This window comes from Paenibacillus sp. J31R98 (genome assembly GCF_056269245.1).
In genome coordinates this window covers 57,672-288,357 of the sequence record NZ_JBWDNO010000003.1, presented here as the reverse complement: position 1 = coordinate 288,357, position 230,686 = coordinate 57,672, and the positions used below count along the sequence as shown (strand labels likewise).

Annotated in this window: 198 protein-coding genes, 1 tRNA gene, 4 pseudogenes and 3 riboswitches (2 of these 206 only partly in view); of the genes and pseudogenes, 155 read left to right on the top strand and 48 right to left on the bottom strand. The window is 51.7% G+C overall.

Going from position 1 to position 230,686, the window contains the following annotated elements; all coding sequences use genetic code 11:
* Positions 1 to 352, top strand: the 3' portion of a protein-coding gene (locus AC0YNX_RS14975; RefSeq protein WP_475816482.1) for a guanylate kinase. Its footprint begins 236 nt before the window's first position; only the last 352 of its 588 coding nucleotides appear in the window; the start codon falls outside the window, past its left edge; the stop codon is at positions 350 to 352.
* 84 nt (positions 353 to 436) lie between these two features.
* Here AC0YNX_RS14975 and AC0YNX_RS14970 read toward each other — a convergent pair whose 3' ends face one another.
* A complete protein-coding gene (locus AC0YNX_RS14970) occupies positions 437 to 1,294 on the bottom strand; it encodes a helix-turn-helix domain-containing protein (RefSeq protein ID WP_475816481.1) in 858 nt (285 codons plus the stop codon).
* Between the two features lie 80 nt (positions 1,295 to 1,374).
* Between AC0YNX_RS14970 and AC0YNX_RS14965 the strand changes: the two genes are divergently transcribed.
* The 5 genes from AC0YNX_RS14965 to AC0YNX_RS14945 all read left to right on the top strand — a co-directional run bounded on the left by AC0YNX_RS14965 (position 1,375) and on the right by AC0YNX_RS14945 (position 7,145).
* Positions 1,375 to 2,448 (top strand): Gfo/Idh/MocA family protein, encoded by a 1,074-nt coding sequence (locus AC0YNX_RS14965; RefSeq protein WP_475816480.1) that lies wholly within the window; start codon positions 1,375 to 1,377, stop codon positions 2,446 to 2,448.
* A gap of 14 nt (positions 2,449 to 2,462) precedes the next feature.
* Positions 2,463 to 3,344, top strand: a complete 882-nt coding sequence (locus tag AC0YNX_RS14960) for a sugar phosphate isomerase/epimerase family protein (protein WP_475816479.1) — start codon at positions 2,463 to 2,465, stop codon at positions 3,342 to 3,344.
* A gap of 18 nt (positions 3,345 to 3,362) precedes the next feature.
* Positions 3,363 to 4,205, top strand: coding sequence for a sugar phosphate isomerase/epimerase family protein (locus AC0YNX_RS14955; RefSeq protein WP_475816478.1), 843 nt, complete (start codon positions 3,363 to 3,365; stop codon positions 4,203 to 4,205).
* Positions 4,206 to 4,346: 141 nt separating this feature from the next.
* Complete coding sequence (locus AC0YNX_RS14950; protein WP_475816477.1) at positions 4,347 to 6,176, top strand: copper amine oxidase N-terminal domain-containing protein; 1,830 nt, start codon at positions 4,347 to 4,349, stop codon at positions 6,174 to 6,176.
* A 480-nt stretch (positions 6,177 to 6,656) separates the two neighbouring features.
* Positions 6,657 to 7,145 (top strand): glutathione peroxidase, encoded by a 489-nt coding sequence (locus AC0YNX_RS14945; RefSeq protein WP_475816476.1) that lies wholly within the window; start codon positions 6,657 to 6,659, stop codon positions 7,143 to 7,145.
* A 26-nt stretch (positions 7,146 to 7,171) separates the two neighbouring features.
* On the opposite strand, the gene fdhD is transcribed toward AC0YNX_RS14945, so the two are convergent.
* From fdhD to AC0YNX_RS14925, 4 genes are all read right to left on the bottom strand, one after another.
* Positions 7,172 to 7,978, bottom strand: a complete 807-nt coding sequence (fdhD, locus tag AC0YNX_RS14940; protein ID WP_475816763.1) for a formate dehydrogenase accessory sulfurtransferase FdhD — start codon at positions 7,976 to 7,978, stop codon at positions 7,172 to 7,174.
* Between the two features lie 16 nt (positions 7,979 to 7,994).
* Positions 7,995 to 10,358: an FdhF/YdeP family oxidoreductase gene (locus tag AC0YNX_RS14935; protein WP_475816475.1), complete on the bottom strand. Its 2,364-nt coding sequence runs from the start codon at positions 10,356 to 10,358 to the stop codon at positions 7,995 to 7,997.
* 195 nt (positions 10,359 to 10,553) lie between these two features.
* The gene (locus tag AC0YNX_RS14930) at positions 10,554 to 10,919 is read right to left on the bottom strand and encodes a Na-translocating system protein MpsC family protein (protein ID WP_475816762.1); all 366 of its coding nucleotides are present in this window, start codon (positions 10,917 to 10,919) and stop codon (positions 10,554 to 10,556) included.
* A gap of 123 nt (positions 10,920 to 11,042) precedes the next feature.
* A complete protein-coding gene (locus AC0YNX_RS14925) occupies positions 11,043 to 11,507 on the bottom strand; it encodes a hypothetical protein (RefSeq protein ID WP_475816474.1) in 465 nt (154 codons plus the stop codon).
* 129 nt (positions 11,508 to 11,636) lie between these two features.
* Here AC0YNX_RS14925 and AC0YNX_RS14920 point away from each other — a divergent pair, with 129 nt between their 5' ends.
* On the top strand, positions 11,637 to 12,176 hold the full coding sequence (locus AC0YNX_RS14920) for a PadR family transcriptional regulator (RefSeq protein WP_475816473.1): 540 nt from the start codon (positions 11,637 to 11,639) through the stop codon (positions 12,174 to 12,176).
* A 101-nt stretch (positions 12,177 to 12,277) separates the two neighbouring features.
* Here the strand turns inward: AC0YNX_RS14920 and AC0YNX_RS14915 are convergent, their stop codons facing one another.
* Positions 12,278 to 13,366 (bottom strand): M24 family metallopeptidase, encoded by a 1,089-nt coding sequence (locus AC0YNX_RS14915; RefSeq protein WP_475816472.1) that lies wholly within the window; start codon positions 13,364 to 13,366, stop codon positions 12,278 to 12,280.
* Positions 13,367 to 13,583: 217 nt separating this feature from the next.
* Here AC0YNX_RS14915 and AC0YNX_RS14910 point away from each other — a divergent pair, with 217 nt between their 5' ends.
* The 12 genes from AC0YNX_RS14910 (at position 13,584) to AC0YNX_RS14855 (ending at position 25,292) form a co-directional block, all read left to right on the top strand.
* Entirely contained in the window at positions 13,584 to 14,039 is a 456-nt protein-coding gene (locus tag AC0YNX_RS14910; protein ID WP_475816471.1) for a DUF2269 family protein, read from the top strand.
* Positions 14,040 to 14,111: 72 nt separating this feature from the next.
* Entirely contained in the window at positions 14,112 to 15,083 is a 972-nt protein-coding gene (locus AC0YNX_RS14905) for a DMT family transporter (protein WP_475816470.1), read from the top strand.
* Positions 15,084 to 15,555: 472 nt separating this feature from the next.
* Complete coding sequence (locus tag AC0YNX_RS14900) at positions 15,556 to 16,449, top strand: ABC transporter ATP-binding protein (RefSeq protein ID WP_475816469.1); 894 nt, start codon at positions 15,556 to 15,558, stop codon at positions 16,447 to 16,449.
* Positions 16,450 to 16,494: 45 nt separating this feature from the next.
* Entirely contained in the window at positions 16,495 to 17,247 is a 753-nt protein-coding gene (locus AC0YNX_RS14895) for an ABC transporter permease (RefSeq protein ID WP_475816468.1), read from the top strand.
* A 4-nt stretch (positions 17,248 to 17,251) separates the two neighbouring features.
* Positions 17,252 to 18,421: a sensor histidine kinase gene (locus AC0YNX_RS14890; protein ID WP_475816467.1), complete on the top strand. Its 1,170-nt coding sequence runs from the start codon at positions 17,252 to 17,254 to the stop codon at positions 18,419 to 18,421.
* Positions 18,418 to 19,020: a response regulator transcription factor gene (locus AC0YNX_RS14885; RefSeq protein ID WP_475816466.1), complete on the top strand. Its 603-nt coding sequence runs from the start codon at positions 18,418 to 18,420 to the stop codon at positions 19,018 to 19,020. The genes AC0YNX_RS14890 and AC0YNX_RS14885 overlap by 4 nt, the downstream gene beginning before the upstream one ends.
* 202 nt (positions 19,021 to 19,222) lie before the next feature.
* Positions 19,223 to 20,659, top strand: a complete 1,437-nt coding sequence (locus tag AC0YNX_RS14880) for an S-layer homology domain-containing protein (RefSeq protein ID WP_475816465.1) — start codon at positions 19,223 to 19,225, stop codon at positions 20,657 to 20,659.
* A gap of 39 nt (positions 20,660 to 20,698) precedes the next feature.
* Positions 20,699 to 21,652 (top strand): magnesium/cobalt transporter CorA, encoded by a 954-nt coding sequence (gene corA / locus AC0YNX_RS14875; RefSeq protein ID WP_475816464.1) that lies wholly within the window; start codon positions 20,699 to 20,701, stop codon positions 21,650 to 21,652.
* A 73-nt stretch (positions 21,653 to 21,725) separates the two neighbouring features.
* Positions 21,726 to 22,013 (top strand): small, acid-soluble spore protein, alpha/beta type, encoded by a 288-nt coding sequence (locus AC0YNX_RS14870; RefSeq protein WP_475816463.1) that lies wholly within the window; start codon positions 21,726 to 21,728, stop codon positions 22,011 to 22,013.
* 143 nt (positions 22,014 to 22,156) lie between these two features.
* Complete coding sequence (locus AC0YNX_RS14865; protein ID WP_475816462.1) at positions 22,157 to 22,840, top strand: response regulator transcription factor; 684 nt, start codon at positions 22,157 to 22,159, stop codon at positions 22,838 to 22,840.
* Positions 22,837 to 24,363 (top strand): sensor histidine kinase, encoded by a 1,527-nt coding sequence (locus AC0YNX_RS14860; RefSeq protein ID WP_475816461.1) that lies wholly within the window; start codon positions 22,837 to 22,839, stop codon positions 24,361 to 24,363. The genes AC0YNX_RS14865 and AC0YNX_RS14860 overlap by 4 nt, the downstream gene beginning before the upstream one ends.
* Positions 24,364 to 24,464: 101 nt before the next feature.
* On the top strand, positions 24,465 to 25,292 hold the full coding sequence (locus tag AC0YNX_RS14855; RefSeq protein WP_475816460.1) for a hypothetical protein: 828 nt from the start codon (positions 24,465 to 24,467) through the stop codon (positions 25,290 to 25,292).
* A 30-nt stretch (positions 25,293 to 25,322) separates the two neighbouring features.
* On the opposite strand, the gene AC0YNX_RS14850 is transcribed toward AC0YNX_RS14855, so the two are convergent.
* The 4 genes from AC0YNX_RS14850 to AC0YNX_RS14835 form a co-directional block, all read right to left on the bottom strand.
* The gene (locus tag AC0YNX_RS14850) at positions 25,323 to 25,952 is read right to left on the bottom strand and encodes a cyclodeaminase/cyclohydrolase family protein (RefSeq protein ID WP_475816459.1); all 630 of its coding nucleotides are present in this window, start codon (positions 25,950 to 25,952) and stop codon (positions 25,323 to 25,325) included.
* A 4-nt stretch (positions 25,953 to 25,956) separates the two neighbouring features.
* Positions 25,957 to 26,823 carry a bifunctional 5,10-methylenetetrahydrofolate dehydrogenase/5,10-methenyltetrahydrofolate cyclohydrolase gene (locus AC0YNX_RS14845; RefSeq protein WP_475816761.1) on the bottom strand — a complete coding sequence of 289 codons (867 nt, stop codon included), beginning with the start codon at positions 26,821 to 26,823 and terminating at the stop codon, positions 25,957 to 25,959.
* A gap of 94 nt (positions 26,824 to 26,917) precedes the next feature.
* A riboswitch (ZMP/ZTP riboswitch) is annotated at positions 26,918 to 27,005 on the bottom strand.
* A 26-nt stretch (positions 27,006 to 27,031) separates the two neighbouring features.
* Positions 27,032 to 28,192 carry a copper amine oxidase N-terminal domain-containing protein gene (locus AC0YNX_RS14840; RefSeq protein WP_475816458.1) on the bottom strand — a complete coding sequence of 387 codons (1,161 nt, stop codon included), beginning with the start codon at positions 28,190 to 28,192 and terminating at the stop codon, positions 27,032 to 27,034.
* A 70-nt stretch (positions 28,193 to 28,262) separates the two neighbouring features.
* Complete coding sequence (locus tag AC0YNX_RS14835; RefSeq protein WP_475816457.1) at positions 28,263 to 28,655, bottom strand: VOC family protein; 393 nt, start codon at positions 28,653 to 28,655, stop codon at positions 28,263 to 28,265.
* Positions 28,656 to 28,852: 197 nt separating this feature from the next.
* Between AC0YNX_RS14835 and AC0YNX_RS14830 the strand changes: the two genes are divergently transcribed.
* Positions 28,853 to 30,733 (top strand): glycerol-3-phosphate dehydrogenase/oxidase, encoded by a 1,881-nt coding sequence (locus tag AC0YNX_RS14830; RefSeq protein ID WP_475816456.1) that lies wholly within the window; start codon positions 28,853 to 28,855, stop codon positions 30,731 to 30,733.
* Between the two features lie 22 nt (positions 30,734 to 30,755).
* Positions 30,756 to 32,243 (top strand): glycerol kinase GlpK, encoded by a 1,488-nt coding sequence (gene glpK / locus AC0YNX_RS14825; RefSeq protein ID WP_475816455.1) that lies wholly within the window; start codon positions 30,756 to 30,758, stop codon positions 32,241 to 32,243.
* A 744-nt stretch (positions 32,244 to 32,987) separates the two neighbouring features.
* Here glpK and arfA read toward each other — a convergent pair.
* Entirely contained in the window at positions 32,988 to 34,496 is a 1,509-nt protein-coding gene (gene arfA / locus AC0YNX_RS14820; protein WP_475816454.1) for an arabinosylfuranosidase ArfA, read from the bottom strand.
* 207 nt (positions 34,497 to 34,703) lie between these two features.
* On the opposite strand from arfA, the gene AC0YNX_RS14815 reads away from it, so the two are divergent.
* Complete coding sequence (locus tag AC0YNX_RS14815; protein WP_475816453.1) at positions 34,704 to 35,627, top strand: ArsR/SmtB family transcription factor; 924 nt, start codon at positions 34,704 to 34,706, stop codon at positions 35,625 to 35,627.
* A gap of 20 nt (positions 35,628 to 35,647) precedes the next feature.
* Positions 35,648 to 36,631 (top strand): THUMP domain-containing class I SAM-dependent methyltransferase, encoded by a 984-nt coding sequence (locus AC0YNX_RS14810; protein WP_475816452.1) that lies wholly within the window; start codon positions 35,648 to 35,650, stop codon positions 36,629 to 36,631.
* 190 nt (positions 36,632 to 36,821) lie between these two features.
* Here AC0YNX_RS14810 and AC0YNX_RS14805 read toward each other — a convergent pair whose 3' ends face one another.
* The gene (locus tag AC0YNX_RS14805; RefSeq protein ID WP_475816760.1) at positions 36,822 to 37,814 is read right to left on the bottom strand and encodes an aldo/keto reductase; all 993 of its coding nucleotides are present in this window, start codon (positions 37,812 to 37,814) and stop codon (positions 36,822 to 36,824) included.
* A gap of 105 nt (positions 37,815 to 37,919) precedes the next feature.
* The gene (locus AC0YNX_RS14800; protein ID WP_475816451.1) at positions 37,920 to 38,786 is read right to left on the bottom strand and encodes an aldose epimerase family protein; all 867 of its coding nucleotides are present in this window, start codon (positions 38,784 to 38,786) and stop codon (positions 37,920 to 37,922) included.
* Positions 38,787 to 38,989: 203 nt separating this feature from the next.
* Between AC0YNX_RS14800 and AC0YNX_RS14795 the strand changes: the two genes are divergently transcribed.
* From AC0YNX_RS14795 to AC0YNX_RS14775, 5 genes are all read left to right on the top strand, one after another.
* A complete protein-coding gene (locus tag AC0YNX_RS14795; protein WP_474652658.1) occupies positions 38,990 to 39,310 on the top strand; it encodes a PadR family transcriptional regulator in 321 nt (106 codons plus the stop codon).
* Positions 39,307 to 39,864: an HAAS signaling domain-containing protein gene (locus AC0YNX_RS14790; protein WP_475816450.1), complete on the top strand. Its 558-nt coding sequence runs from the start codon at positions 39,307 to 39,309 to the stop codon at positions 39,862 to 39,864. The genes AC0YNX_RS14795 and AC0YNX_RS14790 overlap by 4 nt, the downstream gene beginning before the upstream one ends.
* Entirely contained in the window at positions 39,861 to 40,808 is a 948-nt protein-coding gene (locus AC0YNX_RS14785) for a DUF4097 family beta strand repeat-containing protein (protein WP_475816449.1), read from the top strand. Before AC0YNX_RS14790 ends, AC0YNX_RS14785 begins: the two co-directional genes overlap by 4 nt.
* 173 nt (positions 40,809 to 40,981) lie before the next feature.
* Positions 40,982 to 41,872, top strand: a complete 891-nt coding sequence (locus tag AC0YNX_RS14780; RefSeq protein WP_475816448.1) for a multicopper oxidase family protein — start codon at positions 40,982 to 40,984, stop codon at positions 41,870 to 41,872.
* Between the two features lie 31 nt (positions 41,873 to 41,903).
* Positions 41,904 to 43,352: an HD-GYP domain-containing protein gene (locus AC0YNX_RS14775; protein WP_475816447.1), complete on the top strand. Its 1,449-nt coding sequence runs from the start codon at positions 41,904 to 41,906 to the stop codon at positions 43,350 to 43,352.
* 206 nt (positions 43,353 to 43,558) lie between these two features.
* On the opposite strand, the gene AC0YNX_RS14770 is transcribed toward AC0YNX_RS14775, so the two are convergent.
* Positions 43,559 to 44,443 (bottom strand): helix-turn-helix domain-containing protein, encoded by an 885-nt coding sequence (locus AC0YNX_RS14770; protein ID WP_475816446.1) that lies wholly within the window; start codon positions 44,441 to 44,443, stop codon positions 43,559 to 43,561.
* 607 nt (positions 44,444 to 45,050) lie between these two features.
* Here AC0YNX_RS14770 and AC0YNX_RS14765 point away from each other — a divergent pair.
* The 3 genes from AC0YNX_RS14765 (at position 45,051) to AC0YNX_RS14755 (ending at position 51,291) form a co-directional block, all read left to right on the top strand.
* The gene (locus tag AC0YNX_RS14765) at positions 45,051 to 48,938 is read left to right on the top strand and encodes a response regulator (RefSeq protein WP_475816445.1); all 3,888 of its coding nucleotides are present in this window, start codon (positions 45,051 to 45,053) and stop codon (positions 48,936 to 48,938) included.
* Positions 48,939 to 49,039: 101 nt separating this feature from the next.
* On the top strand, positions 49,040 to 49,759 hold the full coding sequence (locus tag AC0YNX_RS14760) for a response regulator transcription factor (RefSeq protein ID WP_475816444.1): 720 nt from the start codon (positions 49,040 to 49,042) through the stop codon (positions 49,757 to 49,759).
* A 176-nt stretch (positions 49,760 to 49,935) separates the two neighbouring features.
* Positions 49,936 to 51,291 (top strand): putative bifunctional diguanylate cyclase/phosphodiesterase, encoded by a 1,356-nt coding sequence (locus AC0YNX_RS14755; RefSeq protein WP_475816443.1) that lies wholly within the window; start codon positions 49,936 to 49,938, stop codon positions 51,289 to 51,291.
* A 116-nt stretch (positions 51,292 to 51,407) separates the two neighbouring features.
* Here the strand turns inward: AC0YNX_RS14755 and AC0YNX_RS14750 are convergent, their stop codons facing one another.
* Entirely contained in the window at positions 51,408 to 51,626 is a 219-nt protein-coding gene (locus tag AC0YNX_RS14750; protein WP_475816442.1) for a hypothetical protein, read from the bottom strand.
* A gap of 247 nt (positions 51,627 to 51,873) precedes the next feature.
* On the opposite strand from AC0YNX_RS14750, the gene AC0YNX_RS14745 reads away from it, so the two are divergent.
* The 4 genes from AC0YNX_RS14745 (at position 51,874) to AC0YNX_RS14730 (ending at position 55,676) form a co-directional block, all read left to right on the top strand.
* Positions 51,874 to 53,442 (top strand): sensor histidine kinase, encoded by a 1,569-nt coding sequence (locus AC0YNX_RS14745; RefSeq protein ID WP_475816441.1) that lies wholly within the window; start codon positions 51,874 to 51,876, stop codon positions 53,440 to 53,442.
* Positions 53,443 to 53,555: 113 nt separating this feature from the next.
* Positions 53,556 to 53,630 (top strand) — tRNA-Thr (locus AC0YNX_RS14740).
* Between the two features lie 684 nt (positions 53,631 to 54,314).
* Positions 54,315 to 55,103 (top strand): leucine-rich repeat domain-containing protein, encoded by a 789-nt coding sequence (locus AC0YNX_RS14735; RefSeq protein ID WP_475816440.1) that lies wholly within the window; start codon positions 54,315 to 54,317, stop codon positions 55,101 to 55,103.
* A gap of 183 nt (positions 55,104 to 55,286) precedes the next feature.
* Positions 55,287 to 55,676 (top strand): hypothetical protein, encoded by a 390-nt coding sequence (locus AC0YNX_RS14730; RefSeq protein WP_475816439.1) that lies wholly within the window; start codon positions 55,287 to 55,289, stop codon positions 55,674 to 55,676.
* 171 nt (positions 55,677 to 55,847) lie between these two features.
* On the opposite strand, the gene AC0YNX_RS14725 is transcribed toward AC0YNX_RS14730, so the two are convergent.
* Genes AC0YNX_RS14725 through AC0YNX_RS14710 form a run of 4 tightly spaced genes read right to left on the bottom strand, consistent with a single transcriptional unit; the run spans position 55,848 to position 58,558 of the window.
* On the bottom strand, positions 55,848 to 56,384 hold the full coding sequence (locus tag AC0YNX_RS14725; RefSeq protein WP_475816438.1) for a hypothetical protein: 537 nt from the start codon (positions 56,382 to 56,384) through the stop codon (positions 55,848 to 55,850).
* Positions 56,385 to 56,403: 19 nt separating this feature from the next.
* A complete protein-coding gene (locus AC0YNX_RS14720; protein WP_475816437.1) occupies positions 56,404 to 57,036 on the bottom strand; it encodes an NUDIX hydrolase in 633 nt (210 codons plus the stop codon).
* 3 nt (positions 57,037 to 57,039) lie between these two features.
* A complete protein-coding gene (gene mscL / locus AC0YNX_RS14715) occupies positions 57,040 to 57,537 on the bottom strand; it encodes a large conductance mechanosensitive channel protein MscL (RefSeq protein ID WP_475816436.1) in 498 nt (165 codons plus the stop codon).
* A gap of 55 nt (positions 57,538 to 57,592) precedes the next feature.
* Positions 57,593 to 58,558, bottom strand: a complete 966-nt coding sequence (locus tag AC0YNX_RS14710; protein ID WP_475816435.1) for a diacylglycerol/lipid kinase family protein — start codon at positions 58,556 to 58,558, stop codon at positions 57,593 to 57,595.
* Positions 58,559 to 58,668: 110 nt separating this feature from the next.
* Between AC0YNX_RS14710 and AC0YNX_RS14705 the strand changes: the two genes are divergently transcribed.
* Both AC0YNX_RS14705 and AC0YNX_RS14700 read left to right on the top strand, forming a co-directional pair.
* Entirely contained in the window at positions 58,669 to 59,814 is a 1,146-nt protein-coding gene (locus tag AC0YNX_RS14705) for a DNA alkylation repair protein (protein ID WP_475816434.1), read from the top strand.
* Positions 59,811 to 60,851, top strand: a complete 1,041-nt coding sequence (locus AC0YNX_RS14700; protein ID WP_475816433.1) for an FUSC family protein — start codon at positions 59,811 to 59,813, stop codon at positions 60,849 to 60,851. The genes AC0YNX_RS14705 and AC0YNX_RS14700 overlap by 4 nt, the downstream gene beginning before the upstream one ends.
* Before the next feature lie 121 nt (positions 60,852 to 60,972).
* Here AC0YNX_RS14700 and AC0YNX_RS14695 read toward each other — a convergent pair whose 3' ends face one another.
* From AC0YNX_RS14695 to ilvA, 6 genes are all read right to left on the bottom strand, one after another.
* Positions 60,973 to 61,260, bottom strand: coding sequence for a transposase (locus tag AC0YNX_RS14695; protein WP_475816432.1), 288 nt, complete (start codon positions 61,258 to 61,260; stop codon positions 60,973 to 60,975).
* Between the two features lie 48 nt (positions 61,261 to 61,308).
* On the bottom strand, positions 61,309 to 61,452 hold the full coding sequence (locus tag AC0YNX_RS14690) for a hypothetical protein (protein WP_475816431.1): 144 nt from the start codon (positions 61,450 to 61,452) through the stop codon (positions 61,309 to 61,311).
* Positions 61,453 to 61,544: 92 nt separating this feature from the next.
* Entirely contained in the window at positions 61,545 to 61,859 is a 315-nt protein-coding gene (locus tag AC0YNX_RS14685) for a zinc ribbon domain-containing protein (protein WP_475816430.1), read from the bottom strand.
* 19 nt (positions 61,860 to 61,878) lie between these two features.
* A complete protein-coding gene (locus AC0YNX_RS14680; RefSeq protein WP_475816429.1) occupies positions 61,879 to 62,484 on the bottom strand; it encodes a TVP38/TMEM64 family protein in 606 nt (201 codons plus the stop codon).
* A gap of 40 nt (positions 62,485 to 62,524) precedes the next feature.
* Positions 62,525 to 63,697, bottom strand: coding sequence for an MFS transporter (locus AC0YNX_RS14675; protein WP_475816428.1), 1,173 nt, complete (start codon positions 63,695 to 63,697; stop codon positions 62,525 to 62,527).
* Positions 63,698 to 63,976: 279 nt separating this feature from the next.
* On the bottom strand, positions 63,977 to 65,251 hold the full coding sequence (gene ilvA / locus AC0YNX_RS14670; RefSeq protein WP_475816427.1) for a threonine ammonia-lyase IlvA: 1,275 nt from the start codon (positions 65,249 to 65,251) through the stop codon (positions 63,977 to 63,979).
* 424 nt (positions 65,252 to 65,675) lie between these two features.
* Here ilvA and AC0YNX_RS14665 point away from each other — a divergent pair, with 424 nt between their 5' ends.
* The 5 genes from AC0YNX_RS14665 to AC0YNX_RS14645 all read left to right on the top strand — a co-directional run bounded on the left by AC0YNX_RS14665 (position 65,676) and on the right by AC0YNX_RS14645 (position 68,525).
* A complete protein-coding gene (locus AC0YNX_RS14665) occupies positions 65,676 to 66,320 on the top strand; it encodes a DUF2238 domain-containing protein (protein ID WP_475816426.1) in 645 nt (214 codons plus the stop codon).
* A 30-nt stretch (positions 66,321 to 66,350) separates the two neighbouring features.
* Positions 66,351 to 66,926, top strand: coding sequence for a histidine phosphatase family protein (locus AC0YNX_RS14660; protein WP_475816425.1), 576 nt, complete (start codon positions 66,351 to 66,353; stop codon positions 66,924 to 66,926).
* A complete protein-coding gene (locus tag AC0YNX_RS14655; protein ID WP_475816424.1) occupies positions 66,917 to 67,336 on the top strand; it encodes a GNAT family N-acetyltransferase in 420 nt (139 codons plus the stop codon). Before AC0YNX_RS14660 ends, AC0YNX_RS14655 begins: the two co-directional genes overlap by 10 nt.
* 60 nt (positions 67,337 to 67,396) lie before the next feature.
* Complete coding sequence (locus AC0YNX_RS14650; protein WP_475816423.1) at positions 67,397 to 68,182, top strand: GNAT family N-acetyltransferase; 786 nt, start codon at positions 67,397 to 67,399, stop codon at positions 68,180 to 68,182.
* Positions 68,183 to 68,273: 91 nt separating this feature from the next.
* On the top strand, positions 68,274 to 68,525 hold the full coding sequence (locus tag AC0YNX_RS14645; RefSeq protein WP_475816422.1) for a hypothetical protein: 252 nt from the start codon (positions 68,274 to 68,276) through the stop codon (positions 68,523 to 68,525).
* A gap of 237 nt (positions 68,526 to 68,762) precedes the next feature.
* Here AC0YNX_RS14645 and AC0YNX_RS14640 read toward each other — a convergent pair whose 3' ends face one another.
* Both AC0YNX_RS14640 and AC0YNX_RS14635 read right to left on the bottom strand, forming a co-directional pair.
* Positions 68,763 to 69,785 carry an electron transfer flavoprotein subunit alpha/FixB family protein gene (locus AC0YNX_RS14640; protein WP_475816421.1) on the bottom strand — a complete coding sequence of 341 codons (1,023 nt, stop codon included), beginning with the start codon at positions 69,783 to 69,785 and terminating at the stop codon, positions 68,763 to 68,765.
* A gap of 18 nt (positions 69,786 to 69,803) precedes the next feature.
* Positions 69,804 to 70,634 (bottom strand): electron transfer flavoprotein subunit beta/FixA family protein, encoded by an 831-nt coding sequence (locus AC0YNX_RS14635; protein WP_475816759.1) that lies wholly within the window; start codon positions 70,632 to 70,634, stop codon positions 69,804 to 69,806.
* 310 nt (positions 70,635 to 70,944) lie between these two features.
* Here AC0YNX_RS14635 and AC0YNX_RS14630 point away from each other — a divergent pair, with 310 nt between their 5' ends.
* The 9 genes from AC0YNX_RS14630 to map all read left to right on the top strand — a co-directional run bounded on the left by AC0YNX_RS14630 (position 70,945) and on the right by map (position 83,664).
* Complete coding sequence (locus AC0YNX_RS14630) at positions 70,945 to 73,242, top strand: (Fe-S)-binding protein (RefSeq protein ID WP_475816758.1); 2,298 nt, start codon at positions 70,945 to 70,947, stop codon at positions 73,240 to 73,242.
* A 92-nt stretch (positions 73,243 to 73,334) separates the two neighbouring features.
* Positions 73,335 to 75,758 (top strand): 3-hydroxyacyl-CoA dehydrogenase/enoyl-CoA hydratase family protein, encoded by a 2,424-nt coding sequence (locus AC0YNX_RS14625; protein WP_475816420.1) that lies wholly within the window; start codon positions 73,335 to 73,337, stop codon positions 75,756 to 75,758.
* A gap of 149 nt (positions 75,759 to 75,907) precedes the next feature.
* Complete coding sequence (locus tag AC0YNX_RS14620; RefSeq protein WP_475816419.1) at positions 75,908 to 77,116, top strand: acetyl-CoA C-acyltransferase; 1,209 nt, start codon at positions 75,908 to 75,910, stop codon at positions 77,114 to 77,116.
* Positions 77,117 to 78,097: 981 nt separating this feature from the next.
* Entirely contained in the window at positions 78,098 to 79,891 is a 1,794-nt protein-coding gene (locus AC0YNX_RS14615) for an acyl-CoA dehydrogenase family protein (protein ID WP_475816418.1), read from the top strand.
* Positions 79,892 to 79,908: 17 nt separating this feature from the next.
* A complete protein-coding gene (locus tag AC0YNX_RS14610) occupies positions 79,909 to 81,639 on the top strand; it encodes a long-chain-fatty-acid--CoA ligase (protein ID WP_475816417.1) in 1,731 nt (576 codons plus the stop codon).
* The gene (locus AC0YNX_RS14605) at positions 81,602 to 82,039 is read left to right on the top strand and encodes a PaaI family thioesterase (RefSeq protein ID WP_475816416.1); all 438 of its coding nucleotides are present in this window, start codon (positions 81,602 to 81,604) and stop codon (positions 82,037 to 82,039) included. The genes AC0YNX_RS14610 and AC0YNX_RS14605 overlap by 38 nt, the downstream gene beginning before the upstream one ends.
* A 112-nt stretch (positions 82,040 to 82,151) precedes the next feature.
* Positions 82,152 to 82,376 (top strand): hypothetical protein, encoded by a 225-nt coding sequence (locus AC0YNX_RS14600; RefSeq protein ID WP_475816415.1) that lies wholly within the window; start codon positions 82,152 to 82,154, stop codon positions 82,374 to 82,376.
* Between the two features lie 264 nt (positions 82,377 to 82,640).
* Positions 82,641 to 82,829: a hypothetical protein gene (locus AC0YNX_RS14595; protein ID WP_475816414.1), complete on the top strand. Its 189-nt coding sequence runs from the start codon at positions 82,641 to 82,643 to the stop codon at positions 82,827 to 82,829.
* Between the two features lie 91 nt (positions 82,830 to 82,920).
* Complete coding sequence (gene map, locus AC0YNX_RS14590) at positions 82,921 to 83,664, top strand: type I methionyl aminopeptidase (RefSeq protein ID WP_475816413.1); 744 nt, start codon at positions 82,921 to 82,923, stop codon at positions 83,662 to 83,664.
* Here map and AC0YNX_RS14585 read toward each other — a convergent pair.
* The gene (locus AC0YNX_RS14585; protein WP_475816412.1) at positions 83,648 to 84,652 is read right to left on the bottom strand and encodes an AraC family transcriptional regulator; all 1,005 of its coding nucleotides are present in this window, start codon (positions 84,650 to 84,652) and stop codon (positions 83,648 to 83,650) included. The two genes, map and AC0YNX_RS14585, sit on opposite strands and share 17 nt — an antisense overlap.
* Before the next feature lie 125 nt (positions 84,653 to 84,777).
* Here AC0YNX_RS14585 and AC0YNX_RS14580 point away from each other — a divergent pair, with 125 nt between their 5' ends.
* Entirely contained in the window at positions 84,778 to 85,425 is a 648-nt protein-coding gene (locus tag AC0YNX_RS14580; RefSeq protein WP_475816411.1) for an SOS response-associated peptidase family protein, read from the top strand.
* Positions 85,426 to 85,487: 62 nt separating this feature from the next.
* Here AC0YNX_RS14580 and AC0YNX_RS14575 read toward each other — a convergent pair whose 3' ends face one another.
* Positions 85,488 to 86,219, bottom strand: a complete 732-nt coding sequence (locus AC0YNX_RS14575) for an AraC family transcriptional regulator (protein ID WP_475816410.1) — start codon at positions 86,217 to 86,219, stop codon at positions 85,488 to 85,490.
* Positions 86,220 to 86,402: 183 nt separating this feature from the next.
* On the opposite strand from AC0YNX_RS14575, the pseudogene pyk reads away from it, so the two are divergent.
* Both pyk and AC0YNX_RS14565 read left to right on the top strand, forming a co-directional pair.
* Positions 86,403 to 87,428 (top strand): annotated as a pseudogene (gene pyk / locus AC0YNX_RS14570) (pyruvate kinase); the annotation flags it as partial.
* 128 nt (positions 87,429 to 87,556) lie between these two features.
* Positions 87,557 to 89,524: an ABC-F family ATP-binding cassette domain-containing protein gene (locus AC0YNX_RS14565; protein WP_475816409.1), complete on the top strand. Its 1,968-nt coding sequence runs from the start codon at positions 87,557 to 87,559 to the stop codon at positions 89,522 to 89,524.
* 590 nt (positions 89,525 to 90,114) lie between these two features.
* Here AC0YNX_RS14565 and AC0YNX_RS14560 read toward each other — a convergent pair.
* Together AC0YNX_RS14560 and trxB are read right to left on the bottom strand one after the other, a co-directional pair.
* On the bottom strand, positions 90,115 to 90,555 hold the full coding sequence (locus tag AC0YNX_RS14560; protein WP_475816408.1) for a Dps family protein: 441 nt from the start codon (positions 90,553 to 90,555) through the stop codon (positions 90,115 to 90,117).
* A gap of 43 nt (positions 90,556 to 90,598) precedes the next feature.
* Entirely contained in the window at positions 90,599 to 91,552 is a 954-nt protein-coding gene (gene trxB / locus AC0YNX_RS14555) for a thioredoxin-disulfide reductase (protein WP_475816407.1), read from the bottom strand.
* A gap of 249 nt (positions 91,553 to 91,801) precedes the next feature.
* Here trxB and AC0YNX_RS14550 point away from each other — a divergent pair, with 249 nt between their 5' ends.
* Together AC0YNX_RS14550 and AC0YNX_RS14545 are read left to right on the top strand one after the other, a co-directional pair.
* Positions 91,802 to 92,710 (top strand): hypothetical protein, encoded by a 909-nt coding sequence (locus tag AC0YNX_RS14550; protein WP_475816406.1) that lies wholly within the window; start codon positions 91,802 to 91,804, stop codon positions 92,708 to 92,710.
* A 183-nt stretch (positions 92,711 to 92,893) separates the two neighbouring features.
* The gene (locus tag AC0YNX_RS14545) at positions 92,894 to 94,645 is read left to right on the top strand and encodes a diguanylate cyclase (protein ID WP_475816405.1); all 1,752 of its coding nucleotides are present in this window, start codon (positions 92,894 to 92,896) and stop codon (positions 94,643 to 94,645) included.
* A 59-nt stretch (positions 94,646 to 94,704) separates the two neighbouring features.
* Here the strand turns inward: AC0YNX_RS14545 and AC0YNX_RS14540 are convergent, their stop codons facing one another.
* Together AC0YNX_RS14540 and AC0YNX_RS14535 are read right to left on the bottom strand one after the other, a co-directional pair.
* Positions 94,705 to 95,685: a hypothetical protein gene (locus AC0YNX_RS14540; protein ID WP_475816404.1), complete on the bottom strand. Its 981-nt coding sequence runs from the start codon at positions 95,683 to 95,685 to the stop codon at positions 94,705 to 94,707.
* 133 nt (positions 95,686 to 95,818) lie between these two features.
* Positions 95,819 to 98,041 (bottom strand): methyl-accepting chemotaxis protein, encoded by a 2,223-nt coding sequence (locus AC0YNX_RS14535; protein ID WP_475816403.1) that lies wholly within the window; start codon positions 98,039 to 98,041, stop codon positions 95,819 to 95,821.
* Between the two features lie 170 nt (positions 98,042 to 98,211).
* On the opposite strand from AC0YNX_RS14535, the gene AC0YNX_RS14530 reads away from it, so the two are divergent.
* Positions 98,212 to 99,021 carry an alpha/beta fold hydrolase gene (locus AC0YNX_RS14530; RefSeq protein ID WP_475816402.1) on the top strand — a complete coding sequence of 270 codons (810 nt, stop codon included), beginning with the start codon at positions 98,212 to 98,214 and terminating at the stop codon, positions 99,019 to 99,021.
* A gap of 70 nt (positions 99,022 to 99,091) precedes the next feature.
* Here the strand turns inward: AC0YNX_RS14530 and AC0YNX_RS14525 are convergent, their stop codons facing one another.
* Positions 99,092 to 99,703, bottom strand: coding sequence for a superoxide dismutase (locus tag AC0YNX_RS14525; protein ID WP_475816401.1), 612 nt, complete (start codon positions 99,701 to 99,703; stop codon positions 99,092 to 99,094).
* A 213-nt stretch (positions 99,704 to 99,916) separates the two neighbouring features.
* On the opposite strand from AC0YNX_RS14525, the gene AC0YNX_RS14520 reads away from it, so the two are divergent.
* Positions 99,917 to 100,441, top strand: a complete 525-nt coding sequence (locus tag AC0YNX_RS14520) for a hypothetical protein (protein ID WP_475816400.1) — start codon at positions 99,917 to 99,919, stop codon at positions 100,439 to 100,441.
* 50 nt (positions 100,442 to 100,491) lie between these two features.
* On the opposite strand, the gene AC0YNX_RS14515 is transcribed toward AC0YNX_RS14520, so the two are convergent.
* Both AC0YNX_RS14515 and AC0YNX_RS14510 read right to left on the bottom strand, forming a co-directional pair.
* On the bottom strand, positions 100,492 to 102,012 hold the full coding sequence (locus tag AC0YNX_RS14515; RefSeq protein WP_475816399.1) for an S-layer homology domain-containing protein: 1,521 nt from the start codon (positions 102,010 to 102,012) through the stop codon (positions 100,492 to 100,494).
* A gap of 161 nt (positions 102,013 to 102,173) precedes the next feature.
* The gene (locus AC0YNX_RS14510) at positions 102,174 to 104,606 is read right to left on the bottom strand and encodes an O-antigen ligase family protein (RefSeq protein WP_475816398.1); all 2,433 of its coding nucleotides are present in this window, start codon (positions 104,604 to 104,606) and stop codon (positions 102,174 to 102,176) included.
* A gap of 408 nt (positions 104,607 to 105,014) precedes the next feature.
* Between AC0YNX_RS14510 and AC0YNX_RS14505 the strand changes: the two genes are divergently transcribed.
* The 30 genes and pseudogenes from AC0YNX_RS14505 (at position 105,015) to folE (ending at position 138,380) form a co-directional block, all read left to right on the top strand.
* Positions 105,015 to 105,791, top strand: coding sequence for an ABC transporter permease (locus AC0YNX_RS14505; RefSeq protein ID WP_475816397.1), 777 nt, complete (start codon positions 105,015 to 105,017; stop codon positions 105,789 to 105,791).
* A gap of 19 nt (positions 105,792 to 105,810) precedes the next feature.
* A complete protein-coding gene (locus AC0YNX_RS14500) occupies positions 105,811 to 106,548 on the top strand; it encodes an ABC transporter ATP-binding protein (protein WP_475816396.1) in 738 nt (245 codons plus the stop codon).
* Between the two features lie 68 nt (positions 106,549 to 106,616).
* Positions 106,617 to 108,692, top strand: a complete 2,076-nt coding sequence (locus AC0YNX_RS14495) for a hypothetical protein (RefSeq protein ID WP_475816395.1) — start codon at positions 106,617 to 106,619, stop codon at positions 108,690 to 108,692.
* A gap of 46 nt (positions 108,693 to 108,738) precedes the next feature.
* Positions 108,739 to 111,867 (top strand): glycosyltransferase, encoded by a 3,129-nt coding sequence (locus tag AC0YNX_RS14490; RefSeq protein ID WP_475816394.1) that lies wholly within the window; start codon positions 108,739 to 108,741, stop codon positions 111,865 to 111,867.
* Between the two features lie 144 nt (positions 111,868 to 112,011).
* A complete protein-coding gene (locus AC0YNX_RS14485; protein WP_475816393.1) occupies positions 112,012 to 114,267 on the top strand; it encodes an acyltransferase in 2,256 nt (751 codons plus the stop codon).
* Positions 114,268 to 114,316: 49 nt separating this feature from the next.
* Positions 114,317 to 115,051, top strand: a complete 735-nt coding sequence (locus AC0YNX_RS14480) for a 3-deoxy-manno-octulosonate cytidylyltransferase (protein ID WP_475816392.1) — start codon at positions 114,317 to 114,319, stop codon at positions 115,049 to 115,051.
* A gap of 17 nt (positions 115,052 to 115,068) precedes the next feature.
* Positions 115,069 to 116,655, top strand: a complete 1,587-nt coding sequence (locus tag AC0YNX_RS14475) for an aldolase catalytic domain-containing protein (RefSeq protein WP_475816391.1) — start codon at positions 115,069 to 115,071, stop codon at positions 116,653 to 116,655.
* Positions 116,652 to 117,362, top strand: a complete 711-nt coding sequence (locus AC0YNX_RS14470; RefSeq protein ID WP_475816390.1) for an inositol monophosphatase family protein — start codon at positions 116,652 to 116,654, stop codon at positions 117,360 to 117,362. The genes AC0YNX_RS14475 and AC0YNX_RS14470 overlap by 4 nt, the downstream gene beginning before the upstream one ends.
* Positions 117,363 to 117,445: 83 nt before the next feature.
* Positions 117,446 to 118,189: a sugar phosphate nucleotidyltransferase gene (locus AC0YNX_RS14465; protein ID WP_475816389.1), complete on the top strand. Its 744-nt coding sequence runs from the start codon at positions 117,446 to 117,448 to the stop codon at positions 118,187 to 118,189.
* A 19-nt stretch (positions 118,190 to 118,208) separates the two neighbouring features.
* On the top strand, positions 118,209 to 118,775 hold the full coding sequence (rfbC, locus tag AC0YNX_RS14460) for a dTDP-4-dehydrorhamnose 3,5-epimerase (protein ID WP_475816388.1): 567 nt from the start codon (positions 118,209 to 118,211) through the stop codon (positions 118,773 to 118,775).
* Entirely contained in the window at positions 118,772 to 119,761 is a 990-nt protein-coding gene (rfbB, locus tag AC0YNX_RS14455; protein ID WP_475816387.1) for a dTDP-glucose 4,6-dehydratase, read from the top strand. Before rfbC ends, rfbB begins: the two co-directional genes overlap by 4 nt.
* A gap of 8 nt (positions 119,762 to 119,769) precedes the next feature.
* Positions 119,770 to 120,618 (top strand): dTDP-4-dehydrorhamnose reductase, encoded by an 849-nt coding sequence (gene rfbD / locus AC0YNX_RS14450; RefSeq protein WP_475816757.1) that lies wholly within the window; start codon positions 119,770 to 119,772, stop codon positions 120,616 to 120,618.
* Positions 120,615 to 121,574, top strand: coding sequence for a glycosyltransferase family 2 protein (locus AC0YNX_RS14445; protein ID WP_475816386.1), 960 nt, complete (start codon positions 120,615 to 120,617; stop codon positions 121,572 to 121,574). The genes rfbD and AC0YNX_RS14445 overlap by 4 nt, the downstream gene beginning before the upstream one ends.
* A gap of 88 nt (positions 121,575 to 121,662) precedes the next feature.
* Complete coding sequence (locus AC0YNX_RS14440; protein WP_475816385.1) at positions 121,663 to 123,069, top strand: undecaprenyl-phosphate glucose phosphotransferase; 1,407 nt, start codon at positions 121,663 to 121,665, stop codon at positions 123,067 to 123,069.
* A 22-nt stretch (positions 123,070 to 123,091) separates the two neighbouring features.
* Positions 123,092 to 124,009, top strand: a complete 918-nt coding sequence (locus AC0YNX_RS14435; RefSeq protein ID WP_475816384.1) for a glycosyltransferase family 2 protein — start codon at positions 123,092 to 123,094, stop codon at positions 124,007 to 124,009.
* A 15-nt stretch (positions 124,010 to 124,024) separates the two neighbouring features.
* On the top strand, positions 124,025 to 124,549 hold the full coding sequence (locus AC0YNX_RS14430) for a hypothetical protein (protein WP_475816383.1): 525 nt from the start codon (positions 124,025 to 124,027) through the stop codon (positions 124,547 to 124,549).
* Positions 124,550 to 124,763: 214 nt separating this feature from the next.
* Complete coding sequence (locus AC0YNX_RS14425; protein ID WP_475816382.1) at positions 124,764 to 125,186, top strand: GNAT family N-acetyltransferase; 423 nt, start codon at positions 124,764 to 124,766, stop codon at positions 125,184 to 125,186.
* Positions 125,187 to 125,298: 112 nt separating this feature from the next.
* On the top strand, positions 125,299 to 125,850 hold the full coding sequence (locus tag AC0YNX_RS14420) for a DUF402 domain-containing protein (RefSeq protein ID WP_475816381.1): 552 nt from the start codon (positions 125,299 to 125,301) through the stop codon (positions 125,848 to 125,850).
* Between the two features lie 7 nt (positions 125,851 to 125,857).
* Positions 125,858 to 126,550 (top strand): signal peptidase I, encoded by a 693-nt coding sequence (gene lepB / locus AC0YNX_RS14415; RefSeq protein WP_475816380.1) that lies wholly within the window; start codon positions 125,858 to 125,860, stop codon positions 126,548 to 126,550.
* Positions 126,551 to 126,577: 27 nt separating this feature from the next.
* Positions 126,578 to 127,717 (top strand): tRNA epoxyqueuosine(34) reductase QueG, encoded by a 1,140-nt coding sequence (gene queG / locus AC0YNX_RS14410; protein ID WP_475816756.1) that lies wholly within the window; start codon positions 126,578 to 126,580, stop codon positions 127,715 to 127,717.
* 25 nt (positions 127,718 to 127,742) lie between these two features.
* On the top strand, positions 127,743 to 128,786 hold the full coding sequence (locus AC0YNX_RS14405) for an HD-GYP domain-containing protein (protein WP_475816379.1): 1,044 nt from the start codon (positions 127,743 to 127,745) through the stop codon (positions 128,784 to 128,786).
* A gap of 45 nt (positions 128,787 to 128,831) precedes the next feature.
* Positions 128,832 to 129,137, top strand: a complete 306-nt coding sequence (locus tag AC0YNX_RS14400; protein WP_475816755.1) for a hypothetical protein — start codon at positions 128,832 to 128,834, stop codon at positions 129,135 to 129,137.
* A gap of 989 nt (positions 129,138 to 130,126) precedes the next feature.
* Positions 130,127 to 132,166, top strand: coding sequence for a chemotaxis protein CheW (locus tag AC0YNX_RS14395; RefSeq protein WP_475816378.1), 2,040 nt, complete (start codon positions 130,127 to 130,129; stop codon positions 132,164 to 132,166).
* 45 nt (positions 132,167 to 132,211) lie between these two features.
* Entirely contained in the window at positions 132,212 to 132,709 is a 498-nt protein-coding gene (locus AC0YNX_RS14390; RefSeq protein ID WP_475816377.1) for a chemotaxis protein CheW, read from the top strand.
* 30 nt (positions 132,710 to 132,739) lie between these two features.
* A pseudogene (locus AC0YNX_RS14385) lies at positions 132,740 to 133,033 on the top strand (hypothetical protein); the annotation flags it as partial.
* 6 nt (positions 133,034 to 133,039) lie between these two features.
* Complete coding sequence (locus AC0YNX_RS14380; RefSeq protein ID WP_475816754.1) at positions 133,040 to 135,349, top strand: methyl-accepting chemotaxis protein; 2,310 nt, start codon at positions 133,040 to 133,042, stop codon at positions 135,347 to 135,349.
* A gap of 22 nt (positions 135,350 to 135,371) precedes the next feature.
* Entirely contained in the window at positions 135,372 to 136,199 is an 828-nt protein-coding gene (locus AC0YNX_RS14375) for a CheR family methyltransferase (protein WP_475816376.1), read from the top strand.
* Positions 136,199 to 137,350: a protein-glutamate methylesterase/protein-glutamine glutaminase gene (locus AC0YNX_RS14370; RefSeq protein WP_475816753.1), complete on the top strand. Its 1,152-nt coding sequence runs from the start codon at positions 136,199 to 136,201 to the stop codon at positions 137,348 to 137,350. Before AC0YNX_RS14375 ends, AC0YNX_RS14370 begins: the two co-directional genes overlap by 1 nt.
* A gap of 162 nt (positions 137,351 to 137,512) precedes the next feature.
* On the top strand, positions 137,513 to 137,743 hold the full coding sequence (locus AC0YNX_RS14365; protein ID WP_126014091.1) for a YneF family protein: 231 nt from the start codon (positions 137,513 to 137,515) through the stop codon (positions 137,741 to 137,743).
* 43 nt (positions 137,744 to 137,786) lie between these two features.
* Entirely contained in the window at positions 137,787 to 138,380 is a 594-nt protein-coding gene (folE, locus tag AC0YNX_RS14360; RefSeq protein ID WP_475816752.1) for a GTP cyclohydrolase I FolE, read from the top strand.
* 715 nt (positions 138,381 to 139,095) lie between these two features.
* Here folE and AC0YNX_RS14355 read toward each other — a convergent pair.
* A complete protein-coding gene (locus AC0YNX_RS14355) occupies positions 139,096 to 140,145 on the bottom strand; it encodes an alpha/beta hydrolase (RefSeq protein WP_475816375.1) in 1,050 nt (349 codons plus the stop codon).
* Positions 140,146 to 140,402: 257 nt separating this feature from the next.
* Here AC0YNX_RS14355 and AC0YNX_RS14350 point away from each other — a divergent pair, with 257 nt between their 5' ends.
* Positions 140,403 to 141,149, top strand: a complete 747-nt coding sequence (locus tag AC0YNX_RS14350) for an IclR family transcriptional regulator (protein ID WP_475816374.1) — start codon at positions 140,403 to 140,405, stop codon at positions 141,147 to 141,149.
* Positions 141,150 to 141,206: 57 nt separating this feature from the next.
* Here AC0YNX_RS14350 and AC0YNX_RS14345 read toward each other — a convergent pair whose 3' ends face one another.
* On the bottom strand, positions 141,207 to 142,454 hold the full coding sequence (locus tag AC0YNX_RS14345) for a beta propeller repeat protein (protein WP_475816373.1): 1,248 nt from the start codon (positions 142,452 to 142,454) through the stop codon (positions 141,207 to 141,209).
* Positions 142,455 to 142,629: 175 nt separating this feature from the next.
* Here AC0YNX_RS14345 and AC0YNX_RS14340 point away from each other — a divergent pair, with 175 nt between their 5' ends.
* The 3 genes from AC0YNX_RS14340 to AC0YNX_RS14330 all read left to right on the top strand — a co-directional run bounded on the left by AC0YNX_RS14340 (position 142,630) and on the right by AC0YNX_RS14330 (position 145,488).
* The gene (locus AC0YNX_RS14340) at positions 142,630 to 143,007 is read left to right on the top strand and encodes a hypothetical protein (RefSeq protein ID WP_475816372.1); all 378 of its coding nucleotides are present in this window, start codon (positions 142,630 to 142,632) and stop codon (positions 143,005 to 143,007) included.
* A gap of 163 nt (positions 143,008 to 143,170) precedes the next feature.
* Positions 143,171 to 144,397: a glycosyltransferase family 2 protein gene (locus AC0YNX_RS14335; RefSeq protein ID WP_475816371.1), complete on the top strand. Its 1,227-nt coding sequence runs from the start codon at positions 143,171 to 143,173 to the stop codon at positions 144,395 to 144,397.
* The gene (locus tag AC0YNX_RS14330) at positions 144,394 to 145,488 is read left to right on the top strand and encodes a glycosyltransferase family 4 protein (protein WP_475816370.1); all 1,095 of its coding nucleotides are present in this window, start codon (positions 144,394 to 144,396) and stop codon (positions 145,486 to 145,488) included. The genes AC0YNX_RS14335 and AC0YNX_RS14330 overlap by 4 nt, the downstream gene beginning before the upstream one ends.
* Before the next feature lie 75 nt (positions 145,489 to 145,563).
* On the opposite strand, the gene acnA is transcribed toward AC0YNX_RS14330, so the two are convergent.
* Positions 145,564 to 148,284: an aconitate hydratase AcnA gene (gene acnA, locus AC0YNX_RS14325; protein WP_475816369.1), complete on the bottom strand. Its 2,721-nt coding sequence runs from the start codon at positions 148,282 to 148,284 to the stop codon at positions 145,564 to 145,566.
* A gap of 391 nt (positions 148,285 to 148,675) precedes the next feature.
* Here acnA and AC0YNX_RS14320 point away from each other — a divergent pair, with 391 nt between their 5' ends.
* From AC0YNX_RS14320 to sinI, 6 genes are all read left to right on the top strand, one after another.
* On the top strand, positions 148,676 to 149,854 hold the full coding sequence (locus AC0YNX_RS14320; protein ID WP_475816368.1) for an amidase domain-containing protein: 1,179 nt from the start codon (positions 148,676 to 148,678) through the stop codon (positions 149,852 to 149,854).
* Positions 149,855 to 149,925: 71 nt separating this feature from the next.
* Positions 149,926 to 151,128, top strand: coding sequence for a D-alanine--D-alanine ligase family protein (locus AC0YNX_RS14315; RefSeq protein ID WP_475816367.1), 1,203 nt, complete (start codon positions 149,926 to 149,928; stop codon positions 151,126 to 151,128).
* 79 nt (positions 151,129 to 151,207) lie between these two features.
* Positions 151,208 to 151,525: a hypothetical protein gene (locus AC0YNX_RS14310; RefSeq protein ID WP_475816366.1), complete on the top strand. Its 318-nt coding sequence runs from the start codon at positions 151,208 to 151,210 to the stop codon at positions 151,523 to 151,525.
* A complete protein-coding gene (uvsE, locus tag AC0YNX_RS14305) occupies positions 151,522 to 152,529 on the top strand; it encodes a UV DNA damage repair endonuclease UvsE (RefSeq protein WP_475816365.1) in 1,008 nt (335 codons plus the stop codon). The genes AC0YNX_RS14310 and uvsE overlap by 4 nt, the downstream gene beginning before the upstream one ends.
* A 115-nt stretch (positions 152,530 to 152,644) precedes the next feature.
* A complete protein-coding gene (gene fabI, locus AC0YNX_RS14300; protein WP_475816364.1) occupies positions 152,645 to 153,412 on the top strand; it encodes an enoyl-ACP reductase FabI in 768 nt (255 codons plus the stop codon).
* Positions 153,413 to 153,715: 303 nt separating this feature from the next.
* A complete protein-coding gene (gene sinI / locus AC0YNX_RS14295) occupies positions 153,716 to 153,853 on the top strand; it encodes a DNA-binding anti-repressor SinI (RefSeq protein WP_475816363.1) in 138 nt (45 codons plus the stop codon).
* 19 nt (positions 153,854 to 153,872) lie between these two features.
* Here sinI and AC0YNX_RS14290 read toward each other — a convergent pair whose 3' ends face one another.
* Positions 153,873 to 154,220 (bottom strand): helix-turn-helix domain-containing protein, encoded by a 348-nt coding sequence (locus tag AC0YNX_RS14290; protein WP_475816362.1) that lies wholly within the window; start codon positions 154,218 to 154,220, stop codon positions 153,873 to 153,875.
* Positions 154,221 to 154,786: 566 nt separating this feature from the next.
* Here AC0YNX_RS14290 and AC0YNX_RS14285 point away from each other — a divergent pair.
* From AC0YNX_RS14285 to AC0YNX_RS14270, 4 genes are all read left to right on the top strand, one after another.
* Positions 154,787 to 155,650 (top strand): hypothetical protein, encoded by an 864-nt coding sequence (locus AC0YNX_RS14285; protein ID WP_475816360.1) that lies wholly within the window; start codon positions 154,787 to 154,789, stop codon positions 155,648 to 155,650.
* A 216-nt stretch (positions 155,651 to 155,866) separates the two neighbouring features.
* A complete protein-coding gene (locus AC0YNX_RS14280) occupies positions 155,867 to 156,709 on the top strand; it encodes an inositol monophosphatase family protein (RefSeq protein WP_475816359.1) in 843 nt (280 codons plus the stop codon).
* A 76-nt stretch (positions 156,710 to 156,785) separates the two neighbouring features.
* Positions 156,786 to 157,229, top strand: a complete 444-nt coding sequence (locus AC0YNX_RS14275) for a GntR family transcriptional regulator (protein WP_475816358.1) — start codon at positions 156,786 to 156,788, stop codon at positions 157,227 to 157,229.
* Positions 157,226 to 157,933 carry a DUF5808 domain-containing protein gene (locus AC0YNX_RS14270; protein ID WP_475816357.1) on the top strand — a complete coding sequence of 236 codons (708 nt, stop codon included), beginning with the start codon at positions 157,226 to 157,228 and terminating at the stop codon, positions 157,931 to 157,933. Before AC0YNX_RS14275 ends, AC0YNX_RS14270 begins: the two co-directional genes overlap by 4 nt.
* Positions 157,934 to 158,659: 726 nt before the next feature.
* On the opposite strand, the gene AC0YNX_RS14265 is transcribed toward AC0YNX_RS14270, so the two are convergent.
* On the bottom strand, positions 158,660 to 159,976 hold the full coding sequence (locus tag AC0YNX_RS14265) for a glutamate-1-semialdehyde 2,1-aminomutase (protein ID WP_475816356.1): 1,317 nt from the start codon (positions 159,974 to 159,976) through the stop codon (positions 158,660 to 158,662).
* Between the two features lie 101 nt (positions 159,977 to 160,077).
* Positions 160,078 to 161,187, bottom strand: a complete 1,110-nt coding sequence (locus AC0YNX_RS14260) for an LCP family protein (protein ID WP_475816355.1) — start codon at positions 161,185 to 161,187, stop codon at positions 160,078 to 160,080.
* A gap of 306 nt (positions 161,188 to 161,493) precedes the next feature.
* On the opposite strand from AC0YNX_RS14260, the gene AC0YNX_RS14255 reads away from it, so the two are divergent.
* From AC0YNX_RS14255 to AC0YNX_RS14220, 8 genes are all read left to right on the top strand, one after another.
* Positions 161,494 to 162,618, top strand: a complete 1,125-nt coding sequence (locus tag AC0YNX_RS14255; RefSeq protein WP_475816354.1) for an ABC transporter ATP-binding protein — start codon at positions 161,494 to 161,496, stop codon at positions 162,616 to 162,618.
* Positions 162,615 to 163,409, top strand: a complete 795-nt coding sequence (locus AC0YNX_RS14250) for an ABC transporter permease (protein WP_475816353.1) — start codon at positions 162,615 to 162,617, stop codon at positions 163,407 to 163,409. Before AC0YNX_RS14255 ends, AC0YNX_RS14250 begins: the two co-directional genes overlap by 4 nt.
* 5 nt (positions 163,410 to 163,414) lie before the next feature.
* Positions 163,415 to 164,206, top strand: a complete 792-nt coding sequence (locus tag AC0YNX_RS14245) for an ABC transporter permease (RefSeq protein WP_475816352.1) — start codon at positions 163,415 to 163,417, stop codon at positions 164,204 to 164,206.
* Between the two features lie 33 nt (positions 164,207 to 164,239).
* Positions 164,240 to 164,722, top strand: coding sequence for a thioredoxin-dependent thiol peroxidase (bcp, locus tag AC0YNX_RS14240; protein WP_475816351.1), 483 nt, complete (start codon positions 164,240 to 164,242; stop codon positions 164,720 to 164,722).
* Positions 164,723 to 164,762: 40 nt separating this feature from the next.
* The gene (locus tag AC0YNX_RS14235; protein ID WP_475816350.1) at positions 164,763 to 165,431 is read left to right on the top strand and encodes an aspartate/glutamate racemase family protein; all 669 of its coding nucleotides are present in this window, start codon (positions 164,763 to 164,765) and stop codon (positions 165,429 to 165,431) included.
* A gap of 136 nt (positions 165,432 to 165,567) precedes the next feature.
* Positions 165,568 to 166,587, top strand: coding sequence for an AAA family ATPase (locus tag AC0YNX_RS14230; RefSeq protein ID WP_475816349.1), 1,020 nt, complete (start codon positions 165,568 to 165,570; stop codon positions 166,585 to 166,587).
* The gene (locus AC0YNX_RS14225; RefSeq protein ID WP_475816348.1) at positions 166,584 to 168,074 is read left to right on the top strand and encodes a DUF58 domain-containing protein; all 1,491 of its coding nucleotides are present in this window, start codon (positions 166,584 to 166,586) and stop codon (positions 168,072 to 168,074) included. The genes AC0YNX_RS14230 and AC0YNX_RS14225 overlap by 4 nt, the downstream gene beginning before the upstream one ends.
* Positions 168,052 to 170,745 carry a transglutaminase-like domain-containing protein gene (locus AC0YNX_RS14220; protein WP_475816346.1) on the top strand — a complete coding sequence of 898 codons (2,694 nt, stop codon included), beginning with the start codon at positions 168,052 to 168,054 and terminating at the stop codon, positions 170,743 to 170,745. The genes AC0YNX_RS14225 and AC0YNX_RS14220 overlap by 23 nt, the downstream gene beginning before the upstream one ends.
* Before the next feature lie 90 nt (positions 170,746 to 170,835).
* On the opposite strand, the gene AC0YNX_RS14215 is transcribed toward AC0YNX_RS14220, so the two are convergent.
* The gene (locus tag AC0YNX_RS14215) at positions 170,836 to 172,236 is read right to left on the bottom strand and encodes a bactofilin family protein (protein ID WP_475816345.1); all 1,401 of its coding nucleotides are present in this window, start codon (positions 172,234 to 172,236) and stop codon (positions 170,836 to 170,838) included.
* Entirely contained in the window at positions 172,208 to 173,218 is a 1,011-nt protein-coding gene (locus AC0YNX_RS14210; RefSeq protein ID WP_475816344.1) for a peptidoglycan DD-metalloendopeptidase family protein, read from the bottom strand. Before AC0YNX_RS14210 ends, AC0YNX_RS14215 begins: the two co-directional genes overlap by 29 nt.
* A gap of 155 nt (positions 173,219 to 173,373) precedes the next feature.
* Here AC0YNX_RS14210 and AC0YNX_RS14205 point away from each other — a divergent pair, with 155 nt between their 5' ends.
* The 4 genes from AC0YNX_RS14205 to AC0YNX_RS14190 all read left to right on the top strand — a co-directional run bounded on the left by AC0YNX_RS14205 (position 173,374) and on the right by AC0YNX_RS14190 (position 179,482).
* A complete protein-coding gene (locus AC0YNX_RS14205; RefSeq protein ID WP_475816343.1) occupies positions 173,374 to 174,540 on the top strand; it encodes a ParM/StbA family protein in 1,167 nt (388 codons plus the stop codon).
* Positions 174,541 to 174,943: 403 nt separating this feature from the next.
* Positions 174,944 to 176,482 (top strand): glutamine-hydrolyzing GMP synthase, encoded by a 1,539-nt coding sequence (gene guaA / locus AC0YNX_RS14200; RefSeq protein ID WP_475816342.1) that lies wholly within the window; start codon positions 174,944 to 174,946, stop codon positions 176,480 to 176,482.
* 155 nt (positions 176,483 to 176,637) lie between these two features.
* Positions 176,638 to 177,699, top strand: a complete 1,062-nt coding sequence (locus AC0YNX_RS14195; protein WP_475816341.1) for a peptidylprolyl isomerase — start codon at positions 176,638 to 176,640, stop codon at positions 177,697 to 177,699.
* A gap of 137 nt (positions 177,700 to 177,836) precedes the next feature.
* A riboswitch (purine riboswitch) is annotated at positions 177,837 to 177,937 on the top strand.
* A gap of 150 nt (positions 177,938 to 178,087) precedes the next feature.
* On the top strand, positions 178,088 to 179,482 hold the full coding sequence (locus tag AC0YNX_RS14190) for an NCS2 family permease (protein WP_475816340.1): 1,395 nt from the start codon (positions 178,088 to 178,090) through the stop codon (positions 179,480 to 179,482).
* A 97-nt stretch (positions 179,483 to 179,579) separates the two neighbouring features.
* Here the strand turns inward: AC0YNX_RS14190 and AC0YNX_RS14185 are convergent, their stop codons facing one another.
* From AC0YNX_RS14185 to AC0YNX_RS14175, 3 genes are read right to left on the bottom strand one after another with little or no spacing between them, the layout of a single operon-like run.
* Entirely contained in the window at positions 179,580 to 180,233 is a 654-nt protein-coding gene (locus AC0YNX_RS14185; protein ID WP_475816751.1) for a TetR/AcrR family transcriptional regulator, read from the bottom strand.
* Positions 180,234 to 180,262: 29 nt separating this feature from the next.
* The gene (locus AC0YNX_RS14180; protein ID WP_475816339.1) at positions 180,263 to 181,060 is read right to left on the bottom strand and encodes an ABC transporter permease subunit; all 798 of its coding nucleotides are present in this window, start codon (positions 181,058 to 181,060) and stop codon (positions 180,263 to 180,265) included.
* 13 nt (positions 181,061 to 181,073) lie between these two features.
* Positions 181,074 to 181,961: an ABC transporter ATP-binding protein gene (locus AC0YNX_RS14175; protein ID WP_475816338.1), complete on the bottom strand. Its 888-nt coding sequence runs from the start codon at positions 181,959 to 181,961 to the stop codon at positions 181,074 to 181,076.
* A 255-nt stretch (positions 181,962 to 182,216) separates the two neighbouring features.
* A riboswitch (purine riboswitch) is annotated at positions 182,217 to 182,318 on the top strand.
* Between the two features lie 225 nt (positions 182,319 to 182,543).
* On the opposite strand from AC0YNX_RS14175, the gene purE reads away from it, so the two are divergent.
* The 21 genes and pseudogenes from purE (at position 182,544) to AC0YNX_RS14070 (ending at position 205,215) form a co-directional block, all read left to right on the top strand.
* A complete protein-coding gene (purE, locus tag AC0YNX_RS14170) occupies positions 182,544 to 183,029 on the top strand; it encodes a 5-(carboxyamino)imidazole ribonucleotide mutase (RefSeq protein ID WP_475816337.1) in 486 nt (161 codons plus the stop codon).
* Entirely contained in the window at positions 183,026 to 184,195 is a 1,170-nt protein-coding gene (purK, locus tag AC0YNX_RS14165) for a 5-(carboxyamino)imidazole ribonucleotide synthase (RefSeq protein ID WP_475816336.1), read from the top strand. Before purE ends, purK begins: the two co-directional genes overlap by 4 nt.
* Positions 184,196 to 184,200: 5 nt before the next feature.
* A complete protein-coding gene (purB, locus tag AC0YNX_RS14160; RefSeq protein ID WP_475816335.1) occupies positions 184,201 to 185,496 on the top strand; it encodes an adenylosuccinate lyase in 1,296 nt (431 codons plus the stop codon).
* A 202-nt stretch (positions 185,497 to 185,698) separates the two neighbouring features.
* Positions 185,699 to 186,589 (top strand): phosphoribosylaminoimidazolesuccinocarboxamide synthase, encoded by an 891-nt coding sequence (locus AC0YNX_RS14155; protein ID WP_475816334.1) that lies wholly within the window; start codon positions 185,699 to 185,701, stop codon positions 186,587 to 186,589.
* A gap of 324 nt (positions 186,590 to 186,913) precedes the next feature.
* Positions 186,914 to 187,156 (top strand): phosphoribosylformylglycinamidine synthase subunit PurS, encoded by a 243-nt coding sequence (gene purS, locus AC0YNX_RS14150; protein WP_090582867.1) that lies wholly within the window; start codon positions 186,914 to 186,916, stop codon positions 187,154 to 187,156.
* Positions 187,157 to 187,159: 3 nt separating this feature from the next.
* Complete coding sequence (gene purQ, locus AC0YNX_RS14145) at positions 187,160 to 187,855, top strand: phosphoribosylformylglycinamidine synthase subunit PurQ (RefSeq protein WP_475816333.1); 696 nt, start codon at positions 187,160 to 187,162, stop codon at positions 187,853 to 187,855.
* Positions 187,833 to 190,076 (top strand): phosphoribosylformylglycinamidine synthase subunit PurL, encoded by a 2,244-nt coding sequence (gene purL, locus AC0YNX_RS14140; RefSeq protein WP_475816332.1) that lies wholly within the window; start codon positions 187,833 to 187,835, stop codon positions 190,074 to 190,076. The genes purQ and purL overlap by 23 nt, the downstream gene beginning before the upstream one ends.
* Positions 190,061 to 191,539 carry an amidophosphoribosyltransferase gene (purF, locus tag AC0YNX_RS14135; RefSeq protein WP_475816331.1) on the top strand — a complete coding sequence of 493 codons (1,479 nt, stop codon included), beginning with the start codon at positions 190,061 to 190,063 and terminating at the stop codon, positions 191,537 to 191,539. The genes purL and purF overlap by 16 nt, the downstream gene beginning before the upstream one ends.
* A 308-nt stretch (positions 191,540 to 191,847) precedes the next feature.
* Entirely contained in the window at positions 191,848 to 192,891 is a 1,044-nt protein-coding gene (gene purM, locus AC0YNX_RS14130) for a phosphoribosylformylglycinamidine cyclo-ligase (RefSeq protein ID WP_475816330.1), read from the top strand.
* Complete coding sequence (gene purN, locus AC0YNX_RS14125) at positions 192,891 to 193,520, top strand: phosphoribosylglycinamide formyltransferase (RefSeq protein WP_475816329.1); 630 nt, start codon at positions 192,891 to 192,893, stop codon at positions 193,518 to 193,520. Before purM ends, purN begins: the two co-directional genes overlap by 1 nt.
* A 128-nt stretch (positions 193,521 to 193,648) precedes the next feature.
* Positions 193,649 to 194,830, top strand: coding sequence for a phosphoribosylaminoimidazolecarboxamide formyltransferase (locus AC0YNX_RS14120; protein ID WP_475816328.1), 1,182 nt, complete (start codon positions 193,649 to 193,651; stop codon positions 194,828 to 194,830).
* Positions 194,831 to 194,845: 15 nt separating this feature from the next.
* Positions 194,846 to 195,604 (top strand): IMP cyclohydrolase, encoded by a 759-nt coding sequence (locus tag AC0YNX_RS14115; RefSeq protein ID WP_475816327.1) that lies wholly within the window; start codon positions 194,846 to 194,848, stop codon positions 195,602 to 195,604.
* A gap of 3 nt (positions 195,605 to 195,607) precedes the next feature.
* Positions 195,608 to 196,873, top strand: a complete 1,266-nt coding sequence (gene purD, locus AC0YNX_RS14110) for a phosphoribosylamine--glycine ligase (RefSeq protein ID WP_475816326.1) — start codon at positions 195,608 to 195,610, stop codon at positions 196,871 to 196,873.
* Between the two features lie 233 nt (positions 196,874 to 197,106).
* Positions 197,107 to 198,015: a polysaccharide deacetylase family protein gene (locus tag AC0YNX_RS14105; RefSeq protein ID WP_475816325.1), complete on the top strand. Its 909-nt coding sequence runs from the start codon at positions 197,107 to 197,109 to the stop codon at positions 198,013 to 198,015.
* 29 nt (positions 198,016 to 198,044) lie between these two features.
* Positions 198,045 to 199,421 (top strand): FG-GAP repeat domain-containing protein, encoded by a 1,377-nt coding sequence (locus AC0YNX_RS14100; RefSeq protein ID WP_475816324.1) that lies wholly within the window; start codon positions 198,045 to 198,047, stop codon positions 199,419 to 199,421.
* 36 nt (positions 199,422 to 199,457) lie between these two features.
* Positions 199,458 to 199,835, top strand: a pseudogene (locus AC0YNX_RS14095) (response regulator transcription factor); the annotation flags it as partial.
* On the top strand, positions 199,818 to 200,372 hold the full coding sequence (locus AC0YNX_RS14090) for a winged helix-turn-helix domain-containing protein (protein WP_475816750.1): 555 nt from the start codon (positions 199,818 to 199,820) through the stop codon (positions 200,370 to 200,372). The pseudogene AC0YNX_RS14095 and the gene AC0YNX_RS14090, both read left to right, overlap by 18 nt.
* Positions 200,369 to 201,799 (top strand): sensor histidine kinase, encoded by a 1,431-nt coding sequence (locus AC0YNX_RS14085; protein WP_475816323.1) that lies wholly within the window; start codon positions 200,369 to 200,371, stop codon positions 201,797 to 201,799. Before AC0YNX_RS14090 ends, AC0YNX_RS14085 begins: the two co-directional genes overlap by 4 nt.
* 404 nt (positions 201,800 to 202,203) lie before the next feature.
* Entirely contained in the window at positions 202,204 to 203,295 is a 1,092-nt protein-coding gene (locus AC0YNX_RS14080) for a DUF3048 domain-containing protein (protein WP_475816322.1), read from the top strand.
* A 285-nt stretch (positions 203,296 to 203,580) separates the two neighbouring features.
* Entirely contained in the window at positions 203,581 to 204,195 is a 615-nt protein-coding gene (locus AC0YNX_RS14075; RefSeq protein WP_475816321.1) for a DUF47 domain-containing protein, read from the top strand.
* Between the two features lie 18 nt (positions 204,196 to 204,213).
* Positions 204,214 to 205,215 (top strand): inorganic phosphate transporter, encoded by a 1,002-nt coding sequence (locus AC0YNX_RS14070; RefSeq protein ID WP_475816320.1) that lies wholly within the window; start codon positions 204,214 to 204,216, stop codon positions 205,213 to 205,215.
* A 115-nt stretch (positions 205,216 to 205,330) separates the two neighbouring features.
* Here AC0YNX_RS14070 and AC0YNX_RS14065 read toward each other — a convergent pair whose 3' ends face one another.
* Positions 205,331 to 205,975 (bottom strand): hypothetical protein, encoded by a 645-nt coding sequence (locus AC0YNX_RS14065; RefSeq protein ID WP_475816319.1) that lies wholly within the window; start codon positions 205,973 to 205,975, stop codon positions 205,331 to 205,333.
* A gap of 293 nt (positions 205,976 to 206,268) precedes the next feature.
* Here AC0YNX_RS14065 and AC0YNX_RS14060 point away from each other — a divergent pair, with 293 nt between their 5' ends.
* From AC0YNX_RS14060 to AC0YNX_RS13965, 20 genes and pseudogenes are all read left to right on the top strand, one after another.
* Positions 206,269 to 206,559, top strand: a complete 291-nt coding sequence (locus AC0YNX_RS14060) for a YerC/YecD family TrpR-related protein (RefSeq protein ID WP_116188336.1) — start codon at positions 206,269 to 206,271, stop codon at positions 206,557 to 206,559.
* A 114-nt stretch (positions 206,560 to 206,673) separates the two neighbouring features.
* Positions 206,674 to 207,555, top strand: a complete 882-nt coding sequence (locus AC0YNX_RS14055; protein WP_475816318.1) for a sirohydrochlorin chelatase — start codon at positions 206,674 to 206,676, stop codon at positions 207,553 to 207,555.
* Positions 207,556 to 207,664: 109 nt separating this feature from the next.
* Positions 207,665 to 208,579, top strand: a complete 915-nt coding sequence (locus AC0YNX_RS14050) for a diacylglycerol kinase (protein ID WP_475816317.1) — start codon at positions 207,665 to 207,667, stop codon at positions 208,577 to 208,579.
* Between the two features lie 79 nt (positions 208,580 to 208,658).
* The gene (rlmD, locus tag AC0YNX_RS14045) at positions 208,659 to 210,116 is read left to right on the top strand and encodes a 23S rRNA (uracil(1939)-C(5))-methyltransferase RlmD (RefSeq protein WP_475816749.1); all 1,458 of its coding nucleotides are present in this window, start codon (positions 208,659 to 208,661) and stop codon (positions 210,114 to 210,116) included.
* Between the two features lie 140 nt (positions 210,117 to 210,256).
* Complete coding sequence (locus AC0YNX_RS14040) at positions 210,257 to 212,989, top strand: MrcB family domain-containing protein (RefSeq protein WP_475816316.1); 2,733 nt, start codon at positions 210,257 to 210,259, stop codon at positions 212,987 to 212,989.
* A 76-nt stretch (positions 212,990 to 213,065) separates the two neighbouring features.
* On the top strand, positions 213,066 to 215,375 hold the full coding sequence (locus tag AC0YNX_RS14035; protein ID WP_475816315.1) for a DUF2357 domain-containing protein: 2,310 nt from the start codon (positions 213,066 to 213,068) through the stop codon (positions 215,373 to 215,375).
* 7 nt (positions 215,376 to 215,382) lie between these two features.
* Positions 215,383 to 215,529, top strand: coding sequence for a hypothetical protein (locus AC0YNX_RS14030; protein ID WP_475816314.1), 147 nt, complete (start codon positions 215,383 to 215,385; stop codon positions 215,527 to 215,529).
* An 87-nt stretch (positions 215,530 to 215,616) separates the two neighbouring features.
* Positions 215,617 to 216,153 (top strand): DUF6933 domain-containing protein, encoded by a 537-nt coding sequence (locus tag AC0YNX_RS14025; protein ID WP_475816313.1) that lies wholly within the window; start codon positions 215,617 to 215,619, stop codon positions 216,151 to 216,153.
* Positions 216,154 to 216,498: 345 nt separating this feature from the next.
* Positions 216,499 to 219,102, top strand: a complete 2,604-nt coding sequence (locus AC0YNX_RS14020) for a hypothetical protein (protein ID WP_475816312.1) — start codon at positions 216,499 to 216,501, stop codon at positions 219,100 to 219,102.
* Positions 219,102 to 220,202: a UDP-galactopyranose mutase gene (glf, locus tag AC0YNX_RS14015; protein ID WP_475816311.1), complete on the top strand. Its 1,101-nt coding sequence runs from the start codon at positions 219,102 to 219,104 to the stop codon at positions 220,200 to 220,202. Before AC0YNX_RS14020 ends, glf begins: the two co-directional genes overlap by 1 nt.
* Before the next feature lie 38 nt (positions 220,203 to 220,240).
* Complete coding sequence (locus AC0YNX_RS14010; protein WP_475816310.1) at positions 220,241 to 221,551, top strand: metallophosphoesterase family protein; 1,311 nt, start codon at positions 220,241 to 220,243, stop codon at positions 221,549 to 221,551.
* The gene (locus AC0YNX_RS14005; RefSeq protein ID WP_475816309.1) at positions 221,551 to 222,279 is read left to right on the top strand and encodes a glycerophosphodiester phosphodiesterase; all 729 of its coding nucleotides are present in this window, start codon (positions 221,551 to 221,553) and stop codon (positions 222,277 to 222,279) included. Before AC0YNX_RS14010 ends, AC0YNX_RS14005 begins: the two co-directional genes overlap by 1 nt.
* Positions 222,269 to 223,117, top strand: a complete 849-nt coding sequence (locus AC0YNX_RS14000) for a LicD family protein (protein ID WP_475816308.1) — start codon at positions 222,269 to 222,271, stop codon at positions 223,115 to 223,117. Before AC0YNX_RS14005 ends, AC0YNX_RS14000 begins: the two co-directional genes overlap by 11 nt.
* A 27-nt stretch (positions 223,118 to 223,144) precedes the next feature.
* Positions 223,145 to 224,710 (top strand): hypothetical protein, encoded by a 1,566-nt coding sequence (locus AC0YNX_RS13995; protein ID WP_475816307.1) that lies wholly within the window; start codon positions 223,145 to 223,147, stop codon positions 224,708 to 224,710.
* Positions 224,694 to 225,860 (top strand): LicD family protein, encoded by a 1,167-nt coding sequence (locus tag AC0YNX_RS13990; RefSeq protein ID WP_475816306.1) that lies wholly within the window; start codon positions 224,694 to 224,696, stop codon positions 225,858 to 225,860. Before AC0YNX_RS13995 ends, AC0YNX_RS13990 begins: the two co-directional genes overlap by 17 nt.
* Positions 225,847 to 227,220, top strand: coding sequence for a glycosyltransferase family A protein (locus AC0YNX_RS13985; RefSeq protein WP_475816305.1), 1,374 nt, complete (start codon positions 225,847 to 225,849; stop codon positions 227,218 to 227,220). The genes AC0YNX_RS13990 and AC0YNX_RS13985 overlap by 14 nt, the downstream gene beginning before the upstream one ends.
* Positions 227,221 to 227,267: 47 nt before the next feature.
* Positions 227,268 to 228,053, top strand: a complete 786-nt coding sequence (locus AC0YNX_RS13980) for an adenylyltransferase/cytidyltransferase family protein (protein WP_475816304.1) — start codon at positions 227,268 to 227,270, stop codon at positions 228,051 to 228,053.
* Positions 228,050 to 228,421: pseudogene (locus AC0YNX_RS13975) on the top strand (adenylyltransferase/cytidyltransferase family protein); the annotation flags it as partial. The gene AC0YNX_RS13980 and the pseudogene AC0YNX_RS13975, both read left to right, overlap by 4 nt.
* A complete protein-coding gene (locus tag AC0YNX_RS13970; RefSeq protein WP_475816748.1) occupies positions 228,416 to 229,414 on the top strand; it encodes a Gfo/Idh/MocA family protein in 999 nt (332 codons plus the stop codon). The pseudogene AC0YNX_RS13975 and the gene AC0YNX_RS13970, both read left to right, overlap by 6 nt.
* A 14-nt stretch (positions 229,415 to 229,428) precedes the next feature.
* Positions 229,429 to 230,686 carry the 5' portion of a glycosyltransferase family 2 protein gene (locus tag AC0YNX_RS13965; protein ID WP_475816303.1) on the top strand. It continues 95 nt past the right edge of the window, so only the first 1,258 of its 1,353 coding nucleotides appear in the window; its start codon is at positions 229,429 to 229,431; its stop codon lies off the right edge, out of view.

The following is a 230,686-nucleotide window of genomic DNA, read 5'->3' as shown; positions in this document are numbered from 1 at the left end:
CGGCAACCATTACGGCTTGCGTGCCAAGGACATCGCTTACAACTTGAAAAAGAGCGGCAGCATCTACCTCATCCTGAACCCTGAGGGCGCGCATGCGCTGAAGGATACGTATGGCGACAAAGTCGTCCGCATCTTCATCTACGCCGACCGCCGGACCGTGCAAGAGCGGCAGAGCGAAGCAGGGCTCGATCAAGCCATCATTGAGCATAATTTGAATCAATATGAATCTGCGATTCGTTATCAAGCAAGCTGTGAGCACGCTTTTGAAAACTACGACTTAGCCCATACCGCCTTCGATATTTCAAACACGCTGGAGAGCTACCTGCAGCGTAACCTCGAAGAGCGTGATTAGCAGATATGCAGTTTATCCCAGGCTCGCCCCTTCAGCATAAGAAGAGGGCGGGCTATTTTGTTTGGCCGCCAATGCGCTGATTAATCAGCCCATGCGCTTACGATACGTCCGCGGTGCAGTGTCGGTCATCTTCTTGAACACGCGCGAGAAATAGAACATATCCGAATAGCCGAGCAGCGCCGCAATCTCATTGACGGTCTTATCCGAGCTGACGAGCAGTTTCTTCGCTTCCGCCACTTTGAGACGATGAAGATATTCGCCGAGCGGATATCCGGTATAACCATGCACGATTCGGCGCAGTGTAGGGATGGAGATATGATGGCGCGCAGCAAGCGCCGCCGTGTCGAGCGGCTGATAGATAGACTCGGACAAGTCATCAATTACCTTGTGAACGAACAGCGAACGGCTGTCTGTCTCAGGGCTGTCAAAGCGGAGCATCATATCAAACAGCAGCGACTCCAGTGAGAGAGCTGCACGATCCTGGTTGGCGGGGACAGCGCTGTCGATCAGTTGGAAGATGAGCTCGATTTTGCTGAAGAAGCTTTCGTCCGTTCCGATATGCTTGACCAGCTCGGGCTGCTTGTACCAGCCTGCGACCCACTCTTGAACGCGATCGCCTACCAGGGTGAAATAGTACTCGTCCCAGAAGCCGTTCTTCTCGGGACCATATTGGAACACTTCGCCGGGATAGAAGCAGAAGAGCGATCCGGCCTCAACGTTCTGCCGTTCGCCATCGCCTGCCTGGTAATAGCCACGGCCAGCGCTGATATAGACAAACGCCCAATGATCGAATTCCGTCTTCCCCCGCTGCTGCGTTCGACCTGGCAAATGCCCGGCATGAATGATCGTGAGCGATTTGATGCGCAGCTTCGTAATATCGACCATCGAGTCGAATAGGCGAAGTGGCAAAGGACTGATCATATTGTCCATGAACGTTGGCATGCTGTGCATTCTCCCATCTGAGGTGACAAGTTAAACTCATTATAGCGAAACCGATTACATTTAGGAAAGGTTGATAAATAATGACGAATACAAAAGAAAAGCTTCATATTGGCGTTGTTGGGGCAGGCTCTATCTCCGGCGCGCATCTAGGTGCATATTCTACAAACCCGAATGTCGTGCTGGTTGCGATTTGTGACGTGAATGAAGAGCGTGCGAATGCGGCGGCGGACAAGTACGGCGCAGCTAAAGTGTACACCGATTACAGAGAGCTGCTTGCTGACCCAAGCATTGATGCGATTAGCGTATGTACTTGGAACAACATGCATGCGGAGATTAGCATTGCTGCTCTTGAAGCGGGCAAGCATGTGCTTTGCGAGAAGCCGCTCACGAAGACGGTCGAGGACGCAGAGCGCGTTGCGGCTGCTGTAGAAGCATCGGGAAAGCTGCTGCAGGTTGGCTTCGTGCGCCGTTATGCTTCCAGCGTCGAAGTGCTGAAGCGCTTCATTGACGCGGGCGATCTTGGCGAAATCTACTACGCGAAGGCGACGTGCCTGCGCAGACTTGGCAACCCTGGCGGCTGGTTCTCCGATAAGGAGCGTTCTGGCGGTGGACCGCTGATTGATCTTGGCGTCCATATTATCGATATTTGCTGGTACTTGATGGGCCGTCCGAAGGTGAAATCGGTTACGGGCAACACGTACAAGAAACTCGGCAACCGTTCGCATATTAAGAACCTTGATTTCTATAAAGCAGCTGACTATGATGCGGAGCGCAATGACGTTGAGGACTTGGCGAATGCGATCATCCGTTTCGAGAACGGCGCTTCCTTGATGGTCGACGTCAGCTTCACGCTGCATGCGCAGAAGGATGAGATTTCGGTGAAGATCTTCGGCGACAAAGGCGGCGCAGAAGTGGAGCCGGAACTTATCATTATGGGCGAGCAGCATAATACGATCGTGAACCTGACTCCGCAAATTGATCATAAGACATTCGATTTCCTAGATGCGTTCGGACGCGAAGTTGGCTATTTCGTAAACAGCTGTCTAGGCAAAGCAGAGACGCTGAGCCCGGTTCAAGACGGCGTGGAAGTGACTCGCATGCTGTGTGCGATTTATGAGTCGGCTGCTACTGGGAAAGAGATTATTTTTGAATAGAGAGGGCGTATAGTATGTCGATTCAATTGGCGAACAAAATCGGCGTTATCGTCGACAGCTTCGGCATTGGCGTGCGTGACGGATTGTTGAAAGCGAAGGAAGTCGGCGCGGAAGGCGTGCAAATCTATGCCGTATCCGGCGAGATGGACCCTGCGAACCTGAATGCGGCGGCAAGACGCGAGCTGCGTTCATATATTGACGGACTTGGCCTAGAAATTTCGGCGTTGTGCGGCGACCTCGGCGGTCACGGCTTCCAGGATGGTGCAGCCAATGCGGAGAAAGTCGAGCAGTCGAAGCGGATTCTCGATCTTGCGGTTGACCTCGGCACGAACGTGGTGACGACGCATATCGGTATCGTTCCGGATGACCGGAATGGCGCGATCTACACGGCGATGCAGGAAGCTTGCGAAGAGCTGGGTCAGTACGCGAAAAGCCTGAATTCGTATTTTGCAATTGAGACAGGTCCGGAGCCGGCTGCTCACCTTAAGAGCTTCCTCGATACGCTCAGCACGAACGGCGTGTCAGTTAACTTCGATCCGGCGAACATGGTTATGGTGACGGGCGACGATCCGGTGCAGGGCGTGATTACGCTCAAAGATTATATTGTGCATACGCATGTGAAGGACGGCAAACGGATGCGTGTCGTTGATCCGCGCCAAGTGTACGGTTTCCTCGGCTATCAGAAAATGACGCATGAGCATATTGCCGAGATGGCTGCTGCCGGTGCGGACTTCGAGGAAGTGCCGCTTGGCGAGGGCGGCGTTGACTTTGACGCTTATTTTGCCGCGCTGCAGTCGATTGGTTACAAGGGTTATCTGACGATTGAGCGCGAGGTAGGCGCGAAGCCGGAGCTCGATATTCGCAAAGCGGTTGAATTTATTAAAAGGTATCGTTAAGAGGAGGCTTGTCAGGTTATGAAAATCGCAGTAAGTGTATATAGCTGCCACAAATATATGTTTGACGGTTCTTGGCAAAATGCCGACTTTATCGACTACGCGGCATCCATCGGCGCCGGCGGCGTTGAGCTGCTGACCGTGTTCTGGAATACGGAGCGCGATCTTGCACCAGTGCGCGAGGCGCTTGCTCGCAATAATGTGAAGCTGGCTTGCTTCGGCGCATGCAATGACTTCGTGAAGCCGTCTGCAGAAGAGCGCGCAGCTCAGCTGGATGATATTAAGCTGGCCGTTGATATGGCGGTAGAGCTTGGTGCGGAAGTGGTGCGCGTCTTCGCTGGCGATCGCAAGGAAGGCATCACCTTCGAGCAAGGAAAAGGCTGGATTGTGGAAGGTCTCGCAGCTGGCGCGGCGTATGCATTAGAGAAAGGCGTAGTGCTTTGCCTTGAGAACCATGGCGTGTTCGCCGGAAAATCATGGCAAGTGGAAGAGATCATCAATTCGGTTGGATCGCCGGCTCTGCGCAGCACGTTCGATATGGGCAATTTCTTGCTTGTTGACGATGAGCCGAAGCCTGCGTTCGAAGCGTTGAAGTCTTTCATCAGCCACGTGCATGCGAAGGACTTCAAGCTTGTTGGTCCTGAAGCGACCGAAGGCATCTATCGCTCGCTGGACGGCAGACCGTTCATCGGCTCCGTGCCGACAGAGGGCGATGTTGATGTCAACGACATCGTTGCTCGTCTTGCAGGAGTTAATTACAGCGGCTGGATGACGATCGAGTATGAAGGCTTGGAGGAGCAGAAATCCGGCACGGCAAGAGCGGCCGATCTGCTTCGTCAGAGCGTGGAAGCTACACGCGTGTAACAGAGCGTGAATAGAGTGAGGAGTCCCCGAATGGTCGGCTGATGCTGATCGTTTGGGGGCTTTTTTGTATCGTTGCAACCTTTCGGCGATGGAAGCGTCTGTAAAAACAGGGAGTCTACTGTGAGAGGAAGGTTGAGTAAGATGAACAGGAAATGGACAAGATCGATGCTGCTTGCGGCAGCGCTTCTCGTGACGGTAGGGAGTGCCGCCGTTTCGTCGGTATCGGCAGATGGGGCTGGAACTGGAGCAGGGACAGGAACAGGGAAGCCGCCGCGGTTAACGGGATTGGGGAAACCGATGCTTGATCCGGGCTTTGGGTATTATATGCATTTTACGAATGTGCTGGCGGAGCAGCTGTACAAGCAAAGCCCGGTTACTGCGTATTTGCCTACCCGTCTGCCGGATTCGGGCTGGCAGTATTACGGGATACAGAGCCAGCTAACAGCGAGTGGCTATACGTTAACGGCTTATCGCTCGGCAAAGCCGGCTGAAGCGGAGCTGCTTGGAGCCGGCGATCAGGCTGCTGTACAGCTGAAGACGGAGGATGTGCTCTATCGGCTCGCGGCAGGGAAAGGAAATGAAGTAGGATTGACAGTGCCGGCGAACGCGAAGCAGCTGTCGATCAGCGGCGATGCTGCCGGCTGGAAGTTCTTTGTCGCTGGCGCAGACGCGGTGATGGAGAAGCAGCTGAGCAATAAATTCACTGCGATTGTAAAGCCAGGTGCACCGGTGAGTGGAGCGACAGGTACGGTGCTCGTGACAAGCTCGGCTGCCGGAAAGGCGACGTATTCGGCGAGCTGGACGAATGACGGCAGCACGTACTACTCTTTTGTCAGCTATGGCTCGTTTGATGATTTTTCCTCGATGCTGACTAGCTTCCGTCCAGTTCTGAACCTGCTCGATTCGGCGGATATCGTGCTGCTACCTGTAGACTTGCAGTTGAATCTGCAAGCGGGACGCGGTGAGATGTTCAAGCCGTTCGAGAATCAGTTCGTTAAGCTGGCGCAGGCACCTCTGGTGAAGAACGGTACGGCATTCTTGCCGCTGCGTGATATCGCGACGATCATTGGCGGGGAGATCCAATACGTGGCGGAGAAAGGCGGCTCGGCAGTCTACGTCTCGCAGAACGGCTGGCAGAATGAGCTCAAGCTCCAGCTGCGAACCGGTGAAGTGTTCCGTAAGCAAGAGAAGGTGGCGACCGTACCGCTCGTGGTGAAGGATGGCACGACGCTGGTGCCGCTTCGGTTCATGTCCGAACAGTTCGGCCTGCCTGTCAACTATGACGCTGCGGCTAAGTCGATCTCGGTGCATTATTCGCACTGGGCGACTAATTCGATTGTGCCGCCAGTTAGCGCCACAGCAGACTATGAGACCTCCGTCCTCAGTATCGGCGGACCTCCGTTCACCTATTACAACGAGCGGCTTGGAACAGGAACAGGGTGGAGTTATGAGCATCAAAAACCTCCGGTTGGATACAACAGTTTAAAATATCAAGTATACAAGGTAGGCGTGCATTTGGTGCCGGGTGATAATGCTTTTGTCATGCAGGATATGCAAACGAAGCGTGTCATCAACAGTATTCCGCTTAAGACGACGATCACGGCTGCGGATGTGCCGTTTCGTACAGACGGTTCTGTTTTCACGGATAACGTGAAGATAGAGACGAAGCTGACAACCAGCAACGGAAAGGTGTGGCCGGGAGGATACGCCGAGATAAGCGCAGGTGCTTCGGTGGATATTGCCGGGGAGTTTAAGGGAGCGGGCTTCAACTCGGTTCAGATTGGCTATCGCGTTGGCAGTTTGGAGAGCAAGCGTGTCAGCATTCCCGTTAAGGATGGCAAGTTTGCGTATCGCCTGACGCCAAGCAAGGGGACAGGGACGTATGAAGTGACGTTGTACAGTCCTGAGGGCAGCGTTCCCGGAACGAGCGGGGCGTCTCGACTTGTTAGTTTTGTTGTGGTAGTTAGCTAGGGCGGCGAACCTGCTGACCATCGTAGGGAAATTAGCGACGAGTAGATTACCTAGCCCCGATTCTGCCGTGTTGGCGGGATGGGGGCTTTTTGTCACATCCCCAATGCTAACGGAACTCACAATGCTTATTTTGCCGAAAACGCCATATTCTCGCTGCTAACGGACCTCAGACGCGTTATTCGCTCCGAAATGCGCTCCAACACTAGCTTTTGGACGAAATAACGCATCTGAGTATCGTTAGCTCACATTCCGGGCTCATTTTAGCCGTATAAGCACTCTGTGTTCCGTTAGCAGAAGTCTCGATTTCGGTTACGAATACTGGGGGCTCCCTTTTCTGTTCTGCTAGCGCGCGACACAGGGTAAGAATTACTCTCAATTGAGGTATAATTAAGCTGTGGCAAGCGGTATATTTTCCGCTTCCCATTGGATTATAAGTTGTGTAAAATATAATTGTGTGAAATATAAATGAGGTGACGAACCATGAGCGTATACGATTTCAAGGTAAAGACATCGAGAGGCGAGCAGAAGTCGCTGGAAGACTACCGCGGCAAGGTGCTTCTGATTGTTAATACGGCGACTAAGTGCGGTCTTGCTCCACAATTCAACGACTTGCAACGGCTGCATGAAACTTACCAGAATGAGGGGCTTGCGGTCATTGGCTTCCCCTGCAATCAGTTCGCGAATCAAGAGCCGGTGAAGGACAATGAGATGGCACAGACATGCCAGATTAACTTCGGCGTTACGTTCCCGCTCCTCGGTAAGATCGATGTGAATGGGTCGGATACGGACCCGCTGTACAAGTACCTGAAGAAAGAAGCTCCGGGCTTCCTGGGCTCCGGCCGCATCAAGTGGAACTTCACGAAGTTCCTCGTTGACCCTGAAGGACGAGTCATCAAACGGTTCGCTCCGGCGACGAAGCCGATGAAGATTGAGGCTGAAATTAAGAAGCTGCTTCAGAAAACGAAATAACCGAACATACAAAAGGGGCTAAAGCGCTATTCGGCGCTCTTAGCCCCTTCTACTATGCGATGACCATGCGTATACACATTCATCTCGCTGCCTCGGATGAACCCGACGCAGGTGATGCCAAGATCATCGGCGAGCTTCAGCGCAAGATCGGTCGGCGCGGATTTGGAGAGCATTATGCCGACGCCGATTTTGGCGGCTTTCAGCACGACCTCGGAGGAGAGCCTGCCGCTGAAGGCGATGATTTTGTCCGTGATCGGAAGCTGCTGCTGCAGCGCGTAGCCGAACAGCTTGTCGAGCGCATTGTGGCGACCAATGTCCGTGCGGACTGCAAGCAGCTCAGTCGGCGTGCAGAGGGCAGCGTTATGAACGCCGCCGGTCAGCTTGAACTCGCTCGAGCTGTTCTGCAGCAGCCGCATGAGCGAAGCGCACTGTGCCGGTGTTAACGTCGTACGGCTCATCGAGGTACGCGCGGTACGGACATCATTTTGAAAATAAAACTGTCTGCTCTTGCCGCAGCACGAGCCGATGAACCTCCGCGCGTAATCATCCTTGCTTGTGGACTGTTCATGGAAGAGCTGGGCGTAGACGAAGCCGCGCTCCTCGTCGAGGCGCAGCTCCTTAATCTCGCTCGCCTGACGGATGACCCCTTCGGATGCGAGAAAGCCGATCGTCATCTCCTCAAGGTCGGTCGGCGAGCAGACGATCGTCGCAAACTCTTCATCGCCGAGCCGAATGGTCAGCGGGTATTCGGTCGCAATATCATCCTCTTGCAGCGCGGCTGCGCCATCGCTGATGCGGGTAATGCGCCATCTTGTCGTTATTTTTGGCAGCATGACTGCTCTAGCCCCCTCACGCTTCCTCATCGTTCATTTCATGATCGAGCTCGGCAATCCGTTTCTCCACATACCGCGTATCTTTGAGCGCATGGTATGTCTCTGCTTTCTCCATCACAACTGCTGTATTGTACTCGGGAATGCCCGCGAATGGTTCATACACTTTCTTCGGCAGCAGCGCATTGCACTCCGGCCAGTACAGCTCAAGGTTCCCGGAGGCAATATCCGCATAACGCGCTCTGCCGTGGAACGTGCCGCAGTTATTGTACAGCACGATGGCATCACCTTCCGCAATGCCTTGTTTCGCAGCGTCCTGAGGACTTAGCAGCACATCATACCGATCCGCATCGTTGAAAGGATCCTTCGCGCTATAGATCATCGAATTGAACTGCTTGCCCCGGCGGGAAGTGATGTAATAATGCCCCTCCGGCTTGCGAAGCTCCGGCAGCTCGATCTTGATCAGCTGGCCGCGGCCGCTCGGCGTCGGGCAGACGCCATCCTCGCATAGGAATGCGCCGCCCCATTGGAAGACGTCGCCTTTGTTCTTCAACTGCTGCACGCCGTCGTAGTTCGGCGCGGCAATCGCCATCTCTTCGCGCAGCGCCTGCGCGTCCTTGAACTGGACAATTGCGGCGCGCTCCGGATCAACTCGCGATGCGAGGTCGCAGTAGATTTGCCACTCCGCGCGTGCTTCTTCGATGCGCGGACCCGCAATCTCGGGCGAGAAGTACACCATCCGCTCGGTTGAGGTGGACGTGCCGCCGCCAGGCTGCTCGTAGCGGGTCATCGCAGGCAGCACGATGACCGCTTCATTCGCATCGGCGAGCGTCGAGGTGTTGAGCACGATGTCCTGATGGACGCGGATGTCCACCGACTCGAGGCAGCCGCGGATGAAGTCCGGGTCCGGCATCGTCTCGAGGAAGTTGCCGCCGGACGTATAGAACAGCTTCAGCTTCCGTTCGTGATCTTCCGGCAGCATGGCGTTCTCAAGCGTCACGCCGACGATGTCGCCTTGCCACTTCGGCAGCTCGAAGCCCCAGACTTTCTCGACGCGCGGAATGTCTGCGTCCTTGAACTCGCCGCCCGGCAAGCTGAACGGGTCGGCTCCCATCTCGCCGGAGCCCTGCACGCCGCTATGACCGCGAATCGGCATGAGGCCGCAATGCTCGCGGCCAAGGAACCCGCGCAGCAGCGCAAGATTGGCGACCTGCGAAATATTGTCCGTGCCGAAGCGGTGCTGCGTGAGCCCCATGCTCCAGACGAATACGCCGGACTTCGAAGCGGCAAGCAGCTCGGCGAACTCTTCCATCCGCTCGCGTGATAAGCCCGATGAGCGTTCCAGCTGCGCCCAGTCCTGCAGCTTCACGTGCTGGCGCAGTTCTTCATAGCCGCTTACATGTGCGGCGACAAACTTGCGATCAATCGCAGAGCCGGGTTTCTCGAGCTCCATCGCGAACCAATGCTTCATCACGCCGTGCATGAAGGCGATATCGCCGCCGATGTTCACTTGGTAGAAGTCATCGGCGAGGCGTGTGCCGAACAACGCCGATTCCGCGATGGAAGGGACCCAATAGCCGTCCATCGCCGGTTCGCGGTACGGATTAATGACGATGATCTTCGTCCCTTTCCGCTTCGCCGCGTACATATATTTGGTCGATACCGGCTGATTGTTCGCAGCAACGCTGCCCCAGAAGATAAGCACATCGGTGCCGATCCAATCCTTGTAGCTGCAGCTGGAGGCGCCGATGCCGACCGAACGCTTCAGCGCGGTCTTCGACGGCGAGTGACAGATCCGCGACGCGTTGTCGATGTTGTTCGTCCCGAGGAAGCGGGCGACCTTCGCCGCCGCATAATACGATTCGTTCGTAATGCCGCGGGCGGTCAAGTAGAACGCCAGCTGCTTCGGATCGATCGCGCGAATCCGCTCCGCGACCTGATCAAGTGCCGCGTCCCATGAGATGCGACTGAACGTACGCTCGCCCTTGCGGCGAATGAGCGGATACGGGATGCGCCCTAGCTTTCGCAGCTGCGTGCTATCCATCTTGCGCAGCTCATCGATGTCCGCGTGCAGCACCGAGGGCTTGATCGCCGGCATCGTATTGAGACGCAGCAAGTTAAGCCGTGTCGTGCACACATGCGGCCCTTCGAGCGTCTGGTCGTACAAGCCCGATACGCCAAGTGCACAGCCGTCGCACACGCCTTGCGTCAGAATGCGGAATGCGTATGGCAGGTTATCGCGGTTATCAACCATCACTTTCATCGTATCGCGGATGTGGTGCGGCTTCACTTTGCCGAGGCCGAAAGGCACCTTACTCACCCATAGCTTCGGATCTGGTTTGCCGGGCAGCTTGATCGGCCCGGTATGCTTCGTTTTTCCCATCTCTATCTTCGTCCTCCTTCAGGTCAATAGGAACAAAAAAACCGCGAAGAAACGTTTCGATCCTCTTTTGTCAAAAAGAAAATCGTTCGTCTCTATCGCGGTTAGTCTCTCGCAGGTTCGCTGCCAAGCGCCAACGGCCACTGTCTATTCATGTTTCTGTTTTCTTGCATTCCCGTACTCTTGCGTTCCCGTATGCTACCGGCTGCTGCCGAATTTGCGCTCAATGTCCTGATCGAACACGAACACCGACATGCCGAAATCTTTGTCGATATCAATATCTACGAATAAGTCCACGAATCGCGCTCCAAGCAGCGCTTCCATCTCCGTTGGGGGATGGTTCTTATAGATCTCTTTCACCCACTGCGTGCGTGCTTCACGAAGCATCTGCTTGCCGTCGCTCGCTCCTGCAATGAATTTCTCGACAGGGGAGAGATTACCGTCCATCTCGCAGATAGCCCATTGCTTGCAGAACGTCGTCGTAATCCGGCTCGGGCCCTTGCCCATATGCCGCTTACGGAACGCTTTGACCAAATTGCTAAACTCCGCTTCCTTCTGGTTCATCATTATCCCTCTTTTAACCGCGTAATCGGTGGCAGGGCCGCTGCTCCGTATCAAAGCGGAAGTACCCGTCATGCTTTCCTTCATCTTAGCAAGAAAGCGCAATCAAGGCAACGGTGATATGGCCTAACGATTGATCAGGACGATCGAGATGAAGAATAGGGTGATCGGTCCCACAATGAACGAAAATACTGCCTGCTGTATGGTGTTTCTCCGGAGCTGACTAGCCAGTATGATATCAATGAGGTAGTAGAGGAGAGCCGAGTACAACCCAATTTCGCCAACCAATCGCAAGGAGATGCCAAGCAGCAACCATAGTCCGTAGTAGCCGCACCCCGCATGAAGAATGGCGGACAGGAGAAGCCATAACCTGTGTTGTTTAATGAGTGCCTTTGCCAACAGCTCGCAAAGTAACGAAGAGGTAAAGCCAATGATGTAGAAGATAGGAGTCCCATAGAGTAAAAAGATGTGAAACGATGGTGCGAAACGTTCCGTAGACCATAGAGCGGCGAACAGGATCGCGGCTATACCTGAAGCAATCGCTGAGGTTGTTAGCTTCCTATAAATAAGCGGTTTTAAGCTTAATAGCAAGGTTGCATCACCTCTTATGCGTTGTGTTTACCATTATCATACATGACTGGAAGCTGCTGCGATGCTTTCTTGGTGCTTTTATGATACGATCGAGGGCAGATAATAGGCGACCTAGGGGGTTACTGTAACGTGAATACATTGTCATATGCCCTGCTCAGCATGCTGGTGCGTAAGCCTTGCTCCGGCTATGAACTGATGAAGTTGCTTCAAGCTTTCTGGCAGGCGAAGCACAGTCAGATCTATCCGCTGCTGGCTAAGATTGAGAAGGAGCAGCTGGTCACTTATGAGCACATCGGACAGACCGGAAAGCCGGACAAGAAGATATACAGCATTACAGAGGCGGGCACTGCCGCTCTGAGGGAATGGATCGATAACCAACCGGCTTCGCTGCAGCTGGAACGGGACGAGTTCCTCATTAAGCTGTACGCCATTGGCTTAACAGAGCCACAGACGGCAATCAAGCTGTTCGAGGAGCGGCGCGAAGCGATGCTTGCACGCCTGCAGAGGCTGGAGCCGGAGATGAGGCTGATGGAGAGTGAGCAGGTGCCGGTGACGAGCTATGCCTCCAAGCAGTTCGGTCGCTATTTGCTGTACCAGCGGCGGGTAAGACTATTGAGAGAAGAGATGGCTTGGATCGAATGGGTCCTGCCGCTGCTGGTGAAAGGCTAAAGTACTTGAAAGTAGTTAAAAATGTCTATTAATTGCGCTAATTACAAAGGTTCAACATAAAAAGCCGCTGACTATGAAGTCAACGGCTTTTTCCATTCCAATTACCCGATTACCGTAAGCTCCTTCGGGAAGCTCGTCAGCACTTCCACGCCGCTATCCGTGACGAGAACGTCGTCTTCTATGCGCACGCCGCCGACGGCCGGCACGTAGATGCCCGGCTCGATCGTGAACACCATGCCGCTTCGCAGCAGCTCCTGGTTCTGACCGTGCACGGAAGGGTACTCGTGCACATCGAGGCCAAGTCCGTGGCCAAGCCTGTGCATGAAATACTCGCCGTAGCCCGCCGAAGCAATGTGCTCGCGCGCAGCCTGGTCGAGGCTCGCCAGCGTCGCGCCTGGGCGAGTCGCTGCGATGGCGCGCAAGTTCCCTTGCAGCACCGTGTCATAGATCTTCGCTTGCTCCTTCGTGATATCGCCGACCGCGAATGTCCGCGTAATATCGGACGCATAGCCGTCCGCATATACGCCAAGGTCAAACAAGAGCAGTTCGCCCGAGCGAACCGCGCGCTCGCCCGGCACGCCATGCGGCATCGCCGACTTCTCGCCCGCGAGCACCATCGTGGAGAACGAAGGACCGCTTGCGCCGAGCTTCTTCATCTGGTATTCAAGCTCGGCTACGAGCTCAATCTCCGTGACACCGGGCTTCACTTGCGCGATGCCTGCGCGGAGCACATCTTCGATGATGCGAATCGCATGCTTCATGCGCACGATCTCGTCGGCGGATTTAATGACGCGCATCTCACGCAGCGGCTCGTCGATATCGGCATACCGAGTCGCTCCAATTGCTTCGCTGAGCGCTTCGAATCGGCTGACGGTCAGGTAGCCTTTTTCAAGTCCGAGCGTCTGAATGCCTGCTGGCAGATGCTTCTTCAACACTTCATAAGGGTTATCTGTATCGGTGTGGGTGTAGATGAGCTTTACGTCAGAAGCCGCTTGTGCCGCTTCGAGATCAAGCGCAGGAACGAGCAAGAAAGGCTCTGCTTGACGCGGGATAATGAGTCCGAGGAACCGCTCATGCGGGTCGGAAGCGAATCCGGTCAGGTAGTAAACATGCTTCGGCATGTTAATGAGAACAGCATCTAGCGAGTGCTGATCCATATACGAATAAAGCTGATTAATCCGAGCATTCATGCGGGAATCCGCCTTTCATTCGGTGATAGACATAAACAATGCTATTGTAGCCGAAGCGCCGGCAAAAGTCGAAGCATCCGCCTCGAACATTCAAGATGAAATGGAAGGCATAGGTGTAATGGTGCCGTAATATAGCTGTAAGTGACAGCATGTTATTATGGTGATATTTACCATACATACCTGTTTTTCCAAAACTTATCGAGAGGTGATTCAAGGAATGAAATTTCTAGTACTGCTTCACGTCCTGTCAGCCATCATTGGGGTGGGCCCCACTTTCTTCATTCACACGCTATTCGGCAAAAAAGACAATGTCGGCGAGCTGCGCAGCGCGTTCAAGCTCGGCAGCAAGCTGGAGCTGTTCCCGAAGATTGGCGGCTCTATCGCAGTCGTAACCGGGCTCATTCTCGTCTTCTCGGATGGGTGGGAGTTCGTCAGCTTCTGGATTATCGGCTCGTTAGTGTTATATGTTGCCATTCAAGTGCTGGTCATCGGCTTTGCTTCCCCAGTAACGAAACAGCTGGGCAAACTGATCGCCGATGCCAAGCTGTCGTCCGAACAGGCAGTGCCTGACGAGCAGAAACAGCTGCTTGCCAAGGCGAACAAGTTGTATTACGGTGCGACGGCAATGGGGACACTACTGTTCATCCTCATGATTCTCAAGCCGTTTTATTAAGAAACAGGTCGAAATTTTACATGATCGTCGATATTATTTTATATTGTATTTCATCGGCGAATCCGTCAAAATGTGAACAGATTACAATTCACAGATTGGGGCATACAAGAAACAATGAAGCAGGATCGCAAATGGTTGTATTATTTGGGGCTCGTTCTCGTTGCAGTAGTTTGGGGAGCGAATTTTGGCGTTACGCGCAAGGCGATGGAGACTTTTGACCCGATATTATTCCCATTTCTCCGGTTCTCGCTTTCACTTCCACTACTATTCCTTCTGCTCAAAATCAAAGAAGGCAATGTAGGCATCGCGCCTAAAGCAATGCTGCATACGGCTATTCTTGGCCTTGTCGGCGTTACGGGTCTGGAAATTATCGTCGTTTATTCTATTAAATATACGACGCTGGCGAACGCATCACTGCTGAATGTGGCGCCTTGGCCCATTTTCGCGGCGCTGTTCGGACCTTTGTTCATGCGAGAGCGCATCTCCCGGCGGCTGGTAGCTGGAGGCGCTGCAGCGATGGTCGGCGTATGCTTCGTCATTCTTGGCGGCGGCGAAGGGCTCAATATGTCATCGGATCATATGATCGGCAATTTGCTTGCGCTTAGCGTGAGTATCATTGGGGCGTTATATAATGTGGCCAGCATGCCGCTTATGAAGCAGTACTCGGCACTGCGGGTTAGCACTTGGATTATCGTCTTCGGCACACTGTTCATGCTCCCGCTTACGTTTAACTCTTGGGGTAAAGTGGACTGGAGTGGACTGACTGCCGGTGACTACGGGGCAGTTCTCTATAATGTGGTGCTCTGTACGGTTATTGGATTCATTATCTGGAATAATAGCATGTTCCGTATCGGCGCGGCGCGTGCGAACTTCTTCCGTTATGTCGTTCCGTCGGCAGCGGTGGCGGTTGGCTATATATTCTTCAATGAGAGCATCAGCTTCTGGCAGCTGGTTGGAACGCTGTTCATGGCGGCAGGTCTTGTATGGATCAGCTTGGAGAAGAAAGATCCCGAAGCAGCCCCGTTAATCAATAAAGCCGTATAAATTGGACGACCCTCGCTTCATATCGAAGCGAGGGTCTTTTTTGTTGTAAAACTATCAGGCGACTTATCATGCGCCTCATATATAGTAAGCGTAACCGCTAATGTCTTCCTACTTTCATAAAATTACTTATGCACGAAAGCAACGAAAGCCCTAACCTCTCTAACGTCCTTGCGGCTCCTCGGGCCGCGCCAGTGTGAATCCGTGTTTCCTTTAAAGCAGCCGTTGGTAATTGAAAAGGAAAAACTTGTGTGGTGATCTGGAGGGTGAAACAACACATCTATGAGGAAAAAACCAGAGGTTACACTTGATACAAAGCAGAATTATACGCGCTTGTCACACAATTGTCAACGTTTGTTTCACATGACATTTGTCATATGAATTGCATTACATTCATGAATTCCTTCTTGAAGCACCGGAAGGTATGCTAGATACAGATCAAATGAGCGAGTAGAGAAGGAGCGAGGACGAATCCATGAAACCAGCGATACAGTTAACCGGCGTTAGCAAAGTGTACAAGGACAAGAAGGCTGTTGACGATTTGACGCTGACAATCGCAGAGGGTACCGTTGTAGCGCTGCTCGGGCCTAACGGCGCGGGCAAAACAACGACGGTGTCGATGATTCTCGGCATGCACCAACCGACGAAAGGAACCGTGAAGCTGCTCGGCGCGGATCCGCGAAAGCAGCAGGTTAGGGATCGGATCGGCGCGATGCTGCAGGATGTCAGCGTCATTGACGGGCTTAAGGTTGGTGAGACGATCCAGTTGTTCCGCAGCTACTATGAGAAGCCGCTGGCGCTCGACTACTTGCTGAAAGTGTCGAACCTCGAAGCGGAGCGAGATAAGTTCGCAACCGCCTTGTCAGGCGGACAGCAGCGTCGCCTTGGATTCGCTCTCGCGCTGGCAGGCGACCCGGAAGTGATCTTCCTGGATGAGCCGACGGTTGGGATGGACGTTACTTCCCGGCAGCTCTTCTGGGATACGGTGCGCGCGATGGCGGGCCGCGGCCGGACGATTGTACTAACGACGCACTACTTGGACGAAGCGGATAGCGTAGCGGACCGAATCGTCGTTATTAATAATGGCCGGGTCATCGCAGACGGTACGCCGAGCGAAATCAAAGCAGAGACGACCGGTCGCGTTATCTCGTTCATCGCGGGACCATCCGTGACGACAGAAGCGCTGCAGCAATTGCCAGGCATCACGAACATCGAATGGAGCGGTCGCCGAGTGAAGCTCTCGAGCGGGAATACGGATAAGCTCATTACACTGCTTGTGGAGAAACAATTCGAGATGCGCGATATCGAGATTCAAAGCGGCGGCCTTGAGGATGCGTTCCAAGCGCTTGTACAGCAAGCTAATCAATAATTGGCGATTCGTACGGATAAAATAGATTAAGGAGTTGAGCAATCGGTGAATTCATTGATGCTTCGGGCGACGATAGCCCAGTGTAAAGCGGAGCTGCTGCGGACAGTCCGGAATAAACGGTTTGTTATTTTCTCTGTGGTCATGCCTGTCATCTTCTTCTTCCTGTTCTCCAATGTCGTTGGCAATCAGAAAGTCGGCGGCGTTGACTGGTCGGCGTACTACTTAATGTCGATGACCTGCTACGGCATTATCGGCGCGAGCTTCTCTACGTTCAGTATTCGAATTGCGCGCGAACGTTCAATGGGCTGGATTCGGCTGCTTAAGATTACGCCGCTGCCTTCTTCGGCGTATATCGTCTCCAAAATCGCCTCACAAGCGATTATCAACCTGATTATTATCATCATGATGTTCGTCATCGGCGGCGTGGGCAAGCATGTTGATTTGTCGGCTGCCCATTGGATCGAGAGCGGGCTGTGGATCTGGATCGGCGGTTTGTCGTTCATGTCGCTTGGCACGCTGTTCGGCTCTATGCGCAATCCGGATGCGGTTCAGGTGCTGAGCATGATTACTTATATGGGCTTATCGGTTATCGGCGGACTGTGGATGCCGACGGAGACGATGTCGGAAACGATGCAGAACATAGCGAAGCTGACGCCAACTTACCGGTTAGGTCAAGGCGCATGGAACATTATCGCCGGCGGTTCGGTCGATTGGATGGGCATTCTCATTCTAGCGATCTATGTTGTCGTGTTCATGCGGATATCCGCTTATATTATGAAGAAGCAGGAAGCGGTGTAGCAATATGTCGGAATCATTAAGGCGTCCTCAGCAGACTGAGCAGGCCCAGTCGGGTCCGCCTATGATTTTCTCCATGGTATGGCTCGTTTATCTTGTGTTTCCGCTCTATTATTTATTCCAACAGCCGCCTCTCGAGGTGGTTGTTGGCGTTACAGCCGTTGTGCTGTTTATGATCATTTATGTATGCAGCTTCCGCTTCGAACGGATGCGATTCTATGGCATTCTCGTGCTTATCGTAATCGTTGCCTTGTTCTGCTATTCGGATGAGGGTGCTATCTATATGGCATTCTATCCGGCCCCTCTCATTGGCATGTTAATGAGCCGCAAGCAGATGTACGTGGCGCTTGCCGCGCTGCTAGCTTTGTTCGGTGCGGTGAGCTGGTATTGGGACCTGTACCGGGACACGAATGCCATGCTGCAGTATTTGCCTGCGATGATCATCATGCTGTTCATGCCGGTCGCGTTCACTATCGGACGCAGATCGAAGGAACTGAAGAAGCGGCTTAATCTGGCGAATGAAGAGATTGCAAGGCTGTCCAAGAATGAGGAGCGTCAGCGAATATCGCGCGACTTGCATGATACGCTCGGCCACACGCTCTCGCTCATTACACTGAAGAGCGAGCTGGCAGAGAAGCTTATCCTGAAGCATCCGGAGCGGGCGGTGCAGGAAGTGAAGGACATTCAAGCGACTTCGCGTGCGGCGCTGCGGCAAGTGCGGGAGCTCGTCTCTGGCATGAGCATGCTCACCGTTCGCGATGAGCTTGACCATGCGAAGCAGATTTTGTCCACCGCAGGGATTGTGCTGGAGGCGGAAGGGGATTTCGAGATGGAGGTTCCTTCGGCAACCATCAACAATATACTCGGCATGTGCCTGCGTGAAGCGGTCACGAATGTCGTCAAGCATAGCAAGGCGAAGGTTTGTACGGTCCGTCTGGCTGCAGAAGGCAGCCGGCTAACGCTCTCCGTTACGGACAACGGCGCGGGATTAAGCAAGACTGGCGAGAATGGGGCTTGGCTGGAATCCCGCGGCGGGAACGGTATTAAGGGAATGAGAGAACGGCTGAAGTTAATTGAGGGCAGCTTGGCGGTCGAATCGGTTGGACGCGGAACACGGCTGATGATGACCGTGCCGCTCGTAGAGAAAAAAGACGGGGAAAGGGGGATAAGCGGATGAAGGTCATTGTAGCGGAAGATCAAGGAATGCTGCGCGGCGCGCTAAGCGCGCTGCTGGATTTGGAAGACGACATTGAAGTGATCGGGCAAGCGGAGAATGGGAAGCAGGCGCTTGATCTTATTCAGGAGCTGGTGCCCGACATCTGCGTCATGGACATTGAGATGCCGGAGATGAGCGGACTGGATGTCGCGGAGAAGCTGAAGGAGAACGGCCACTCCTGCCGAGTCGTCATCTTGACGACGTTCTCGCGTTCTGGCTACTTTCAGCGGGCGATGAAAGCAGGCGCACGCGGTTTTCTGCTCAAGGACTCGCCGATTGATGAGCTTGGAGCGGCGCTTCGAACGGTTCATGCCGGCGGCCGCGCGGTAAGTCCGGAGCTGGCCATGACGTTCTGGGACACGGAGAATCCGCTCACGGAGCGGGAACAAGAGGTGCTGAAGCTGGCAGCTGCCGGACTTACGGCCGGCGATATCGCCAAGCAGCTGTTTCTGTCGGCGGGCACGGTGCGTAATTATCTATCCGAAGCGATTCAGAAGTTGGAAGCGAAGAACCGGATCGACGCTATCGGCATCGCGGAGAAGAACGGCTGGCTGAGCTAGCTTAGTAAATCGGCATCATGACGGAGCTCATTCCGACACGAAATAAACCTCAAGCCCACGAATCAATTAGGGGCTTGAGGTTTATTTTATGTGGACTCCTATTCGAAAAAATGTAAGTCATGCCCAGTTCTGTGCTAAACTAGACTAATAGTTTCATAGCTTCTACTTCTTCGATGGAACGCTTTAGGAGGATTATTCGATCATGAATTACACTAGGCGCATGAAAAAATATGGCATTACCGCACTCGCGTTCGTAACCTTAAGCGTAGGTTGTCAGCTCGGTTTCAGCCAGAACGAGGCTCAAGCTGCTGCTGCGGGCGCCCCGAGCGAGTGGGCGAAGCAAGAAATTCAAGATGCCCTGACAAGCGGGCTCATTCCATACGGATTAACGAATAGCTATCAGAAACCTCTGACTCGTCAGGAATTTAGCGAGATGGCGGTGCAGCTCTACGAGGTGCTGACTGGCGAGAAGCCGCCTGCGCCGAAGTCGGATCCGTTCAAGGACACGAACAGCACCCCTGTGCTGCAAGCTTACAGCCTCGGTATTGTGAAAGGCACGAGCGCGAATACCTTCACGCCATCCGCAAGCATCACGCGGGAGCAGCTCTCGCTCATGCTGTACAACACGCTCGCCATAGCAGGCATGCAAGGTAGGCTGACGAGCGAACAAGGCACCGCGCCGGTATTCGCCGATGCCAAGCAGGTTGCGGCATGGTCGAAGGATGCCGTGACGATACTCGCAGCTAACAGCATTATGAAGGGCAATACCTACGGCAGCCTGTTGAAATTCATGCCGCGCTCGACCACGACGCGGGAGCAGTCGATTGTGCTGGTTTATCGGATTTACACGCGGTTCGGGTCCTATTTTGTGAAGGATGAGCTCGATCTGTTGAAGGCCTCGAACCAGACACTGCCGGTCGTCATTAAGGACGAGCGGGCCAGGACGGTTGAAGCCAAAGCGAAGCAAATTCTCGCAGATATCATCGAGCCGGGTATGACCGAATACGAGCAGGAGCTTGCTATCCATAACTATTTGCTGCAGCATATCGCATACGATTACGTGAATTACGAGAATAACTCCGTTCCGGCGGATTCCTATACCATCTATGGCTCGCTCTTGAAAGGCATTGCAGTGTGCCAAGGCTATGCTTACTCGGCGCAGCTGCTCCTTACGATGGCGGGTATTGAGTCTTATCTAGTGACGGGTACGGTCGATGGCGCCCTGCATGCCTGGAACAAAGTGAAGATCGACGGATCCTACTACAATCTCGACGTTACTTGGGATGATCCCGTACCGGACGTTGAAGGGCGCTTGACATTCGGATACTACAATGTGACCGATGAGGAGCTTCGCCGCGATCATGTCTGGTCTGATCAGCTGCCCGCAGCAACGGCTATTATTTATAACTATTACACCTACAACGGACTCACGGTAGATACGCCACAGCAATTCGAAGAGCGGATTGAAGCGGCAATCAGGGAGAAGGCAGATTCGATTACGGTGAAGCGGCAGTACGCCGACAGCCAGGGTGCGAATGCTTGGATTCCGATTATGCAGCAGCATGCTTCGGAAATTAGCGGCTATTCGTACACGATGGATAAGAGCGGCGTGGTCAGCTTTAAGTTTCGTTACCGCTAATGCTACAATGGATGCAAAAAGATACGGAGCACTTCTATCATGATGCGAATAATGCTGATTACGAAGGACCATCGCGTGATGCAGCTGTCCAGCCTCTCGGAGCTAGACGGAAAGCACATCGGGTGGTTCTGGGTTGATTTCTGCGAACCGACTGCAGAGGAATCGAAGCTGCTGGATGACTATTTTCATTTTCACCCGCTTGCAATCGAAGATTGCATGCTTTATCTGCAAAGGCCGAAGATGGATCATTACGAGGATGTCCACTTCCTTGTCCTTCATGCGATTAATGAGCGTACGCTCGATGCGACGGAGGTAGATCTGTTCATCGGCAAAAACTTTCTCGTCAGCTACCATCACCAGTCGCTTCAAGAGATCGACCATGCTTGGGAGAAGGTTCGCCATAAGCCGCATACCGAAGCTCATGGTAATTTGCATGCAGCGTACGTGGTGATTGACGAGCTGGTGGATCAGTATTTTCCGGCTTTGCAGGCGATAGAGGATCAGTTGCTGGAGTTTGAGACGGCGGGGACGAATGCGGGGAACTTCAGAGCGAATTTGAACCGTGTGTTCGATATTCGTAACAAACTGTTGAAGCTTCGCAAAACCTTAGTGCCGATGAGAGACCTGCTCTACCGGCTGCTGAATACACAGCGAATCGAAGCTTTGCCGCATTATCAACTGTTCTTCACAGATATATATGATCATCTGCTGAAGCTCGCGGAGATGGTTGATTCCAACCGCGAGATGACATCCGATCTGCGCGATCATTACATGTCGATTAACTCCAACCGGATGAATGAGATTATGAAGACGCTGACGGTTATCACGGTAATCTTCATGCCGCTCACGTTCATTGCCGGGATTTACGGGATGAATTTCTCGAATATGCCAGAGCTGCAGTGGCATGCCGGATATTTTCTCGTTCTCCTTGTGATGGCTGTCTTGTCGGTGGGGATGTATGCTTGGTTTAAGGTAAAAGGCTGGTTCGATTGAGTGCTTGAATAGAACATTCCGCCATGGGGTACGGTAATCGGTAGATACTCCAGAAGGAGGCGGATAGGTCAAAATGGCACGAAGAAGTCGAAGAAAGCTTGTTGTCCCAGCAGCGGATGCGCAGATGAGCGCGTTCAAAGCCGAGGTGATGCGAAAGCAAGGCTACGTCGTTAATCCGAGCCGTCCTGATGATGTGAAGTACGAGGTCGCGAAGTCGCTCGGCATTCCGCTTGAGCATGGCTATAACGGCCAGTTGTCAACGGAATCAGCCGGCCAGATCGGCGGTCAGATCGGCGGCTCTATGGTGAAGGAGCTCATCCGCATGGCGCAGGAGAAGCTGGCGAATGAGGGCAAGGTTTAAGTAGATTGAATGCGGTTATGTGGAACTGACACCGAAGCGGTGTCGGTTCTTTTTCGTTTACCCCTTTTTCAGTCCATATTCATATTCCTTTCATATTTATCAGGTATGCTTGGAGTAACTTATTAGGATGGGGGATTGCTGCTATGCCAGCCGCTATTCTCGTTGTCGAGGACGATTACTATATTCAAGAGCTTATTGCCGAGTTTCTGCGCGCGCAGAGCTATGAAGTAGATGTAGCAAGCGATGGTTTGGAAGGCTGGAAGAAGTTTCAGCAGGCCAATTATGATCTGGTTATACTCGATTTGATGCTGCCGTCGATGAACGGCTATGAAGTGTGCCGCTTAATCCGCGAGCGTTCTGATACGCCGGTAATCGTGCTTACGGCGCTCAGCGAAGAGAAGGATCAGCTGAAAGCGTTCGAGGAAGAAGCGGACGATTACGTGACGAAGCCATTCTCGTTCCATGTGCTCATGAAGCGGGTCGAGGCGGTGCTTCGGCGCACGCGAGTCGGACAGTCCGGTGAGCTGTTGTTCGACGGCAGACTGCGGCTGGATGCCGATGCGTACAAGGTGTATGTCGATGGGAAGCTAATTGATACGACAACGAAGGAATTTGATATCTTGAACACGCTCATTCTGAATGCTGGTCGCATTCTGACGAGGGATATGCTGCTCGACAAGGTGTGGGGTTACGACTATTACGGCGATTCTCGCATCGTCGACGCGCATATTAAGAACATTCGGAAGAAGCTCGGCATCTCCGTTATTCGGACGGTCAAAGGAGTCGGGTACTCGCTGGAAACGGAACTTGCGGCGGTGGAAGGATGACAAGGCGCAAAGGCATTCGGTTCAAAATCTTCCTCGTCACGACAGCGCTTCTCGTCATGTTCGCGCTGGTCATTTACTTGACGCTTTACTTCATGCTGCCGGGTTACTATAAGTCGATTAAGCAGGATCGGCTCGAGAGCGGCGTCAGCGAACTCGTGAAGGGCATCAATGGCAAAAGTACCGAAGATGCCATCCCGCTCATGGCCCAGTTCGGTCAGGAGCATAACGCCATGATGATGCTGCGCGACAGCGCCGGGAACGGGTATTACATTCCGCCGAATTTCCGAACGATGAAAAACTGGATAGGGACTGGCGACAGTTACCTCGGTCTCCGCAAGCAAATGCAGGCGGGACGGTTTGAAGCCGGCAGCAGAGACCCCGGCGATCGAGGCATGCATCTGCTTAGCGTAGAGCGCAAAATCAAATTCGCCGAAAGCGACGAAGTGTTTACGCTGTATGTCGATGCTCCGCTGCAGCCGGTAGGGGAAGCAGCAGGCGTCATTCTGCTATTCCTGCCTTATATGCTCATTCCGATTCTGCTCATCGCGATCGGAGGAGCGCTTATCTATTCGAGACTTATCGCAAGGCCGCTGCTATCGCTGAACAAGGTTGCAAGGCGTCTTGCGAAGCTGGATTTCTCTGCAACGGAGCCTGCGCTGAAGACGCGAGATGAGCTTGGCGAGCTGTCGCTCAGCCTCAGCAGGCTGGCGGTTAATCTGCAATCGACGATGGGCGAGCTGCAAGAAGCGAATGCTCAGCTGAAGAGCGACATCGAACGGGAGCGCGAGCAAGAGTCGAAGCGGCGGGAGTTCGTAGCGACGATATCGCATGAGCTGAAGACGCCGATCACCGCAGTAAGCGGACAGCTTGAGGCGATGATCGCGAACGTTGGACCGTTCCGAGATCGGGACACGTACCTTCGCAAGAGCTATACGATTATGCAGGATATGGACAAGCTCGTTCATGAGATATTAGAGCTGTCCAGGCTGGAGAGCCGCGACTTCCTGCCGCTCATGCGGGAGGTAGATCTCGCGGAGCTTATCCGCGAATCGGTTGAACATGTGAGCTACTTGGCCAATGTGAAGAACATGATTCTGGATTGCGAGCTGCCGGAAGAAGCGGTGATAACGGCAGATGAGCGGCTCATGTCGAAAGCGATCTCGAATATCATTACGAATGCGGTTCAATATTCAAATGATGAAGAACGGGTCATCGTGCGGCTATGGGTGGAATCTGAGAGTGTGAATACGGATGCAGATGCAGATGCGGAATCGGCTGGTGAGCCGCAAACGAGGTATCGGTTCGAGGTGCTTAACACCGGAGCGGCTGTTGACGAATCGAAGCTGCCGCGGCTGTTCGAGCCATTCTATCGCGCCGAGCAATCGCGAAGCCGCTCAACCGGAGGAAGCGGGCTAGGGTTGTATATTGTAAGCAAGGTGCTGGATGCCCACGGGGCGCAGTACAGCATTGTAAATACGCCGGAAGGCGTCAGGTTCAGCGTGCTGCTGCAAGGGGCGGCTTAGCTGGCAAAGCGTTATTTTGCATGGGATATTGGAAGGAAAAGGAATGCTGGCACCGAACTCTTACTAAAAGGAATTTGTATCCAAATTAGGGGGTTGGCGTCATGTCGGTATCCATTGATAGGGCAAGGCAATTTGTATATGCAAACGGGCTGTTGTGGGAGCAAGCATTGTTCAGCTATTTATTTGACGGCGGCTCCGCCCAGCGATTGCACAGCTGTCTGTTGAACTATAAGAATGCGGACGGAGGCTGGGGGCACGGCCTTGAGCATGATATCAAATGCCCGGACTCGCATCCACTCGCGCTAGAGTTCCTGCTGAATATTAACCGAGATACCGGAGCACCTCTTACTCCGCTGCTTGAGGGTACAGCGGAATGGGTAGAGCGGAATCGCGAAGAGGACGGCTCCTTGCGCAATCCAGATTCGTTGATGAAGTACCCACTCGCGCCTTGGTGGAGCGGCGGCGGACAGACGAAGCCAGATTCCATAACAGGAAATTTGATACGGCTGGGGTTGTGTACGCCTGATCTGCAAGCGTCGACTGCTAAGTGGGCGCAAGAGAATTTGAGTCTTGAGGAAATCGAAGCGAACGAGTGGCTGTTCATGGCTTATCATGCTTTCGATTATTACGTGAACACGCCAGCAGCACCAGAGTTTGCGGCGCACAGGGAAGCAGCGATTGCGAACATTATCGCCTGCGCCTCGAAGGCGGAGCCGAAGCAGTACTTCTCGTATTTCTCCTTCGCCGCTACACCTGACTCGCCGGTTGGGCAAGCGACGCCGCCAGAGCTTCTAAGCAAGTTCTTCGATCACCTCGCATCCTCGCAGCGCGAGGATGGAGGCTGGGATGATGAGCATGGATTAAAGCATTGGCAAGCCTATACGACTATTGTCGTGCTGAATGTGCTGCGTAATTACGGTAGGCTGTAGCTTGAAATAAGATTCTAAGAGAGCCGGACATTAGATTCTGTCGCGAACGACAGCTAATGTCCGGCTTTTTAATTGCTCGATCTCGGCGATTAGCGTGTTTGCAGTTATTTCGAGTTCATCGCGGAGCGGGGCATCCTTGAGTGCAGCCAAGTTGATCTGCACCGTGAGCAGCGCCGACTGAGCCGCTGCTTCAAGCAAGATCGCGCCAATGCCGAGATCCGAGATGACATGCGGATTCGTGCAGGCGGCAATGCTCTCGGTCGCTTGCAGGGCAGAGCGGCAGACGCGCATCAAGCGGAGCGGCACCTCGATGGCGTTGATCGTCGCGTCATGAAGCACCGACTTGCGGTGGAGCTTCTCTTCCTCGGTGGCTCGCGGCAGCTTGAGCGCCTCCATGTAGTGATCGAAGGCGCGGATATCTGCCGTAAGCAGCGCTTCGCAGTCGACAGACAGCCGCGTCAGCTGATCGAGCGCCGGCGCGATGAGGTGCTGCGCCTCGGCGAATTTGTCGCCCTGCGTCAGATGGCCTGCCATCGCTGACATGGCTGCGCCGAGCGCGGCGGCAACCGCCGCTGCACTTCCGCCGCCAGGCGTTGGATCGGCGCTTGCCGCTCTCTCCAGAAAGCGGCGCAAAGAATCGTCCCAGGATACCGAAGTCATCGGGTTACTCTCCTTTCGCGTTCAACTGCTGAAGCTGAATCGCATCAATCAGATTGCGGAAGAGCACGGCGGTCGTGAGCGTGCCGACGCCGCCTGGAACCGGCGATACAGCCGCAGCCGCTTCGCTCACATCTGCAGCTGCATCGCCAATGATGGAGCCATCAGCCGTTTCATTGATTCCGGCATCAATGACGACGAGATTCGGATTCGGCTGCACCATCTCGCGAGTGAGGATGCCCGGCTTGCCGGCGGCGACAATGGCAATATCCGCGTGCCGCAGATGCGCAGCGATATCCGGCGTGCGCGAATGGCAGACGGTGACCGTCGCCTGCTCGCGCTGCAGCAGGTGAAAGAGCGGCAGTCCGACCGTCTGCCCTCTGCCGATCAAGGTGACGTTGCGGCCCTCAAGCGGATAGCCGTAGTGCCGCAGCAGTTCGATGCAGGCTTGAGGCGTTGCCGGGTAGAGGCCCGCTTCGCCCGTTAGCGTCGCCAGCTTATTGGCAGGCGTGACGCCGTCGATATCTTTGAGCGGCGAAATATGGGCTGTGATGTCCGTCGCTGACAGATGCTTCGGCAGAGGAAGCTCCAGCATAATGCCGTGAATATGCTCGTCCGTGTTCAGCGAGAGGATCAATTTAGTCAGCTGCGTCGCCGTAATGTCAGCCGGGAGGCTGTGCAGATCGAAGGCGATGCTGAGCTTCTCAGCCATGCGCTGCTTGGACTTGGCGTAATAAGCCGATGCCGGGTCGCCTTCAATGAGCAGTGTTGCCAAACGCGGTTGAACTCCATCCCTCTGATGTGCGGAGATGCGCTCCCGGATGCCGGCGTAGATGAGGTCCGCCGCTTCTTTTGCCTTCAACAGTCGTGCCATTGTCATGTGAATCAGTCCCCTTATCCATGGAATAAAAAAAGTATTCGCGCTAGGATGCCCATGTCTTGGAAGACAAAGGCGCCGCTTGACGCAAATACTTTACCCAGGCGAACGGTAGATGTGCCGAATGTATGCTTCCCCGTGGTTCATTCCACGTTTTCTCGCCAGTCGCATACCGCATGATTTTGAAGCTAGTGTACCACAGAATCTATCCGCCACCAAGCCCGTAAGAGACAATTTCCCGGTGGCCATCCTCGTTAGACGTGACCTCGAAGTAGAGCTTGTTTCCGTCCTGCTCCTTGAACGTGATGCCGTCATAGAAAGGGGCTAGCTGCTTCGGATCGAGCCTCAGCAATTGATAGAGCGCAGATGTCTTGCCGGATTGGAGATCGGCGATGTACAGCAGCCCTTCGTTCGATCGGAAAAGCAGGAAGTCGCTATGTACCGCCTCTATATCGAATATCGCGTCCAGCCCTGAAAGCTTAGGGAGTGAGTAGGTTTGGACAATTTGAGCGTCGCTATTCACGAGCTGTACCGTGCGGCCATCCGTCATAACTGCCTGTGCGCCTGCCGTTGCTATATTCTGAGGCGAGAACTGCCAATAGTGGGCGTGCATTTGATGAATGATTGCGCCATTCTTCACGAACAAGGTATATTCCTCGTCGTTAATTAACGGCTCCCCGTGCACATGGCTGATCGTAATCAGCTCGCTGTCTTTGCTGATCGAGATAACGCTCATCGTCGCCATCGGAATGTAGCCGAGGCTCAGCTTCGCGAGGCTCTTGCCGACTAGCTTCTGCGGTTGGCCTTGGCTTTTATAGTAGAGCGCGCCTGTCGTGCCATCGAGTCGATACTCTCCGCCTTTGCCAGACGCTGTTACATATTGAGCGCCGAAGATGGATGCAACGCGGTATTTGGCATCCCATACGATCGTTCCGCCGATTGCGGCGACTACGAAGCGGGCAGGGACATAGATCCGCTTGTTCAGGAGAATGGCTTTGCCGGCAAAAGTCATGCTGCTACCGTCCACCGTCCCTGACTGTTCACCCAGACGAAGGCTGCCCTTATGTGAGTCATATGCGGCATGGATCGTTTGGCTGGCGGTGTCATAGGAGAAAGAAGCGCCGGGAATACCGCCAAGCAGATTGAGCGGGAGCAACAGATTGCCGTCTTTAATAATCGCGGATGTATCGGGTGTAGTCAGCTGAGTGCTGTTGAAGTAGACGAAGATCGGCTTGCTGGCTTGCTGCTGGGCAGCGGCTGAGGCTCTATTCAGTGCGTTCGGCGGTGCGGCGGCAAAGGCGGTCAAGGTGGATGCAGCGATGATAGCTGCGGCGACTGTCCGTTTCGTTAGGATATTCAGCTTCATTGTTCAGGACATCTCCTAATCATTGGAATGAGTTCGTATGATCGGATAGACGCTCCTGGACGGGAAAAGGTTACACCGTGCTATATTCCATAAATTCCAACCGATTGCCCCAAGGGTCATTAAGGTAGAAACGATAAATGGACTCTGCACTGCGTGCGTCGTCGTTGATTACGGAGACACCAGCTGCAGCAATATGATTGCGGAGCGCATCGAGCCCGCGAACGAGAAAGGCGGAATGTGCCTTCAGCGCCGGAACAAAATCCTGCTGCACGCCAATATGCACCTGATGCGCGCCGCATTGAAACCATACGCCGCCGCGCTTCTGCAGCTCGGAAGGCTTGGGAAGCTCACTCCAGCCCAAGATACCAGCGTAAAAATCCCTTGCTGCTTCCTCGCATCCTGGCGGTGCAGCCAGCTGAATGTGGTCGATTCCATCGAAAGAGAATGCTTTTGCCGTGGTCATAGTAGAAGTGCCTCCTTAAGTCGGTTGTTTTATTGTGTGAAACTATGTTTCATAAATTAATAATATCATATATGCAAGCAACTGGTATGAAATTCCTCTGCGGATTATACTGTAGTAAGAATGATTCCGTAGGTTATATCAGCGTGTAATGAAGCATATCTCGTGGAGTTTCAGCTCATAAGGAGGGCTTGCAGGCGATGAACGAAGCTTTCTCGGCATCGGCGCGGACGACGTATTTGGAACGAATGGCATCAGAACTATTGGATGTGCTCATCATTGGCGGGGGCATTACAGGTGCGGGCATCGCATGGGACGCTTCGCGGCGGGGCTTGCGGTCAGGTCTCGTTGAAATGGGCGACTACGCGCAAGGTACGAGCAGTCGTTCGACGAAGCTTGTGCATGGCGGGCTGCGTTATCTAAAGCAGGGTGAAGTGAGGCTGGTCGCGGAAGTCGGCCGAGAGCGGGCGCTGCTTCATCGTCATGCGCCGCATGTTGTTATCCCAGCGCCAATGCTGATGCCGGTGTACAAGGGCGGCACCTTCGGCTATTTTGCATCCTCGATTGGTTTATATATCTATGATCGTCTGGCAAGAGTGAAGCGTGCGGAGCGACGGCGTATGTATCGGCGCGAGGAGACGGAGGCGCTGGAGCCGCTCTTGAAACGCGAAGGTCTTCGGGGAAGCGGTCACTATTATGAGTATCGGACAGATGATGCACGGCTGACGCTGGAAGTGATGAAGACGGCGCACCGCCATGGCGCTTCCATTGTGAACTACGCCAAGGCAGAGGAGATGCTTTATCGGGACGGTGTTATCTGCGGCGCTAGGGTGAAGGACGTTCGAAGCGGGAAGAGCTACGATATTTACGCGCGCAAAATCGTCAATGCAGCAGGGCCGTGGGTTGATCATGTCCGCAGTATGGATGGCAAGGTTGAAGGGAAGCGGCTCATGCTGACCAAGGGCGTCCATCTTGTAGTGGACTATGCCAAGCTGCCTGTGAAGCAGGCGATTTATATAGATGTGCCTGATGGAAGAATGATCTTCATTATCCCGCGTGATGGGAAGACGTATTTCGGAACGACGGATACGTTTTATAGCGATGATCCGGGCGATGTTGTTGCGACCCGTGCTGACCGGGATTATTTATTGACGGCGGTGAACGCGGCTTTTCCAACAGCTGGTCTGACTAGCGAAGATATTGAGTCGAGCTGGGCAGGAGTTCGGCCGCTCATTCACGAAGACGGGAAGAGCCCCTCGGAGATTTCGCGCAAGGACGAGATCTTCATATCGGACAAAGGGCTCGTTACGATTGCAGGCGGGAAGCTGACCGGATTTCGCAAAATGGCGGAGAAGGTCGTGGATCTCGTCGCAGCAGAGATTAAAGAGGGAACCGGACGAAAGTTCGACCGCTGCACGACGCATAAGGAAGTGCTCTCCGGCGGTGATTACAGCGGCTATCCGAATTTCGAGGCCATGTGCGATGCAATGCTTCTGGAAGGTGAGCGTCAAGGCGTGCCTAAGGAAGCGCTTAGCGGCTGGGTTGCGCGCTACGGCAGCAATGCACCGAAGCTGATGGCGCGATACGCTGCATATGAGCGTGCAGAGGCAAATGAGCAGAGGGCTGCGGCTTCTGCCGGAGCTGGCTTGCCAGTGGCGGCTGCGCGTGAGGATGCTGGGGCTGAAGTGGTTGGTGGAGCGGGGAGTGCTGGTAGTGCCGGTGGCGTAGGTGGATTGGGTAGTGCTGGAAGTACCTCAAGTGCGGGCAGCGCGGCTGCGGGGCACCGGATTACCATCGCGGTTGGTCGTGCGGAGGCTTTGCAGAATGCGCGGCTGGAGTGGGCGCTGCGTGCGGAGCTGGATTTTGCCGTGGAAGAGGAGATGACGTGCAGCGCGGTGGACTTCTTGCTGCGGCGTACGGGGATGATCTTGTTCGACCGGAGGCGTGCGGAGAAGTTGATGGGGACGGTCGTACGGCTGCTTGGGCAGCGATTCGGCTGGAATGAAGAGAAGCGGAGATCGGAGCTGGCGCGTGTGCAGGCAGAGCTGCATGCGGCGGCGGCTTTTCCAGATAGGACATGAGCAGGCTTAAGGGGGAGCATGAATGGGCGAGTATATTTTGGCGCTAGATGAGGGGACGACGTCCTGCAGAGCGATATTATTCGATCGGCAGGGGCGAGCAGCAGCCTCCGCGCAGCAGGAATTTGCTTCGGTGTTTCCGCAGGCCGGCTGGGTGGAACAGGATGCGGGTGAAATATGGCGTTCGCAGCTTGCGGTAATGCGCGAGGCAGCCAGTGGCGTGTCCCCGGAGCAAATTAGTGCGATTGGCATTACGAATCAGCGTGAAACGCTGGTCGTTTGGGATGCGGAGACGGGAGAGCCGCTGCATCCGGCGATTGTATGGCAATGCCGCCGGACGAGCGCGTTGTGCGATTCGTTGAAGGCGGAAGGCTGGGAAGCCGAAGTCCGGGCGCGGACGGGGCTTGTCCTTGACCCATATTTCACGGGGACGAAGCTGAAGTGGATGCTCGATGAGGTGCCAGGGCTTCGCGAGAAGGCGGAAGCTGGGGGCGTGCTTGCCGGTACGATCGATAGCTGGCTGATCTGGAAGCTGACAGAAGGCGCGGTTCATGCAACGGATGTTTCGAATGCTTCGCGGACAATGCTGTTCAATATTCACTCACTGGCTTGGGATGAGGCAATTCTGGCGAAGCTCGGCATACCGGCTGCAATGCTGCCGGAGGTGAGGCCATCGAGTGGGATTTTTGGTTATACGCATTTGCTCGATGGTGACTCTAACAACGTTACACGCGGTATTCCGATTGCCGGAGTTGCTGGCGACCAGCAGGCGGCATTATTCGGCCAAGGCTGCTTCGAATCGGGCATGGCGAAGAATACATATGGAACAGGATGCTTCTTGTTGACGAACACGGGCGAGGCACCGGTTACGTCGGAGAAGGGGCTGCTCACGACGATCGCATGGCAGCTGGACGGCAGGACAACCTATGCGCTGGAGGGCAGCGTCTTTACGGCAGGCTCCGTCATTCAATGGCTGCGCGACGGTCTTGGCTTGATTGCTCATGCATCCGAGTGCGAGCCGCTAGCTGCTTCGGTTGCGGACACGCTTGGCGTGTATGTTGTCCCGGCTTTCACGGGACTTGGCACACCTTATTGGAATGCCGAGGCGCGCGGCATGATAACGGGCTTGACGCGCGGCGTCACTTCCGCGCATCTGGTGCGCGCGGCGCTCGAGTCCATCGCGTATCAAACCGCGGATGTGCTCGGCACGATGGCCGCAGAGTCCGGCCTGCGGCTGAAGGAGCTGCGGGTCGACGGCGGCGCAGTCGCGAATAGCCTGCTCATGCAGTTCCAGGCGGATCTGCTCGGCGTCTCGGTCATCCGCCCGGTCATGCTGGAGACGACAGCACTCGGCGCGGCGTTCCTCGCCGGTCTAGGCGTAGGCTTCTGGAGCGGCACGGATGAGCTCCGCGCACTGTGGGAGCTGGACCGAACCTTCGTCCCGGAGCGGGACGATACCTGGCGCGCCGGCGTATATGGCGGCTGGCAGAAGGCAGTTGGGTATCAGTTGTAGTTGGTGGGATGAGCGGAGCAGGAGGGGAATCCTGCTCCGTTTTTTTGTGTGACGGTGAGAGAGGGAAAAGCCTCTCTCAGACGTGAAAAAGAGGCATTTGCCCGCCGAAAGCGGTTTTTGCCTCTCTCATTGTCCGAAACTGGCGCAATTTGCTCGAAATGGTCTCCGAGAGCGGGAATATCCTCTCTCAGCTTGAATCTTGCGCCAATCTAACGGTGAGAGCGGGAAAAGTCTCTCTCAGCGTCGAAGTGGCACCAAGTAACTGGATATTTGCTGCTGAGAGCACGTATGTGTTCTCTCAGCATGCAAAAACGGCTAAAAATTCGCTGAGAGCACATATATGATCTCTCAGCGCCAGAATGGCAGCAATTAACTCGATATTTGCTGCTGAGAGCACGTATGTGTTCTCTCAGCATGCAAAAACGGCAAAAAGTCTGCTGAGAGCACATATATGATCTCTCAGCATCGGAGTGACACCAAGGGCGCAATTTGCTCGAAATTGTCTCCGAGAGCGGAAAAATCCTCTCTCAACGCCGGAGTGGCCACCGAGTAACTCGAGCATCGCTGATGTGAGTACGAATATGCGCTCTCTCTCAGCATTCTCTCCCCTCCCCCGAGAGTCAATAAACCCGCCTCTCCAGCCGCCGCAGGGCCAACAAAAACAAAACGAGAGCCGAAATATCCGGCTCTCGTCAATAATCCCTTTACCTACCAGCGGTGCTCCCTGCCGCTAACCTCGCAAAACTACCCCAGCTTCACGCGAATCACGTTCCACGACGCCTTGCCGAGCGAGGCGGCAATCCCGCCACCTTCGACCGTGGCGTTGCCGCGCGTGTGCGGAGCAACGCGGTTCGGGGCGGCCTTCGTGTTGGCCGCCTTCAAATCGTCCGACTCGAGCACGATATGCTCGATCAGACGGAAGCTGCCGAAGCTGCGCAGATCGACCGTCAGCGGCAGCGACTCGCTCAAGTGGCGGTTCACGGCGAACACCGTCACTTCGCCAGCCTCGGCATTGTGCACCGCGATCGCGTCTAGGTACGGGACGTCGGTGTAGTCTTTGGCATCATATTTCGGCGACTCCACCAGCGGGACGAGTACCGTGCCGCGGCCAAAAATACTCGCATGCATGTACGGGTAATAGATCGTCTGCTTCCACGCAGCTCCACCTGTCTCCGTCATTATCGGAGCGATGACGTTGACGAGCTGCGCCATGCACGCCATTTTGACCCGGTCCGCACGTTTCAGGATGCTAATGAGCATGCTGCCGACCAGCAGCGCGTCCTCGTGATTGTACACATCTTCAAGCTGCGGCGGCGCTACCGACCACGGCTCGATGCGGGAATCCGCCTCATTGGAATGGTACCAGACGTTCCACTCGTCGAAGGAGAGGTGAACCTTCTTCTTGCTGCGTTTCTTCGCTTGAATGTAGTCGCAAGTCGCGATGACGGAGCCGATAAAAGCATCCATCCCCATCGATTGCGCCAGGAAATTCGCCGTATCCTTGTCGCGGTTGCCATAATATTGATGCAGCGAAATATAATCCACTTCGTTATAGCTGAGGTCCAGCACCGTGCGCTCCCATTCCGGGAAAGTGGGCATGCCAAGTCCGGAGCTTCCGCAGGCGACCAGCTCGATGCTCGGATCGACCCATTTCATCACCTTCGCTGTTTCCGCGGCGATGCGTCCATATTCTTCTGCCGTCTTGGCACCGATCTGCCAGGGGCCGTCCATTTCATTGCCGAGGCACCACGTCTTAATTGCATGCGGAGCCTTATGCCCGTGCTGCACGCGAAGATCGCTCCAATATGTACCGGATGGATGATTCGCGTATTCAATTAACTGCCGCGCTTCCTCTGGTCCGCGCGTGCCGAGGTTGACCGCCATCATCGGCGCTGTGCCTGCTTTGCGGCACCAGTCCACGAACTCGCCAAGCCCGAACAGGTTCGGTTCCAACGTCCGCCATGCCAGCTCGAGGCGCTGCGGGCGCAGCTCCACCGGTCCGACCCCGTCCTCCCAATTGTAGCCGGACACGAAGTTGCCCCCGGGATAGCGCACGATCGGTACGTCAATGCCACGGATCAGCTCCATCACATCGCTGCGGAAGCCTTGCTCATCCGCGCTCGGATGCCCTGGTTCATAGATTCCGCCATAAACGGCGCGCCCCAAATGTTCGATAAAAGAGCCATAAATTCGCTTATCGACCTCACCAATCGTAAAATCTTTATCCACAATCAGCTTTGCTTGCATTGACATGAAGGCTCACCTCTTGATTTAATAAATATATTAATTAGTTAATAAAAAACAGCGTATAACCTAATTAAAACTCACCATGACGGTTTCGCGCAAGCATTTCTTTTGGCAGCAGAGTGATATCCGTTAAGTTGACCGCTGCCCAGTGGAACTATATACTGACATTCGCAGACAATCGGCTATAACTAGCCAAGATACGGAGTGACGACGATGATTCGCGCAAGCTTAGACCGAAAATGGCTCCCCCTCTACGAGGCGCTCGCCAGCGATGTGAGATTGCACATCCTGGAGCTGCTCGCGGTGCAGCCGATGAATATTAAAGATCTTGCGGCGGCGCTTGGCCTAAGCAGCGCTATCGTGACGATGCATGCGAAGAAGCTGGAGAAGGGCGGACTTATTGAGACGAAGCTCGTTCGTCGCGGCGGCGGGACGCATAAGATTTGCTCGATTGCCGAAGGTCACGTCGAGATTACCATTCCGCTAACGGTGGAGCAGAAGCGGGAGTGCCAAGAGGTTTCGGTACCGGTTGGCCATTACACGAGCTTCGATATTCATCCGACCTGCGGTCTTGCCACCAGCGAGCATATGATTGGACAGTTCGATGACCCGCGCTTTTTCCACGATCCGGAGCGGATGCATGCGCAAGTTCTCTGGTTCGGCAAAGGGTACGTGGAGTACCGGATACCGAATTACGTGCTGCTCGGGCAGACGTTGGAGGAGATTGAGATTTCACTGGAGATTGGCTCGGAAGCGCCAGGCGTTCGCGTAGATTGGCCCTCCGACATTCATTTCTACCTCAACAACACGCTGCTAGGAGCATGGACAAGTCCCGGCGACTCCGGCGAAGGGCGGGGCAAGCTGAATCCTGGGTGGTGGAGCGTTAAGCTCAATCAATATGGATGGCTCAAAATCATTCGTATTACAAAAGACGGCACGTACCTCGACGGCCAACGGCTGTCGGACGTGAAGCTAAGCGACATCGTCATGTCCCGCAACGACTGGCTGCTGCGCCTCGCCGTTCCCGAAGAAGCCGAGCATGTTGGGGGCCTCACCATCTATGGCGAGGGCTTTGGGAATTACAATCAGTCGATTGTGTTTCGGACCTATCGTGCAGCGAGTACAAGCAATGAATAGCGGATCCAAGGAGTACTATCATGAGTGAAAATGTGCAAAATATTCCAAGTATGAACACGTATTTCTATTCCGTATCCTTCCACGAGGAAGAACAAGAGTTATGCAGGATGGAGATGCGTTCTCTGTTTGGTTTCGAGCCGCATCATGGTTGTGTGATTTCAGATAAAAACATAAATCCGAGCAGGAGTCCTTTTATCCGCGGCAAGCTCTCCATTCGGCTAACTGCGGACGATGCTTCTGGTATCGCTGAGCAAGTGGGAGAGGCTGTAGCGCTTGAGGGACGAACGTTCAAGGTTTCGTTCGTCGGCAGTGACGTCCCGGTCGACTTCGACCGTCAGCGGGAGATCGAGAAGGAGATCGGCTGGCGAATTGTTGGCAAAGCCGAAATGCGCAAGCCCGATCAATGGTTCGGCGTCGCCATCGTAGGTGGGCGTTACCTGTTCGGGGAATTCGAGAAGAACGAAGCGCTCTGGCTGAAGCATAATGACAAGCCTCAGCCGTACTCGACAGCGCTCAGCACTAGGGTCGCGCGAGCGGTTGTGAACATCGCAGCGCCTGATATTACTGAAGAGCTTCGCGTCATCGATCCGTGCTGCGGTATCGGCACGGTCCTCATTGAAGCTCTGTCGATGGGTATTCATATCGTCGGCTATGACTTGAATCCGCTCGCGCTCAAAGGAGCCCGGGTCAATCTCGCTCACTTCGGCATGCCTGACATCGTGAGCAAAGCGGACATGACGCAGCTGCAGCTTGGCACTGCTTCAGGCAAGCCGCCGTACGATGCTGCAATCATCGACTTGCCGTATAATCTGTGCTCGAAGCTTTCGTCTGAGGAGCGGCTCGCCATGCTGCAGAGCGCCCGCCGCCTGGCGGCTAAGGTCGTTATCGTCTCAACGGAGACGATTGACGAAGATATCGCCGCGGCGCGCCTCGTTGTTACGGACCGCTGTATCGTCCGCAAAGGAAAATTCGAGCGGCAAGTCATCGCCTGCCGGCACGCCTGACAATAGCAAAGGGATTGCAAGCCCGCTTCACGAAGCGGAGCTGCAATCCCTTTTGTTTGTTCTATAGTGGATAAATAGTCCACTGGTGGAGACGGAGTTTGAAGTGCTGCGGCGCTCTGTCAGCGACCAACGTCAACCAACGCCGACCAGCGCCAACCAGCCGAGAGCGTCCCAAGCGCGGCAGTACCAGCTATCGCTTACAGCGGTCCGCCAGCTTCCCGAGCTCCAGCAGTTCGTCGCCGCTGAGCTTGAACGCCATCGCATGCACATTCTCCTGTGCATGCTTCGGCTTGGAAGCCCCGGGAATGGCGAATACCGTCTCGCCATTCGCATGAATGAGCCAGTTCAGCGCGACCTGGCTCGGGGATGCATCGTACTTGCCGGCGAGCTCGGCCAGCCGGTCGATCAAAGGCCGCGTCCGCGCCAGAGCGGCAGGCTTGAAGCTGCCGCTCAGCTTGCGGCCGGCGGCAATCCCGCGCACAAGCTCGGGATTGCTGTGGAACTTGCCCGTCAGCACGCCTTGTTCGAGCGGCGAGTATGCGATAATGGCAACGCCAAGTTCCTTGGCGGTGTCGAGCACGCCATTATGCTCGATGCGGCGGTCCAGCAGGTTGTATTTCACCTGGTTGGACGTAAGCCTCAGACCGTGCGCGCGCAGCGCTTTATCCGCTTCACGCATGCGCGCAGCAGAGAAATTGCTCACGCCGACGTGGCGGATCTTGCCCTGCTGCACCAGCTTCGCCATCTCGTTCATCTCCGCCGTTGCGGAAGAGAACGAGTAGGGCTGATGCACTTGGTGCAGGTCGATGGGCCAGCCCTTCAGTCTAAGCAGCCGCTCGTCGATGGTGCGCGGAATACTGCCGGCTGTCCGCATAACCGGCCACCACTTTGTCGCCACATGCGCACCGCGTGCCGCATTGCCGAGTGCATTAAGCGCACCCGCCAGCGCTTCTTCCGACTTGCCTCCGCCGTACACCTCGGCGGTATCGAACCAGTTGATGCCGCCCTCAAGGCTGGTGCGCACAATGCCGAGAATATCCTCATCCGCAAGCACCGGCCAGAACTTGCCGACCATTCCGCTGCCCTTGCTGAACTGCCAGCAGCCCAGCCCGAGCGGGGACAATTCCAAATCCGAATTGCCAAGCCTCCGCCGCAGCTGCGTATTCGCTTCCGCCGTTTGCATCGCCATAGCACCAATTTCCCCTCTCGTATGCCCCAACGTTCACATTTTTCACGAGTCAAGCGTCATCATTTGTTTTACAATGCCTTCGGTACTTCTATTCCGCCATTACTGCTCAAAAGCAATCGACAACTCCAGCTGCTGCTGTGAACCCGCCGCCAGCATCGGCAGCTCGTCTCTCCGGTTCAGCTCGCTGGTTAACGCCATCCATGGTTCAACGCAGACGAATGGCGAACCGTTTACCTGCCACAGCACGACATATTTGAACGCATCGCTGTAACGCAAAGTGACTTTGCCGCTTCCATCCGGACCTGGGAACGAAATATGCGGCTCGGTTGCATCCAGCAACGCGACCGATTCTTTGAGCCCGGTAAGCACAATCTCTCCCTGAACATCTTTGACGATATTGTCGTTATAATCGAGATATTGGGAGGCATCTGTTCCATACAGAAGATCCTTCGACTTGCTGCGGAAGTACGGGTGGAAGCCTGCATAATACGGCATCGCCGAGTCAGATAAGTTGCTGTACGTCTGACGAATTTGCAGCTCGCCGTGGACTAGCGCATAGGTGAATAGCAGCTCAAAATCCCAAGGGTACTCTTGTTTCGTGCTCGCATCGCTGCGAATACGCAGTGTAATGGCGGCTTCGCCATCCTCGTTTGTTGCAACAACTTCCCATGGCCGATTGCGTGCAACACCGTGGTTACGCATCGTATATTCCGCGCCTTCCCACTCATACCGGCCTTCCACGAGCTGTCCGCAGATCGGGAACAGCACAGGGTTGCCTCCGCGAATGTTAGCAACAGGATCGAGCAGAGTTTCTTTGTCCAAGTAGAACAGCTCCACGCCGCCAAGTACGCAGCTTATCGCAATGCCGCCTCGCTCTGGGCAGACCGTAACAGAAGAGTTCGTTGCCGTGTCAATTAGTGTAAACAGCTCATATGTATCTACCGTGCGCATCACTTCATAGCTCATTACTTCAGGACTCCCATCATCATCAGGTTATATGCGATCAGCATACCATATTGCGACAGTGTACTAAAGCGAGTGCCTATTTTACAAACCACTATATTGCATTGTAGAATAGCTGGTGATATAGTATAGCTGCGGGACATTTTTTTTGACCCACTATTCTACAATGTTGAATACCTAACGATACCGTATAGGGGTGCTTGATTATGAATGTGCAATTTAAGAAAGGCGTGCTGGACTTATGCGTGCTCGCATTGACCGCATGGGAAGACAGGTATGGCTATGAGCTGGCTGTCAGCATGTCCGCCAAGTTCGAGGTCGCAGTCGGAAGTGTCTATCCGCTGCTGAGCCGACTGACGCAGGAGGGTTATTTCTCCACTTACCTTAGAGAATCCTCGGAGGGACCCCCGCGCAAATATTACAAGCTTACTCCGGAAGGGCATCGGCATCTGATGGAGCTCATTCGCGAGTGGAAGTCCTTCTCCGTTGCTGTGGACGAAATTATTAAGGAAGGTGTAGAGCGATGATCAGGAATCAATATTTGCAGCAGCTATGGGAGCTGCTGGCGCCTGTTCCGGAGCGGATTCGGCGGGAGTGGATGTACGATTATGAGGAGCATTTTCGCATGGCGGCCGAGCACGGCAAGTCGGAGGTGGAAGCGGCGCATGAGCTGGGAGATCCGCGTCTGATTGCCAAAGAACTGCTTCTCACCTACCGCGTCGACCAAGCAGAGACGAAGAACGGAAGCATCACGCTCGTCTCCCGTGCGGTGCTGGCGGCGGTGAGTCTCGGATTCTTTAATTTGATTTTTGTACTCGGTCCATATGTTGGGCTGCTTGGCGTACTTGTCGCGCTATGGGCGTCGGCAATTGGCGTCGGCGCATCTTCCCTCATGGCCCTCTATGAAGGGATGTATGGCGGTGGCGTAACGATGATGCAAGGAATATTTATCGCGATGGTGCTGCTGGGGCTTGGCATGCTTCTCGGTGCAGGCACACAGTGGCTAACGAAAGCATTCTTGAAGATGACGCTTGCCTATTTGAAATTCAATTCCAGAGTGATGAGGGTGAACAAAAAATGAGAAATTGGATTGTTATTGCACTCATCCTGGTCGTTGTCGGCCTGATCGGCGCGTTCGGGACATTCCGTGGCGACTTCTCGTTCGGTACGGAAAAGATCGACCAGCAGGAGTGGATGGAAGCGGACGGCATCTCTGATATCATGGTAGATAGCGGCAGCATGGATGTGACGATTGTGCCAAGCGGCGATCAGAAGATTAAAGCAAAGCTGACCGGCCGCGCCAGCCGCAAATACCGTGACAAACTGAAGCTTTCACTTGATCGCAAAGGGGATCAGCTGAACGTCTCGCTTGAAGATAAAGTCGGCTTCACGATTGGATTAAACTTTCGAAGCGTCGACTTAACGCTGGAGTTGCCGCAGCAGATGTACCGCAAGCTGGTGCTGGACACTGGCAGTGGCGATACTGAGGTGAATCAAATTCAAGCGGACCGCATTGAACTCGACACAGGCTCCGGCGATGTTCGCCTGCAGAAAGTCACAGCTAAGACAGTTAGCGTTGATATTGGCAGCGGCAATTTGCACGCAACGGACATCACAGCGGATGAATTGGCAGAGCTGAAAGCCCAGTCCGGCGACATAACCGTCGAGGGGTTGAAGTCGAAGCAGCTTACGGTGAAGACTGGCAGCGGCAATATTGAACTGGCTGATGTGGATGCGGCAATCAAAAGCGAAGCGAGAAGCGGCGACATCGATCTCGCGCTGGATACGCTGAACCAGCAGGTCGATCTGGAAACAGGCAGCGGCGATGTGTCTATCATGACAAGCGAGCAGCCGCAAAATGCGCATATTACGTACAGCACAGGCAGTGGTGATCTGGACAACGATTGGGACGGGGCAGAGAAATCGACTGATGCGGATGATCGCGATAATCTCGTATTCGGCAGCGGAACAGTTCCCGTGCATGTTCATACAGGCTCCGGCGATTTGGATGTCGGTGCTCGTTAATAAGAAAGGCTCCGTTTGCGCTTTAAGCAAACGGAGCTTTTTTTGCATAAGGGGCTTCAATAATGAACGAGATTTGCCGATATAACTGGTGATAGTAGCATTTTTTTGGGCTCAGGCATGAATCGGCTCCGGTCCGCATAAACTTCGTTGTTTGTAAACGGGGGGAGATGCGTATGGTGGAATCGCCGGATTTGTCTCTTGCGCCTTATCGGATCGAGAACGGGATGAAATGCTTCGAATTGGTTGCCGAACCGGTGCTGCAAGAGCTGCTGCCGGATATTTACATGCAAGGCTACGGATATAACGGCTCAATTCCTGGCCCTACGATTGTTGTAGAGACAGGCGACTGGGTGCGTATCCGAGTTATAAATAGGTTGCCGGAAGCGACGAGTGTCCATTGGCATGGGCTTGATGTACCGAATTCGATGGACGGCGTACCGCCGATTGAACCGTCGCCGTTAATTGAACCTGGTTACGGAATGGATTATATTTTCCAGATTATTAATCCGCCCGGAACGCATATGTATCACAGCCATTATCAAACGCTCCGTCAAGAAATGCTGGGACTTGCCGGATTATTCATCATTCAGAACAAGCAAGAGAAGCACATCCAGCGGGATATTGCTTATATGCTTCAGGAATTTCATCTGAGCGGGCTGGCCAAGAGCGAGCTGCACCCAGGCACTTACACCATCGATCCGTTGTCGGACGGGTTTAACTTCTTTACGATGAACGGTCGCTGCTTCCCGAATACGTCGCCCGTGCAGGTTCGCTTAGGCGAACGCGTGCGGATTCGATTGGCGAATATAGGGATGCAGGGCCATCCGATGCATCTGCATGGCGTGCAAATGCAGGAGACGGCTTATGACGGCAACGAAGTGCCGCCATGGAGACAGCTCCGCAGAAGCACCGTGTTCGTGGCGCCGGGCGAGACACGCGATGTACAGTTCGACGCGTGGAACCCGGGGCATTGGCCGTTTCACTGCCATATTCCACATCATACGTCCAACAACTTTACGCTACCTATTGGAGGCATGTTTACGACCATACAAGTTGCCCGTTAGTTCGAGTATATGTAGCAGAGGAGCTAAGAACATGCAGCTTAAAGGTAAATCTGTCATTGGCCCCATTTTATCCATTCTACTGCCGATTGGCGCATTTGAATGGATACGTTCGCTCGGAACGAAGGATGTTTCCATTGTTGTACCTGAGGGACATTTTCACATTGTAACGATTGTCGCAGCGTTAGCGATACTGGTTGCCATCGGCGTCGGCATCACGGGTCATCGGCTTCGTAACATTAAAGTCGGCTTTATGTCGATCGCGTACTTGTCGCTGTCTGGCGTGTTCTTCCTGCATGGACTTACAACACCAGGATTTCTGATGCATGAAGAGTACATGCCGAAGATATTTGCCCAGCTAAGCGTGCTGCTGACATCGATTTGGCTTGCGCTGTCGGCAGCGAGCTCCGACCATTGGAGCGTTCGCCATCTATCGAAATGGCGCGTGTTGCTCCTCCCTGGGTGGCTGGTGCTGCTCGGCGTGTTATGCGCGTTAACGATCCGTTATCCGGATGCGATTGATCATCTTCCGCTGAACATCAATCCGTACAAATGGATCGCGGGAGCTGCCACATGCATAGCATGTCTGTGGACGATGTATCGCTATTGGCATGCGAATCAGCATGCGCGGATCCCGCTTCAGCAGGCGATTGTATACAGCACGGGATTTATTGTCGCAGCGCAATACATTATATTGATGGGAACGGCCTGGAAGCTCAGCTGGTGGACGTACCACTTCCTGCTGCTCGGTTCCTTGCTTACGATGCTGCTTGGTCTTGTGAGACAGTATTTCTCCAAGGGCTCCTTCAGCACATCGCTGCGCATTCTGTTCCAATCTGATCCGCGCGCTTGGCTAGAGGCGTGGATTACACCGAGCGTTCAGGCGCTTATCATGGCGACGGAAGCGCGTGATTCGTACACGGCAGGCCATAACAAGCGGGTTGCGCTGTATGCGCTGCGGCTTGGGGAAGTGATGGGGCTGTCGAAGCACCAGCTGCAGGCGATAGCCCACGGCGGCGTCGTGCATGATGTTGGCAAGCTGCGCGTGCCGGATGCGATTCTGAATAAGAGAGGCAAGCTCACGGGTGAGGAACGGCTCGTTATTGAGCGCCATCCGGTCTCGGGCTATGAGATCTGCCGGCAGCTCGGCTTCCTGAAAGATGAGCTGTCCATTATCCGTTCGCATCATGAGAAATGGGACGGTACCGGTTATCCCGACCGGCTGAGCGGAGAAGGCATTCCGTTGCTCGCGCGGATTACCGCGGTTGCCGACGTTTATGATGCGCTGACGTCATCGCGCTCCTACCGCTTGGCGATGGCACATGAGGATGCGATGGAAGTGATTCTCGCCGGCAGCGGCGTTCACTTCGATCCTGTATGCGTGAAAGCATGGGAGCGGCTCGCGTCCATCGATGCGGAGTTCTTCGCCGAGATTGCGGCGAGCGACAGAACGCTGCGGCTCGTACATAAGACAGCACTGTAATGTAGAAGGCTACCTTGCAAGTCACATCTCGGATGTGGCTTGCAAGGTAGGCTTTTTTACTGGGGAGGGGAAAAGGCGGAGAGAGGATTCTGCGACTCTCGCGCTGGGCCGCCGTACAAAGCCTCCCAGCTCAAAAAACTCTCCTTGAGAAATGGTCAGCGCATCAGCGTGAGTCCGTTCTCCAAGGAGAGTTTTTTTGTTCCTTTTTATGGCCAAATATCCTGGGGCAGCACGTTCAGCTGGGACGCGATGAGCAGCGCCGTCTGCCGTTGGGGCTTGCCGATCTTGCCATTGCGAAGCTTGGAGATCGTTTGCAGAGAGATACCCGTCGCAAGTGACAGCTGCTGAGCGGATATATAATTGCGAGTCATGAGCACCTTGAGTGTCACGGACGGATCAGCCGGCTCTGAGACGGAATGAATGTTAGTAATAATGAAGCCGTAATGAAGCAAGCTGCCGTCGCCGTTGAAGAACGGGCGGAATGTGATATGCAGCTCCAGTTGTACGTTATTCGCAAGTGGCTTAGTTTGGACGACGATCTGATCCATTCTTTGGTGGAGGGTGGCTTGCTTAAGTGCGGATACTAACCGATCTTGGTCGATGTCGTCAAAAAACTTCTGGAGAGACTCTTCTTCAATGCGCAGGTTCGGATCGAGAATCGGAGACGTAGTACTGCGAAAATACCGTTCGATAACGAGATGCTCATTCAAAATACCGGATTGCAGCACTCGTTCGGTTTTGCTCATTGCATCAATCCATGTTCGAGCAGAGATATCCTCGGCCGTGAGCAAATAAGCAGGTTCAGCAGTATCGACAACCTCATCGATCGTTAGCAGTAGAGTCTGTGGTTCTCGCGGCTTGGAAGTCTGCCTCAACATGAAGATCTCCGACCGTTCAGCAGCAATTAGCGCTTGATCGTTCCATGAGGAGAACAGCCTACTTGGCGGGAGCCCCTTGAGCTCATCCTCCGAGCAGCCAACAAGATCTGAGAAAGCTTTATTTACGCGGTCAAATTGCATACTCGCACCATATCCTGTTATGACAGCGAGCGGCGTTTTGAGCGTATGAAAGACAGCGGCAAACAGAGACATCGGGCTTCCCTCACAATCAATAAGCGGCTAGTTTATAGAACAGTATATGTAAGGAAGTCTGAATTTTCAATGATTATTTATAAGTTGTCGCGATTATTTATAAATTCGGACAGTTTTTGCGCCTCAATTTGAACCGGGATGACGGGCTCGGGCACGACTGGCTTGACATTAAAATGTTACAATTACCAAACAATTTCATCTTCGAGGAACTTTCCAAAAGAAGCACTTTCATTCATAATAATACATAGACTAGCATCTATGTTTTGACAACGAAGGAGAGTAGTTTTATATGGCAAACTGTACAGTAAATGAATGTGACAAACCGGTAAAAGCAAAGAAAATGTGCTCGATGCACCATCAGCGTTGGCGTAGGCATGGAGACCCAGTGGTGACGAAGGTCCGCCAATCCGCAGAGCCGACCCCGTGCAAGTGGGCGAATTGCGACAGAATTACAGTAAGCAAAGGATTTTGCTCGAAGCATTACTACATATACCGTCTACAAAACGTGCAGAAAGTGCATATAAACTCGTAATCCATTACTCTTTCGCTATGCCCGAGGTATAATGGCAACAACTACAACTATTGTTCCTTCAGGAGGGCATAAGCTTTGGGGAGTTTCTCACTTCGAACGAAAGTACTCGTGTTAATTCTTTTTGTAACATCAGGCGCGCTGTCGATTGTCGGTTATGGCAACTATACGCTTGCCAAGCAAACGATAATGGATACGCTCGTTGAGAAGGCGAATTCGAAGGTTCAGAACATGGCTAATGGTTTGGCATCCTGGATTGATACAAGGCGCGCTGAAGTAGAGGTGATGAGCCGGACGGATCAAGTTCGTTTCGGATCGGACAGCCAGCGTGAGCTTTATTTCAACACGGAGACGCACCGGGCTAACTCCCCTTATTTATCGCTAGGGTTTGCAGATTTGACCGGACGCATGCGGCTTGATAATCGTACAACAATTAATATATTGGACGAGCCTTCTTTTACGAGAGCGATCAGAGGCAATGTCGTTATAACCGATCCAATGGAAGGGCGTCAGGATAAGACGGAGATTATCGTCATTCAAGTGCCGGTATTCGGCCCGGATAATGAGGTAATCGGCGTTGTGGATGCCTCCCTGCTCGCGAATCGTATGTACCAAGAGCATCTTAATGTTCATGTCGGGACGAACGACTCGCTGTTCTTGTATAACGACAATGCTCATATTTTTGAAGCTACAACGAAGCTGCCTGCCCAATCCATTCACTCAGCGGAGCTTCCTTTTCAATCCATTGCTTCGAAAATGCTTGTCAGCAGTTACGGATATGATACCCTTCATGGTCCATCTGGCGATTCCATACTGTTCTATGCAGCAGTTAGAGGAACGTCTTGGCATATTGCCCTCGATGTACCGCTGGCTGATATTAGTGCGCCGCTCAAGGCGATTCAATGGCGCGCAATCTTAACGATTGCTATCGCGGAATCGCTCCTGACAATCCTCTTCTTCGTATTCTCTGATCATGTTATTCGGCGCATCAAGCGAATCCTTCAGGTTACGGAGGCAGCGGCTGCAGGCCGGTTCGACGTGAACAATGTGCATGATGACAACGGTGACGAGATCTCGCATCTTGCCCAATCGGTGAACCAAATGAAGGTGCATTTAAGCGGGTTGTTCGGCCGTATGGATGCGATGATCAACCAGAACCAGTTTGCATTTATCGTGCTGGATGACCAGTACCGCGTCACTTACTTCAGCAAGGCTGCCGAGAAGATGCTCGGCTATAAATCCGAGGAAGTGATTAATAAGGCGACAGGTCTCTTGTTCGTGTCTCCCGAAGATATTCGCATGGAAGCGCAGCGGCTCAGCAAGAAGTACAACCGCCATGTACCGCCGGACATTACGGTATTCGAAATGCTTCGCGGTGAAAACTTCTCCTACGAGCGGGAATGGAATTATATCCGCAAGGACGGAACGAGCTTCCCGGTCTCGCACAGCTCCAATGGCATGAGCGATCGCGAAGGGCGTTTTATTGGCGTAGCCGGCATCGCCCGCGACATTACGGGGCAGAAGCAAGCGGAGAAGGCGCGCAGCCAGCAACTGAAGGTCATGGGCGCCGCGAAGGACCTCATCGCAACGTTCGATGATCAAGGCCAGCTGATGTATATTAATGCGGCAGGACGAGCATTGCTTGGCATTCACGATTCCCATAGCGATACGGATCCCATGCCGATGCGTTCAATCGGCGAGCTGCTCGATGGCATAGATGAGGCGCGCGTATTCGGCTTCCAGGAGAAGGAAGTGCTGCTGCGCACGATACAAGGCGCTTTTATCCCCGTATCGAAGATTCTCGTCGTGCACCAGGATGATCAGACTGGGGAGACGTTCTACTCTTGTATCGCCCGAGATATTTCGGAGACGAAGCGGGTTCAGCTGGAGCTGGAGCAAGCAAGGAGAGAAGCGGAGAGCGCGAACCTCGCGAAGAGCCACTTCCTCGCACAGATCAGCCACGAGATCCGTACGCCGCTTGCCGGCATTATTGGTCTGACAGGGCTATTGCAGAAGACTGAGCTTACTTCGCTGCAGCTTGAATATCTGCATAAAATGCGGGATTCCTCTGAGGCGCTGCTGCTCATTATTAATGATATTCTTGATTTTGCAAAAGTCGAGGCAGGCAAGATTGAGCTGGACGAGGTGCCCTTCGATCCTTACAGCATGCTGCATAAGCTTACAGAACTGCTTAGTATGTTCGTCGGTGGCAAGGAACGGTTCCAATTTATTGTGGAGACGCCGAATAACTTGCCGTCGCTGCTTATCGGGGATTGGCTACGTATGGAGCAGATCTTGCTCAATCTATGTATCAATGCAATTAAGTTTACCGAGCGCGGTCATGTGCGGTTGAAGCTTCAGGTGCTTCAGAGCAGCGAGCCGGGCGGCAAAGCGAAGATTGCCTTCATCGTGGAAGATACAGGCATTGGCATGAAGGAAGAGCAGCTTGTCAAGATGTTCAAGCCGTTCATGCAGGCCGACGCGGCGACGAACCGCAAATACGGCGGGACCGGTCTCGGTCTTGTCATCGTGAAGCGCCTGGTGGAGCTTATGGGCGGCACGATACAGGTACACAGCGAGCACGGCAAAGGCAGCCAGTTCACTGTTGTTCTCGAGCTGGCCGTGGGCGAAGAAGCAGAGCCGGAGCGCTTTCGGATTGACCGAAGCGATCGGAGCGGAGAGCATTCCGTCTGGGTCGTAGAGGATTATGAGCCGGTAACGGAGCGGCTATGCGTGGCACTTGAAGACAGTGGTCTCACGCCGATACCACTAAATTCTTGGAAGATCGCGCATGAACGTCTGCTGCGTTCGGGCATTGGCGTACGGCCGTTCGCGGTGCTGCTCGACTTTGAAATGCCCGATATGTATGGGGAAGAAACCTGGAACGATATGCAGGAAGCGGCCAAAGAGGCAGGTGTGAAGACGATCGCCCTGACGACAGCCTACGGACGAGAAGAGCTGCTGAAGCTGCCGCTGGAGCATCGTCCAGATGCGATTCTGGTGAAGCCGGCGACCCGCGTCAGTCTGAACCAGATGCTGCTGACGCTGTTCCCTCGGGAGGAGCAGCCGATAGCGGCGGCTGATGTTGAAGCAGCTGCTGCGCAAGCGGAGCTGCCGAAGCAGACGAAAGGCACGATTCTGCTTGCCGAAGATAATCATATCAACCAGCTTGTCGCCGTAGAGCAGCTGCGCGAGTGGGGCTTTAAGGTTGATGTGGTGGAGACCGGCATCGAGGTGCTGAAGCGCATCACGACCAAGCGCTATGATCTTATTCTCATGGATATTCATATGCCGGAGATGGATGGAGACAAAGCCGCGCGGATTATCCGGCAGGATTCGAAGTATGATCGCCTGCCAATTGTGGCATTGACGGCGAATATTATTCAAGAGGATCATGACCGGTACATGCAGCTCGGAATGAACGATGTCCTTACGAAGCCGATTCCGCCGGAGACGCTGCTCCAAATCATCTCCAAGTGGCTCCGCTACAGTGGTGAGCTGCGGGTTGACCAGGCGAAGTCGAAGCCCAAAGAGCGCGATTCGGCGACCACAGCTTATGTGCCGGTGCAGGCGCTCGATGATGAATGGCTGGCAAGAGGCGTTGAAGGTCTCAATCTGGAAGAAGCGCTGCAGCGAGTCAATGGCAAAAGAGATATTTTGACGCATATGCTGAAGCTATTCGTAAAGGATTACAGTACGTTCGAGGAGCGATTGGCCGAAGCGCTCGAGGGACATGATATCACGCTGGCGCGCCGCATGGCGCATACGCTTAAAGGGGTCGCGAGCAATCTGTCGGCAGCGGAGCTGGCAAAGCTGGCCGGGCAACTTGAGCAGCTGCTGAAAGCGACAGAGCCTGAGCAGGAAATGGGGCTCATTTATGAGGCAGCAGCAGCAGTTAATGAGGAGCTTCGACAAATTGTATCAAGACTTGTGACGGAAATGACGGAATTCGACACAAAATCCTAACATTTTTCTAACAATCTATTGTTGGGTTGATCTTCCTATTGTATAGTAATAGTAGAAGGTTTCTGTACGAATCACGACTCCCTTCACGAGGTGAAGAATGCATGTACAAGATATTGGTTATCGAAGATGATGTAATGATGAGCGATATGCTATCCATGTACATGTCTGAAGAAGGCTACGTCATTAAGCAGGCTGCTACTGGTGAGCAAGGTTTGAAGCTGCTGGAGCAGTTTATCCCTGATGTCGTATTGCTCGATTTGATGCTACCGGATTGGGATGGCACAGAACTGTGCCTGAAGATACGGCAGACATCTTCCGTTCCGATTATGATCGTATCGATGAAATCGGAAGTTTCCGAACGTGTACAAGCGCTGCGCGCAGGTGCAGACGACTACTTATGCAAGCCGTTCAGCATGCATGAGCTGAGTGCGCGGGTGGAAGCTTTAATTCGCAGAGCGCGACTGATGCAGACGGCTGCAGCTGGTACGGAAGAGGACGAACTGGAGCAATCGGAGACCGCTATTCGGCTTGATACCGAGCGGAGATTGCTGCTCGTACGCGGGACGCAAGTGGAGACGACTTTCTCTGAGTTTGAACTCATGAAGCTGTTTCTTACCCATCCTGGCAAAGTGTTCAGTCGTGAAGATCTGATCAACGCAATCCGCGGCTTCGATTCATTCGTAACGGACCGGGCCATCGATGTTCATATTGTGAATTTACGTCGTAAAGTCGAACGTAACCCGAAGGAGCCGCATTTTATCCGCACCGTATGGGGTGTTGGGTACAAGTACGTCTCTGAGGCTGAACCGACCCATTCATAGAACGATAGAGCTCTCTGGTGCATAATTATGCGCTGGGGAGCTTTTTATATGGATGGAATATACACTTTAGCAGAATTTTAACGTATAAAATGCTAAATCTCTATTTCCTTTCGTGTCGATTTGTGTGAGAATTTACCTAAGGCACTTATGGGTCGAAAGGATGACGAGCAACGCATATGGAACTATTAGATCCCATCATTCAACGGGAAACGATGCCTCGCCGTATTAATGCGCCAACAACGCAGATGTATGATGCCTTGACTGGACTGCCTGGCCGGAAGGCGGCATTCGCCATGCTGGCTAGAGCGATCTCATTAGCGAAGAAGTGCGGCAGAGGCGTGCTTGCTGCACTTGTAGATATGGACCGTTTTTACTTGATCAACGAAACGAGGGGAACCGCTTTCGGCGATGAAGCACTGCGGCAGATGGCGAATCGGCTCTATGAGCTGAGCCATTGGTCATGCTCGGTCTATCGTTTGAGCGGCAACACCTTCCTCCTGTTCCGGATGCTGCATCTGGAGACGGCCTCGAAGGAATCAGAGAGACTTATTGAGGAACTTAAGAATTCGGTTGAGAGCCTATTGTATGTAAGGGGGCAGCAGCTGTATCCGTTCTGCAGCATCGGCGTAAGCAGCTTCCCGTCAGATGGCGATACAGCGGAGCTGATCGTGCGTCATGCTGACACAGCTCTCCGCCAGGCGAAAGCAGCTGGCGGCAACCAGGTGGCGGTCTATACCGAAGATGATGTGGCGCACATCAATCGGTTGGAGGAGCTGCGCAGGGCGCTAAGAAGCATGAATCCTAGCGACCAGTTGTCGCTGCATTATCAGCCTATCTATGATGCTGCAGGCCGTCTGAGAGGCTTGGAGGCGCTCTTGCGGTGGCATCATGCGCTGCTCGGCAATGTACCGCCTGGCGAGTTCATATCTCTCTTGGAGCAGAGCGGACAAATCGTGGAGATAGGTGATTGGGTACTGGGCGAAGTATGCCGGATGATTCACCGGACGCGGAGCAAAGGGCTGACCGATATTATCATTTCCGTGAATCTATCTCCGCTGCAGATTACAGCGCCTGGCTTCGTTGAGTCCTTACAATCTATACTCGCGCAGACGGATACGCCGGCGAGCTGCTTGGAATTCGAAATTACGGAAAGTATTATGATTGATTCGAGCAAGCGCACAACGACGGTGTTGCACGCGTTGCGGGCAATGGGCGTGCGCATTGCGCTCGATGATTTCGGCATCGGCTACGCCTCGTTAACCTACTTGCGGGAGCTGCCGCTACATACGCTCAAGCTGGATCGTTCGTTTATTTGCCATATCACCGAGCAGCATGCGGAGGCAGCAATTGTGAAAGCTATGATCTCACTCGTGCATGAGCTGGGTTTCGAAGCGGTTGCAGAAGGTGTCGAGACGAAGGAGCAGTTCGAGCTGCTTCGCAGCTGGGGCTGTAATCTATATCAAGGCTATTGGCTTGGCAAGCCGATGAATGAAGAAGCGATCTGCGCGAAGCTGCAGCAGGTGGAGCTATAGAAGAAGTCTGTATATAGGGAATCAACGAAAAAGGGCAGTTTGCGCGTAAGCGGGATTCGGAAATGGCCGAGTTTCCCGCAATGTACAAGCTGCCCTTTCATTTGCGTTAGCGGAAATTAGCATACTTCGAGATAAAGCTTGGTGCCATCACTATATTGCAGGATCGCCACATCGCGAACCATTTCTACTGATTTAATTCGTTTCCACTTTTTGCGAAAATCGAAATTGAATTCCATTTCCAATAATTTATTATGCAGAAGCTCCATATAGGAAAGTTGCTCGGATGGGTAGTGGACTAGAACAGTACGATTCTTGAAGGTAATGGCTTTAGTCATCGCTGTAGCGCCTCCGTTTATTTGATGTCCTCATTGTAATGAAAATCTTTTAGTCCCTTATAAAATGGAAATGAGTCTTCTGTTTGTTTTGCTTACCCTTTTCTAACAAATTCATACATTATTCGCGCTGTTTCGCGAGCGACGCTCGTGGTATTATTTGCTCAAATGTGCGGAATAATCCTCATGCTGAGTCACGATCTCGAAATACGGGTAATGACCTGCAGAAGATGGGCGGGAGGCGTGAAAATTGGCAAACGCTAAAGCGCTATTAACCAATATTTGTTTGCTTATTGCGCTGGCTTATTTATTCGATTTGGGGTACAGGTACCTCTTTCAATATGCTTCCAATCGAGCAAAATACATACTGACGACGTCGATGTTTATCCTTGGCGGCTGGACGGCGATGGCTTTCGGAACTAGGACGGAAGGCCTGTATTTGCTTGATCTGCGATTCGTACCGATTATTATCGCTGTGTTAGTCATCCAAGAACCGTTAACGATTGCGATTATCGGCTTCGGCATTGGGGTAGGGAGGCTGTTTCTCGGGGTCGATGAAGCGGCAATTGCTGCTTGCTTGAATATGACCGTTGTTGGCCTTGTCAGTGCTTGGCTATGCGCTTATTTGCGCTGGAAGCCGTGGCGGTTCGAGTATAAGAGCCTCGTCACGGTGCTAGTGGTAAATTTATTGTATGCCTTGGATACAACACTGACACTGGAAACGCTCGACTTGATCCCAGTTGGCACCTACTGGAGGGAGTTTGGCTACTACTCGCTGCCCATTCGTATTGTGCTGAGCGGATTATTGATCTACATTATCCGGGATTTTCAGAAGGAACAGCAGCGTGTAGATGAGCTGCGGACGATGAACATGCTGCTTCGCAGACAGACTCGGGAGCTGCGCGAGGCGAAGCGGGAAGTCGAGGAGAAGGCGCGGGAGCTGATGCTCGCGAACAAGTACAAGTCGGAGTTTCTTGCGAATATGTCGCATGAATTGAAGACGCCGCTGAACAGCATTATTCTGCTGTCGCAGCTGATGCAAGAGAGCGACGGCGAGCGGGTCAGCACGGAGGATGTTCGCTACGCAGAGCTAATCAATGGAGCAGGAAATGACCTGCTTCAGCTAATCAACGATATTCTGGACCTGTCGAAGGTGGAAGCCGGCAAAATGGACGTCTACTTCGAGCCGCTCTCGACGCGAGAGCTCGTCCAGACGCTGCAGGAGCAATATATGCCGCATGCGAATCGGAAGAATCTCGTCTTCGAGACGGAGATTGCCCCGAACGTGCCGGAAGTGATGCAGAGCGACGCGCTGCGAGTCAATCAGATCTTGCGGAACCTGCTTGTGAATGCGATCAAGTTCACCGAACAAGGGACCGTCAAGCTTGTCGTGAAGCTGGAGGGCGGCGTACCGCTTGAGCCTTCTGCGCTGAAGAAGCGCCGGCTTCGCAGCTGGAATCCGGTAGCGTGGGGGCGCCCGGCGGTGCGGATTACCTCGCCGCAGCGAATATCGTTCTCCGTTGTAGATACGGGAATCGGCATTGAGCTTGAGAAGCAGCAGCTCATCTTCGAAGCGTTCCAGCAGGAGGACGGTTCGATTAACCGCAACTACGGCGGCACGGGGCTAGGGTTGTCGATCAGCCTGCAGCTTGCCCGGCTGCTCGAAGGTACGCTGTCGCTTGTGAGTCAGAAAGGCGAGGGCAGCACGTTCACTCTCTATCTGCCGGTTACGCCGCAGGTGACAAGCAGCGTGGCGCTCGGGGAGAACGGCCAGCCGGAACCTCCGGATAAGGGAAATAGGCGCTTGTCCCGTGCCTGATCGCATGGGATGAAGCGCCTTTTTTTGCAGAGATTTAAGTGATGTAAACGCTCTTAAAAAGAGCATTGACGGCTGCTTGAGCGATGCAGTATATTATAGTCGTCATCAGGTACGCTGGTGTAGCTCAGGGGCAGAGCAACGCACTCGTAATGCGTAGGTCGGGGGTTCGATTCCCTTCACCAGCACCATAAATTAGAAAAATAAGTAGATACGTAAGGCAAAGTATTCTTAATAAATATACGGTGTATCATTTCACCAAAAAATGAAACTTCTTGCGCTAATTTGCGGGAGGTTTTTTTGTGTCCAAAGAACCTTCGTTCAGCGTATTAATGAGTAATAGATTATCATTAATATTAAAGTTTTATTAAAGTTATTAATTATATGTAAAAAATGTATTGATAGTTTTTTATATATGAAATATATTGGAAATCGAAGTAAATAAATAATAAGGAGACTGATGAAATGAGAATTACATCTAAAGTATTAACAGCAACTGCTCTATTATCTATCTCACTCTCTTCCAGTGTTTTTGCCATGGATAACAGAACGTCGAATGCATCTAACGGGGAAATTACGTCGTATGCCTATATCGACGATGTTATTAATTACACATCAACTTCACAACGAAAGACAGGTCTATTTGACTGGGAGACTCTAGCAGATACTACTACGTACTACAAGACAATTTCATTTCAGAACACGTATACTCTAAAGGAAATAAAAACGTCTTATACTGCACAAACAGGTGGTCCAATCACTTATTATCGCAATTTAATTAATACTTACTACTATACAATTAGCTAAAATTATTTAAATAAAGTAGCTTTGGATTATTAATCCCAAGCTACTTTTTATGTAATAAGGAGAATGCTATGAAGAACCTAATCGGAATTTTATTTGTACTACTCTGTACAGCAATTCTGTTCTTCTATAATCATCATACCGATAAAGAACCTTACCGTTTCAGTAACCCGAAAGTTGGCGAAAGCATTAGAGCAGTGTTGAATATTCCTGCAAATCGTGCATTAAAGGAAGACGACCTGCAGAAGGTGGAACAACTCTCCCTGAAAGATATCGGGTTAGTGAATTTGGAAGATCTTCGGGATATGACGAACTTGAGGGAGCTCGACCTCTCCAACAACCACCTGCGGTCTTTGGATGGGATTGAGAAGCTAACGAAGCTAGAGCTGTTGTTCTTCGCCAAGAACGAGATTAATAATCTGTCTCCACTAGCAAAACTCATGTCGTTGAAAAATGTAGACTTCGTTAATAATCAGGTTGCGAGTATTCAACCAATTGAAGGCTTAAACCAGCTTGAATCATTAACCTTTGATGAGAATCAAATCTCTGATCTAGGTCCGCTGGCAGGGATGAAGCAACTTATAATACTGGGAGTAGGCGGTAATCCGATTACAAACATTACACCGCTGTTCGGCATGAGACAATTGCAGTGGTTAGCGGTTGAAAAGTTGCAATTACAAGACCTCAAGTGGGTTTCAAAATTGCCGAATCTTACTGTCCTCTATGCGTATGATAATCAAATCAGAGATATCGAACCGCTGAAATACCTTACGAAACTGGCCTCGTTGAAAATCCAGAACAACCCGATTGAGAGCTATGAAATACTAGATCAGATGAAGATTGAGAAAGTCATCAAATAAATAGGCGAGTCACATGCAATGACTCCACAATTGCAGCTTAACATAGGCCAATCAAGGGTCAGGGCGTAGGCGCCGCGAAAACAGCGGGTTACAGGTTGTGCTTTTGACGGTGGTAGGTTGCCTTATACCAATCTATCTCTCCTCTCATAAGTTATGGTAGATCTCTCGAGAGGAGGAAATCTAGTGTCAGCTAAATTGAAAGTGAGTAACGTGAAAGCAGTTCGGACTCGCAATGCGAAGGTCTCCAACGAAGGTATGCGCAGCGGCCGCAGCAAATGCTGTGATCGTCGTGACGGTGCTGTCGAAGGTATCCAAGAAGCAGGTCGTGATCTCTCTGATCTGTTCTGTCATCTTCGTAACGAAGAGGTAGCAGCCAAACTCGTGCGCGGTATCCGCTGCAGAAACCGTAAGCTCGTCAATTCTTTGATCGGCGACAACTGTGAAGTCGTCTGTTTCTTCCACCAAGGCAGATTTGCGTGTGTACGGATTGCTTGTGTGTTCGGAAATTGCTGTGATGTTCGGATTACGTTCGATATTTGTGTGTCCATGGGCAACTGTAACAATGTATTCTAGTTTTGTTTTGCGAACCGGCTGTATCTGTTGCAGGCTGTCTCACTCTAAGTGGGATGGCCTGTTTTGTTGTTGTGAACCTATACTGGCGAGGCGGCATAAGCTGTAGTAATGGACATATGACTACGGAGGTGACTTGGTATGCCGATGATACCGAATTTCCCGCAAGCATTACTAGATGAGCATATGCGCTGGCACCACGCGAATCATTTTGATAATCCTGCGCTGCTGCCGCCAGGTTATGGCCAGCAGTTTATGCAATTTCACCGCTACTTTATTCGAAAAGCATTGCAGTGGTATAACGCTCAGGGCTACGATCCGCAGCTTGTAGCGGGTTGGCCTAATGTGCCGCCCGAAGTTATTCGTAACGCCCGTTGTTATAACCGTGCGGCTGAAGCCCGCGTAGTGAATAACCCGCAATCCTTCGCAACGTTGGATCAGCTGGGCTTGTTCATTGAAGGCTCGAACCTTCACGGCTGCATGCATCAGGAAGCGGCGAGATGGTTTAACGAGGAGGCGCTGAACGACTTCGACATTGCGCCTGCCACTACGATGTTCTACAAAATCCACGGATTGATCGATCAATGGTATACGAACTGGGAGCGTGCAACAGGTCAAGCGAACGCGGGACGAAGCGGAAGCGATGCCGCTGGCATAGCTGCCGCGCTGCCACAGCAGAAGCGGGAGAAGAGGGGCAAAGCGATCGCCCATAAAAAAAGCGCCTTACCGCTCAAAGCTCGAGCAGTAAAGCGCGGAATACGCCGGAATAGTAGCTTGCTGGCCTTGGCACGAAGTCCGAAGCCTTTACTTGAACGGAAGCCGCTATCGGCTGTTGATCAGAGCCAAGCCGGAAACCGGCCGCCTCTGCGTGATCCTGACGTCCCTCGAACAGCGCAATCATCGCTTCGAGATCGGCTTCGTAAATCCCGGCCACTTCTTCCGGCTGCAGGGTTAGCGAAGCGATCGGCGCGTCGTAAATAAAGCCGAACACCTCGCTCGCCTCGCGGTCGATGAAGGCCGCGCCTTTGGCGAAGCCCGCAGTTTCCTTGCGGGCTTCGCCAAGCGGGATGAGCGCATCGAACGGGACATGCGCTCCGAGCTCTTCATCGATCTCCCGAGCGGCGTCTTGCATCGTTTCACCGGCGCTTAGATGGCCGGCGGCCGTGACGTCGAAGTGGCTCGGGAACGTATCCTTATCGATGCTGCGCTGCTGGAACAGGACAAGCTTGCGCTCGCCGTCTCGCCGCGCCAGCCAGCAATGAATGGAGCGATGCCACAGCCCGCGAGCATGCACATCGCTGCGGCTAGCCGTGCCGAGCCAATTGCCGGCTTCGTCGTAGTAATCGAACTGCTCTTCCTCCATCACTTAAGCCAATCCTTCCTGCACGCCATCCGGCATCTCAGTCAGATGCGAAGTACAGTGACCGCAGCGCGTTGCTTTGATTGGAATCTTCGTCAAGCAGTACGGGCAGTCCTTCTCAGTCGGCTCTGGAGCTGCGACAACCTCTGCCTCCTTGTTGCCTATGCGGCGCAGTGTATTAGCTCCCTTGACGATCATGAAGATACAGAAAGCCACAATGGTGAAATCGAGGATAACGTTGATAAAATTGCCGTATGCAATGACAGGTATCGTTTTGGCTTGTGCAGCCGCTAAGGTCTCCGGACGATCGTCAACATGCTTAAGTAGAAAAAACTTATCAACCAGATTGACGTTGCCCATCAGCTTGCTGATCGGAGGCATAATAATGTCATTGACCAATGAGGTTACGATTTTGCCGAATGCGCCCCCTATGATAACCCCGACAGCAAGATCGAGCACATTGCCTCGGACGGCAAACTCTCTAAACTCTTTTAAAATTTTCATGATGCTATCAACTCCTTCTGCCCTATTATATCGGAATCGCAAAGGCGATCAAAGATTATCTCACCAAAAGCAGCCGATTTGAAGCAGCCTCCACCTCAAGCGGCACCTCGCAGACCGGCTCGCCGTCTCCGAACGCGGAGATAGGAGCAGCTCCCTCCACAGAATCGGCGGTTACCGATATACGTTGTCCGCGCAGCATCGTCACGAAAGGCAGCCGCACATGCTTGCCCGTAAGCAGCGTTGGGAAGAGGCGCAGCAGCTGCAGCGGCGTACATGTATGTACAATGCAGATATCAAGCAATCCATCGGAAGGCGATGCCTCCGGGCAGATACGCAGACCGCCGCCGTAAGCGGACACGTTGCAGATCGCAGCCATCCAGCCGCGTTTGTAAGCATGCGGCGTACCGTCAATTGTCACCGTCATCGGACGAGGGCGATAGGTCAGCAGCATCTGGAAGAGAGCGATGACATAGGCAAGCGAGCCGACGCCAAGCCGATTACATAGCTGTTTATAAGAGGAACGATTCACCGCGGAGGCAATCGCTGCGTCGAAGCCGACGGCGAGCGCGGTCAATATGGGCTTCGGCTGAACGTTATCGCTGCCACTGCACCTGCCGCCGAGCATAATGAGATCGACCGGCACTGCCTCGCCCTGCAGCACGCGTTCAAGCGCCGCGAGCGGCTGCTTCGGAATGCCGAAGGCTCGCGCAGTGTCGTTGCCGGAGCCGGCGGGGATGAGACCCAGCGGAACGCCGCTGCCTTGCAGAGCCGGCAGGATACTATGAATCGTACCGTCGCCGCCGATTACTGTAACCGCTCTCACCTCTGCGCGTGCTTCATCGCTGCTGCTTGTCCTGCTCCGTTCCAGCAAGCTGCACACTTCTTCGCACGCAGACTCAGCCGAATCCGCAATGACGGCTTGATATGGAAGATTTCTGCGGCGCAGCTCGGCTTCAACAAGCTTCCATATTATTTTCCCACGGCCGCTTCCGGCTCGTTCATTCACCGCGAATATCCACATGATGCGACTCCTCCTCTAACTAGCCCTCATTATAAGGGGCTCTGGACATGCACGCCAACTTCTTTTTGCAGCAGAATCGGCTATAATAACGGAAGGAGGTTAGACAAGATATGGCTGAACCGTTAAAAGCAATGTATGACCTGCCGTTCCTGCGGCAATTCGCGGCGCGCGTCGCCTCCGCGTGGGCGCCTTTTGAACAAGAGGCGTTTATTGGGCTCGTCATGGAAGACGGCTGGGAGGAGCTCGAGCTGAAAGGCCGAATCCGGCGCATTACGCACTCACTTGGGGCAACTTTGCCTGCATCATACCCGGAGGCGCTCGGTGTATTGCTTGCTATTCATGAGCAGTGCGCAGGCTTCCCGTATTTATTTTTCCCTGATTTTGTAGAGGTGTATGGATTAGAAGAGCATCATCACGAGCGTTCCTTGGATGCACTCGAGCGCTTCACGGCGCAGTCCTCAGCGGAGTTCGCAATCCGGCCGTTTCTGCTGCAGGCGCCAGAGCGCACGCTCGGCCGAATGATGGAATGGGCGCTAAGCCCGAATGAGCATATCCGCCGGCTTGCCAGCGAAGGCTGTAGACCGCGCCTGCCGTGGGCGCCTGCATTAACGATGTACAAGAAGGACCCGTCGCCGATTGTTCCGCTCCTTGAGCTGCTGAAGTGCGATTCGTCGCTCTATGTACGCAAGAGTGTTGCTAATAATTTGAACGATATTGCCAAGGATCATCCAGAGGTTGTTAAAGAAATCGCGAAGCGCTGGATGGGCCATCATCCGTGGACGGACTGGATTGTCCGCCATGGCTGCCGCACGCTTATTAAAGCGGCGGATCCAGCTATTATGGCGCTGTTCGGTTACGAGGAGCACAGCGCGGACGCAGACGCGGAAGGCTTCGTCGAGCATGCGTCGCTTGAGGCACTTCAGGCGGAAGTGCGTATTGGCGAAGATAGCGAGCTGCGCTTCGAAGTGAAGCTGCGCCAGTCATCAAGCACGGAGCTGCTGCGGCTTCGCGTGGAGCTCGGCGTCTTCTACGTGAAGTCTGGGGGCAAGGTATCGGAGAAACGGTTCCTCGTCACCGACAAGAAAGCAGCACCGGGCACCCGCTTCGGGGGCTCGAAGAAGCTGAGCTGGAAGGACTTATCGACGCGTAAGCATTATGAGGGGTTACATAGACTGACGCTTGTGGTGAACGGTCTTGCGGTTGCCGAGACGAACATACAGTTGCTTGAGTCTGGAACAAGGAGCGGTGTGGTATGACAATTGGCGCACGAGTTCTGAAGACGGGGCTAGCCGTCGCCCTGGCCGTCTACCTGAGCAACATGCTTGGCTTTCCATCTCCGATTATCGCAGCAGTAGCTTCGATCTTCACCATCCAGCCGTCCATTTCCCGCTCGTGGCAGCAGGTCGTGGACCAGCTACAAACGAATTTGCTCGGCGCAGCTGTCGCCCTGGCGGCAGTTCGTCTGTTCGGGACGGCGCCGATTGCAGTCGGACTTGTTTGTATTATTGTCATTCTAGTTAGCATCAAGCTGCGGATGGAAAGCACCATCGGCCTTACGCTCGTCACAGTTGTAGCGGTAATGGAAGCGAATCAGGGAGGCTGGACATTCGCGCTGGATCGCGTCCTTATGGTACTGACAGGGATGGCGGCTGCTTTCGCCGTGAACACGCTCATTATTCCGCCGCGTCCGCGCAAGCAGTTCGTCAGTCAAGTTCAGGAGGCCTACAACCAGCTGTCGCTCCTGCTGCGTCTTGCCATCTCGAATGAGATGAAGGAGGATGTGCATCGCAGGGAGAAGGAGAAGCTGGAGGGTATCCTGCGCAAGCTGGATGAGTCGTACTTGCTGTTCGAGGAGGAGCGATCGCTGCTTCCGAAGCGCAAGGTAGCACGAGCGAGGCAGCTCATTCTATCCAAGCATCTCATCAAAGCGCTGCATAAAGGCGTCGATCTGCTCGAGGTTGTAGAGGAGCATTATTTCTCGGCGGCGGATGCGGAGATGTGGGCGAAGCGGTTCGATGCCCAGATCGAGGAGCTCGCGAAGTATCATGAACATATCTTGCTCAAGCTAGCCGGCAAAATGAAGCCGTTCGCTTCAATCGAGCCGGAGCAGGAGCGGGAGGATCGGCTCATTGAGCAGCTGACGAATTACTTACAAGAAGAACACGCTCATAATAAGCGCCTTGTGTTCGTTGCCTCGTCGATGTTGGAGTACGGTTATCATCTGCGCCGCCTCGACAAAGTAGCGGACCAGGTGCAGCAGCGCGAAGGCGCAGCAGAGCTGAGCCTGCAATAGCACATACTACTATCAATAGCATTAGAAAAAACGCCCTTGTATCGTCAGGCGAGAAGAGCATCTGCTCATCGCTGACAGGTACAAGGGCGTTTATCGTCATGCTGCTAGTGCTGCTTGGCTATTATTTATCAACATCGTCCGGATGTCTGCGCGGATGCTGCAGATGTGCTTCATGCTGAGTGATTTCCTTCTTCGGCGTAAGCCGCTCATCGGTCTTGCCTTCATGGTGATTATCAAAGTCAAGCTGGATGAGCTCCCATTCCGTCGTACCGATCGATGGGTCAGCAGGGAAGACATCATTGCGCTTCAGATGCTCCTCGCGTCCAAGCTCGTTCTTATAGACACCATCTACCTCAACGGGCTCACCTGATACCGGGTCCATCTGATTATGCCCTAATTGTTCGTTCATCACGTTCTCCTCCTGAAAAGTCTCATCGGTCAGCCGCAGCCTTACGCCTTACAGGCCATGTTTAGGAACAGCGGCGCGGTCAGCAGCGGATTGCACTGAACTCGCCTCAGCTTTGCCTGCGCCTGTCCGATCTGCTTTCGACTGCGCCTTGCTCGCTTTCACTTGCAAGTGGGAAGGTTGTTCGCCTGACATACGGTGGCCTCCTGATCGATAGGTCATAATAATTGAAATGCCTTTCTCAGTGTGCCACGAGAGGGGAGAAACTATGTAGCGGGTGGTTACAGCTATAACAGCCGCAGCCCGCAGGACGGACAATCGACATCTTGATGGGTGACAGGATCGCCGCAGGCGGGACATGGCTCCGTGAAGGGCTGCTTAGCCGCTGCTTGCAAGGCGCTGTCATTCTGAGCTCGAAGTTCCTCGGTGGTCTCCTTGCTCGCCGCTTGCGCTGCGGATCCGCCAAAAAGCGCTTCCACGAACTGCTTTAAATCGGTATGCTTGCCGGAGTCGTCACCGGAAATTCGGACCATCGCTATCATAGCCGCGACGAGCGCTCCAACAACAGCAAGAACAACAACAGTAGCAATCGTATTCATCATGGCAGAGGTTCCTCGCTTATTATTTCAGTTGATAGCGTGACTCAAGCTTCTTGCCACCGAACCACATGACAATAAACAGGACGAGGGCAAGGATGATCCGCCATGGCTGCTCCGTCAGCTTGCCAATGTCGAAGCTGAGCACCGAGACGCTGAGAATCATGACGGCTTTGCCCAGCAGTACCGCGAGGACGAATGAGCCGAAGGAAATACGGCTAAGGCCGGAGACGACATTAATGATGGCTGAAGGCGAGAATGGGAAACAAGCGAATAGAAAGATCGGCGTAAAGCCGCGTTTCTCAATAAACACGAGCAGCTTTGAGGCGCGCGGGAATTTGCGGCGGATCCAGCCGCTTAGATGTCCTCCGAGCTTGCGCGAGATCCAGAACAACAGAATCGAGCCGCTGCATACGCCGATCCAGGATAGCAGCGAGCCTAGCCATAGCCCATAGATATTCGCGTTGGCGGCGACGAATACAAGCAGCGGCAGCACCGGAAGGAACGATTCTGCGAGCGGCAGCAGAATGCCCGGCAGCGGGCCGTATGCCTTATAGCTCTCCAGCGTCTTCTGCATATGCTCAAGATCTAAATTTTTAAACGAGTGAATCCAATCTTGAAAGTGATCCATCCTTGTAACTCTCCCCTAACCTCATCCCGATAAGCTCGTTTTATTCTTTCTCTTTAAACGCACGGAATGGGAACCAAATGTAGAAAAATCCAATAACGGCGTACATGATGCCGCTGTACCACAGCACAGAAGACTGACCCTGCCAAGTAGCAAGCGTACCGCCGATTACTGGCCCGATCATGCCGCCAATGCCTTCAACAGTGGAGAAGATGCCCCAGCCGAGCCCTTGCTGCTTCGGAGGGACGTAATTGGCGAGCAGCGCGTTCCAAGCAGGCAGCAGCGTCGCATACGAGAGGCCGAGTACGCCGGTAAGCACGATGCACTCCCACATCGGCGGAGCGAGCGAGAGCATATAAAGCGAGACGCCAATGAAGACAAAGCCGAGCACGAGGAACCACTTCTTGCCGCCAAGGATGTCCGACAAGCGGCCAAGCGGAATAAGGCCAAGCACCGTGCAGGCTCCTCCGGCTGTAAGAAGCAGCGAATATTGCGCACCGTTCATGTCAAGCTTGTGTTCGGCGAAGCTCGGTAGAATCGGAACGAGCATTCCAGCTCCCATTGTCTGCAGCACCATGCCAGGCAGCAGCAGGCGCATGTGGCGCAGCCGGTCTTTCAAGATGACGAACTGCTCCCGAAGCGGAAGCGATACCGCAGCGCCAGGCGCTTTGCTGTTATTGATGAACAGCGACAGCAGCCAGCAGAGCAGGGCGAATCCGAGGAGCAGGTAGTAGGTGAAGGACTTGCTATAGTCGAGCAGCAGGTTGCTGACGATCGGTCCGGCACCGATGCCGATGAACCAGATCGTGTAGAGAAAGCCCATCTGCATCGCTCTGCGATCATCCGTCACCTTCGTCAAACAAACGATCCAGATTGGTGAGATCCCGACTCCATATAATGCTGCGGCTAAAATGAAGAGCCATGGAGCATGTGCGAATGGGACGAGAAATATGCCGATAAGCGAGACGAATAAGCCGGTATGTACGACGAATCGAATCGAGAACCGGTCAAGCAGATAACCGATCGCCATCTTGAGCGCGGTATCGGTTAGATAGTGGGCGGTTATCGCAATGCCGATGATATCGAGCGATAAACCGAGTATTTTCTCCCCGTAGATCGGCATGAAGCTGATAAGTGCAGCCCCGCGCACGAATTCGACGAAGAACAAAATGACCGAGAACAGAATGATTTCGCGTGAAAATAATCGTTTAGGCATGGTCTTAAATCCCCTTTGCATCCACGATTCGGGCACGGCGGGCGGATAGACGTCTTTATTATATGCAAGCTGGTATAAAAATCCAACCAAGCCCTTCAGCATATTAGACAAAGTGTGCTTGCCCTTCCATTTACGAATCGGATGATCAGTACGTTTCACAAAGTATTATCAGGATTCCCATATTTCGAACGAAACATTGCACAAAAATAGCCCGTCCACTCCGTTAGGAGCAGCCGGGCATGGGATATCAGCAAGCGTTCAGCTAACCTTCAGCAAGGATTAGATGAGCAGGTTGAACAGAACAGGGTCTTTGTTCAGCTCCAGGAAATTGAGGCCTTTCTTATTCATCCGGTCGACAAGCGGTGCGTAATCTTGCCGATTTTTCAGCTCGATGCCGACAAGGGCAGGGCCGTTATCCTTGTTATGCTTCTTCGTATATTCAAACCGTGTAATGTCGTCGTCCGGTCCAAGCACCTCATCAAGGAATTCGCGAAGGGCGCCGGCACGCTGAGGGAAGTTGACCATAAAATAATGCTTCAGCCCTTCAAAGACGAGCGACCGCTCCTTAATCTCTTGCATCCGGTCGACATCGTTGTTGCCGCCGCTGATGACGCAGACGACGGTTTTGCCGGCGATCTGCTCGCGGTACAGGTCCAGCGCCGCAATTGGCAGCGATCCTGCTGGCTCTACAACGATTGCATTCTCGTTGTACAGATCGAGCATTGCCGTGCAGGCTTTGCCCTCCGGCACGATAATGATGTCGTCGAGCATTTCGCGGCACATGCGGAACGTCAGCTCACCGACGCGCTTCACTGCGGCGCCGTCTACGAATTTGTCGATCGTATCCAGCGTGAGCACTTCGCCGGCATCCAGCGCCGCGCGCATCGAAGGCGCGCCTTCGGGCTCAATGCCGATGATCTTCGTGCTTGGCGATACGGCTTTTACATAAGCGGCAACACCTGCAGCAAGACCGCCGCCGCCAATCGTGACGAAGATGTAATCTGGAGCAGCGTCTACGGCCTCCATAATTTCTTTGCCAATCGTGCCGTTGCCCGCGATAATCTTCGGATCGTCGAAAGGATGGATGAAGGCAAGGTCATCCTTGCGGCTCGCTTTGATCGCCTCGTTAAAGGCATCGTCGAACGTGTCGCCGGTCAGAATGATCTCAACATCCGAGCCGCCGAAGAACGCTACTTGGTTGACCTTCTGGCGCGGCGTTGTGCTTGGCATGTAGATTTTGCCCGGGATGCCGAGCGTATGGCAGGAGTAGGCAACGCCTTGCGCGTGGTTGCCTGCGCTCGCGCAGACGACGCCGCGGAGCAGACATTCCTCAGGCAGCGACTTAATCAGATGATAAGCGCCGCGCAGCTTGAAGGAGCGAACCACTTGCAGATCCTCCCGTTTCAACAGCACATTGCAGCCATAACGCTCAGACAGCACCCGATTCTGCTGCAGCGGTGTGCGCGCCGCCACTTCTTTTACATGCATTTGCGCCTGTGCGATCTCCGTCAGTCCAACGGTGTGCGTACCGCTGTAGTCCCATTCATTAACCATAGCCTTCATGCTCCCTTCTTCCTCTCCCCATATCGCGTTTATGACAAATACAAAAAAATCCCGCCCCGAAAGGGACGAGATTCATCTCGCGTTACCACCCTAATTCCGTATGCGCCCCATGCCTGATGGCTGGCTGCTAACATAACGGCTCCTTTGTCGCGTACTATCATACGCGCTCCGTGTAACGGCGGATTCCGTCCGTGCTTACTGACTACAAGGTTCAGCACGGCTTCTCGGGGAGGATACAGCAAACGTTTGGCAAACGCCGGCTTTCAGCAGGTACCGGCTCTCTGGGGGATGCCTTCTTACGGATGCGCTTGTTCCCGTCAGTAGAATTTTCATAATTTCGAATTATTCTTGTTATACTCCCCAGAAGGGGCAGTTGTCAACGTGTTTGTTGGTGACGCTAACTGGAGGGATAACATTGCCATTTCGCCGCAATCATGTGCTGCACATCGAGATCGTTCTTTTCGTCATATTCTGGGTGCTGCTCGCCATCCATCCTCGCATCGTGCTTGACTGGTGGATGGAGAATATATTGATCTTTGCCGCGACCATTGTGCTCGCAATCAGCTATCGCTGGTTCAAATTCAGCAGGGTGTCTTACACGCTGATCCTGTTGCTCATCCTGCTCCATACAATAGGGGCTCATTATGCGTATCAAGAAACGCCGGTCGATCGGTGGATGAAGTCGCTGTTTCAGCTTCGAAGGAACATGTATGACCGCATCGTTCATTGCGGCTTCGGTGTGTTGCTCAGCTACCCTTTGATAGAGCTTCTCACACGCGTTTCCCGAACACGCCTAATTTGGGCGTACATGCTTACTCCTTGGATTTTGCTCGGCTGTGGTGCGCTCTATGAGATCGGAGAGATGTACGTTGTATTTGTTGCGCCGAAGAAAGAAGGGCAAGATTTTCTCGGGATGCAGGGGGACATCTGGGACTCACAGCATGACCTGGAGATGACGTTGTACGGGGCAATTGTCGCTTTAGCTGTGATTGTGTTGTGCAGGAAAACATGGAGGAAAAATACAGAACCATCTCCGTCCAAAATGGAATATAATGAGTGAAACATGCCATTTCTGGGGAGGGATGCAAAGGTGCGAACAAAGCTAATCTTCGCCAGACATGCAGAGTCCATAGGTCCTTTTGTACCTGAGCTTGACCGGACGCGAGGACTGTCAGAGCGTGGACAGGCCTCCTTGAGCCGCATCGGTGATAGCTTGAGAGAGACGCGAATTCATCACGTCGTCTCCAGTCCCTATCAGCGGGCGAAGCTTACGGTGCAAGGGCTGGCGGATGCTCATGGACTGCCGATTACCTGCTATGAAGAATTGCGAGAGCGTCAGCTGCATGGAGCGGAATATCCGCTTGCTGGGGAGGAATTCCTCGGAGTGATTCAGCGGTCATTCGAGGATAAGCGCTTCGCGCTTCCTGGGGGAGAGTCGTTCGAAGAAGCTCAGCAGCGGGCGGTATCAGTTATTAAGAAGCTGCTTCGGGAGCATCGAGGCGAAACCGTCGTTATTGGGACGCACGGCAACATTATGGCGATGATGCTGAACGCTTTCGATGAACGGTATGATTTTGCTTTCTGGAGAAGCACGACGATGCCGGATCTGTATGAAGCCGAATTCGAAGGTGAGCAGCTGGTGGAGGTAAGACGGTTATGGAATTGATCTATCGGGAAATGACAATTGGCGATTACGAGGCAGCTTACTCGCTGTGGATGAAGACCGAAGGGATGGTGCTCAGCAGCGCCGACTCCAAGGAAGAGATCGAAGCTTATTTGCTGCGTAACCCGGGCTTAAGCTTCGTCTGCGAGGAGGAAGGTGAACTGCTAGGCACGATACTCGGCGGTCATGACGGGCGGCGCGGGTTTATCTATCATGTTGCTGTGTCGCTGTATACTCGAGGAAGAGGCATCGGACAGCAACTTGTGCAATTGTCGCTTGGCAAGCTGCGTGAAGCGGGCATTGCCAAATGCCATCTCTTCGTGCTGGAGAACAATGCGATCGGGACCCGGTTCTGGGCTCGGACTGGTTGGGAGAAGCGGGAAGGGATCTTGTTGTTTTCGAAGGATACATAGGTTGGCAGGGAGACACGAGAGCGAGAGAGTAATGGTGTTGGAAAGTGGGGCTTGCCGATTATGCAAATTGATATCTGCAAAGTAGAGCGTCTGGAAGATTACGATCTGAATTCGCTGCTGGTAGAGAGTGAAGCGGAAGGTTATCGCCATATCAGGCGGCTCGTGAACGACTATCTTGATGGTGCCAATCGGTTCGATCAAGAGGGTGAAGCTTTGTTCGTTGCGTGTGTCGATGGACATATGGCTGGCGTTGGCGGGCTCAATCATGAGATGACGGCGCGATCGGAAGGTCGGGTACGGCGAGTCTATGTGGCTCCAGCGTATCGCAGGCAAGGTGTAGCTCGTGCACTTATGAAAGCCATCATAGAGCATGCTGAGAAAGGGAGTCCTTTTGCCTATGATCGACTCGTCCTGCGGACCAGCAATCCGGAGGCGGATTTATTTTATCGTTCGCTGGGGTTCCAAGTGGTAGAAGGAAATGAGAGAATGACTCATGAGTTACTATCAAGCAAACAGTCGAGGAGGAGTAAGGTAATGGATAACAATAGCATTCAACACATGGTGATTTTTGATTTGAAGCATGCGGCAGGATCGGCGGAGGCACAGCAGTTTCTGAGTGATGGCGCACGTCTGTTGACTTCGATTCCGGTGGTGCGGAACTTCCAAGTGTTCAACCAAGTGAGCGTGAAGAACGACTATCAATACGGCTTCTCCATGGTATTCGACAACCAAGCCGACTACGAAGCCTACAATGCTCATCCGGTTCACGTCGATTTCGTTGAAGGCCGCTGGATACCGGAAGTGGCGCGGTTCTTGGAGATTGATTTTAAGAATTATGGGGTGTAGGCGGCGAGATGCGAGCCAATTCACCTGCTTACCAGCTATAATGGAAAAATCCATTATAAGTGGATGGAAAAGGTAGGGGAGCACCATGTCAATGCGGCAGTTTGCGAGCGGCGTAGCTGGGGCTCTTACTGTGCCATGGTTAGCCTATATCGCGCTCCATTTGTACGTAGAATATCGGAACCGTGCCCCGCAAGACTATGCTTATCATGACAGCTACTTTCTGGCGCTTCATGTCGGGTGGGTGGGGTACGTGGCATTCGTTGTCGTGCTATTGGCGGCGTATAGTATCATTGTTGCGAGTTTCAATTGGATATGGAAAAGACGAAAACCAGGCCGCCGTTAGGGGCCTGGTTTTTGTGTTGCTGGCTGTTTGCTGGCTAACGAACCGTAATGACCTTATTCGAATGAATTCGGCACTTTTGAAACGGTAACGAACCCAGGTGACGCTATTGAGCGCTTTCTGGTCCCAAAGAGACTCATTTGGCAGCAATAGCGAGTCTGGGGTTCGTTAGAAATCCGAAGGGAGCTATTTGCGCCCAATAGCGACTCTGGAGTTCGTTAGCGTCAGCTTACGCACGAGTTAAGAACCGGGCTTCTGCAATATCGTACGGAATTGCTCCGTCAGAAGAGGGACAACCTCGAACAGGTCCCCGACAATGCCGTAGTCGGCGACCCCGAAGATCGGCGCTTCGGGGTCTTTGTTGATGGCGACAATGACGCGGGATTGGCTCATGCCCGCGAGGTGCTGGATCGCGCCGCTGATGCCGCAGGCGATATAGAGCTTGGGCGTGACGGTCTTGCCCGTCTGCCCGATCTGCAGCGAGTAATCGCAATAGCCGGCATCGCAGGCGCCTCGTGATGCGCCGACCGCGCCGCCGACGACGGCGGCGAGCTCATCAAGCGGCGCGAAGCCCTCCGCGCTGCGCACCCCTCTGCCGCCGGAGACGATGATGTCGGCCTCGGCGAGATCGATCCGTCCGCTCGCTTTGCGCACCACGTCGCGGACGATGGTCCAGAGCGGCGGCGCTGAGTACGCCAGCGCCGCGATCGTGCCTTCGCTGCCGGGAGCGACCGGCTCCGCGACGGGCAGATTGTTCGGTCGCACAGTGATGACCTGCGGTGCGCCGGGGAGAAACCGCCGCTGCTCGAACGCCTTGCCGGCGTAGAGCGGGCGCGTGAAGATCGCGGCTGCGCCGCCGTCGCCATCGAAGTCGACGGCGGTCACATCCGCGATATGGCCGCCATTCACGGCGGCGGCCACGCGGGGCGCGAGCTCGCGCCCCGCCGCGGTGTGGCCGAGCACGATGATGCTCGGCTGCACCGCAGCAATGGCTGCGCCGATGGCGGCGGCGTACGCCTCTGGCGCATAGCCCGCGAGGGCGGGGTCGCAGGCGACATGCACGACCTCCGCCCCGCGCGCAGCGAGCTCCGCGGCAGCCGCGCCAAGCGTCGCGGAATCGCCGCCGACAACGACGGCGTGCACGCTGCCGCCGTCACCGGCTAGCTGCCGCGCTGCGCCGAGCGCTTCCAGCGCCACGCGCCGCAAAGCCCCCTCCGCGCACTCGGCATACACGAGTGCCGTTCGTTTTCCTGTATCGGTCATCGCGTATGACCTCCTCTCCTAGAACAATTTCGCTTCGCGCTGCAGCAAATCCGCCAGCTGCGCGGCTTGCTCCTGCGGCGTGCCGCCGAGCTTGCGTCCCGCCGCGCGAACCGGCGGCGCGAGCAGCGCTACGCGCTCCGTTCGCGGCGCGTGATCATCCGCCGCGAGTCCAAGCTCCGAAGCGCTGATCTGCTTCAGCGGCTTCTTCTTCGCTTTCATAATGCCCGGCAGCGACGGATACCTCGGTTCGTTGAGGCCTTGCTGCGCTGTAATGAGAGCGGGGAGGGGAATCTCCACCGTCTCCACGCCCCACTCGGTGTCGCGTTCTACGACAGCGACTTGCTTCACCCCGCCTTTAGCCCACGAGGCTCCGCTCTGCGAAGCGCCTCCGCTGCCGCCGCCAGCTTGTATCTCCACCTTCAATGCCGCCGCCGCTTGCGGCAGTCCGAGCCGCTCCGCGATTTGCAGCGCGACGCTGCCCGCACCTCGGTCAACGGCGAATAGCCCGGCGAGCAGCAGGTCAGGCTGCAGCTGCTCTACGACCTTGGCGAGGGCTGCGGCTACTGCATAGCCGTCATCGCCCTGCAAGCCTTCCGAGGATAGGAGCACTGCTTCGTCTGCACCCATGGCAAGAGCCGTTCGGAGCGCTTCAATGGAGCGGGCCGGTCCACAGGAGACGACGGTGACGCTCCCGCCGTGTGCCTCGCGCAGCCGAAGCGCTTCCTCCAGCGCGTATTCGTCATATGGATTAATGATGAATTTCACATTTTGCTCGTCTGCGGTGCCGTTCACGAGCTCGATTTTTTCCTCCGTATCAAACGTCTGCTTCATTAGAACGACCAGCTGCATCGCTTCGAAAGCACCTCCTGAAATATCCTTAATTGACCGCATCAGTCATACCGCCGACGAGCGGCCGAATACGATAAACTAAGCCTCCATGCCTTATTGCGACTAGTAGTTACCTTATGAACTTGGCCCTTGAAATAGACCGTTGCCGCGCTTCGCGGCAGGTGCCTATCCGCATGTTCTAAGACAGAGGGACATATACTGAACCACTCCCGTTATCCATGGTACAAACGGCTCCAAAGGAGGGATCTTTGTGGGGTTTCTAAGCGTGCATCCGCTCGCTGCTCTGCTGCGCTGGCTGCTGTTTGCGGGGATGACGACAGGAGCGCTCGTGTGCTTTTACCTCGTTGTGAGCAGGAGAGTCGGCTACATGCGGCTTGGCAGAAAGCTTGCGCCGAAACGGCCTGCACCGCCCTATGACGAAGCAGGGGATGAGTACGACGATAACGAGAATGAGAATGAGAGTGGGGAAACAGCTCGTCTCTCTTCATTTTCAGCCAATGCTGCACTTGCATCTGAGGCGATGACGAGTCCGGAGGCGCGCAGGGGGTTTGAGTGGGCGTACCAAGTATTCGGCCATAGCAAGCTGCTGAAGGATATTCGCAGCGGACTGATGCATCTGGTCTTGTTCTATGGGTTTATTGTTCTGCAGTTCGGCGCGCTGGACATTATCTGGGAAGGCATCAACGGTTCTCCGCTGCCTTTTCTGGACTATCACTGGTTTGTGTATATGCAGGAAATCACCGTGTCGCTCGTGCTGCTGGCGCTGCTCTACGGCGGCTTTCGGCGATATGTGGAGCGGCTTCGCCGTCTGAAAAGAGGCTGGAAGCCCTCTATTGTGCTGTGGTTTATCGGGGGTCTGATGTTGACGGTGTTGCTTGCACAAGCTTTTAACCGCTTGCAGGATGCGTCTTCAGGCGGCGCTTCCTCGCTGTATGTGAGCTACGCCCCGGTATCTTCGGCAATCGCAGAGGCGCTGCATGCTGCTGGTGTAACAGAGGGTGCTGGCCGCGTGCTCTACGAGCTGTTCTGGTGGCTGCATTATGCGGTGCTTCTGTCGTTCTTGGTGTATGTGCCGCAGTCGAAGCATTTTCATATCTTGACCGCTCCAGTTAACTTGTGGCTGCGCCGCCGCTCCGCACCTGGAAAGCTGACGCCGCTCGATCTCGAGGATGAAGAGGCGGAATCGTTCGGAGTCGGCGCGATTGAGCAGTTCACGCAGAAGCAGTTGCTTGATCTCTACGCCTGCGTTGAATGCGGGCGCTGCACGAATGTTTGCCCGGCATCGAATACCGGCAAGCTGCTATCGCCGATGCATCTCATCACGAAGCTGCGCGATCACTTGACGGAGAAAGGCGCTGCGATTACGTCCAAATCGCCTTGGGTGCCGGATTTCAGCGGCGTAGGGGTGGGGCGAAGCGCGCATGTGATGAAGAGCGATGCGCCGGTGTTGTGGGTGAACGATACGGGTGATGACAATTCCTCTACAACCATTGGACCGACAATGTCTGCGCAAAAGGGGGCGTGGACGATTCACGGCGATACTGCTCCAGCGGATGTAGCACTTATCGGCGACGTCATGACGGAGTCGGAGCTGTGGTCGTGCACGACCTGCCGAAATTGCGAGGACCAGTGCCCCGTAGGCAATGAGCATGTGGACAAAATCATCGATATGCGCCGCTTCCTCGTCCTGACCGAGGGCAAAATCCCCGCAGAGGGTCAGCGTGCGATGAACAATATCGAACGGCAGGGCAATCCTTGGGGACTGCCACGTTCGGAGCGGGTCGCCTGGCTCTCGGCGTATAACAGCTCTGCGGCTGAGACATTGCCTGTGCTGACGATGCAGGAGGCAGCCCGAAGGAGTTCGGAGGAACGTCCCGAGCTGGTGTTGTGGGCAGGAACAATGGGCGCTTATGACCAGCGGAGCCGAAAAGTATTGTTCGCCGTTGTGCGGCTGCTCCAGCATGCCGGCGTTCCGTTCGCTGTGCTCGGCGGGGAGGAGCGCAACTCCGGCGATACGGCGCGGCGGATGGGGAACGAGCTGCTGTTCCAGACGCTTTGCAGCGAGAACATCGCTACGCTCGAACGCTATGGCGTGAAGCGGGTTGTGACGATTTGCCCGCATACGTTCAATGCGTTCAAGAATGAGTATCCGGATTTTGGATTGAGCAAATCCGTCGTGGTGGAGCATCACACAACATTGCTCGAACGGCTCGTTGCACAACAGCTCATTACGCCAGTGCATCCGCTCAAGGAGCGTGTCGTGTTCCACGATTCATGCTACTTGGGTCGCTACAACGGCATCTACGATGCTCCGCGTAATCTGCTTCGCGCGATTCCGGGCGTAAAGCTGCTGGAGATGGAGCGCAATCGCGAGAATGGCATGTGCTGCGGCGCAGGCGGCGGCCTCATGTGGATGGAAGAGCGCAGCGGCGTACGGGTGAACGAAGCGCGAGCGTCGCAAGCGCTGTCGACGTCGCCGACCGTCATCGGCTCGGCATGTCCGTACTGTCTGACGATGATGGAGGACGGTATCAAGCTGCTTGACGCGGAGGACACGGTACGAGCGCGTGACGTCGCGGAGCTGCTGGCGGAGAGTGTGTTTGGGTGAGGGTGCCGGTCCGCCGGTCATCGGGAGAACAAGCGGAGAACCCGCAATTTCTCACACAATATTTTCGAGCCTAACTAAAAGGAGGGAGTCATGTGGGAGGAAAAACGCCAGGGACCCGCATTAGCCGCGCGGCGGTTATCGGGTCGGGTGTGATGGGAGCGGGGATCGCCGCTCATCTTGCGAATGCGGGCATCAGTGTTCTGCTGCTCGATGTTCCGCCTGCTGCGTTGACGCAGCAGGAGGAGCGCGCGGGCAAGACGCTGCAGGATCCAGCGGTGCGGAATCGCCTTGCAGCCGCCAGCATTGCGAGACTTACGAATCAACAGCCGGCGGCTTTATACGATGCAGCTTTCGCAGGACGGATTACCGCAGGCAACTTGGAGGATGACCTCGCCAAGCTGACCGATGTGGAATGGATCGTCGAAGCCGTGGTGGAGCGACTCGATGTGAAGCAGAGCGTGTTCGCCCGCATTGAACCTTGGCTGGGGGCGGAGACGCTCGTCACCACCAACACGTCGGGCTTGTCGGCAGCAGCGATGGCGGAGGGGCGCGGCGAGAAGTTTCGGAAGCATTTTGCCGTCACCCATTTCTTCAATCCGCCTCGTCATATGAAGCTGGTCGAGCTTGTCGCCGGACCGGATACGGATTCTGCCGTCATGGCAAGGCTGGCGGGCATCTGCGAGCGACAGCTTGGCAAAGGCGTCGTCACCGCAAAAGACACGCCGAACTTCATTGCGAACCGGATCGGCACGTACGGGATGATGACGACTTTTGCAGCGATGAAGCAGTTCGGGCTGAATGTGGATGAGGTGGATGCGCTGACCGGACCTGCGATGGGACGCCCGAAGACGGCGACGTTCCGGATGCTGGACCTCGTCGGACTCGATACACTGCTGCATGTGGTGGACAATGTGCGGGAGCGGAGCGAGGACAACGAGGACCAGGAAGCTTTTGCAAGACCGCCGGAGCTTGAAGCGCTTGTGGCTAAAGGGTGGATCGGCGAGAAGGCAGGGAGCGGCTTCTACCGCAAAATCAAACGTCCCGGCGGAGGCAGCGACATCGAAACGCTCCAGCTGGACACGATGACGTACGCACCGCGCAGCAGCGTGAATTCTCCGGTCATTGAAGCTGCGAAGTCGGCAAAAGGCACTGCTGCCAAGATCAAGGCGCTACTCTTCACAGACACGGACGACCGTTACGCCAAGTTCTCGTGGCAAGTGACGAAGACGGTGCTGCTCTACTCGGCGCGGCAGCTTGGCGTTGTGGCGGACACGATCGATGACATCGACAAAGCGCTCGTCTGGGGCTTCAACTGGGAGCTGGGGCCGTTCGAGCTGTGGGATGCGATCGGGCTTGAGAAGTCGGTGCAGCGGATGCGGGCAGAGGGCGACGACATCCCGGGGTGGCTTAGCGAGTGGCTGGCTTCGGGAAATAAAAGCTTTTACAAGGAGGACGGACAGCGCAGATTTTACGTGGACAGAGGCGAATTCCGGAAGGTGGAGGAGAAGCCTGACGTCATCTCGCTTGCTGCGCTGAAACGTGCCGGTAGAACGATTCTCGGCAATTCGGGCGCTTCGCTGCTGGACCTTGGCGATGAGGTCGCGTGTCTCGTCTTCCATTCGCCGAACAATGCGATTGGCGGAGATATTTTGAGCGCGATTCGGCAGAGCGCAGATGAGGTGAGCCGTAATTGGCGGGGTCTTGTGCTTGCCAACGAGGGGCGGCATTTCTGCGTTGGCGCCAATCTGATGATGCTGCTCATGGAAGCTCAGAACGGCGACTTCGACGAAGTAGACGATATTATCCGCCTGTTCCAGAACAGCATGCTGACGCTGAAGCGGCTTGATCGGCCTGTAGTAGCAGCGCCGCACCGGATGACGCTTGGCGGCGGGGTGGAGGCATGCCTGCCCGCGGACCGGATTATTTTCTCGGCGGAGACGTATTTCGGACTCGTCGAGACTGGCGTCGGTTTAATTCCGGCAGGCGGCGGTTGCAAAGAGGCGGCGGTAATGGCGGCTTCGCGCGCTGGGGCGCTCGGTGATCTGCAGCCGCATGTGAATGCGCTCTTCGAGACAATTGCGATGGCGAAGACGTCGACGAGCGGCTACGATGTGCATCGCACCGGGCTGATGCGGCCTGGGGACCGCGTCATTATGCGAGACGAGACGCGCGTGGCGGAGGCGAAGCGCAACGTGCTCGAGCTGGATCAGGCGGGCTATACGCCGCCTGGGTCGGCGGGAGCACGGATTCGTGTCGCTGGCCGAGAAGGGCGTGCTGTACTGCAGCTTGCCGTAGAGGCGATGCGCCTCGGCGGGCAGATCAGCGCGCATGATGTGAAGATCGGCCGCAAGCTCGCGCATGTCATTGCAGGAGGCGACGCAGCGCCGGGTGCTGAGGTGAGCGAGCAGTATTTGCTCGATCTGGAGCGCGAAGCGTTCCTCAGCTTGTGCGGCGAGCCGCTGACGCAGGCGCGGATGAGGCATATGCTGGCGACGGGCAAGCCGCTTCGGAATTAGTGTTGGTGCTGGTGCGGTAACGATGAGCGGTAACGAAAGAGAAGTGATGACAGAGAAGTGATAACAGAGAAGTGATAACAGAGAAGTAATGACAGAGCGTTAACGACAAAAAAACTTGCGATGCCACTATTTGAAGGAGGTGACCGCCTATGACAAGTGCGAATCAGAACCATCCGCTCGACGCTGTCATTGTGTCGGCGGTTCGAACGGCTGTCGGCAAGGCGAAGAAAGGCAGCCTTGCCGACACGAGAGCCGAGGATTTAGGCCGCGCGGTGCTGCGCGCGGCGGTGGACCGCGTCCCCGAGCTTACATACGGGGACGTGCAGGACGTTGTCATCGGCTGCGCGATGCCCGAAGGGGAGCAAGGTCTTAACTTTGCCCGCATCATGACGCTGTATGCGGACTTTCCGGTGACGACGCCGGCCGTCACCGTCAATCGGTTTTGCGCCTCCGGGCTGCAGGCGATTGCCTATGCGGCGGAGCGCATCCGGCTAGGCGAGGCTGACGTCGTGCTCGCCGGAGGTGTTGAAAGCATGAGCCACGTCCCGATGACTGGCTTCAAGCTTTCACCGCATCCGGGCATCGCCGACGCGATGCCGGAGGTGTATATGGGCATGGGGCATACCGCCGAGGAAGTGGCGCGGCGGTATGGGATTAGCCGCGAGGCGCAGGATGCTTTTGCTGCGGCGAGCCATGTGAAGGCAGCAGCAGCGCAGGCAGCCGGGCGCTTCGCGGAGGAGATCGTTCCGCTGCATGTGCAGCGGGAGGGCGTCGACGATAACGGCCGGCCTTGGTCGCGCAGCTTCGTGTTTGACCGCGACGAAGGCGTGCGCGCCGACACGACGCCTGAGGTGCTCGCGAAGCTGAAGCCGTCCTTCGCGCGCGAAGGCACCGTCACCGCGGGCAACGCCTCGCAGATGAGCGACGGCGCCGCGGCTGTCGTCGTCATGAGCCGCGCCCGCGCCGAGCAGCTCGGCGTGAAGCCTCTCGCGGTGTTCCGCGCGTACAGCGTCGCGGGCGTCGCGCCGGAGGTGATGGGGATCGGCCCGATTGAGGCGATCCCCAAAGCGCTGGCGCGCGCGGGCATTACACTCGAACAAGTGAAGCTGTTCGAGCTGAACGAGGCCTTCGCGGCACAGTGCCTGCCGATCGTTCAGCGGCTCGGGATCAACCCCGAGCTCGTGAACGTCAACGGCGGCGCAATCGCTCTTGGCCATCCGCTCGGCTGCACGGGGACGAAGCTCAGCGTCTCCCTGATCCACGAGCTGCAGCGCCGCGGCGGCGGTCTCGGCATCGTCTCCATGTGCGTTGGCGGCGGCATGGGCGCCGCGGGCGTGTTCGAGGTTCTTTCGGGTTAAGGCTGAGAGTGATGTGGGGTACCCAGTACCCTACATCGGTGTGAAGCTGGTTGAAAAGGTGAGGGAGGAGTTCCCAGCACCCTTTATCAGCGAAAATCCGAGTGAAGTGGTGGAAGCAGGGTAGCAGGTACCCCTCATCAGTGATAATCCGCGTGAAAAGGTGGAAGAGGGGTAACAGGTACACTTCATTGGAGGCGTATCGAACACAAGAGCATGTTAGGCAGCTACATGAGCAGAGATGCGATCAAATTGGCCAAAGAGTAGTAGCAGGTAACACACATGGGCGGAAATTCCTTCAGATTAGCTAAAGAGAGTACGAGGTAACACACATCAGTGGAAATCCGCTCAAACGAGCGTAAGATGCTGGCTAGTTGGATTACATTGGTGGATCCGGTGAAATGAAGCTGGCATAGTCGACTACATTTGTTAAAGAGTGCCCCTGAGGGATACACATGAGAGGAAATGCGGTAGTTTGAGCTAAAGAGTGCCCCTGAGGGATACACATTGGGTTAGAAGTAGCTAAATCGGCGAAAGAGTGACCCTGAGGGATACACACTGGGTTTGAAGTAGCTAAATCGGCGAAAGAGTGATCCTGAGGGATACACATTGGGTTAGAAATAGCTAAATCGGCGAAAGAGTGATCCTGAGGGATACACATTGGGTTAGAAATAGCTAAATCGGCGAAAGAGTGCCCCTGAGGGATACACATTGGATTAGAAGTAGCTAAATCGACGAAAGAGTGCCCCTGAGGGATACACATTGGGTTAGAAGTAGCTAAATCGGCGAAAGAGTGATCCTGAGGGATACACATTGGGTTAGAAGTAGCTAAATCGGCGAAAGAGTGCCCCTGAGGGATACACATTGCTGGAAACCCGGCAGTTTGAGAGCAAGAGAGTCTTCCAGCTACCTACATTAGTTGGACGAAAGCTGAAGTTGATCTACGGCATCAATCGTGCTTCTCCTAGAAAGGAGTGAATACGTATGGCGCAAAACAATCGTTGGGGCGGGCGCTTCGTGGTGGAGGATATTACGCCGGAAGCGGTCGTCACGCCGGAGGACTTCACCGATGAGCAGCGGATGATCGCGGATGCGGCGCGCGCTTTTCTCGCGGGTGAGGTGCGGCCGCGCGATGCGGAAATTGAGGCGCTCAATTATGATCTCACCACGCAGTTGCTGCGCAAAGCCGGTGACCTCGGCTTGCTAAGCGCGGACGTGCCAGAGGCATACGGCGGCCTTGGCCTCGACAAAGTAAGCTCGACGCTGCTCGCCGAGACGTTCGCCGAGGCATCGTCGTTCGCGCTGTCCGTCGGGGCGCATGTCGGCATCGGCACGCTGCCGATCGTCTTCTTCGGCACGGCAGAGCAGAAGCAGCGCTACTTGCCGGACCTCGCCACCGCCAAGCGAATTGCCGCTTACTGCCTGACGGAACCGGCATCCGGCTCCGATGCGCTCGGCGCAAGGACAACGGCGCGGCTGTCGCCGGACGGCAAGCATTACATCTTGAACGGCTCCAAGCTGTACATTACGAACTCCGGTTTCGCGGATGTGTTCATCGTGTACGCGAAGGTGAATGGGGACCATTTTACCGCATTCATCGTGGAGCGCGGCTATTCCGGCTTCAGCATTGGACCGGAGGAGCACAAGATGGGCATCAAAGGCTCGTCGACTTGCCCGATCTTCTTCGAGGATACGCCAGTGCCCGTGGAGAACGTGCTCGGCGAGATTGGCAAAGGTCATCTCATCGCGTTCAACATTCTCAACATCGGCCGCTTCAAGCTCGCTGCAGGCTGCGTCGGCGGAGCGAAGGAAACGATCGGGCTCGCTTCCAAATACGCCAACCAGCGCAAGCAGTTCGGCCGCTCCATCTCCTCCTTCCCGCTCATCGGCGCGAAGCTGGCTGATATGAATATTGCCACATACGTGCTCGAAAGCATGGTGTACCGCACGGCTGGTTGGATCGACGCCCTCCTTCAAGAGAGCGAAGCGGAAGGCGGGACTGACGAGAACGCGGGAGCCCGTGCGGCCAAAGCGATCTCCGAATATGCGCTCGAATGCTCGATCAACAAAGTATTCGCAACCGAAGTGCTCGACTACGTCGCGGACGAAGGCGTGCAGATTCACGGAGGCTACGGCTATATCCGCGAGTACAAGGTGGAGCGGATTTACCGGGACTCTCGGATTAACCGGATTTTTGAAGGGACGAACGAGATTAACCGCATGCTCATTCCCGGCACCCTCATGAAAAAAGCGCTCAAAGGCGAGCTGCCGCTCCTACGCAAAGCGCGCGCTCTCCAAGCGGAGCTGCTGCAGCCGATGCCGCTTCCTTCGTTCGACGAGCCGCTCTCCAAGGAGACCTACCGGATCCAGCAGGCGAAGAAAATTTTTCTCGCAGTCGGCGGTCTTGCCGTGCAGAAGTATGGGCTAGCGCTTGAACAGCAGCAGGAGGTGCTCTGCTTGCTCGCAGACATGATGATCCAAGTGTTCGCTATGGAAAGCGCCAATCTCCGCACGCGCAAAATGATTCAAAAAGCCGATCCAGCCGCCGCCTCCCGCATCAAAAATGCAACTGAAATGACCGTTGTTTTCGTGCAAGAAGCGATGGAGAGGGTTGAACGTTACGCGAAGACGGCGCTGTCCGCATTGGAGGAAGGCGATTCGCTCCAAACGCAGCTTTCGGTGCTGAAGAAGCTTACGCGCGCACCGCTCTCCGATACCATCGCGCTCAAACGCGGCATTGCCGCTCGTGTCATCCGCAGCGAACAGTACACGTTGTAGGAGGAGGCGCACGCGTTATGGATCAGACGCAAGCAAGTCCATGGTTTCGGAACTATCCCGGTGAAGTGCCGCATACGCTCGATATTCCGAACGTCAGCATCAGCGATCTGCTGCTGCAGACAGCTGCCAAATACCCGGGCAACGAAGCGATTTATTTCTACGGCAAACGAACAACATACCGCGAGCTGCTGGCCGCAGCGAATCGCATGGCGGCCGGCTTGCAAGCTGTTGGCATCGGCAAGGGCGACCGCGTCGCGATCATGCTGCCGAACTGCCCGCAAACCGTCATCGCTTATTTCGGCGTCCTGCTCGCAGGCGCGATTGTCGTCATGACGAACCCGCTCTATGTGGAGCGGGAGCTGGCGCATCAGCTGAAGGACAGCGGCGCGCGGTGCATCATTACGCTCGATTTGCTCTATCCTCGGCTGGCGCGCGTGCGCGGCGAGGCGCCGGAGGACGGTCCGGTGCCGCAGCTGCGCACCGTGCTCGTCACTTCCATTCAAGATGAGCTCCCTTTTCCGAAAAATATGCTCTACCCGATCAAACAACGCAAAGCCGGCCATAATCCCAGCATTCCGTATGGCAAGCATGGCGTCACCCGTTACACCTCATTTCTATCCAAAGCCCCGAAGCTGCCGGCTGAAGCAGCGGTCAATCCGGAGACGGATACGGCGCAGCTGCAATATACCGGCGGTACGACCGGACTTGCGAAGGGTGTTATCCTCACACACCGCAATTTAGTTGCGAATGTGATGCAGTGCGCTTCTTGGTTCTATCGCGTGGATGAAGGGAAAGAACGGTTTCTTGCCGCGCTCCCGCTCTTTCACGTCTTCGGTCTAACCTCACTGATGAACTTGTCTGTATTGAAAGCAGGCTCCCTTATACTCCTACCCCGCTTTGAAGTTCTAACCGTGCTGCAGACGATACGCAAACTGAAGCCGACTCTCTTCCCCGGAGCCCCAACGATGTATATCGCATTGCTAAACCATCCTGATGTGAAGAAGTACGATCTCTCTTCGATAAAAGTTTGCGTTAGCGGCTCGTCGCCGCTGCCGCTTGAGGTGCAGACGAAATTTGAAGCGATGACCGGAGGCAGGCTCATTGAAGGCTATGGTTTAACGGAGGCATCGCCCGTTACCCATGTGAATCCGATCTGGACGAAGCGCCGGATTGGCTCTATCGGCTTGCCGCTGCCGAATACGGATGCCCGTATTGTGGATATGGAGTCAGGCGAAGACGTGCCAGAAGGCGAGATCGGCGAACTGCTCGTTCGAGGTCCGCAGGTAATGAAGGGCTATTGGAACAATGAGGCTGCGACGGAGGCATCGTTCCGCGGAGAATGGCTGCGGACAGGTGATCTGGCGCAGGTCGATCGTGACGGCTTCTTTGCGATTGTGGATCGGATCAAGGATATTATTATCGCGAGCGGATTTAACGTATACCCGCGCGAGATCGAAGAGGTGCTCTACGAGCATCCGGGTATCCGCGATGCCTGCGTGATCGGGGTGAAGGATGAGTACCGGGGAGAGACGGTCAAAGCTTTCGTCGTGCTGCGCAAGGACGTGAACGTATCGGCGATGCAGCTGGACCGCTGGTGCCGCGACCGGCTTGCTGTCTTTAAAGTGCCGCATCTCTATGAATTCCGTACGGAGCTGCCGATGTCGATGATCGGGAAGGTGCTGCGGCGCAAGCTGCAGGAGGAGGAAACGAATGAACGAGAAGGAACAGGAGGACCCCCGTCCTCATGATGCGCTGGATCAGCTGAACCTGCTTGCCGAAGCCGCGAAGCCGACGTTCTGGGGCTATCTCGGCTGCGAGCTGGTGCATGCAACGCCGGGCAAATGCGGCATTTCGCTGCAAGTGAGGCCGGAACACCTCAACCTCGCACATATTGTTCACGGCGGCGTGCTCGCATCGCTGCTCGATAACGCGATGGGGCTCGTCGTTATTATGGAATGTCCGGGGGAGAAGACCGTTACGACACAGCTGAACGTGCATTATTTGCAAAGTGCAGGGCTAGGAGAAATCCGCTGTGAAGCGGTGCTTATCCACAAATCTCGGCGAACGCTCACATTACAAGGCAGTATTGTCGATAATAAAGGTGAGTTACTGGCTTGGGGAAGCGGAACATTCCGCCGAGTAACTTAATTGTAACATGTTACATTTCTGTCGAGGGCTGTCCGCCACATTGAAAGCGTTATCCCTTTCCCCTATAATTAGCCTGTAAATGGAAATTCATTGGGGAGATGGAGGGTGCATAATGGTTAGCCCATGGATTACGGGCGCGGTCATCCTGTTCGGCATCATCGTCGCGGTAACAGGCGTGGTCGCCTACTTGCGAATGTATAAGAACAGCACTTGGTCAGCCAGGACTTCACGCTCGCCGGAATCTGATCCGCCAAGGACGCTTATTTTGGGGCCGAAACAGCGGGAAGAGTCTGCATCTGCCGAAGTGGAGGAGAGTCCTGTTCGGGACGAGGATTGAAATAAATGTAAAGTTTAGGTGTTCGCTTTTAACTGAAAGTTTAAAATGTTATAATTAATTGATAAATGAAACAATTTTGTCCAAATGTTCTCCGCGAGATTGTTTCAAATTGATTTCATGCTGCTCACAGAGCTTCCTTTTCTCGCTATCGTTCAAACGGATTGTAGGCACCAGTGGGGTACCAGCCGCGGCTCAAGTTCCGCCGTGTGTGTTCTCGTACAGTAACTGTTAGGACCAGTAAGCCGACGCTAGGGAGGGGATTTCATGGCGAAACGCAGCCATAATGAAGTCAAAGAAAGCCTCATGGAGCTAACCCGCATTTTTCAGCCTAAGGATTCACGGAAATTTGTCAGAGAGTATATCCGTAAGTATCGAATTATGGGAGGCTATGAGGAAGAACTAACCCTGCTAGTGGAACACGAGATGGGCAGACTTCGGTCGTCCGTGAGCTGAATAGAATGAATCGTAAACCTTGTCCGGCACATTAGGACAAGGTTTTTTTGTTATATGTCCCTGTGCTGCGGGAGGGGAGGAAGTCACGGAAATGATTCATTACAAGACGGATGATCAGCTGCGGTCGATACGCAGGGCTGGGCGCATCGTTGCGGCGTGCCACAAGGAGATTGCGGCGCGTATCAAGCCCGGCGTGACGACACTTGAGATCGACCGATTCGCGGACTCTTATATGCGCAGACACGGTGCAAGGCCGGCTCAAATCGGTTATAAGGGCTATCCTTATGCCACTTGCGCGTCTGTGGGAGATGCCGTGTGCCACGGCTTTCCGACGGCGCTTCCGCTGAGAGAAGGGCAGATCGTGACGATTGATATGGTTGCAGAACTGGACGGATGGATGGCGGATTCCGCATGGACCTATGCTGTCGGCAAAGTGAGTCCGGAGGTGGATCGGCTCATGAAGATGACGAAGCAGGCTCTCTTCCGAGGCATTGCACAGGCGGCCTTGGGCAAACGGCTAGGCGATATCGGCCATGCGGTGGAGCAGATCGCTGACCGAGAAGGCTACTCGGTCGTGGAGGAATTCATCGGGCACGGCATCGGACGAAGGATGCACGAGGATCCGCAAGTGCTTCACCGCGGCAAGCCGGGCACGGGTCGATGGCTGCGCAAAGGAATGGTCATTACCATTGAGCCAATCTTCGTTATTGGAGGTCCTCTCGTAAGCATCGACAACGACGGCTGGACGGTCCGTACGATAGACGGCTCATGGGGTGCGCAATTTGAGCACACGGTGGCGGTGACGGACGGGGATCCGATTATTTTGACGAGGTGATGAGTGGCTCGGAACGTTGCGTGGTCCGGTACTCGCGCGGCGTCATGCCCGTCTTCTTCTTGAACAGTCGGTTGAAAAATTTCATGTCCTGGTAGCCGGCACGCAGAGCGATCCGGCTTATCAAGTCATCGGTGCTCACGAGCAGCTTGCAGCTCAGGTCGATGCGCGCGCTCTGGACATAGGCGAGGAAGGTCATCCCCGTTGCCTTCTGGAAGCTGCGCTGAAATTGGCGCTCGCTGATGCCGAGTTGCGAAGCCATTGCGGCAAGGGACAGCTCGGATGCTGCGCAATCGGCATCGATGGCTTCGATGACCTGCTGCATGGAGCTCGGCGGCATTGCCTGCTGAGCTAGCTGCTGCTGGGGCAGCGCTTCGCGTTCGAGCTGCCTGCGGTAGAGCATGATGAGCAGCTCGATTACCGCTGCACACATCGATGCGGCATAGCCGGGGCGGCGTGTCGTGAATTCCTGGTACAGCTTATGGAACAGCAGTTGTCCTTCTTCGCCTCGCTCATGCACATGCAGCCACTGTTGCTCATCGCAAAGCTGGCGGTACAAGGCCGGGATAGCCGGCTCGGCAGGTACGGCATGCAGCAGCTTGTCCAACTGCTCGATTGTAAACGTGCAGTTGTAGATGATGAGCTGCCGGCCTCTGGCTGTCGATCCAGGGCGGAATACATGCGAGACGCCGACCGGAATGAAGAATAGATCGCCGCGGACAACCGGCATCTGCTCGTCGCCGATGTAATGGAAGCCTGTCCCTTCGGCAACCATGCACACCTCGATGAAATCATGCTCATGCATAAGCAGCTCGAAGGTTTCATGCGCGCGGTTCACATAGATCGGCGCTTCGTTGTCGCTCTCGAAGAGGGACGAGAAAGGCAACAGTCGCTCGCCTCTGGAGAAACCCGGCATAGCAGAGGAGCGTTTGTTCGGTGGCGTATTGGGCTGCGAGTTCGACTCATTCGGCATTCCAGGGTTGCTCGGCATCGGGAGGATTCGCTCCTTTCGTTAGGTTTGATTATAACGCACCTTCAGTTGGTAGGGAGAAATGTTCACACATGATTTGGAAACTTCCGGGCAATAATAGCCGAAATAACTGGAGGTGTTTTCCGATGTGTGAAGCAATTGCCATTACGGCGCAATCATCTGAGCTAACGGATAAATTCGAGCTCGACAATATTCTGCTCTATATCGCGAACCGAAATGAAGTGACTCCAACCGATACGATATCGGCGATATTCGAGCATAAAGAGTCAGGGCGGATCATGGATGAGTTCCGCTGGGGAATGGTTCCCTATTGGGCAAAAGATTCCGTACATATGGACCGTAATCAGCTGTTCCATAAGCCCATTTACGAGCGCATTGTGCAGAAGCAGCGCTGCATCATTCCGTGCAACGGCTTCTATGTGACGCGGACTATTGGCAAAGAGGTGCATCGCCTTAAGCTCATGATGCGCAGCGGTACCTTTGCTATCGCCGGGCTTTACGATGTATTCCGTCAAGCCTCCGGCTACGAGCTGCGTACCTGCACGATGATGATGACGGAAGCGAACGCGCATGTCTCGCCTTATCAGCCTCTGATGCCGGCGATTCTTGAGCCCGAGGCGATCGGCGACTGGCTGAATCGCGGGAAGCGCCCGCCCTCTGAGCTGCATTCGATGCTGCATCCGATGGACGAGCTGCGCATGATCGCGATTCCGCTGGATGGCACGGGCGACGCTGGCGTCGAGCTGCAAGCTCCTCGGACAGAGTGGGTGTAAGGAAGCAAGGAGCTACATATTTGGAGGGACCGCTGCGGCGGTCTCTTTTCTTTTTTAGCCAACTACTCTAACTGAGACCGCTCTGCAATCACGTCGGATGGAAGCCGGCCGACCACCTTTTTGAAGATCCGATTGAAATACGAAGGGTCGCTGTACCCGAGATGCTCGGAAATATCCTGCACTGTCAGCTGGGAGTGGCGGAGCATGTAGTGGGCGGTCTTCATCCTTTTGCGGTGCACATAGTCGCTGATGGTGAGGCCAGTCACTTTGCGGAACAGCGTTGCGGCGTAGTTCGGGCTGACGCCGATGCAGGCTCCTAGCTCGTTCTTGGTGATTTTGCTGCGGTAGTGATTCTCGACGTATTGCTTCATCCGCTCGATATGCTGAATGGAGGAGGGGGCCTTCTCTCCCTCGTCGTACTCGCGGCTGATAGTGACGATCAGCTCGGTTAGCAGCGCGGCGCACATGACGGAGAAGTACCGATCGCGCGCGGTCCATTGCTCCACAATGCCGAGCAGCTTCTCCATCAACAGCTCCGGCATATGCGTGACCCAGTTCAGCGGCGCGCGCCTTGCGAGAATCGGCAGCAGCTGTGTCGTAGCGGTGTCGGCGGGGCTGAAGCGGACGGTGACACTTTCGCGAATGCTAGCTGAACCGCGCAGCTCAGCGGCGGGAACGCCTGCCGGAATGAGCAGCAGCTCGTTCTTACGGCAGCTCACCACTTGACCGGCGTAGGTGAAGCTGGTCTGGCCGAAACGTATCCAAATGAGCGTGAAGCTGTCGATTCCGAGCATCCGGCGCTCCTCCTGCAGAACCCCGCGCTCCTGTTTAATATCGAAGATATGGAACACAAGACAACCTCACTTTTTGTCGATTAGCGTACTATTTTACAGCTACTGTACTATAGTTCATCGCACTTGTTCAATCGTTCTTTTAAAATGAAAGAAACGGTTTGAACTTGGACAGGAGTGAGCGACATGAAAAAGACAGCGATTGTATGTACAATGGGACCCGCTTGTATGGCCGCTGATAAATTGGAAGGCATGCTGAAGGCAGGCATGAATATCGCTCGCCTTAACTTGGCGCACGGAGAGCTCGATGACCACCGTCAGCGTATTCTCGTTGTTCGTGAAGCAGCGCGCAAGCTGAATGTGCCTGTATCGATCTTGCTCGATATTAAAGGACCGGAAATTCGTACAGGGCTCCTGCAAGAGCCATCTTATATGCTACAAAGCGGTGAATTCCTGACGCTTACTACGGAGCAAATCGTCGGCAATGCATCGCGTATCTCGGTATCGTACGACCTCGCGAAGGATGTAACGGTTGGTTCGCGCATTATGATCGACGATGGCCTCATTGAACTGAAAGTCGTGCGCATCGAAGGTACGGAAGTGGTGTGCGTCATTCAGAACGGCGGCATCATCAAGTCGCGCAAAGGCGTTAATTTGCCGGGCATTCGCACGAGCCTGCCAGGTGTAACGGAGAAAGATAAGCTGCATATTGCTTTTGGCGTGGAGACTGGCGTTGATATCATTGCAATGTCGTTCGTTCGCCGTGCAGAAGACGTACTGGAAGTGAAGCGCATGCTGGTTGAGCTAGGCGCTAGCCACATTGAGGTGCATTCGAAAATCGAGAACCAAGAGGGTCTCGACGAGCTGGAAGCGATTATCGAAGCGTCCGACGGCATTATGGTCGCACGCGGCGATCTTGGCGTCGAAATTCCGATCGAAGATGTGCCGTTCGCACAGAAGCGCATGATTGCGGCTTGTAACCGTGCCGGCAAATTCGTTATCACTGCAACGCAAATGCTTGAATCCATGCAGAGCAACCCGCGTCCGACACGCGCTGAAGCTTGCGACGTAGCGAATGCGGTATGGGACGGCACAGATGCAGTCATGCTCTCCGGCGAGACGGCATCGGGCGCATATCCGGTTGAAGCGGTGCAGACGATGGCTGCAATTGCGGTCAAAGCGGAGGAAGCGCTAAAGGAAGTTGTAAAGAAAGATTTGATTGAAGCTTAGCCAATCGTTTAAAGTGGGTAGAGGACAAAATTATGCGAGAGTGTTCATGCATGTGAATGCGGCGGTCTCACGGTTTTGCGATTTACTAACGTTAGGCGGGAATAATAACGATGCACGTATTAACGGTTGATCATATTTCGAAGAACTATGGCGAGAAAGTATTGTTTCAAGACGTGTCGTTCGGCGTTGAGATGGGCGACAAAATCGGTATTATCGGCGTTAACGGCACCGGTAAGTCGACGTTTCTTAATGTCGTTGCAGGTTTAGAGCCCCCTGATTCGGGCTCTATTCTTGTTGCTGGAGGCGTGACGGTGCGCATGCTGTCGCAGGATCCGCAGTTCGATCCGGAGCAGACGGTGCTTGCGCATGTGCTCGGCGGCGATTCGCCGCAGATGGTTGCGATTCGCGCTTATGAAGCAGCGCTTCAGGCGCTTGAACTGAAGCCAGGCGATGCGGAGCTGCAGGAGAAGCTCGTTCGAGCGAATCAGCGGATGGCTGAGCTGGATGCATGGGGCATTGAGAGCGAAGCGAAGATCGCGCTGTCAAAGCTCGGTATCACGAGCTTCGATGCGAAGCTCGGCGTGCTGTCAGGCGGTCAGCGCAAGCGGGTGGCGATGGCGGCTGCTCTTATTCAGCCGGCAGATGTGCTGCTGCTGGATGAGCCGACGAACCATATCGACAACGAATCGGTCGCATGGCTGGAAGGGATGCTGCAGAAACGCAAAGGCGCGCTCTTGATGATTACGCATGATCGGTATTTCCTTGACCGTGTCAGCAACCGGACTTTGGAGCTGGACCGCGGGCGGGCGTATTTCTACACGGCGAATTACAGCAGCTTCATTGAGCTGAAGCTGGACCGCGAGGAGCGGGAAGCGGCGTCGGAATCGAAGCGACAGAACTTGCTTCGCAATGAGCTCGCTTGGATGCGCCGCGGCGCGAAGGCGCGCACGACGAAGCAGCAGGCGCGTATTCAGCGCTTCGAATCTCTAAGCGCGGCCGCGCCGGAGAAGGCACTCGGCAAGCTTGAAGTGTCCGTTGCTTCGACGCGCCTCGGGAAGAAAATCGTTGAAATCGAAGGCTTGACCAAGTCGTTCGAAGGTCGGACCGTCATTCGCGATTTCAACTATATCGCGGTGCCGGAGGACCGCGTCGGCATCGTTGGCCGCAACGGGCTCGGCAAGTCGACGCTGCTGAAGCTTATCTCCGGCAAGTTTGAGCCGGACGCCGGCGAGGTTCGTCTCGGGCCGACGGTGAAGCTCGGCGTGTTCTCGCAGGAGCGCGAGGAGATGGATGAGTCGATGCGCGTCATTGATTTTATCAAGGAGAGCGCAGAGCGAGTAACGACCGGCGACGGCACGACGGTGACAGCGGCACAGATGCTGGAGCGGTTCTTGTTCCCGCCGGCGCAGCAGTGGACGCCGATTGCGAAGCTGTCCGGTGGCGAGAAGCGCCGGCTGCAGCTGCTGCGCGTGCTGATGGAAGCACCGAACGTGCTGCTGCTCGACGAGCCGACGAACGATCTCGACATTACGACGCTGACGGTGCTTGAAGATTATCTGGACGACTTCCCAGGCGTCGTGTTCACGGTCTCCCATGACCGGTACTTCCTGGATCGGACGGTCGATCGGATCTTTGCTTTTGAAGGCGATGGCGTGATCGAGCAGCATGTCGGCAACTTCACGGAATATCAGGCTTATGCGGAAGCACATGGGGTGCGCTCACAGGCTGGAGCGGCGGCAGGTTCCACTGCTGGCGGCGGCAAGAGCGGGAAGGCTGCTGAATCGGTCGCAGCTGATGGTGATGCAGCTGCTGCTATTTTGAAGGAGCCGGTGGGTCCGACCAAGATGAGTTACAAAGAGCAAAAGGAATTTGAAACGATAGATGCCGACATCGAGAAAGCGGAAGCCGCGCTCGCTGCCGTGCAGTCGAAGATGGAAGCGTCGAGCAGCGACTCCGCGACGCTGCAGGAGCTGTTGAACGAACAGCAGGGGCTGGAAGCGAAGCTGGAGCAGCTGATGGAGCGCTGGACTTATTTGAACGAGCTCGCCGAGCAGATCGCGGCGAATAAGAAGAAATAATGGGAGAGCCGCCTTGTGGGAACAGGGCGGTTTTTTTGTTGTCGGCGGGGAAACGGCGAAAAGGGTGAAAGAGAGTACTGTAAGTACCTACATTGGTGGGGAAACGGTGAAAAAGGTGAAAGAGAGTACTGTAGGTATCTACATTGGTGGGAAATCAGCGAAAAGGGTGAAAGAGAGTAGTGTAGGTACCTACATTGGCGGTATCTTGGTAGTGGTGGGTTCAAGTAGCTGGTTTGTTGGACTACATTGGTGGAATCTCGGAAGCTGTGGGGTAAGAAGCTGGTCTGGTGGTCTACATCGGTGTGATTTAGGTAGTAGTGGGTTCAAGTAGCTGGTTTGTTGGACTACATTGGTGGAATCTCGGAAGCTGCGGGGCTAAGAAGCTGGTCTGGTGGACTACATGGTGAAAATTGCGGAAAGTTGACTCGAATAACTGGTTAAATGGGCTTCATTGTTGAAGCTGCGGCCAAAGAGAGATACCTAGTACCCCTCTTGCGTTCATCTCGCCGAACGCACTGCTCGCCCACAAAAAAGCAGCCCTCAGGCCATGGCCAAAGGACTGCTTTTCGCTGTTTTCTCTAACTCTTAACTTAACGTCCATTAAACGCCTTCAGCATCCAAATATGTTTCTCGAGCGTGCTGTGGATGGCAAGGAGCATGTCGCCGGATGTTTCGTCGCCGCTTGATGCCGCTTCTTCCATACCTTCCTTTAGCTCAGCTACGACAGCGGAGAAGTCGGCGATGAGGGAGTCGACCATCTCGACTGCGGACTCTTGGCCAGACGCTTCCTTCACTGTCGAGAGCTCGATGTACTCCGACATCGTTGCTACCGGCTGACCGCCGATTGCGAGCAGGCGCTCAGCAATTTCGTCGACATGCAGCGTAGCTTCCTCATATAGTTCCTGGAATTTCGTATGCAGGGTGAAGAACTGATTGCCTTTTACATACCAATGGTAGTTGTGCAGCTTGACGTAGAGAACGCTCCATGTCGCGATTTGTTTGTTCAGAATCGATTGCAGTTTCGTTGTCATGTTGGTTAGCTCCTTTGTAATCAAATTGGTATATATAACTAAATTAAACTCCGACTTCTTCTTTTAATCGCCCTGCTTTAAATGCTTCAAGCTCATGTTCGCAATCGAGCGCTGCCATACAGCCGCTTCCGGCAGCTGTGATCGCTTGGCGGTAACGATGATCTTGCACATCGCCGCAAGCATATACACCAGGAATATTGGTGAGCGAAGTGCCTGGCTGGACTTCAATATAGCCAAGTTCATCGGTCGTCACTTGACCGCCGAGGAAGCCGGTGTTCGGCGTATGACCGATTGCGACGAAGACGCCGTCCGCTTCGAGCAGTGTTTCTTCACCCGTCGCGTTGTCACGGACACGAAGGCCTTGCAAGCCTTGCTCGCCTGCTACGACTTCAAGCGGCGTGACGCCTAAACTCCATTTGATTTTGTCATTGGCGCGCGCCCGATCTTGCATAATCTTCGAAGCCCGCAGCTCTTCGCGGCGGTGCACAACCCTTACCTCAGACGCGAACCGAGTCAAGAAGCCCGCCTCTTCCATCGCAGAGTCGCCGCCGCCGACCACGATGATCTTCTTCCCGCGGAAGAAAAATCCGTCACATGTCGCACATGTGCTTACCCCGCGCCCGATGTTGTCACGTTCACCCGGGATACCCATATATTTTGCCGAGGCGCCGGTGGAAATAATCATCGACTGTGTAAAGATTTCACTGCCATTCTCAATTACCAGCTTGAACGGACGTTTCGACAGGTCAGCGGCTTGCACCCAGCCCGTTTGGAAACGAGCGCCGAACCTCTCCGCCTGTTGGCGCATATTCGCCATCAGGTCGGTGCCGAGTACGCCATCCGGGAATCCGGGGAAGTTCTCCACCTCTGTCGTTGTTGTCAATTGACCGCCTGGCTGCGGACCTTCCAGTACGAGCGGGCTGTATCCGGCCCGAGCGAGATAGATGGCTGCCGTAAGTCCGGCTGGTCCTGTGCCTACAATTACGATATCTTCCATGGGCAAACATCTCCCTTCGATATAAACCGATATTTACTACGAAGCTGAAGTCTAAATAATAATAACTTCTAAATTAAAATTATTATAAATAAGGACGAAAGTCAACCCTTTTTCACTTTTTACAATGCGCTTGAACAATGGATGTACTTGGGCCGCTAATCCCTTGGAGCTGAATATTTCGGGCGGAGTTGGAAAAACAAGTAAGAAGCCGCTTCGGCGACGGTATACTAAGGAATCGAGGACAACGTAATGTTGAACAAAGCAAAGGCGGCTTTATCCGTTATGGCTGCGCTTGTGCTGTTGATAAGCGGTACGGGCTGTCAACGAGGCGCATCTGTCGTTCAAACACAGACTGCGGCCATGATGGAGGCTATGCCATCCGATATGCATCACCAGCAAGGCACCGAGACGAGCATGGAGATGACGGAGCCAGCCGCCAAAGGGCCGAACCAGACGGATTATGCCAAGTGGACATGGCCAAGCGGGATGCCGAAAGCCGGCAAACCGGCGTTGCTGCGCATCGCGATTACGGACGCTGGCGGTGAACCTGATCAGAAGCTTCGAATCAACCATGAGAAGAAGTTGCATCTCATCATCGTTAGCAAAAAGCTATCGTCATTCATGCACCTCCACCCCGTTGAAACGAAGGCAGCAGGCGTGTTTGAAGTGGTCGTTCCTTTCAAAACGGCCGGCGCGTACAAGCTGGTAGCTGATTTCAAACCAGCAGACGGCAGCCAGCAATCGCAAAGTGACTGGGTGGTGGTTGCGCGAGGCGAAGGGAGCGAGTCAAAGGCTGAGCCGGTATTGATTGCCGACAAGGAGTTGACTCGCGCAGCAGGCGGGATGGAAGTGAATTTATCCTTTGACAGCGTTCCGCGAGCAGGGGTAAGCGGGATGATGACCTTCTCTTTCCTCGATCAGATAAGCCGCAAGCCGGTCGCCGATTTGCAGCCCTATCTAGGCGCAGTCGGTCATGTGGTCATTATGGACGCGGACGCGAAGCACTATGTGCATGTGCATGCGATGGATGAGCTGGGAAAGGGACCGAAAGCGGTATTTCATATGACGTTCCCGGAGCCGGGCTTGTACAAGATTTGGGGACAATTCAAACGGCATGGCCAGCTTATGATCGTACCGTTTGTTATTAATGTGAAGTAAGCTTGTTTGATCGCCAAAACCAATGATTAACAATAAAACTTTTATTAAATTGTCAGAAACGCCGGCTGAAGCTGCTTCAGCTGGTTTTTTTTATTCACTCAAACTGATAAAATATTCATAAATCCTTGAATTTAATGTGCCATTCTCATATGAACATCCATAGTCAAGCGAGGAGAACATTACATGATTCAGCCAGGCAGAGACGAGACGGGTCCGTTGTCGCAGGAACGTCTTATGAACCACAGCAAGAGGCTGTATGTAGAAGAGCTGTTCAGTAAACTTCATCAGCTGCAGCAATTGTGCGCAATTGCTGATTTTGACATTTCATTCGACAGAGCGGCTGAAATCTACCGCATTGCACATTCGATTAAAGGAAGCGCGCCAATTATCGGGTTCAAACGAATCGGTGAAATCGCGCAGCAAATGCTCTCCTGTTGGCATTGGGCGAGGCAAGCCTCGCTGGCGGCGGCATTGGAGGAATATGACGACGCATCCATTATGCAGCAGTATCAGGCTAGTACGCTCGGAACGCTGCCGCTGCTTTACGTGCTGGAAGCGGAGATCGATGTATGCGCGATTGCCATTGCAGCCGCTCAACAAGAGTCGTCGCCTGTAGCGGTCGAAGGGCAAGCCGGGCATGCAGAGTTATCAGGGGCAAGCCGGATTCTTATTATTGATGACGATGCCGGACTTCGTGCTTACTTGGCAGAACGCCTTGAGCTTGAGGGTTATCTGATTGATACGGCATCGAACGTGCAAGAAGCGATGGCGTTGCTGCGAGGCGGCAGCTATCATCTGATTACGCTCGATCTGATGATGTACCCGCAAAGCGGTTACGATATCTTGCATATGCTCAAGGACGATCGGGCGATTCGGGTGGTGCCGCTAATTGTGCTGTCCGGCTGCAATGATACGGAAGATAAGGTCCGTTGTCTCCATATGGGCGCAGATGATTATGTCAGCAAGCCGTTCGATTATGAAGAGTTGAGTGCGCGTATTCGAAGAATATTGCAGCGCAACCGCGACTTTGAATTGATTGCGTTCTGCGATCCGCTTACAGGCTTGTACAACCGCCGGTTCTTCGACTGTCAGATTGAAGTGGAGCTGAGCCGGATGAGTCGGACGCCGGCGAATATTTCGATTGTGCTGCTGGATGTGGATCATTTTAAGAAAGTGAATGATACTTACGGTCATCAGATCGGCGATCTTGTCCTGCAGCAATTTGGCCAACTGCTTCGCAGAAACCTGCGCAGCTCCGATATTGTGGCGCGTTGGGGCGGGGAAGAGTTCGTTATCATCATGCCGAATACGACAGACTCGGATGCTTACACGGCAGTTGGCTCTATCTTGCAGATGGTGCAGAATGCGCCGATTGTGACAACTGAGGAACGGAGCCTCTCCATAACGTTCTCAGCCGGTATCTCTCAGTGGCGAGCGGGTCTTACCGTGGAGCAGTGGATTCAGCGGGCGGACTATGCGCTATATAAGGCGAAGCATCTGGGACGTAACCGCATGTACAAAATCTCAAGCAAGCCTCGTACCGATCAGGCAACAGAGAGCTCCTTGCCGATGAAGAAAGTGATCGTCGCTGAAGACGACCGGGTGCTTCGGATGATTATGGTCGATAATTTAAACAGTTGCGGCTACCATACGCTGGAGGCCCATGACGGTGAGATGGCGTACCATATGCTGATGAGCGAGAACGCAGATCTGTGCATACTCGATTGCATTATGCCGATGATGAGCGGCTTGCAGGTGCTGAAGCGGATGGAGGATGAAGGCTCGCGGCCTGCACGAACCAAGATTATATTCGCGACTGGCCACGATCTATCCGATGCGGCAAAAGAAAGTTTGGCGCTTGGCGCAGACCTCTTCATCATGAAGCCGTTCTCGATACAGGACTTCGAGCGGCAGGTCCGCAGCTTGATGGAATAGACAATCGCCCGCAGTCCACCGAGGACTGCGGGCGATTATTTGTATGGGCATCGAGCGCGTTAACCTTGCTGCTCAGCCTCTTCCAAGCGCTGGAGCGCTTCGAGGTTGTTCTCGATGACTTCCGGGTATGGCTGGTAATTGTCATCATCATTACGCGGAGTTCCAAATGGGCCTACGACAAGCTCCAAACCGACATTGTCGCCGGATTGAACAGGGAAGTAGATCAGCGACTCTGGAATGCGGCGGCCGTTAAGTCGGACAATCGCATCTGTGCTGCCCGCAATTACAACTCCGTTCACGGAAACGATGCGTCCGTTATTGTTGATGCGGACGACGCCAGTCGAAGCAAGCGCTTGAGCGATGCTCATGCCCGGGAAGTGCCGCAAACGATACTGGTTCGTAATCCATGGGAAGAAACGTCCTCCGTTGATGAAGACCGTTACGAAGCGAGGGAACGGTCCAGGCGGGAATGGTCCAGGACCAGGTGGGAATGGGATTGGAATCGGTATTGGTATTGGGAACGGTCCGGGTGGGAATGGACCAGGACCTGGGAATGGCGGCGGTGGGAAGCCCCCTGGTCCGCCAGGGAATCCGGGACCACCAGGGAATCCTGGACCACCGGGACCGCCAGGGAATCCAGGTCCGCCGGGACCGCCAGGGAATCCCGGACCGCCGGGTCCGCCAGGGAATCCTGGACCGCCAGGTCCGCCAGGGAATCCTGGACCGCCAGGACCGCCGGGGCCACCAGGTCCGCCCGGAAATCCGCCAGGTCCGCCTGGCATACCAGGGAATCCTGGACCACCAGGTCCGCCCGGAAATCCGCCAGGTCCGCCCGGCATACCAGGGAATCCTGGACCGCCGGGGCCGCCAGGGCCTCCAGGTCCACCAGGGAATCCGCCAGGTCCACCTGGCATACCGCCGGGACCGCCCGGCATGCCCATGCCGCCGCCCGGCAAGCCTGGGAACATACGCGGACCGCCGCATCCACAATCGCGCGAATAGCTTTCAGGCATGCCTGGAATATAAGCGTAAGTACTCATGAATCGATCTCCTTTACCGAAAGCGTCATTAGGTAAATGTCTCGGTTCAGTGTATGCGCCTATTCTCCATGGTGTGTTTAATAAAAAAAAGACCTCAGCGGCCAATTGGCTAATCGCGAGGTCTTGTTCTCTATTACCGCTTGCGTGCATCGCTAAGCTGGAACTGGCCGACAAGTTGTTGAAGGAATGCCGTGATTGCCTCTACATGATTGGATGTGTGGCGAACGTTGACGAAGTCGCCGAGCAGATCCTGTACATTACGTTCCACCTCGGTCGAAATGACGCGGTTCTGCTTGCTTACCTCCGCGATTTTCTCCATAATGACGACCACTTCGTCGATGATTTGCGATTTTAAAGTGTCATCATCTTGGCTGCTGCTTAAGAGTTCGGAGGCAGCTGCAACAAGCGCCGTTCCTTCCGTTACAACCTTCGTGCCCTCGGCCATCGTCTCTGTCGCTTGCTTGGCGTTGACATAGATGTGGTGGACAATGTTGTGCACCTGTTCGGTTGACTGCTTGGTATGGTCGGCCAATTTGCGGATTTCAGCGGCGACAACGGCAAAGCCTCTGCCTTGCTCGCCGACCCGCGCGGCTTCAATGGAAGCGTTAAGCGCCAGCAGATGCGTCTGTGACGATATATTCTCAATGACAAGGAGCACGCTGCGAATTTCATTTGTCGTTTCCATGAATGCTTCGACGGATCGGTTCGTTTCCGCAACATGCGCCGCAATTTGCTCCATCTTATCACCAATCCGAACGAGCTCGTCCTGCGCGACATTGATGTTGGTAGATGCTTTCTCCTCGAGCATGCGCAGAGTCTCTCGCATCTCGCCCGCGACATCCTTCGCGATGTCTATATCCTTCAACTGGCTCCGAATGCTGAGAATCATATCGCTAACTCGGCTGCTGACCCGCTCGGTCGTGCCGGCAGTCGCTCCTGTCGTCTCAAGCAGCGTGCGTTGGTTGGTTAACACGTCGCTGGAAGCAAGCTTCACCTGAAGCATAATACCTTCAATAGAATCAATCATATTGTTAACCCATTTAGCAAGCTCGCGCATTTCGTTGTTTGGAAAAGAGCTCGTGTCCAGGCGCTGGGTGAGGTCGCCCTTGCCTTCGGCATTAATGCGAATAAATTGATTTAATCTGCGCATCTGCCTAACCGTCACCCTATTGCTTTTATGATCAAGAGCTCGCATCATGGCAAGGCCGAACACAAAGCAGAAACCGCCAACGACTAGCGATCCGACTACAGGAGTGGCGATGGTAAAGAGATAGTAAGCAAGTATGGTGCTGAAGAGGCCGAGACAGGCGAGCCATCCCATCACCAGCTTGAACTGCGTATATCGGATGCTCCGAATGCGGTAGACTTCCTCCAAGTCCCCTTCGCACATCATCCCCCACAGATCTGGACAATGAGGAAGTTGAAAGGTGACGCCTTTGCCTATGACAGGAATGTGCCGGTAGTCTGAATAGCCGGGGAATTGGGTGAACAGATTTGAGCCGTTTCGAATGGTGTTCGCAACACCTGGATGGAGCTGTCCGGTAGCGGGATCGGTAAAGATAAGCTCTAGCTCTGTATGCTCCTTAACGGAAACGGTGCCAAAGTCCGTGGATACGCCGTCTTTGAGATTGTCGCCGTGCGTAAAGGTTCGGTCTTCGAAACGACTGCGGGATAAAGCAGTCCCCGGTGCGACGTGCGTTGCCAGTGTTGGGCGAGCCATAAACAGGTAGTTGTCACCGGAATCGGGATAGACATGGCCGGATTCCCGTTGAATGAGATCTCCGATTACATCGTTTGGTACTCGTCCGCACAGATAACCTTGCCTTTTGCCGTCATGGACGATGGGGGAAATAAACAGAAGCGTCATTTTATCATGAAAAGAAGATGTGCTTGACCCGATTGTAAGCGTCCAAGGATCAGCATAAGGTCCAAACAAACACTTACGGCCGCCAGACTCCGTATCTTGCGAATATATTAATCCAGGTGCCAGCACACTTCCATGCCCATAATACTCTCCGACATGGCGAGGCTCTGTTGAGAATATAACGTGGTTCTTCTCGTCAAGGAGGAAGAGTTCGGAGAAATCCGATGCTCTGGCACGGGTTCCGGCAAACAATCCCTCCCATGAAGCAGTTGCGTTTGAGGTTATAACGGCATCAATAGGCTGCTTGAGGGACATCTGATGAAGCAAGCGGTCAAGATGGTCCCAATATTCGGCTGCCCATGCCTGAAGGATGTCCATCCTTGTTTCTGCAATGCCTTCGAAAATGTCCGCAACGTCCTCTTTCATTGAAGCATTGAGCTTGTACGACCACCACAGCGGCAGTCCTTTACGAAATCCCAACCAATCGAACATTAGGCACCCCTTCTCTCTCTCCTTGAACATTATGGGAGGAATTATAACATGAGACATGGGTAAAAGGTTGGAATTTATTGAAAAAAGTTTATGATCGCGGAGGTATGTTAGGTATTTGGACGCTAGTCTTACTGTATACATATAAGATGGGCGAAAGGGGGTTGATTAGGATGGGGCACCAGGTGGAAGTCGAGAGAGGCGTAAAGCTGTACGTCGAGGATATCGGGGAAGGAAGGCCTGTCGTATTTGTCCACGGCTGGCCGGTCAATCACAAGATGTTCGAGTATCAATACAATGTGCTGCCGAAGAGCGGTTACCGCTGTATTGGCATTGATCTGCGCGGCTATGGCAGGTCCGATGCGCCTTGGAGCGGCTACGACTACAATCGGATGTCCGATGATATCGCCATCGTGGCAGATACGCTAGGCTTGCAGCATGCAACGCTCGTCGGCTTCTCAATGGGCGGTGCGCTGGCGATCCGTTATGCCGCCCGGCACTGCGGGAGAAGGCTATGCGGACTCGTGCTCGCAGCGGCGGCAGCACCGGTATTCACACGGCGACCGGACTTCCCATACGGGACGACTGCAGAGCAAGTGAATACGACCATCGCCGGACTATATGTTGACCGGCCCAAGACAGTGGCTGATTTCGGCATGACCTTCTTTGCGAAGCCAATAAGCGATCCGTTCCGCACATGGTTCAACGGCCTGAGCTTCGATGCCTCTTCATACGGCACGATTAAAGGACTCGAGTCACTGCGCGATGAAGATTTGCGCGAGGACCTCGCCAAAGTACAGCTGCCCACGACGATTCTACACGGCAAGCTGGATGCAATCGCGCCTTATGCGCTGGCAGAGCAAATGAACAAGGGCATTCAAGGCTCGAAGCTCATTCCATTCGAGGCGAGTGGGCACGGCCTCTTCTACGACGAACGCGAGAAATTCAATCACGAGCTGCTGAACGCCCTAGCCGGCAAGTAGCCAATAAAAAAAGAGGACCTCAGGGCGCAGGTAAGTGCACCTCAAGGTCCTCTTCTTCATAAAGCGCGAATTACTTCGCAGCTTCGAAGCGTTTGCTAACTTCAGCCCAGTTAACAACGTTCCAGAACGCTGCAATGTAGTCAGGGCGTTTGTTTTGGTAGTTCAGGTAGTAAGCGTGCTCCCATACGTCCAGACCAAGAAGCGGAGTTTCGCCTTCCATGATCGGGCTGTCTTGGTTCGGAAGGCTGTACACTTTCAGCTTGCCGTCTTTGCTAAGTGCAAGGAACGCCCAGCCGCTGCCGAAACGAGTTGTTGCTGCTTTCGCGAAGTCAGCTTTGAACTGCTCAAAGCCGCCCAGCTCGCTAGCGATTGCATCAGCCAATGCGCCAGTAGGCTCGCCGCCAGCGTTTGGTCCGATTGTTTCCCAGAACAGGGAGTGGTTCGCGTGGCCGCCGCCGTTGTTGCGGACAGCTGTGCGGATCGCTTCTGGAACGCTGTTCAGATCAGCGATCAGGTCTTCAATGGATTTGCTTTGCAGCTCAGGAGCGGACTCCAGTGCAGCGTTAAGGTTCGTTACATAAGCGTTATGATGACGGTCGTGGTGAATCATCATCGTTGTTTCATCGATATGCGGCTCAAGCGCATTGTTTGCATAAGGCAATGCAGGCAATTGGTGTGCCATTGTTCAAAAACCTCCTATAATATGTATCGTTTTTTTTCTTTTCCATTATGCTCCTTCCAGGCACATAAATCAACATAAATGTTTGTAAAGTAGCCCTTCATGCGAGCAGTCCGAACAACATCCTCTAGCATGAACCAAACAGTCGTTTCCCATACAAATTAACCTAGCCTTGAACCAAAATGGGCACCTGCGGAATATACATAAAGTAACATCATGGGAAGCAGGGTGAGCGGCATGACGGCAAAGGAAAGAGCATTGCGGGTAATTGTAACAGGTGCTGGTGTCGAGGGGGAGCTTGGACATACGCTTGTTTACGGCAGCAACGAGCCTGGGATCGCGGTCCTCGGCTTCAGTCCCAGCGGGATGGATCTGACGGATTTGGAACACTGTCACCATATTGTGAAGACCTATCAACCAGACGTTATAATCGTCAGCGGGGGAACGTTACCAACTAGCAATATCGCGCAAGCGGCCAAAGCGTTCGGTGCTAAGCTGGTCTATGTTATAGAAGGTGAAGTATCGCCCGAGGAACGGCAACAGCTACAGTCTATCCTAGATCGCGTCTATATCGTGAACCTAGCAACTGCGCCGAACGCGCTCAGCAATCCGCGAGAACTAGCAACATATCTATTGACACTAGTCCGAACAGATAATTATGGCTTCTATTTGCTTCTCGATAATGGAGTATCCTCTTACTATCAGTTCAAGCAAGTAGAAACATGGAAGTCTACGGTATGATAAAAATGATATAAAAAAACGACCCCGCAGGGTCGTTTTTTTAAGTTGAATTAGTTGATGAATCCAACTTTGCCGAGGAAACGAGCGATCATTGTAGCTGCTTCAGCACGGTTAGCGTTAGCATCACCTACCACTTTCGTGGAAGTTTGACCATTAACGACACCAGCGTTGATTGCAACTGCAACTTCGTCTTTCGCCCAGCCCAGGCTGCTTGCATCAGTGAAGCTTGCCAATGCTTTGGATACATCAGCATCCGAAAGCGCGACATCTTTACCAGCAAGTTTCATGGCGCGAACCACGATTGCAGCCATCTCTTTACGAGTGATGTTTGCGTTTGGTTTGAATGTACCATCTTCGTAACCAGTGATCAGACCAGCTTTAACCGCCGTAGCGATTGTGCCTGCGAACCACTTGTTGGAAGCAACATCCTTGAACTTGTCGGAAGAACCGCCAACTTCAAGACCCAATGCGCGAACTACCAGTGCTGCGAACTCAGCGCGAGTAATGTCACGTTTAGGTTCGAACTTGTTAGCGCCCGTTCCTTCAACGATCAATTTACCTGCAAGAGCCTCAACATCTTTCTGTGCCCAATGTCCAGCCAGATCCGCGAAGGATGCAGCTTTTGTTTTGATTACAGTGTAGATGCTGTTACCGTTACGCTTCAGCGTTGCAAGAGTCTTGCCATCCACAGTAGAGAAGGTGCTTGGCACGAATGTGAAAGTACCTGTTAATGGGTTGTACAATACGCCTGTAGCGCCAGCTGTGAAGGATGCAGTTACCGGAATCGTACGAGTTACGTACTGTCCGAAGTTTTCGATTGCTTGTTCTTTCGAACCTGCAACAGCTACGACTTTAAAGTCGACTGCTGGAGCAATTTGTTCACCGCCGACTGCAGTAGCAGCGCCTGCAATTTTAGTTGCAGTATCGCCAGTTACTTTTTTCAACTCTACGCGAATTGTCAGATCTTTAAGCTCAACCCCGAAGGATTTAGCAAGCTCTTCAAGTTTCAGCGCAGGAATTGGCAGCGTGTAGGAAGTACCATCTTCCAATTTAATGGTCAAGGACTTACCTTTCAGCAGGGCATCAGCAGGAAGCAACACTACGTCCGATTTGGAAGTAATAGTAGCATCAGCATTAGCTGCGAACAAAGCAATAAGAGCATCACGGTTTACAGTTCCGTCTGCGTTAACAACATCAGGTGTTGTCGGAACGTAGACACTGTTGTTACCGCCCGTGGAGTAAGTATACTCACCAAGCGTACGATCAGCACCATACTGCAGGTATGTGTTTTTAGTGATAGTTACATTACTAAAAGTGTACACGCCTCCAGCTGTGTATGTAGCTGTCGCAACGTCGTATTGGCCATTTGGTCCGTAAACACCAATCGTAATTGTGTTCCGATCGCTAAGAGCAAGGTACTCAGCTTCGCTCAAAGTAATCGAACCCGAAAGTTTATTACTGTTTTGAGTAACGTTGAAAGTAGCTGCAAAAGCAATAATCGGCGTGAATACGGAAACAATCATAGCAAATACGAGAACTGCTGCTGTTTTGTTCTTAAGAAGTTTTTTCATGTTATGTTTCACCTCCTTTCGTGAAATCTATCAATGTTCTGTAAAGGAAGTATTGAACGTTAGTATATAATAGCTTATTTTGTCTGCCTAGGTCAATATTTGTAAAAAAGAAAAAATATTCCGCGTTTTCTGTCAAAGCTGTATTCATATGGTGTGACTTTCTACGACTTTTTCAGAGAAGCCTCATAGGCGTTTAACTTATCTCTTGTCTTCTTGTCATCCTTACCTTCGGCTCTAAGTGCATTCAAGTAGATGCGCATGGCATCCGGTACATATTTCTCAGTAAGCTTGTGCTTCGTCAGAGGCTTGAGGAGATTGACGGCTTCTTGATAATTCTTCTGTTCCACATCAATTTGCCCAATGCCAAGCCGAATGAGAGGCGTAACGCTGAAATCCCTTCCCTGAAGCTGTTCGTCTGGCAAATCTTTCAGTTGATTAATCCTAGCAAGCACCACTTCATAGAGCTCGAGTGCCTTGCCCCATTTCTCGCTGGCATCGGAGCTATTGGATTGTTGAACGAGTTTCCCAGCAGCCCAATTCTCATAAATGGCCCGCTCGTAGAATTCTATATCCCATGGACGGTTTTGAATTCCTTCTTCGAGTGCAGTTAGCGCCTTATTTGTATTTCCCTCGTTCTTGTAGAAGGTATTTTCTACGAGGGATAGATCACGGCTATATGGCTCCGATTCACGAAGTTGATCGATCAGAGTAGAAATAACTTGTTGGAATTTCTCGTCTCTTGTTTGATTATACGCTTGGTTCAGCCAGTCGATTTTTCGCAGAATAAACTCCGAGTTGCTCGGAGAGTAGCTAATTGCTGAGTCAAGAGGCGGAAGCAAGTCTTGCAATTTGTTCTTTTGCTCTGATGCAAGAGTGATGGCATTGGTATAATAACCGTCTGCCATGTAGGCGCGACTAGCGCCTATTAACATGACGATAGCCATTAGGGCTATACCCGCCGGAAACCCGAATTTCCAAACCTTACCCGCAGTTTCATCCTCTTGAATCTTAGTCGGTAGCGGCAGGGAGTCGCTGTAAACAGCTCCCATTAGTCCCAATGAGAGAAACACAATCGCAGCCAGATAAATAAAACTCATATCGAAGTCGATGATGCTGTGAACAAGAATCGATACCGCGAAAATATAAAATGCAAAATGAATTTTGTCGCCGTCTTTATCGTTTATGTAGCTTCGAATATAGATGAATAAGATAACACCCAAAAAACCGATTAACAAGAGTAGGCCAACCCACCCAGTCTCTACGAGCGTTTGCAAGAAGTAGCTGTGTACTTGCTTACTGCTATAGGGATTGTTCTGGTATTTCTCATAAAGAGCATTCCAAGCTCCGCCGCCAGCTCCGAAGATGGGGTAATCAGCCGAAATTTTAAGAGCATCTTTATAAAAGGTGCCTCGTTCTAACACGCTATGTTGGTTGAAGTTGATATTCTCCAGACGATGTGCAATCTCGCCCGGTAGCAAATTCCGGATGCTGCTGCTAAGTAAAATGGCTGCAGCGGCCAAGACGGTAATGATAATTAATGCAGCGGGAACAACAGCATAGGATATTCTTCTTTTGGCGAAGGCGGCAAATTTCAAATCCAGTCGGTCACTCAGTAGTTTATGTATAATCGTTACAATGGTTGCTGTAAGGAGACTTGCGACAAAGATTACGGACCAGCCTGTTAGCGGCAATTTAGACCAAATTGATATAAGGTTAGCTTGTCCATCCTTTGTTTTAGGCAAGACCTCAAGCGCGATCTCATTCATAGTGGATGTCATTTTTCCTAGTATTGCAAACGAGACGGCGATAGAGATGCAGGCATTGAGAAGGAACAATAGCTGCTGTTTAAAACGCAGGAACGGAAGCACAAGCAAAATCAACACCGGGACGATAACCAGCGCACCGCGAGACAAGGTAAGCATGAAGGATACCCAAATCGGCACGAGCATGAATGCGTGAAGGAACCGCCAGTAAGAGTGACGAACGTGCGTGATAAGAAATAACCCGGCTAAGAACAGAGCGGACAAATAAGCAGCATATGCGTTTGGATACTGGAATACCGCAGTGACCCGGTATACTTCCTGTTGAAACCACAAAGCGTCAGGATAATAGATCTGACCCAACATATTTGCAAGTCCATAGAATACAACGCCATAGCCTGAAAGTTGAATCCCAAAGAGCAGCACTTGTCTAGCTCGGATTGAATCGCCATAATATAAACCTAACAAAAAGATAGTAGACAGCATGAACGATACATAAATCATGATATGTGACTGATGAACGGAGGCTGCACCGATATTGGAAATCAAATATGAAATGGGTAGCAGCCACGTACTAACGGAAAGTATTGCTTTCCAACTCGTTAATCTTGCTGTCTTGAAAAAGTAGATGGTTCCGGCTAACAAGAGAGTGAAAAAGGCGATTTCCGCTCCAACTAATGAACGTTCGTACATAAGCAAATATCCGACGAACAATTTACTGCTGTTGTAGGGGTAGATAAACAATAATAAAGTAATGACTGTTAAGCCTGACCATTTAATTAACGAGATATCAGCTTCAGGCTTTGATAAATTTTCTTTGAGCGTTGATTTCATTGGTGTTCTCCTATTTAGATCATCTATGTAATATTCTTACGATCGTGGGTAGAAAATTGGAAAGAAAACGAGCATCTTAATCTTAAACGTAGGATGACCAGAAAAGTTGCAATATATATGAATATTTTTCTACAAAACGGAAATGAGAAAACTATTATAAGTTTTCTAAGTATATAAAATTAAGCAGACCATAAAAGAATAAAAAAGATAGAACTATTAAATGCGACAAGGTAGCACTATAATACTAAAATACATTAATTTTGGAAAGAGGAGGAATTTTAGACGTAATTTAATCTTAATCTTTGAATCTTTTAATTTTACTGGAACTTATTATGTAATCTTGGTATGATAATCGGTAAATTTGCATGTCCTGATTAAATGGCTGACTGACAATATAAGGAGCTTCGCATGAACACTTACATTAAAAATCTTTATAAATATAAAGATCTATTCGTAGAATTAGTTAAAAAAGATATCAAACTAAAATATAGAAATTCTGTACTCGGCGTTCTATGGAGCATGCTGAACCCATTGCTAATGATGGTAGTTTTAAGCATCGTTTTTATGGAGTTTTTCAAACACAACATCCCTAATTTTCCGGTCTACGTTTTAACAGGCAGGCTCGTATATCAATATTTTTCGGAAGCTACCAATTTTGCAATGGACTCCATTAACGTCAATAGCCAGTTGATTCGGAAGGTGTACGTTCCGAAGTATTTTTTCCCGCTTTCACGTGTGGTCTCTTCGTTAGTTACAACGATCCTTACTTTGGTACCTTTAGCATTGACGATGCTTATTACGGGGCTTCCATTGCGTTGGATTAATTTAATGGTTGTTTTTCCGCTATTATATTTGTTGGTTATTGTCGCAGGAATAGGGCTATTGCTTTCTGCTATTACGGTGTTTTTCAAAGATATGAAACATATGTATTCCATTTTTTTGTTATTGCTTATGTATATGACACCTATTTTTTATCCGGCTTCTATAATTCCCGACAAGTATTTGACTTTAATCAAATTGAACCCGATTTTCCCCATCGTTGAAATGTTTCGAGATTTTCTAATGTATAATACTATGCCTGATATCTGGGCGCATCTATATTTGATTTTGAATATGGTTTTTTATGGAGGAATCGGGTTGTTTGTGTTCTATAAAACGCAAGACCGGTTCGTTTATCACTTGTAGAGTTGAGGTGTGAGAACCGATGAGCGATATTGCGATTCAGGTTTCAAATGTAACAATGAAATACCGGTTAGCTTCTGAGAAAGTAGATTCTCTGAAAAATTACCTTATCAAAAAGTTAAGGAAAGAAATTCAATATGAAGAGTTTCATGCGCTAAAGGAAGTCGGATTTTCCGTTACCAAAGGCGAAGTCTTCGGGATTATTGGATTAAATGGTGCGGGGAAGAGTACATTGCTGAAAATAATAGCGGGCGTGCTTAAGCCGACACATGGCAAGGTAGTTACAAAAGGGGCTATTGCTCCATTGATTGAGCTGGGGGCAGGATTTAACGGCGAGTTGACCGGTGTTGAGAACATTTATCTGAATGGCTTGTTGATGGGCTATTCGAAGAAGTTCATTAACGAAAAGATTGAGGAAATTATTTCCTTCTCAGAGTTGGAAAAATTTATTCATACGCCATTGAAAAATTACTCGTCGGGTATGAAGGCAAGACTTGGGTTTTCTATTGCGACAGTCGTTCAGCCTGAAATATTAATTGTGGACGAAGTGCTGGCTGTAGGCGATTTTAAATTCAGAGAGAAATCCGAGAAAAAAATCAAGTCAATGATTGAAGATGAGGGAACTACCGTTTTATTTGTCTCTCACTCATTAAGTCAAGTTGAGAGAATTTGTAACCATGCACTATGGCTAGAGCATGGTTGTGTGAAGAAGGTTGGTAAAGTAAATGAGGTCATTTCCGAATTTAAGGAAAACGCCTAAACAGTTCCTTCTGAATTGTGTTGGTACATCGAGGCAATACAGTGCAGTAAGGGTATCAGGTGATAGAGATGCGTGACAAAGTGAAAACAGAGTTCGATCAAATATGTCAATTGATCGATCAACATGAATACGTATCCTTCGATATCTATGATACGGCATTGCTGCGTAATGTGCTGTATCCGAGTGATATTTTCGGCATCGTAGAGATGAAGTTGAGTGAGCGGCGGGAAACGGTTGTGGATTTCAAGCGACTGCGGATCGTATCGGAAAGAGAAGCTCGAAGGCGTTCTGCGAACGAGGACATTACTCTTGATGATATCTACCGGGTTGTGACGGAGCGTATCGGTACAGAGCTTAGCGAGCAGGTACTGCAGTTGGAGCTAGAAACGGAGCGCAAATTCACTGTCGCCAATCGCTTCATGAAACGAGTCTACGACTATGCTCGTGAGCGCGGCAAGCATATCTCGTTTATCTCAGACATGTATTTGCCTCCTACTGTGCTTGCCAAATTACTGTTTATGCATGGATACGATCAGTATGAGGCGTTATTGGTGTCAGGTGAGGATGGCTACTCCAAGGCGACAGGCAGCCGCTATCGGCAGTTGCAGGACATATACCCGACTGCGGTAAAATGGCTGCACATCGGTGATAATTTCGTATCTGACTATGAGAATGCAAGAAAAGTGAATATTAGCGCCTATTACTACATATCCGTGCGGGAGCGTGCGGGGATGAGCGATATTGATAACAATGATGGTCGTGGTCGTCTTACGCTTCGGCAGTCGATAATGAAGGCTCTGCAGATTAATGCGTGTGAGACGACGGATGAGTATAATTATTGGGAGCGCTTCGGAAGGTTGACCGTCTCCTCGTTGTTCTACGGGTTTACGACATGGTTGATGGAAGGATTGAAGGGGAAAGAGAATGTTTTCTTCCTGTCACGAGACGGGTATCTGCCTTTCTTACTCTACGAGAAATTGGCGCTGAACCGCTCGGATCTCCCTCGAGCACAATATATATATGCTTCGAGACGAGCGTACCAGATTCCGAATATAATCCATATGCCGCAAGATGAAGGACTTGAATTGCTGATACCGCACAATAAAGTTCCGGATCAGAGCATCACATTGGATGAGCTATTTGAGAATCTTCGATTAGATAGGCGAAAATACGATGATAAGTTTGACTTATCTGGTTTTACATATGCTCTTCACAGTCAACGAGATGTTTTCGCCGCACGCGAAGTGCTTAAGTCGATCTATCCTGATATCTTGGTTCATTTAGAGGCGGAAGCAGAATTGCTTCGAACATATTTGCAACAGTTTGGCATTAAAGGCGAACACCGCGTGAACGTTGTTGATGTGGGCTGGCGCGCTTCGACACATAAGGCGCTACATGATATGACGGGGATGACCATAAATGGCTATTATTTCGGTACAATTGAGAATGTCTACACGGAAATCGCGGACAAAGTAGCTGCATATGTCTTCAACCTAGGCCGTCCGCATCAACTGCGTAAGCATATCATGGACAATGTCATGATGTATGAATTCCTATTCTCAGCTCCACATGGGTCATTGATTGGCTTCGAACAAGACGGTAGACAAGTCGTACCCGTTCTGAAGGACCTAGAAGAGAATAGTGCAGTTATCGCAGCGATGAATGGCATCCAGACAGGAGTGCTAGCTATGGTTGACGAATACGAGCAGTACGCCGACTACTTGCAGGGCGTGAGAGTAGAGGAAGCATTGAGTGATTACATGACTTTCATAGAAGCAAAACAATACGAAGACCTGGTGGCGTTCAGCGAGTTAATAGCAGTTGTCGGAATCGGGGATTCCAAATCAAAGCAAAAGTACGTAAGTGTGATCCCGGCAGGCGCAAGTCGGAAAATGAAGCGTGTGGCAATGCGTCAGTCAGTGACGAATTTATGGCCTGGTGCAGTAGTCATGATTGGTAGCAAAGATGCAGCTGCGAGCCGACCGCAGCATGTCTGGGATCGATTGTACATACAATTCAATGCTGTTCAGAGAAAGAAATTACTGCGACTATTGGTCAAGGGAATCAGGGATCCAAAGAGGGCATTGCGATATGTGAGAGGGTCCATTGTCGACCGGCTTAAACCGTTAATTCGTAAAGAATAAATATGTGTTCTGCAACTATATATTCATCATGAAAGGATAGTTACGAATGAATAACGAAAATATCTTGCTCCCGAAGGTATCAATCATTGTTCCGATTTATGGAACGGAAAATTTATTAAAGAAATGTCTCGATAGCATCATAAATCAAACCTATAAAAACCTTGAAATCATTTGTGTAAATGATTGTTCGCCAGGGAATGCAAAACAAATTGTACAACAATATTGTGAAACAGATGCTAGAGTGAAATACGTTGAACATAGCGTGAACAAAGGATTGTATCATGCGCGTATTTCTGGGGCTGAGCTTGCTACTGGTGATTACATTGCATTTGTTGATAGTGACGATCATATCTCAATAGACTATTATCGGATATTAATAGAAAAAGCTATTTCGTCACATGCTGATATCATAGAGGGAAGAATTGTTCGCGAATATGAATCTGGCGAGAAGTTTATTCAAAATTTGAATAATATTCTGATTGATGAATTGCATGGAGATGGAATAAAACAAAAGTTTTTCTCGCAAGAAGGTGTTTTCTATCATTGGCATGTGATTTGGAATAAAATCTATTCGATGAAATTGTGGAAACAATGTCTGCCACACTATAAGAAGCAAGAACAGCATCTAATCATGACTGAGGATTTACTTTTCTCGTCTTTATTATTCTTCAATGCAACTCACTATTGTTCTGTGAATAATGCAGTCTACTATTATTTTGTTCGTTCTGAAGCAGCGACTGGCTCTTCATCGAATGAGAATAAAATGATGAAAAATATAAAGGATATGGGAATTGTATTTTCTTTTGTAGAGAACTATTTAAAGCTTCATGAAGAACATGAAGAGAATATTCAGCACATTATTAATTGGAAGTCGAGTTATTATCGATTATGGGCTGGACGTGCTCGGTCCGAGTCGCTCTCTTCGTCTGCTAAAGAGAATATACTAAATGAACTCAGCAGTTCTTTTGGGATAATCTCTGAAGAAATTGATTATGTAAAAGTTGAAGATTACTACCACTCCATCGTTACTACGACATGGGATGATCGCCTAGAGGCCATTAGAAAAGATATTGCTAACCCACAGATGGAGTTTGTAAGCTTCGACATATTCGATACGCTCGTTGTTCGTCCGTTCTACTCGCCGCAAGATTTATACGTTTTCATGGATGACTATTTTAGTGAGATCTATCCTGAAGGTGCGCTCATTCCGTTCTCTTCTATTAGATTCAGGGCTGAAGAGATCGCGCGCAGAATGCTGCGAAAGCAGAATCCGACTTGGGAAGACGTTAATCTAAATGAAATCTACAGTTTCATAAAGTCAGAATACAAGTTGCCGCATTCAATCGTGGAAAAAATGTTAAAAAAGGAACTTGAATTAGAACTGCGATTTATTGAGCGAAGAGAAACGATTTACGAATTATATCGTATGGCTTGCTCAATCAATAAAAAAATCATCTTCGTCTCCGATATGTATCTTCCACAAACAGCAATTGAAAACATGTTAAGTAAAGTTGGTTACGATGAATACCATAAGCTTTATGTGTCTTCAGAGGTTCGATTGCTCAAACATACGGGGGCATTATTTGATTATGTAGTTAAGGATCTCAACACACAAGCTAACCGAATCATTCATATTGGAGATAACTGGGAGTCGGATAAAATAAACGCCCAAAACAAGGGTTGGAACTCTTGGTTTGTAGGTAAAACAATCGATCTGCTGTTGAATAAATTACAGGATAAAGAAACCGGACAAAGTGTCAATTCTTTCGGCGACAGTAGTGCGAGGTGGATGAACAGCGAGCAAGCTCAATATTTGAGTGTTCGGTGCATGCTCGCCGTCGTTGCCAACAGGCTATTTGATAATCCGTTTATTTCGTTTAATGCTCATACAGACTTTAATTGTGATCCTTATTTTGTAGGCTATTATGCGCTAGGCATGCATGCATTCGGGTTGGCTCAATGGTTAGCAGAAGAATCGCAAATGAAGCAGCTGGACACGATGCATTTCATGGCTCGGGATGGTTACTTGCCGCAGTTAGTGTATGACATCGTATCTAGCAGATATCCGGGAGCAGCTAAATCGAATTATATGTATGCGTCCCGGTTGATGTTACTTCCATATTTGCTTACCTCTAACAATCAGTATGGTTTGGAGTTGTTTGTTTCCGTACATTCACATACGCCAATGAGTATCTTGAAGATGTTTGATGTCGTGCTCGTTGAAAACTGGAAGCATGAGCTTAATGGTTGCGATGTAAAATTAGATGAAATGTTTAAGAATAATAGAGAATTCATGGACTTCGTTGACCTGATAATGAATAAGCTAATCGATTCCAGTAAGCTTACAACTCATATTGATAGCTTAACCCGTTATTATAGAGATATCATTAAGGGAAATGACGCTATATTTGATCTAGGTTACTCAGGGCGTCTTCAGACTATTCTGGTTAAACTCCTAGAGCGACCTGTGGATGCATATTTTGTGCATGCGAACAAGGAGACTCCATGGATGTATGGTAGGAGAAACGGATTCCAGGTGCAAACGTATTACGAGAATAAACCAGAGATCAGCGGCATCCTTAGAGAACAGCTCTTTGCCAAGTCCGCTCCTTCAAGTGTTGGAATTCGAGTTGATGAGGTTGGAGTTATTGAGCCTGTTTTTGAGGAATACAATGATCACCCTATCAATGCTGCTATGATGGAAGTTATGCATCAAGGAGCTGTACAATTTGCCAAAGACATGACGAATACATTTGGCGAATCTATTACCACATGGAAATTCCGAAAAAACGAAGTCTCTCAGCCGCTAGAGTACTACATTCATCAATCCCATAACGCAGATCGGCTGTTGTTCAACTTCTCTTATTCAGATGATACGGTGCATGGTGGTAACGATCGGAATCGTTTGACGCAATGGTGGGATGGAGAGCTTGCAAGGGCACATGCTTCTTCCAACCCAATTAATAATCAGGTTACTTATAATGAACGATTTAATTTGTTGTACAATAGAAGCAAAATCGTAAAGGTATTGTTCTATGGTTTGTTTGATCGAGAAGAGCTTAAAACGAAATTAAAACGACGTTATACTTCTAAGCCGATGTTGCTAAAAGTAATAATCACGAGCTATCGTTCATTAAGGAGAGTCAAACGCAGCATTATACAATTGAAGGGATGAATCCATCATAGAAGTTTAGCACGAATGAGCAGATACTAGCTCATCCAAATAGGACTTCGAGTGGAACCCGATTATTCATGTCGTTAAATCATCTGAAAATTAAGTATGAATATGATTTAAAACTAGTGTTAATGGGGTGTTTTAATGAAAATACTTTACACATTTTATCATGGCGCTGCATTTGCGTGGAGCCTGGTTCATAAACTTACAGTTCATCCTCAGGATGATGCATATTTGTTAGTTGCAGACGGTTGGGACTGGAAGGTTGGAAGTCCGAATCACTCACTTTTACTTCGTTTTATTCGTGAAGGTGTATTTAAAGATGTGTATACGTACGACAATAGATTGGGACTGGATGGCGATCTATACAGGACACTAGAAGAATCAGAAAGTGCAATAGTTCATGGAATGGATCTGAGACTTTCTAAACAACGCGTTAATATTCTTGATTTTGATAAGATATATTCCCATACCGATGGTGAGGATACAATGGGGATCTATCTTTCATTAAAGAATAAACGATTCTTCCATTTTGAACATGCACCGAATATGTTGAATTTTCGAACAGAGGATTGGATTCGAAATGCATATTCAGCTTCCAGTGGTTATCAGGCTGCTTTGTTAAAGCACAAAACTTTAATAGCAGCAAGTCCCCTGCAAGAATTTGTCTTAAATCCAAACTCAAATCGAGTGAAATATGAGCAAGAAAAAATGGTTGTTTTTGATGCCGAAACAGCAGTTACCCAATTAACGCAAGAGCATAAGGAGTTAATATTAAGTATCTTTGAGTTGAAGAAAAAGAAATTCGACGATAATATTGCGATGCTTCTACTTCAAAGTAACTGGCTTCCCGGTGAAGTGTATAAGAGTAGTGAGTATGTAAATCAGCGCTTCAAACATCATTTCCTATATATGCATTATGCAACACAATGCATGTTAGATTATTATCTGCCGGAAGATACTACTCCTGTCTTAAAGACACACCCTACAATTCCTATTGACCCAACGACTTCAGAGCGGTACTTTAATGGTGTGTTCGCATTTCCCTCGTTATTTACAGCTTTACTGATGAAGCTATTACCCGATGTTAAGCCGAAAAACAAGATTTCGCTGTCATCCACGGTGAATCGTTCGTTTAGTGGGCAGTCAAGCGATATTCAATGTCCAGGAGTATGGCTGTTTCCATTGTTCTATGACAAATTCTTTGTTGTACTTGAGATATTGAGTGAATTTAATGCACTAAATAAATTTGCTAGTAAGGAATTTGAGTCAATAGGGCCTATAGGAAATTTATTTCAGTACAACACATCATTAATGCAAACGGATATTAATAGCATGATTCAAGTTAACTTTAATGGCGTCGAAGAAACCACTGCGATTAAGTTTGCGATTCCACAAATAATGGATGGACAAATAAACGAAAAAGTTGCAATAAACGATTTCGTAATCCTGACGGATGTGTTTGAACAAATGTCACTTGAGGAACTTCACAAACTATCAAGATCAAATTATATTACACGGATTAAAATTAATAAGAGAACGGTAAAGAAAGCAAGTAACGTTATTGCTCCCTTACAAGATGAATATATCTACCTCATTTCTAGAGATGAAAAGTGGCATGATTTAATTAGTACTTATAATACAGTTCGTGTGAATAAGTATGCTGGGGTTTCACTGGAGGTAACGACTGAGAAAGAGATTACGACAGTTAATAAGGTTGAATATTATCCAATAAATACGGTTATTAATCTCATGGATTGCTATCAGAAATTTGGAAAACATTATTACGATAATAATAGAAATGAGATACAAATTGACGGTGAAATCAGTGAAGATGTATACAGAAACATGGAAGCTATCAATATAAAATTTGCTGGGTCAGGGAGTAATAGGATCGTTTTCAAAGATCTTAATTTTACACACGGATGTAAAGGTAACTTTAGGATAGAGGCACTAAACCAATCATCAATTGAAATTGGAAGATTATTATTTGTGAATTACGGAGTGTTAATACATGCAGCTAATGCTTCAATTAAGATAGATGATGATTGTATGTTGGATAATGAGGTTCGCATTCGTGCAATGAACTATCACTCTATATACGAGTATGATGGTACACGATTGAAAAATAAAGATTTGTATATCGGAAAACATGTGTGGTTAGGCTACGATTCGACATTATATGTTGGTGCAAATATCGGCGATGGTTGCGTTATTGAATCTAGCTCTGTTGTCTCGGATTCAGTTCCTAATAACTGTATTGTAACTGGAAATCCTGCCAGAGTTATAAAAGAAAACGTATTCTGGCAATTTACAGGAAGCAGTGAGAATTATTACGATCTACCGAGAAAGATGAGAACAGTTGATGAATTTATAGCTATGTCGATAAGAGAGCGGTAAAGATAAGAAATGATTCTACGGATGTAGCAATAAATAAGGAGTGTATAGAGTGAAAATTGTCGGTGTTATTCCAGCTAGGTACAATTCATCTCGCTTCGTCGGTAAGCCATTGGCAGAGATCCAAGGGAAGCCAATGCTGTGGTGGGTATACCAACAAGTGAAGAAGGTTAATCAACTTGAAGATGTCTATGTTGCAACAGACGATGAACGAATCAGCACTATCTGTGAGCAATACGCGATGAAATATATAATGACTTCTAATCAGCATGGTACTAGCACTGAACGGTTATTTGAAATTGCTCAGAAAGTGGCGGCTGATTATTACGTCTGCATCAATGGTGACGAGCCTCTTATTGATCCAGCTACAATCCAAGCGATTTTACCGAGAAGTGTTGAGAGTTCCGAAATCTATGTGGCGAATCTGATGACAGAGATTAAAAATCCTGTTGAGGTCGTTGATAATACGAATATTAAAGTAACTGTCGATCATGCCGGCAATGCGATGTACATGTCGAGAAGTCCGATTCCTTATCCAAAGGCAAGTATGGACTATACTTATAAAAAACACCTGGGAGTGTTAGTGTACAACTACAAGGCATTGGAGTTCTTCAGCAAGACTAGTAAAAACCAGATTGAGAAAGTCGAAGACATCAATGAACTGCGCTTCATTGAGAATGGTCAGAAACTACGGATGATTGAAGTGTCCGCGGAAACGTTATCTGTGGATACACCGAAGGACTTGGAGAAGGTTATTGCAATTGTACAAGCACGCAACTTTAGTTGATTGAGGTGAATAACACAATGGGGATCAAAATCCTGGACTGTACGCTTCGTGACGGCGGCTATATTAACGATTGGCGCTTCGGTCATTCGATAATCCGTAGCATCATGAACAAGCTAACGCAAGCGCGTGTTGATATCATTGAATGTGGCTTTCTAGAAGACGGCGAATATGATCGTGAATGCAGTATGTTCACGGATGTCGATCAAATAGCGGCCGTGCTTCCGAAAGACCGCGGAAATACCGAGTATGTAGCGATGACGCGATATGGGTTCCTAGATATCGACCATCTAAAATCGTTCGACGGCAATTCGATAAACGGCATTCGCATCACGTTCCACGAGGATGAAGTCGCGGGAGCGCTTGCATTCTGCAAGCAAGTTCAGGAGAAAGGCTATAATGTCTACGTACAACCAGTCGGGACGACTAGTTACTCTGACCAATATTTGTTGAAATTGATTGAGCAGGTTAACGAGCTTCAGCCTTACGCCTTCTATATAGTGGATACGCTTGGACTGATGAAAAAGAATGATCTACTTCGTATGTTCTACTTAGTGGACAACAATCTAAATAAAAATATCGTTCTTGGATTTCATTCTCATAATAACATGCAGCTATCATTCTCCAATTCGCAAGAGTTGGTCGATCTTAACTCCAAGCGCCAAATTACATTAGATTCGTCCGTTTACGGGATGGGTAGAGGCGCGGGCAATTTAAACACCGAGCTGATTACTCAGTATTTAAATGACGTCAAAGATTCGAATTACGACATTGTAAGTGTACTTGAAATTATTGATGACACGATAAGCAAAATTGCCGAGCAGCATTCGTGGGGCTACGCTGTCCCGTATTATCTGGCGGCCATTAACAATTGTCACCCGAATTATGCTTCCTATCTGATGGGACGCAATACTCTTACGGTAAAATCCATAGGCGAGATTCTTGAACGAATCGTAGCAGATCAGCGTGAGCTGTATAATAAAGAATACATTCAAGAACTGTATACACAGTATCAGAAACACCAAATCGATGCAGCTGAAGCCTACGATAAATTAGAGAAGGACTTCCAAGGGCAGTCGATTCTGATCGTTGCGCCAGGTAGTAACTTCAAGAAACAGTCTGCACACATCGAACAATATCGAATTCAACACAATGCTCGCGTAATCTCGGTGAATTTTACAGGAGACTATATCTTGCCAGATTACTGTTTCTTCAGTAACGATAAGCGGTTCCAGCAATACAAAGACTCAAGGGAGAGCAGCGTTCAGCCAGCGTATGAACTCATTCTCACATCAAATATTGAAACGGAACAAGCTGAACATATTCAGCGAGTAAATTATAGCGATCTGTTGAATAATCAGCCGCTCGTGAACGATAATGCGACATTAATGTTGCTTGCGCTGCTCATGAAACTAGGTATTTCAAGGTTGGCAATTGCTGGGTTCGACGGATTCAATGTTATTAAGGACAACTACTCGGAGGACCAGTTGGAGACGTCACTTGAACAGTTGACTATCGAAGAGATGAACAAGCAGATACGAGAAGTTGTACACGCCTACCGCCGTCGAATTGACATTGATTTCATTACGGAGTCGATCTACCAATGATGAGTGTGACGGAGATTCGAACGCTGTTACATGAACTATGTGATCATGTTGTTATTCACCTTCCGGAAATTCAAGCACAGCGATATAACATTACGTTAAAACAAGATGGTACTCCAGTGACGCAAGCTGATTTGTATGTGGAATCACTTGTCGTTGCTTACGTGAAGGAGAGACTTCCACAAATTCGATTCATTAGCGAAGAAGGCTTCAGCACAGATATGAAGTCAGCGGAAGCCAATGAATATTTGGCGGTACTTGATCCAATCGACGGCACGGAGAACTTCTGCTCGGGTTTGGTGGAGTGGGGAGTATCGTTTGGAATATGGTACGGGGAGGAGCATTTAGGAAGTTTTTTACTATTCCCTGAGATGGGAGTGCGCTTGGTTAGCGGAGACGTTATTGAGCCGATTCATTCCAGATTGGTTGGCATATCTTCATCCATCTCGGAATCGGTCATTGAACAATTCAGAGGGCCGCTTCAATATCGGATGATGGGGAGCGCCGCATACAATATCTACAATGTAGCGCGTGGTGCCTTTTCTAAGTTTGTGAATCCTAAAGGGGCGTACGTGTGGGACTTGCTTCCCGGAATGATGTTGGCATTGGAACAGGGATGTACCGTATTCGCTAATGATGAGCCATTTACAGGTGGTTTTCTTGAACCTAACCAGTTATATCGTGTACAAATAATATCGCGTTCGCATTGAACACCGCGAAGTTCTGTAATAAAATCAGGACTTCGCTTGTTTTTCTTTTACGAGTCATGACATTTATTTTGGAGGATTATCCCATGAAAGGCATCATACTAGCCGGCGGGACAGGCTCGCGGTTATATCCATTAACAAAAGTAACGAACAAGCATCTGCTTCCGGTCGGCAAGTATCCGATGATCTTTCATGCGATTGCCAAGATGAAAGAAACTGGGATTCAGGATATTCTTATCGTCACAGGCAAAGAGCATATGGGCGATGTCGTAAGTCTCTTAGGCAGCGGGCGGGATTATAAGCTTAACTTCACTTATAAAGTTCAAGATGAAGCCGGCGGTATTGCCCAGGCGCTTGGCATGGCAGAGCACTTTGCGAACGGTAATCGAGTGCTCGTTATTCTCGGTGATAATGTTTTTGAAGAGAGTATAATACCTTTCGTTTCTTCTTTCTCCGAGCAGCAATCCGGAGCGAGACTACTTATTCAGAACGTCCCCGATCCCCAGCGCTATGGGGTGCCAGAGCTGGACGGAGATAAGATTATCTCTATCGAAGAGAAGCCGCAGACACCGAAAAGCAGCTTTGCAGTGACCGGAATCTATATGTACGATAACCAGGTGTTTGATATCATTCGTACGCTTACGCCTTCTGCCCGCGGCGAATTGGAAATAACTGATGTCAACAATGTCTATATCAAAATGAATCAATTATCATATGATATATTAGAAGGCTGGTGGACTGACGCGGGTACACACGCATCTTTGGCACGAGCAAATGAACTAGCCCGAAATATGAGATTAGGCTTGGAGTTTGGAGAGCCGAATTTGTGAGTTAGGAGGCGTTACGTATTTGAAAGTTACGAATACAGCTCTACCTGGCGTTATGCTAATCGAACCGATCGTATTAGGTGATAGCCGGGGCTTCTTTACAGAATCGTATAGTGATATGAAACTGCTGGAACATGGGGTTAACGTGCGGTTTGTGCAAGACAATCATTCCTTGTCTGCGCAAGCAGGCGTACTTCGCGGATTGCATTATCAGTTAGCGCCCAAAGCGCAAACAAAGCTGGTAAGATGCACAAGTGGCGCCATTTATGACGTTGTTGTCGATATTCGGCAAGGTTCACCGACATTCGGAGAATGGCGAGGATTTATTCTATCGGCATCAAACTTTAGGCAATTGCTGGTCCCTAAGGGGTTTGCGCATGGCTTCTGCACGCTAGTGCCCAATTGCGAGGTTCAATATAAAGTCGATGAGTTCTATTCGGCTGATCATGATCGCGGCATCGCTTGGAATGATCCCACGCTCGGTATTGATTGGCCGATTACGAATCCGATTATGTCCGATAAGGATATGAAGCATCCTGTCCTAGCTTTAGCTGAAACCAACTTCATATTTGAGGGTGACACACCATGAAAGTTTTAGTGACAGGCGGAGCGGGCTTTATTGGCAGTAACTTCATACATTACATGGCTCAGAGACACTCGGAGTACACGATTATTAATGTCGACATGCTTACGTATGCAGGTAATTTGGATAATCTCCGCTCTATGGAAAATACGCCGAATTATCGCTTTGTGAAAGCAGATATCTCCGATCGTTCGGCATTGGAGCCTCTATTTGTGGAAGGTCTTGATGCGGTGATTAACTTTGCTGCAGAATCTCATGTGGATCGCAGTATCGTACAGCCGGATATTTTCGTGAGAACGAATATATTAGGCACTCAAACGCTGCTAGATTTGGCGAAGCAATATAAGGTCTCCAAATTTGTTCAAGTATCCACAGACGAAGTGTACGGAACGTTAGGAGACACAGGCTTGTTCTCGGAAGGAACGCCGCTTGCTCCGAACAGTCCGTATTCCGCGAGCAAAGCAGGTGCGGACCTCATTGTGCGTGCTTATTACGAGACTTTCGGAATGAATGTGAATATCACCCGCTGCTCCAACAATTATGGGCAATATCAATTCCCGGAGAAGCTCATCCCGCTGATGATCCAGAATGCGCTCGAGGACAAATCGCTCCCGGTGTATGGGGATGGCTTAAACGTTCGGGACTGGCTGTATGTGGAGGATCATTGCAGTGCCATAGATCTTGTTCTTCACAACGGCAAGGCCGGTGAAGTGTACAATGTCGGGGGCAACAATGAACGCAGCAATATTCAAGTGGTACAGCGGATTCTTGGTGAGCTAGATAAGCCGGAGTCGCTCATAACGTTCGTGGAAGATCGTCTTGGCCATGACCGGAGATATGCCATCGATGCGCAGAAGATCCGTTCCGAGCTGGGTTGGACGCCGAAATACGATTATGAGTCCGGTATTCGGTTGACGATCCAGTGGTACTTGAGTAACCGTGAATGGTTGGAGCGAGTTCGTTCCGGTGCTTATCTCGGTGATCAATCATGAAGACAACGATGAAAATTCTCGTTACCGGAGCGAACGGCCAGCTCGGACAGGAGCTCGTTCGTCTCCCCGTCTCATCTGATCTTCAACTGATTGGGCTAGGGCGCGATCAGTTGGATATTACGAATGCAGAGCTTTGTCGTGAAGTCATAGCGCATTATCGGCCCGATGTAGTGATTCATTGTGCTGCTTATACCGCTGTGGATAAGGCAGAATCCAAACCGGACGAGGCTTTTCGCATTAATAGAGAGGGTACTCGCAACATTGCATCGGCAGCGAAGGAGTTTCATGCAAAGCTGTGTTATGTGAGTACGGATTATGTATTTGATGGCAAAGCGAATACGCCCTATTCAGAAGAAGCTGTGGTCAATCCGCAGACCGTCTATGGCGAATCGAAGCTTGCCGGAGAGCAAGAAGTTAGCGGACTGCTAGCCTCCCATTTTATCGTTCGGACATCGTGGGTGTTTGGCAAGTACGGCAACAACTTCGTCAAAACGATACAGAAGCTTGCAAGCGAACGTGATCACCTGCAGGTCGTGAGCGATCAAGTTGGCTCGCCTACGTATACGCTTGACCTTGCTAAGTTCTTAATCGAGCTTGTTCAAACAGAGCATTACGGGACGTACCACGCCTCGAATACAGGATCTTGTTCCTGGTTTGAGTTTGCTCAGGCGATCTTGCAAGAGAGTGGATTATCGGCTGTAAAGCTTAATCCTTGCACGACAGCACAGTTTCCGCGTCCTGCCGCTCGGCCGGCTTATTCCATCATGAGCCATTCAGCTATTGAACGCCGTGGATTTAACGATCTGAGGCCTTGGCGGGAGGCATTAATTCACTATTTAGAGGATGGGAAAATATGATTGGGGCAGCAAAGTGGCCAACTGTTAGTGTATGCATAGTTACGTTTAACAGCGGCTCAGACATTGCTGCATGTCTGGACGCTGTTTTGTTGTCATCGCATCCTATTGCAAGCATCGTCGTAGTGGATAACGCATCCTCTGATCAGAGCTGTAGTGTTGTGCGACAATATGAAGGAAAAGTGCTGCTAGTCGAGAACGAGCGCAACGTGGGATTCGCAGAGGGTCAGAATCAAGCGATTTCCCACACGATTTCAGACTACGTGCTTGTTCTTAATCCCGATGTTGTCGTAAGCAAGACCTATATCGAATGCTTGGTCAAGGCGATGGAGCATGATAAACGAATTGGTAGCGCAACCGGTCAGCTTGTGTTAAGTGCCGATCCGACGGTCATTGACAGTACGGGTATTGAGCTCGGGAAGACAAGGCGTGCATGGGATCGCGGGAGTGGAGAGCCGGCATCGGCATGGAGCACATCAGGGGAATTGTTCGGGGTTTCCGGGGCAGCTGCTATGTATGCCCGCCGAATGATAGATGATATCTTGATAGATGGTCAGTTTTTTGATGAAACCTATTTTGCCTATAAAGAAGATGTGGACGTTGCTTGGAGAGCTAGACGGCTTGGATGGAAGGCTTATTACGCAGCGAATGCGAAAGCGGTCCATCAGCGAGGCTGGAAAGAGGGGCGGCAAAGCCGCAGACGTATACCTCTATTTATCAGGAGGCACTCATATCAGAACCGTATCTTTACCATAATCAAGAATGAGGAGATTAACACGGCATTCTGGTTGAACCTTCCGAGATTGCTGGCACTAGAACTGCTTCAACTTGGTTATATTACGCTGCAAGAGCCTGGGCTATTAAAGTGTTGGGTTAATATTGTTGGAGCTTTACCGCGCTTAAAGCGGCAGAGGCGTGAACTCAGAGCTAGAGCTAACAAACAAAAGTTGGAAGATTAATTAAATATTAGTTTGGTATAGCCTCCTTCTTTTGATACAATATTGATAGTTTCGTCAAATTTTGTACTATAGCAAGGAGGTTTTAGTATTGATTCGACAGAATCAGCGTTTTCTGACGCAAATCTATGTTATAGCAGATCTGTCATGCTCGTTGCTTACTTTTCTCCTCGCCTATTGGCTGAAATTTAATAGTGGTCTATTCCATCATCAATATTCGCTACCGTTCAAAACCTATCTCCTGTGGGCGACAGTATTCTCGTTTGCATCGATTCTGATCGGTTTCTACGTAAGGTTCTATGCACCAAGGCGGAGAAAGAACTTTTCTTACGACACGATGAAGATTATCCAAGTGCAAGGGCTCAGCTTCCTTGGGCTGCTTAGCTTGCTCTACATTGCGAAGGAAGTACATATCTCTCGAGAATTCTTGGCTATTTTCTTATGTATCAATGTGATTTGTTTGACCATCTACCGATTCGCTGTCAAACAAACGCTGTTCCGCCTGCGTCGCAAAGGCTTTAATAAAAGATTCATCCTCATCGTTGGTGCCGGAGCTGTCGGTCGCAGCTTCAACAAGAACATCAAGATGCATCCGGAGCTTGGCTATGAAGTGATCGGGTTCTTGGATGATTTTCAAACGGAGCATGACCGAGAGTATGGCTATTTGAAGCCAATCCTTGGAACTGTGGATGACTTGGACACGGTGATGGGCCAAAGGACGATCGATGAAGTCATTATTGCATTGCCTTTGAAGGCGCATAAGAAGTACCCGCGAATTATTGACCAGTGCGAACGCGCAGGTGTCAAAGCGCTAATCATTCCGGATTTCTTTGACCTGCTACCGGCTCGTCCGTTCTTCGATAATTTTGCCGGTATTCCGCTCATAAATGTTCGGGATGTGCCGCTTGACGAGCTGAGTAATCAAATTCTGAAACGGATCTTTGATATCGCCTTCTCGCTTACCGCGATTCTCATTACTTCTCCAATTCTGCTTGGCATCTATATCGGCATCAAGCTGACTTCGCCCGGTCCTGTTATTTTCAGACAGGAGCGGGTCGGCCTCGATCGTCGAACGTTCCATATGTACAAGTTCAGATCCATGCATGTGTTTGAACAGGCGACCGCGGATACGCAGTGGACGGTGGAAAACGATCCAAGGAGAACGCGTTTCGGGTCCTTTCTGCGGCGGACAAGCCTAGATGAGCTTCCTCAGTTCTTTAACGTATTGGTCGGGCATATGAGCGTAGTAGGTCCGAGACCAGAGCGGCCGTATTTCGTCGACCAATTCAAAGAGGAAATTCCCAAATATATGGTGAAGCATCATATTCGTCCTGGCATAACAGGCTGGGCACAGACGAACGGTCTGCGCGGCGACACGTCGATTCATGACCGGATCGTGCATGATATCTTCTATATTGAGAATTGGACATTCTTTTTCGACCTCAAAATTATCGTGAAAACCGTGACGAAAGGCCTTCTAAACAAAAATGCATACTAGTCCCATACCACAGCAAGCACGAGTGTCCGTTATCATTCCTACTTATCAGGCAGGACCTAACTTTAAACAACTTCTCCAAAGGCTGCAGAGCCAATCTCTGCAGCCTTATGAAATTATTGTGGTTGATTCCAGTTCAAAGGACGGAACAGCTGAGATCGCCCGTCAGGCCGGTGTACGCGTCTTTACGATTAAGCAGTCCGAATTCGACCATGGTGGTACGCGCAATTGGGCGGCAGAGCATGCAACAGGTGATATTCTTGTCTTTATGACCCAAGATGCCTGGCCGGCAAATGAGCGTCTGCTGGAAGAGCTCGCAGAGATGCTAATGAGGAATCCAGATATGGCCTGTGCATACGGCAGGCAATTACCTAGGGAAGATGCGACGGTAATCGAGGTGCTCGTCCGGCTAAACAATTATCCGCCGGAGTCGTCGGCCAAGAGTAAAGTCGATATTAATGCGCTCGGCTTACGAACCTTCTTCTGCTCCAACGTCTGTGCAGCCTACCGTATGGATATGTTTAACCAGCTTGGGAAATTCGATGCGCCGGTCATATTCAATGAAGATATGTTCTTCGCTGCCCGATGTATATTGAACGGTTATAAAGTCGGTTACTGCGCAGATGCGCAAGTGGTCCACTCCCATAACTACACGCTGAAACAGCAGTTCAAGAGGTTCTTTGACAATGGCATATCCATGAAGAGAAACGCCTGGATCATGCCCTATGCTGCCGTGGGAGGCGCCGGAATGCAACTAATAAGCACGCAGCTGCGTTATCTATGCAGAGAGCGGAGATGGCTTTGGGTGCCGCGCGTGTTCACGGAAGCAGCTGCGAAGTTTCTGGGCTTTCAACTAGGGAAGCGATACGAGATGCTGCCGAAGGCGCTTTGCCGCCGCTTCAGCATGCATCCGAACATCTGGCTGAAGCTGAACGCCGACTAGAGGAGGAGACGCACGATGAAGAAATGGATTCTAATAGTGGGGATCATCGCCCTGCTAGGCTTCGGGGGCTACAAGTACGGATATCGATTCCTTGAGAATAAGGTAATGGACCAAGTGGCCGATCAGGTGCTGAATTCAGCGGAGGTAAACAAGCTGCTGGATGATCCTGAAGTGAAGAAGATGATCGAGAGCAATTTGAATGAGGAGCAAGTCAAGAGCTTGCTTGGAGAAGCGGCTGATCAAGCGGAGCAAACTGCGGGCCAAAAGCAAGCAAACGGTAACAGCACGGATAACATCAACAATGGTGTAAGCGAATCGCCGGCAACCAAAACCATGGTGGTAAAAAATAAAGACGAAGCCATGAAGTTGATTATGAAGAAGTTCTCGATCGGAGAGCTGCGTACGATGGCGTCTAAAGTGAATAAGGGAATGACCGAGCAAGAGAAAGAAGAAATGAAGAACGAGATCATGTCCAAGTTCAGTACAGACGAGCTCGATTCTCTAAAAATTATTGCGTTGCTTGAAGCGAAGAAAAATTAAGCAATCGCAAGTATTTTGAGACCTAAGCATTATGGATATTGCATGAAAACGCTTTAATTTAAGCGCTTTCAACAGCAAACGGCGGATTTAATATATTTTTTAAGGAAATTTAAAGATTTCAGCAGGAATTTGATCAAATTTGTCGTATTATTAACTTTACTTAAAAAATTGGCACTGCCGTTCTCATTTTGCGTTTGAAGAGGAGCTTAAAGAAATGGACGTTCGATCCTTCCAATTAGCTGATTATCGGCCTGTTACGGAACTGCTGGAAACTGTTTTGACGGAGCAATGCTATGAACAAACGATGGAAGCATTTGCCCGCCAGTTGTCTTGGGACAGCGAGCTTGTACTTGTCGCTGCTGACGGTGAAGAAATCGCTGGCATCATTATCGGGACCATTGATAATGGCCGCGGCTATTACTATCGTCTTGCGGTACATCCGAACTATCAACGTCAAGGAATCGGCAAGAAGCTGATCGGTTCGCTTCGCGGGAAGTTTGAAGGGCGCAACGTTTCAAAAATTTTAGTAACAGCGGACGAGCACAACGAGCCTATACTTTCTCTCTATGAATCGCTTGGATACGCGGCTACTGATTTCTTCCGTTCTTTCCAAAAATTAAGCATAGTGACCGGCTAAGTTTTCATCGTCATATGTGAAATGGACAAGCATATCTGGTGCGTCATTGATTTTGGCGAACAGATATGCTTTTCTTATAGTAAGAAAGTACCTCTCTAGGAGTAATACGCTTATGACAACGTATCGTCCCTGTGTAATCAAGAGTTTCAAAAATAACGGACATCTTCACCGCATGTGGCTCGAGAATTGGCAGGTGCCGAGCGAGCTGCTCTCGCCTGAGCACGCTGCCGAAGGGATGCATGTCTTCATTAATCGCCAGACCCCGATTCAGGAAGCAGACGGAAAGCAGTGGATCAGCCGGGTTCCGGCGGTTTCTTTTTTTATCCCGGGCGAGTGGTTTAACGTGGTCGGCCTGCTTGAGGAGCATGGCGTCCGCTACTACTGCAACGTCGCTTCACCTCTGTTCTTCCAGAACGATGTGCTCACCTATATTGATTATGACCTTGATGTCATTGTGCCGCGCGGCGGCAAGCCTCAAATCGTCGATCAAGAGGAATATGAGCTGCATAAGATTGCCTATCATTATTCGGAAGAAGTTAACCGAAAAGTAATGGAAGGGCTTCAGGCGCTGCTTAGCCGGATTGAGAGCGGACATGCTCCGTTCAATGACGAGCTGATTTTGGCCTATTTCGAAGCGTGGAACAAACAAATAGGCGAGGTGTAGCGATTAGATGTATGAAGGTCCGCAATTGGAAGCGAAATCGCCTCAGGCTGTAGAAGATGCGCCGATTGGGCCGCGTAAACGGAAAGGCGCGTCTGCCAAGCGGCAGAAGCCTGCGCCTGCGGAAGCTAAGAAGGACAAGCCGGGCCGAGCTGCGAGAGGGGATAAGGGCAATTCGCCTTGGGTCGCCGAGCTGCGGAGCTGGTTGCTAACGCTTGCAATTGCGGTGCTAATTGTCTTCGGCATGCATATCTTTGTATTTAACCTCTCTACCGTGAAAGGACAGTCGATGGAACCGACCTTGTATGAGTCGGAGTGGCTGTTCGTCAATAAATTCGCGTTTCTGACCGGTTCGCCTTCGCTAGACGATGTTGTCATTCTGAAGGATCCGGCGGAAGGAGAAGGGCGCAAAGAGTATCTGGTGAAACGGATTGTCGGCATGCCGGGGGATACGATTGAAATCCGCCAAGGCCAGCTATATCGGAATGGCCAGCTTGTCGTCGAGCCTTACACCGATACGGAGATCGAAGACCTCGATTACGGTCCTGATAAAATCAGTAGCGACCATTATTTCGTGATGGGCGATAACCGGCATGCGAAGGCGAGCCGAGACAGCCGCGTCTTCCATGCGGTGCCGCGCTCTTCGATTGTCGGGCGGGCAGATTTCATTGTTTGGCCGATCGCAAGGTTAAATCATTTGTAACAGGAGGCTTCTCGTTTGGACAGCAGCATGGATTGGAATCAGTTAAAAGAGGATATGAAGGCTGCTGCTGCGGAGCTTGGGATTGATAAGATCGGCATCGCTTCTGCTGCGCCATTCACTCAGCTGCGGGAGCGGCTCGAGCGGCATCGGGAGCTTGGCTATGAGTCTGGCTTCGAGGAGCCGGATCTCGCGAAGCGGACGGAGCCGGAGCTGTTGTTCGACGATCCCCAATCGATTATTGCGATTGCGATCGCCTATCCGTCGAAGCTGCAGGACCCGCCGAAGTCGGAGCCTGGAGCAAGACGGGGCATTATCTCGCGCTCCGCTTGGGGCGAGGATTACCATTCGGTCTTGCGGGAGCGGCTGCGCCGGCTGGAAGCTTGGCTGCTCGTCCGCGTGCCGGAAGCTCGCTTCCTTAGCATGGTCGACACGGGAGCGCTGTCGGACCGCGCCGTTGCGGAGCGTGCCGGCATAGGCTGGATCGGCAGCAACTGTTCGATTATTACGCCGGAGTGGGGCTCTTATGTCTACCTTGGCGAGATGATTACGAACCTGCCGATTCCGCCGGATGCGCCGCTCACAGAGAGCTGCGGCAGCTGCACCGCTTGCATCGACGCGTGTCCGACCGATGCGCTTGTAGGGCCAGGGCAGCTCAATTCGCAGCGATGCATCTCCTACGTCACGCAGACGAAGGGGATTGTCTCGGATGAGCTGATGCGCAAGATCGGCAACCGGTTGTACGGCTGCGATACTTGCCAAGTCGTCTGTCCGGAGAATAAAGGCAAGAATGCAACGCATCAGCCGGAGCTTACGCCGGACAACGAGAAGGTGAAGCCGCTGCTTGTGCCGCTGCTTGCGATGGGGAACCGCGAGTTCAAAGAACGCTATGGCGCGAGCTCCTCTGCGTGGCGCGGCCGCAAGCCGATCCAGCGCAACGCCGTTATTGCGCTGGGCAATTTCAAGGATGCAAGCGCCATTCCTGCGCTTGCGGAAGTTCTGCAAGGCGATCCGCGCTTCGAGCTGCGGGCGACTGCGGCTTGGTCGCTTGGCCGCATCGGCGGCGCGGCGGCGGATGAGCTGCTTCGCGCTGCACGGATTCGTGAGCGGGATGAAGCGGTCATTGAGGCAATTGATGGCGCGCTGGCAAGCGATACTGCTTCGATATAACCATCTTTGGGGAGAGGTCAACAACATGAAATATGTCGATATGGAAGCAGTCGAGTCCGGCGATGTTCTCGGCAAGACGATCTACGCAGTCAACGGTCAGGTGCTGCTGTCAGCGAATATTCAGCTGACCGTTTATATGATTAGTACGCTCAAACGTATCGGCATCACGAATATCTATATTAAAGATGCCAGCATGCCGGATATCGAAGAGCAGGAAGAGATTTTGTCGGAAGAGACGAAACGGGCGATTATTAAGCAGATGTCGGAGACGATGGATGCTATTCGCTCTGGCAAGGACTTCAATTCCCGTTCTGTCAGCCTGGTTATCGACGACTTGCTCGATGAGGTTATCCGCAACAAGGAAGTGCTCATCCACCTGAACGATATTCGAACTCGCGACAACATGGAATATTTGCATGCCATGAACGTATGCATGATGTCGACGCTGCTCGGTGTCGGCTTGCATCTGAACCAAATCCAGCTGAAAGAGCTCGCAATCGGCGCATTGCTGCATGACGTGGGCAAGCCGGATCTTGAGCTGGTTGAAGGCGATGTTGAGCCGAAGCGCCATACGTGGCGGGGCTTCGAGCTGTTGAAGGCGAAGCGTGAATTCAGCCTGCTCATCGCGCATGTAGCGTTCCAGCATCACGAGCATATCGACGGCACTGGCGTGCCGCGCGGCCTTGTCGGAGAGCAAATTCATCTCTACTCGCGCATCGTGGCGGTTACGAATACATATGATAATTTGCTCCAAACCGGAAGCGCAGAAGGCGGTCCGCTGCTGCCTCATGAGGCGTGTGAGCGGATGATGGCGATGTCCGGAACGATACTGGATCATGAGATTCTGACGCAATTTATGCGTTCGGTATCCATCTATCCAAACGGCGTGTCGGTGAAGCTGTCGACGAGGGAGACCGGCATCGTTGTCGGTCAGCACCGCGGCTTGCCGGGCAGGCCGATCGTCCGTCTCCTTGAGCGTGAGAGCGCTCGGGAGAATGACAATGTCGAGAGTCGCGAGATTGATCTCGCGAAGTATACAACGGTGTTTATTGAGCAGGTGCTGGGCTAGAGTTGACGTTGGCCGCCTCCTGCGCTGTGTTAAGGGGTGAGCGCGATCGCATTCGGAGTTAAGCGTGAAGAGTTGAACAGCTGGAAGAAGCGAGTGGCAAGTGGAGAAATCGCGTTCATCACGCACTACTGGCATGAGCCGCGGTGGGATGGCATCACGACCGTCACGAAGGTTGGCTGCAGCAATGTCGCGAAGCTCGAAGCCTGGTGCCGCACCCAAGGGCTCGACCCGGCATACATCCACCGGAGACAGCCGTTCCCGCATTATGATCTTATCGGCCGTAAGCAGCTCGAGATCTTGCGCCGCGAAGGGTATGAGGATCAGATTGCGCGGTTCAAGCTGGATGAATAGATGAATATGTTGATTGTCGCAGCACAGTGGAGGTTGAATCCGCTGTGCTGTTTTTTTGTTGTGGGGAGAGGGGAGATAAAGAGTGTCCCTCAGGGATACACATTGAAGGAAATGCGGAGAATTCGGAGCAAGAGTATCCCCCAGTGACACACATTGGCGGAAATGCGGTGAATTCGGACCAAGAGTATCCCCTAGTGATACACATTGGAGGAAATGCGGTGAATTCGGAGCAAGAGTATCACCCAGTGACACACATTAGCGGAAATGCGGTGAATTCGGAGCAAGAGTATCACCCAGTGACACACATTGGCGGAAATGCGGAGAATTCGGAGCAAGAGTATCACCCAGTGACACACATTGAAGGAAATGCGGAGAATTCGGAGCAAGAGTATCACCCAGTGACACACATTAGCGGAAATTTGGTGAGAGGAGGCACGAGTAGGCAGTGTGTAACCAAAGAAGCTGGTCTGCTGGACCTCTTTCAGGGAACTTGCTCATGTCGAGCTAATGTAGCCGATCTGATGGACCTCATTCGCCGAATATGCTCATTTCGAGCCAAAGAAGCCGATCTGCTGGACCACATTTGCCGAATATGCTCATTTCGAGCCAAAGAAGCCGGCCCACTGGACCTCTGGCACTGAATTCGCTCCCGCGAGCCCCCCTTATACTCATCCACTTCTAGACTCCCCGCCAATTCCAATCCTCCACCAAGCAAAATCATCATAGTTCTAAGGATTCATCGCTTTATGTCGAATGATAGGAATATAGAATCATTTTCGACCAATAGACCTACTTTTCGATAAATATAGCGCTTTCAATTCCAATTTCTGTCTTTAAACGACACAGTTGGTGTGATATTATCCCTCTAGATTCGATCACCTTTAAGGCTTTGCGACCATATGTCCGGCGGAATTGGTTTACAAACGATAAGTCTTCCGGCTTGACGTGCATAAGCAGCTATTCATTCCATTCACTAGAAGGTGATTAATATGTCAGGTAATTTGGCGCCTGACTCGCTCCTCGAAATGTACATTTTCGAGACGGGCGGGCTGACGGAACAACTGGAGCATGCGGCATTGTCGCTCGAGAAGACAGAAGATTTCCCGGCAAGCGCGATCAACGAGATTTTTCGAATTATGCACACGATTAAAGGCTCCTCCGGCATGATGGGCTATACCGGCGTGGCTTCGCTCGCTCATGCGATCGAAGATGTGTTCGCCCACCTTCGTTCCGGGACGAGTCCTCCTCCATGGAGCACCTCGCATGTGACGGATCTGCTCTTCGAGAGCATCGACTTTATGAAGACGGAGCTGGAAACGGTCAAGTCCGGCAGTACGCCATGCGGCGATGCGGCTGATCTGATCGCCCGCTTGCACCGTCTGCTCCATGCGATAACAATAAACGATGAGAATGCTCTGCTTCCGTCTACCGCGGAGCAGTTGTTCTCTTATCAAGCCGTCATTCATTTTGAGAACGGCTGTGAGATGGAGAACATTCGCGCTTACAATGTTATGCACCAGCTTCAGGATATCGCTGCAACCTGCACATCCACCCCCGAGAATATCATCCAGCACCCTGACGCAATGAAATGTATTCGTGAACAGGGCTTCACGGTACACATCCAATCGAGCGCTTCCTATGATGAGCTCCACACACACCTCATGAGAACGATTTTCTTATCCAAGCTTGAACTGACAACGCTTGAAGAAGCAACCAATATGGCGGCCGCAGCATCCGAGACAGCCTCAGCATGTGACCAAGTCGAAGCTGCTCCTGGGTCCATCCCTGAGATCCACTTAGGGGCATCCTCAGCATCGTGTGCAGCGCCAGAATCGCAGCAACAGCCTGCTGCCGCTAATACATCGCCCAGCAAAATCAGCGTGCAGATCAGCAAGCTGGACAAGCTGATGGATCTCGTAGGCGAGATGGTTATCGCTGAGGCGATGGTGACGCAGAACCCGGATCTCGCTGGCCTTGAGCTAGAGCATTTTGGCAAGGCGGCCCGTCATCTGCGCAAGATTACCAAGGAGCTGCAGGACGTCGTCATGTCCGTGCGCATGGTTCCTCTCCAAGCGACTTTCCAGAAGATGAACCGCATCGTCCGCGATATGAGCCGCAAGCTGGACAAAGAAGTCTCGCTTGTCCTGATCGGAGAGGAGACGGAAGTCGACAAGACGGTCGTGGAGCAAATATCCGACCCGCTTATGCACATTATGCGCAATGCGATGGACCATGGGATTGAACCTTCGGACATCCGCCTCGATACAGGCAAGCCGACCATTGGCACAGTGACGCTGGAGGCGAAGAATGCGGGCGGCGACGTCCTCATCATCATCAAGGATGACGGCAAAGGACTCAGCAAAGAGAAGCTGCTTCGCAAAGCGGTGGACAATGGATTGCTTCATCGCCCGGCGGAGGATCTGACGGATAAAGAGATTTACCAGTTTATTTTTCACCCCGGCTTCTCGACCAAGGAGCAAATATCCGAATTCTCCGGCAGAGGCGTCGGCATGGACGTCGTTACGCGCAACATCGAGTCGATAGGCGGCTCCGTCTCCGTCGATAGCAAGGAAGGAGAAGGAACGACGGTTACGCTGAAGATTCCGCTGACACTTGCGATTATCGACGGCATGATTGTCAAAGTCGGCACATCACGCTACACGATTCCAACCTCGGTGATCAAGGAGTCTTTCCGACCTGCGGCACGTGAGCTCATTATGGACCCGGATGGCAACGAGATGATTATGGTTCGCGGGCAATGCTATCCGATTCTGCGCCTGCACCAGCATTACAAGGTACAGACTGAAGTGACTGATTTCACGCAAGGCATCCTCGTCATGGTGGAAGATAAGGAGAAGGTGCTCTGCATCTTCGCAGACGAGCTGCTCGGCGAGCAGCAGGTTGTCGTGAAGCCGCTCCCGGCGTATGTCCAGCGCATGAAGCGAATCGAAGGGCTTAGCGGTTGTACGCTGCTTGGCGATGGGAATATCAGCCTCATTCTGGACGTAGGAGGTTTGCTGCAAGCTTAGAAGCGAGTCAGGTAGACACGACTACTACGAGAAGGAGAGAGCGTAATGTCAGAGAGCACGTATATGGACCTTGCCACTGCCGAGCAGGAAGAGGATACGCAGAAAGGGAAGTTCTTGACCTTTCAAATCGGCAACGAAACCTACGGTATCGAGATCCGTTTCGTCACTGAAATTATCGGGCTGCAGCCCATTACGGAAGTGCCGGAACTGCCGGAGTACATTAAAGGCATTATCAATCTCCGCGGCAAAATCATTCCTGTCATGGATGTTCGCCTCCGCTTCGGCAAGCCATTCCGAGAGTACAATGACCGGACCTGCGTCGTCGTCGTGGACTGCGGCAATTTGTCAGTCGGCCTCATTGTCGACAGTGTTGCCGAGGTGCTGACAATCGCGGATGAAGAGATCGTACCTCCGCCGGATGTAAGCAAAGGGCGTAATAAATATATCAAGGGCATAGGTAAGGTCGCCGGAGAAGTGAAGCTGCTGCTGGATTGCAATCGGCTACTGCTGGAAGACGTTATCGAAGAGCTGGCGCAATTATAAAATCAAGATCTAATCCAGGGGGCAGAGCGTATGCGCGAATACATGTTTAGTTCATTGAACTTCAAGTACATATCCGGTTTTCTTGCTATGTTTGTCATTACATCAGCGCTCCACCTGCTAGAAGTTCAAGACATCGTAGTCCTCGCAGTGGGCGTTGTATTCGCAATCTTACTAAGCTTGCTGTTCTCAAGCACGTTCATCAAGCAGATGAAGAGTCTCATCACTTCGGCACAGGAGATGGCAACAGGCAATGCGAACGTTGAAATAAGCAGCAAAGGCGGAGGCGAGATTCGTGAACTGTCCGCGGCACTGCGGCTTATTGCAGACAACATGCAGGAGCAGACGGAAGCGGCATCCCGCATTGCGAAGGGCGATCTGCAAGTGAGTGTGACGCTGAAGTCAGATCGCGACATTCAAGGCAAGAGCTTGAATCAGATCGTAGAAGCGCTGCGCGAGCTCATTGCGGAGATGAACAACATGTCGAGCGAGCATGACGCTGGCGATATCGAGGTTATTTTGCCAGTTGAGAAGTTTAGCGGTGCTTATAAAGTAATGGCGCAAGGTGTCAACGATATGGTGAACGGTCACATTACCGTGAAGAAGAAGGCGATGGCGGCTGTAGCATCCTTCGCGGATGGCGACTTCGACGCTCCGCTTGAGCGCTTCCCGGGCAAGAAGGCGTTCATCAATGACAACGTCGAGAAACTGAGAACGAATGTGAAGCAGTTTATAGATTCGATGAACAATATGTCGATGGAGCATGATGCAGGCGATATCGACGTTATTATTCCGGTGGAGAAGTTCGAAGGCGCATACCGCGTCATGGCGCATGGCGTGAACGATATGGTGAAGGGCCATATTACGGTGAAGAAAAAGGCGATGGCGGCAGTGGCTTCTTTCGCAGACGGTGATTTCGACGCTCCGCTTGAGCGCTTCCCGGGCAAGAAGGCGTTCATCAATGACAACGTCGAGAAGCTGAGGACGAATGTGAAGCAATTTATTGATTCGATGAACTATATGTCGATGGAACATGATGCAGGCGATATCGATGTCATCATTCCAGTGGAGAAATTCGAAGGCGCGTACCGCGTCATGGCGCACGGCGTGAATGAGATGGTGAAGGGTCACATTGCGGTGAAAAAGAAAGCAATGGCTGCTGTTGCCGCCTTCGCTGAAGGCAACTTCGAAGCGCCGCTGGAGCGTTTCCCGGGCAAGAAGGCGTTCATCAACGATAATGTGGAGAAGCTCCGCACCAATTTGAAGAATGTAAATCTTGAGATTAACAAGCTTATCGGCGCATCGCAGTCGGGACGCCTCAGTGAACGCGGCGACGTATCACGCTTTACTGGCGACTGGGCAAGCATGATGCAAGGGCTGAACGGTCTGATCGACGCCATTATCGAACCGATTCAAGAGGCATCCGCAGTGCTGGAAGAGATGGCGAAGGGGAACCTGCAGTCCAGCGTGAAGGGCGATTATAAAGGCGATCATGCCAAAATCAAAAATGCGCTAAACGACACGCTCAGCACTCTGTCTGGCTATGTCAGCGAAATCTCCGAAGTGATGACAGAGATGGCAAGAGGCAACATGGATGTAGGCATCGACAGCGAATACCGCGGCGACTTTGCGTCGATCAAGCGTGCGCTGAATCATGTTGTTCAGTCGTTCAACTCGCTCCTGCACGACATTAACGGTGCGGCGGGACAAGTGGCTTCCAGCTCGATGCAAGTGTCAGGCTCGGCGCAGCTGCTCTCGCAAGGCGCAACGGAGCAAGCGAGCTCGGTCGAGCAGCTGACGGTTTCCCTGGAGGAAATCGGCGTACAGACGAAGCGCAATGCCGAGAGCGCGGCTGAAGCGAGCGACCTTGCCGTAAAGGCGAGACTGAATGCTGTGGGTGGCAACGATCACATGCAGCATATGCTGAAGGCGATGGACGGCATTAACGAAGCCTCCGGCAATATTTCCAAAATCATTAAAGTCATCGACGAGATTGCATTCCAGACGAATATCCTCGCGCTGAACGCTGCGGTCGAAGCGGCACGAGCAGGCCAGCATGGCAAAGGCTTCGCCGTGGTAGCGGAGGAAGTTCGCAACCTTGCCGCTCGTTCGGCGAATGCGGCGAAAGAGACGACGGTGCTGATTGAAGGCTCAATCAAGAAAGTCGAGGACGGCACGAAGATTGCGAATGAGACGGCGAGCGCGCTGAACAAGATTGTGGAAGACGTCGCGAAAGCAGCCGATCTGGTCGGCGAGATTGCCGCTGCTTCAAGCGAGCAGGCGACAGGCATCACGCAAATTAATCAAGGCATCTCCGTCATCTCGGAGGTGACGCAGACGAACTCGGCAACGTCCGAGGAGAGCGCTGCAGCAAGCGAGGAACTGTCCGGTCAAGCCGAAATGCTCAAGGAAATGGTTGGCCGTTTCAAGCTGAAGCGAGTGGATATGGCGATGGCTGCGAGCTTCCGTGATGAGCGGTATGAGATTGAACGGGCAAGTGGTGGCGAGCCTATCCCTGCCTATGCCAAGTATGATCGCGTCCGCCAATCGGCTGTCTATACGGGTCGTTCTGATGCAGCAGCAGCTTCTGCTGGAAGCGCAATTAAGATCGCGCTGAGCGACAGAGAGTACGGCAAATACTGATGAATAAGCTTGCGTGTAAACGATGATAGCGATATCGGGCAAGGAATTCGGGCTTTTGGCGGACTATATTCATAAGCGCTTCGGCATTCACTTGAAAGAGGACAAGCAGAATCTGCTTAAAGCCAGGCTCGACGGCGTGCTAAGCGAGCTGAACATGAAGAGCTACTCGGACTACTTCGACTATCTGGTGAAGGACAAGACAGGAGCGGCGGCATCGAAGTTGCTTGAGAAAGTGACGACGAATCATACCTTCTTCATGCGAGAGACGCCGCACTTCGATTATTTGAGGAGCGAAGCGCTGCCGTATTGGCAGCGCCATATCAAGGACGGCGATTTGCGGATATGGAGCGCAGGCTGCTCCTCCGGGGAAGAGCCGTACACGATCGCGATGCTGCTTCTTGAATACTTCTCTCGCGAGCCGCTGAAGCGCTGGGATCATAAGATTCTTGCAACGGATATATCGAATCGAGTGCTGGAAACCGCCGTTCGCGGCATCTATCCGGCAGAGAGCCTGCAGTCGCTGCCGTCAAGATGGCAGACGAGCTACTTCGTCAAGCGGAATGCGGAGCAGGCGGAGATATCGGATGCATTGAAGAAGGAGGTCATCTTCCGCAAGTTTAACTTGATGGAGGCAAGCTTCCCGTTCAAAAGGAAGTTTCATATGATCTTTTGCCGCAATGTGATGATCTACTTCGACAACGAGACGAAGAACGAGCTTATTCAGAAGTTTTATAACCATCTGGAGCCTGGTGGCTTCTTGTTCATCGGTCATGCGGAGACGATCTCTCGCGGGACGTCGCCTTTCACCCCGGTTCGGCCGTCGATTTACCGGAAAGGAGGCGGGTTTTGATGAGAGTTGGAGGCAAAATCCGCGTGCTCGTCGTGGACGATTCGTACATGGTTCGCCGCGTATTGGCGCAAGGGCTGTCCATGGATCCGGCGATTGAGGTCGTCGGAACCGCGGAGGATCCGTTCGAGGCGCGGGACCGAATCGCCGAGCTGCGGCCAGACGTCATGACCTGCGATATTGAGATGCCGCGCATGAACGGCATTGAATTCGTCCACCGGCTGCTACCGCAATACTGGCTGCCGGTTATCATGGTCAGCTCCGTCGATAAGGCAGTGTTCGACGCGCTGCAAGCCGGGGCAGTCGAGTTCGTCGCCAAGCCCGCAAGTTATGGGACTCGCGATATCGAGCCGTTCATCGCAGAGGTCGCGGCGAAGATCAAGATTGCTGCGCACGCGGCGAACGTATCCGGCAGCGTGTCACGAGGCGCGCTTAGCGGAGCAGTGCAACAGCCGGGCGGCAAGGGGCTGCCTGTGCGGCATTCGGTGGCAAGCGGTGCGGGTGCGGGTGCAAGTGCAGGTGCGACTGGGAAGACCAGTGGCGGTGCGAGTGCCGGAGTGAGTGCAGGTGCAGGTACGAGTGCGAAAGGGAGCTGCGATTTGATCGCCATCGGCGCTTCCACCGGGGGCACTGAGGCGCTGACTGCTGTGCTGCGGTCGCTGCCGGTGACGATGCCGGGTATCGTCATTGCGCAACATATTCCTGCGGTCTACTCGCGCATCTTCGCTGAGCGGCTGCATGAATCGACTAAGCTTCAGGTGAAGGAAGCGCGCAGCGGCGATTATGTGATGCCGGGAACCGTACTCATCGCTCCCGGCGGCAGCCATATGCGCGTTAAGAAGATCGGCGCGTACTACCGTGTAGATTGTTCGCCTGGCGAGCGAGTGAACGGACATTGCCCTTCTATTGATGTACTCTTCGAATCCGTGGCGCAAGCCGCAGGCAGAAGCGCGATCGGCGTGCTGCTGACCGGCATGGGAGCCGACGGAGCGAGAGGGCTCCTCGCCATGCGTCGCAAAGGTGCGCGAACGCTCGGACAGGACGAGAAGTCGTCGGTCGTCTACGGCATGCCGAAGGCAGCGTTTGAAGCAGGCGCGGTCGAGAGGCAGGTTCATCTCGCTGGCATGGGAGACGCGCTGCTCTCGCTGCTATAATTCATTAGTTTGTTGACCCTGCCGGGTGGCAGGGTCTTTCGTCCTTTGTCGTCGTATATGTTTTACCATCCAAGCCGCATAGCTCGTTTGCGAACATGTGGTCCTACATGATATGATAGGTTGCAAAATGAACATTTTCAGATGAGGCTAGGTGATAGAACGATGTGGACGGCTATAATTTCGATTATTACGCTTATAGTTGGCGCTGTTGGCGGTTTCTTCGTCGGCGTTTACTACTTGCGCAAACAACTGGAGAAGATGCAGAACGATCCAGAAGCACTGAAGAAGATGGCGAAGCAAATGGGCTACAATTTGAATAATAATCAGATGCAGAAGGCGCAGCAGATGATGAAGAATCAACAACAACAACATCCCGGTAAGCGGCGGAGATAAGGTTAACGCTTTGCGGGCTCATGGAAAGGAGACGATGGCAACAATGGCGGGCAAGAAGGATTACGTCAATTCCCTCGTTTCGGATAATCGGGAAAAAATCGAGCACCACATTCGGGAGATTTTGAGCCTGATCGGCGAAGATGTCGACCGCGAAGGGCTGTTGGAAACACCAGCGCGCGTGACGCGGATGTATGAGGAAATCTTTGCAGGCTACGAGGTAGACCCGCGCGATGTGCTCGGCGTTACGTTCGATGAGCAACACGAGGAGCTTGTCATCGTACGCGATATTGTCTACTACAGCCAATGCGAGCATCATATGGCGCCGTTCTTCGGCAAAGCTCACATCGGATACATCCCGAGCGGCAAGATCGCCGGGCTTAGCAAGCTCGCGCGCCTCGTGGAGGCGATTACGCGCCGCCTGCAGGTGCAAGAGCGCATCACTTCGCAGATCGCGAACATCATGGATGAAGTGCTGCAGCCGCACGGCGTTATGGTTGTCGTCGAAGGCGAGCACCTGTGCATGTGCGCGCGCGGCGTGAAGAAGCCTGGCAGCAAGACGGTAACGTCGGCTGTGCGCGGCGAATTCCGCACCAGCGCGGCTCTCCGTTCGGAGTTTCTGTCGCTGCTTAAACAATAGCTGCATAAGATGAGGCCCTCCATGTGGAGGGCCTCTTTTTTTAGCAAAACCGGCGTGTCGGTGTAACGCTGGTTTTTGGGCTATCGTGGAATAGACAGTATCTAAGAAGGGACATGTTACTTGGGCAGCGGAGCTGAGAGAACGTATGTGTTCTCTCAGGCAGTGATTTCGCGAATTCTGATGCTGAGAGCACGTATGTGTGCTCTCAGCACCTAAGAAGGGCTATATTACTTGTGCAGCGGAGTTGAGAGAACGTATGTGTGCTCTTAGCCTGCGATTTCGTGTAATTCTGATGCTGAGAGCACGTATGTGTGCTCTCAGTAACAAACTAGGTAACCGAGCGTTTTAAAATTGCGTTGAGAGAGGAAAAAGCCACTCTCAACGCTCGAAATAATAGGAAAGGTGATCTGACAGAGGAAAAAGCCTCTATCGGCGCAGGAAACGGAGGTGCGGAGGGTGAGCTGAGAACTGCCAGTCAGGTTTATTGTCAGCTCGGCACTCAGACCTCTTGCCAAACACGTTTGTGGAGCGCTGGATAAGGCCCAGCCTATCCCGCACAGAAGCCAAGCGAAGCCGTCTTTGTCATCACTCCAACCGAGGCCACACGTAATACGAGTGAGCTGTTCCAAGATGTACAGAGAAGAGGCTCTCCACAAGGAGAGCCTCTTCAGCAGAAATGTGCAAGTATTCATCAGCTTGAACCATTGAACCAACCTTAGACTGCCTCGGAAGACTTGCGAGCAGCATCGACCTGGCTCAAGAACAGCGCAGCTCGCTGGATATACTCCTTCGGCTTCGAACGGAACAGCAGCTCGTGAATGCCGCCTTCAACGTACCATTCGCGGGAGAGCGAATTATATTGGCTTGCAGCGATCTTTTCGGCGGTCTCGATCGGTGCAATCGCATCAGAGGTGCCGTGCATAATGAAGATCGGCATATTGTAATGGGTGCTGAGCACCTGCTTGACCGGCAGCTGACTGAAGCTGGAGCCAGTGAAGAAGGGCAGCATCCATTCGATGAGCGGAACGGACGGATAACGCGGCAAATCCATGTACTGTTTAAGATTGTTATAGAGGGAGTCCGAGCTTGGCAGGAACAAGCTGTCGAGAATCATCGCGTCGATGCTGTCGGTGTTGTCCGTCTGCAGCGCTGCCTGAAGCGCCGTTCCGGCGCCCATCGAGAAGCCCCAGACGACAACTTCGTCTGCGCCTTGCGAGCGAGCATACTGGACAGCGGCAAGCAGCTGTTTCGATTCTTCTCTGCCGCCTGTGGCAGCAGTCCGTTCACCGGACGAAGCGTAGCCGTAATCGAACATAAACACATTATAGTGGAGTCCGTGCAGCAGCGAAGCGAGCTCATACATCGGTACCCACGTCTCCTCGCGGTTCGCGCCGTAGCCGTGGCTGAAGACGACTGTCCGGTCGGAGTCTGCGCCGGCAGGAATATACCAGCCGTGCACAGTCGTGCGCCCGCTCTTGCTCGGGAAGGAGACATCGCTGTAAGCGAGGCCTTTCTCCGTCTGAGGGTTGGAGTAGAGCGCGGGCACGTAAGGATGGGCGATCACCCACGCGGCGTACCCGTGAAAAGCAACGACGGCGAGCAACAGCATGGCGAGAAGAGCTGATACGACGGCAAGCGCGGTATGCTTGAGCCGTGCTCCAGCAATGGCTTTATCGGCCGGTTGCGGAGCGGGAAGAAGCGGAGGGAGTAAGCTGGGCGTAAAGCCCCCGGCAGCAGGTAGCGACGGTGTTAACGATGTGCTCATGATAGAAGCCCCCTCATCTCATATGAAATGGCGAACGAACCGCCAATAAATGTAAGCGCTTTACTAGTGCTCTATACCTATCCTATGGCGGAGCAGAGCTGCCTGTCAATGCATGTCGACGACTTGTTAAACTTCTGTAATCTGCCTGTAAAATAAGTCTAAAAATACCCATATGCTTTACCCGCAGCCCACAGTTAAGCTATACTAGCTGTAACCAAGTTTCACTGAGTGAAACTTTTGAAAGAGGGATCGGACCTATGGCGGAGGAAGGAAAATCGACCGTACGCGCCGTCGAACGGGCGCTTGATATATTGCTGTGCTTCACCGCTAAGAAAGAATGGGCGATGACGGAGCTTGCGGAGAATGTCGGACTGCATAAGAGCACCGTTCACCGGATGCTGAGCACGCTGGAGGAGCGCGGCTTCGTCGTGCGCGACCCGGCATCGGAACGGTACCGGCTGGGCTTGCGAATTTGGGAGCTGTCGGCGAATATGTCGGGCGCTGACGATCCGGCTGTAATTGGCTTGCCGGAGATGGAGCGGCTGCGCGACATGCTCGGCGAGACCATTAGCCTCTACCTGCGCGATGGGAACGAGCGGATTCGTATTCAAGCGGTGCAGAGCGTGCAGGCCATCCGCCGCGTCGCTCCGATCGGCGTGAGGCTGCCGCTCTATGTCGGGGCCTCCAGCAAGGTGCTCATCGCCTTCGAGGAGCCGACAAAGCGTGAGGAGCTGCTGCTGGATCCGTCCTGGCCGGCGAACTTCGACCGGCAGCTGTACCGTGAGCAGTTGGAGGAATGGCGCCGTCTCGGCTACGCGACGAGCGTTGAGGAGCGCGAGCAAGGAGCTGCCGCTGTCGCGGCGCCGGTATTCTCGCGCACAGGCAAGCTTGTTGCAGCGCTGTCCGTCTCGGGACCCGCGAACCGGTTCACGCAGGAGATTATGCGCTCGCAGGCTCCTGCTGTCATGGAGGCAGCGCGCCGCCTGGGCGTCATGCTGAAATAAAATTCTTTCTCTGACCCAAAAGTCGCCAGCAGATCAATCTGCTGGCGACTTTTCTTATTATGGAGTAATGATCTGATCGGAGTAACCTGCGAAGATACAGAACGTACCTGGCGTCGTATCCATCCACACGCCGATATAGCCGCCCGGAGGGACGCTAATGATATCAATATAATCGCCGATAAGCGGAACGGGAGTTGGGTTGCTGGCGTTCGGGTTGAACGAGGCGTTCGTAATGCGTGTGTTGGTGAAGGTAGCGCCGCCGTTAATCGACCTTGCTACATATACGTCGAGGAGCGTTTGGGTAATCTGATTGCTGTAATAGATGATATTGACGACCCCGGTCAGCGGATCGACGTCGATGGCCGGGAAGAAGTTTTGCGTTCCGGCGGGAGCACCTGTAATGCTGACTGGCGCTGACCAGCTGTTGGTGTTAGGAGCGCGCCTCGACATAAAGACATCGGAGTAGCCAAGCCGATTATCCTGCCACACTGCGTATGCTTGGTTCGTGAATGGACCTACCGACCGGTCAGTAGAGATATTGGCGAAGGTGAGTACGCGGAAATTCCATCCCGGTACGGGAAGCGGAGAAGGAACGGGAACGACGTTAGAGACGACGACACCGTTTACAAAGGTTGCTCCTCCATCCATCGACTGTCGAACGATGAAGTTGAAGCTTGGATCGACCGTGACATAAGCAACGTCGACAACGCCCACGAGATCGACTGTAATATCGGGCCGTTCGACTTGATCCGCTTCGCTCGAGAGCAGTACAGCCTGATCCCAAGTTGCGCCATTGTCTCTGGAACGGTTAAGCATCGCTGTGGAGTTACCGCCATTATCTACGTTGAACTGGTGGTTATATGTGGTGTACATGTTGCCGAGATAAGGGCTAGATTGCGACGTGTCGACGGTGCAGTTCGTTTCATCATTGTTGATGTAGACGCCATAGCCTGGGGCAACGGTCTGAGGTGCGCTGAAGGTAGCGCCATTGTCGAACGATTTGTAGACGACTGTCGTGCCTCCTTCTTCGCCTGCAAATACGTGTGCCGATACGATAAAGATATTGGGGAAGCCATATGCAACAACAGGTGCTTCCGCTCCGGTAAAGCCAACGGGCAGTGGAAGCAGACTGTTTGCCCAGCTGAACCCGCCGTCCAACGAGCGGTACAGCCCGATTAACGGGGGACCTGATGATGTATCGACTGCTACCGACAGCATAATGCCCGGAATTAATAGATTAACGGCGACGCTTGGTTCGAATTTAGGCGGACCTGTAGGCGTGACCTGAAAGTTGAAATTGGTCAAAGTAGCTAACCTCCTAATCAATAAGTCTATATCTTATTCTACGAAAATAGTTGAAGATCGCTTGGATGCTTATCCGAAAGAATAGAAAATAGGCATAGAGAGAAGAAGATTCATCCCGAACTTCAAGAAAAATTTGGAATAAAATGTAATTACTCTTTATGTAGGAGGTGAAGATATGCCCTTTACAACGGGATTAATTACAAACACGAGAGCGACGGGAACAGCAGCATCGACAGTCGCCGTAAATACACGTAATATTACCTCTACTCCCATCCTTGTACTGATCGAAGTCTATGTTGTTCCGCCAGCTACAAACATGTTAACGCTTGTTCATGTGACAGGCTTTATATTGGCTGGCCACTCGAGCGATACTCGCGAGTTTAATGTTGCGGGAGATATTGCTTGGGAAGTGCAGCTTGATCAATCTGGAATTCTTTCAGAGGTTGCTTTCTCTGTATTCGGATTGGACGAGTTCGGGAACCTTGTTCACGGACAAAATATTAAAGTAGAAGATTGGATGCCGATTACGGCCTTCTCGACACCGATTGTGTAGTGGAGGAGTTTCGCGCTAGAGTATGGGAAGTATTGGAGCCTAACGAATGCCGTTAGCTCCTTTTTTCATGAAAAGGCAGGCGCCTCAAGGGATAGCCGCACAAGCAAACTCTTGTCATGCCAATACAATAATACGAGGGTGGAGAAGCGGAGGGAGTGACAGTATGTTCGATTTAGGAGTTGTTATGCCTGTATATAAACAGAAGCCGGCTTTCCTTACGGCAGCGTTGGAATCCGTGCTGGGGCAGACGTTCCAGAAATTCAAGCTGATTATTGTCATCGACGGGGCGCCAGAGATGGAGCCGTTAATTAGGGAGCTCACTCAAGGCGACAGCCGTGTCCAAATCGTTTCGCATACCTTCAATCAAGGCGTCGCAACGGCGCTGAATACGGGCTTTGCGCAGCTGTACAGCATGCCGGCCATTCAGTATTTGACATGGGTTTCCAGTGATAACATCTATTATCCGAGGTTTCTGGAGACGATGCGCAATGCGCTGGTCAAAGGACCACCCGAGCTTGGACTTGTGTATAGCTCCTTTCAATCGGTTGATAACGAGGGTCGACCGCTGAATAGCGAACAGATGCTAGCGACTCAGCGGCAGTATCAATCGCAGCCGAAAGTGAAGCTGCTCGACACGTCCATTGTCGGTGTATCCTTCATGTACAAAGCAGAGTGCGCAAAGAAAATTGACGGCTACGGGCTTGAGCCTGTAGAAGATTATGATTATTGGCTCCGCCTCTCCGAGCACTGTGAGATGAAGTACATCCCAGTGGAGCTGATGGATTATCGCGTCAATTCGACGTTCAGCGTATCCGCGGCGCTGCAAGACACCGCCAAGCACCGCAAGTGGCGGTATGCGTATCATCTGGCCAGACATCGGGCCAGAATGCGCAGAGGTATTCCTCCATCCATTACCGTGCTGCTACCTCTGAAGGAATCTGGCGCGCAGGCGATCGAGCGACTCGAGAACCTGTATGAGCAGACCTTCAGTAACTATACATGCTACATTCTTGATCTGTCGGCGGATATGCGGGTAACTGCGGACTTGTCCGGCATTTCGCATCCGTCGACGGATTTCAAATGGTACCCGTATGCAGCAGTCGAGACAGCGTTATTCCATGCCGCCCAGATGATACAAACACCGTACTGCTTCGTACCCGGTGATATCTTGTTCCGAGATGTCATGGATCTTACAGTGCTGTTTAATGAACTGGAGAAGGCTCCGCCGCTTGTCATGTCCAACTACTATACGGCAGATCACAGCCAGCTGGGGTACCGCTTCGTCAGCACGTTTAGCCCGAAGGAAGGCTTGCATGACGAACTGTTCCGCACGCAGAGTCTCGTGAACTATTTGAAGGAGCATTTTGCAGGGGTGATGGGTTCAGGATGAAATTACTATTCACCTTCTACAATCCAAGCGGCGGTATGGAGACGCTGAACCGCATCCGTTGCAAAGCGCTGATGCAAGTCGGGGTAGAGTGCCATCTGCTCTACAACTACGATGGCGAAGGGCGCAAGAACATTAAAGATATTCCGAACTTTGTCATCAGTGACGAAGCGGAGATTGGGCGGCATGTCATGCGGCAAAACTATGATGCCATCATCGTATGTACGGATGTTCTCATGCTGCTCACCATCCGCAAGGCTGGTTACAAAGGCCATATGATATTCGAGATTCAAGGTCTCGGCACGATACAGACAGCGAACGCAGTGCTGAAGGATATCTCGCCTCGGGTGCTGCAGAACGCAGATGCCTTGCTCTATCCGAAGACGAATCATCTGATGGAGCTGCTGACGAAGCACATGAGCGACATTCCGCATTACTCCTTCGACGATCCGCTTGATACGGAGAGCTTCGGTTACAACTCTTATCCTCCGAAGCCGTTTCCGGTCATCGGCTGGGTTGGCCGTATTGAGGCGAACAAGAATTGGCGCGAGTTTCTGCTTATCGGTTCGAGGCTGATTAACAAATTTCCGGAGTGCTACTTGTGGATCTTCGGAGATGCGACATTGAATGATCCCGCTGAGAAGGAGCACTTCGACAGATGGGTGAACGGGCTGCAGCTGCAAAATAAACTGATTACCTATTCTAACGTTCCCCACGAGCAAATTGCGGATTACTTCTCGGTCATCGGCGATTCGGGAGGGCTATTGTGCTCCACCTCGATTCTGGAAGGGTTCGGCTATGCCGTCGCGGAAGCGATGCTCTGCCGCTGCCCGGTGCTCACCACAGATTCTGACGGCATCCGCAGATTTATGATCCATAACGTAACCGGCAAGTTATATAGCCGCGGCAATTTGGATCAGGCCGTCAAAGAAGCGGAGTCGCTCATGAGTGATGCGCCACTGCGCAAATCCATTCGCAAGAATGCTGAGCGGCATATGAAGCTGAATTTCTCCGCTGATAAATACACCACGAACTTTATGAGGATGCTGGGAAGCTTGGCAAAGCTGCGTCCAAAGCCGGAACAGCATATTTGAAAATAAATTGATGTAAAAAAAGCGGGCCTCCGTCAGGAGGCCCGCTTTATAGCGTTGCTGGTTAAACAATCTTTATTACTTGTTAGCGTTCGCCGCGATCATTTGGCGAAGAACCGTTTGGAGGATACCGCTGTTGCGGTAGTAGTCCACGTCCACCATCGAGTCAAGACGTACAGCTGCCGGGAACTCGAACGATGTGCCGTCTTCGCGAGTTGCGATGACCTTCACGATTTGGCCTGGCTGTACATCGTTGCTGAGGCCTACGATGTCGAATGTTTCTCGGCCAGTGATGTTAAGGGTCTTCCAGCTTTGGCCTTCAGTGAATTGCAGAGGAAGTACGCCCATACCAACCAAGTTGGAACGGTGAATACGCTCGAAGCTCTCCGCGATTACTGCTTTTACGCCAAGGAGGAATGTACCTTTCGCTGCCCAGTCACGGGAGCTGCCTGTGCCGTATTCTTTGCCTGCGATAACGACAAGGTTCTTGCCGTTCTCTTGGTATTTCATCGAAGCGTCGTAGATGGACTCAACTTCGCCAGTTGGCAGGTAAGTCGTTACGCCGCCTTCCGTGCCAGGAGCCACTTGGTTCCGGATACGGATGTTCGCGAATGTACCGCGCATCATAACTTCGTGGTTACCACGACGGGAACCATACGAGTTGAAGTCTACTTTGTCTACGCCATGCTTGATCAAGTATTCGCCAGCTGGGCTGTCTGCCTTGATGTTGCCGGCAGGCGAGATATGGTCAGTCGTAACCGAATCGCCTAGAAGCGCCAGTACGCTGGAGCCTTTGATATCAGCGATATCGCCAATGTCAGCGCCAAGACCTTCGAAGAACGGCGGGTTCTGAATGTAAGTCGATTTGTCGTCCCACTCGTAGCTCTCGCCAGTTGGTACGTCGATTGCATTCCAACGCTCGTTTTGCGTAAATACGTTCTCGTATTTGTCGCGGAACATGTCAGGACCCATTGCTGCTGCAATCGTGTCTGCGATTTCCTTGGACGTTGGCCAGATGTCTTTCAGGTAAACCGGCTCGCCATTGCTGTCATGACCGATTGGCTCGGAGGACAGGTCGATGTTCACTGTTCCTGCCAGTGCGTATGCCACTACAAGCGGTGGCGATGCCAGGTAGTTTGCTTTAACTTGTGCGTGAACGCGGCCTTCGAAGTTACGGTTACCGGACAGCACAGCTGCAACCGTCATATCGTTGTCTGCAATCGCTTGGCTAACTTCGTCCGGAAGCGGACCGGAGTTACCGATACAAGTTGCGCAGCCGTAGCCTGCAACATGGAAGCCAAGAGCTTCAAGCGATCCAAGCAGGTTTGCACGAGTCAAGTACTCAGTAACAACCAGGGAACCTGGTGTCAGGGAGCTCTTCACGTAAGCGGGCTTCTTCAGGCCGCGCTCTACTGCTTTCTTCGCAACAAGCGCCGCACCGATCATAACGCTTGGGTTCGAAGTGTTCGTGCAAGATGTGATTGCCGCGATAACAACCGCGCCAGTACCCATCTTCGTTACTTCGCCGTTCGCATGCTTAACTTCAACCGTCTCGGAGATTTTCTCGTCGGACAAGCCGTAGCCGCCTTTGTCGATCGGCGTGCGAGTGATGCTGTTGAACGCTTCTTTCATGTTCGTCAGCTCAACGCGGTCTTGCGGACGCTTCGGACCAGCAAGGGAAGGAACGATTGTTGCCAGATCCAGCTCAACGATGTCAGAGAATACAGGCTCTGGCGTATCGTCTGTGCGGAACATGCCTTGTGCTTTATAGTACGCTTCAACAAGCGCGATTTGGTCTGCGTCGCGGCCTGTTTGGTGAAGGAAGTTGATTGTTTCGCTGTCAACCGGGAAGAAGCCGACAGTTGCGCCGTACTCAGGAGCCATGTTGGCAACAGTTGCACGGTCAGCAAGGCTGATGTTGGACAATCCAGGGCCGAAGAACTCGACGAATTTGCCGACAACGCCTTTCTTACGAAGCAATTGCGTTACAGTCAGCGCAAGGTCAGTTGCAGTTGAGCCTTCAGCAAGGCTGCCAGTCAGACGGAAGCCGATAACTTCCGGTGTTACGAAGTAAAGCGGTTGGCCAAGCATACCTGCTTCTGCCTCGATACCGCCAACGCCCCAGCCAACTACGCCAAGACCGTTGATCATTGTTGTATGGGAGTCCGTACCTACGAGGGAATCCGGATATACAACCGTTTCACCGTCAACTGTCTTCGTAGCTGCTACGGAAGCAAGGTACTCAAGGTTAACTTGGTGAACGATACCTGTGCCTGGAGGTACAGCACGGAAGTTCTCGAACGCTGTTTGTGCCCAGCGAAGGAAACGGTAACGCTCTTCGTTACGTTTGAACTCGATGGCAGTGTTCGTTTCCAGCGCGTCTGGTGTACCGAACGTATCAACCATAATAGAGTGGTCAATTACAAGGTCAACCGGTACGAGCGGGTTGATTTGTTTCGGGTCGCCGCCGGATTTCTTAACCGTGTCGCGCATTGCGGCAAGGTCAACAACAACCGGTACGCCTGTAAAGTCTTGAAGAACGATACGTGCCGGGATGAAAGGAATTTCTTTGTCCTCGCGGCCGTCAGCCCAAGTTGCGAGCTGCTTTACATGTTCTTTCGTAATTGCGCGGCCGTCGAATTGACGGACTGCAGCTTCGAGAAGCACCTTAATGGAGAAAGGGAGCTTCGAGATCTTACCTAGGCCTTGCTCTTCCAATCCGCCTAGACGGTAGTAAGCGAAATCCTTACCGCCGACTTGAAGCGATTCGCGGACGGAGTATTCATTTTGTTTAGTCATTGCGTTCGCGCCTCCTTGACAATCTGTAGTGTGCTTCATGCTGTGAGTTTCACAGGGTGAAACACGATTTCAAAAACATTCAATACCCTAAGTATAGCGGTTTTTCGCTCATTTAGAAAGTGCAAATATCACCTACAGCTAACAAAAATAATGCCCGAATTGCATATAAGCCCGCTTTCCAAGCCCTTGCACAAAGCTTAAAGCCGTTGTATCCGCATGAAACGAACGGTTTGCTCATATAATGAACCAGTTTTCCACTTATTTGGGTATTCCCGCGTTTTACGTGACATACCCCGTGCCTCATACGATGAAGCGGCGGATGCCGCCCATTTCCAATAGAAGAGTTCTATTGTGTTGTGTGCAACATCAAACATGGCAGGAGGGATTGCAAGTGCCGCGATCGCGAGTACGAGTCGGAACAAGCAAGCCAGGCATGCGAAAAATAACGGAACATGCGCCGCCTGGTCGAGCGGCTGCGAGCGTTGCAGCCCCCAGAAGCAGCGCTACAAGTGGCAAGCAGCGAAACGCTCCGCAGGAGCCTCCGCCTCTGCAAGGCTGGAAGGCTATCGTCCACAAGTATGTGAAGCTGTACAATCAGGCCGAAATCGACCGCTATGCGCCGCCTTTCGAAGAGGTTATTAGCGATACGGATCATCTCGTCCGCTTTACCGGGCGGCTGTCTCGGCTGCGCGAGCAGGAGCTGCTGCGCGGTATCCTTCCTTCCCGCAGTGAAACGAACGCGGAGCTCATCCGCGTTAGTGAATCATCGGGCTCGCTTGGCGAGGTCGCCGTCTTGATTGAGCTGCGCGTCAAACGGACGATTGATCAGAACGGACGCACTTATATTGAGGAGCGCTGCGACCGCGAACGACTGTGGCTGACGGCAGATGACGGGACGTATTCGATCTCGCGCATCGAACCGATTGTGCTCGAGCGCCGACCGAGGTACAGCTCGTCCGATCTGTTCGAAGAGTTGGAGTCGATCGTTCCTACTGCGAAGCCGCAATCCATACCTTATATAAATTATGATGTTTTGCCGAATTTCAAACATGGGCGCGCTGGTATAAGGTACCGCAGAGATTTGGTTGCCGCTTATGCCGACCGCTGGTGGAATGAGCCGAATCCGGCGTATGAGAATTTCGAGGTCAACTGCACCAACTACGTCTCCCAATGCGTCTTTGCAGGGGGCGCGCCTATGGACTATACTGGTAGGAGGGATACTGGCTGGTGGTACCGCGGCTATAGCGGCAGCCGGGAAAATTGGAGTTATAGCTGGGCAGTGGCCAACGCGCTCAAGAATTACTTATCGGCTTCGCACAAATCGGGGCTGCGGGCAACAGTGGTTGAATCCGCTGATCAGCTCGCGCTTGGCGATGTCATTATTTATGATTGGAGCGGCGACAACCGCTATCAGCACAGCACGGTCGTGACCGCATTCGATGCGGCGGGCATGCCGCTTGTGAATGCCAATACGGTTCCAAGCCGTCACCGCTACTGGGATTATCAAGATTCCTATGCATGGACGGAGAATACCAAGTACCGGTTTTTTCACATTGCGGATGAGTTTTAATGTGCGCTTCAAGCCCAGATACGTATGACGACCCACTTCTGTGGGAAACTAACATAACCGGAGGATTAACCATGGGGGAGAAAGTGCGCGTAGGACTTGTTTACGGCGGGCGCTCAGGCGAGCATGAGGTTTCGCTGCAAACCGCACTGGCAGTTATGAAGGCCTTTGATTACAGCAAATACGAAATTAAACCTTTCTATATTTCCAAGACAGGCGCATGGCGCGCGGGAGACATGCTGCTCGCAGCGCCGACAGGGCTTGATCAGCTTCGCCTTGCAAGTAGTTCTGCCGTCGGCACTGAAGCGCTTATGCCGGTATTCGGCAACCAAGGAGCCGACGATTTGGCTGATGCAGATGCAGAGCCTGCGACGATTTCTTCGGTGAAAGTACCTGCTGAAGTGACGATCTCGGCTGTGTCCGCGGACGTTCCGGCTCCTGTTGTCGAAGCGCCGATTGATGTTGTATTCCCGCTGCTTCACGGTACATTCGGTGAAGATGGCACGATTCAGGGGTTGTTCGAGATGGCGAACATTCCGTATGTCGGCGCAGGCGTTCTTGCATCGGCGGTAGGGATGGATAAGATCACGATGAAGAAAGTATTCGCGCAAGAAGGATTGCCGCAGTGTATCTACCGGCATTTCAACCGGACGCAGTGGCAGAAGGAATCCTCCTACTTCATCATGGAGATTGAAGTGGCGCTTGGCTACCCATGCTTCATCAAGCCGGCTAACCTTGGATCAAGCGTCGGCATCTCCAAGGCGCGCAATCGCGAAGAGCTTATCCAAGCTGTCGAGTACGCGCTGCGCTTTGACCGCAAGGTCATCGTGGAAGAATTCGTGGATGCTCGCGAGATCGAAGTAAGCGTGCTTGGCAATGACGAGCCGCGCGCTTCCGTTGTTGGCGAGATCACGTCCTCGAGCGAGTTCTATGATTACAAGGCAAAGTACATCGACGGCAAGTCGATGATGCATATTCCGGCGAACATTACGCAGGAGCAGTCCGACTCCGTTCGCGAGATGGCGCTTCGCGCATTCCTGGCGATTGACGGCTCGGGCTTGTCGCGGGTTGATTTCTTCCTTCGCAAGGAAGATGACCAGATCTTCATCAATGAAGTGAATACGATGCCGGGCTTCACGCCTTACAGCATGTATCCGCTCATGTGGAAAGAAAGCGGCATGCCATACACGGAGCTGCTCGATAACTTGATTCAGCTGGCGATTGAACGCCATGCCGAGAAGCAAACGATTGATTATAGCGGAGGCGGCCCGGCTTAATTGCCGGGTTCCTCGCTTTTTTTTAAGCTATTTTCACTTAGTGGTACATAATATGTTGGACGAAGGGCTGGTCTTATCAATGGGTTTTCAAACCGAGTTTAATTCCGTGTGCAAGTTCAAGTCGAAACAAGAATTGTACGAGCTGCTGGAGTACGGCCGCGGCAAAATGGTCAAGAGCGGCTTTCGCGTCTACCCAACCGGCCAGAAGGTGATCGCCTACACGCCTGATAATGAAGCGATCGCGATCGTGAAGATTCTCGTTTCCATTGCGGAAATTAATTTCCAAGGCGAGGAAGTCACGGAAGTGGAGATGGAGCTCATTCGCAAGCTGACGGAGGAAGAAGCGCGGATTCAGACTGCGCTTGCGCATGAAATGTTCTTCGGAGAGCAAGCATGATTGTCCGTTTCGGCTTCGTTGCGATGAGTACGCTGCTGGAGAAGAATGTGTCGCCGTCCCGCACGATGACCTATGCCACTTTCTCGAAGCTCGATGATCGGGAGGCGGGTCTGCGCAGGCTGGAGCGCATTGCGGAGGAGAATCTGCGCACGACGCTGCGTTTGATGAAGCATTGCGTCGGGCATGACGTGTATGTGTACCGGATGACGTCGAAGATCATTCCGCTTGCGACGCATGATGCGCTGCAGGGATGGGACCCTTATCCAGCGCTTGCCGAAGCATTCGCAGATATCGGACGGTTTGCGAAGGAGAAGGGCATGAGGCTCTCCTTCCATCCCGATCACTTCTGCGTATTCAGCACGCCGAGACCGGAGGTGCTGGCGAAGTCGAAGGAAGACTTGAATTACCATGTCACGATGTTGGAGCATATGGGACTGGATGAGTCTTCTGCCAAATGCAATATTCACGTTGGCGGCGCGTATGGCGACAAGGTGGTTTCCGCTGAGCGGTTCGTGCAGCAGTTCAGCGAACTTGAGCCGAGACTGCGGAACCGGATAACGCTCGAGAACGACGACAAGACGTTCACGACGCGCGAGACGCTGGCAGCCGCCGAAGCTGTAAGAGCGCCGATGGTGCTTGATATTCACCATCATGCCGTTAATGACGGCGGCGAGTCAGATGCCTCGCTATATGGGGAGCTATGGCCGCGCATTCTGCGCACATGGACAAGCGCCAGCGGCGAGCCGGTGACCGTGCCGCCGAAGCTGCATGTGTCGAGTCCGAAGAGCGAGAAGGATCCGCGCGGGCATGCGGACTTCGTTGACGTGGCTCCGCTGCTTCGATTCCTTCGCGGGATTGCCGGATCTACCGAGCGGCTGGACGTCATGATAGAAGCGAAGCAGAAGGATGCGGCGCTGCTGCAGCTGATGGCAGATATGCGCCAGCTGGAGCTGGAAGGCGAAAGCATTCATGTAATTGACGGTGGCAGCATCGAAATTCGTTAAGGGACAGGAAAAGCTTGATCTTTTCTGTCCCTTCGTTTATTTTTGGATAAGAAAGCGCTATCATAAGACCTTCATCATGGATCACAAATACTTTTGTAGAGAGGATTGTGAAACAATGAACGGATTATTATCGGGAAAGAACATGCTTGTGATGGGGGTTGCGAATGATCGCAGCATCGCTTGGGCAATTGCACAATCGCTTGCAGCGCAAGGCGCTCGGCTTGCTTTCACCTATGAGAATGAACGGGTGGAAGAGCGTGTCCGCAAGCTGGCGGAGACCATTCCCGGTTCACTGTTCCTGCAGTGCAATATTACCGTCGATGAAGAGATTGACGCGCTTGTTCATCAGTTGAAGGAATCGTTCGGCGTTCTGCACGGATTGGTGCATAGCATCGCTTTCGCCAAGACGGAAGAGCTCGACGGCATGTTCGTCGATACGTCGCGTGCAGGCTTCGCGCTTGCGCATGACATTAGCGCTTATTCGCTCACAGCGGTCGCGCAGCGAGTCTATCCGCTCATGACCGAAGGCGGCAGCATCATGACGATGACTTATCTCGGCTCCGAGCGTGCTCTGCCGAACTACAACGTCATGGGCGTTGCGAAGGCCGCGCTGGAAGCGTCCGTCCGTTATTTGGCAGCTGATCTTGGGCCGCATAACGTGCGGGTGAATGCGATCTCGGCTGGCCCGATTCGCACGCTCGCAGCGAAAGGGATTAAAGACTTTAATTCCATCCTTCGCCAAGTTGAAGCGAAGGCGCCGCTGCGCCGGACGACGGATGCGTCTGAAGTGGGCGACACGGCGATGTTCCTGATGAGTAATCTGTCGCGCGGCATTACGGGCGAGATTATTTATGTGGATAATGGATATAACATTGTAGGATAGAAGTGTGAAGAGCGAATGAGCGTTCCTAATGGTTTGACCGGGGAAACCGGACAAGCTTAGGGACGCTTTTTTTTGTGTTTATAAGAGAACATTTCGACAAACTGAGACTTTGGAACCGCATTTTGAAAAATATTTTTGAGGACCAACAAAGTTCGACAACCTTTTCTGTATACAGTTTGTATCATAAAGATCAGTTAAAGAGATTCCTGAATTATATTAAATATAACAATTATTTCCAAACGCGTTCGAGGGGAAGAGAAGAATCTTAAATCTCGAAAAGTAGCTGAGGGGGAGTACCGCTTCATGTTCACTACTGCAAAAGAACAGGCGACGGAAAGTGATTGGATTACATTATTTCTTCAGGCAAAAGCGATGGGGGTAACGGTGGAGGAAATTCGGGCGTTTATTGAGGCGTGTCAGTTAAAGAAGAAAGCCAATTAGTTTGTTTCGAGACGAACGACTAGTTGGCATTCTCGTTATTTTTCTTCCATTTTTGAAATTCAAGAAACTCTTTAAATTGGCTCTTGCTTATTCCGGAGGCCATCGCCTCAAGCAGGAGTTGTTGCCAATCGCCATCCAGTGATTGATCAAGCTCAGCTGCAGCAGGACCATAGATAATCGCATGAATGGGCACATCCAGCGCTACCGAAATTTTCTCCAGAAACTGAATTGAAGGATTCGATTGCAGTCCTCGTTCAACACTGCTTATATAGGATTTGGCGATATCGGCACGTTCGGCGAGCTCAGATAGGGACATGCCCCGTTCGGTGCGGAATTGCTGAATTCTTTTTCCGATTTCTTCAATCATCGTTATGCATTCCTTTAGCTGTTGAAGTTGGTGTAGAATGACTGCTTCAATCAAGCGAGCTTACAATAATCTTACGAAGTATAGAAGCATTTGTAAAGTAACCTGACAGGAATTAATAAACCGACGCAAGACGTTTTTTTGTTGGTGATAGCGTTTCATTGAAGTGAAGTTCTCAATAAAGAATGAGAGTCGGAGAGAAACGCAGACAATGAATGAAATTGGAAGATTTAGGTTCAATGTTCTGATAAACTGTCTCGTTTTAAGGGAGAATGCTTGAATTTTAACTTTTGCCGGGAAGCGAGAAATAAGGTATAGTAATTGCAAATGATGTTCTTTATTAAGAACTTATACGTTTCTTATAAAGAAACGAGGAGATGAGCCCACTGTCTCGATCCAGAAAGTTTAAGCGGAAACGAATCAAGCTTCGTCGGACGTTCCACATATATGCTTTATCCAGTTTCTTAAGCGTGGCCATGCTCTTCACTTGGCTCTCCCTACATATTGGAGTGACCTTCGGACTTTATACTTCCACGGCTACCGCATCTGCTAATTTCCATAGCTGTCCGGTGTTTCCAAGCGAGATTGCATTGCTGTTAGAGCGCTTTGAGGAGCACTCGAAACGAGGTCAGGAAGCGTATTCACAAGTAACGAGCTATTCGATTGCGGAGAATATTTCTAAGGAAACCGTTGATATCACTGCCATTTCGCTTGAGGAATTGAAGCAGAGAGAGAAGCTTTTGCAGAGCAAGCTGACGCAGGTTTCAACCGAATTACGCTCCATGCAAGAACAAATAACCTCGAATAATCAAGCGTGGAGTGAAGCGCAGGAAGAGATGCATCAGGCAGCAGCTATTCTAGAACAACTGTCGGATTACGCGAGGACAGTGGATCCCAATTGTCTCGTGGATGAAGGGGATTCTGTCTTAACCGGCTTCCAATTGTTTCTTGGCTCCAACCTATTCATGAATAGTTCGCTAAGAGAACAAGCGTGGCAAGTCTATGCGACACTAGCAGGTGAGCATGAGGATACCCAATTAAGTACTCTCACAGCGGATCAAAGTCAGTCTGCGGAAGATGGTTATCAAGAAGTCCAAGCTGAGATGAACAGATCCTATCAAGCTTACACAAAGCTCAAATCTACACTCCAAAGTGAACTCCGTGAGGTCGTGGCTGAAATAAAGAATCGCAAGCAAGACGGTGAGCTTCAAGATCTTACGGCCCCTGCCCCTGTAGACGTTACGCCAGAGCAAGAGAAGTCAGATACACCTGAAGAACAGACTGAGATTCCAGATAGCAAAGAACCACCATCTGTACCGGAGCAATTACCGTCTGAAGAAGAGGTTCCATCGGAGAAACAAACGTCCAGTCAGGTGCAGGAGCCTCTTGAGCAAGTAATCGAACAACCATCAGATGATGCAGCAAACCAATAATTGTTGGAGCACGAACGCTGGCTGGATGTGCCTTACAGGCGCACCGGCCAGTTTTTATTTGAAGGCGTTGGACAGGATTGGGTATATAGTGGAAACAATAGTGCAATATGGAGTAAAATAGGTATCACTGCTGCGAGCAAGGCTGGAACTTTGCAGGCTTAGCAACGTATAGTAGGTAAGCAATTATGAACTCATAGGAAAGTAGTGTGATTAACCGTGAGTGAGCACATTATTGGAGGCAAGAGCTTTACGGCTGTTGCAATCAATTGCGCAGCAAAGGCTGGAGAGTGGATCAAGACGAAGCTTGGCAACCACACGACCTTGTCGTTAAAATATTCCGCGCAGGATCTTGTGACCGAAGTCGACAAAGGCGCGGAGATGATGATTCGCAATTTGGTGCAGACGCATTTTCCCGATCATTCGTTTCTCGGTGAAGAGGGCGTTGAACCTGGACCGGAAGCTTCGACTCGTGCGCTGCAATCCGTAAGGGACGCCGAGTATCTGTGGGTCGTCGATCCGCTGGATGGAACGACGAACTTCGTGCACAGCTTCCCGTTCTTCTCCGTATCGATCGCGCTTGCGCATCGCGGAGAGGTTATCGTCGGTGTGGTGTATGATCCGATTCGTGACGAGCTGTTCGTGGCGGAGAAAGGCAAAGGCGCTTATGTGCGCGGCCGGAGGATGGGTGTATCCCATGAGCAGAAATTGGGAGAGAGCTTGATCGCAACGGGCTTCCCGGCGGATCAGAACTATGCGCTTCCGCTGAATATGAAAGGGCTGCAGGCGCTTGTGCCGCAGGTGCGCAATATTCGCTCGGGAGGGTCAGCTGCCTTACATATGGCTTATGTAGCGGCGGGACGACTGAGTGGCTTCTGGGAGATCGGCCTGAATTCTTGGGATTTGGCAGCAGGCTCGCTGTTAATCACCGAATCTGGCGGACGCATCACCGACATGAAGGGCAATCCGTATGACCTTGGCGTACGCCATGTCGCTGCGACGAACGGCCATATCCATGACGAGTTTCTGCATGTTCTCCAGCAGGCGGAATCCGGCAGCTAGTTATTGATGAAAGGAACGTCTCTTTAACCGTCCAGGCAGGATGGGAGAAGAGGCGTTCTTTTGCATAGAATAACGTATGGAGCTTCATGGAGAGGGGGCTGACAGCATGTTGTATATTGAGCTTGATATACAAGGCGATGTGCCGATGCATGAGCAGATTGCGCAGCAGATCATTGCCGGAATCGCTTCCGGATCGATTCAGCCAGGCAAAACGCTGCCTTCTGCGAGGCGGCTCGCTTCCGCGCTGCGGGTCAAGTCGCAAGTCGTGAATAAGGCGTATCATACACTGCTTACGGAAGGGTTTCTGCAGGAGCGCTATGACGGCAAATTAGGTGTGCTCGTTCCTATGCCTACGGAGATGCCGCGGGTGACGGAAGCGTATATGAACCGTCTGCAAAAGCAGCTTCGGTCGCTTGCGGCAGAAGGTCGCGCAAGGGGCATGAGCGAAGCGGAATTCAGCAAAGCATGCATCAAAATATATCGCAGCGACTTAACAAGGATGGGAGACGCTTTGGAATGATGGCTAGCATCAGCAGAAGTGGGCGAGTGAAAATCCCGGCAAGCTGGTATTTGATCCAATTCTTCATCATTGCGGCATCCGTGATTGCGGCGGTGCTCCTGTGGGATCGGATACCGCAGCGGCTGGCGGTTCACTATGATATCAAGTTTCATCCGGATCGATATGATGACAAGAGCGCAGGTACCGTGTTCATATTGAACGTGATTCAGCTGATCCTGCTAGCGGTGCTCATGGGTGTGGAGCGTTTGATTACATCCGCTGCGGCTGAGCTTGGCAAAGGAATGCCTCAGGAGCAGCAGGAGCAGTACCGCTACGCAAATGGGCTGTTCTTATATGGGCTGTCTCTTCTGCTTGTCGCATTTTTCAGCTATGTACAAGCGACGATGCTCTACGACTGGCCGGCTGCAGGAGCGGTGGTGGCGATGATTGCGCTGTTTGTGTTGATCATCGCAGGGGTTGCTGCGCTCATCGTCTATGTGAAGAGGCTTGGCTTAGGTGCAGCGAACTTGAGCGAAGGTGAGGGAGCGGGCAAATGGATTGCCGGTGGCATCTATTACAACCCGCAGGACTCTGCACTATTCGTGCAGAAGCGGTATGGCATCGGCTGGACCGTGAACTTCGGCAAACCTCTCGGCTGGGTGATGCTACTCGGCATATTGGCGCTTCCGATTGTTATTGTTGTGATCGTGGAGTGGGTGAAATAATGCAAAAAAGACGCGGGCACCGTTTGGTGTTCCGCGTTTTTTTGTTTGTGGTTGGTTGTGGGGATGGAGGGGGCTGGTAGATGGTTAGAGTGCTATGAGGTTAAAGAGGTTAACCAGGACAAGAGGTCAAGGAGATCAAGGAGGTCAATGAGATCAAGGAGATCAAGGATTAACGAGACCTAAGAGACCCAAGAGGTCCAGCAGACCAACTACATAGGTGGAAATGGCTGAGATTTGGATAAAGAGGTCCAGCAGACCAGCTACATGGGTGGATATGACTGAGATTGGGGGAAGAGGTCCAGCAGACCAGCTACTGAATGCCAGGAATTTGTTAAAGAGGGGTAGCAGCTACTCTACATGTGGGAAATTGCCTGTGGAGATAAAAAAGAGGGGTAAGTAGTACTCTTCACAAAATAAATTCACCTACAAAGTGCAAAAGAGTGGTACCACATGCTACATATTGGCGAAATTCACTCACCAAATGCAAAAGAGTGGTACCACATGCTACACATCGGCGAAATTCGCTCGCCAAACGCAAAAGAGTGGTACCACATGCTACACATCGGCGAAATACGCTCGCCAAACGCAAAAGAGTGGCACCACATGCTACACATCGGCGAAATTCACTCGCCAAACGCAAAAGAGTGTTACCACATGCTACACATCGGCGAAATTCGCTCGCCAAACGCAAAAGAGCGGCACCGCGTGCCGCTCTTTTCCCAAGCTCTATCGAGCAATCTGTGCAAAGGCCTTCTCCGCCGCTGCGATCGTAGCGGCGATATCCTCGCTCGTATGCGCTGTGGTGAGGAACCACGCTTCATACTTGGATGGTGCGAGGCAGATGCCTTGATCGAGCATCAGGCGGAAGAACTCCGCGAAGCGCTCGCCGTCCGTATCCTGCGCTTCATCGTAGTTCGTCACCGGATGATCGCAGAAGTGGGCGGAGAACGAGCCGCGGATGCGGTTGATCGTTAGTGGAATGCCGTGCTTGTCCGCTGCCACTTGCAGCGCATCAGCGAGCTCCGCCGCGAGCGCATTCATCCGCTCGTACACGCCTGGCTGCTGGAGCACCTCCAAGCAGGCGATGCCCGCCGAGATGGAGGCCGGGTTGCCGGCCATCGTGCCCGCCTGATAGGCTGGGCCGAGAGGAGCGACCTGCTCCATCACATGCTTGCGGCCGCCATAAGCGCCGATCGGCAAGCCGCCCCCGATGATTTTGCCAAGAGCCGTTAGATCCGGCTCAATAGCAGCATGGTCCGGGAACGCGCTGTAGGTCTGCGCGCTGCCATAGTGGAAGCGGAAGGCGCTGATGACTTCGTCGTAGATGACGAGCGCGCCGGCTTCACGCGTCATGCGGCACAAGCCTTCCAAGAAGCCGGGCTTCGGCATCACCATGCCGAAATTGCCGACAATCGGCTCGACCATAACGGCAGCTACTTCATTGCCGAAGGTCTCGAGCGCGACGCGCAGCCCGTCCAAGTCATTGAACGGGACGGTGATCACTTCATTCGCGATGCTGATCGGAACGCCAGCGCTATCTGGGATGCCGAGCGTTGATGGGCCGGAGCCTGCCGCAACAAGCACCAGATCGGAGTGGCCGTGGTAGCAGCCGGCGAACTTGATGATCTTGCTGCGCTTCGTGTAGGCGCGGGCGACACGGATCGTCGTCATCACGGCTTCGGTGCCGGAGTTGACGAAGCGAACCTTATCCATCGAAGGGATCGCTTCCTTCAGCATGCGAGCGAGTGTGATTTCAAGCTCTGTCGGCGTGCCGTACAGCGTGCCGTTCGAAGCTGCGCGGGTAATCGCTTCGGTAATATGCGGATGCGCGTGGCCGGTTATGATCGGACCGTATGCACATAAGTAATCGATATAGCGGTTATCGTCGACGTCCCAGAAATGAGCGCCTGAAGCGCGTTTCATGAAGACAGGAGCACCGCCGCCAACAGCTTTGAAAGAACGGGACGGACTATTGACGCCGCCGACAATATGTTCGAGCGCTTCCGCATACAATTGCTCGGAGCGCGGTCTTAGAATAGACATAAACGTTAGAAACCTCCTGAACCAATAATATTCCTTATTGTACAGCTACGAATGCAGCGACACAACAAAGGAGAGGCATTCCGCCTCTCCTTGGATCGATCTTATTTGCTTGTACCGTTAGCCGTATTGCTGTTCGTGCTTGACGAGTTGCTGCCAGTACCAGTGTCAGTTCCTGTGCTGCCGTTCGTGCTCGTATCGCCTTCGCCCGAACCTGCCACAGCCGGTGCTGTATCTTTTGCAAGCTCATCTTGCACGAAAGTAAGCAGCTCGTCTTCGTCACGTACAGCAAGCACGGATGCCCCGCCGACTTTCTTGCCGCCGAGCAGCTCCATCGGAGGTACTTGCGTTTGACCGGCTACGCTTGTTTTAACGCCAAGCTCGGCCAGCTTCATCATATCCGAAACTTCAATGTTAGACTCTACATACGGTTGAATGCTGTCCACGATCTTCTTCATCTTCAACAGGTTCCAGCCGCTCTTCAGTTCATCGGCTACAGCAGAGAGCAGCTTGCGCTGACGCTCGGTCCGCGTGAAGTCGCTCATCGCATCATGACGGAAACGCACATATTGCAGTGCTTTCGTGCCGTCAAGATCTTGAACGCCTTTCTTCAAGTGAATGTCGTAACGATTGCCGTCCGCATTATCGACGTAGTTCATATCCTTCTCAACTTCAAAATTCTTAATGCCGCCAAGCGCATCAATCAGAGACTTGAATCCTTCGAAGTCAGTATACACATAATATTGAATATGAAGGCCGAGCAGATCACCAATCGTCTTCATGGCAAGGTTAGGGCCGCCAAGCGCAAGCGCAGTGTTGATACGACCTTCGCCATGTCCATCGATGTCTACATACGTATCACGCAATACGGAGAACAAATGCGCTTTCTTCGTTACTGGATCAACAGAGACGACCATCATCGAGTCGGAACGTGCGGTTTCGCTCTTCTTCAGACCGCGGTTGTCGCCGCCCATGATGAGAATGTTAACACGCTCAGTGCCTTGCCATTCCGGCGGCTTCTCGGCTGGCTTCTCTTCGAACTGCCCGAACATGGACTCATTCTGTGTCTTGCTGAAGCCATCTAACCCTTTCACGACTCCGACACCTTGATAAATAAAGAAGCCTGCAACTATGAGGGCAGCTACACCTAATCCAAGCAGTGCCCATTTCCATGGCTTTTTCTTTTTGGGTTGTTGCGAACGTGCACGTGCCATTTTTGATACTTTCCTCCTAGGACCGAATTTTAAGGTTTTGTATAGTTGAGTACGACAGACGACATTTTTGAGAGAACACTATAGCATTACATATCATAAAATTATAAAATGGTTTGTCGTAGAGAAGCAAGTTTTATCTGAAAATATAAGAAAGTATCGAATTTTGCTATACTTGCTTTATTTTTCGCGAAACGTTTGCTTTTGCCGCAGAGTCTACGGTTACCGCCGATTGCAGCACTGTTTAACAACGAAAAAAGCTGATATTTCCCAGGAAATGTCGAAAAGAGAGGGGCTGAGCATAGCCATATGCTAGCAATAGATGTAAGAGATTTGCGCAAGCAGTTTCAAGTTCAGAAGAACCGCGTAGGTCTTGGCGGGGCGCTGAAAGACCTGTTTAAGCGCGAATACAACGACATTACCGCGGTCAAAGATATTTCGTTCCAGATTCCTAAAGGTGAAATATGCGGATACATAGGCGAGAACGGCGCGGGCAAATCGACGACGATCAAAATGCTGACAGGCATTCTGGTCCCCACATCCGGCCATCTGCAGGTTAACGGATTCGTCCCGTACAAGGAGCGGGAGAAGTTCGTTCGCGGTATCGGCGTCGTATTCGGTCAACGGAGCCAGCTGTGGTGGGATATCGGCGTTATCGAGTCCTTCCAACTGCTGCGCAAGGTTTACCGAGTGCCTGAAGCGGAGTTCCGCGCTCGGCTGGATGAGCTGGTGGAGCGGCTTCAACTTGGCGAGCTGCTGAATCGTCCCGTTCGCAAGCTAAGTCTTGGCCAGCGGATGCGCTGCGAGCTTGTGGCGTCGCTGCTGCATAACCCGTCCATTCTGTTTCTGGATGAGCCGACAATTGGTCTCGATATCGTCGTGAAGACCGAAATCCGTGAATTCCTGAAAAAAATCAATCGTGAACACGGAACCACAATCCTGCTTACCACGCACGACCTGCAAGATATCGAAGCGCTCTGCAGCCGCGTTATCATGCTCGACGACGGACGCATTATCTACGACGGAGGCCTTGATGAGCTGAAAGCAAGATGGAGCAAAGGGCGCGAGCTGCAGTTCCAATTCGGCGAGCTGCCGCCACTTGATGTGCTGAAGCAATTCACCGAAGGTCTGAGCGGTGTAACATGGACGGTGGACAACGAGCTGACTGCGACGATGTGGCTGCCGCATGAAGTGAACGTATCGGATGCGCTGGCTCGTGTCGTTGGCAGCCGGGCAGACATTCGGGACATTAAGATCATGGAGACGAACACCGACGAGATTGTCCGTGAAATCTACCAATCCGGATCTGCTTCGAGCGAAGCGGCGGAGAAGCTGAGCCAGTCCTCAAGCACAGATGAAGCGATTAGCGAGACAGAGAGCGGCCAAGCGACAGTAGCCGCCGCATCTGACGAGGAGAAGGGGCGGCAATCATGAACAGCGCCTATCTCGAACTGATCCGCATCCGGTTTCTCATGATGCTCGCTTACCGCGTGAACTACTACAGCGGGATCGTCATCTACACGATTAATATCGGCGCGTACTATTTCCTGTGGGAAGCGATATTCGGCGATCAGAAAGTGCTTGCCGGCTTCACGCTTGCGCAGATGACTACATACGTCGCTGTATCTTGGATGGCTAGAGCGTTCTACTTCAACAACCTGGACCGTGAAATCGCCAATGAAATACGAGACGGCAGCGTAGCCGTCCAGTTCATCCGTCCCTATAACTACTTGTTCGTGAAGCTAATGCAGGGCTTCGGCGAAGGGTTGTTCCGGCTGCTGCTGTTCATGGGACCGGGGCTTGCGCTTGTCTGCTTGATCTTCCCGGTGAAGCTGCCTACAGATCCAGGCGTATGGGGGATCTACCTCGTCATGCTGCTTTTCAGTTTCTTAATAAATACACAAATTAATATGCTTGTCGGCCTGTTCGCATTCTTCGTAGAGAACAATGAAGGGATGCTGCGCATGAAACGCGTTGTCGTTGACTTGTTCTCAGGCGTCATTGTACCGGTATCGTTCTTCCCGGGCTGGCTTGCCTTGACGATGAAATGGCTGCCTTTCCAGGCGATTACCTATTTGCCGAGCTCCGTCTTCACGGGACGCACGACAGGTGATGATGTGCTGCGAGTGTTCGGCATTCAGTTGATCTGGTTCCTCGTGCTGATCATTCCGATCGCATGGATATGGCGCATGGCACGGACCCGGCTGTTCGTGCAAGGAGGTTAAAGCAAATGTTCTATTGGTCACTTGCGATGGAGTATATGAAGAACTATGCGAAGACAAAGCTGACGTACCGCGCGGATTTCTGGGTGGAGCTGCTGTCGGACTTACTGTTTCAAGGGGTTAACCTGATCTTCATCCTGATCGTATTCCAGCATACGCCGGCGCTTGGAGGCTGGTCGGAGGCTGAGGTCGTGTTCGTCTACGGCTACTTCATGGTGCCAGCTGGCATCTTCGGGGCATTCTTCAATATTTGGAATTTCAGCGATCGGTATATTGTGAAGGGCGAGTTCGACCGCGTGCTGACGCGTCCGGCGTACAATCTGTATCAAGTGCTGCTGGAGAATCTCGATCCGCCGTCACTGTTCGGTTCACTTGTCGGACTTATCATTATGGTACTCAGCTGGGGAGATCTCGGACTTGCCTTCAGCTTGATGGATATACTGATGATGATTATTTTCACAATCGGGTCCATCATGATCTACGCAGGGCTGTTCACTGCGCTAACGGCGATCTCGTTCTACTCGGATGCACCGACAGGCATACTGCCGCTCATGTACAACATTTCGAACTATGGGCGCTATCCGGTCAATATTTATAACAAAATGATCCGTTTCATGCTGACGTGGCTGCTGCCTTTCGCTTTTGTCGGCGTTATTCCAGCTTCGTACTTCTTGGACAAGGACCACGAGGGATTATCGAAGCTTGCGATGCTTACGCCGGTTATGGGAATCGTCGTCTTTGTAATCGGGATTGGCATATGGAACCTTGGCGTGAAGAAGTACCGAGGAGCGGGATCGTAACAATAAGGGTTCAAGGTTAAGGGGATGAGTGAGATGGCTAGGGCGATAAAAGCAAAAGCGGTTGTAGGCAAAAAAGCACCGGATTTCACATTGCCGGGCAGAGGTGGGCGGGAGGTTACGCTCAGTGAGTTTGCGGGACGCAAAGTCGTCATCTTCTTCTATCCGAAGGATTTGACGCCGGCTTGCACGCAGGAGTCTTGCGATTTCCGCGATTCCTATTCTGCATTCGGGGAAACCAATACGGTGCTGCTCGGCATCAGCATTGACGATGAAGCGACGCACGAGCGATTCAGGGCGAAGTATGAGCTGCCCTTCGAGCTGTTAGCGGACCCGGACCACCGCGCGTGCGAGCTGTATGGGGTTTGGCAGATGAAGAAGCTGTACGGACGCGAGTATATGGGGCTTGTGCGCTCCACGTTTCTGATTGATGAGAAAGGCAAGCTGGTTCAAGAGTGGCGCAATCTGCGTGTGAAAGGCCATGTCGAGGCTGTGCTGGAGGCGGCAAAAGCATTATAGGTGATGTGGCGGGGAAACAGACAACGAGGAGGAGGACGGATTGGGCAGAAAGCTAGGTTGTTTGCACGCGCATTATTCCAATATCGCTTATATCGAGCAGGCTTTTGCAGCTGAGGAGATTCAGCTCGTTCACTATGTTGATCCCGGGCTGATGAGCCGACTATCGCAAGGAAGCGAGTTCGATGAAGTGCAGGCGCGCGAGAAGGTTGTACAGCAGATCGAGTGGATAGCGGGCACGCAGGTCGATGCGATTCTCATCACGTGCACGAACTATATTGCGCTGCTGGACGAAGCGAGGCTTAGAACGAAGACGCCTATTATCAAAATCGACGAGCCGTTCTTCGCCGCTATCTGCAGCTCGGACGATCCGCAAACGGTGCTGTTCACGAATCCGGCGACGGTGGAAGGAACGATGCAAAGGCTGCATGTGTATGCGGCTTCGCGTGGCATAACACTTGGACAGATCGAGGTGCAGGTCGTTCCGAATACGTTCGAGCTGATTATGCAGGGGAAGAAAGAAGCGTATATGCATGAGCTGACAAGCAGCATGAGAGCGTTCTTCGCAGCGAGTGGGGATGGCGCCAAGCTGTCCGTCGCTCAGCTGTCGATGGTAGATGCGGCGCAGCAGGTGGAACGCGAGCTTAGCGTTCAGATCGTCAATCCGCTTCAGACACTAGCTGTGGCTTGGAGTGGAAAGGAAGCAGAATAATAGATTAACGGGCAATCGCTCTTCCGCTTAGGGAGGGCGATTTTTGTTATGTGCTTAGGAGGTGTAAAGGAGCCGTTTGATGGCGAAACTAGTACAACTAGCCATTCATAGATTGCAAGAATAGGAGTTGAAACTAGTGATACCTAGACAAACGATGCCGCAGGAGGAAACAATCGTTCAAGATATGTGGCCGGAAGCGGCGCAGCAGTCGCTGCAGCTGATGATGGCGCGGGTGAACAGCGTGCTGCTCGGCAAGAGCGAAGTTGTGTCGCGTGTATTTAGCGCTTTGCTCGCAGGGGGGCATGTGCTGCTCGAGGATGTGCCCGGCGTGGGCAAAACCTTGCTTGTAAGAGCGATTGCGAGAGTCATGGGCGGAGATTTCCGCCGCATTCAATTTACGTCGGATATGCAGCCGGCTGACGTCATCGGAGGCATGGTGTGGGACGGCAAGCGAGGCGAGCTCGTCTGGCGCGAAGGCCCGCTCATGGCGAATGTCGTGCTAGCCGACGAGATTAACCGGACGCCGCCGCGGACGCAATCTGCGCTGCTTGAGGCGATGGAGGAGAAGAGCGTCACGGCAGACGGCGTCACCCGTCAGCTGCCGCAGCCGTTCATGCTGCTCGCGACGCAGAATCCGCTGCGCGACGACGGAACCTATCCGCTGCCTGAAGCGCAGCTGGACCGGTTCATGATGCGCTTGTCCGTCGGCTACCCGTCTCCTGCGGACGAGATTAGTATGCTGGAGGCGAAGACGGCGCAGCGCCTGGTCCCGGAATCGCTCCGTCCGGTCATTATTCCGGAGGAGTGGCTGCGGATGCAGCGTGATGCGCAATCGGTGCATGTCCATCCTGCGCTGATGGCCTACGCGGTACATATCGTAGGGCAGACACGATCGGCGAAGGAGCTGCTGCTCGGCGCAAGTCCACGGGCGACGCTGGACTGGATTCGTGCGGCGCAGGCGACGGCCTATATTGCCGGACGGCGGTTCGTCGTGCCGGATGATTTGAAGGAGACGGCGGAGCCTGTGCTGGCTCACCGATTTATTTTGCAGGATGAGGCAGTCATTGGCGGGATGAGTGTGCAATCGGTGCTGCAAACCATCCTGGCAGCTTCTCCGGTTCCAATTCCGGCCTCCGATGGCGGGCGGCGCAGATGAAGCGCGTCAGAGCGGTGGGGAAAGCAGGGCAGACGAGTGTGGAAATAGGGAAGACAGGCAGAGCTAGTAAGAGTGAAGAAGCGGGGAATTCTGGGACAGCTGGCGCAAGGGACATCGGCAAGCCTAGAGTTCGCAGCAGACATATGGCTCGCTCGGTTGTGCTGCTCATGTTCGCGCTGTGCATAGCAGCGCTTTATCAGCGAAGCGGAGCAGTCGAATGGCTGCTCGTTGTTGTCGTGGGGGCGATTGCTTTTGGCGGTATTATTTTGCCATATATGGCGGTTGGAAAGATTGGAGTGGAACGCTCCATAGCGGAAGCATCGCAGCTCTCTGATGGGGGAGAGATGCAGGTCACGCTCGTGCTTCGGCTAAGCGGATGGTTGCCGTTCATGTGGGTGAGCGTAAGGGAAGAGCTTGCGGCGTTGAAGGGGGCAGATCCATCCGATCTAGCTGGCGGCACGGTGCTGGTTCAGCACGCTTTCTTGCCTGGCTTCGGACGACTGTTCCAGTTGAGCTACACCGTCAAAGGGCTGCGGCGCGGGGAGATGCACTTTCAGCCGGTCCAGGTGTCGATGGGAGATATGTTCGGTCTCACGGTTCGTACCTTCAACATGGATTGCCCTGGCGTTGTGCTTGTGAAGGCAGCGTCACCGGCAGGCGAGAGGATCGTGAACTTACCGGGTCACAAGCCCGGCATGCAGACGAGAGGCAAGCATGTGGTTGCTGCTTTTGGCGGTCAGATGCAGACTAATGCGGCACGTTTTGGCCGTCATGGGGCAGGACCCGATGTGCGTTCCTATATGCCCGGTGATCCGCTCGCACGCGTCGATTGGCGGGCAATGGCGAGAGGGCTTGGTCTTCAGACTCGCATCAGCAATGCGGAATACAGCTGTGAGCTGATTGTGCTGCTGGAGACGAGCGAGCAGGCATATGGCGGGGATATTCGTTTGTTCGATGCACATGTCGGGCGTGCCGCACTGCTGATCAGGCAATCTCACCGCGAAGGTCGCAGCGTCCTGCTGCTGACGAACGCCGTTGACGATCTGGGGCTGCAAGTTGATGCAGGAGATCGTGCAGCTGTAAGAAGAGCGGAGGAACAATTAGCCAGGCTTCGATGGGGCAAGGCCGGTTCGATATCGATGCGAATGTCGGATGCAGTAGCGCGTTTGTCACGCGGGGCGTCGCTTATCTGCCTGACCTCCGGTGAATTGCACGGCGATACGACAGGTGAAGCGGGCATGATTATGTACAGTGCGAAGCTGGCTGCCGTACGTGGCGTTGAGCTGGTGGTTCTGCTGTCTGCACGGGAGGTGCAGACAGGTCCTGCGGAGCAGAGGTGGCGTGAACGACTGCATGCGGCGAAGTGCACGGTACGAACGATGCCTGTGCCGCTGAGCTATCGCAGCATAGTGCCAGGTGTGACTGAACTCACGATGACTACGGGCAAGGAAGGAGGGGTTATCCATGTCGGCAGTGCAGGGAGCTGACGGCTCGCAGGGTGTGCAGCCGAAGCGGCAGCGGGAAAGGGAGAAGGAAAGCTTGCATTTCTTCAGCTTCATGCCGCGGCGGCTTGTCACTAGCCTTTTGTTATATGGACTTATTGTGGAGTGGTTGCTGCCGCTTGCGCAGTTGAAGGATTTCACAGAGCTGAGCGAGCTTCGTCCGCTGATCGTTGCCGTGGGCCTCTTCCTTGCCGTCGGCTTGTTCGTGCCGCCGACTTGGGCGGCCTTGCTGCTGAATGCTGTCATTACTGTGGGGACTGTGCTTGTGATGTTCAGTGTCCACTATGCTTCTTGGCATGACAGTCTCACAGGCCTTCTAGAGGGGATGAAGAATGACGCAATCAATCTAGCGAGCGGCAAAATGATTCTTAGCGGAGAAACGCGCACCTTGCTCCTTGTCAGTGGGCTTGGCATGATGACTGTCGCCGTGCAATCGTTGATTTGGCTGCGTCAGTGGGGGCTCGGGTTAGCGGGACTGACGGCGCTGTATCTGCTGCTGCTCTATAGTTTCCTGGGATTGCATGTACTGCCTGGGCTGAAGCGGGTATGCGCAGAAGGACTGGTGTTAGGCGCGCTCGTAACGGTGCCGCGGCTGGAGCGGCTGCTCGGCAGTTCTACGTTATTCGATGGCCGTGCGGTGAAGAAATCGCTGGCGGGGTGGGCTGTGAACTGGTGGAACGGTGCCGCATGGCTCGCGGTTATCGTGCTGGGGGCTGCGATCGTGACGTCTTGGAGCTTGGCGAAGCCAGTGGTGACGTCCGAGCCGGCGCCTTGGGCGGCCGAAGCGATTGAGTGGGGGCAGGACAGGCTGCTCGAGAAGCATCATTCGAATGGCCAAAGAGCGGTTGCAGAGGAAGCGATGGCTGCAACCGGATTAGGAGAGCCTAGCAGGACAGGCTATGGCTTCGATGATTCTGCGCTCGGCGGACCGATTACGCCGGATAACTCGCCTGTTTTGACCGTGTATGCGAAGGAGAATGCCTATCTGCGTGGTGAGAGCAAATCGTTCTATACCGGCAAAGGCTGGGAGCAGGTCGAGCATGCATGGCATACGGTAAGCGTCTCGGACACGCAGGCCGAGCATCGCGATGTGATGGGGAGCGATGGCGATAGCGGCGAGCGAGGTGGGGAAAAGATCAATGGAAGTGCTGGAGACGAGAATGAGGGCGGGTCTGCTGATGATGTGCTTGTGCAGACAATTACAGCGGCCTATCCAGCTGCCGGCTGGCCATTGTTCGCTGGAAGCGCGGACGCGAAGATAACGGCAATCCGGACAGTGAACGGGTCAGGCGATACCCCTTCGTATCGGCAGGATGCTGAGACCGGGGCACTCTATCCGTCATCGGAAGAGGATCGCGTCGTCCGTTATACGGTCGCGTCCGTCATGCCTGATGAGGCGTTGAAGCGGCTGCGGCAGGTTGAATCTTCGGTTGATGCGTCGGCTGGGATGGAGGGAGGCGGCGTTGCTGGCGCTGGCGCAGCTACCGGTGCAAGCGGAAGTACAAGTGCAAGTGCAAATGCAAATTCCAATGCTGGTGCCGGTGCCGAGAGTTCTTCTTCGGAAGCAGGCGAATCCAGGTCCGCATATGTTGAAACGGCTGCGCTGGACGATTCCTATACGCAGCTGCCTGATCAGCTGCCTGCCCGGATCGGCACACTGACCTCGGAGATAATGGCGGCAGCTGGGAATCCGGTGAACCGCTACGAGCAAGTGAAAGCGGTGGAGGGGTATCTTCGCAGCAATTACAAGTACACGCTGCAGCCAAAGGCTCTAACGGGTAGCAGCGACTTTGTCGATGACTTCTTGTTTAATCAGCGGGAAGGCTACTGCGTGCATTTCGCTTCGGCGATGGCGGTTATGCTGCGGACGCAGGGGATCCCTGCACGATACGTGAAGGGTTTTGCACCGGGCGAGCCTGCGGAAGGGCTAGCAGCTGGCGGAGCGGGGCTATACACCGTGCGTGCAAGTGATGCGCACGCTTGGGTGGAAGTGTTCTTCCCGAACGTCGGCTGGGTGGCATTCGAGCCGACGCCGGGCTTTACGGCACCGGGCAGCGGTGCCGCCGGCGATGCCTTATCGTCTGCAGCAGCAGGCGATGGGGCGAAGCCCGCACTTGCCGCTAGCGCGGACGGCGCTGCGGCTGGCGGCGAAGCCGCTCGCGCCCGCACGCTGGCGGTGCGCGCGGCAGCGCAGCTGCAGGCGACGGCGCAGCGCGGGGCGCATGCCCTCGCGCAGGCAGCGCAAGGCGCCATGGCCGCTCCGCCGTGGGCCATGGCCGCCATCGCCGCAGGCGTCACCGGCGCGGCCGGGCTCGCGCTGGCGGCGCGGCGGCGCAGCGAACGCTTCGCGTTCGCCACGGCGCTGCATCGCTATGGCAGCGCCCTTGGGGCGGGCCGGCAAACAGCGGCCCGCAGGCAGTTCCTCCAGCTCGCGGACGCCTGCTGGCGCGAGCTGTACAAGCGGTGCGGTGCGAAGCCGATGCACCGCACGGCGCGGGAGTATGCGGCAGAGCTTAGCTTGCCGCCGCATACCGCGCAGCTAGTCGCGGATCTGGTGCGCTGGGAAGAAGCAGCGCGCTTCGACGTCAGCTGGCAGAATCAGCCGACGAAGGAGCAACTCGCGGAGCTGGTCGCTAAGCTGCAGTCGAATGAATAATCAGACCTTTCGCTAGCTCTTTGCGCCATCAGACGCTTCTCAAATAAAGAGGGTGCATGCAGACCACGGTCTGCATGCACCCTCTTGCTATTACCAATTCTTTAACAAAGCAGCTGCATCCGTATCTTTTCGATCGTTCGATGTACCTGATTGTGCCTGCTCGTTCGCAGGTTCGCCGCCGTTGGCGCGGTTCTCGAAGCCATATCCGTACACGTTGCCGGATGAATCTTTCACGCTGTCGCTTGTATGGGTGAAATCTGCCGAACTAATCGGCAGCTCGGATTCTTGGATCCCGACCGTGGCATCTTCCAGCAGCTGAACGGCTGCAATGTCATTGTCATTTTCTTTTACATTCTCATTCTCATTTTCATGCTCATTGTCCTTCACATTCTCGTTGTCCTTGCCATTTTCGTTGGCATTGTCATTAACGATTGCAACGTCCGTTTCCTTGCTCACGTGTTCGGCAGGTTCTGTTTCACTATTCACACCCTCAGCTGTTTCAGTTTCCGTGCTCAAGCGCTCAACTGCTTCAGTCGCGCTCTCATCGATAATATCCATCTGTTGAACTACTATTTGCTCTACTATGATTTCCGTTGAATTCTCAGCCATATCTTCTAGCAAATGTTCATTGGTTTCAGCGCCTTCAACCAGAGCCGCGTGTTCCTCCAAGCTTGAAGGTTCTTCAACAGCAGCCGCAACCTCCGCCACAAGCGCTGCGCTCGACTCCGCAATAAGAATGCCGCTGAGCGCCGCGCGTTCCTCTGCATTCAGCCCTTCGTTCAGCCGATTGCTCGCCGGCCGCGCCGCTGCTTGTTCGCCTGATTCCTGCATGCTCCCAGCAATGCTATGTATAAAAGCTCTTCCGCTTTCTCGCAACGGATCCGTTACGATGCTCTCATTGTTTTCATTTGCAGCTGTGGCATGTTCATTCGATTCAGCTGCACCCTCTTCAGCCCCAGCTTCAGCCGCTGGTTTTTCAATCGCGCGGTAGCTGATTTTCTTCGGAATGGCGGGCACTTCGCCTGCTGCTAGATTGCGGCGGTCAAACCCGCTGCGGCGTTCTTCGCCGGTATAGGGGATGGTCGATACACGCCGGTCTGCGCCGGCGCGGCGTTCCATCGGATTCTCTGCGACAGGTTCATCTTGATCCATCGCGCTGCTGCCTTGAAGCACGCCGCCCTCTTCAATCTCTAGCGCCGCCGCCGTCATATTGCCGTAAAGCTTGCCTGTCGACATAATGGTCAGTTTGCCTGTAATCGTCACATTGCCGTTCACTTGACCGGCAAGCACAACGTTATTCGCCGTAATATTCGAGACGGCAAAACCGCTCTCTCCCAGAATGACATCGCCCTCGCACGAAATATCGCCGCGAAGCTGACCTTCAAGACGAAGGCTGCCCGCCGAACGAATAGTACCTTCTACGATGGTGCCTTCACCAATAAAGGTATCAGTCATTTTGGAACTAACCTTGTCCTTTTTCCACTTGAACATTCGCTGAACTCCCCTTTATCGACATTTTTAAATAAGGTCTTGGATCGACAGATACGCCATTCTTCAGGACTTCAAAATGAAGATGAGGCCCTGTGCTTCTCCCCGTAGAACCGATCTCGCCGATGACGTCTCCTTGCTTTACTCGGTCACCGGTGTGCGCCAATATTTTGCTCAGATGAAAATATCTTGTCGTAAGTCCCATGGCATGCGTGACGACGACAAAGTTGCCGCGCTCGGTCATGTTGCCGGTATCCACGACACGGCCATCGGCAGCCGCGTATACGGAGTCTCCTCGATTCCCCGCAATGTCAATGCCTTTATGCACGCCAGGCTCGCCGGAGAATGGATCCATTCGAACACCGAAGAATGAAGTTATCCGCTCCGATTGTGTGGGCCAGAACGTTGGTGTGACACGAAGCGTTTGGAGACGCTTCTGAGCTTCCTCTCTCGTCGATGTGAGTCGTTCATTCAGCTCGGTAATTTCATCCCCAAGTGAGCCGAAGATCGTACCCGTATTTCGGGCCAGCTCCAGGATCTCGTCATCTTGCACTTTCACGAATTCACCGCCGACACCATTATCGTCTGATTCGGCAGTACTAGATTCTTTCGGTAAACCGACAAGCGATTTCACATCAGATTCCAGCTTGTTCAGCTCTTCGACCCGTACCTCAACCGACTCCGCCTGCTGTGCAAGCTGGGCCAGTTCGACCTGCAGCTGCTTGATTGTTCCTTCTTTCTTGGCTAGCTGCAACGCATATGCTTCATTCGTGGAAGTAAGCTTACTGTGAAGTTGATCCAGCTGTCCGCGCGCACGATCATGCAGCAGGTACAGCGTTGATGCTATAGCTATCAGCAATACGAAGAGAATTGGAAGCATAACCAAAAGGAAGGTGTTTACCCGAAAGCGGATCACTGGACTTGCGCCGTCAGGCAAGACAAGAAAAGTGAAATGCTTGTTACGGGGGACTACAGACTTTTTCATGCCTACCTCCTAAAAAATGTTTAAATAGAGATTGATTACCTCTCAAAACGCATACACCGATATTCATCGGCAACCTAGGCCAAAAAACTTAGATTTCGTAAAAAAACGTCGAAAAAAAGGATTTTGTCCCGATATAGCGAATTGAAACTTCTAACATGGCTAGCTTTACGCAAACGAACGGGGGATATTTGGTGATTAAACTCGCAGGCATAGATGTAGGAAACGATAGTGTGAAACTGGTTATAGACGGCTCTTCCGAGCCGATTGTAGTACCGAGCATCCTCTCTCCCGGCTATGAGAGACATGTGTTCCAGGAAGAGGATTCACCGCTGAAGGCACTGGATGTACGGGTATATAGCCCTAAGCTGAAGAAGAACAATCAGCGTTATTTCGTCGGTCTATTGGCGATGGAGGATCAAGATAATTCGGAGCTGGAAGAAACGGATAACAAAGCGACCAGCGATCAAGCGTTGATTGTCGCATTGACGGCGCTTGCCTACGCAGGTCTGACCAGCCAGAACTATGAAGCGACTGAGGGACAATCCACGCAAGTGGTGGAATATATCATCGGCACAGGACTTCCAGTGCGTACATATGCAGGCTTCCATAAAACCTTCGAAGAGCGCCTTGTCGGCGAGCACGAGGTGTCGTTCTTGTCGACGCCTAAGCTGCGCGGCCGCTCGATTCGCGTAATCATTAAACGTGCTGTCATTTCCATTGAAGGCGCAGCAGCACTGTTCCACATGGCGACTCACGACAACCTGTCGGTTCGTAACGAAGAGCTGTATTACGGCTGCATCGGTATTTGCGAGATGGGCGCGCTGACAACGGATTTCCCAGTTATCAGACGGATGAGCATCGACAATCAGCACAGCACGGGCGAGCAATTCGGCCTTGCCAGCTACCTCGATAACATTATCCGTGACGTAGAAGATGAGTTCGGTCACCGTTTCCAGAGCCGGACGAAGCTTATTCAGAAGATTAAGACGCGCGATTACGTCATCCAACGTATTGGTGAAGGGCAAGCGGATATCCGTCCGATCGTCGATAACTACTTCACACGCGCAGCGAACAAGGTTGTTGATCTCATCTTGAAGCGCTGGAAGAAGAATCCCGACATTCAATGCTTCTACGTTCTTGGTGGCGGAGCCATTGCGCTTCGCGATTACATCAATGAAGCGGCGGGCAATGTGCGCCTTCGCTTCGTAACCGAGAGCGAGTTCCAGAACGTGTACGGTTATTTGAAGCTTGCGCGGAACAAGCAGAATCAGGCGCTAGCAGCGCAGCAGCAAACAGCGGCATCGAGCGAGCAGCCGCAATAATACGCAAGATATGCAGCAGTGACCATTGGTCGCTGCTTTTTTATTTGTGGCGTGGCACGGCTAACGGATCGTAGAAACCTTATTCATCGCAAAACAGCCCTTTGAAAATTGTAACGGACCCCAGAAGCGTTATTCGTCACTTTTTCGGCCGAAAGAGGCTGATTTCAAGGAAATAACGCCGCTGGGTTCCGTTACAGTCCATCAACGAGCCATATTCATCAAATAGCCACTCTGTAGTCCGTTATAGTCTGCCAGCTTCAGTCAGACCATATGAAACGGTTACATTTGAAGCAACTTTCCGAATTGTCAAATCCTTGCCTTTTCTAAAGCCCCGAGCCGCCTTGACTGTCCCATATCGCCTATATATAATTGACACAATGATTTGAGGGAGGCCTAAGGCAAATTGAATAAGCCAAATGAAATGATCGTCGTCCTTGATTTCGGCGGACAGTACAACCAGTTGATTGCAAGACGTATCCGGGATTTAGGCGTATACAGCGAATTGCTGCCCTACAATACCTCGGTAGAACGAATCCGCGAGCTACAGCCGAAAGGCATCGTGTTCTCGGGTGGACCGGCAAGTGTATATGAGGAGAAATCGCCGCTTGTAGATCCAGCGATTTATGAGCTTGGATTGCCAATCTTCGGTATTTGCTACGGCATGCAGCTGATTGCGCATCAGCTGAACGGCAAAGTTGAGCGTGCAGGCAAGCGTGAATACGGTAAAGCTGACGTGGCGTTCGCAGCGGGCAGCGAGCTTGTGCATGGATTGGATTCGAACCAAACGGTTTGGATGAGCCACGGCGACCACGTAACGGAGCTGCCAGCAGGCTTCCGCGTAGATGCGAGCACGGACCATGCGCCAATTGCGGCGATGAGCCATCCGGAGCGCAAACTGTTCGCGGTGCAATTCCACCCAGAGGTGCGCCACTCCGTTCAAGGTAACGAAATGATCCGCAACTTCCTCTACAATGTGTGCGGCTGTGAAGGCAATTGGAGCATGAGCACGTTTATCGACGATACGATTCGCGATATCCGCGCACAAGTCGGCAAAGGCAAAGTGCTTTGCGCATTGTCCGGCGGTGTTGACTCGTCCGTAGTAGCAATCCTGCTTCACAAAGCGATCGGCGATCAGCTGACTTGCATGTTCATCGACCACGGCTTGCTGCGTAAGGGCGAGGCGGAGAGCGTTATGGAAACTTTCGTCGGCAAGTTCGATATGAAAGTTGTGAAGATCGATGCAAGCGAGCGTTTCCTTGGCAAGCTGAAGGGCGTCGACGATCCGGAGCAAAAGCGTAAAATTATCGGCAACGAGTTTATTTACGTGTTCCAAGAAGAGTCCGAGAAGTTCGATGACTTCGAATTCCTCGCGCAAGGTACGCTGTATACGGATATCGTAGAGAGCGGAACGGCAACAGCTCAAACCATCAAGTCGCACCACAACGTTGGCGGCTTGCCTGAAGATATTAAGTTCAAGCTTGTTGAGCCGCTGAAGGCGCTCTTCAAGGATGAAGTTCGTAAAGTCGGCGAAGAATGCGGACTGCCAGAGGCAATCGTATGGCGTCAGCCATTCCCAGGTCCGGGTCTTGCGATCCGCGTGCTTGGCGAAGTGACGGAGGACAAGCTGACGATCGTTCGTGAATCCGATGCGATTCTTCGCGATGAGATTGCCAAAGCAGGTCTTGACCGCGAAATTTGGCAATACTTCACAGCGCTGCCGAACATGAAGAGTGTTGGCGTTATGGGCGACGCGCGTACGTATTCGTACACGGTCGGCATCCGTGCCGTAACATCCATCGACGGCATGACAGCTGACTGGGCGCGTATCCCTTGGGATGTGCTCGAGAAAATCTCCGTTCGTATCGTTAACGAGGTCGACAACGTCAACCGTATCGTCTACGACGTAACATCGAAGCCGCCTGCGACAATCGAGTGGGAATAGGCTGATCTAAATAAGTGCAAAGAAACTCTCTTTTATCTGCGTTAGCTCGCGATAAAAGGGAGTTTTTTTATATGCAATCCCAACAAATGGTTTAAGTTTGCGAACGAATGAGATAGAATCCTGTTATGAAATGAATAGGCGCAGGGGGTTATGTTTTGATTAAACGCAAAATCGGAATAGCGGCATTGGTTGTAGTGGGATTGGCGCTCGCGGCAGGTGCAGGGGCATACGCAGCAACGAAAATGACCTTGATCGTTAATGGTCAGAAATCATCAGTGGAACCTGTATCCATTAAGGGAGTCACCTACGTTCCGCTTCGTTCAGCCGCTGAGATGCTTGGTGCAAGTGTCAATTACAATGCTGCTTTGAATTCAGTGACGATTGCGAGCAAGCCGGACAAGTCTCCATTAGGCGATCGCGGGAATGAAGCGGTCGGTTCCGTGAATGGCGCAGCTATTACCAAGAACGAGCTTTACAATGAGATGGCTGCGATTGGCGGCGCTCAGACGCTGGACAACCTGATTCAAGACAAGCTTGTTGAGCAAGAGGCGAAGAAGAAGGGGATTGTCATTACTGACAAGGATGTGGAAGTGGAAATTGCGCGCATCAAGAAGCAGTTCCCGTCTGAAGCGGATTTTGAGGCTGCATTGCTGCAGGCGAGCATGACGCTCGAACAGTTGAAGAAGCAATCGTCGAAGCAGCTTCTCATTCGTAAGATGATCGAGCCGAGTGTGAAAGTAACTGACGCTCAAGTGAAACAATACTTTGAGTCGAACAGAGCGATGTTCGATCAGGCTGAGCAGGTGAAAGCCTCGCATATTCTGGTTGCTACGAAAGCAGAAGCTGACGAGATTATGAAGCAGCTGAAGGCCGGCGCAGATTTCGCGAAGCTGGCGAAGGAAAAATCAATTGATACAGGCAGTAAGGATGCTGGGGGCGATCTCGGTTACTTCGGCAAAGGAGTCATGGTTGCTGAGTTTGAGAAAGCCGCGTTCTCCCTCAAGGTCGGCGAGCTTGGCGGACCGATCAAGACGCAGTTCGGTTATCACATCATCAAAGTAAGTGACCATAAGGCAGCTAAGGCAGCGACTCTTGCGGAGCATCAAGCTGAAATTAAGGAGACGCTCATTAGCCAGAAAGTTTCAGAGCTTTCCGCTTCATGGCTGGAGCAATTAAAGGCAAAGGCGCAAATTACGAACACGCTTAAAAAAGGTTAAGATAGGGAAATATGTAGGATATACGGTCGGTGGCAACTTTTTTTAGGGTATGTCAGCTTTTCTTTCATTTGTGACAAGGTTTCCCATTGACAGCTCAATCAGTTAGTCGCTATTATGTTCAATGAATCATTACAACAAACACAAACAGCATATGTTTTCGTATAATCTCAAGAATCGGCTTGAGAGTCTCTACGAGGTCACCGTAAATGGCCTGTCTACGAAAAAGCAAGACTATTGAACGCGCGAACGGTCCATTCGCCCTGCGTTACGTCTTGTTTTGCGTGGAACCTAGATAGAGCAAATGCCGATCATAATTTTATGATCGGCATTTTTTTTATTCTAAGTTCCTGTTTGTTCTGACACATTTTTTGGGGAGGGTATTTCAAAAATGGATAGTTTCTTTCGACTGAAGGAACGCGGAACAAATGTAAGGACAGAGATTATGGCGGGCCTTACAACTTTTATGACGATGGCGTACATACTTGCCGTCAACCCAGGTATTCTGGGCAATGCAGGACTTGATGTTTACTCGGTATTCTTGGCGACAGCGCTCGCAGGCGGTATTTTCACCATTGCAATGGGCTTGTTCGCGAACTTCCCGGTAGCGCTCGCTCCTGGTATGGGACTCAACGCTTACTTCGCAGCGACAGTACTCGCTTCGAAAGCGACTGACACGCCGATTTCACCATCGGTTGCTCTAACGGCAGTATTCATCTCCGGGATTATCTTCTTCATCCTCACGATTACACAAATTCGTCAGCTGCTTATCGTTGCTGTTCCTGACAGCTTGAAGCACTCGATCACAGTTGGTATCGGTCTGTTCATCACGATCATCGGTCTGAAGAACAGCGGCATCATGACAGTTGGCATAGAGAATACAGTAACAGACGTTCCTAAGGGTGTATTCACCGATGTGCTTGGATTTGAATCAGTTTTCCACATGGGTAGCCTGGAAAATCCAAGCGTATACCTGACGCTGATCGGCGTGCTGCTCATCGCGATTCTGCTCGTGCTTCGCGTGCCAGGCGCAATTCTATTCGGTATTATCGGCGTTACAATCATCGCAATTATCACAGGCAACGTTGATGTTGCTGAGACATTGAAAGGCCAATCGTGGAGCCCGGACTTCAGCAAAGGAAACTTCTGGGACTTCGACTTCAAAGGCGCTCTCGATACAGGCTTGATCTCCATCATCGCAACGTTCACATTCGTTGAGTTGTTCGATACATTCGGTACGCTCGTAGGTACAGCTAACCGTGCTGGCTACATGAAAGACCCTCAGAAGGGCAAGAAGCTTATCGGTAAAGCAATGCTTGTTGACGCTGTCGGCGTCAGCGGCGGTGCGGTTCTCGGTACGAGCACAGTTACAGCTTTCGTTGAGAGCTCCGCAGGTATCGCGCAAGGCGGACGCACAGGTCTTACGGCGGTAACGACTGGCGTAGCGTTCCTCGCAGCATTGTTCCTGTGGCCTCTGATCTCCTTGATCCCAGGCTCTGCAACAGCAGCAGCGCTGATCATCGTAGGCGTACTGATGGTTCAGTCGATCAAAGAAATCGATTTCCAAGACATGGTATATGCAATTCCTTCGTTCCTGACAATCGCTCTGATGCCTTTCACATACAACATCGCTAACGGTGTTTCGTTCGGTATCGTAGCTTACGTCGTGCTTGCAACTGCTGCGAATGCAGTGGGCAAGAAAGGCAGCTACAAAGTGCATTGGCTCATGTGGGTGCTCGCGGTTCTGATTATTGCGCGTTACGCATTTATCGGCAGCCAAGGCTAAGGCTTGCTCACCATAGAGAGATAACAAAAAGGACAGCGCTGGACCGGCGCTGTCCTTTTATTATGCGCTTATGCGCTAAATCTGCGTAAAACCTAAGCTAAACGCGATAAACTCCGTACTTCATCATATCGAGGTAATCGTCAATCTCCTTCATGAGCTTCTCTTCAGCGCCGATGTAGGGATGAGGCTGCCCGCGGTGCAGCTGCAAGTATTTCATCGACAACGCATTTAAAGTAAGCGTGACGAGGCTGAATACCTTCTCGGGGGTAACGCCTTCCCTCAGAGGAACAGATTTGAGCAGGTCGCCTTTATAGATCATCTCCAGCATGATCGGCGTCGTGAACCTCGATTGATAATCGGCGATAAGCTTCGCGACTTCCTCTTCTACCGCTTTCGGCGGATGGCCGATGACGCGCGTTACGATCTCGGTCTCGTGAAAGTGCTGCAGCGTTACGCGCTGCTTCGCAAGCACCATCTCCTTGATGCGATCGAAGAAGTCCGTCGTTTCAATAGCTTCGACGGCTTGCAGCGTCTTCTGAATGAGTACCTCCATCGCATGCTCCACGACGGCAAGATAAAGGTTTTTCTTGCTTTTGAAATAATGAAACAAAATACCCTTCGATATGCCGGCTCGCGCCGTAATTGTATCTGTCGATGTATTATTGTAGCCGTTCTTGGCAAATTCCTCGATACAGATCGTTAAGATGAGCTCCTGCTTCTCCTCAGGGAGCTTCGCGAAGGCGGGATACACAGCATGCAACTCCTTTAAGCTCCTACTGGCTAGACCGTAATGTCTTTTCTACTATAATACCAGTGCGCGGCCAATACGCAACCAACGATGACAACGGCCATAATGGCGATATATTGAGGATCGAAGTAACGTTCGGTTATTATCGCGGCAGCTTCGGCATACTTAAAGGGACTGACATATTTCAGGAAGCTGAAGGTGTTCGAGACGCCGGCGATAATGCTGAAGAAGTACATAATAAACACAAGGCCGAGCGACATCGACACGACAGTTCGTGTCCGTTTGACGAGAGCGGAGATGAGAAAAGCAATGCTTGCGAATGTCAGATGCATGAGAACAACGGCTGATTCCAATAAGAAAAAGGTGGAGTAAGAGATATCCGCATCCTTCGTGAATTGGAATCCGATGACGCTTGCGGCAATAATGACGATGTTGAAAAGCATAACGTTCGTGAAGACGGCAGCCCACTTCTCCGTTATGATCTGCTGTCTGGTGAACGGCTTTGCGAGCAGAAATTCAATCGTCTTCTCGCCTTGCTCCTTCGCGACGATATTAGAGGCAAGCATGGCGGCATAAATACTGCCGAGCAGCGTCGTCATGAGATGGATCTCGATCCCGTAGAAGCCGAGCGCGGTGCCCAGCGTGAGCCGATCCATCCCGAATGCTTTCTTCATTCCCTCAGGCATGGAGCTCATCATCTCGTCGAGGCTGTGCTGCTGCTTCGCCATCTCGGGGAATATGCTCAGATATAACAAAATAATCGCGGCCATTATCATGCTCCAGATTATCAGACTCCGCAGATTGCGTTTGAATTCTCTTCTAAACAGCATAGGCAACAACCCCTTATTCTTTCTCATAATAATGAATGAAAATCTCTTCAAGCGACGGTTCTTCAATCAGAATATCGGAAAATGGCGCATCCGCGAGCGCTGTGACCAGCTTCTTCATATTGCCGCCGTACAGCAGCTTCAGGTGCGTGCCAGCTGTTTCATGCTTGATTACTCCACTTAATGCAGATAGGTCAATTGCGGCTGGATCGGCTGCAGTTAGAGTCACGTTCTTCAGGTTGTTTTTGAGCAAATTCTCAACGGATTCGACTTTAATGAGCGCGCCTTCCTTAATAATCGCAACGCGGTCGCACAGCTTCTGTACCTCGCTCAGTATGTGGGAGGAGAAGAAGATCGTTGTTCCTTTGCTCCGCTCTTCCTTCAGCAGCTCGAAGAAAATGTTCTGCATCAGCGGATCCAGTCCGCCTGTCGGTTCATCAAGAATGAGCAGCTTCGGTTCGTGCAGCAGCGCTTGAACGATGCCGACTTTCTTGCGGTTGCCGAAGGAGAGGTCTTCGATCTTGCGGGAGGTGTCCAGATCTAGCCGCTCAGCCAGCTCATGAATCCGGCCCAGGTTCGTATAGCGATGGAAGGATGCCGAGTATCGAAGCAGGTCGATGACCTTCATGTCGTCGTAGTAGAAAATTTCCGATGGCAGATAGCCGATCTGCTGCCTGATTGCCTTCGCTTGCTTCACGATGTCTTTGCCGAAGATCGTCGCGCTTCCGGAAGTCGGGAAGATAAAGTTAAGCAATGTGCGGATCGTCGTGCTCTTGCCCGCGCCGTTCGGTCCGATGAAGCCGAATACTTCCCCTTCTTCGATCGAGAAGTTGATGTTCGAGATACCGCGGCTTTTGCCATAGGTTTTGGTTAGCTGCCTAATGTCCAAGATGGGTTGCTTCACGCAGGAAAACCTCCTTTAGAGGGTTAAAGATATGAATTGACTAATGAGTCAATGTGATTGTAATCCCGGTTGACTAACGAGTCAATAGTCAGTTTTGCTATGGAGGAACAAGTTTGAAGCTTTCGTTAATTCCGATAGGGATTAGGTTATAAAAAGTGTCAAAATACGAACTTTACAAGTCAAATATAACTTAATGTTCGTGTTTTTGCGTTGACATTTGGCGTGAGGATTGTTAAACTACTAATAGTTAATGCGATAAAAAAATCCATACCAACTCGTATATACTTGGGAATTATGGCCCGAGAGTATCTACCCGAGAACCTTAATTTTCGGACTACGAGCCTACGCTGGAAAGAAACAGGTTGCCGCTATTATGGGGCAGCCTGATGTTGTCTTACTGCCGTGTTTGCCAATATTTAGTTGTAAATATTCGGTGCCGGGAGAGAGGCTGCTTTCCGCTATGGTCTTGAAGTCCCGAAGCCTTCCGATATCGGAAGAGATGCTTAGGGACTTTTTTTATAAAGGCAGCTTGGTTGTGTGCGAGAATCATATTTCTTCTATAGCAAAGGTGGTCATTGGCAAATGTCAGTTGAAGTGGGCGTCATCATGGGCAGCAAGTCGGATTGGGAAACAATGAAACTGGCCTGCGACGTTCTGGATGAATTGCAAATCCCTTACGAGAAGAAGGTTGTCTCGGCTCACCGGACACCTGATCTGATGTTCGAATACGCAGAGACTGCCGCAGCCCGCGGCTTGAAAGTGATTATTGCGGGAGCAGGCGGCGCTGCACATCTGCCCGGCATGGTCGCTGCGAAGACGATTCTGCCGGTTATTGGCGTTCCTGTGAAGTCCTCGAATTTGAACGGACTGGATTCACTGTTGTCGATCGTTCAGATGCCAGGCGGCATTCCGGTTGCGACGGTTGCGATCGGCAATGCGGGCGGAACGAACGCAGGCTTGCTTGCAGCGCAGATGATTGGAGCATTCAACCCGGATGTGCAAGTACGCGTGCAAGCGCGCCGCGACCGCATTCAACGCGAAGTGCTGGAAAGCAGTGAGACGCTATGAGTGGTGCGGCAGGCAAAGGGCGAGTGATTCTCCCTGGCTCAACAGTCGGCATCTTAGGCGGCGGTCAGCTCGGCCGAATGATGGCGAATGCGGGCAGCGCGATGGGCTACCGGTTCATCGCGCTTGATCCGACGCACGATGCGCCAACCGGGCAAGTCGCACAGCAGATTGTTGCGGCTTACGACGATCGCGAAGCGGCTCGGGAGCTGGCGCAGCGTGCTGACGTCATCACGTACGAGTTCGAGAACGTCGACGCAGGCGTTGCGGCGATGCTAATGGAAGAATCGTACGTGCCGCAAGGCAGCGAGCTGCTCTATACGACGCAGCATCGGCTGCGCGAGAAGCGCGCGATCGAAGCCGCAGGCGTGAAGGTCGCGCCTTACGCAGAGGTGCGCAGCGCGGACGAGCTTCGCGAAGCGGTAGGACGGTTCGGACTGCCGTGCGTGCTGAAGACGGCAACTGGCGGCTACGATGGCAAAGGCCAGTGGGTCATCCGCAGCGCGGACGAGATTGAGGAAGCGTTCGAGACATTGAATCGCGCCGGAACGGATCTGGTGCTGGAGCAGTTCATCCGCTTCAGCAAGGAGCTGTCCGTCATTGCGGCGAGAAGCACGCAAGGCGAGATTCGCACGTTCCCGGCAGCGGAGAATATTCATGTCGATAATATTTTGCATCTATCGATTGTGCCTGCACGGATAGACGAAGCGCTGCAGCGCGAAGCGGAACGGCTTGCGGCTCGCATCGCTGAAGGGCTTGGCGCCGTCGGCTTGATCGCGGTGGAACTGTTCTTGACGGAGGATGGCGAGCTGCTCGTGAACGAGCTTGCTCCGCGTCCTCATAACAGCGGCCATTACACGATGGAGGCGTGCCGGACGTCGCAGTTCGAGCAGCATGTGCGCGCAGTATGCGGCTTGCCTCTAGGCGACACGGCGCTCTTGACGCCGGTTGTCATGGTGAATGTGCTCGGCGAGCATGTTGAGCCGCTGCTTGATCTTGTGGCGAAGCCGGATGCTAACGCAGATCGTCTCGGCGTCGCGCCTAAAATTCATTTATATGGGAAACATGAAGCCAAACATAAACGGAAAATGGGCCATGTCAACGTGCTTGCTGAGAATGTCGATCATGCGCTTGAGTGGATTTCCGAAACTAACATTTGGAGGGTTTAAAGTACATGTTAGATCGTTACAGCAGACCGGAAATGAGAGCAATTTGGACGGAAGAGAACAAATTCAAGGCATGGCTCGAGGTTGAGCTTTGCGCGTGCGAGGCTTGGGTAGAGCTTGGTATTATCCCGCGTGAGGATGTTGAGGCGCTTCGCGAGAAAGCAACTTTCAGCATCGACCGCATCAATGAGATCGAGCTGGAAACTCGCCACGACGTTATCGCGTTTACGCGCGCGGTGTCCGAGACAGTCGGTCCTGAGCGTAAATGGGTACATTACGGCCTGACATCTACCGACGTAGTAGACACAGCGATGGGATATCTGCTTCTCCAAGCGAACGAGATTCTTGAGAAGGATATTACGAACTTCATCGAGATCCTTCGCGGCCAAGCGGTTGTATATAAGGACACAGCGATGATGGGTCGTACACACGGCGTTCATGCGGAGCCAACGACGTTCGGTCTGAAGCTTGCTCTGTGGTACGAGGAAATGAAGCGTAACCTGGAGCGTTTCCGCCATGCGGCGAACGGCGTTCAATTCGGTAAAATCTCCGGCGCTGTTGGCACATACGCGAACATCGATCCTTTCGTTGAGGAGTTTACTTGCAAGAAGCTCGGCATTTCGCCAGCTCCAATCTCGACACAGACGCTGCAGCGTGATCGTCATGCTGAGTATGTTGGTACACTAGCACTCATCGCAACATCGCTCGATAAGTTCGCAACAGAGATTCGCGCTTTGCAGAAGAGCGAATTCCGTGAAGTGGAAGAGCCGTTCGCGAAGGGTCAAAAGGGTTCCTCGGCTATGCCGCACAAGCGCAACCCGATCGGCTGCGAGAATATCTCCGGCCTGTCCCGCGTAATCCGCGGTCATATGCTGACAGCATACGAGAACGTAACGCTGTGGCATGAGCGCGACATCAGCCACTCGTCGGCTGAGCGCGTTATCCTGCCAGATTCGACGATGCTGCTCAACTACATGTTGAACCGTCTCGGCAATATCATCAAGAATCTGCAAGTGTTCCCTGAGAACATGAAACGCAATATGCAGCGCACGTTCGGCGTGCCGTTCTCCGGCCGCGTCATGACGAAGCTGATCGATAAAGGTCTAAGCCGCGAGCAAGCGTACGACACTGTACAGCCGCGCGCCATGCAAGCTTGGGAAGAGCAGCGCCAATTCCGCGACATTATCGAAGCGACGCCGGAAATTACGGCTCATCTGTCGGCTGAGGAAATCGCAGATGCGTTTAATCCGGCTTGGCATCTGAAGCACGTGGATACAATTTTCAGACGGCTTGAATTGATCTAAAGGCTGAAGGGCATGACTGCGCATGCATGAACGTCCTACGATCGCTGTTGTACCCTGAGTTTCTTTTCAACTATAAGTGATTATAGGTGGAAACTCGGGTACAAAGGCGAGCGCTAACGCTTCTTCGGACTGTTCATGCCTGCTCCGTCACTCAACCTTAACAACAGAACATCAATACCAAGCCTAAAGGAGAGGGACAGGAATGACACAAGCGTTGTCCACGGCTGTGGAGATTGTGAAAGCGCCGCTGCTGTATAAAGGCAAAGTGCGTGAGCTGTACGATCTTGGCGAGCATTATTTGATCGTCGTTACTGACCGCATTAGCGCGTTCGATTATGTGCTGGACCCGGCGGTGCCGGAGAAGGGGAACGTGCTGAACCGGTTGTCGGCGTTCTGGTTTGAGCAAACGGCTGAGATGATGCCGAATCATATTGTGCACACCGACGTGTACAAGCTTGGCGACCTCGTTACAGAGCCGGAGCTGCTGAAGAATCGCATCATGGTTTCGAAGAAAGCCGAGCGAATTGATATTGAATGTGTCGTTCGCGGCTATATCACAGGCGGCGGCTGGAGACAATATACGAAAACTTCGGCAATTAACGGCATCGAGCTTCCTGAAGGCCTTCGCAAGAACGAGCGCTTCGAGAAGCCAATCTTCACGCCGGCAGCGAAGAACGATGTTGGTCATGATGAAGATATTCCTTTTGAACGGATGCAAGAAATGGTCGGCGCAGAGCTGGCTGAAGAGCTTCGCGACAAGAGCATTGCGCTCTACGAATTCGCTCGGGCACGCTGCGAAGAGCGCGGCATTATCCTTGCGGATTGCAAATTCGAGTTCGGACTTATCGATGGCAAAGTCATTCTGATCGACGAAATCTTCACTCCAGACTCCTCGCGTTTCTGGGCGAAAGACAAATACGCGTTTGACATCGAGATTGACAGCATGGACAAAGAACCGGTCCGCACATACCTTCTCGGCTCCGACTGGGACCGCGACAGCAAACCGGCTCCATTGCCTCAATCGGTCGTAGATGAAACAACGAACCGTTACCTGGCGATCTATAAGGCTCTAACAGGCGAAGACTTGGTATAAATCACGCGGGCCAAGCAAAGATGGCTCGCACCACATAAAGGGCTCGCGCAGTGAAGGTGGCGGAAGCCACCCCACAAGCGGTGCCCGGATGCTCCCCAAAGAGCATCATGCACTATGTTTTGGTTTTCACCCAGGATGGGTGGAGCAGAAAAGTGGTTTATCGAGGGCGGAGAGCGCAAGCGTTCGCCTTTGAACTTGGGAAACATCCGCAGGATAATTGTTCGAGTTTCCCAAAGTTCAACAGCGACGGAGTCCGATAAATCCACGTTCTGCGGAACACTCCCATCCAAAAAAAACAAACATTCGCAGGAGGCGACCCCCCCAATGAAGGCTAAAGTCTACGTAACAATCAAACAGAACGTGCTTGACCCGCAAGGCAGCGCAGTACAAGGTGCACTGCATTCCATGGGCTTCGATGAAGTCGGCAAAGTTCGTATCGGCAAGTTTCTGGAGCTCAACCTGAGCACATCGGATCGTACGGAAGCAGAAGCGCGTCTGACAGCAATGTGCGAGAAGCTGCTGGCGAACACGGTTATTGAAGACTACCGTTTTGAATTGGAGGGTTAACCGATGAAGTTCGCGGTACTCGTTTTTCCAGGCTCCAACTGTGATATTGACTGCTACAAAGCAGTAGAAGATACAATCGGCCAATCCGTTGACTACGTATGGCACACAGCGACAGACTTGTCCGCTTACGATGCGATTCTCGTTCCTGGCGGCTTCTCTTATGGCGACTACCTGCGCTGCGGCGCTATCGCTCGTTTTGCCCCAGTTATGAGTGAAGTAGTCAAAGCAGCCGAGCAAGGCAAGTTCATTCTCGGTATCTGCAACGGATTCCAAATCTTGACTGAAGCAGGCCTGCTGCCTGGCGCACTTCGCCGCAACAACGGCATGAAGTTCATCTGCGCTCAGACGCAGCTTGAGGTCGTTAACAATACATCTGCTTTCACAAGCGAGTACAACGCTGGTGAAATCATCGATATTCCAATCGCTCACGGCGAAGGCAACTACTACTGCGACGAAGAAACGCTCGCGCAGCTCAAAACAAACAACCAAATCGTGTTCCGCTATGCGGGAGATACGAATCCGAACGGCTCGATTGAGAACATTGCAGGCATCTGCAACGAGCGCGGCAACGTTGTCGGCATGATGCCGCATCCAGAGCGCGCTGTAGATCAGCTGCTCGGCTCGGCAGACGGCAAACGGATGTTTACATCGATTTTGAATGCATGGAGGGAACAACATGGCGCAGCAGTTAACGGCTAAGGAGCCAACAGCAGAACAAATCGCGGATCAGCGCATCTATACGCAGTTCGGCGTTACAGATTATGAATATGAGCTCGTATGCGGTTTTCTAGGCCGTAAGCCGAACTATACAGAGATCGGCGTGTTCAGCGTCATGTGGTCGGAGCACTGCTCCTACAAGAACTCGAAGAAGATCCTGAAGAAGTTCCCGATCACTGGACCGAAAGTTCTGATGGGACCAGGCGAAGGCGCGGGTATTGTTGACATCGGCGATAACCAAGCGGTCGTGTTCAAGATCGAATCGCATAACCATCCATCCGCGGTTGAGCCATACCAAGGCGCAGCGACGGGCGTAGGCGGCATTATCCGTGACATTTTCTCGATGGGCGCTCGTCCGGTAGCCTTGCTGAACAGCTTGCGTTTCGGCAACCTCGATAATGCACGTGTGAAATATCTGTTCGAGAACGTAGTTAGCGGTATCGCGGGCTACGGTAACTGTATCGGTATCCCGACGGTAGCGGGCGAAGTCATGTTCGATGAGAGCTACGAAGGCAATCCGCTTGTTAACGCAATGTGCGTCGGTCTGATCGACCATGATAAGATCCAACGCGGCGTTGCAAAAGGTGTAGGCAACCCAGTGTTCTACGTTGGTCCAGCAACTGGCCGTGACGGTATTCATGGTGCGACTTTCGCTTCGGTTGAGCTGTCCGAAGAATCCGAAGAGAAGCGTACAGCGGTACAAGTGGGCGATCCGTTCATGGAGAAGCTCGTTATGGAAGCAACGCTTGAACTGATCAATTCCGGCATCGTTGTCGGTATTCAAGATATGGGCGCAGCAGGTCTTACTTGCTCCAGTGCAGAGATGGCGTCCAAAGCAGGTAACGGCCTTGAGCTGTACCTCGACGAAGTACCGCAGCGTGAAGAAGGCATGACGCCTTACGAAATGATGCTGTCTGAGTCGCAAGAGCGCATGTTGTTCGTCGTTGAACCGCAGCATGAAGCGCAAGCGCAAGAGATTTTTGACCGTTGGGGCATTATCTGTGTGAAGGTGGGTAAAGTGACGGACGACGGCCGCCTGCGCCTGTTCCATCAAGGCGAAGAAGTGGCGAACATGCCGGTTAAAGCGCTCGTAGACGAGTGCCCGATGTATGACAAACCATCCGCTGAGCCAGCTTACTACGCGGCTAACGGTGCCATTGATACAGCAGCTTATCCAGAAGTGACAGACCTGACTGGTGCGCTTAAGCAAGTTCTTGCTTCGCCGACAGTAGCGAGCAAAGAGTGGGTTTACAACCAATACGATTACATGGTTCGTACGAGCACAGCGGTTCAACCGGGCTCCGATGCTGCGGTTGTAACGATTCGCGGAACACGCAAGGCGCTTGCAATGACAACAGACTGTAACGGCCGTTACGTGTACCTCGATCCAGAGGTTGGCGGACGTATTGCGGTTGCTGAAGCTGCGCGTAACATCGTTTGCTCCGGTGCTGAGCCACTTGCTATTACGGACAACCTGAATTTCGGTAACCCGGAGAAACCGGAAGTGTTCTGGCAAATCGAGAAAGCGGCAGACGGTATTTCCGAAGCTTGCCGTACGCTCGAGACACCGGTTATCGGCGGTAACGTCAGCTTGTACAACGAGAATGCGAAAGGCGCGATCTACCCGACGCCGGTTATCGGCATGGTTGGTCTCGTGCACGACGTTGATCATATTACGACACAAGGCTTCAAAGCTGAGGGCGATGTTATCATCCTCGCGGGCGAAACGAAGCATGAGTTTGGCGGCAGCGAGTTGCAATATGTGCTGCACGGCAAGAGCGAAGGACGTCCTCCGCAAATCGACCTGGCAACAGAGAAGAAGCTTCTTGACGGCGTGCTTGGCGCGATTCGTGAAGGTTATGTCGCTTCGGCGCATGACTTGTCCGAAGGCGGTCTGGCAGTAGCAATTGCGGAATCGGCAATCAGCGGCAAGCTTGGCGCTGAAGTGAATGTTGAAACAAGCCTGCGCGCAGATGCAGCCCTGTTCAGCGAATCGCAATCCCGTATCCTGCTTTCGGCGAAGCCGGAGCAAGCAGCTGCTCTTCAACAATACTTGACAGAACAAGGCGTTCCGAATGCCGCAATCGGTACGGTTCGCGGTAACGGAGTTGTTGCTTCGGTTAACGGCAAGCCGGGCATTAACGCTAGCATTGCAGAACTGGAGAAGGTTTGGAAGGATGCGATCCCATGTCTGATGAAATAAAACAGCTGCCGAAGCTGTGGACAGGCGATCACTATAACGAAGGCATTGGCCGGGACGATATTTTTGATAAATTGCGTGAGGAGTGCGGCGTATTCGGGGTGTTCGGCATCCCGGATGCGTGCTCGCTTGGCTACTACGGCCTGCATGCGCTCCAGCATCGCGGTGAAGAGAGCGCGGGAATGGCGGCGGTTGATTCCGCTACCGGCAAGTTCACGCATTACCGCAACATGGGTCTTGTCAAGGAAGTGTTCGACCAGCAGAAGCTGGAGGGACTTCCTGGAGACCGTGTGATCGGTCACGTTCGTTACTCGACTGCAGGCGAGAGCAAGCTCGCGAATGCGCAGCCGCTTATCTTCAAATATCGCGATGGCGATCTCGCAGTAGCCACGAACGGCAATATCGTGAACGCGCCATCGATTCGCAAGGAGCTTGAGAGCCAAGGCTCGATCTTCCAAACGTCGAGCGACACGGAAGTTATTGCTCACTTGATCGCGCGCTCAAGCAAAGATTTTGTCAGTGCGGCAAAAGACGCGCTGCAGCGCCTCATTGGCGGCTTTGCATTCCTGCTTATGACCAACGACAAGCTCGTTGTCGCATCAGACCCGAACGGCTTGCGTCCGCTCGTCATGGGCAGACTAGCTGGCGGATACGTGTTCGCTTCGGAAACTTGCGCGCTGGAGACTTGCGGCGCTGAGTACGAGCGTGATGTACAGCCTGGCGAAATGTTGGTGCTTGATCGTGACGGACTCCGTCTAGATCGGTTCGACAAGCTGGAGCGCCGCGCGACTTGCGCGATGGAATATATCTATTTTGCCCGCCCGGATAGCGATATCAACGGCATTAACCTGCACTCGGCTCGCAAAAGAATGGGTCAGCGCCTGGCGCTTGAAGCGTTCATTGATGCGGACATTGTAACAGGGGTGCCGGATTCGTCGATTTCGGCGGCGATCGGTTACGCGGAGCAGACGGGTATCCCGTACGAGCTCGGCCTGATCAAGAACAAGTACACCGGTCGGACGTTCATCCAGCCTTCGCAGGAGCTTCGTGAGAAGGGCGTGAAGATGAAGCTGTCCGCTGTACGCAAAGTCGTTGAAGGCAAACGCGTTGTCATGATCGATGACTCGATCGTGCGCGGTACGACAAGCCTTCGCATCGTGAACCTGCTTCGCGAAGCGGGCGCGACTGAGGTGCATGTGTGCATCACTTCGCCTCCGTTCAAGAACCCTTGCTACTACGGCATCGACACGCCGGATCGCAAGGAATTGATCGCTTCGCAGAAGACAGTGGAAGAGATCCGCACGACAATTAACGCGGATTCGCTGCACTTCCTGAGCCATGATGGATTCATCGAATCCGTTGGCGGTAACGATGGTGAGTTTAACCGCGGCATGTGCCTCGCGTGCTTCGATAATGATTATCCGACGCCGGTTGATCCGACTTCGGAGAAAAGCTGTAGCTGTTAGGTGAGTGCGTTCGGCCTACAGCCGATATGGGTCTACGCTCGCTGTTGTAGATTGGGTTTCTTCTGATTGTATTAAACATTTAGCGGTAGAAACCCATCTACAAAGGCGCAAATGATTTGCGTAGGTTAGACCACGCATATCATTTCGCCTAAGCACCACTGCGTTGCTTCGACTCCATATCGGCCTCCGGCCTTCACCATCATCTGAGGTGAGAGAGCAATTATCCAACTGTCATTCGTGTGACAGTTGGCAGGATAAAGGCAACAGGCAAGGCGGGACCTTGCAAAACATTTTAAGGAGTGACTATCGTGTCAGAAGCTTATAAACAAGCCGGCGTCGATATTGCGGCGGGTAATGAAGCAGTCGAACGGATGAAGAAGCACGTGAAGAAGACGTTCCGTCCGGAAGTGCTGACGGATCTTGGCGGTTTCGGTGCGCTGTTCGGTCTGAACAAAGACAAGTATGAGGAGCCGGTGCTTGTTTCGGGTACTGACGGTGTAGGCACAAAGCTGAAGATCGCTTTTGCTATGGATAAACACGATACGATTGGTATCGACGCAGTTGCCATGTGCGTAAACGATATCGTTGTTCAAGGCGCAGAGCCGCTCTTCTTCCTTGACTACCTCGCATGTGCGAAGGTCGAGCCTGAGAAGATTGAAGCGATTATCAAAGGGATCTCCGACGGCTGCTTGCAGTCCGGTTGCGCATTGATCGGCGGCGAAACGGCTGAGATGCCTGGCATGTACCAAGGCGATGAGTACGACATTGCCGGCTTCACGGTCGGTATCGTAGATAAGAAGAAAATCATCGACGGCAAGAGCATCCAGCCGGGTGACGTGGTGCTTGGTCTCGCATCGAGCGGCATTCACAGCAACGGCTTCTCGCTCGTTCGCCGTTTGCTGCTTGATCAAGCTGGCTACAGCCTGAACGATACACTGGCTGAGCTTGAAGGCAAGAAGCTTGGCGATGTAGTCATTGAACCGACTCGCATCTATGTGAAATCGGTGCTCGAGCTTATCAACCGCGTAACGGTGAAAGGCATGGCGCACATTACGGGCGGCGGCTTCATCGAGAACATTCCGCGCGTGCTTCCGGAAGGCGTGAATGTGGACATCGAGATGGGCTCGTGGCCAATTCAGCCTATCTTCAAGCTGATGCAGGCAAAAGGCAATATCTCTGACCGCGACATGTTCACAACGTTCAACATGGGCGTTGGCATGATTGTCGTTGTTGGCGCTGAGCAAGCCGAAGAAGCGCTTCGCACAGCTAAGGAGCTTGGCGAAGATGCGTACATCATCGGCAAAGTGACTTCGGGAAGCAAGGTCGTCACGTTCGGAGGCGCCGAGCTGTAATGACGGACGGGAACTCGCCGCTGCGCATTGCTGTATTTGCTTCCGGCAACGGAGGCAATTTTCAGGCGCTAGCAGAAGCGGTCCGCGAGGAAGCATTCCCCGCGGAGATCGCGCTGCTCGTGTGCGACAAGCCGGCGGCTAAGGTCGTGCAGCGCGCTGAGGCGCTGCGCGTCAAGACATATCTTTTCGACCCGAAGTCGTATGCTTCGCGTGAAGCTTGCGAAGAAGAGATTGTCGGCCTTCTGCGGCGGGAAGGTATTGATTTGATCGTGCTTGCCGGGTACATGCGGATTATTACCGATGTGCTCGTGAAGCCCTACTATGGGCGCATCATCAATGTGCATCCAGCGCTGTTGCCCGCATTTCCGGGCGTGCGGGGCATTCGTCAAGCGCTGGAATACGGCGTTAAGCTGACGGGGGCAACGGTCCATTTTGTCGATGGCGGCATGGACACGGGGCCGGTCATCATGCAGCAGGCGATTGAAATCCTTGATGACGATACGGAAGAAACGCTAGCTGAGCGAATCCATGCGGTGGAGCACGAGCTGCTGCCGCTTGCGGTCCGCCGAATTGCTGAAGGACGCGTTGTGCTGGACGGACGCAAGGTTACGGTACGAAGCAGCGATTAGGATGCATACCCGAGCAGCTGGACGCGTGCCCGAGCAGTGAGCGTAGCTCACGACCAGGGCGAACAGAGTTCGCGACCAGGGTAGGGCCATCCGAAGACGGGATACGAGAAAGGACGAAGAACGAATTTATGAGCGATATTAAAGAAATTGCTTTGCGATACGGTATGAACCCTCACCAGAAGGAAGCGAAGATTTACTCCGCGGACGGCAAAGCGCTTCCGCTAACTGTCGTTAACGGCGACCCAGGCTTCATCAACTTGCTCGACGCGCTGAACGCGTACCAGCTTGTGCGCGAGCTGCGCCAAGCGACAGGACTTCCGGCAGCAGCATCGTTCAAGCACGTAAGCCCAGCAGGCGTAGCTGTATACGCGCCGATCTCGCCAGAGCTGGCGAAGGCATACTTCGTTGACGGCATGGAGCTGTCGGAGCTGGCAACTGCCTATGCACGCGCTCGCGGCGCAGACCGCATGTCTTCGTTCGGCGACGCTGCTGCACTCAGCGACATCGTTGACGCTTCGACGGCGCAGCTGCTTAAGCGCGAAGTATCCGACCTCGTCGTAGCGCCGGGCTATACGCCGGAAGCACTCGACATTCTGAAGCAGAAGAAGGGCGGCAAGTACCTGATCCTGCAGATCGATGCGGACTATGTGGCGGATCCAGTCGAGACGCGCACGCTGTTTGGCATGAAGATGCAGCAAGAGCGCAACAGCTCTGTTCCGGACGCTTCGGTGTTCGACAAAGTCGTTACGGCTAACAAGGAAGTGACGGACAACGCGAAGCGCGACATGCTCGTTGCACTCGTTACGCTGAAATATACGCAATCCAACTCGATCTGCTACACGCTTGACGGCCAAACAATCGGCATCGGCGCAGGCCAACAATCGCGTATTCACTGCACGCGTCTTGCCGGCGACAAGGCAGACCGTTGGTATCTCCGCCAGCACCCAGCTGCGCTGAACATGAAGTTCCGCGAAGGCGTGTCGCGCGCAGAGCAGAACAACGCGATCGACCTGTGGCTTGAAGATGAAGTAACGCCGTTTGAACAAGAAGCTTGGGAGCGCTGCTTCGAAGAAGTGCCTGCGCGTTTGACGCGTGAGCAGAAGCGCGAATGGCTGAGCGGTCTGCAAGGCGTTTCTTACGGCTCCGACGCGTTCCTGCCGTTCCGCGACAATCTCGATCGTGCTAGCCGCAGCGGCGTGAAATACGTCATTCAAGCAGGCAGCTCGCTTCGTGACGAAGAGGTCGTGCAAGCAGCGAACGATTACGGTATGGTCATGGTTTACTCGGGCGTACGCCTGTTTCATCACTGATAGGAGGCGACGAGGATGTCCACGAACACGACGACAAAATGGAAAACGCTGGCGGATGCGACCGTTCAACGTTTGCAAGAGAATAGCTATCCGGGGCGCGGCATCGTAATCGGCTTGACGCCGGATGCGACGCGTTTCGTGCAAGTGTATTGGATTATGGGACGCAGCGAGAACAGCCGCAACCGCGTGTTCATTCCGGAGAAGAACGGCTTCCTTCGTACGGAAGCAGCTGATCCTGCGAAGCTGACAGACCCATCGCTGATCATTTATTATCCGCTTCGCCACGAAGGCAGCGCGCATATTGTAACGAACGGTGACCAGACGGATACAATCTGGGAAGCGATTAAATCTGGCGGTACGTTCGAAGGGGCGCTTGCAACGCGTACGTACGAGCCGGACCCGCCGAACTTCACGCCGCGTATCTCGGGTATCGTTGATCTGAACGATGCGCAGAACGCGTACAAGCTGTCGATTCTGAAGTCGAACGAGAACGACGAATCGCAGACAAAACGCCAATATTTCCACTACGAGCAAGCGATTGCGGGTTACGGCCACTTCATCTCCACTTATGTGGGCGATGGCAATCCGCTGCCTTCGTTCGCCGGCGAGCCGCAAGTGGCTCCGCTGTTCGACGACGCGCAGGAGACGGCTCGTTTCTACTGGGAATTGCTAGACGCCGAAAACAAAATCTCGCTGCTCGTTAAGACGATCAACGTTAAGAATGGCGAGACGATGCTGACGGTTGTGAACCGTCCGGCTGAAGGAGGCGCTTGACCGATGCGGATTATGGTTATCGGCGGCGGCGGACGTGAGCATGCGATCGTCTGGGCGCTGAACAAGAGCGACAAAGTAAGCAAAATCTTCTGTGCACCTGGCAACGCTGGCATTGCGGAGCTGGCAGAATGCGCGCCGATTCCGGTTAATCGGTTCGACGAGCTCATCCAGTTCGCTTGCGACAACGAAGTTGATCTTGTTGTCGTAGGGCCGGACGATCCGCTTGCGGATGGCATCGTCGATGCGTTCGAAGCTCGCAACATTCCGATCTACGGACCACGGAAGAATGCGGCTGAGATTGAGGGCAGCAAGATCTTCATGAAGGATCTGCTCAAGAAGTACAATATCCCGACAGCCAAGTACGAGACGTTCACCGACTACGAGACGGCACTCACTTACTTGCGCCAGCAAGAGATTCCCGTTGTTGTAAAAGCAGACGGCCTCGCGGCTGGCAAAGGCGTTACGGTTGCTTATTCGCTGGAAGAAGCAGAAGAAGCGCTGCACGGCATGATGGTTGGCAAAGTGTTCGGCGAGTCCGGCGGACGCGTTGTCATCGAGGAATTCCTCGAAGGCCAAGAGATGTCGATCCTTGCTTTCGTTGATGGCGAGACGGTTCGCGCAATGGTTCCGGCACAAGACCATAAGCCGGTCTTCGACAATGACAAAGGTCCGAACACAGGCGGTATGGGAACGTATTCCCCGCTGCCGCATATCGATCCTGCGCTTGTCGAGGACGCGATTGAGAATATCATCAAGCCGACCGCGCGTGCGATGGTCAGTGAAGGCCGCCCGTTCCGCGGCGTGCTCTTCGCAGGTCTGATGATTACCAAAGCTGGTGTCAAAACGATCGAGTTCAACGCGCGTATGGGCGATCCGGAGACGCAAGTCGTGCTCCCGCGCCTGAACACCGATCTGCTCGATATCATTCTCGCTTCGATGAACGGAAGACTCGATCAGCTTCAGATCGAGTGGAGCGACGAAGCGGCGGTATGCGTCATCGCCGCATCCGAAGGCTATCCGGCATCGTATCCGAAAGGCCGTGTTATCACGGGCCTCGAGGCTGCGAAAGCGCAAGGCGCGCTCGTGTTCCACGCGGGTACAGCGCTTGCTGACGGCAATGTCGTCACGAATGGCGGACGAGTGCTCGGCATCGTCGGCCGCGGCCGCGATATTGCGGAAGCGCGTGCCAAGGCGTACGAAGCAGTGAGCGCTATTCATTTTGACGGCATGCACAGCCGTACGGATATCGCTGCGAAAGCTTTGCGATAATCTGGTAGAAACATAGAACCGCAGCCCTAACAGGCTGCGGTTTTTTGTGTGCTGCTGAGCCTTCTAACCTGCAACGTGGCTAGCTTTTCCAACCGTGTGTTACCTCTTTGTAACTACATATCGAACTCAATTCTATTAAGATAGGGTATAGTAGAATCATAGAGTTAGTGGATTGCGAGGGGATAAGCATGCGGTTACCGATTCGATTGGAAAGGCCAAATAGAATAGCCGCAATGATTGTGGCAACCCTGATGATAGGAGCGCTGACGACCGGCTGCGGCGATAAGGCGCATTCAATGAATCATGCGTCCATCATTGATGTGAATGAGCCGCTGACTTCCGGCGAAACGCCGACAGACGGTGTAGTCACAGCGAATGGTGGAGGAAAGCATGACGGCGGGGTTGTTCTCGCAACGGCAACGGCAACGCCAGCGAAGCCGGGCAAAACATCTACGCAGCAGAAACCCGTGCAGATGAATCCGGTACAGCCGATTCTGCTGCAGAAACCGAGCGAGCCGGTTGTGAACTATACGGCGAAGCAAGGAGCGAAGCTTGTTGCGCTGACGTTCGACGATGGGCCGGATGGACATTTTACACCTGCTATCCTGTCGATTCTCAAATCCAGCAAGATTCATGGCACCTTCTTTACAGTCGGCACTCAAGTGAAGCGCTATGGCACGATGATGAAGCGAATCAAAGCAGATGGCAACGAAATAGGCAATCATAGCTATTCACATAAAGACTTAAGCAAGCTTGATCGCAACCAGATTCTTAGCCAGATCAAGCAGGCGGATCTGCTTATTAACAAGCAGACTGGATTCGTGCCGAGGATTGTCCGTGCGCCATACGGGGCGGTCACGCCGCTGGTCAGGACGATTATGAAAGAAAATCACCGCGAGCTAATCTTCTGGTCGGTGGATACGAGGGACTGGGCTGGGAGCTCTGTGGCAACGATGCGAGCGAATGTGAACAAGAACACGCATCCAGGTGGCATTATTCTTATGCATTCATTCGGCAGCAAGCTCGACAATACGGTTCAGCTGTTGCCGCTTATTATTAAAGATCTGAAGAACAAGGGATACACGTTCGTCACCGTAAGTGAATTGCTCGCTGCTAAAGCGAATCATCAGGCGAAAAAATAGCATCAACATCGCAAGGAAGGAAGGCGACGATGAAACGAAAATACAGCTTACGGCGAAGCGCGCTCTTCCTTAGCGGGCTGCTGGTGCTCATCGTATTATCCGGTTGCCAGTTCACGGCGACGCCGGCTGATCTGCTGCAAGGCCCGCGCTCAACACCGGGTAATGCCGCGCTTGCTGCCGCTGTACAGAGCGAGCTTCCTGCACGGTCGAAGCTGTCGCTCGCGATGCAGGAGGGGGCGGATACGGCCGTGCTGAAGATGGATGCCAACGGCGACGGTCAGCAGGAAGCTTTCGTCACCTATTCCGATGAAGGCGGCAATCATCATGTGATGGTACTGCGGAATGAGAAGGGGACATGGCGCAAATGGTTTATTTTCGCGGAGACGTCGAGCTACGGAATTGATGTGCTTCGCACAGCCGACCTTGACGGGGATGGTCAGCCGGAGCTGCTCATCGGATGGAATCAATACGGGGAGCCGGAGCATATGCTCACGTTGTACCATGTCCCTGTTAATGCGGGCGAGATGAATGTGCCGAAGCCGATCGCGGAGCTGCCTTATGACACGATGGGAATTGGCGATGCTCAGGGCGACGGTCGGCCGGAGCTAGGGCTCATAAAGCTGCAGCGGGATAAAATGCAAGCCTCCATCGGGATCTATAAATTCGCAGCCAATCAGGTGCAGAAGGTCGGAGCGGCTGAGCTGGATGGTTCAGTGAACGACTATTTGCAAGTGGAGCTGGGCAAGGTGTCGGCCAACCGTTACGGCATCATTGCAGATGCCTCCATCGGAGCAAATTCTTCGACAACGACGATGCTAGCTTGGGAAGCGGGCAAGCTCGTTCAAATCTATCCGCCGCGAGCGACCGGTGATGATCAAGTGCAAATTAATGCAAGGACGCAGCTGAGCGGCGATCGCAATGGCGATGGTATCCTTGATCTCACCATGCTTCGTGAAGCTCCCGGGCAATCCGAAGGCGTTGCCTATAGCGATCTGCTCTGGATTGAGCAGTATCGGCAATGGGACGGCAGGGGCTATTTCTCCGTTGTCGGCCAGCAGTATGTCGATCCCAATCAGACATATGCAATCACGATTCCGGACACATGGAGCAACTATACATTTAGCCGTCTGAAGGATGGGAGCGGCAGCGATGCTGCACTGGATGCATTCGATCCCGTCAAAGGGCAGCATAAGGAAGTATTGGCACTTCGCGTCATTCCGATTGCGGATTGGAGCAAAGAAAAGAATCAGTTGGATGATGACGGCAGCCGGTACCTCGAGCTTGCCTCGCAAGGCGGGCTTGTCTACATCGCAATCTGGCCTGATAAGCCGGCAGCAGATGCGGGTGTGTTCCCGCCTGATGAAGCGGAGATGAAGGAGCTGTTCAGGCTTCTGCCAGAAGCATAGAAGAACGTTCGATTAAGAGAGAGGGGGGAAGAAGCCATGCGTATTCTATTCGTTGAGGATGAAGAAGCCATCCGCGGCTTCGTCCGCATTAACTTGCGCCGGGGCGGCATGGAAGTAACGGAGGCGGAAGACGGAGAGAGCGCGCTTGCACTCGCGCAGTCGGCTTCTCCGCCTTTTGACGTCGCTCTGCTTGACGTGATGCTTCCGAAGATGAGCGGGTTTGAAGTATGCGAGCAGCTGCGTCAGCAGTTCCCTCGCATGGGCATTATTATGCTGACCGCCAAATCGCAGGAAGAAGATAAAATCCGCGGCCTTGAGCTTGGGGCTGACGATTATGTGCAGAAGCCATTCAGCCCCGGCGAATTGGTCGCGCGGCTTCATGCGCTGAAGCGGCGTATGCTGCCGCTTGGCGAGGACGCGAGCGCCGGCGCAGCGGCAGCGGGCACGGGCGCCGCAGGCGAGAGCGGCGAAGCCGCGGGCACAGCCGCAGAAGCAAGCGCCGGCGCGAGCGCGCCAAGCAGCGCGGCGCGGGATGCCGCAGCGGGCGAAGCGCCGCCGTCTTCGGCAGGCCCGGCGCCAGCGGCAGACGCGGGAGCTGCGCTTGGCGATTCGGCGGCCGCAGCCGCACGGCGAGCGGCGTCGGAGCTTCGCTCCGGCCCATTCCGCCTCTCATCGGCGGAGCGCAAGCTGTGGAAGGAAGGCGTCGAGATCGTGCTCACGCCAACGGAATGGACGCTTGTGAAGCTACTTATGGAACGGGAAGGCGAAGGCTTAAGCCGCGACGATATCTTGAACACGGTATGGGGTCGCCATTATGTCGGCGATTTGAAGATCGTTGATGTCAATATCCGCCGTATCCGGCAGAAGCTTGAGAATAACCCGTCCGAGCCGCTCCATATTGAGACGCTGTGGGGATTCGGCTACCGCTGGAAGAGGGGCGAGGAGCAATGAGCCGCAGCCTTCGAACCCGCATCGTTCGAAGCTACGGCATCTTGATCGTTCTCGTTGTCGTCATGCTTGGCACGATGTTCGGCACGCTCGTGTGGAATTATTATTATAGCAGCGCGGTAGGCTCCGTCCTTCAGCGGGCTGAGACAGAAGCGGCGATCCATACTCGCACGATTGCGTATGAGCCGATGAAGGCGAAAGCCAAATATATGCTGCAAAATATGTCCGAAGGCTCGACGCATCTGCAGCTGCTGACAAGCTCTGGCGAGCTCGTTGTGGACAGCAACGGGCTTGGCGGCAGCTCTGGCGAGAGCGAAGTGGAGCAGACGCCAGATGTCGATCAGGCGATGAAGGGCAAGCAAGGGATATGGCGCGGAACCGATCCGGTGACTGGCGAGCGTATTGCAGCCGTCACGCTTCCGGTACTGCAAGGACCGCGCGTCGTCGCGATGTTCCGGTATACGGCGTCTCTTGAAGAGGTCGACACAACCGTCCGCAACATCCTATGGATTACGGTGCTTGTCGGCTCAATAGTCGTTCTGCTCTTCTTTGCAATGAGTGTGCTCATGGCGAACCGGATTGCGAGACCGATTCGCAACTTGACGCGCGTAGCAGAGAAGATGGCGGAAGGCGACTGGACACGCCGCGCGGTATATCTTCATGACCGTGATGAAATCGGAAGACTCGCCGAAACGCTGAATACGATGGCATCCGAGCTGACCCGGAGGGAGAAGCTGAAGGAGGACTTCATCTCCTCTGTCTCACACGAGCTGCGGACGCCGCTTACTTCGATTAGAGGCTGGAGCGAGACGCTCGCTTCCGGTGATCCCGGCGACGTGGAAGAACTGAATCAAGGGCTTGCCATTATCGGGCGCGAGACAGAGCGTCTCTCCGGGCTCGTCGAGGATCTGCTCGACTTCTCCAAGCTGTATGCGAAGAGCATCGTGCTTCATCCTGAGTCGCTTGATATTCGCCGGACAATTGGCGAGACGCTGCGGCAGTTCGTTGCCCGCGGGCATCGCGAGTCGATTCGGATTATCGGCCATTACAGCGATGAGCCGCTCGTGGCGAAGGTGGATGCGAACCGGCTGAAGCAAGTATTCATTAACGTGCTCGACAATGCGCTGAAGTTTACACCTAGCGGGGGAACAGTAACGGTGACGGGAGAGCGCAAGGCTGGTGTTGCTCAAATTACCATTCAAGATACCGGACCCGGCATCGCGCCCGAGGATCTGCCGCATGTTACGGAGAAGTTCTACAAAGGGACAAGCCAGCGATCAGGAAGCGGCCTAGGCCTTGCCATATGTAAAGAAATCGTCGAGCTGCATGGCGGTAGGTTTGAAGTAAGCAGCGCTGAGTCGGAAGGAACGACGGTGCTGATCTCGATCCCGCTGCTGCCTGAGGAAGTATTGCAGGAGCCAGCGACTTAAACGAGCCTTTCAACCCAAATAACCCGAGCGGCGGTAGCGCAGGTAGAGCGCGCAGCGTCGATCGGGTTATTTGTTAATGAGCCGGCTATTCCTTGTAGAACAGCGACTTATGATTCTTGGTGACGTAGTAGACGGCAATTGCCAAGAGCACAACAATGGTGACGGAAAACCAATGCTCGGTAACCCAATGCAGAAATGTGGGCATGTGTACGAACAGCCTCCTGACCGCTTATGCGTGAGCTTGTCGCTTATGGCTAGTATGCTAAAGATTAGGTCTTTCAATTCCAGCCAAGGATGGAAGACAATGCTACCCGTTCTATGGTTTAATGAAGTATAATCCTCATACAGGCGACAAATTTCTCCAGAAAGCGGGTCGGCAGATGATAAATGCGAATCAGAATCGAATGAAACGTACGATTGGCTATGGCGCCACATTGCTGCTGCTTGCAGCGGTCTTGCTCACTGGCTGCAGCGGAGACAACAAATTGAACGCAAATACGTCGGAGCCTGATACAGCTCCAACGACAAATACGAACGCAGATCAGCCGGCTGATACGGCACCGATTGATCCTCCTGCCGTCGACCCGCCTCAATATATTGCGCCGCTAACAGGGCTCGCGCAAGACAGTGAAGCGAAGAATCGTCCTATCGCTGTCATGGTGAACAACTTCTCGGCAGCTCGTCCGCAATCAGGTCTGCCGAACGCCGATGTCGTGTGGGAGGTGCTCGCAGAAGGCGGTATTACGCGGCTTGTCGCCATCTATCAGAGCTATACGGGGAGCGATCCTATCGGTCCAATCCGCAGCAATCGTCCGTATCTCATTCGTATTGGTGACGGTTATCATGCAATCCTCGCTCATGCTGGGGCTAGCCAGCAGGGCTATGATATTTTGCAGCATCATGGAAAGGCCTACCTGGACGAGATCTCGAACGCAGGCGCTTATTTCTACCGCGAATCATTCCGGAAGGCGCCGCACAACCTCTACTCGAATCTAGAGAAGCTTCGTGCAGGAGCTGCGAAGAAGAAGTATGACGAGACGGTGGAAATCCCAACGTTCCAGTGGTCAGAGGCAGGAGCAACAGATAGCGGTGCTGCAGCTTCGAAGGTCGTCATTCATTTTCTGCTGAAGGACTATAAGCTCTCTTACTTGTACAATCCAAGCACGAAGCTGTACGACCGATTCATAAACGATAAGCCGCACACGGATCTGACGACGAACAAGCAGCTGACTGCTACGAATCTTGTTGTCATTGGCGCGAAGCATAAGACGTATGACGATTACGGCCGGCTTGAGATTGACCTTGAAGCAGGCGGGCCTGCGATGCTGTTCCAGCTCGGCAAGGAGATCGACTGCACCTGGGAGCGTGGAAGCGATGGAGCGATCCATGTAATGAAAGACGGCAAGGAGCTGCCTTTCGTGCCGGGACATACGTTCTATCACATTGTGCCGATGACGCCGACGTTTGAAGGCCATGTGCAGATTGTGGCTGAGTAGAAGAATGGATAAGGGAGAGAAGCTGTGAACCTGAGGGGTTCCGGCTTCTTTTTTTTGCAGTCTTAGGGGTTAAAATCGGGTGCACCGGAAAACACTAGGAGGGCATGGCGGCGGTGCGATCAAAAATAAAATGAGGATTTTGAAAAGAAGTCATAAAACCTTTACAATCCCTTAACAATTACGAGTTAAACTATGATAAGATATTGTCGGTTTCCTGTGGATTTTGGCGAAAAATTCTAGGAACGACGATGTAACTTAAAGCAAGCTATAACGAAGGGGATAACTATGTTTAAGAAAAAAGACGACGTTTTCTTTACAACGCTTGAATCGATGGCGGACACGATCCTGGAATGCGTGCATTACTTCGAGCAGAATGTTTCGAAGATTACCGATGCGACGCAGTTCGCGAAGTCGATGAAAGAGTATGAAAGCAAGTGCGATCGCTATGTACATAAAATACTGACAGAACTGAACAAGACGTTCATCACTCCGATCGAGCGCGAAGATATTCTCAAACTGACGACGTCGCTGGACGATGTGCTTGACGGCATCGAAGCTTGCGCATCCCGTTTCGAGATGTATAACATTACGGAGCCGGACGAGTATGTCACGCTGTTCGCCGACAACATCCTGCGCTGCGCTCAGCAAATCAAGAAGGCGATCTATCTCTTGTCCGAGAAGAAGCTGCTTGCGATGCGTGAGCCTGCCATTCACATCAACGAGCTTGAAAACCAAGCGGATGATCTGCTTCGCGTCAGCGTGAAGAGCTTGTTCACGAACGTGAAGGACCCGATTGAGCTGATCAAGCGCAAAGAGATCTATGAGCGTCTTGAGCAAACGACCGACTACTGTGAAGATGTTGCCAACACACTCGAAACCATCATCATGCGCAACAGCTAAGGAGCGGGGACGAGTAGGATGGACACTATTTACATTTGGGTTGGTATCGTTATCTTTCTAGCGCTTGCATTCGACTTTATCAATGGTTTCCATGATACAGCCAATGCAATTGCAACTTCCGTGTCGACACGGGCGCTGTCGCCGCGTATGGCAATTATTCTTGCGTCGGTGATGAACTTCGTCGGTGCGATTATGTTTACAGGCGTTGCTAAGACCATCGGGGGCAAGGTTGCCAATCCTGCAACGCTTGATCATGGTGTACAGGTTGTCGTCGCGACGCTGATCGGTGCCATTGCGTGGAACTTGCTCACGTGGTGGCTTGGTATCCCGTCATCATCTTCCCATGCGCTTATCGGCGCGTTGTCAGGTGCGGTTATCAGCTCCGCTGGCTTCAGTGCTATTAATTCACAAGGCTTTGTCGATATCCTAAAAGCACTTATTTTCTCGCCGCTTATTGCATTTGCTGGTGGTTTCATCGTGATGTGGATCTTAAAGCAGGTCTTCGCCAGATCGAATCCGCATCTTATCAATAGAGGCTTCCGTTCCGGTCAGGTGCTGACGGCTGCCTTCCAATCGTTCACGCACGGTACGAACGATGCGCAGAAGGCGATGGGTATTATTACGTTCGCGCTCGTCGCAGCAGGCATCCAAGAGAATACGGATCATATCCCGCTGTGGGTTAAGATCTCTGCTGCACTCGCGATGGCGCTTGGTACGTCAATCGGCGGATGGAAGATCATTAAGACGATGGGTACGAAAATCTTCAAAATCGAGCCAATCAACGGTTTCGCGGCGGATATCGTATCTGCGAGCATTATCTTCTCAGCTACGAGTATTCACTTGCCCGTTAGTACGACGCATGTCATCACGTCTTCCATTCTCGGCGTAGGCAGTGCGAAGCGCTTCTCCGCTGTAAAATGGGATCTTGCTGGACGAATCGTCTTGTCGTGGATCATTACGATTCCGATTGCGGCAATTCTGTCGGCGCTGATCTATAAAGTGATTGCTTTGTTTATCTAAGAGGTGTGTAATAAAAGCCGGAATTCCCTTGGCGCGCTTCGCTGTTGATGCGCGGCTTACGAGGAGGATTCCGGCTTTGTTGTTGTTGCTTGAGGGAGATTAGGGGGCGATCAGATTAAGGGCGGCGTTTCGGGCGAGGGCCGCCTGGTGTTACGAGACTGCTGCCTTTGCCCTTGCCTGTGCCTTTGCCTTTGCTGGTGGTCCGCTTGCGTGCTTTCTTGCGGCGTTTTACCGGTGAATCATCGTCGTCCTCAGCGATCTTGGCGCCTTTCTTGCCTGGCGTGAAGGAGGTGGCGAGAACTTTGATGAGCGGCGCCATCTGCGAAATGCTGCCGACAACCTTCTGCACTTTGCCCATCGTCGTCACAATGCCGTCGAGTCCGCCCATCCGGTCGACGACGCTCTTCAGATCGTTCAGGCTGTTCGCTAGATTGAAGCCGGACTTCTCTGTCTTGGCATCTTCCGCTGCGGCTGGGAGGACGGAGGTATTCGACTCGGGAAGCGGGATAATCTGCATATTCGACGCAGGCTGAATCGAGAACGTAGGGACGCCTCCGGAGAATTCGTTCGACACTTCGGTCGTGCTGAAGGGAACGGGCGAAGTGAGCCCTACGCTTTTATTCGTTTTGCCAAGGAAAGGGTCAGAGATGCCCGGGAATTGGCTTTGCCCCTGGTTTTGCAGGCCTTGACCTGGCCCTGGCCCTGGACCGCCGTGGGGCTGTGGCGTGTTGCGGCCGGACGGATCGTAGCGGTAGTTCACGGGAGATCACACCTTTGTGCCTTATTTGTATACACTAGTCTATGGTGTAGGCGAACATGCGGATTGGACGATAGCCCGCATGCGCGGAATAAATTTCCGCGCTTGCCTTAGGGGCAGGAACCTAGAACGCCTTAAAGTCGAAACCTGAAACTCCGGAACCTTCGAACCTTTGAACCCGGAAGATCGCTAGGCGCGGCTTTGCGTCCTTCTATTCTGTAAAGCGGTGATGCTTGAAAATTCTACTAGAAAGGACTACAATGAGCATATTAGTTCATGGTAGGAGTGAGCGGACGATGCAATTGAAGAAGCTGAATGATAAGACAATCGACCAGCTGTTCGAGGCGGTTCTTACGCTGAAGACGGTGGAAGAATGCTATATTTTCTTTGACGATCTTTGTACGGTAAATGAGATTCAGTCGCTGTCCCAGCGGCTTGAAGTAGCGCGTATGCTAGGCAAAGGCGCGACATATAATCAGATTGAAGCGGAGACAGGCGCGAGCACGGCGACGATCTCGCGCGTGAAGCGTTGCCTCAACTACGGCAATGACGGTTACAAAATGGCGCTGGAGCGTTCAGGGCGCTAAGTGCTTGCACAGGATGATGATCGAATGAAGCATGGAATAGTAAAAGAGATAGAACTAGGGATAGAACCAGGAATAAGACCAGGAGTAAATGCTGGGATAAAACCAGGAGTACTAGTGGTTAGCCATGGCTCGCGTGAAGCCGACTGGGTGCGGCTTGTGGATGATGCGGTGGCAGGTTGCGCGGCTCTTGTGGGCAGCGAGGTGCCGGTTGTCTCTGCATTTCTTGAGCTCGTCGAGGGCCGGCTTATTCAAGACGGTGTGCATGCATTGGAAGCGGAAGGTGTGACGGATCTCTACGTCCTTCCGCTTTTTGTGTCGTCCGGAAGCACGCATGTGGACGACATTGCACAAGCGTTCGGCATGCCGCCAGTGTCGGCGGCTCGCGCAGGTGAGCTTGAGCGGTTTGCGGTGCGCGAAGGCGTGCGTGTGCGGTTCGGCTTGCCGATCGACGACGATGGCGATATTGCGGAGCTGTTGCTTCGCAATATTGTGGAGTTGTCGGCGGAGGCGAGCGAGCCGGGCGCGGAGCGAGAGCAAGAGCCGAGTGAGGGAGCACGAGCAGAGCGGGAGAGCGAGCCGAGCGAAAGTGCAGAGCCTTCTGCGGCGGAGCAACTGTCTGCGGCGGCGCGGCGGCGCGAGCGATTGCTGCTTGTCGCGCATGGCTCGCGCGAAGCGGTGTTTCATGGCCGCTGGCGTGATGGCATGGCGGCGCTGGCGGAGCGGGTGCGCGAGCTTGGCGGCTTCGCGGGCGCGCATAGTGCGATGCTGCTGCCGAATCAGGCGGCGTGCAAGCTCGGGGCTTTGCAGCGGCGGTATCCGGATGATGCGTTCATCGTGGTGCCGCTTTTTCTTAGTGAGGGTTATTTTACGCGTACGGTCATTCCGACTCGTCTTGCCGGTTTGGATTATCGGTATAACGGCCGGGCGCTGCTGCCGTCGCCGCAGATTGCGCGCTGGATGGAGCGACAGATTCGGGAATGGCTTTCCACGATGTAAACATGGGCACTTCTGTAAAAGGCGATTTGGGGAGTTAGCCCTTTATCGTGTATAGTAGAAGGTAGTGCTAAAAGTGCGGATTGTTGTGGAGTTTGGGAGGTGTGCGGCAGTGACAATTAAGCGGGCAAGGCTGATTTATAACCCGACATCGGGACGCGAGGAGATTAAGAAGCGGCTCCCCGATATTCTTCAGCGGCTGGAGCGCGGCGGCATCGAGACGAGCTGCCATGCGACATCCAGTGAGGGTGACGCGACGATCGCGGCTGCCGAGGCGGCGGACCGCGGCTTCGACATGATCATTGCAGCGGGCGGCGACGGTACGCTGTATGAAGTTATTAATGGTTTGGCGGAGAAGGACGTGCGGCCCCCTATTGGGATCTTGCCCCTTGGGACGACGAATGATTTTGCCAGGGCGCTTGGCATTCCGAAGCATTGGGAGTACGCGTGCGATCTCATTATTCAGCAGTACTCACGGCCGATTGATCTTGGTCGGGCGAATCAGCGGTATTTTATCAATATTGCCGGTGGTGGGTCGCTCACGGAGCTGACCTATGAGGTGCCGAGCAAGCTGAAGACGATGATCGGCCAGTTGGCCTATTATATGAAGGGTCTGGAGAAAATGACCCGCCTCCGTCCAACGGAGCTACGCATTCGTGCGAAGGAAATTGGCGAGATTCATGAGGAGATTATGCTATTCCTCATCTGTAACAGCAACTCGGTCGGCGGCTTCGAGAAGCTAGCCCCGGAGGCGAGTCTCGACGACGGCTTGTTCGATGTCGTGGTGCTGAAACGGTGCAATCTCGGCGAGTTCATCCGCTTGGCGTCGCTGGCGCTGCGCGGGGAGCACTTGAACGATCCGCATGTCGTGCATTTCCGCACGAGCGAGCTTGTGGTGACGACACCGGATTATGTACAGCTGAACCTGGACGGAGAGTATGGCGGCACGCTGCCATGTACGTTCACGGCTCTGCCGTCGCATTTGAGCATTTTTGTCGATGAAGCGGGCAATTCTACTTATAAATAAAGGTAAGATCAAGAGTAAGAGCGGGATGGCAAAGGCAAGTCAAAGCTATCACCTATGGAAAACGGAGCGGGTAGGGAACATGAAGGGCAAAGCAGTGCAAGCGCCAGTGGCGAAAAATGAAGAGGTCGTCGTCGACATTGTCGGCTTGACGCATGAAGGCGAAGGGGTAGGCCGGGCAGACGGCTTTACCCTTTTTATACAGGGAGCACTTCCCGGCGAGCGCGTTCGCGCGAAGGTGCTGAAGGTGAAGAAGACTTATGGCTACGCGAGAATGCAGGAGCTGCTGGTGGAGAGTCCGGACCGTGTCGAGGCGCCGTGCCCGATCTATAAGCAGTGCGGCGGCTGCCAACTGCAGCATCTGAGTTATGAGGGGCAACTTGCGTGGAAACGCCAGCATGTGGTGGATAATTTGGAGCGGATTGGGAAGCTCTCCACAACCCCAAATCCTTCCTCCCAACAGGGTGAGGTTGGCGCGGTAGTAGTGCACGAGACGCTCGGTATGTCCGAGCCTTGGCGTTATCGGAACAAGGCAGCCGTGCCGATGGGGATGGCGGCTGCTGTTACGGGTGGTGACGGCGACGGTTTGGTGTCGCCGGAGCGGTTGATCGGCGGCTTTTATGCGCGCGGCAGCCATCGCATCATCGACATGGACGAGTGCATGATTCAGCACTCGCGCAATGACGAGATCGTAGCTCGCGTCAAGGAGATCGGACGCGAGCTCGGCATCACGGCCTACAACGAAGAGACAGGCCGTGGTTTGCTGCGCCACGTGATGACGCGAGTCGGCTTCGTCTCCGGCGAAGCGATGATCGTGTTCATCACTAATGGCGAGCGTATCCCGCAGGTGGAGCGCTGGGTAGAGTTGATTCGCGCGGCTGTGCCTGGTGTGAAGAGCATCGTGCAAAACGTGAACACGCGCGACACGAACGTGATCTTCGGCGACAAGACTCGCGTCCTCTGGGGCAGCGAGGTCATCTACGACGAGCTCGACGGTATCCGTTTTGCGATCTCGGCTCGGTCGTTCTATCAAGTGAACCCGGTGCAGACGGTGGAGCTCTACCGCCGAGCGGTGGAATACGCCGCACTCACCGGCGGAGAGCGCGTCATCGATGCTTACTGCGGCATCGGGACGATCTCTTTGTTCTTGGCCCGGGCGGCCGGCCAAGTCTACGGCGTGGAGATCGTGCCGGAGGCAATCGAGGATGCGAAGCGTAATGCTGAGTTGAACGGCATGACGAACGCTTCGTTCGAGGCTGGCCCAGCTGAGGTCGTCATCCCTCGCTGGCGTAAGGAAGGCATCGTCGCAGACGTCATCGTCGTCGACCCGCCGCGCAAAGGCTGTGACGAAGCGTTGCTGGATACGATTCTGGCGATGAAGCCGGAACGGGTGGTGTATGTGTCGTGTAATCCATCGACACTGGCGCGGGACCTGCGCGTGTTGGAGGATGGTGGCTATCGCACGGTAGAAGTGCAGCCGGTGGATATGTTTCCGCATACGGTGCATGTGGAATCGGTGGTTTTATTAAAGAAAAACTGAGTTCCAATGGTCTGGCGAATAGTATTGGCGATTACGCTAGCACTGAATAAATAGAACGTATCAGGAGGACTTTACACCTATCCCATCGAACTCTAATCGGGACACATTCTGTCAAATTTCCGATTTGGAGCGATACGATAATGACTCTCCCAGTTGAACTGGCTTCTATATTCCGCTTGAAACAAAAATCTTACAAAATGGTCTTGATCCTAGCCATATTGGATGAATACCAACAAACAAGACTTCAATTCCTGCCGCTCAATGCTGTTGCTGAGCGGTTTTTGTCTTATTATCGCAACGCTACCGAATCCGGCTTTACGGTAGATACCCCTCCTCAGAAGATAAATACCAGTTGGGCGGAGTTTACCCTAACTCAAACCAAGTCTCTCTTGCAGACTCCAATTGATGCACTCAAGTCAATCCTTGATGCGAACTCAGAGACTATTACCTTTAAGACGCATATATGGTCTATGCTCAATGACAATCTCCTGTCTGAACTCAGGGAGTATGCCCAAGCTGAGCTAGAAACTTATAACGAAGCATTACCGACTAATTCTTCATTTTCCTTGAAAGTTGCGTTCGATGATTTGCTAAACAATTATTTGGAATATAAAACACAGGGTTTCGGTGGTCATCCCGTTGGTGCCTTAGTCAGACAGGAGATTCCATCGTTTATTCAGGCCCAGGAATTTATTGGACAAGATTACAAGGTACAAGGATCGATTGGCCAAGGGAACTGGGTTGGCATACCGTGGATCGCAATTTTAGATAAACGGTTAAATACCTCTATTCAGAGTGGCGAATATATTGTCTATCTATTTTCGGAGGATATGAGTGCAGTTTATCTGGCATTAAACCATGGCGTGACTGAACCTCTTAGGCAATATAAGAAAAAAGGTGCCTATCAATACTTCAAGCAAAAGTCCGACGAAATGCGTAGCTATTTGCCACTTGAGAATATGCAAATTGATGAGAACATCCCGGGACTCGGGGATGATTATCAGGCTGCGATAATTGCATCAATTCGCTACGAGCGCAATAACATCCCTGAGGATGCGAAGTTACTCGAGGATCTTCGAAATGTAGTCGACAATTACAAAATATACGCCGATAAGGTGCTTCAGAGTCAGCAACAGCAGCGAATCGAGCAGCCTGCATTCACATTCACAATTGCTCATCTATATTTAGGTAATGGAATCATTCGATACTTGGGAACGAATCAAGATCGCTACGTGTCCATAGAAGAGCTTATTAATAACCAGGCATCGGTGTTGAAGTCCGGCGATGATGTGAAGAATCCAAAAGAGCGAATCCAGCATATTGGACGAGCGCTTCTTCAATTGGGGCTGCTCGCAAGCGAAGACACTGAGTACTCCCTTACGCCTAATGGAATTGAATATTACCTTGCAATGGATCAGGAAACTTGGATACTAAGCCAGGGTCAGGTTCATCTTCTTCGCGATATACTCGCAATTTATGAACACGAACCACATGCAACTCGATTGATGAGAAGTATGAACTTAGGAATTTCAATTGCGAAGGAACTCGGAACGTTCAAGCTTGAGTCCTTCAAATCGTTATTTATTGCCGAGTTAGGAATGGATAGCGAGTGGGGGGAGGTAACTCAGGAGAACCGCTCGCGGTTTATGTTGAGTTGGTTGGAGGAGCTGAAGTATATCCGTAAGACGAAGGACGATTATACATTTATCGAGGAGGTGGAACCGGTAGATACGTTATCGGTGGTAGAACGAGTAGCTCGTATTAAAGCCTATATCGAGAGTAAAGGGTTCCATTTTCCTCAAGGTTTGATCGAGAACTTCTATTTGTCTTTGAAGAGCAAGCCCTTTGTGATCCTAGCTGGAGTCTCTGGTACAGGGAAGACGAAACTGGTTAAGCTCTTCGCGGAAGCCGTTGGTGCTGAGTTTCATTTAATTCCCGTTCGCCCAGACTGGAGTGATCCTTCGGACTTGCTTGGCTATAAGGATTTGACAGGCGCCTTCCGCTCCAGCCAGTTGGCAGAGATTCTTGTTGAAGCTTCCAAGGAAGGGAATCGGAATAAGCCATTCTTTATTTGCCTAGACGAGATGAACTTAGCGCGAGTGGAGCATTACTTCAGCGATCTGCTTAGCGTTATTGAAACACAAGAGTGGCAAAATGGCCGAATCGTTACGGTTCCGCTCATCCAGAAGAAGAGTCTGATTGACGCGGATCAATCAATCTATGGCGGACTAGCACTTCCTGACAATGTCTATCTTATTGGTACGGTGAACATGGATGAAACAACGCATCCATTTAGCAAAAAGGTACTTGATCGTGCAAATACGATCGAGTTCAACTATATCAACCTCGAGCAATTCCCTATTGGATCGGTAGCTGAATCAATCGCGCTACGAGTGCCGAATTCATTCTTGCGGAGTGAGTACTTGCAGCTTGTTGACGCCTTTGGTCCTAATCAGGAGCTAGTTCGTCGTGTAACAACGCAGTTGGTTAAAGTAAATGAGATTCTTGAACAGGTCCATTCTCATGTAGGCTTCCGAATTCGGGACGCCGTATGCTTCTATATGATTTACAATGAGCAGTTCGAGTTAATGAGCGAGAATGAAGCATTCGATTTGCAATTATTACAGAAGCTACTGCCTCGCGTACAGGGCAGCAGTTCATCGGTTAAACGTGTGCTACTACAGCTTCTGCAGGAAGCACTGGGAAGAAACTTATCCATTAATAATTTGATGGACGATGCATCTGAACTCTACATGCCAACGCGATCAAATGAAAATGAGAAAGCTGCAAAATATCCGCTCAGCGCACGTAAACTGGCATTCATGCTCCGGAGGTTAGAGGAAGATGGATTCACTTCCTATTGGCTCTCCTAATCGCAGCATTGAGTTGTTACGTATTGAGACAAATCTATTTAATCTTTATATACATGGAAAACCATTTCACAAGACTGTGGATTCGTTGAAGCTTCATCGTAACGAGGAGCAGCAGCTTATTCCCGCTCAATTATTATTGTCCTTAGAGTCTGGAATGCTGGAACTGGAGAAAATTCTGGTTTTCAATCCGGAGCTTCAGGAGCTAGTAGAGTGGCGGGTAGGTGAAAAAGCTTATCCGTTGTTCTTTGAAACGCAGCCTTACGAGTTTGTTATTGAGAAAAAAGACGATATCCCTGTAAATTTCTACCATGAGAACGCAAACCTGCGGCAAGCAGTGAAGCCATTAGGAAGAGGGCACATTCTCTCTGGTATACTCAATTTCCAGAACGAAGTTGGTTTAACCGACTTGGAGTTGCGTTTGCATGGGAAGACGATACTCTCTCTGCAGCTGGAGATTTTTCCGGTAAAAATGGATTACAAGCGCGACTACCAGATGATCTTGAATGACGTGAATCAGCAGATTTACAATTTATCGTTTGATTTTCTGCGGAAGACTTACAATTTAACGGGTCTCAAAGAAACGAGCAACCAGAGTCTAACGGAATTCTTCTCCATTCTTAAGCATGTCTTTGCTCAATTAATCCAAGCCGTGGAACGAATTCAATTCGCACCACATTCAAAGCATCAAGTGGAGCATCGAGTTGTCCCATCAGGAAAGGTAAGAAAGCCAGGGAAGAAGAATGTTCAGTTTCTTAGCAAGCACCCGCATCTTTTTGCGAAAGACAATCAAGGGATGGTTTCTATTCAAGGGCAGCGTTACAATCCAACGCATGCACTGGAGACCAAACGATATGTGGATTACGATACGAATGAGAACCGATTTGTTAGATGGGTATTGCTCCGAATTGCCCAGAAGTTAAAGGTATTAAAGAAACGACTGACTGAAAAAGGGAAGATTCTTGATCCGCACCTTTCCCATCAGTTCTCGGACATGGAGTTTCAGATACAACGGTTACTTGGGTTGGACTTCCTACAGGTCAAAGATATGCGTCAGTTGTCGGTCACACTTGTATTGCAGATGGCACCGGGGTACCGGGAAGTGTATCGCAACTATCTCATGTTGATGAAAGGCCTATCAATCCAGAGTGATTTGTTCCAATTGTCGATGAAAGACTTGGCGCAGCTCTACGAGTACTGGTGTTTCCTCAAAATTCACGACCTGCTTAGCCGTAAGTACGAACTGCTGAAGCAAGATATAATCAAAGTGAACCGTACGGGTATCTTTGTCACGCTAGATAAAACGCAGAAGGCGAAAATGGTTTACCGTAACCCTAAGAACGGCGAAGTTTTCACGCTATATTACAATACACTGCCGCCAGGGGAAGAGACTCCAACGGTTTCTCAGCGGCCGGATAACGTGCTGACACTTAAGAAGAATGACTCAAAGACTGTGTACAAATACATTTTCGATGCGAAGTACAGATTAGATCCTGCGTATGAAGGAACCCCGTATAAGAGGGATTACAAGACACCTGGACCAGAAGAATCAGATATTAATACGATGCATCGATATAGAGATGCCATTGTCTATGAAGAGGATGCTTCCGATGGACTCGAGCGGAGCATGTTCGGGGCGTATGTTCTCTTTCCATATCACAATGAGAACGAGTACAAGGAGCATCGTTTCTACAAAAGCATTCAGCTCGTGAATGTAGGAGCATTCCCGTTCTTGCCGAATGCAACGAAGCTCATGGAAGATTTTCTGGACGAGATTATTATGGACAGTCCCGAGAAGTCATACGAACGCGCAACAAGGCCCAGCGGTACGAAAGCTTATTATAAAAACCAGTTGAATGATCGGGATGTTCTGGTAGGCTCCTTGCGCAATGTAGAACAACTAAATGATGCTTTGAAGTATGGGTTTTATCACGTGCCTCTTGAGAATTTAAAGGACCATACGATACTCTCGCAGTTGGAGTATATTGCGATGTACCAATCCGTGAAGAAGTTTGAACCTGAGGGTCGAGGTGCCGGCATTCACTGGTTCGCTAGGATCAAGAACTGGCAGGTGCTTAGAAGGCAAGAAATCACGGAGATTCCGGCAAAAGCAGGTACCGAGGATAAGCTCTATGTCAAATTCATGGTCGAGAATTGGGAGAAGCGAGCTAAGCCAATCATTCCAGGTGGGCACGGTGTTTACTCGCTGCTACTGACGTCAAAATATATTTTTGATCGTGCTGAGGAAATTGCGGAACTGAGGCTTGAAACCGAAGAGGATATTCGAGTATGGCGCGAACAACGGCGCCAAGGGCGAGTGAAGGTTGAGCTTAATCATGAACAGGTTGATTTGGCAAGCGAAGTCGAGGTTATTGCGGATGTTGAATAAGTAGGATGTGATTATGCATGATACACGCGTAGCGGCAGCTATTATCGAGAACGAGCAGGGAAAGATTCTAATTGCAAGCGAACTGACTGGATATAAGTTTGCACTGGCTGATGTCAAGTTTGTTGAGATGCTGAGATTTTCTACGAGGCTATAGAGAAAGTAGTAGTATAAACTTCACATTAGTCAATGAGCGAGGGAATTGTCTCACTGATGCTGTTCAGTTTCCTATACAACACGTTTTATGAAAACAGTTCAACAAGTAGAAAGGACAATTTCTGTGCTCGTTTTCAAAGTGACTAAAACTATAATGAAAGATTTAAAAATTATTCCGGGGGAAGTTGATAATTCAAATTTATTCTACAGCTGGCATGTTAATTGTTTCTTATTAGATCGAAAAAGGCACTATGTGTTTATGAATGATTTATCTAGATTGAGTTTATCAATTACGGGTATTAGAAGTAATCAATTACATAAGTTAACTGAGATATTCTTATCTAATCTGAAGAATTACTTATTTTCCGAGGGCATTTCTGAAAAGTTAATTGATGAATATGTAAGTAATTGCGGCGAAGTAATCTATACGAAAACGGATAGCAGAAGTGTGTTAAGTACACTATCCGAGATCATGTTAATTATGAAATCTTTTGAAGGCGACAAGAATGATAAATTTGCAGATTTGAATGAGCGCAATAAATGGAATAACACGATTATTTATAAGCCAATCGAATATCAGCAACCCATTATTGTATTCAAGAAAGAATTAGAAAGACTTAGTTGAGAGTAAACAATCTGAAATGCACCTGTTAGAACTGGCATTGGAATAAGCCTTACGGTTTATCTGATGGGGTTCTTTAGGTGTGTTTTTTATGACTGATCAAGTATATACAATATTTGCAATCACACCCGAACCTTCAATATATGCCCCCAATAACCGATAAACCTATGGAAGAGTTTTTTCGAGTATTCCCCACATTTTTCGACTAAATAAGACGCAGTTTTTCATGAGACTTTCAACCGTCAATTAACCAATTTCCCCCTTGGGATTTCTTCGACATTATATGATAATGTTTGAGATAAATAGCATAAGAAACGGACAGATTACATACAAACGGAGTGAAGCTTTATGCGGAAATACCAACAAAAGCAGATTCTTGATTTAGTAGCAACACTCTATGAAGCAACGGATGAAATACATCGGCAATTTTCAGGTGGGAATTTGCAAGCTGTAATTAACCTTATGGGGGACTGCCAAGATGTGGCGGTACATGTAGGTGAGTTTATAGAGAGTTTAGAAGGTGAAGGTACACGAACAGTTAAACAGCTAACTGAGTATCACGAGAGTCTTTATAAGAACGCTATGGGAATTGAAACCGCCACTTTAGGCTTCGTTAAGCAACTCAAAAAACAAATCAGTCTGATTGAAAGCAGTATCAAGACTGAACTGAGACCAAACAAAATTGAGATTGCTTTCTTTCCATATAAGGCGTCCATGTGGGATGCTCTTGAATCGATTTGGCTTGCCGCGCAAGAAGATCCGCAATGCGATGCTTATGTGGTTCCGATCCCTTATTTTGATAGGCTGCCTGATGGCGGAGCTGGACAAATGCATTATGAAGGACATCTCTATCCTAACTATGTGCCAATCGTGAATTGGCAAGAATATAACCTGGAAGAGCGTCGACCGGAAATGAGTTTTATCCATAATGTCTATGATGAGTATAACGCAATCACAAGTGTACATCCTAATTATTACAGCAGAAACCTGAAGAAATATACGGAATTGCTGTGCTACTCTCCTTATTTTGTAGCTAATAAAGTGGAGGAGCATTTCTGCACCCTGACAGGTGTTGCATTCTCCGACCGCGTATTTGTGCAGTCTGAGAAGGCTCGTAATGATTACATTCATACCATACAAGCGTACGAGAAAGAAAACAATATGGTTGGTCGTTTCGGGAAATTGAAGGAGAAGATTGTGGCTTCTGGATCTCCGAAGTTTGATAAAGTCATTAATTCCAGGCCGGAACATTTCACGCTGCCTGATGAATGGAACCAGATGATTGTGAAGCCCGATGGTACATGGAGAAAAATAGTTCTTTATAATACATCAATAGGCCCTCTGCTTACGGGGAACGAGAAATATATTGCAAAGCTACGGTCTGTATTTAACACCTTCCGTAATCGTGATGATGTCGTTCTTTGGTGGCGACCTCATCCTCTGAGCGAGGTTACTTACGGTACAATGCGTCCATTTCTCCTGGATGAATATAAGCATCTAATTAAGGAGTATAAGCTTGAGGGATACGGTATTTACGATGATACGGCAGATTTGCATCGAGCTTTATGTTTAAGCTCTGCTTTCTACGGAGACGGTACTTCTTTGATGCAGATGTATCAATGTATGAAGAAGCCGATAATGGAGCAAATGGAAGAGTTAGACAATCGCTTACTAGTTGGAAGTGTATGTGATACTGATGAATATTTGTGGTATTTAACCATTAATCTGAATGGTTTGTTCCGATTAAACAAGAAGACTTGGAAAGCAGAATATATGGGGAGCTTTGATAATGAGATAGCGTTTGATTGGAGATCCTATTATTCTATCCATCAAAGTGGTAATAAACTTTATTTTTCTCCCCATTCTGCTGGGAGTATAGCTATATATGATCTAGTTGAATCATCATTTCAGTATATTGATCTTCCGGTACCAAAGGGCAAACAGTACAATGATAAAACTAAGTTCATAGAAATGTTTGAATACGATGGATCGCTTTATTTTATTCCTTTAAGATTCCCGGGTATTGTTAAATTGAATATGAATGATCTCACTACCGAAATCATAGACGACTGGTTAAAGCCCACTCAAGAGGCGATCTTTGATCCTCAGCTCGTATATTTTACTCATGGTGTATTTGATGAGAAGCATAGCTCGCTTACTTTAGCTTGTATAAACGCCAATGCATTCTTGGAACTTGATTATTTAACCAACACCACAAAGTTACACACCATAGGCAGTGACAATTGTGGATACACAGATATATTGATCGTAGATGAGACTTACTGGCTGTTAACTGCGCATAAGTCAGCGTTAGTTAGCTTTAATAGAATTGATAATACGTCAATGGAGTATGAAGTTAGTCTCGAAGGAATTCCTTTTGGAGGAGCTTGGCAATTCCAAAAATTAATCTACTCTAATAATTTCTTGTATCTTGTGCCTCTTAACGCTGCTGGATTAATTAAATTCGACTTACTTAACCATTCTTTTGTTTTGGTAGACGATTTTTACCCAACTAGCTTGCAAGAGGACAAGGATATAGAATTAGAACGTAAACATCATAGTTATGAGTTTATAACATTGAATAATACAGATAAAATTTACGTCACTGAAAAGCAGAGCAAGCAATTTATCGAATATGACCCTAACAATGGCTCCATGCGTCAAGCGAGTATCGCAGTTACTGATGAAGGCAATTTGAGTGAGATGCAGAATTTCCTAATAAGTAGACGTGACGATGTATTTGATGAAGCTAATAGTTGTGTATATGTGGAACATCCTTATTCAGCCTCACTTGAGAGCTTAATTAATATAGTTACACAGTCAGTTTCGGAGCCTTGGCTTGATAAACGACTGGACAAGCAAGCCAATCTCCGTCTTGCAGAAATCACACATCCGGATGGAAAAGCCGGAATTGAAATCTATGAAAAGTCTAAACGGGCGGTGCTGAAATAATGAAGTACGATTACCTGATTGTTGGTGCAGGACCTTTTGGGGCAGTATTTGCACATGAAGCTATGAAGAGCAATAAGAAGTGCCTTGTGATTGATAAGCGTGACCATATCGGAGGCAATATCTATACAGAGCAAGTGGAAGGCATAAATGTACATAAGTACGGAGCGCATATTTTCCACACGAATGACAAAGAAGTATGGGACTATGTGAACCAGCTTGCAACATTCAATCGTTATACCAACTCGCCTATTGCAAATTATAAGGGTGAAATATACAATTTGCCTTTTAATATGAATACCTTTTATCAGTTGTGGAAGGTTTCCGATCCGGCAGAAGCTGAGAAAATGATAGAATCGCAGCGCATACAATACGAAGATCCGCAGAACCTGGAAGAAACCGCTCTTTCATTGGTTGGACATGACATTTATGAAAAGCTGATCAAAGGCTATACGGAAAAACAATGGGGTCGTGACTGCAAAGACATACCTGCATTTATTATCAAGCGTCTGCCGGTTCGTCTCACTTGGGATAACAACTATTTTAACGACCAGTATCAAGGGATACCAATCGGAGGTTACACACCGATTATCGAGAAGCTTCTTGAAGGCTGCGAAGTCAGATTGAATACCGACTACTTCGCACAAAGAGAATACTTTGAAAGCATTGCAGAGAAGGTCGTATATACAGGCATGCTGGATGAGTTCTATGAGCATCAATTTGGACAACTTGAGTATCGTACATTGCGATTTGATACGGAAATCCTTGATAAGCCTAATTTCCAAGGAAACGCAGTTGTGAATTACACAGATCGGGAGACGCCGTTTACCCGCATCATCGAACATAAGCATTTTGAATTCGGCACTCAACCCAAAACTGTCGTCACTCGCGAGCACTCCAAAGAGTATGAGAACGGGGATGAGCCTTATTATCCGATTAATGATCAAAAGAACAGTCAGCGTTATTTGATGTACAAGGAGCTTGCTGACCAAGAAGAGAACGTGATCTTCGGTGGCAGACTGGCGGAATACAAATATTACGATATGTGGCAAATCGTCAGAAACGCACTTGATCGAGTGAGAAAAGAGCTGCAAGAAGCTTAAAAGTAATCAATGGGAATTGTAATAACGGAGGGGTACTCTTGAAGATCACACTATCGGGATTAGCAGGGATGAAAATACGCGCAGGCGATGGCCTGCAAGAGTTAGGGCATCCTGAGATGCTTAGCACCCCTCTTTATTATTTGGCACTGCCTGGCGATAGACTGCAGCTTATGGACTCGGGCTATAAATTCAACATTGCAACCTATGCTCCGGAGGTGGAGGATCGCTGGATTTACACCTACGACTATGCTCCGGACCAAAGCTGGACGGTTTATCGGCAGGATTTAAGCGGCAGCAGTTATCGGCAAGATAATTACATCTTTACAGAGCGCGTTTACTTCCGGGTATGCCTAAGAAAAATGAACGGAGCGGACTTTGAAAGCTCGGAAGATATTAATCGCATTTTATCTTTTAATAGAAAAGAAGCTTCTTTCCCTGAGATAAAGCCTTGGCTTAGAGATGAAGTAGAACGAGTGTCGGAGCGTGTTAAGGGATTGCGGGAGGAAGAACAGCTTTCCTTCGTATTGTTGACCGATTCACACTATACTGTGAATGGGACTTGGGAAGACACGTCTGCTGCAATTCAACTTTTACATAATGAAATAGGTTTTGATGGGATTGTTCATCTCGGTGATTTCGCTGACGGTATGGTAACGCGTGAGGTTAGCCGATATTACGCAGGTAAGATTCTTAGTGATTTGAAGAAATGCGATGTACCAGTGTGGGCGGCGATTGGCAACCATGATACGAACTATTTCAAAAACAATCCTGATCGGTTCTCCTTAGAAGAACAGTGCGAGCTTTATCTGGGTAAGGAAGAGCCGAGATATTTTTTAGATTTTGACGCACATAAGCTGCGCTTTATCGTCCTGGATTCCTTCGATCCCGAAGAGAAGTTGCGTTATGGATACAATGCTGCATGCATTCAATGGTTAAGGGAGCAACTCGAGACTATTCCTGAGGATTGGCGAGTTGTGATCTTCTCCCATGTTCCTCCGATCAGCCGATTACAGTATTGGGCAAAGGAAATGCGTGGCGAGAACGAATTGTTAGAGTTATTAGGGATTCATTCCAGTAGAATTCTTGCCTTTATGAATGGACATAACCATGCGGATCGTTTGGACAACGCTGAGGGGTTTCCTATTATATCTCTAGTGAATTCCAAGTGTGAGTCATTTAAGGAATATAAATCAGAGGGCTTTATTACTCCGGATCGGAAGCTGGGAGAGTCCTCGCAAGAAGCGTTTGACGTTATGCTCATTAACACGGAAAAAAGTCAGATACGCTTTGTAAGGTTTGGAGCGGGTCAGGATAAGATTGTCACACAAGGAAAGGCGGAATGGCTGTAATGAAAATTTGGGGTCATCGCGGGGCCTATTCCTCCGCTCCAGAGAATACACTTGTTGCTTTTCAACTGGCAGCCCAAATGGGTGCAGACGGAGTAGAGCTTGATATTCAGCTCACTAAGGACGGAGAAGTCGTGGTTATTCACGACGAAACCGTCGATCGGACGAGCAATGGTCAAGGGTGGGTAAAGGACTATACCCTTGCTGAACTGAAAAAGCTCAACTTCAATAAAAGAGGGCTTGTTGAGCCGCTATTCATGGAAGTGCCAACGCTTGTTGAAGTATTGGAACTATTGAAGCCGACTGGATTGACGATCAATATTGAGTTGAAGACAGGTGTCATTTATTACGAGGAGATTGAATCGATTGCGTTAAAGCTGGTTGAGAAATACGACATGTTGGATAAGATTGTATGGTCGTCGTTCAACCACTATTCGGTTCAGAACATCAAGCTGCTTGAGCCTGCCTCAAGAACTGCGCTGCTTTGCGGCGGAGGCATACTTATCACTGGTGAACAATGCGAGAAGGTAGGGGCTGAGGCATTGCATCCTAGCGTTAATCAACTGCGTCATCCATTACTCGTGGAAGATTGTCGCAAACGGGGGATAGCGGTACGCCCGTGGACGGTAAATACCGATGAGGATCTTAAGCTTGCAAGGGATCTTGGAGTAGAAACGGTGATCGTGAATCGAATTGATTGGGCGAAGGATGCTTTGGCACATGGGGAATGAAATAGCAGTAGACAATATGAAAAAAGGTCCGCTTTCTCCAGACGATCTGAGAGACGTTCAACTTATACAGATAGAAATGTTAGTAGAAGTAGATCGGATTTGCCGCTTACATCACATTAATTATGCGATGATCGGTGGCACAATGCTTGGTGCGATACGCCATAATGGCTACATTCCGTGGGATGATGATGCAGATATTGGTCTGCTGCGGGAAGAATATGAGAAGTTCCGCAAGGTCTGTGAAACGGACTTAGATCATGAGCGGTTTTATTTCCAAGATATGAGAGCAACTCCAGGATATCGCTGGGGCTATGGGAAAATTAGAAGGAAAGATACGTATTTCCTTAGAGATGGGCAGGCTCATATGCCTTACGAATCCGGGATTTTCATAGATATATTCCCTATGGACAATGTGCCTGACGGGAGATTGGCCGAGAAGATACATAATCTTCACTGCACAGTAATTCGGAAGATTCTATGGTCAGAGGTAGGCAAGAAGACCGATAAAAGTCCATTATTACGTAGCGTGTTTTCGCTACTTAGCTTAATTCCGCTGAACAAGGTTTCGGATCATCTGCAGCTTTTTACCGAACGGGGCAATCGTAAACGAACCCAGCGTGTAAGGACGATCACGTTTCCTGCTCCAGACAAGTATGGTGAAGGGGATCGAGAGTGGTTTGAACAAACTGCTGATTATCCATTCGAGAATCTGATTCTATTGGGGCATCGTGATTATCATGCTTATTTAGAGCATAAGTTTGGTGACTATATGAAACTCCCACCTGTGAATCAGAGGAAATCGCATCCCGTTGCTTATTATAAACTGTTGAATGAATAGTAAATCAAGCAAAAGGCAGTGAATGTCATGTTAAGCGATTCATTAAGACAATACTATGAGAGCTCTCCATGGAAAGATTCTGTTTTCTGCTGGTATCCCTTCGAAGAAGGGATCACCTATGAAATGGTCAGGGATCCGAAGGACCTCTCAGTTGAAGCTTTGGTAGCTTACAAACAAAAGTTAGGACCTCATGGCCGTTTGCTTCTCGTGTATGAGAATCCTTATGCATTGCGCTATTGGGCAGGAAAACGAGCGCCGAACACGGGAGTGCCCTATGATACGTTGTATGGTGGTGGCGCAAACCCACTCCCAAGCAAGGCAGAATTGCAAACGAGATTGAAACTTGCAGGTTTTGAAGGTCAAAAATGGTTTTATCCGCTAACAGATCATTATTTTACTCGTGAAGTATATTCAGAGAATTACCTTCCCGATGAGTTTTTGAACCAGAGATTTGTTCCTTATATTACTGATGATGGATCCGTACAATTCGATGAGCGTGCCCTTTACCGCGAAGTTATTCGCGGCGGCGCATTTGAGTTTATGTGCGGCGCCTATTTTGTAGAAGCACGGGTTTGCTCTGACGATCCATCTTGTGTCGTGGATTATGCGGCAATTACGATTTATCGTGAGCCGGCCAAACGCTATGCTACAACGGTTCGTAATGATGGCACGGTGCATAAAACACCTCTTCATCCCGATGGCAAGGCAGGCCTACTGAAAACCTTGCGTAATCACGAGGAGCTTGCTAGTTTGGGTGTAAATGTCATTCAGATGAAAATAGAAGACGATTCACTGGTTATGCCGCGTTTGAATTTGCCTACGTTGTGGGATTATTGGGCGAAGAAGCTCTCGGTCGGAACATTTGACGATGGTGAGATGGTAGCCCAGTTCGACCGCATTCGTGAAGCCATTATGAAGGCTGCACAAACCGGCAAATGCTTTTGGGAACTCGTTCCTGCGAATTGTTTTTACGATAAAGAGAACGACGAACTTATCTTTTTTGATCAGGAATATTATTGGGATAATGTTTCGCCTGATGTTGCGATTACAAGAGCATTGTGGTCATTTAAATATTCACCGGTATTTAGCAGTGATCCACGTTCAGAGGCTTGGCTCGAACTTTTGAAAGCACGTTACGGGATTTTAGAGAGTTTTGAACAGTTATCTGAATATGCACATATGAAAACATTCGCTGAAGTATTTGGTGAAATAGCATATCCGCTTGATTATGAAACGGAGCGGTCAATGGGGGATATTGCGAAACGGTCGGAAGTGACACGTCGATATTCCAGATTCCTCCCTGCTGTTAAAAAGCTAAAGGTATTGGGATTTAAACAACCGGCTATTTACGGTTTTGGCTTGCGTGGAAAGGTTTTGCAGCGTGCGTTTGACGATAATGGAATGAATGTAACAGCTGTTATTGATAAATCGCTCCACAATACCGAAAATATGCAAGAAATACTATCAATTAACAACAGAGATGTTCTTATAATTAGCATCTTAAATGGCGATGAAATAAGTAAGAACTTACGTGAGAGAGTAACCATACCTGTGTATACCTTAGGAGAATTAATTGGTGAACAAACTAAATGAGTTACAGGTCGTTGAACTTGATATTCTTCGAGAATTTGCAAGAGTTGCAAAGCGTGAAGGACTAACTTGGTTCGCCATGTTCGGAACTCTTCTCGGAGCGGTTCGCCATAGAGGATTCATCCCCTGGGATGACGACATCGATATTGTCTTACCTCGCAAGGAATATGATCGAATTAGGCTTTCAAAAGACTGGTTTAGCGAGCCGTATTTTCTGCAAACACCGCAGAATGATCCTGCCGCTGCTCCCCGCTTTATTCGGCTGCGGCGAAGTAATACGACCATCCTCTCAAATTTCCCTAATGGGCATACGCGAGGCGGCCACATGGGGGTATATATTGATATCCTTCCCCTTGACGATATGCCAAGTGGTGATGCTGCAAAAAGGGTTCAGGAAACGGCATTAAAAATGCATATGCAAATGTATGCTTCAGCAGCCCTTGATGAAAGCGAAGGGGCTGAGATTCCTGAGGCCAAAGAAGAATTTTGCTACGGAGCTGGCGGAATATCGGGACAATATGAATTTCTAGCAGAGCGATATGAACGCTTCTGTTCGAAGTATACAAACCAGCTATATTACTCAGTCCCTGTGTTGAAGGGTGAGTATGGTAGGAGAGTGTATGATAAAAAATGGTTCTCGGAAAGTGTTGAAGTGGATTTTGAAAATTTAAAAATCCCTGTGCCTGTGGGCTTTAATGAAGTACTAATTGCATCCTATCCCGGCGGACTTTATGAGCCAGATATGAAAAGTCGCAAGCCTAAGCACAGAGAATGTACTGTGGATTTGAATCGTTCGTACAAAGAGTACGTTCGTCGCTATACTGACATGCTGAGTGATATTGAAGGTAAGAAGGTATATATCTTCGGTGCCGGTGATAGCCTTCGTATTTGGTTGGAACGTTATAGCCGAAATCTGGATGTCGTTTGCGCGTTTGATAATAAAACAAGCGCATGGGGGAATTTAGCATTTGGCGTCCCCGTACGTGCTCCTTCAGAATTACCAGTGTTAATGGATGAGAATTCACGGCTTATAATCGCAAGCATTTATCATAAAGAAATAGCCAAACAGCTTGAGGAAATGAAAGTGTTCGATTACTACTATTTTATTGACGGCCTACATTATATGAGGAGTACAAACAATGATACAAGGTAAAGTGAGCATGGTTGTACCCTGTTACAACAAAGTGAACGATATAGGGCCAATGCTGGAGAGCGTAATCGCACAAGTGTGGAATCATATCGAGCTCATTCTCGTCAATGACGGCTCAACCGATGGTACTCGTGAGGTAATCTCTGAATATGAACCCAAACTTCGTGCTAGGGGGTATGAGGTTGTTATTATCGATCAACTTAATTCAGGCTGCTGTGCTGCAGTGTATGCAGGGCTAATTAAGATGTCAGGGGATTATTTCTGCCTTGTTGATTGTGACGATAGCATTGAACCCGAATATGTGTCCACAATGGCAGGCTGGTTGGACGAACATAAGGATTATCAATGGGCTGCATGCTCATTCAGACCCTATTTAATTCAAGATGGTAAAGTTGAACCGCAGGAAGTAGTCTCTAGTGCAAGCATGGCCAATAACGATCAACTTTTGGTCCATCACCTATTGCGGAAAGTAATCACTACATCTTGGGTATATATGTCCAGAATGAGTTATGTGAAGCACTGCCGTTTAATAGAGAATTTCTGTAGTGAACGTAGAAAAACGTATGAGCCACTATTTGCTGTCCCATTAATGCTTGGCGGCGGGAAATTGAAATGCTTTGATGAGGGTCTGTACAGGTATAATCGATTTGCAAGTGATTTGTATTCCTTCGATACTTATACAAAGCTTGAAAGCTTCTATAATGACTATTCCTATTTATATAAATGGAGTATCGAGCGGGCAGAAATAAGCCGTAAAGAAAAGGACAAATTGTTGGCATTAGACAAGTATGGGAAGTTAAAAGATTACCTAAGCCAACTGAACAATTTGGATCTTAACCATCAATCTATGAGTAACAGAGAGCAGCATTTAGATGAATTTGCTGAATATGCGGTTTCATTGATTGACGAATTGTTTGACCCGAAGCCTCACTATGAACCTGAGCTATTCAAGTCAACACGCTACTTAGATATCATGAATTACCTCGATACTATTATTCTTGAGCCCGAAAATCAGAAATTTAAACCTCAAGCTCATTCGCGAGTTATCGCATATGGAGCACTTGGAATCAATGCTGAGAGAGTATTACCTTTAATTAGCGGCACAGGCTTAGAGCCTGAACTTTTATGGGATAATTCAGCCGCAACAGATACCACTATTCATGGAAAAGTAGTAACAAGACCTCAATTTGATGAAATTAACGAGGATGATGTAATTCTTGTATTTCCAAGATCTCTCGATGTATTGCAATTTGTTCAACAGAATTGCCGAGGGGTTAAGACGATAAGTATGGATAACATATGGAAATTTATGCATATGCACGTGGATAATCGGCTTCCGGTGAATTGTCAGTTTGTATATTAGAGACCGTATTTCCGGAGCGTAATTCTAATACTTGGGAGGGTTAAAAGATGCTATCAACGGACACGGACAAAAAATGGAAGATTGGATATATCTCAGGAGTGTTCGATATGTTCCATATAGGGCATCTTAATTTAATCCGTCGGACAAAGGAACGTTGCGACAAGCTGATTGTAGGCGTTCTTACAGATGAGTTGGTATCGAAGCACAAAAACAAGTGGCCGACTATATCTCTTAAAGAACGATTAGAAATTGTAGGAGCACTCAAATATGTGGATGAAGTTGATGTAACAACTGAACCACTGATAAATAAAATTAGTGCTTTCGAAAAATACAAGTTTGATGCGATGTTTAGCGGAGACGACCATGCCAATGATGGTTGGGCGCACGAAGAGGAGGCACTTAAAGCATTGGGTGCTGACTTGGTTTTCTTTCCTTACACCAATGAAGTAACTACTAGCCGCTTGCAGGAAATCACTTTGCCTCCCAAAGCAGAACATGCAGATAAAGCACGACGAATAGATGCTGGCGTTCAATTTATATTCCCTTTTGATAAGGTGCATAAAAAGGAACGTGTCATCATCTATGGCATTGGTAAAGTCGGTGAACAATATGCCCGCCAGCTCTCAACATTGGATTTCTGCGAAGTTATAGCATTTGCGGATACTTACGCCCAACCTGGCGATAGCTTCGAGGGAAAACGTTGCTTGACCCCTGAGGAAGTACGGTCTTATGTAAGTGATTATGATCGTATTGTGATTGCTTCTACAACGTATCACTCTCAGATTGTATCGCGTTTGCGGTCACTAGGAATCGAACCGGGGAGAATTATATGAGAAAAGTTATTACATACGGAACGTTTGACTTATTCCATGAAGGTCACCGCCGGTTGCTCGAACGAGCGAAAGCCCTCGGTGACTACCTTATTGTTGGTGTTACCACAGAGCAATATGACATTCAACGGGGCAAGATGAATGTCGTTGATTCCCTCATGAGCCGAATTGACAATGTGCGCAGCTGCGGCTACGCCGATGAAATTATCGTAGAGGATCATGAGAGTCAGAAGATCGGCGACGTTCAAAAGTTTAACGTGCATACTTTTGTTGTCGGATCCGATTGGCGCGGCACATTTGATTATCTCAATGAATACTGCGAGGTTGTCTATCTCGAGCGGACGAAGGATATTTCAAGCACGGAATTGCGCATTGAACGGAACAGGAGCATTCGGCTTGGAATTGTTGGAAGCGGGCGTATTGCAGAGAGAACACTCTCAGAAGTGAAGTTCGTGAGTGGCATCTCTGCAACATCAGTATTTAACCCTCGCCTTAGCAGCGCCGTAGCTTTTGCCGATCGCTTTGAACTAGCCATGGCTTATGATAACTACGACGTTTTTCTTGACCATGTTGATAGCGTGTATATTGCCTCGCCTCATGAAACTCATTATGAATATGCGCGCCAAGCTTTGTTGGCTGGAAAGCATGTTCTTTGTGAGAAACCAATGGTTATGCGCGAAGTTGAGGCACGGAAGTTGTATGAGTTGGCACAGCAAACAGGTCTTGTGTTAATGGAAGCCATCAAGACAGCTTATGCGCCTGGTTTTCTTAACCTGCTCGCCATTGCCAAAAGCGGACGTATTGGAAAAATTTATGATGTAGAAGCCACATTCACAAAGCTTATACCTTGTGATCCCAATATGCGGGAGTATCTCCCTGTTGTCGGCGGGAGCTTTACGGAACTTGCTAGCTATAATTTGCTGCCAATCCTGAAGCTGCTCGGAACCAAATTCAATGATCTACGTTTTGAATGTTTTAAAGACAATAGAGACGTGGACATCTATACGAAAGCATACTTCCGCTTCGAAGATGCGATTGCTACAGTTAAAACCGGCATTGGTGTTAAAAGTGAGGGGCAGCTGCTTGTTTCCGGAACAAAAGGATACATTCAGGTTAAATCACCTTGGTGGCTAACTAAAACGTTCGAAGTGTGCTACGAAAACCCGGATAATAATGAAAGCTTCTCCGCACCGTTCCCAGGTTACGGAATGCGCTTTGAGATCGCTGACTTTGTTCGCAATATAAATGAACCGGCTAGGCGTAACTATAAACTGACTGCTGAAGAGTCAATAACAATGGCCGCAATTATTGAGCAGTTTTTGCAAGTGAGAAATGGGAAAGAACTCGCGTTGGACCTAATTTGAAAGGCGGTAGTAAAATGCAAAGCAAAGTAAGTATGGTTATGCCTTGTTATAATAAAGTAAAGTATATCGGTGAAATGTTCGACTCCATTATTGCACAGGAATGGGACAATATTGAGCTTATACTTGTAAATGATGGCTCCACTGATGGGACTCGTGATGTTATTGCTGAATATGAGCCTAAGTTCCGAGAGCGTGGTTTTGAGATTATAATAGAAGATCAAAAAAATGCTGGAGTATGTGCTGCTGCCAATGCGGGTCTTGCTTTGGCTACTGGTGACTATATTTGCATGGTGGATAGCGACGATGAATTAGACCCCGAATTTGCTTCTATAATGGCTGAATGGCTCGATAAAAATGCCGATTACGATTATTGTATCTGTGGTGGAGTGCACTACACAGGAAGTGGCGATAGTAAACAATTTGAGCCATTGAATTTAAGCAAAATAAACAATGAAGAGCCTTATTATACAGAACGGTATCTTCTAACGGATATTCGCCCAACAGTATGGGTTTACTTAGTAAGGGCGGAATATATTAAACAATGCAATATCATCCAAAATTACTTTACGGACACCAAGGGTTCGCATGAGCCGGGATATATAATCCCTCTGACCATGAATAAAGGCAAATATAAATATTTTGATTTACCCCTATACCGTTTCAACGCGGCCGATTTAGGACATTCGCGTCATGATAAGTATGAATTACAGAAAAAGTTCTATGATGAATATTTCCAGCTTTGTGAGATCGCGATAAACCGATTACCGGATGATATCGCTGATTCTAAGAAGAAAGAACATCTAATGAATACGGCATTAGTATCAAGAAGCATTAATGTTTATCGCTGTGCTCGAAATCTCTCCGATGGTAATCAATACTTGGATCAATCACTGAATCAATTTATTGTGGTTGTGAATCATATCGGTCTCTTGCCATATGAATTAACAACGGAAATTGTGGAAGACTTCGGCTTTAACGTAGTGAGCCGATTTGTTTGCAATTATTTAATGGGTTACCTTCCAGAAAAAAATGGACATCTATCTTCTATTCGAAGCAAGCAAGGACGCTTAATAGCGTATGGCGCTGGCAGGGTAGCAAATAGGGTATTACCGGACTTTATTAAGTACAATCTTGTCCCGAATGAAGTTTGGGATATGAAAGCTAATCAAGGTGATCGTATTTTTGAGATTTCACTTAATCCGCCTAGTTTTGACTCGCTTACGAAGGATGATACAATTATTATTCTTTTGAAAAGCTATAACGATATTGAAG

Excerpts from the sequence above, each read along its gene's own strand:
- AC0YNX_RS14970 (WP_475816481.1), bottom strand. The coding sequence starts at position 1,294 with ATGCCAACGTTCATGGACAATATGATCAGTCCTTTGCCACTTCGCCTA.
- AC0YNX_RS14965 (WP_475816480.1), top strand. The coding sequence starts at position 1,375 with ATGACGAATACAAAAGAAAAGCTTCATATTGGCGTTGTTGGGGCAGGC.
- AC0YNX_RS14960 (WP_475816479.1), top strand. The coding sequence starts at position 2,463 with ATGTCGATTCAATTGGCGAACAAAATCGGCGTTATCGTCGACAGCTTC.
- AC0YNX_RS14955 (WP_475816478.1), top strand. The coding sequence starts at position 3,363 with ATGAAAATCGCAGTAAGTGTATATAGCTGCCACAAATATATGTTTGAC.
- AC0YNX_RS14950 (WP_475816477.1), top strand. The coding sequence starts at position 4,347 with ATGAACAGGAAATGGACAAGATCGATGCTGCTTGCGGCAGCGCTTCTC.
- AC0YNX_RS14945 (WP_475816476.1), top strand. The coding sequence starts at position 6,657 with ATGAGCGTATACGATTTCAAGGTAAAGACATCGAGAGGCGAGCAGAAG.
- fdhD (WP_475816763.1), bottom strand. The coding sequence starts at position 7,978 with ATGCTGCCAAAAATAACGACAAGATGGCGCATTACCCGCATCAGCGAT.
- AC0YNX_RS14935 (WP_475816475.1), bottom strand. The coding sequence starts at position 10,358 with ATGGGAAAAACGAAGCATACCGGGCCGATCAAGCTGCCCGGCAAACCA.
- AC0YNX_RS14930 (WP_475816762.1), bottom strand. The coding sequence starts at position 10,919 with ATGAACCAGAAGGAAGCGGAGTTTAGCAATTTGGTCAAAGCGTTCCGT.
- AC0YNX_RS14915 (WP_475816472.1), bottom strand. The coding sequence starts at position 13,366 with ATGAATGCTCGGATTAATCAGCTTTATTCGTATATGGATCAGCACTCG.
- AC0YNX_RS14910 (WP_475816471.1), top strand. The coding sequence starts at position 13,584 with ATGAAATTTCTAGTACTGCTTCACGTCCTGTCAGCCATCATTGGGGTG.
- AC0YNX_RS14900 (WP_475816469.1), top strand. The coding sequence starts at position 15,556 with ATGAAACCAGCGATACAGTTAACCGGCGTTAGCAAAGTGTACAAGGAC.
- AC0YNX_RS14890 (WP_475816467.1), top strand. The coding sequence starts at position 17,252 with ATGTCGGAATCATTAAGGCGTCCTCAGCAGACTGAGCAGGCCCAGTCG.
- AC0YNX_RS14885 (WP_475816466.1), top strand. The coding sequence starts at position 18,418 with ATGAAGGTCATTGTAGCGGAAGATCAAGGAATGCTGCGCGGCGCGCTA.
- AC0YNX_RS14880 (WP_475816465.1), top strand. The coding sequence starts at position 19,223 with ATGAATTACACTAGGCGCATGAAAAAATATGGCATTACCGCACTCGCG.
- corA (WP_475816464.1), top strand. The coding sequence starts at position 20,699 with ATGATGCGAATAATGCTGATTACGAAGGACCATCGCGTGATGCAGCTG.
- AC0YNX_RS14870 (WP_475816463.1), top strand. The coding sequence starts at position 21,726 with ATGGCACGAAGAAGTCGAAGAAAGCTTGTTGTCCCAGCAGCGGATGCG.
- AC0YNX_RS14865 (WP_475816462.1), top strand. The coding sequence starts at position 22,157 with ATGCCAGCCGCTATTCTCGTTGTCGAGGACGATTACTATATTCAAGAG.
- AC0YNX_RS14860 (WP_475816461.1), top strand. The coding sequence starts at position 22,837 with ATGACAAGGCGCAAAGGCATTCGGTTCAAAATCTTCCTCGTCACGACA.
- AC0YNX_RS14855 (WP_475816460.1), top strand. The coding sequence starts at position 24,465 with ATGTCGGTATCCATTGATAGGGCAAGGCAATTTGTATATGCAAACGGG.
- AC0YNX_RS14850 (WP_475816459.1), bottom strand. The coding sequence starts at position 25,952 with ATGACTTCGGTATCCTGGGACGATTCTTTGCGCCGCTTTCTGGAGAGA.
- AC0YNX_RS14845 (WP_475816761.1), bottom strand. The coding sequence starts at position 26,823 with ATGGCACGACTGTTGAAGGCAAAAGAAGCGGCGGACCTCATCTACGCC.
- AC0YNX_RS14840 (WP_475816458.1), bottom strand. The coding sequence starts at position 28,192 with ATGAAGCTGAATATCCTAACGAAACGGACAGTCGCCGCAGCTATCATC.
- AC0YNX_RS14835 (WP_475816457.1), bottom strand. The coding sequence starts at position 28,655 with ATGACCACGGCAAAAGCATTCTCTTTCGATGGAATCGACCACATTCAG.
- AC0YNX_RS14830 (WP_475816456.1), top strand. The coding sequence starts at position 28,853 with ATGAACGAAGCTTTCTCGGCATCGGCGCGGACGACGTATTTGGAACGA.
- glpK (WP_475816455.1), top strand. The coding sequence starts at position 30,756 with ATGGGCGAGTATATTTTGGCGCTAGATGAGGGGACGACGTCCTGCAGA.
- arfA (WP_475816454.1), bottom strand. The coding sequence starts at position 34,496 with ATGTCAATGCAAGCAAAGCTGATTGTGGATAAAGATTTTACGATTGGT.
- AC0YNX_RS14815 (WP_475816453.1), top strand. The coding sequence starts at position 34,704 with ATGATTCGCGCAAGCTTAGACCGAAAATGGCTCCCCCTCTACGAGGCG.
- AC0YNX_RS14810 (WP_475816452.1), top strand. The coding sequence starts at position 35,648 with ATGAGTGAAAATGTGCAAAATATTCCAAGTATGAACACGTATTTCTAT.
- AC0YNX_RS14805 (WP_475816760.1), bottom strand. The coding sequence starts at position 37,814 with ATGCAAACGGCGGAAGCGAATACGCAGCTGCGGCGGAGGCTTGGCAAT.
- AC0YNX_RS14800 (WP_475816451.1), bottom strand. The coding sequence starts at position 38,786 with ATGAGCTATGAAGTGATGCGCACGGTAGATACATATGAGCTGTTTACA.
- AC0YNX_RS14795 (WP_474652658.1), top strand. The coding sequence starts at position 38,990 with ATGAATGTGCAATTTAAGAAAGGCGTGCTGGACTTATGCGTGCTCGCA.
- AC0YNX_RS14790 (WP_475816450.1), top strand. The coding sequence starts at position 39,307 with ATGATCAGGAATCAATATTTGCAGCAGCTATGGGAGCTGCTGGCGCCT.
- AC0YNX_RS14785 (WP_475816449.1), top strand. The coding sequence starts at position 39,861 with ATGAGAAATTGGATTGTTATTGCACTCATCCTGGTCGTTGTCGGCCTG.
- AC0YNX_RS14780 (WP_475816448.1), top strand. The coding sequence starts at position 40,982 with ATGGTGGAATCGCCGGATTTGTCTCTTGCGCCTTATCGGATCGAGAAC.
- AC0YNX_RS14775 (WP_475816447.1), top strand. The coding sequence starts at position 41,904 with ATGCAGCTTAAAGGTAAATCTGTCATTGGCCCCATTTTATCCATTCTA.
- AC0YNX_RS14770 (WP_475816446.1), bottom strand. The coding sequence starts at position 44,443 with ATGTCTCTGTTTGCCGCTGTCTTTCATACGCTCAAAACGCCGCTCGCT.
- AC0YNX_RS14760 (WP_475816444.1), top strand. The coding sequence starts at position 49,040 with ATGTACAAGATATTGGTTATCGAAGATGATGTAATGATGAGCGATATG.
- AC0YNX_RS14755 (WP_475816443.1), top strand. The coding sequence starts at position 49,936 with ATGGAACTATTAGATCCCATCATTCAACGGGAAACGATGCCTCGCCGT.
- AC0YNX_RS14750 (WP_475816442.1), bottom strand. The coding sequence starts at position 51,626 with ATGACTAAAGCCATTACCTTCAAGAATCGTACTGTTCTAGTCCACTAC.
- AC0YNX_RS14735 (WP_475816440.1), top strand. The coding sequence starts at position 54,315 with ATGAAGAACCTAATCGGAATTTTATTTGTACTACTCTGTACAGCAATT.
- AC0YNX_RS14725 (WP_475816438.1), bottom strand. The coding sequence starts at position 56,384 with ATGGGCGATCGCTTTGCCCCTCTTCTCCCGCTTCTGCTGTGGCAGCGC.
- AC0YNX_RS14720 (WP_475816437.1), bottom strand. The coding sequence starts at position 57,036 with ATGGAGGAAGAGCAGTTCGATTACTACGACGAAGCCGGCAATTGGCTC.
- mscL (WP_475816436.1), bottom strand. The coding sequence starts at position 57,537 with ATGAAAATTTTAAAAGAGTTTAGAGAGTTTGCCGTCCGAGGCAATGTG.
- AC0YNX_RS14710 (WP_475816435.1), bottom strand. The coding sequence starts at position 58,558 with ATGTGGATATTCGCGGTGAATGAACGAGCCGGAAGCGGCCGTGGGAAA.
- AC0YNX_RS14705 (WP_475816434.1), top strand. The coding sequence starts at position 58,669 with ATGGCTGAACCGTTAAAAGCAATGTATGACCTGCCGTTCCTGCGGCAA.
- AC0YNX_RS14700 (WP_475816433.1), top strand. The coding sequence starts at position 59,811 with ATGACAATTGGCGCACGAGTTCTGAAGACGGGGCTAGCCGTCGCCCTG.
- AC0YNX_RS14695 (WP_475816432.1), bottom strand. The coding sequence starts at position 61,260 with ATGAACGAACAATTAGGGCATAATCAGATGGACCCGGTATCAGGTGAG.
- AC0YNX_RS14690 (WP_475816431.1), bottom strand. The coding sequence starts at position 61,452 with ATGTCAGGCGAACAACCTTCCCACTTGCAAGTGAAAGCGAGCAAGGCG.
- AC0YNX_RS14685 (WP_475816430.1), bottom strand. The coding sequence starts at position 61,859 with ATGATGAATACGATTGCTACTGTTGTTGTTCTTGCTGTTGTTGGAGCG.
- AC0YNX_RS14680 (WP_475816429.1), bottom strand. The coding sequence starts at position 62,484 with ATGGATCACTTTCAAGATTGGATTCACTCGTTTAAAAATTTAGATCTT.
- AC0YNX_RS14675 (WP_475816428.1), bottom strand. The coding sequence starts at position 63,697 with ATGCCTAAACGATTATTTTCACGCGAAATCATTCTGTTCTCGGTCATT.
- ilvA (WP_475816427.1), bottom strand. The coding sequence starts at position 65,251 with ATGGTTAATGAATGGGACTACAGCGGTACGCACACCGTTGGACTGACG.
- AC0YNX_RS14655 (WP_475816424.1), top strand. The coding sequence starts at position 66,917 with ATGGAATTGATCTATCGGGAAATGACAATTGGCGATTACGAGGCAGCT.
- AC0YNX_RS14650 (WP_475816423.1), top strand. The coding sequence starts at position 67,397 with ATGCAAATTGATATCTGCAAAGTAGAGCGTCTGGAAGATTACGATCTG.
- AC0YNX_RS14645 (WP_475816422.1), top strand. The coding sequence starts at position 68,274 with ATGCGGCAGTTTGCGAGCGGCGTAGCTGGGGCTCTTACTGTGCCATGG.
- AC0YNX_RS14640 (WP_475816421.1), bottom strand. The coding sequence starts at position 69,785 with ATGACCGATACAGGAAAACGAACGGCACTCGTGTATGCCGAGTGCGCG.
- AC0YNX_RS14635 (WP_475816759.1), bottom strand. The coding sequence starts at position 70,634 with ATGCAGCTGGTCGTTCTAATGAAGCAGACGTTTGATACGGAGGAAAAA.
- AC0YNX_RS14630 (WP_475816758.1), top strand. The coding sequence starts at position 70,945 with ATGACGACAGGAGCGCTCGTGTGCTTTTACCTCGTTGTGAGCAGGAGA.
- AC0YNX_RS14620 (WP_475816419.1), top strand. The coding sequence starts at position 75,908 with ATGACAAGTGCGAATCAGAACCATCCGCTCGACGCTGTCATTGTGTCG.
- AC0YNX_RS14615 (WP_475816418.1), top strand. The coding sequence starts at position 78,098 with ATGGCGCAAAACAATCGTTGGGGCGGGCGCTTCGTGGTGGAGGATATT.
- AC0YNX_RS14610 (WP_475816417.1), top strand. The coding sequence starts at position 79,909 with ATGGATCAGACGCAAGCAAGTCCATGGTTTCGGAACTATCCCGGTGAA.
- AC0YNX_RS14605 (WP_475816416.1), top strand. The coding sequence starts at position 81,602 with ATGAACGAGAAGGAACAGGAGGACCCCCGTCCTCATGATGCGCTGGAT.
- AC0YNX_RS14600 (WP_475816415.1), top strand. The coding sequence starts at position 82,152 with ATGGTTAGCCCATGGATTACGGGCGCGGTCATCCTGTTCGGCATCATC.
- AC0YNX_RS14595 (WP_475816414.1), top strand. The coding sequence starts at position 82,641 with ATGGCGAAACGCAGCCATAATGAAGTCAAAGAAAGCCTCATGGAGCTA.
- map (WP_475816413.1), top strand. The coding sequence starts at position 82,921 with ATGATTCATTACAAGACGGATGATCAGCTGCGGTCGATACGCAGGGCT.
- AC0YNX_RS14585 (WP_475816412.1), bottom strand. The coding sequence starts at position 84,652 with ATGCCGAGCAACCCTGGAATGCCGAATGAGTCGAACTCGCAGCCCAAT.
- AC0YNX_RS14580 (WP_475816411.1), top strand. The coding sequence starts at position 84,778 with ATGTGTGAAGCAATTGCCATTACGGCGCAATCATCTGAGCTAACGGAT.
- AC0YNX_RS14575 (WP_475816410.1), bottom strand. The coding sequence starts at position 86,219 with ATGCTCGGAATCGACAGCTTCACGCTCATTTGGATACGTTTCGGCCAG.
- AC0YNX_RS14565 (WP_475816409.1), top strand. The coding sequence starts at position 87,557 with ATGCACGTATTAACGGTTGATCATATTTCGAAGAACTATGGCGAGAAA.
- AC0YNX_RS14560 (WP_475816408.1), bottom strand. The coding sequence starts at position 90,555 with ATGACAACGAAACTGCAATCGATTCTGAACAAACAAATCGCGACATGG.
- trxB (WP_475816407.1), bottom strand. The coding sequence starts at position 91,552 with ATGGAAGATATCGTAATTGTAGGCACAGGACCAGCCGGACTTACGGCA.
- AC0YNX_RS14550 (WP_475816406.1), top strand. The coding sequence starts at position 91,802 with ATGTTGAACAAAGCAAAGGCGGCTTTATCCGTTATGGCTGCGCTTGTG.
- AC0YNX_RS14545 (WP_475816405.1), top strand. The coding sequence starts at position 92,894 with ATGATTCAGCCAGGCAGAGACGAGACGGGTCCGTTGTCGCAGGAACGT.
- AC0YNX_RS14540 (WP_475816404.1), bottom strand. The coding sequence starts at position 95,685 with ATGAGTACTTACGCTTATATTCCAGGCATGCCTGAAAGCTATTCGCGC.
- AC0YNX_RS14535 (WP_475816403.1), bottom strand. The coding sequence starts at position 98,041 with ATGTTCGATTGGTTGGGATTTCGTAAAGGACTGCCGCTGTGGTGGTCG.
- AC0YNX_RS14530 (WP_475816402.1), top strand. The coding sequence starts at position 98,212 with ATGGGGCACCAGGTGGAAGTCGAGAGAGGCGTAAAGCTGTACGTCGAG.
- AC0YNX_RS14525 (WP_475816401.1), bottom strand. The coding sequence starts at position 99,703 with ATGGCACACCAATTGCCTGCATTGCCTTATGCAAACAATGCGCTTGAG.
- AC0YNX_RS14520 (WP_475816400.1), top strand. The coding sequence starts at position 99,917 with ATGGGAAGCAGGGTGAGCGGCATGACGGCAAAGGAAAGAGCATTGCGG.
- AC0YNX_RS14515 (WP_475816399.1), bottom strand. The coding sequence starts at position 102,012 with ATGAAAAAACTTCTTAAGAACAAAACAGCAGCAGTTCTCGTATTTGCT.
- AC0YNX_RS14510 (WP_475816398.1), bottom strand. The coding sequence starts at position 104,606 with ATGAAATCAACGCTCAAAGAAAATTTATCAAAGCCTGAAGCTGATATC.
- AC0YNX_RS14505 (WP_475816397.1), top strand. The coding sequence starts at position 105,015 with ATGAACACTTACATTAAAAATCTTTATAAATATAAAGATCTATTCGTA.
- AC0YNX_RS14500 (WP_475816396.1), top strand. The coding sequence starts at position 105,811 with ATGAGCGATATTGCGATTCAGGTTTCAAATGTAACAATGAAATACCGG.
- AC0YNX_RS14495 (WP_475816395.1), top strand. The coding sequence starts at position 106,617 with ATGCGTGACAAAGTGAAAACAGAGTTCGATCAAATATGTCAATTGATC.
- AC0YNX_RS14490 (WP_475816394.1), top strand. The coding sequence starts at position 108,739 with ATGAATAACGAAAATATCTTGCTCCCGAAGGTATCAATCATTGTTCCG.
- AC0YNX_RS14485 (WP_475816393.1), top strand. The coding sequence starts at position 112,012 with ATGAAAATACTTTACACATTTTATCATGGCGCTGCATTTGCGTGGAGC.
- AC0YNX_RS14475 (WP_475816391.1), top strand. The coding sequence starts at position 115,069 with ATGGGGATCAAAATCCTGGACTGTACGCTTCGTGACGGCGGCTATATT.
- AC0YNX_RS14470 (WP_475816390.1), top strand. The coding sequence starts at position 116,652 with ATGATGAGTGTGACGGAGATTCGAACGCTGTTACATGAACTATGTGAT.
- AC0YNX_RS14465 (WP_475816389.1), top strand. The coding sequence starts at position 117,446 with ATGAAAGGCATCATACTAGCCGGCGGGACAGGCTCGCGGTTATATCCA.
- rfbB (WP_475816387.1), top strand. The coding sequence starts at position 118,772 with ATGAAAGTTTTAGTGACAGGCGGAGCGGGCTTTATTGGCAGTAACTTC.
- rfbD (WP_475816757.1), top strand. The coding sequence starts at position 119,770 with ATGAAAATTCTCGTTACCGGAGCGAACGGCCAGCTCGGACAGGAGCTC.
- AC0YNX_RS14445 (WP_475816386.1), top strand. The coding sequence starts at position 120,615 with ATGATTGGGGCAGCAAAGTGGCCAACTGTTAGTGTATGCATAGTTACG.
- AC0YNX_RS14430 (WP_475816383.1), top strand. The coding sequence starts at position 124,025 with ATGAAGAAATGGATTCTAATAGTGGGGATCATCGCCCTGCTAGGCTTC.
- AC0YNX_RS14425 (WP_475816382.1), top strand. The coding sequence starts at position 124,764 with ATGGACGTTCGATCCTTCCAATTAGCTGATTATCGGCCTGTTACGGAA.
- AC0YNX_RS14420 (WP_475816381.1), top strand. The coding sequence starts at position 125,299 with ATGACAACGTATCGTCCCTGTGTAATCAAGAGTTTCAAAAATAACGGA.
- lepB (WP_475816380.1), top strand. The coding sequence starts at position 125,858 with ATGTATGAAGGTCCGCAATTGGAAGCGAAATCGCCTCAGGCTGTAGAA.
- queG (WP_475816756.1), top strand. The coding sequence starts at position 126,578 with ATGGATTGGAATCAGTTAAAAGAGGATATGAAGGCTGCTGCTGCGGAG.
- AC0YNX_RS14405 (WP_475816379.1), top strand. The coding sequence starts at position 127,743 with ATGAAATATGTCGATATGGAAGCAGTCGAGTCCGGCGATGTTCTCGGC.
- AC0YNX_RS14395 (WP_475816378.1), top strand. The coding sequence starts at position 130,127 with ATGTCAGGTAATTTGGCGCCTGACTCGCTCCTCGAAATGTACATTTTC.
- AC0YNX_RS14390 (WP_475816377.1), top strand. The coding sequence starts at position 132,212 with ATGTCAGAGAGCACGTATATGGACCTTGCCACTGCCGAGCAGGAAGAG.
- AC0YNX_RS14380 (WP_475816754.1), top strand. The coding sequence starts at position 133,040 with ATGCAGGAGCAGACGGAAGCGGCATCCCGCATTGCGAAGGGCGATCTG.
- AC0YNX_RS14375 (WP_475816376.1), top strand. The coding sequence starts at position 135,372 with ATGATAGCGATATCGGGCAAGGAATTCGGGCTTTTGGCGGACTATATT.
- AC0YNX_RS14370 (WP_475816753.1), top strand. The coding sequence starts at position 136,199 with ATGAGAGTTGGAGGCAAAATCCGCGTGCTCGTCGTGGACGATTCGTAC.
- AC0YNX_RS14365 (WP_126014091.1), top strand. The coding sequence starts at position 137,513 with ATGTGGACGGCTATAATTTCGATTATTACGCTTATAGTTGGCGCTGTT.
- folE (WP_475816752.1), top strand. The coding sequence starts at position 137,787 with ATGGCGGGCAAGAAGGATTACGTCAATTCCCTCGTTTCGGATAATCGG.
- AC0YNX_RS14355 (WP_475816375.1), bottom strand. The coding sequence starts at position 140,145 with ATGAGCACATCGTTAACACCGTCGCTACCTGCTGCCGGGGGCTTTACG.
- AC0YNX_RS14350 (WP_475816374.1), top strand. The coding sequence starts at position 140,403 with ATGGCGGAGGAAGGAAAATCGACCGTACGCGCCGTCGAACGGGCGCTT.
- AC0YNX_RS14340 (WP_475816372.1), top strand. The coding sequence starts at position 142,630 with ATGCCCTTTACAACGGGATTAATTACAAACACGAGAGCGACGGGAACA.
- AC0YNX_RS14335 (WP_475816371.1), top strand. The coding sequence starts at position 143,171 with ATGTTCGATTTAGGAGTTGTTATGCCTGTATATAAACAGAAGCCGGCT.
- AC0YNX_RS14330 (WP_475816370.1), top strand. The coding sequence starts at position 144,394 with ATGAAATTACTATTCACCTTCTACAATCCAAGCGGCGGTATGGAGACG.
- acnA (WP_475816369.1), bottom strand. The coding sequence starts at position 148,284 with ATGACTAAACAAAATGAATACTCCGTCCGCGAATCGCTTCAAGTCGGC.
- AC0YNX_RS14315 (WP_475816367.1), top strand. The coding sequence starts at position 149,926 with ATGGGGGAGAAAGTGCGCGTAGGACTTGTTTACGGCGGGCGCTCAGGC.
- AC0YNX_RS14310 (WP_475816366.1), top strand. The coding sequence starts at position 151,208 with ATGGGTTTTCAAACCGAGTTTAATTCCGTGTGCAAGTTCAAGTCGAAA.
- uvsE (WP_475816365.1), top strand. The coding sequence starts at position 151,522 with ATGATTGTCCGTTTCGGCTTCGTTGCGATGAGTACGCTGCTGGAGAAG.
- fabI (WP_475816364.1), top strand. The coding sequence starts at position 152,645 with ATGAACGGATTATTATCGGGAAAGAACATGCTTGTGATGGGGGTTGCG.
- sinI (WP_475816363.1), top strand. The coding sequence starts at position 153,716 with ATGTTCACTACTGCAAAAGAACAGGCGACGGAAAGTGATTGGATTACA.
- AC0YNX_RS14290 (WP_475816362.1), bottom strand. The coding sequence starts at position 154,220 with ATGATTGAAGAAATCGGAAAAAGAATTCAGCAATTCCGCACCGAACGG.
- AC0YNX_RS14275 (WP_475816358.1), top strand. The coding sequence starts at position 156,786 with ATGGAGCTTCATGGAGAGGGGGCTGACAGCATGTTGTATATTGAGCTT.
- AC0YNX_RS14270 (WP_475816357.1), top strand. The coding sequence starts at position 157,226 with ATGATGGCTAGCATCAGCAGAAGTGGGCGAGTGAAAATCCCGGCAAGC.
- AC0YNX_RS14265 (WP_475816356.1), bottom strand. The coding sequence starts at position 159,976 with ATGTCTATTCTAAGACCGCGCTCCGAGCAATTGTATGCGGAAGCGCTC.
- AC0YNX_RS14260 (WP_475816355.1), bottom strand. The coding sequence starts at position 161,187 with ATGGCACGTGCACGTTCGCAACAACCCAAAAAGAAAAAGCCATGGAAA.
- AC0YNX_RS14255 (WP_475816354.1), top strand. The coding sequence starts at position 161,494 with ATGCTAGCAATAGATGTAAGAGATTTGCGCAAGCAGTTTCAAGTTCAG.
- AC0YNX_RS14250 (WP_475816353.1), top strand. The coding sequence starts at position 162,615 with ATGAACAGCGCCTATCTCGAACTGATCCGCATCCGGTTTCTCATGATG.
- AC0YNX_RS14245 (WP_475816352.1), top strand. The coding sequence starts at position 163,415 with ATGTTCTATTGGTCACTTGCGATGGAGTATATGAAGAACTATGCGAAG.
- bcp (WP_475816351.1), top strand. The coding sequence starts at position 164,240 with ATGGCTAGGGCGATAAAAGCAAAAGCGGTTGTAGGCAAAAAAGCACCG.
- AC0YNX_RS14225 (WP_475816348.1), top strand. The coding sequence starts at position 166,584 with ATGAAGCGCGTCAGAGCGGTGGGGAAAGCAGGGCAGACGAGTGTGGAA.
- AC0YNX_RS14220 (WP_475816346.1), top strand. The coding sequence starts at position 168,052 with ATGTCGGCAGTGCAGGGAGCTGACGGCTCGCAGGGTGTGCAGCCGAAG.
- AC0YNX_RS14215 (WP_475816345.1), bottom strand. The coding sequence starts at position 172,236 with ATGTTCAAGTGGAAAAAGGACAAGGTTAGTTCCAAAATGACTGATACC.
- AC0YNX_RS14210 (WP_475816344.1), bottom strand. The coding sequence starts at position 173,218 with ATGAAAAAGTCTGTAGTCCCCCGTAACAAGCATTTCACTTTTCTTGTC.
- AC0YNX_RS14205 (WP_475816343.1), top strand. The coding sequence starts at position 173,374 with ATGGCTAGCTTTACGCAAACGAACGGGGGATATTTGGTGATTAAACTC.
- AC0YNX_RS14190 (WP_475816340.1), top strand. The coding sequence starts at position 178,088 with ATGGATAGTTTCTTTCGACTGAAGGAACGCGGAACAAATGTAAGGACA.
- AC0YNX_RS14180 (WP_475816339.1), bottom strand. The coding sequence starts at position 181,060 with ATGCTGTTTAGAAGAGAATTCAAACGCAATCTGCGGAGTCTGATAATC.
- purE (WP_475816337.1), top strand. The coding sequence starts at position 182,544 with ATGTCAGTTGAAGTGGGCGTCATCATGGGCAGCAAGTCGGATTGGGAA.
- purK (WP_475816336.1), top strand. The coding sequence starts at position 183,026 with ATGAGTGGTGCGGCAGGCAAAGGGCGAGTGATTCTCCCTGGCTCAACA.
- purB (WP_475816335.1), top strand. The coding sequence starts at position 184,201 with ATGTTAGATCGTTACAGCAGACCGGAAATGAGAGCAATTTGGACGGAA.
- AC0YNX_RS14155 (WP_475816334.1), top strand. The coding sequence starts at position 185,699 with ATGACACAAGCGTTGTCCACGGCTGTGGAGATTGTGAAAGCGCCGCTG.
- purS (WP_090582867.1), top strand. The coding sequence starts at position 186,914 with ATGAAGGCTAAAGTCTACGTAACAATCAAACAGAACGTGCTTGACCCG.
- purQ (WP_475816333.1), top strand. The coding sequence starts at position 187,160 with ATGAAGTTCGCGGTACTCGTTTTTCCAGGCTCCAACTGTGATATTGAC.
- purL (WP_475816332.1), top strand. The coding sequence starts at position 187,833 with ATGGCGCAGCAGTTAACGGCTAAGGAGCCAACAGCAGAACAAATCGCG.
- purF (WP_475816331.1), top strand. The coding sequence starts at position 190,061 with ATGTCTGATGAAATAAAACAGCTGCCGAAGCTGTGGACAGGCGATCAC.
- purN (WP_475816329.1), top strand. The coding sequence starts at position 192,891 with ATGACGGACGGGAACTCGCCGCTGCGCATTGCTGTATTTGCTTCCGGC.
- AC0YNX_RS14120 (WP_475816328.1), top strand. The coding sequence starts at position 193,649 with ATGAGCGATATTAAAGAAATTGCTTTGCGATACGGTATGAACCCTCAC.
- AC0YNX_RS14115 (WP_475816327.1), top strand. The coding sequence starts at position 194,846 with ATGTCCACGAACACGACGACAAAATGGAAAACGCTGGCGGATGCGACC.
- purD (WP_475816326.1), top strand. The coding sequence starts at position 195,608 with ATGCGGATTATGGTTATCGGCGGCGGCGGACGTGAGCATGCGATCGTC.
- AC0YNX_RS14105 (WP_475816325.1), top strand. The coding sequence starts at position 197,107 with ATGATTGTGGCAACCCTGATGATAGGAGCGCTGACGACCGGCTGCGGC.
- AC0YNX_RS14100 (WP_475816324.1), top strand. The coding sequence starts at position 198,045 with ATGAAACGAAAATACAGCTTACGGCGAAGCGCGCTCTTCCTTAGCGGG.
- AC0YNX_RS14090 (WP_475816750.1), top strand. The coding sequence starts at position 199,818 with ATGCTGCCGCTTGGCGAGGACGCGAGCGCCGGCGCAGCGGCAGCGGGC.
- AC0YNX_RS14085 (WP_475816323.1), top strand. The coding sequence starts at position 200,369 with ATGAGCCGCAGCCTTCGAACCCGCATCGTTCGAAGCTACGGCATCTTG.
- AC0YNX_RS14080 (WP_475816322.1), top strand. The coding sequence starts at position 202,204 with ATGAAACGTACGATTGGCTATGGCGCCACATTGCTGCTGCTTGCAGCG.
- AC0YNX_RS14075 (WP_475816321.1), top strand. The coding sequence starts at position 203,581 with ATGTTTAAGAAAAAAGACGACGTTTTCTTTACAACGCTTGAATCGATG.
- AC0YNX_RS14070 (WP_475816320.1), top strand. The coding sequence starts at position 204,214 with ATGGACACTATTTACATTTGGGTTGGTATCGTTATCTTTCTAGCGCTT.
- AC0YNX_RS14060 (WP_116188336.1), top strand. The coding sequence starts at position 206,269 with ATGCAATTGAAGAAGCTGAATGATAAGACAATCGACCAGCTGTTCGAG.
- rlmD (WP_475816749.1), top strand. The coding sequence starts at position 208,659 with ATGAAGGGCAAAGCAGTGCAAGCGCCAGTGGCGAAAAATGAAGAGGTC.
- AC0YNX_RS14040 (WP_475816316.1), top strand. The coding sequence starts at position 210,257 with ATGACTCTCCCAGTTGAACTGGCTTCTATATTCCGCTTGAAACAAAAA.
- AC0YNX_RS14025 (WP_475816313.1), top strand. The coding sequence starts at position 215,617 with ATGAAAACAGTTCAACAAGTAGAAAGGACAATTTCTGTGCTCGTTTTC.
- AC0YNX_RS14020 (WP_475816312.1), top strand. The coding sequence starts at position 216,499 with ATGCGGAAATACCAACAAAAGCAGATTCTTGATTTAGTAGCAACACTC.
- glf (WP_475816311.1), top strand. The coding sequence starts at position 219,102 with ATGAAGTACGATTACCTGATTGTTGGTGCAGGACCTTTTGGGGCAGTA.
- AC0YNX_RS14005 (WP_475816309.1), top strand. The coding sequence starts at position 221,551 with ATGAAAATTTGGGGTCATCGCGGGGCCTATTCCTCCGCTCCAGAGAAT.
- AC0YNX_RS14000 (WP_475816308.1), top strand. The coding sequence starts at position 222,269 with ATGGGGAATGAAATAGCAGTAGACAATATGAAAAAAGGTCCGCTTTCT.
- AC0YNX_RS13995 (WP_475816307.1), top strand. The coding sequence starts at position 223,145 with ATGTTAAGCGATTCATTAAGACAATACTATGAGAGCTCTCCATGGAAA.
- AC0YNX_RS13985 (WP_475816305.1), top strand. The coding sequence starts at position 225,847 with ATGATACAAGGTAAAGTGAGCATGGTTGTACCCTGTTACAACAAAGTG.
- AC0YNX_RS13980 (WP_475816304.1), top strand. The coding sequence starts at position 227,268 with ATGCTATCAACGGACACGGACAAAAAATGGAAGATTGGATATATCTCA.